The sequence below is a fragment of the Dactylosporangium maewongense genome (assembly GCF_039531485.1).
GTDB lineage: Bacteria > Actinomycetota > Actinomycetes > Mycobacteriales > Micromonosporaceae > Dactylosporangium > Dactylosporangium maewongense.
This window is the reverse complement of sequence record NZ_BAAAQD010000008.1, coordinates 1-228,978: the sequence shown is the minus strand read 5'-3', so window position 1 is coordinate 228,978 and position 228,978 is coordinate 1. Positions and strand designations below refer to the sequence as shown.

Below are 228,978 nucleotides of genomic sequence, written 5' to 3'. Positions count from 1 at the left end.
TCGTGTCGATCGGCATCTTCGCCGGCGTCCAGGAGCTGCTGTACTGGCTGGCCGGCGACTTCGAGCAGGACCCCGTCCGGGTGGCGCTGCGGGGCACGTCGACGCTGCTGTCCGGCATCGTGGACCTGGTGCTGGGCATGGCGCTGCTGGCCGGCGTGCCGCGGCTGCGGATGTCGCTGCGCCGGCTGCTGCCCTCGGCGGCGCTCTTCGCGGTCGGGCTCGGCCTGCTCAAGACGCTGGGGAAGCTCTACATCACCCGGATCGAGGACAACCCGGCCTACCAGCTGGTCGCCGGCACGATCGGGCTGCTGCTCTACATGTACCTGCTGCACCAGCTGCTGCTCTTCGCCGCGGCCCTGGCCGCCACCGACACGCACGGGCGTGCCAAGGACCTGGCCGGCGGCGCGCCGCGCAGCGACGTGCAGGCGGCGCTGCGGGCGGCCGAGCTGGTCGAGCAGGCCGCGGAGACCACCCAGCGGGTCGCCGCCGAGGTGCGCGCCGACCACCCGCCGCTGGCCGGCGCCGCGGATCCGGAGCCCTCCGCCGCCGGCACCGCCGCCGATCCCCAGTCGGTCGCGGTCGCCGCCGACATGGCGCGCCGGATCGCCCCGTCCGGCGGTTCAGCGCCACCGGAGCCGCGCGACGCGTCATGATGGGCGCCGTGGGTGCACTTGTGACTTTGGACCTGCCGGCCGACGCGCCGGCGCTGACCCTGCCGTGGATCATCACCTTCGGCCCGTTGAACGAAGACGAGGAGTGGGAGCCCGTCGTGTGCGGGCCCTATGAGCGGGCGCACGCGCTCGCCCTCGCCGAGGCCGTCGTGGCCGACGAGGAGCTGATGGCGGTGGTCGAGCCGCTCCAGCCGCACGTCACCGCCGACCAGATCCTCGGCGACATCGCCGCCTCCCGCCTCGCCGCCGAGAACGAGGACCTGGAGACGGCGGCGCTCGACGAGGAGCTCGCCGACTACGACGACGACCACGGCCACCACCACCACGACCACGACCACGACGACCCGGACCACACGCACGAAGCCCCGTCGATCGAGGAGATCCGCGCCGGCTTCGCCCGGATCGCGGCGAAGCTCACCGCTTAGACGCTCCACCAGGCGGTCGTGTCGCCTGGCAGCTCGCCGGCCATCTCGCTGCTGCTCAGCAGCAGGGTGGCCGGCTCTTCGATCTTCACCGGCTCCGCCGTCAGGTTGGCGGCGACCCGCATGGTCTCCGTCTCGAAGCGCAGCACCCCGTCGGGCGCGTCCAGCCAGCGCAGCGTCGTCGACGGGCGGCGCAGCCGCAGCGCGTCCCGGTAGAGCGACAGCGTCGAGTGCGGATCCCCGCGCTGCGCCTCCATCGTGACGGCCGCCCAGTCCGCCGGCTGCGGCAGCCAGGAGCCGCCCGGCCCGAAGCCGAACGGCGGCGCGTCACCCGACCACGGCAGCGGCACGCGGCAGCCGTCGCGGCCGAGCTCGGCGCCGCCGGAGCGGACCCACTGCGGGTCGGTGCGCACCTCGTCCGGCAGGTCGAGCACCTCCGGCAGGCCGAGCTCCTCGCCCTGGTACAGGTAGGCGCTGCCGGGCAGGCCCAGCATGAGCAGCGCGGCGGCGCGGGCCCGCCGGACGCCGCCGAAGCGGGTCACGTGCCGGCGCCGGTCGTGGTTGGACAGCACCCAGGTGGGCGGCGCGCCGACCTGCGTCGCGGCGGCGAGCGACCCGTCGATGATCCGGCGCAGGACGGCCGGGTCCCAGGGCGCCTCCAGGAAGTCGAAGTTGAACGCCTGGTGCAGCTCGCCCACCGACACGTAGCGCGCCACCCGGGCCGGCGCGGTGTCGAACACCTCGGCGACGGCCATCCGGTCGCCCGGGTAGCTGTCGAGGATCTTGCGCCAGCCGCGGTGGATCTCGTGGACGTCCTCGTGGTCGAAGAACGTCACGCCGGCCAGGTCCTTGATCATCCCGTGGGCGACGTCGACCCGGAAGCCGTCGACGCCCCGGTCCAGCCAGAAGCGCAGGATGTCGTCGAACTCGGCCCGCACCTCCGGGTTGTGCCAGTTGAGGTCGGGCTGCTCGGGCGCGAACAGGTGCAGGTACCACTGCCCGTCCGCGACCTGCGTCCAGGCCGGCCCGCCGAAGAGCGACTGCCACTCGTTCGGCGTGTCGCGGAAGATGTACCGGTCGCGCCGGCCCTCCACGAACCAGGGGTGCCGCGACGACGTGTGGTTGGGCACGATGTCGACGATCACCCGCAGCCCGAGCCGGTGCGCCTCCGCGAGCAGGGCGTCGAAGTCCGCGAGCGTGCCGAAGACCGGGTCGACGTCGCGGTAGTCGCTGACGTCGTAGCCGCCGTCGACCATGGGGGAGCGGTAGAACGGCGACAGCCACAGGGCGTCCACCCCGAGGTCGGCGAGGTGGCCGAGCCGGTCGGTGATGCCGGGCAGGTCACCCACGCCGTCGCCGTCGCTGTCGGCGAAGCTGCGCGGGTAGACCTGGTAGATGACCGCGTGCCGCCACCACTCCACAGAGTCACGCTAACGGGCCGTGGCCCGCCCGGAGGGCGTTCAGGAACCACTCCCACCTGTGCATTGTCGCCGGGATCGGCGGCCATCCATTGATTACGGCCATGAGCTGCCAGTACCGCTCGGCGCGCGGGTCGACGGCGAGGGTGAGCTGGTCGACCAGGACGTCCCGGTCCTCCTCGGCGACGCCCCACCGCCGCAGGACGGCGGCCACCACGGGGACCGCCTGCGGGCTGCCGGGCGCGACGCCCGCGTCCATGTGCTCGGCGATGTGACCGGTGAACCACGATATTTCTGACATGTCGGTCGGCACCAGGCGGCGCTCGTCCGTGGCGAAGCTCCGCTTGCCCATCTCCCGCAGCCGGGCCCGGAAGTCCTGCTCGCGGAGCATCCCGGCCAGCTCGATCCAGGCGTCGATCTGCGCGTCGGTGGGGTCGTCGGGCAGGTCGGGGGAGACGCTGCGCATCCGGGCGCTGAACTGCGCGGCCTCCGGCGACTCCTCCGCCCTGGGCAGCTCCGCGAAGATGCTGTCGAAGAACTCGTCCACGATCCGGCGCCGCTCGTCGGTGCTGGCCTGCGCGATCCGGGTCATCCGGTCCAGCTCGGCGGGGGTCGGGCCGCCCCGCTCCGGGTGCAGGGCCACCGCGCGCAGCGCCGCCCGGCGCAGCCGCAGCACCCGGATCTGCACGCCGATCGCCTCCGCGTGCGCGGCGGCCACCGCGCCCAGGTCCTCGCCCCGGTCCAGGACCCGCTTGATGGTCGCGATGTCCAGCCCGAGCTCCCGCAGGGTGCGCACGAACTCCAGCCGGACCAGCGAGTCGTGGTCGTAGCGCCGGTAGCCCGCGTGCGACCGCTCCGCCTCCGGGACCAGGCCGACGTCGGAGTAGTAGCGGATCGTCTTGACCGGCAGCCCGGACAGCCTGGACAGCTCGCCGATGTTCATGCGGCCCATCGTGGACCCTCCAGCTGCTGGAGAGTCAAGGAGGCGCTACCTTGCGCCAGTGGAACCTTTGCGGCTCATCCTCCTCTATGCCCACCTGATCGGCTTCGCGCTGCTGCTGGGCGGGTCGGTCACCCAGTACCTCACCGGCAAGCTGCGGATCAACAACGCGATGCTGTGGGGTGCGATCGTCCAGGTGGTGACCGGCATCGCGCTGTCCGCGCCGTTGCGCGACGGCCATGAGCCGCCCACCGCCAAGCTGGTCGTCAAGGGGCTCATCGGCCTGGCGATCTTCGCCATGACCTTCTTCTCGCGCAAGCGCGAGGAGGTCAACCGCGGGCATTTCCTGGCTTTGGTGGGGCTAACGCTCGTTAACGCCGCCGTTGCCGTCTTTTGGTAGCAAGCGGGGCGGTGCAAGATCGATGCCGGTACGCTGGAGGGACCTCTGGCACGTCACGGCCCTATAACGCACTCCTCCCAACCCGGCAGCAAACTGCGGAACTGTCGGTCTGAGGGCGTACGCTCCCGCCGTTGGGATTCACCGCGTTGGGGCGGTGCATTGGTGAAGGGAGACCGTCTTGCGCCGAGTGCGTGGGATGAAGGTTCTCGCGGCCGCCGCGGTGGCGATTGTCGCGTTGGGTGCCATGGCCGCTTGCGGTGACGACAAGGGCAGCGACCCGGGCAGCTCGAGCAGCGGTGGCACCACGGCGAAGAAGAACGTCAAGGTCGGCCTCGCGTTCGACATCGGCGGCCGGGGCGACAAGTCGTTCAACGACTCCGCCGCAGCGGGCCTCGACCGGGTCAAGAGCGAGCTCAACCTTGAGGTCAAGGACCTGGCCGCGGTCGCCGGCGAGAGCGAGAACGACAAGTACGCGCGACTGAAGCTGCTCTGCACGACGGGTTACAACCCGGTCATCGCGGTCGGCTTCGTCTACGACGGTGCGGACGCCAAGAACGGCCCGCTCGCGCGCGCCGCGAAGGACTGCCCGAACACCAAGTTCGCCATCGTCGACGGCGGCACCACCGCCGACAACGTGGCCGACCTCGTCTTCGCCGAGGAGCAGGGCTCCTTCCTGGTCGGCGCGGCCGCCGCGCTGAAGACGAAGACCGGCACGGTCGGCTTCATCGGTGGCTGCCAGGTCGACCTGATCAAGAAGTTCGAGGCGGGCTTCGCCGCCGGCGCCAAGGCCGCCAAGGCCGACGTCAAGGTGCTGACGAACTACCTGTCGACCCCGGCCGAGGCCTGCAAGGGCTTCAACGACCCCGCGGGTGGCAAGACCGCCGCGACCGGTATGTACGACCAGAAGGCCGACATCATCTACGCGGCCGCGGGCGGCTCCGGCACCGGCGTCTTCGAGGCCGCCAAGGCCAAGAACGCCCTGGCCATCGGCGTCGACTCCGACCAGTACAACACCGTGACCGACGCCTCGCTCAAGACGGTCATCATGACCTCGATGCTCAAGCGGGTCGACAACGCGGTGTTCAACTTCGTCAAGGACTTCGGCGAGGAGAAGTTCAAGGCCGGCCCGACGGTCTTCGACCTCAAGGCCGACGGCGTCGGCTACGCCACCTCCGGTGGCCAGGTCGACGACATCAAGACCAAGCTCGACGAGTTCAAGGCCGACATCGTCTCCGGCAAGATCACGGTGCCGACCAAGTAATCCAGAGCTGGACGTGAGGCGGGGGACTGTGATCCGGTCCCCCGCCATCACTTGTTGAAGGAGCATCTCGTGACCGCGGACCCACCCGCCGTCGAGCTGAAGGGGATCACCAAGCGGTTCCCCGGCGTCGTGGCGAACTCTGACGTCAACCTCACCGTCCGCAAGGGCACGATCCACGCGATCGTCGGTGAGAACGGTGCCGGCAAGTCGACCCTGATGAAGATCCTCTACGGGATGCAGCCGCCGGACGAGGGCGAGATCCTCATCGAGGGCAGCCCGGTGAGGTTCCCGTCGCCCCAGCGCGCGATCGAGGCCGGCATCGGCATGGTGCACCAGCACTTCATGCTGGCCGACAACTTCACGGTCACGGAGAACGTGGTCCTCGGCGCCGAGAAGCTGCACGGCATCGGCGCCCGGGCGAAGCAGAAGATCAGTGAGATCTCCCAGCGGTACGGGCTGGACGTCGACCCCGACGCGCTGGTCGAGGACCTCGGCGTCGGCGACCGCCAGCGGGTCGAGATCCTCAAGGTGCTCTACCGGGGCGCCCGCATCCTCATCCTCGACGAGCCGACCGCCGTGCTGGTCCCGCAGGAGGTCGACGAGCTCTTCGGCAACCTGCGCGAGCTCATCCGCGAGGGCCTGACCGTGCTGTTCATCTCGCACAAGCTGGACGAGGTCCGCGGCGTCGCCGACGACATCACCGTCATCCGGCGCGGCACGACCGTCGCGTCCGTCAAGCCCGACCAGGTCACCGCCCGCCAGCTGGCGACCCTCATGGTCGGCAGCGAGCTGCCCAGCCCCGAGGCCCGCGAGTCGACCGTCACCGAGGTGCCCGTCCTGGTCGTCGAGGGGCTCACGGTCCGCGCCGCCGACGGGCGGCCGATCGTCGACAACGCCTCGTTCACGATCCACAAGGGCGAGGTCGTCGGCATCGCCGGCGTCGAGGGCAACGGCCAGGCCGAGCTCGCCGAGGCGATCATGGGCATGCGCGCCACGACCGGCACCGTCACCCTCGACGGCGACGACGTCTCCGACTGGCCCACCCGCCGGCGCCGCGAGGCGGGCATCGGCTACATCCCGGAGGACCGGCACCGGCAGGGCCTGCTGCTCGACGCGCCGCTGTGGGAGAACCGCATCCTCGGCCACCAGACCGAGCGGCCCAACGCGAGCGGCTTCCTCATCAACGTCGGCGGCGCCCGCCGCGACACCACCCGCATCGTCGCCGAGTACGACGTGCGCACGCCCGGCATCGACGTCGCCGCGGTCGCGCTGTCCGGCGGCAACCAGCAGAAGCTCATCGTCGGCCGGGAGATGAGCCACCAGCCGAAGGTGCTCATCGCCGCCCACCCGACCCGCGGCGTGGACGTCGGTGCCCAGGCCGCGATCTGGGACCACATCCGCAACGCCCGGATCGCCGGCATGGGCGTGCTGCTCATCTCCGCCGATCTCGACGAGCTGATCGGCCTGTCCGACTCGCTGAAGGTGATCTACGGTGGTCGGCTGGTGGCCGACGCCGACCCGTCGACCGTCACCCCCGAGCAGCTCGGCGTCGCCATGACCGGCGCCACAGGTGAGGAGATCCCTTCATGAACGGCTTGGAGTGCAGCGGAGGAGCCGTTCATCATCGGCTCAGTGCTCCGCGTGCCTCGTGGCGGCGCCGCGGCGAGGCGGAGGCGTCGGCATGAGCGCTGTCGCCGCGGTCCGGCGCATCGACATCGGCAAGCTGCTGCCGCAGCTGATCGCACCGGTCGCCGCGCTGATCATCGCCGCCGCGATCTCGTCGGTCGCCCTGCTGATCAGCGACAAGGACCCTCTGCTGGCGTTCCAGCACATGTACGAGTTCGGCATGCTGCCGGACACGAAGGTGGAGATCCTCAACAAGGCCAGCGAGCTGTACATCGCCGCGGTCGCCGTCGCGTTCGGCTTCAAGATGGGCCTGTTCAACATCGGCGTCGAGGGCCAGTCGAAGGTCGGCGCGTTCTTCGCCGGCGCCCTGGCCAGCGCGTCGTTCATGGACTGGATGCCCGGCGGGCTGCGCATCGTGCTCATCATCGTCGTCGCGATGATCGTCGGCGCGGCGTGGGCGTCGATCGCCGCGCTGCTCAAGACTCAGCGCGGGGTCAGCGAGGTCATCTCCACGCTGATGCTCAACGCGATCGGCGGCCTGGTCATCACCTGGCTGCTCAACGACCACTGGGGCGTCACCGAGCCCGGCGCGCAGATCAAGACCACCGGCATCCTGAGCGAGGACTCGTGGATGCCCGGCCTGCCGATCATCTCCGGGACCGACCAGAAGGTGCTCGGCTTCTTCGCCGTCGCGGTGGTCCTCGGCGCCGCGTACTGGTTCGTGATCAACCGCACCCGCTTCGGCTTCGACCTGCGGGCCACCGGCTACAACCCGTTCGCGGCGGTCGCCAGCGGCGTCAACGCCAAGCGCATGGTGATCACCGCGATGCTGATCTCCGGCGCCATCGCCGGCCTGGTCAACCTGCCCCGCATGCTGGGCGAGAGCCACACCTACACCGAGGGCTTCGGCGGCATCGGCTTCGCCGGCCTCGCGGTGGCGCTGCTCGGCCGCAACCACCCGATCGGCATGGCGCTCGCCGCGATCCTGTGGGGCTTCCTGGCCAGCTCGCAAATCATCCTCGACATCGACAGCATCCCCAAAGAGATCGTCCTGATCATGCAGGGCGTCACGGTCCTCTCGGTCGTCATCGCCTACGAGCTGGCCGCCCGCATCGGCCGCCGGGCCCAGCAGCGCCGGGTCGGCGTGGCCACCGCCACCGCCGCGCCCGTCCCGGTAGTGGAGGAGTCGAAGTGAGCACCGACACGATGCTCTCCGAGGCGGCGGCGCAGCCTCCGGTCAAGACCAAGGGCCGGCGGATGTCGAGCTGGATGATCATGCTCATCATCTCCGGTGCGCTGATCGGCCTGTCGCTGGTCCACCAGCTCGCCAACGCCCCGGACGTCACCTCGTCGGGCGCCATCCAGGCCGCCCTGCAGGCGGCGGTGCCGCTCGGGCTCGCCGGCCTCGGCGGCCTGTGGGCGGAGCGCGCCGGCGTGGTCAACATCGGCCTCGAGGGTCAGATGATCCTCGGCACCTGGTTCGGCGCGTGGGGCAGCCTGGAGTTCGGCCCGTGGGTCGGGCTGCTCATCGGCATCCTCGGCGGCGCCATCGGCGGGCTCCTGCACGCCGTCGCCACCGTGACCTTCGGCGTCGACCACATCATCTCCGGCGTCGCGATGACGATCCTGGCACCCGGCGTCGTGCGCTACCTGTCCTACATCACCTGGGGCAGCGCCGGCGCCACGCAGTCCCCGCAGGTGCCGCACATCCCCAGGATCTCGGTGCCCGGCATCAACGGCCTGAAGGGCATCGAGGAGCACGAGTGGTTCCTGGTGAGCGACGTCGCGGGGGTACTGCGCGGCCTGCTCTACGAGGTGTCGCTGGTGACCATCCTCGCCGTGCTGCTGATCCCGCTGACCTGGTGGCTGCTCTGGCGCACCTCGTTCGGCCTGCGGGTGCGCTCCGTCGGTGAGGACCCGCACGCGGCGGAGAGCCTCGGCCTCAACGTCTACCGCTACAAGTACTACGGTGTGGTCATCTCCGGCGCGATGGCCGGCCTCGGCGGCGTGTACCTGTCCACCGTCACCTCCGCGATCTACCGCGAGGGGCAGACCGGCGGCCGCGGCTACATCGGCCTCGCCGCGATGATCTTCGGCAACTGGCGGCCGGGCGGCCTCGCCGTCGGCGCCTCCCTGTTCGGCTACACCGACGCGCTGCAGCTGCGGCGCGGCAGCGAGTCCGTGCACGCCCTGCTCATCCTGGTCGGCGCTCTGCTGCTCGCCCTCGCGGTGTGGGAGTTCATCCGGCGCAACCGGCTCGTGGCGGTCGCTTCCGCCGTCCTCGGCGTCCTTTCCTACGTATTGTTCTTCTCCGTGGACAAGATCCCGACCGCGCTGGTGCAGGCGGCGCCCTACATCACCGTGCTGGTCGTGCTGGCGCTCGCGGCGCAACGACTCAGGCCACCGGCCGCGGACGGCAAACCGTTCCGGCGGGGAGGCTGAGCGTGACGGACGTCGACTGGGTGGCGCTGCGAGAGGCGGCGGTCACCGTGATGGCGCGCGCCTACGCGCCGTACTCGAAGTTTCCGGTGGGCGCGGCGGCGCTCGTCGACGACGGCAGGATCGTCGTGGGCTGCAACGTCGAGAACGCCTCCTACGGCCTCGGCCTGTGCGCCGAGTGCGGCCTGGTCTCCAACCTGCAGGTCACCGGCGGTGGCAGGCTGATCGCCCTGGCGTGCGTCGACGGCGACGGCCGGCCGCTCATGCCGTGCGGCCGGTGCCGGCAGCTGCTGTGGGAGCACGGCGGCGCGGACTGCCTCATCGACCACGCCGACGGCCCGCTGCCGATGACCGCGCTGCTGCCGCATGCCTTCGACGACACGGACCTGGGGCGGATCGCCCCGGCTGGTCCTTCCGTCCCGGCCGCGCTCGCCCTGAAGGTCGGCGCCGGCACGGTGTTCGTACACCCTGACATCGCCGACGGCAGGCAGGTCTGGACCGCCTACTGGGAGCGCTCGTCCGGCGCCGCGGAAAGCGAGCCGGCGGGCATCCTGGAGGAGGGCCCGACCTGGGCCACCGCCGACGAGGGGGTCGCCTGGGGCCGGGTCCGCACGTCGCGGGTGATCGTCGTCGACGCCCAGGGCACCGCCAGATGGGCCGGGGAGGCTCCCCGGCCGGCCGGCATCGAGCAGGACTGGAGTGCGGCATGAGCTTCGCGGCCGTGGACGTCATCCGCGCCAAGCGGGACAAGGGCATCCTCAGCGACGAGCAGATCGACTGGGTCGTCGACGCCTACACCAAGGGTGTCGTCGCCGACGAGCAGATGTCGGCCCTGGCGATGGCGATCCTGCTCAACGGCATGACCGCCGGCGAGATCGCCCGCTGGACCGCCGCCATGATCGCGTCGGGGGAGCGGCTGGACCTGTCCGGGGTCGGCCGCCCGACCGTCGACAAGCACTCCACCGGCGGCGTCGGCGACAAGATCACGCTGCCGCTGACCCCGCTCGTCGCGGCGTGCGGCGCGGCGGTGCCGCAGCTGTCCGGCCGCGGGCTGGGCCACACCGGCGGGACCCTCGACAAGCTCGAGGCGGTCGCCGGGTTCGGCACCAAGCTGTCCAACGAGGCGTTCGTCGAGCAGCTGCGCACGGTCGGCGCCGCGATCTGCGCCGCGGGGGAGGGCCTCGCGCCCGCCGACCGGAAGCTGTACGCGCTGCGCGACGTCACCGGCACCGTCGAGGCGATCCCGCTGATCGCCAGCTCGATCATGAGCAAGAAGATCGCGGAGGGCACCGGCGCGCTGGTCCTGGACGTGAAGTTCGGCTCCGGTGCCTTCATGCGCGAGGTCGCCGACGCGCGCGAGCTGGCCCGCACCATGGTCGAGCTCGGCAAGGCCCACGGCGTGACCACCGTCGCCCTGCTCACCGACATGGAGGTGCCGCTCGGCCGGACCGTCGGGCACTCCGTGGAGGTCGAGGAGTCCCTGGAGGTGCTCGCCGGCGGCGGGCCGCAGGACGTGGTCGCGCTGACCTTGGCCCTCGCCCGGGAGATGCTGGACGCGGCGGGCCTCGGCGACGCCGACCCGCAGGCCGCGATCGCCGGCGGGCGGGCCATGGACTCCTGGCGGGCCCTTGTGCGGGCCCAGGGCGGCGACCCGGACGCGCCGCTGCCGGTGGCGCACGAGGTCGAGACGATCACCGCCGACGCCGACGGCTTCGTCGCCACCATGGACGCCTACGCTGTCGGCGTGGCCGCCTGGCGCCTCGGCGCGGGCCGCGCCCGCAAGGAGGACCCGGTCAGCGCGTCGGCCGGCATCATCCTGCACCGCAAGCCCGGCGAGGCGGTCCGGGCCGGTGACGTGATCATGGAGCTGCGGGCCGAGGACGCCGGCAAGCTCCCGGCGGCGCTGGCCGTGGCCCGCGACGCGGTCACGTTGTCGGACACGCCGCCACCCTCCCGACCGCTGATTCTCGACAGGATCTCCTGATGCCCGAACTGATCAAGGCCCCCACCCAGATCCCCGTCCCCGGCGGCAAGATCATCGACGAGTACGTCGGCCGGGTCAACTCCGGCGAGTCCGCGACGTCGATCGCCAAGATGATCGCCCCGGGCGGCTGGACCGAGCCGTTCCAGACGCCCGAGTTCGACGAGTTCACGATCGTGCTCCGCGGCACCGTCAGGGTCGAGCACGACGGCGGCCACTTCGACGTCACCGCAGGTCAGGCGATCGTCACCCGGGCGGGGGAACGCGTCAGGTACACCACCCCCACCGCGGACGGCGCCGAGTACGTCGCGGTCTGCCTGCCCGCCTTCGCCCCCGACCTCGCCCGCCGGGATCCTGAGGGCGACTCCTAGAGACACTGCTGGATCCGGCGGCTACAGTGCCCGGGTGACCGTGACGTCGCCGGATCCGCAGCGGGTGCGGGAGGCGAGCCTCGAAGAGCTGCACCGCCTGCGGCTCCCTCTACCACCGCCCAACTTCCCGCTCGCCTGGGAGCCCGGCGACCTGGTGGAGCTGCGTCCCGGTGCGGAGATCGAGGTGCGCGCGGCGATCCTCAACGTCGTGCTCGCCCGGGTCGCCGGCATGCCGCCGGAGCTCGCGACGCACTGGCTGGACCGGTCGGGGCTGCAGGACCGGCTGACCGGGCCGGAGTGGCAGTTCGTGGCCGAGGGCGACGGCGACGAGCGGTCCTTCGCGCTGCACCTGGAGGCGCTCTTCGCGCTGGCCTGGCTGCTGGGCATCGCCATGGACCTCGATCCGCTGCTGCCCTCCGCCGACGGGCTCATGGAGCGGCTGCCCAACCTGCCGCAGGGCGAGACCTTCTCTGCGTGGCGGCAGCGCACCCTGGCCGCACCGCGCGGTGCGGGTGACGCCGCGGCGCAGCTCGACCTCTATTACTGCCTGGACTGGTCCTATCTGGAGGCGGAGCGGCGGCGGCTGCCGCTGCCCGGCCAGCTCGACTCCAACGCCGTCGGCCAGCGCCGCTGGGCCCTGGAGTGGGCGGTGGTCTTCACCGGGCCGTACCACGGCGACCCGCCCGGATGGGAAGAGGTCGACCTATCCACCTGAGCGCAGGCTTATCCGCCCGAGCGCCGGCTTATCCGCCTGAGCGCCAGGTGCTCAGGCGCACCTCCAGCGTCGCGGTGATCGGCTCAGGCATGCCCGCCAGGGTGGCGGTCACCGCGGCCGGGTCGGTGTGCCACGCGCTCGGACCCATCCCGACCAGGGCCGCCGCGGCCGCGCGGTCCAGCGCCAGGGTGGCCCGCAGCGGCACCTCGTCCACCTGCGTGAGCCAGGGGCGCAGGCTCGCCGCGAGCCGCTCCGGCTTCGCCGGGTCGACGCCGACCATGTCCAGCGCCGCCACCAGCTCGGCGAGGTGCCCGGGCGCGGGGGTGACCACCACGGCGACGCCGCCGGGGCGCAGCACGCGGGCGAACTCCGCGCCCGACCTCGGCGCGAAGATGTCGAGGATCACATCGGCGGCCGCGTCGCGGACCGGCAGACCCTGCCACACGTCGGCGCGCACCGCGCCGATGCGGGGGTCGGCCCGGGCCGCGCGGCGCAGCGCCGCCTTCGACACGTCCACGGCGAGACCGACCCTGTCCGGACCGAGGGCCCGCGCCAGGTAGCGGCCGGTCCCGGCCCCCACCTCGACGATCAGGCCCGCTCCCGGTACACCTGCCGCCGCTGCCGCGACGGCGTCGGACACGACGTCGAAGTGTCCGGCCTCCAGGAGGGCCTCCCGGGCGGTCACCATCTCGGCGCTGTCGCCGGTGTGCACCGACCGGCCCGCGGTCAGGTCGACATAACCCTGCCGCGCGATGTCGAACGAATGGCCCGCGGCGCAGCGCAGCGCCCGATCGGCGGCGGTGAGCGGGCCGGCGCAGACCGGACACCGCAGATGTGTGATGACGGAGGCGTGCACGCTACTAGTGTCGTTCCATGGTTGCACCCACCTACGACGAGATCCGTCGCGCGCCGAAAGCCCTCCTCCACGACCACCTCGACGGCGGCCTGCGCCCCGCCACCATCCTCGACCTCGCCGCCGGCATCGGCCACGAGCTGCCCGCCGCGACCCCGGAGGGCCTCGGGGAGTGGTTCGTCGCGGCGGCCGACTCCGGGTCGCTGGAGCGTTACCTGGAGACCTTCGCCCACACGGTCGCCGTGATGCAGACCCGGGAGTCCCTGGTCCGGGTCGCCCGGGAGTGCGCCCTGGACCTCGCCGCCGACGGCGTGGTCTACGCCGAGGTGCGCTTCGCGCCGGAGCAGCACCTGGCCCAGGGCCTCGCGCTGGCCGAGGTGGTGGAGGCGGTCCTCGACGGCTTCCGCGAGGGCTCCGCCGAGGCGGCGGCTGCCGGCAACCCGATCCGGGTCGGCACGCTGCTGACCGCGATGCGGCACGCGGCCCGCTCGATGGAGATCGCCGAGCTGTCGGTGCAGTACCGCGACGCGGGTGTGGTCGGCTTCGACATCGCCGGGGCGGAGGCCGGATATCCGCCCACCCGGCACCTCGACGCCTTCGAATACCTCCAGCGCGAGAACTCGCATTTCACCATCCACGCCGGTGAGGCGTTCGGCCTGCCGTCGATCTGGCAGGCCATCCAGTGGTGCGGCGCCGACCGGCTCGGACACGGTGTGCGCATCGTCGACGACGTCGCGGCCGACAATTCCCTCGGCCGGCTCGCCGCGTACGTGCGGGACAAGCGCATTCCGCTCGAGCTCTGCCCGTCGTCCAACGTCCAGACCGGCGCCGCCGCCTCGATCCGGGAACACCCGATCGGGTTGCTGCGTGACCTGCGCTTCAGGGTCACGGTCAACACCGACAACCGGCTGATGAGCGGCACCTCAATGAGCCGCGAGATGGCCCTGCTGGTCGAAGCCTTCGGCTACGGCTGGTCCGAAATGCAGTGGTTTACGGTGAATGCAATGAAGAGTGCTTTTATTCCGTTTGATGAGCGGCTGGCGTTGATCAACGAGGTGATCAAGCCCGCATACGCGAAGTTGATGTCGTAATTTTGTACCGATATGTCAGCCGTCATCATCTGCGTGCATCGGGTAAATCGCCCAGCGTAGGGGGATGATCGGCTGAACCTACCGTCAAACGGACTTTTTTCTTCATGCGGAACATAACGGCTAGCGGGAGGCCTGGGCTTTCTTCTTGCGACGGGACATGGTGGAATCTCGGAGGTCTGGCCCAGTAGGGTCGGCCGGTCGCGGGTGCCTGCTGATTCGCAAGGCCCCGGTTCGGAGGGCGGTGAAGTGAGCAAACGGCCAACGACGCGGGAGCCGGTCTCGTCGCGTCTGCGTCTCCCGGTGGGCCGGCTCCGAGACCTGCCGATCTGGTCGAAGCTCGGCCTGATCATGATCGTCCCGATCATCGCGACGATCGTGGTCGGCACCAACGGTCTCGTCGACAACATCGGTGACGCCAACGACGCCGACCGGGCCCGCACCCTGTCGGGGCTGTCAGCCAAGGCCTCCTCGCTCGTCCACGAGCTGCAGAGCGAGCGCGCCAACGCGGCGCTGCTGCTCGGCGTGCTCGACCAGCAGGGCAACGTCGAGGCCCGCGCCACCTTCGAGCGCCAGATCCAGAAGACCGAGGACACGAGCAAGGAATACCGGCTCACCCGGTCCGGCCTGGCCGACCCGCCCGAGGACTTCCGCAAGCAGCTCGCCTCGATCGACACCCAGCTGCTCGACCTGCCGGGGATGCGCAAGCAGATCTCCGAAGGCGGCAAGGACATCCTGGCCAGCACCGTCGTCAGCCGGTACCGGACGCTGATCGACGACCTGCTGAGCATCCGCGACGCCGCGGCCGAGCTGTCCAACAACCCGGCCCTCGGCGCCGACATGCGCGCCGCCGCCGCGATCTCCGAGATGAAGGAGCAGGTCTCCCTCGAGCGGGTCGTCGTGCTGCGGGTCCTGACGACCAGGAAGTTCACGCCGCAGCTGCGCAAGGAGTTCGACGCCGCGCTCAACGGCCAGGATCAGGCCGAGGAGCAGTTCCGGGTCGTCTCCGAGCCGTGGCACCGCGACCTGTTCGACAAGAAGATCGCCGGCTCCGACCTGCGCGAGGCCGCGAAGTTCGAGGGCCAGCTCACCCCGCTCACCGGTGAGGACCTGCCCCAGACCGGCCTGCCATCCGCGGCCGCGTGGGACAACTCGATGGTCAACAAGGCCAACCTGCTGCGCGGCATCGAGGTCGAGTTCGACGAGCACAACATCGAGAGCGCGACCGCGCACCGCAACGACCTGCAGCGCCAGGTGCTCGTCACCGCCGGCGCCCTGCTCGGCATGCTGCTGCTGGCCATCCTCTTCGCCTGGATCGTGGCCCGGTCCATGGCCCGCTCGCTGCGGGAGCTGCGCCACGGCGCGCTGACCGTCGCGCAGTACGGGCTGCCCCAGGCCGTGCAGCGACTGCGCGACCCCGCCCTGGCCGGTCAGATGTCGCCGCATCAACTGGCACTGCAGATCGCCGAGCCACTACCGGTCCGCAGCCGCGACGAGTTCGGCCAGGTGGCCGAGGCGTTCAACGCCGTCCACCTGGAAGCCGTCCGCACCGCCGCCGAGCAGGCCGCACTGCGGGCCAGCGTCGCGACGATGTTCGTCAACCTCGCCCGCCGCTCCCAGATCCTGGTCGACCGGCTCATCGGTCACCTCGACCGGCTGGAGCGCGGCGAGGAGGACCCGGACCGGCTGGCCGAGCTCTTCCAGCTCGACCACCTCGCCACCCGGATGCGCCGTAACGACGAGAACCTCCTGGTCCTCGCCGGTGCCGACTCGACCCGTATCCAGCGCGAGCCCGCGCCGCTCATGGACGTGCTCCGCGCCGCGCAGTCCGAGGTCGAGCACTACACGCGCATCGAGTTCGGCATGATCGACCGGGACATCGAGATCGCGGCCCACTCGGTCAACGACATGGTCCACCTGGTCGCCGAGCTGCTCGACAACGCGACGGCCTTCTCCCCGCCGGACTCGGCGGTCATCGTGGAGGCCCGCCGCGTCGGCGACCGCGCCGTCCTGCTGGTCGAGGACCACGGCATCGGCGTCTCGCCCGAGCAGCTCAACGAGCTCAACGAGCGCCTCGCCAACCCGCCGATGGTCGACGTGGCCGTCTCCCGGATGATGGGCCTCGTCGTGGTCGCCCGGCTGGCCGCCCGGCACGGCGTCAAGGTCGAGCTGCGGGCCGCGCGCGAGCGCGGCACCATCGCCGACATGACGCTGCCCGCCGGTGTCCTCGTGCCGCGGGCCCTGTCCGGCCGCGCCAACGCCGGCATGCCGACCGCCGGCATGCCCGCCGTCGGCCCCAACGACATGGTCCAGGCCCGGCCGATCCCGTCGACGCCCGCGCCGCGCTCCCCGCTCGCTTCGCCGCTCGCCCTGGAGAGCGGGCCGACGACCGTGGGCGGCCCAGCCGGCGGCGGCAACGGCGGCGGTCCGCGCTTCGGCACGCTCACCAGCAGCGGCCTCTTCGGCTCCGGCCCGCACACCGGCGAGCGGCCGACGGTCAACGGCTTCGCCAACGGCACCCCGCCGCGCCGCGAGACGCCCCCCGCCGCGTTCCACGACAGCTTCGGTGATGCGAACCCCGCCGGCCCGCCGCCGCGTGACAGCTTCGCCGGCGGCCCCAGCGGCGCCTTCCCCCGCATCGACCCGCGCGACGCCGGTCCCGGTCCGCGCGACGGTGGTGGCTTCGGCCCCCGCCCGCCGGCCCAGCAGGGTCCCGGTGCCGGTCGTAGCCTGCCCGCCTGGTCGGACCTGACCGGTGTGGGCGGCGAGCAGTCCGAGGAGCGCCGGACGCCCGGTGACCTCAACCCGCTGCCGCAGCGCCGCGCCAACGAGAACTGGACCGTCGAGGGCGAGGTCGCCGAGGAAGAGGTCAGCGGCCAGATCCCGCGGCAGCGTCCCGAGGCGTCCGACCCGCGCGGCTATGACGTCCCCGCGGCGTACGCCGCCGGTGGCCCGCCCCCGGCCGCGGCGGCACCGCCCGCCTGGCCGCCGGTCTCGTCGGGCCCGCAGCAGCAGTCCGACCGGTTCGCGGCGCAGCCGCCCGCTCCGGCTCCCGCGGCCGCGGAGCCGTACGCGCCGGTGGACATGACGGCGGAGATCCCGCGGGTCCGGCTCGACTGGGACCCGGCGTCCTCCGAAAGCGACGCCGGCGACTCCCGCCAGCGCTTCGTCGACGAGACGATGGAGCTGCCGATCTTCCGCGAGCTGGAGTCGGCCTGGTTCCAGAGCACCAGCAAGCGCCCGACCTTCGACGACGAGCCTGTCGCCGCCGCCCCGGCCGCGCCCGCCGCGCCGGCACCGGCGTCCAACGGCGCTTCGACGCGGCCGGTCGAGGTGACCTACAGCGACACGGCATACGTGCCTCCGCAGCGATTTGAAACCCGGGTTCCGGGTGAAGCTTCGCGAGGTTCGGCCGACCGGGCGACCGGCGGTTCGGCGGTAAACTGGCAGACTGCGGCAGACGAAGGATGGCAGGCGGCCGCCGCACTCGCCCAGGAGCAGGAATTTGCGAAGACCGACACGGGTTTGCCAAAACGCGTGCCGCAAGCGCAACTGGTCCCGGGCGGGGTGGAGAAGAACCCCGCCACGGTCCACCGGCGCACGCCGGAGTCCGTGCGTGGTCTGTTGTCCGCTTATCACCGAGGCGTTCAGCGCGGCCGCACCCGGTCCGACGACTCGAAAACCCCGGAGCCCACTTCGGCCGGGCCTCAAAACTCGCAGGTTGGCAAGGAGCAAGAGGCATGACATCTACGCAGGATCTCGGTTGGCTACTGGCCAATTTCGCAGACCGGGTGCCGGGCGTCGCCCATGCGGTAGCCGTCTCGGCGGACGGTCTGCTGCTGGCCGCCTCGCGTGACCTGCCGCGCGACCGTGGCGACCAGCTCGCCGCGATCGCCTCCGGTTTGGTGAGCCTCACGCAGGGCGCTTCCCGCTGCTTCGAGGGCGGGGCGGTGCTGCAGACCGTCGTCGAGATGGACAACGGCTTCCTCTTCCTCATGTCGATCTCCGACGGCTCCTCGTTCGCGGTCCTCGCGGCCCGGGCGTGTGACGTCGGTCAGGTCGGCTACGAGATGGCGCTGCTGGTCGACCGGGTCGGTGACGCATTGACGCCGCCACCCCGGCCGACAGCATCGATGCTCGGCTGAAACTGAACTAGGTGCTTTCCGCTTTAGCGCATGACGCAATAACTGTTGACGCTGTTGACGAGGCCCGACGAGTGAGGAGGTGAACGGCGACCATGGCCGAGCGCGATGAACCAACCGGCGCGTTGGTCAGGCCGTACGCCGTCACCCGAGGTCGCACCCGGCCCAAGCTGGACATCGCGATCGAGGCGCTGGTCGAGACCACCGTGCGGGGTCGCGCGGCCAACTCTCGGCCGGGCGGCGCTCACGGACAAGAACAGCAATACATTTCAACGCTTTGCGACGGTCGCCTGCAGTCTCTCGCTGAGATCGCGGCGCGCATGCAGCTTCCGCTGGGTGTCGCGCGGGTCATTGTGGCGGACATGGCTGCCGACGGACTCGTCGCGGTGTACGAGCCGACCTCGCTCGACGAAAACGAGTCGGTGGGCACAGAACTGCTTGAGAGGGTGCTGAGTGGACTTCGGAGGCTCTGACGTGGCAGTCCGCCCAGGGCGGGTCACGTCAGCGAAGATCGTCATCGCCGGAGGGTTCGGCGTGGGCAAGACCACACTGGTCGGCTCGGTCTCGGAGATCACGCCGCTGACCACCGAGGCCATCATGACGTCCGCCGGCGTCGGTGTGGATGACACCCGCAATGTCCCCGGCAAGACGACGACCACGGTCGCGATGGACTTCGGTCGTATCTCGATCGACCGTGACCTGATCCTGTACCTGTTCGGCACCCCGGGCCAGACCCGCTTCTGGTTCATGTGGGACGAACTGGTCCGGGGCGCCATCGGCGCTGTCGTCATGGTGGACACCCGGCGCCTCGCCGACTGTTTCGCCGCGATCGACTTCTTCGAGCACCGGCGCCTGCCGTACCTCGTCGCGATCAACTGCTTCGACGGCGTGCAGTACCACAACGCCGACGACGTCCGCGAGGCCCTGGCCATCTCCAGCGATGTCCCGGTCGTCTCGTGCGACGCCCGCTCCCGCGAGTCGACGAAGAACGTCCTCATCTCGCTCGTCGAGTACGTCCTCTCGATGCGCCGCACCCGGGCCACCGCCCCCGCGTAACGCACCACCCCCCTCTCCAGCACCTCACCGCGCGCACCGTCGCCGCCTCCTCAGCAGGGCGGCCACGGTGCGCGCGCCATTTCCACCCACCCACCAGCTCGACGCCCCAGCGGACGATCCGTCGGCCACCCTGCGCGGGGAAGCCACGCGGTGCCCCGGGCCAGTGCGGACGGACCGCGCGGCGGTCTGGCGGGCAGGGCGTGCGATGGCTGGGCGCTCTGAGAGGGGCGCGCGTTGGCCTGCGGTCGTGCGGGCAGCTCGCATGGCGGTCTGGTGCGAAGGTCGTGCAGTGGCCTGGACGCGGCGGGTGGGGAACGTCCGGCGGTTCGGTGCCCTGGCGGGCGGATAGCTCGGCGTGGTGGACGGGTTGCGCGGTGGCCTGGACGCGGCGGGTGGGGATCGTCCGGCGGTTCGGTGCCCTGGCGGGCGGATAGCTCGGCGTGGTGGATGGGTTGCGCGGTGGCCTGGACGTGGTGGGCGGGTTGCGTGGCGGTCTGTCGGTGGGAATGCGTTGGCCTGGGTTCTCTGACGGGTGGGTGCCCGGCGGTCTGGCGAGCGGTCTGGTGAGCGGGCCGCTCGGCGGGTGGACAGGTCGGCGGTCTGGTGGGCGAGTTGTGCGTGGCCTGGGTCGTGCGGGCGGGTCAGGCGGCGGTCTGTCGGTGGGCATGCGGTCGCCTGGGTGCTGGCGGTCGGGACGCGCGGCGGCGCGGCGGCCCGGCGATGTGGGCAGCTTGACGGTTTGGTGGGCGGTCTGGTGAGCGGGTCGTGTGGTGGCCTGGGCGTGGCGGGAAGGTCGCTCGGCGGCTCGGCGGGTGGGCAGCTCGGCGGTCTGGTGGGCGAGTTTGTGTGGTGCCTTTCGGCGGCCTGTGCGCGGGCGGCGCCATGACATCGGTCCGCATCGCGGTCTGGACGGGGCGTGCCGGCTCGGCCGATGGCTGCGGTTCTTCCTGCGGCCCCGATTGCTGCGTCTCATGCGCGGCGGTGTCCATCCCTCGGGCATCGGAGGGTGGATCGGGGCGTGGTGGCGGTCAGGTCCGTCCTTCGATGACGGCGGGGGTGCGCTTCGAGGTGTCTAGCGCCCTGGCAGGGCTCGATGGGGCCTCCGGTGGGGGCGAGGTGGAGTCGTGAACGGGGCGGCTGGCGCAGACAGGGCCGGCGGTGGGCGTGTTGGGCGGTGTGTTGGTGGCGGTGGAGGAGTTGCGGCGGGTCGGGTGGAGCTCGCTGCCGGTGGCGGCGATCCGGACCGCCGTCGTTGGTATCGCCGTGCCGTGGGCGGGGCCGGCCGGCGCGCCGGCGGGGACGTATTACGTGGAGTGGACGGTCGACGCTCCGCTCACCTGGCTCGGCGACCTCAGGCCGGCCGAAGTGCCAGCCGAAGTGCCAGCCGAAGTGCCGGCCGAAGTGCCGGCCGAAGTGCCGGCCGAAGTGCCGGCGGCGGCCGGGATTGGCGATGGGACTGCGTCATCCTGCGAGGGCTCCCTCCTTAGGACGGTTGACGGCGAATCAGTGCTGGAGCTGGCGGGCATCCTCGTTGAGCTCGACGGCGCCCGCGCGCAGGTTGCCCTCTACCCCTACGAGCTGTGACCGCCCGCGAGACGGTCCTGGCGTGTCCTGAGACGCCCGTGCGCCCCGCAAGTCACGAGACCTCCTCGGCGGGAATCGAAGGCTCACAGTCCATCTGAGACCCCCCAATTCTCCCGGCATGCCGCGGACCGACGCCAGCGGCGCCCGGTGAAGTCGACGCTCGATCACCGGGGCATCACGTACAGCGACGACGTTGGGCAAAGCAAAGGGCCGCCCGAAAGACGGGCGGCCCTGATTGCCGGTAGAGGGTCAGCGGCGGGCTGAGCGGTACTCGAACTCGCGCTCCTGGTATTCGCGGCTGGCCTCGCGTTCGCGGCTGAAGTCCCAGCCGCCTGCCGCCTCGCGGCCCGGGCGGCCGCCGACGGAGAAGCCGCCGACCTCCTGGCCCCGGCGCCACCCGCGGAAGTAGCCGGTGGTGTGCGCCGCGATCTGCGCCGCGTCGCGGACGATGCGGAGCGGGCGCTCGGGGGAGTTGACGGGGGCGCCGGGCACCAGGTTCTGCTGCGGCACGCGCCGCGGCAGGCCGGTGGACGTCTCGTCGCCGAGCTTCGGCTGGCTGGCCTGCTCGGCGGCGCGCCAGGCGGAGTCGTTCTGGTTCTCCCAGCTGACCGCGGGGCGCTCGGCGGCGGCCTCCGACTCGCTGTCGGCGTCCCAGTCGGTGAACCACGCGGAGCGTGCCGCGGCGAATATCAACAGGTCACCGTCCGCCTCGTCGGACTTCGAGGTCGAGGCCGGAGCCGGACCCGAAGCCAGCGCGGATGCCTCGGCGGCCGCGGCGCGACGGCTGCGGCCGGCACCGGTGCCGCTGCTGCGGGCCGTGGCCCGTTCGGCGGCGGGCCGGTCCTCGACGAGGCGCAGCGCGGGCGGCTCGAAGCGGAACTCGCCGCTGTACTCCCCGCTGAGCTCGTCGGAGTAGCCGGTGAGCGCCGGGTCCGGCACGGGGGCCGGCTCGACCAGGCGCAGCCCGGCCGGCTCGGCCGGCAGGTCGCCGGTCTGCCACGGGGGTGGGACGCGACCCTCGCGCTGGCGGGGCAGCTCGACGGGGCGTTCGGCCCGGGAGCGCTCGCTGCGGGGGATCTCGGTGCGGGCCCGCTCGGACCTCGGGATCTCCGTCCGCGCCCGCTCCGAGCGGGGGATCTCCGTGCGGGAGGCGCGAGGCGTGGCGGCGGCGGCCTCCTCGGCCCGCGCCGACCTGCGGCCTTCCGTCCTTCCGGCGGTCGTTTCGTCGTCGGTACGACTGGCGCGCCGCCCACGCGTCTGCTCCGCCGCGGCCTCGGCCTCGACGTCCGTGGAGGCCGACAGGTCGGAGCGGTTGAGCGGGTCCCGGTCGGAGCGGTTGCGGTCGGCCCTGTTGCGCTCGGACCGGCTCAGCTCCGAGCGGTTCAGCAGCTCGGAGTGCTCAGACCGCTCGGCGCGCGAGCCGCGCGAGGAGCGGCGGCCGAAGTCCTCCTCGGCCTCCAGCTCGGCCGGCGGCTTCGGGATGTCGCTCAGCCGCGGCAGGCTGCTCAGATCGGAGGAGAAGGACGACGCGGGCGGCGTGCTCTCCGTCGCGAACGCCGAGGTCGTCATGTTCAGCGGGTCACCGTCGAACGCGTCGCTGGTGACCGGGCCGCCCAGCGGCCAGCCGCTCCGCGAGCCGGGCGCGGGCGTGCCGGGGTCCATCGTCGGCGGCTCGCCGAGCGCGCTGAGGTCGCTGAGCCGGATCGAGCCGCTGTCGCTCTCCTGAGCGGCCGCCGCCGGCGGCGCGGAGGAGGGGCGGGTGAAGTCGAAACCGGTGTCGGCCAGCAGCGGGGCGATGCCCGGCGGCGGCGTCGGCATAAGCGACGCGAACGTGGGCTGCTCGCTCGCGGCCGGCGGCGGGATCACCGGGGCCGGGGCGACCGGCGGCGGCGCGACCGGGGCGGGCGCGACGGGCAGGGGCGCGACCGGCACTGGCTGCGGCGGCGCCGGCTGCAGCGGGACCGGGATCGACTGCATCGACGCCGGGACCGGCTGCTGCTGGTACGTCGGCGGGATCGGCGGCGCGGGCGCGTAGGTCGGCGTCGGCGGCTGGTAGGCGGCCGGCTGGTACGGCGGCGTCGGCGCCCCGGTGCCCGGGCTCTCGAACGCGCCCGGGAAGGTCGGCGTGTAGCCGGGCGGCGCGGCCGGCGGCTGGTAACCGGGCGGCGTCGACGTGACCCCGTACGCCGGAGGCGTCGAGGTGACCCCGTACGCGGGCGGCGTCGACGTGACCCCGGTCGACGGCGGCGCCGACGGGACCCCGGTCGACGGCGGCGCCGACGGGACCCCGTAGGCGGGCGGCGTCGAGGGCACGCCGTACGCGGGAGGAGTGGACGGCACACCGTACGCGGGCGGCGTCGACGTGACCCCCTGCGGCGCCGCGACGCTGAAGCCGGGCGGCGTGGAGGTGACGGGCTGCCCGTAGGCCGGCGGGGCCGACGCGACCTGCTGCCCGAAGCCGGGCGGGGTCGACGTGACGGCGGGCGGCGCGGAGGGGACCTGCTGCCCGAAGCCGGGCGGCGTCGAGGTCACCGATGGCGGGGCCGACGGCACCGGCTGCCCGAACGACGCGGCCGCGGGCTGATACCCGGGGGCCGACGGCGGGGCGGAGGGCACGGACGCGGCCGGCGGCGCGGAGACGGCCGGCGGCTGGGCCTGCGCGGGTGCGGTCTGGGCGCGGCGGCGGCCGCCGGTCGCCTGTGCGGCGTTGGTGCGGCCGGTCGTCGCGGGCTGGGCGCCGAACGCGGCCGGCGCGGCCTTGGCGGCGATCGACTCGGCGGCGCGGGCGGCCTCGGCGGCCCGTGCGGCGACCCGGGTGCGGGTCGGCGCGGCGTCCTGCCCGCCGGCGGCGACGGCGCCGTGCGAGCCGGCGGCGGGGGGCCCGGAGAGCGGCCCGGCGGGCGCGGCCGGCGTGCTGCGCAGCGGCACGACCGGGGTCAGCGGCGAGCCGGTGCGCTGGCGGCCGGGCAGGCGCGACGGGCTCATCTTGTCGGCGAGGACACCGACGAGCGAGGCGGCCGCGGCGTCGCAGGCGCGGACGGCGGCGACGGACTGGCGGATGGTCTCGGCGACCGCGGCGGTGAGCGCCCGGTTGACGCCGGTGCGGCGGGGGGTCTCGGCGATCGCGACCCGCAGCGCGGTGATGGCCTCGCCGAGCGTGTCGGCGTCGGCGACCCCGCTCGCGGCGAGATCGTTGGCGACCTGGGCGTCGCGGTTACGGCCGGCGGCGCCGCCGCCGAGGATGCCGGGCTCCGGCAGCGCGTCGAGGATTGCCAGCGGGATGGCCTCGGCGGGGTCCGGGTAGGCCCGCAGCGCGGCCGGGTACAGCTCGCGGAGCACCTCGCGCAGCGTCGCCGCGGCGCTCTGGCGGCCGGCCACGACCGCGGCGTGCGCGGCGAGGACCGGCTTGAGCGGCAGCATGTCGCGCGGCGGGGACTGCCCGACGGCGGAGAGCACGCCGGCCTGCAGCGCGCGGGCGAGGCCCACGGCGCGGCGCTCGGCGGCGTTGGACTGGATCTCCTCCGGCGACTCGTCGTCGGCGAAGCGCTCGGCGTAGTCGTCGGCCGAGTCGTCGTCGGTGAAGGCGAGGTTGCGCCCGGCGGCGGTGAGCAGCTGGGTGACGACGTGATCGTCGCTCTCGGCCGCGACCGCGACGGCGGACTGGCCGCCGGAGCGTTGCGCAAGCAGCGCGCTGAGCTCGGCGTAGCCGCCGGCGTCGTCGCTCACCTCGCAGATGTCGATGAGCCGGCCGGCGTCGTCGACGACCGCGACGGTCAACCAGATTTCGGAGCTTGACTGCGGCTCGGCGAGATCAGCCGACGCCAGACCGCAGTACACCCGAACGAGCGCCACCGCGTCGTCCTCCTCTCGGGACATCAGTTGAGCTTTCACCACGTCGGCGGGGACGTGTCCCGGCGCCCCGCCGTGTGTTACCGCAGGTCAAACTGAACGACCTCTACTAAACAGGTTGCGGGCGGGTGACGCGATCAGCCGTTTCGGTTGAATGCCGTTCTCGGCTGATCGTCGCGCACCGCCGCCACCCGTCCGGTCAAAGGCCGGGTCTCGCCCGCCGCGCCAAGATGCTCACGGCTTAGATCCTGTCGGTCACAAATCAATCACGCCAGTCCGTGGCGGCAGAAATCTTGCCAATAATCGTCCGCCAGCCGAGCGCTGCCTGTTGTGCCCCGATTTTCTTGAGCCGCCGCTTGGCGAAGAAGCCGCTGACGCCGCCGCCGGCCGCCGCACGCAGGGCTTCGTCGAGGTCGTCGAGCGGGGAGCCCGGGGAGAGGGCGGTGCGGACGGGCTCGAGCCGGAGCGAATACGCGAGGTCACGGGCGACCTCGCCGGCCGCGATCAGCAGGTCGCCGTCCCACGCGTCCTGGCCGCCGCGGAGGTTCTCCACGACGAGGTCCAGCTCGTAGCGGTCCTCGTCCTTCGGCACCACCGACGAGGCGGTGATCCGGGTCTGTAGGCTGTCCCAGGTGTCGAGCTGGCGCAGGTCGTGCTCCGCGTCGGACTTCACGAACTCGACGAGCCCCTCGACGCTGCGGAAGAGCAGCAGCTTGCCGCGGTGGCCGAGGAACGCGGGAACCTCCTCGGGCTCCTCCTCGTCCTCGTCCTCGTCGTCCTCTTCCTCGGAAGCCTCGTCGGCGATGACGTCGGCCTCGTCGGTCTCGTCGTCCTCGTCCTCATCTTCGTCCGAATCGTCGGACTTGTCCTTTGCGAGGACGTCGTCCTCGTCGTCGGAGTCCGAGTCGTCCTTGGCCTTCTTCTTGGCGAGCGAGGCGGCCGGCGCGGGCTCCTCCTCGAACAGCTCCGCGTTCTCGTCGAGGATGATGACCTCGTCCTCGTCGACGTCCGCCTCGCGGCGGTGGAGGATCGCGAAGTCGTCCTCCTCCTCGTCCAGCTCGGTCGGCGTCAGCTCGGTCGACAGCCGGTAGGCCCGCAGCGTGTAGCCCACGCCCTTCGGCAGCGCGATCTCGACGGGCTGGACGTTGACGTCCTCCCACATCGCGTCGGCCTGCGCGGAGCGCTCCTTGCCGCCCTCCTCCTCGTCGAAGTCGGCGTCGGAGTCGTCGGAGTCGTCGGAGTCGTCGTCGGACAGCGCCTCGACCTCGTCGTCCTCGGTGGCCTCAATGGCTTCGACCGCGTCGACGTCGTCGATGACGTCGGCCGTCTCGGTCGTGTCCGAGACCTCAGGCTCGGTGACGGCGGGCGCTGGCGTGCTTTTCTTCGCTGCCGCTGGGCGCGACGACGCCGGACGTGATGAGGACGGACGGGAAGACTGGCGGGCCACTGTGACCTCCGTAGTCGGCTCGGCGTGCGGGCACACTGCTCACTGAGATGGCCTCGCGCACAAACACCCTAGTGTGCCCGGTTGGCGACGGTCAGACCCCCTTGGGGTGCCAGACCGTCTTGATCTCCAGGAGAGCCACCATGCGGGACACCCCCGGATCGGCCGTCCAGTCCGGGTCCGCAGGTCGGATCACCCGTTTCAGGTTTTCCGCCGCCGCGACTTCCAATTCCTTCGCGAGGGTGGCGTCCGTCACACCCGTGAGATCGACGGCGTTCACGTCCATGTGGGCCGCCAGCCACGGCGCGATCTCGGCGACCTTCCCGGTGAGCACGTTGACGACCCCGCCGGGCAGGTCCGAGGTGGCGAGGACCTCGGTGAGCGTGACCGCCGGCAGCGGCCGGTCGGTCGAGGCGATCACCACGACGGTGTTGCCGGTCACGATCGCCGGCGCGATCACGCTGACCAGGCCCAGCAGCGACGACGTGGCGGGCGCGACGACGGCGACGACGCCGGTCGGCTCCGGCGCGGACAGGTTGAAGTACGGCCCGGCGACCGGGTTGGCGCCGCCGTGGACCTGTGCGAGCTTGTCCGACCAGCCCGCGTACCAGACCCAGCGGTCGATCGCGGCGTCCACCTGCGCGGCGGCCTCCTTGCGTGACCCGCCCTCGGCCGCCTTCACCTCGCTCACGAACTGGTCGTGGCGGCCTTCGAGCATCTCGGCGACCCGGTACAGGATCTGGCCGCGGTTGTAGGCGGTCGCGCCGGACCACTTGCCGGCCGCCGCGCGGGCGGCCTTGACCGCGTCGCGGGCGTCCTTGCGGGAGCCGAGCGCGGCGTTGGCGAGGAAGTCGCCGGAGGCGGAGTGCACCTGGTAGGACCTCCCGGACTCGCTGCGGGGGAACGCGCCGCCGATGTAGAGCTTGTACGTCTTACGGACGGCGAGACGCGCCGGTGACTCAGTGCTCAAGGTAGGCCTCCAGCCCGTGACGGCCGCCCTCGCGGCCGTAGCCGGACTCCTTGTAGCCGCCGAAGGGTGACGTCGGGTCGAACTTGTTGAACGTGTTGGCCCACACCACGCCGGCCCGGAGCCGGTCCGCGACGTGCAGGATGCGCGACCCCTTCTCGGTCCACACCCCGGCGGACAGCCCGTATGGCGTGTTGTTGGCCTTCTCGACGGCCTCGTCCGGGGTACGGAACGTCAGCACCGACAGGACGGGACCGAAGATCTCCTCGCGGGCGATCCGGTGCGCCTGCGTGACGCCGGTGAAGATCGTCGGGGCGAACCAGAAGCCGCGGTCGGGCAGCTCACAGGGCGCGGACCACCGGGCAGCGCCCTCGTCCTCGCCGATCTGCGACAGCTGCCGGATGCGGGCCAGCTGCGCGGAGGAGTTGATCGCGCCGACGTCGGTGTTCTTGTCCAGCGGGTCGCCGACCCGCAGCTGGGCCATCCGCCGCTTCAGCGCGTCGAGGAACCCGTCGGCGATCGACTCCTGCAGCAGCAGCCGGGAGCCGGCGCAGCAGACGTGCCCCTGGTTGAAGAAGATGCCGTTGACGACGCCCTCGACCGCCTGGTCGACGGCCGCGTCGTCGAAGACGATGTTGGCGGCCTTGCCGCCGAGCTCCAGGGTGAGCCGCTTGCGGGTGCCGGCGACGGCCCGGGCGATGGCCCGGCCGACCTCGGTCGAGCCGGTGAAGGCCACCTTGTCGACGCCGTCGTGCTCGACGAGCAGCCGGCCGGTGTCGCCGGCGCCGGTGACGATGTTGACCACGCCCGGCGGCAGGTCCGCCTGCTGGCAGATCTCGGCGAAGAGCAGCGCCGTCAGCGGCGTCGTCTCGGCCGGCTTCAGCACGACCGTGTTGCCCGCGGCGAGCGCCGGCGCGATCTTCCACGCCAACATCAACAACGGAAAGTTCCACGGGATGACCTGAGCGGCGACGCCCAGCGGCCGCGGGTCGGGGCCGAACCCGGCGTAGGGCAGCTTGTCGGCCCAGCCGGCGTAGTAGAAGAAGTGGGCCGCGACGAGGGGGACGTCGACGTCGCGGGACTCCCGGATCGGCTTGCCGTTGTCGATCGACTCGAGCACGGCCAGCTCCCGGGCCCGCTCCTGGATGATCCGGGCGATGCGGAACAGGTACTTGGCGCGCTCCCGCCCGGGCATCGGGCCCCAGACGGTGTCGAAGGCGTGGCGCGCGGCCCGTACCGCAGCATCGACATCCTCCGAGGAGGCGGTGGCGATGTCGGCCAGGGCCTCCTCGGTGGCCGGGTTGATCGACTTGAACGACTCGCCCCGCCCGTCGACGAAGGCGCCGTTGATGAACAGGCCGTAGGAGGACCGGATGTCGACGACCGAGCGTGACTCCGGCGCGGGTGCGTACTGAAAGTCCATCGCCCTAGTCCAAGGTGAAGTAGTCGGGGCCCGAGTAGTGGCCGGTGGCGAGCTTGGTGCGCTGCATGAGCAGGTCGTTGAGCAGCGTGGAGGCGCCGAAGCGGAACAGGTCGGGGTCCAGCCAGTCGGGGCCGGCGGTCTCGTTGACCATGACCAGGTACTTGATCGCGTCCTTGGCGGTGCGGATGCCGCCGGCGGGCTTCACGCCGATGGTCCGGCCGGTCGCGGCCCGGAAGTCGCGGACGGCCTCCAGCATGACCAGCGTCACCGGCATCGTCGCGGCCGGCTGGATCTTGCCGGTCGAGGTCTTGATGAAGTCGGCGCCGGCCAGCATCGCCAGCCAGGAGGCGCGCCGCACGTTGTCGAGCGTCGCCAGCTCACCGGTCTCCAGGATGACCTTGAGGTGCGCGTCGCCGCACGCTTCCTTGATCGCCACGATCTCGTCGTGGACCTCCGCGTAACGCCCGGCGAGGAACGCGCCCCGCTTGATCACCATGTCGATCTCGTCGGCGCCGTCGGCGACCGCGGCGCGGGTGTCGGCGAGCTTGACCTCCAGCGGCGCCTGCCCCGACGGGAACGCGGTCGCGACGCTCGCCAGGTGCACCCCGCTGCCGCGCAGCGCCTCGGCGGCGACGGCGATCATCGACGGGTACACGCAGATCGCGGCGGCGCTGGGGCACGTCGGGTCGGCCGGGTCGGGCCGGACCGCCTTCGCGCACAGCGCCCGGACCTTGCCGGGGGTGTCGGAGCCTTCGAGGGTGGTCAGGTCCACCATGCGGATCGCCAGGTCCAGCGCCTGCGCCTTCGCCGTCGTCTTGATCGACCGGGTGCCCAACATGGCGGCGCGTTGCTCCGCGCCGACCTGGTCGACACCGGGCAAACCGTGCAGGAAGGTCCGCAGGGCGCCTTCTGAGCGCGCGACCTCGGCGGTGAGGGTCATGGCCTGAGTCTAAGCTCAGTCCCTGTGGACGTACTCGTGGTGGATCACCCCCTGGCCAAGTCGCGACTGACCGCGATGCGTGACGAACGGACCGACAACGGCCAGTTCCGTGCCGCGTTGCACGAGCTCACCACGATGCTGGTCTATGAGGCCGCCAGGTCGTTCGCCACCGAGCAGTTCCCGGTGCAGACCCCGGTCGCGGTGGCCGAGGGCACCCGCCTGGCCAACCCGCCGCTGCTGGTGCCGGTCCTGCGGGCCGGCCTCGGCATGGCCGACTCGGCCCTCGCCCTGCTGCCCGAGTCGTCGATGGGGTTCGTCGGGCTGGCCCGCGACGAGGAGACCTTCGAGCCGCGCGCCTACATGGAGTCGCTGCCCGGTGACCTCAAGGGGATCCCGGTGCTCGTCCTCGACCCGATGCTCGCCACCGGCGGCTCCCTGGAGCACTGCGTGCGGCTGCTCGTCGACCGGGGTGCGACCGACATCACCGTCCTGTGCGTCCTCGCCGCGCCCGCCGGCATCGAGCGGCTCGCCGACTCGGGGCTGCCGATCCGGCTCGTCACCGCCGCGATCGACGAGAAGCTCAACGAGCGGATGTACATCGTCCCGGGCCTCGGCGACGCGGGCGACCGGCAGTTCGGCGGCATGCCCCGTTTCTGAGGCGCGCCTTAAGTCTCGTCGCCGGATCGGGGGATTCCCGCTGGTCAGGCATTGCCCCAGGAGCTGAGCGTCGGCCTACGGTGACCGGCGATGAAGCACCGACGCTCGTTCCTGCGCACCCATCCAGTCCTCGCCGTCGCCGTCACGGTCGGGGTCCTCGTCGGCTCCGGCGCGCTCGCCGCCACCGCCGCCAGGCGACCCGAGCCGCGGGCGGCATCAGTACAGACGCCGCAAAACGCCGACAAGGCCGGCCTCGGCGCGGTGCCGTCCTCGCCGGGCACGCCGGCGCCTTCGAGCAAGCCGCCCGCGTCGAAGGCCGCCGAAGCCAACCGCTGCGCGCTCAGCGCCAAGCTGGTGCCCGGCTGCGGCCTGCTGTGGGGCGTCGCGCCCGGCGCCTTCACCGACCTGTCGTCGTCGAAGGCCCTCGCCAACTTCGAGCGCACCACCGGCCGCCCCGCCGACATCCTGCACTCCTACCACCGCGGCGACGAGGTCTGGCCGACCGCCGACGAGATCGCCGTGGTGCAGCAGTCACGCAAACGGATCCTCTTCGCCAACTGGAAGGTCGCCTGGGGCACCACCTGGGCCGACGTCGCCGCCGGCGGGCAGGACGCCCGCATCGACCGCGCCGCCGCCAGGCTGAAGGCGTTTCCGGGCAAGCTGTTCGTCGCCCTGCACCACGAGCCGGAGAACGACGTGCGCGCCGGCGGCGGCATGACCGCCCGCGACTACGCCGCCATGTTCCGGCACACCGTCCAGCGCCTGCGCGCCGCCGGCGTCACCAACGTCGTCTTCGTCATGGTCTACATGGCGTACGAGCCGTGGTGCGTGCAGCCGTGGTTCGGCGACCTGTACCCGGGGGACGACGTCGTCGACTGGGTCGGCATGGACCCGTACCTCTTCGCCAAGCCCGGCGGCTACGGCCACGGCGACTTCGCCTACCTGGTCGACCGCACCTCCGACCCGGCGAGGTGGCCCGGCTTCTACACCTGGGTCACCCGCACCCACGGCAACAAGCCGCTCATGATCGCCGAGTGGGGTGTGTACGAACACGCCGCCGACCCCGCGCAGAAGGCCTGGATCTACTCGACGGTCCGCCAGCAGCTCGGACGGTTTCCCGCGATCAAGGCCCTCGTCTACTTCGACTCGCCGAACGCCCCCAAGGGCGACACGCGGCCGGACAGCTCCCAGGCGGCCCTGCAGGAGTTCCAGAAGCTGGCCTCGTCGACGGTCTTCTCGGTGACGCTATAGACCCAGCGCGGCGGCGGTCTCGGTCCGCAGGGCGGCCAGCGACGCCCGGGCCGTCTCGCGGGCGGCCCTGATGTCGCCGCCCGTCACCGGGACGACCACCTCCAGGTACGCCTTCAGCTTCGGCTCCGTCCCCGACGGCCGCACCACCACCCGCGTCGTGCCGGCCCGCACGATCAGCACGTCGGCGTCCGGCAGCAGGTCCTCGACCGCGTGGACCGGCTCGTCGAGCAGCGCCGCCGGCGGCTTCAGCCGGATCGTGGCCATCGCCGCCGCGATGTCGGCGAGGTCGTCGACGCGGACGCTCAGCTGGTCCGTCGCGTGGACGCCGTGCCGCAGCGCCAGCTCGTCGAGGCGGTCGCCGAGGTGCTTGAACTCGGACTTCAGCCCCGCGGCCAGCTCGCACACCAGCAGCGCGGCGGTGATCCCGTCCTTGTCGCGGACGTGGGTGGGCGCCACGCAGTACCCCAGCGCCTCCTCATACCCGTAGACCAGGTCGTCGCCGGCCCTGACGATCCACTTGAAGCCGGTGAGCGTCTCGCCGTAGGGGAGCCCGTGCGCCTCGCACATGCGCGACAGCAGGCTGGAGCTGACGATCGTGGTCGCGTACCGGCCCTTGACGCCCCGGCGGATCAGGTGGTCGGCGAGCAGCACCCCCACCTCGTCGCCCCGCAGCAGCCGCCAGCCGTTTCCGTCCCTGTACGCCACGGCGCACCGGTCCGCGTCCGGGTCGTTCGCGATCGCGATGTCCGCGTCCACGTCGTCGGCGAGCGCCAGCAGCAGGTCGGTCGCGCCCGGCTCCTCCGGGTTGGGGAACGCCACGGTCGGGAAGTCGGGATCGGGCTCGGCCTGCTCCCGGACGATCGCGGGCGTCTGGTGGCCGGCCTCGACGACCGCCCTGACGAAGACGTCCTTCCCGACGCCGTGCATCGGCGTGTACGCCACGACGAGGTCCCTGGGCACCTCAGGGTCGACGGTCCGCAGCGCCCCGTCCACGTACGCGTCGACGACGTCCTCACCCAGCGTCTCGCCCGGGTCGCCCAGCGGCACGTCCAGCAGCGGCCCGACGCCCCGGATCGCCCGCTCGATCTCCTTGTCCGCGGGCGGCACGATCTGCGACCCGTCGCCCAGGTACACCTTGTAGCCGTTGTCCTGCGGCGGGTTGTGGCTCGCGGTCACCATGACCCCGGCCGCCGCCTTCAGGTGCCGCACCGCGAACGCGAGCACCGGCGTCGGCAGCGGCCCCGGCAGCACCAGCGCCCGCCGCCCGGCGCCCGTCGCCACCCTGGCGGTCTCCTCGGCGAACGCCTTCGAGCCGTGGCGGGCGTCGTACCCGACGACGAGCGGCCCCTCAGCCCCCGTTTCCGCCAGCCAGCGCACCAGTCCCGCCGCCGCCCCGCGGACCACGGCGAGGTTCATGCCGTTGGGCCCCGCCCGCAACGGCCCCCGCAGCCCCGCCGTCCCGAACGTCAACGGCCCCGCGAACCGCTCCCGCAGCTCGCGCTCGTCGTCGAGCACCGCCCGCAGCTCCTCCCGCCCCTCAGGATCGGGGTCGTCGGCCAGCCAGGCCTCCGCTTCGGCGCGCAGATCACTCATCCGTCGTTCTTAGCACGCTGTGGCTTCCGCCCCACCGCTGTCGCGGCGGGTCCCGGCGGGGATTCTCACCCGACCGCTGTGCTTCCGCCCCACCGCTTCGCGGCGGGTCCCGGCGGGGATTCTCACCCGCACCCCAATGCGCCGCTCCGCGACGCACTGCCCGCGCTGAGGCGCGAGGCAGACCAAGCGGCGCGTCCGCGCCGCAGCCGGTGGTCGCCCTCCACCCTCATCGGCACCGCATCCGTCACCACCGTGATCCAAGGACAGTCCCGGCCGTGCGCACAGCCAGATCCGTCCTTCGATCATCCGTAGCGGGACGCCAGCCACGTGGGCGTGGTGGCCAGGTCCGACTGAGCGAGACGACCAGGGCACTCCGCCGCGGTCCAGCGGCGCGGTGCCCGTCGCCGTAGTGATCCAAGGACAGATCTGGTCGTGTAGGCAGCCGGGTCCGTCCTTCGATCACAGCACCGAGGCTGCGCCGTTCGTGGGATGGGCGTGTTTATCCCGTTTCGGCTGTTGTGTTCAGTTGGCCGTGATCGAGGTCCGCCTTGGGCCTGCCAGGTTTGCCGGCGCCGCCGTCGTGATCCAGGGACGGTTCTGGTCGTGCGGGCGGCCACATCCGTCCTTGGATCACGGCACAGAGGATGCGGCGTTGATGGCGTGGGTGTGTCCCGGTTCAGTCGCTGTGTCCGGTTGGCCGTGATCGAGGTTCGCCTTGGGGTCCGCCAGGTTGCCGGCGCCGTCGTGGTGATCCAGGGACGGTTCTGGTCGTGCGGGCGGCCGGATTCGTCCTTGGATCATGGCAGCGAAGGAGCGGTGTCCGTGGCGATGGGTGTATTCATCCGGATTTAGCTGCTGTGTCCGGTTGGTCATGGTGGAGGTTCGCCTTGGGGTCTGCCAGGTTGCCGGCGCCGCCGTCGTGATCCAAGGGCGGTTCTGGTCGTGCGGGCGGCCGGATTCGTCCTTGGATCATGGCAGCGAAGGAGCGGTGTCCGTGGCGATGGGTGTATTCATCCGGATTTAGCTGCTGTGTCCGGTTGGCCGTGATCGAGGTTCGCCTTGGGGTCCGCCAGGTTGCCGGCGCCGCCGTGGTGATCCAAGGATGGTTCTGGTTGTGCGGGCAGCCGGATTCGGCCTTCGATCATGATGGCGGCGGTCGGTGGGCAGTGGACTTCGTGGGGCGCCTGTGGGAAGTGGGGCCGGCGGGCCAGCGCGCATGGCGGAGAAGCGCATGCGGCGTGCCCGAGCCCTCGGAGAAGCGTGTGCGGTATGCCCGAGCCCTCGGAAAGTGCACGTGGTAAGTGCGGGTTCCTGAGGCACGCGTGGTCCGCGGAAGAAGATCAGGATGAAGCTCGCCCGGCTGGCCCCGGCCGGGAAGGGCGGGCGAAGGGGAGCCGGACCGGGCGGCCGCCTCCGGGAAAGTGGAGGCGGCGCCCGCTTCGGTTACTGGCCGGTGGAGGTGCCCGGGGACGCGGCCGCCAGCTTGAAGGAGTGGACCATCTCGTCGAAGATGACCTTGCTCTCGGCGAACTTGGCCTCGGGCACGGTCACGAAGAAGTGGTAGCTCTTGCCGCCGAGGACGACGGCGTTCCACAGGGCGTGGCGTTGCTGGTCGCCGGAGCCGCAGGTGTACTCCAGGACCGCCGCGTCGTGGCCGTCGAGCTTGTTGTCGGTCATGTCGACGTGGTTGTACGGCGCGGCGCAGCTGGCCGGGGTGTTCTTCAGCCGGTTCTCCGCGCTCTGCAGGAAGGCGCGCGGCGTGTTGGACGCCTTCTCGATGTTGACGCGGATGCGGCGGTTGGGGTCGGCCGGGTCGGTGATGTCGAAGTAGGGCGCGGTCGCGGCGCCCAGCTCCTTCCGCGTCCAGCCCTTCGGGACGTTGACCGTGATGCCGCCGGGGTGGGAGAAGGCCTCGACATCCAGCAGGGGCTTGGCCGGGCCGCTCGACGCGGTGGTCGGACCCTTGCCGGTCTGGTCGCCGGAGCCGCCGCCGGAGAAGAGCCCGGACATCGAGACCACCAGGATCAGGACGAGCACGACGCCCGCGGCGACGGTGATCTTCGCCCAGGTCGGTGCCTGGGTGACGATGCGCTTGAGGTCGGTGCCGGGCTGCTTGGGCGGCTCGGCGGGGGCCTGGGTCCAGTCGGTCGTGCCGAGCGGGCCGTCCTGGTAGGCCGCGAAGCGGCTGGCGTCGGTGCGCTCCAGCTCGGCCTCGTGCTGCGCGCCGCCCTGGGTGGGGGCGCCGCCGCCGGAGTGCATGCGCCGCAGGGCGCCGCTGACCGTCTCGCCGGGAGCCATCATGGCCCGGCCGCCGATCTGGCCGGTCGGGGTGTGCTGCGGGGTCACGACCGTCGGCTGGTGCGTGGGCCGGACCACCGCATAGGGGTCGGTCATGTGGGCCGGCGCGTTGCTGGCCAGGGGACCCGCGAGCAGGTCGCGCAGGACCGCGCGGGCGGTCTCCACGTTCCACCGGCGGGCGGGATCCTTCTCCAGCAGGCCATAGAGCACGCCGGCGAGCGGGCCGGCGCGGACCGCCTGGGCCGGTGGCTCCTCGACGACCGCGCGCATCGTCTCGAAGGGGTCGCGCCGGTCGAACGGCGGACGGCCCTCGACGGCCGTGTACAGCGTCACGCCGAGGGAGAACAGGTCGCTCGGCGGGCCGAACTTGGCACCGATCGCCCGCTCGGGGGAGATGAAGTGCGGCGAGCCGAGCACCATGCCGGGCGTGGTCAGCTCGCTGTCGGTGGGCATGCGGGCCACGCCGAAGTCGGTGAGCACGCAGCGGCCGTCGCCGGCGATGAGCACGTTGGCCGGCTTGACGTCGCGGTGCAGCACGCCGGCGGCGTGGGCGACCTCGAGCGCGCCGAGCAGCGCGATGCCGATCTTGGCGACCGCACGGGCGGCGAGGGGGCCGTCCTCGACGATCATCTCGGCGAGGCTGCGGGCCTGGAGCAGCTCCATGACGATCCATGGGCGGCCGGCCTCGGTGACGACGTCATACACCTGGACGACGGCCGGGTGCGACAGCGCCGCCGCCGCGCGGGCCTCGCGCAGCGTCCGCTGATACATCGAGTCGCGGTCGCTGGGTGCCAGGTTGGGCGGCAGGATCACCTCTTTGACCGCCACGTCACGGCGCAGCACCGTGTCGCTGGCGCGCCAGACGGTGCCCATGCCGCCGTGACCGATGGCGGTGCGCAGCGCATAGCGCCCACCGATCACCACGCCCGGGGCGGCGCGCTGCCCGGGCACGGGCATGCTCGTGGAGCCAGGCTCGCGGGGCTCCCGCTGCTCGGGGCCGCGCGCAGGATCACGCCCGGCTCCGGCGGAGGCCAGGGCGCCGGTGGGTGGCAGAGGCTCGCCGTGCCACGTCGGGAGCTGAGTCACAGGCAGTAAACCGTCGTCATGGAGGGGAGATGACTTTCTCGCTGTACGACCGCGGTCACCCCCTATCTTGCGTGCTGCTCGCCAGTTAAGAAAGGTGGGGTCCTCCCCTTCACCGGACCGTGACCTGAGAGCAACGCTCCGTGTTGATCATGTCGCGCTACTGAAACGGTTGGGTTGAATCTTCGAATTCTGGGAACCCGAAGGGGACGGAGGAGCGTCTACGCAGGGGACAGAAACGCATCTGGAACATCGGGGGACTACGTTTCCCTGGACTTTCGGGTGCGCCTGCCGATCAGAGGGGTTGGACGGACGCGCGGTGCGGCGCCGGCCCCTTGGTTCATGCCACTCTGCGACGTCTTCCGTCACTGTGCGTTGATCTGTGGCAACGCTGGACGCGGCACCGAAGCGAAAAGTTACTCGCGACACCACGTGACCGTGGCGCCTGTCACCCGTTGTAGGAGGTGAGGGGTTCTTGGCTGAAGCGGAACGCTCACTTCCGACGAGGCCAGCATCTTTACGCCTCCAGTTCCAATCAAGTGACGCTCAGCTATCCCAGCATCACGAGAATGATGTTGCGCTCCGTCACCTTGACCCAGTTAGTCTGTCCGTGGCACGCATGGGGCGGGCCGCTCCTTTAGACCGAAATAGAGAACTCACCGTGACGAGAGCGCTGACGCTGCCCGATCCAGCCGCCGCGGCGGCCCGGGTCAGCAAGTTGACGTCGTCCTGGCCCGAGACTCCACCCGGGGCCGATCCGCTGCCCGGTCAGCTCGACCGCTGGCTCACCTCCCGGGGTGCCGAGCTCGTAGCCGTCCGACGTCACATTCACGCGCATCCGGAGCTCTCCGGCCAGGAGTTCGAGACGGCGGCCCTCGTCGCCCGCGAGCTGACCCGCGCCGGTCTTTCGCCCCGCATGCTGCCCAAGGGCAACGGCGTCATGTGCGACATCGGCTATGGCGACCGGGTCATCGCGCTGCGCGCCGACCTCGACGCGCTGCCGCTGCCCGACACCAAGGACGTGCCCTACCGCTCCACCGTCGACAACGTCTGCCACGCCTGCGGCCACGACGTGCACACCACGATCCTGCTCGGCGTCGGCCTCGCCCTGGCGCAGCTCGCCGAGCGCGACGAGCTGCCCGGCCGCGTGCGGCTGCTCTTCCAGCCGGCCGAGGAGACCATGCCGGGCGGCGCGCCCGAGGTCATCGCCGCCGGCGGCCTGAAGGACGTCGCCGCGATCTACGCGCTGCACTGCGCGCCGCAGCTGCCGGTCGGGCTGGTCGGGGTCCGCTCCGGGCCGTTCACCGCCGCCGCCGACAAGATCGAGGTCCGGCTCACCGGCCGCGGCGGGCACACCGCCCGGCCGCACCTGACCGCCGACCTCGTCCACGCGCTCGGCCGGATCCTCGTCGACGTGCCGTCGCTGCTGGACCGCAAGCTCGACGCCCGCGCCGGGGTCTCCATGGTGTGGGGCGCCGTGCGGGCCGGCGAGGCGGCCAACGCGATCCCGATCGAGGGCGTCGCCCGCGGCACCATCCGCGTGCTCAGCCGCGACGCCTGGCGCGACGTGCCGGAGCTGGTCACCAAGCTCGTCCACGACGTCATCGCGCCCACCGGCGCCGACGTCGAGGTCAAGTACACCCGCGGCGTGCCGCCCGTCGTCAACGACCGGCTCGCCACCGCGGTCGTCGCCGGTGCCGCCGGCGCGGCCCTCGGCCCGGACCGGGTCGTCGAGGCCGAGATCAGCATGGGCGGCGAGGACTTCGCGTTCTACCTGGACGAGGTCCCCGGCTCGATGATCCGTCTCGGCGTCGGCGTGCCGGGGTCGGACCAGAAGTTCGACATCCACCAGTCGGCGTTCGACGTCGACGAGCGCTCGATCGGCTACGGCGTCCGCGTCATGGTCCACACCGCACTGGCCGCACTCGGGGCGGGAGCCTTCTAGACACAGCGGCCCGCAAGCGGTAGCCATAGGCCGTGGTCACCGAATTGCGGGTGCACGGCGTCACCGGTACCCCGGCCGAGGACGTCCTCGACAGGCCGCTGCTGCGGCGGGTCGCGGGCGACACCGAGGCCGGGTTCTTCCGTCCCCGCGCGGAGTACGGCGCGGTCACCGGCCCGGGCGGCGTGACGCTGGAGGCGTACCGCTGGGGCAACCTCACCGCCGGCGCCGCCGCCCGCGCGCTCTGGCTGCTCCTGCTGCCGTTCATGCTCGCCAACGTGGCCATCTGGCTGCGCCCCGACGTAGGCGTCCGGGCCAGGGCGACGATCCGCGCCCTGACCCGCGTCTTCGCGCTGACCATGACCGCGTCGTTCGTGCTGTCGTTCATCGAGATCTCGATGGACCTCGTCGGCTGGCAGTGCGCGGCCCAGGCCCGGTGCCTGGAGGGCCGCGGCTACCTGGCCGTCCTCGTCGACCTGACGACCAGCCGCCGGCTCGCGGTCACCGCCCTGGTCCCGGCCCTCGCGATCGCGTTCCTGTGGTTTCTCGGCCGGCGCACCTGGGCCCGCTACGAGGCGTTCCCGGTCACGACCGACGGCGACGGCGACGGGCTGGCCCACCCGTGCTTCTGGAACGGCCGGCCCCTCGTCGGCCGGCTCCGTTCGCTGCACATCGCGGTCGCGTTCGGCACCCTCGACGCGGTGCTGCTCGGGGTCCTCGTGCCGCACGACCGGCACCTGGCCGGCTACGCCCTCGCCGCCGCGACCGCGGTGATCCTGCTGGCGGCGTTCGTCGCGGTGACCCTGACCGCCGTCGTGCACCGCGACGCGCCCGCCCGTTGGGCGAAGCCGTTCACCAGGGTCATGAGCCACGCCGCGGTCGTGCTGACCGGCCTCGTCCTCGCGTACAGCTGCCTCGGACGCGACCCGTGGCAGGCGAGCGGCCGGATGCCGGTGTTCAGCGGCACCGTCACCGTGCTCTTCGCCGTGCAGGTCCTGCTCATGCTCGTGCTCGGCGGGGTCGTCCTCGCGACGCGGCCACGGGGCACGTTCCTGCAGGGGCTCGCGGGGCCGTTGATCGCGAGCACCGGCCTCGGTGTCGCCGCCGCGTTCGCGGCCGCCATGGCCTACCGGGTCGCCGACCTGCTCAACCGGCGCGCCCTCGCCACCACCGCCGACTACGCCGAGACACCCTTGCTGCTGGAGCCGCCGCCCGCGTACGAGTGGGCCGCCGCCGGCTTCGTCCTGCTGCTCGTGCTGGCGGTGCTCGTCGGGCTGGTCATGGGTATGCCGCTGGTGCGCCGCCTGCGCCGGTACGCCCGTGTCGTCACCGACGCGGACTTCCGCGGCGGGCGGCAGCGCGACCCGGAGCGGGCGAGGCACATCGACACCGCCGTCGCCGACGCCCTCGTCACCGACCACGTCGGCCGCATGCTCGTCTGGGTGTTCGTCCCGACCGCCGCGGCCGCGGTCGTCGCGACCGGGTTCGCGCTGCTCGGACGGCGGCCGATCCGGCTCGCGGACTCAGGGTCCGTGGCCGCCGAGGTGATGTCGGCCGTCGTCAACCTGGGCACCTACCTCATCGGCCTGGCCGCGTTCGCGCTCGTGTTCATCGGTGTGCTGGCGTACCGGTATCAGCGCTTCCGCCGGATCGTCGGCGTGCTCTGGGACCTCGGCACGTTCTGGCCCCGGTCCGCGCACCCCCTCGCGCCGCCCTGCTACGCCGAGCGGGTCGTGCCGGAGCTCGCCCGCCGCGCCGGGTGGCTCGCCGCCGAGCAGGGCGGGGTCATCCTGTCCGGGCACAGCCAGGGCAGCGTCCTGGCCGCCGCGACCGTCCTGCAGCTGCCCCCGGAGGCGCAGGCGAGGACCACGCTGCTGACCTACGGTTCGCCGCTGCGCCGCCTGTACGCGAGGTTCTTCCCCGCCTACGTCAACGACGCGGTGCTGGGACGGATCGGCGCGGTGCTGGCCCGCGCGGAGGATGGCGTCCTCGATGCGGGTCAGCACAGCCCCCGTTGGGTCAACCTCTGGCGGGACACCGATCCGATCGGCGGCCCGGTGCAGTCGCCCACCGCACGGGATGTGCGGCTGGCCGACCCGCCGGGATTCGACATCGCCGCGGGTGACACGGTGTTCCCCAAGGTCGACGGCCACTCCGGCTACCAGCTGCGCCCCGCCTTCGGCGCCGCGGTCACCGGGCTCGTCGCGGTCCTGTCGGAGGGCTCGGACGAGACACCGACGGTCGCCAACCCGCCGGTGTCCGCGTCCTGAGACCTGGCGAAGGACGTTCAGCTGTCCTTCGGGTCGTCCTCGTCCCGCTTCGACAGCGCCGGGAACGGCGGCACCGGCGACCCTGACGGCGACCCGGACTCCGCGCCAGAGGAGGCACCAGCCGCAGGCGGCCCGGACACGGGACCGGCGGCGGGCGACACCGAATCAGGACCGGCGGCCGGCGCCGCGGTGACAGGGCTGGCGGCGCGCGGCGCGGGCACGGGACCGGCGGCGGGCGGCGCGGAGACCGGACCACGACCCGTCACGACCGCGCCACCGGGCGTCCCGGAGGCGGAGGCGGGCCCAGGCGCCGGCCGCGGCGCGACCGGGAAGGCCGGCGCCGGCGGGCTCCAGCCCGGCAGCGGGCCACCCTGCTGAGCGAGCGCGAGCGCCGGCCGCTTCGGACGGAACCGGCGGACCAGCCGCACCAGCAGGAACAGCGGCACCCCCAGCAGCAGGACCCACGGCGCCAGCCAGCCCAGCACCGTCAGCGCGACCTGCAGCGAGGCCAGGAACGCCTTCATGCCCTCCTTGAAGCCCGCCACGATCCCGATCTCGTCCTTGTCGCGGGTGATCGCCGCCTCGGGCCCGAGCAGCTGCAGCGTGATGGTGGACAGCGCGGTCAGCCCGTCGAGCTTGCGCTTGCGGGCCTGCAGGGACTCCAGGTCGGACAGGCGGCGCGACAGCTCCGACTCCAGCGACGTGATCTCGCCGATCGTGGTCGCCTTCGCCAGGAGCGCGCGGATGCGGTCGACGCTCGCCGAGGCGTTGTCCAGCCGCGCCTGGACGTCCACGACCTGGTCGGTCACGTCCTGCGCGTTGACGGTGCGGCTCTCCTCGTCGCCGAGCTCCTTGAGCTGCTCCAGCGTCGTGGTGAACTTCGGCGCCGGGACGCGCAGGACCAGCGTGCCCGTGGAGCGGCGGTCGTCGCTGCGCCGGTTGTCGCCGCCGACGAAGCCGCCCGCCGCGGTGGCGAGCGCGATCGCCTTCGCGGCCGCGTCGTCGACGTTGTCGACGCGGACGGTCATCGTGCCGGCGTAGATGATCGAACGGTCCTCGACGTCGATGTTGTCGGGGGCCTTGTTGGCGTTGGGGTCCTGGACGGGCTGCTTCGCGGGGCCGGCACCGGGCCCGCCGCCCTCCTGCGCCATGCCGCCGGCCGCGGGTGCGACCGCGCGGTCCGCCGAGCTCGTGCTGGCGGAGTCGCTCTTGTCGGCCGCGCAGCCGCTCACCGCGACGAGCAGCGCGGCACCTGCCGCCGTGAGGAACAGTCTGGTGCGCCTGACTGACATGACGCCTCCTGGGTAGGGTCGATCGGAGGGATCGAACTGCACCCTGGGACGCAGCCGGGCGCCGCTCCGGTTCCCGGGCGGACAGTCACGGTTGTGACACAGCGAAGCAACGACAAAGCACGGAGACCGACGGGAGACGGACCGATGCTCATCACCAAGTTCACCCATGCCTGCCTGCGGATCGAGCACGACGGCGGGGTGCTGGTGATCGACCCGGGCGTCTTCACCGAGGCGGAGGCCCTCGACGGCGCCGACGCCGTGCTCATCACCCACGAGCACATGGACCACGTCGACATCGACGCGCTGCGGGCCCTGAAGCGGCCCGAGCTGACCGTGCACACCCACGCCGACGTCGAGGCGCAGCTGAGCGACCTCGACGCCGACATCTACGCGGTCGAGCCGGGTGACACGTTCGTCGCGGCCGGGATGACGGTCCGCGCGCACGGTGGGCGGCACGCCGTCATCCACGCCGACATCCCCCGGATCGCCAACATCGGCTTCGTGATCGACACCCCAGACGGCCCGCTGTACCACCCGGGCGACGCGTTCCACGTGCCCGACGAGCGGATCGCGACGCTCTTCGTGCCGGTGTCGGCGCCGTGGCTGAAGCTTGCCGAGGCGATCGACTTCACCCGGGCGGTCGCGCCGGAGCGGGCCTACGCGCTGCACGACAGCCTGCTCGTGGACGCCGGTCAGCAGATGGTCACCGGGCACATGACGAGGCTGTCCGGCACCCGGTACACCAGGCTGGAACCCGGCACGTCGATCTAAGGCTCCCAGTTCATGAGGTTGGCGAAGAGCTCCGCCTGCTCGATCGCGTCGTCGAGCGCGTGGTGGGTGTGCCGGCGCTTCGACAGCAGGTGCGCCGGCATGCGGCTCTTCACGGCCGCGCCGATCGGGACGCCCGCGCGGACCGCGTAGAGCGTCTTGATGTCCAGGCAGCCGGAGTGGCCGAAGACGCTGCTGCCGGTGAAGCGCAGCAGGTACCAGTAGAGGAACATCCAGTCGAACACGGCCGGATAGGCCACGATCACCGGCCGCCCCTTGCCCGCCGTGCGGGTCACCCAGTCGCTGAGCTCGCCCATCGCCGCGGCCGGGTCGGCGCCGTCGCGCAGCAGCGCCGCCCGGTCGAGGCCGGACACGGCGAGCGCCTCGGGGACGAAGTCGTCGCTGATCGGGCGCAGCTCCCGGTAGAAGGTCTCGGCGGCCGGGTCCGCGGCCCTGAACTCCCCGTCGGACCGCCCGGCGACGGCCAGGCCGACGCTCACCATCGAGTACGGACCCGGGATCGGGCCGTCGGCCTCGACATCGAGGGAGAAATAGACGTCCGCGCGCATCCGCTGATCCTACGATCGGATGGTGGACGATGCGCTCGCCGCCGCGGTGGCCAGGCTGTACTCGGCGCCGCCGGAGGATTTCGTCGCGATCCGGTCCGAGGAGGTCGCGAAGGCCCGCAAGGCGCGCGACACCCGCCTGGCGAAGGAGATCGGGGCGCTGCGCAAGCCGACCGTCGCCGCGTGGCTGGTCAACCTGCTCGCCCACGAGCGGCCCGACCTGGTCGAGGAGCTGCTGGAGCTGGGCGGGCAGCTCCGCGAGGCCCAGCGTGACCTGCGCGGCGCCGAGCTGCGCGAGCTGTCCACCCGCCGCCGGGCGACCGTCAGCGCCCTCGCCAAGCAGGCCGCGCAGCTCGCCGGCCGCGGCGAAACGGCCCTGGCCGAGGTGGAGGGCACCCTCGCGGCAGCGCTCGCCGATGCGGCCGCCGCTGCGTCGGTACAGGAGGGAAGGCTGACGAAGTCGCTCGAATACACCGGATTCGGGGAGACCCCGCGACCGCAGCTGCGACTGGTCCAGGGCGGCGACGAGCAGCCCGGCCTGAGCACCGTCACCGCGAAGCGGTCCACGCCGACGCAGGACGACCGGGAGCAGCGCGCCGAGGCGCGGCGGCGGGAGGAGGAGCGGCGCCGCGCCGAGGAGGAGCACGCCCGGGTCGTCAAGCAGGCCCGCCGCGAGCTGATGACGGCGCTGCAGCAGCTGACCGACGCGGAGACCGAGAAGTCGGAGGCGGAGCGCGCGGTCGCCGCCGCGGAGAAAGCCATCAAATCAGCCGAGAAGCGGGTGAAACTCGCACAGGACGCCCTCGCGGACCTGTCCTGAACGCGACCCGACGCATCGCCACGATCGAGTGGCTACTCTGTGATCCACCCGAGCGGGCAGAATGAGCCGGGTGACTCCCGAGCAGGCGGCAGCGGCGGCGAAGCAGGCCGTCCTGATGCTGGGCGGCGCCTTCAGCGACGACCCCAAGACCATGCGCCGGGCTCGGCAGATCGGGCTCACCGGCTGGGCGTTCTACGTCGCCGGACGCGGCGGCGCCCTCGGCGACGTGCGGGCCGACACGGTCGCCGCGGCGCTCGGCTTCATCGCGCCCGACGCGGTGCAGGACGGCTGGGACGCGGCCCGCAAGGTCGCCCCGCCCGAGCAGATCGCCGCGGACAACCTCGACGAGTGCTGCCGGTGGGGCCGCGAGCACCTGGAGAGCTTCTACGCGCTGCCGAAGCTGGTCGAGCTCGCCGAGCGGGTCGTCGTCAGCGCCGAGACGGCGGGCATGCCGCTGTTCGCGGCGTGGCGGGCGATGCCGCTGCCCGACGACTCGCCCGGCGCCCGCGCCGCCGTCCTGGCGCACCTGCTGCGCGAGCACCGCGGCGCGGCGCACCTCCTCGCGATCCGCGCCAGCGGGCTGAGCCCCCTGGAGGCGATCATCGCCGGGCCGGAGGGCGAGCCGGGCGCGACGGCGTTCGGCTGGCAGCCGCCGTTCCCGCCGTTCGAGCCGCTGGTGCGCCGCCGCAGCTGGGCCGAGGCCCTCACCGACCGGATCGCCGGCGAGGCGTTCCGCGCGCTCGCACCCACGGAGCGCATCGAACTGGTCAACCTGCTCGACGCGGCGGTGACCACCGTCCGGGAGGCGACACCCGTATGACCACATTGCCGGGACTCGACGGCTGGACGGTGCGCGGCTGCACGCTGCGCGACGTGCCGGCGATCCTCGCGATCACCCGCGCCGGCGACATCGCCGCGCTCGGCGAGCCGGACTGGTCCGAGGACGAGATCGTGGAGACGCTCACGGCCCCCGCGGAGGACCCCGCGGTCGACACGTGGCTCGCCGCCGGGCCCGACGGCGAGCCGGTCGCCTGGGCCTATGTCGACAACCCGCAGCGCGGCCCGCGCGACAACGTGGAGCTCTACGGCTGGCCCGGCCGCGGTGAGCCCGCCTACGGCCCGCTGCTGGAGCTCGCCTTGGTCCGGGCCGCCGAACGCGCTAGCCGCAACGGCTTCGAGCGGGGTGTGCTGCGCGCCGGGACGCTCGCCTCGGAGACGGCGCTGGTGGCGGTACTGGAGGCGCACGGCTTCTCGTTCGTCAAACGCCACGCGCGCATGACCCGCCCGCTCAGCGGCGACGAGCGGGCTCCCGAAGGGTTCGACATCCGGCCGGTGCACCCCGACGAGCTGCCGCGCTTCCACGAGGTGCTCGAGTCCGCGTTCGCCGACACGCCCGACTTCCAGCCGACGGCCTACGCGGACTGGCGGACGGCGCTCGACAGCCTGCCGTCGATCAGCTGGGACGAGTGGTTCGTGGCCCTCGCCGGCGGCGAGATCGTGGGCGTGCTCCAGTCCGCCGACCAGGCCCTCGAGCGCGGCGAGGGCTGGGTCAAGAACCTGGCCGTGCTGCGCGGGCACCGCAAGACCGGCATCGGCGGCGCGCTGCTGCGCACCGCCTTCGCGGCCTACGCGGCGAAGGGGCGGGCCACCGCCGGGCTCGGCGTCGACCTGACCAACCCGACGGGCGCCTACCACCTCTACACCGGGGTCGGCATGAGGGTGGTCTTCGCCGCGGACGTCTACGAGCGGGCGCTCCTCCTGTAAGCCGCGCTAGGGCATCGCGGTCTTGGTGGGGCGGGCCCGCAGCGCTTCGAGGTAGTCCGCGGGCGCGCCGGCCTTCGCGGCCGCGTTGGCGATCTCCGCGAGATACCACGCGGTCGGCAGGCCGCCCTCGTACCCGTTGAAGACGTACACCCACGCGGTCGCGTCGCCGTCGAGCGTGGCGACCCGCAGGTGCAGCTTCTGGTACGTGCCGGCGAGCTGCCCCTCGACCTCGTCGAGCTGCTTCTCGTCGTTGGGGTGGACGTCGTAGAGCGCGACGAAGACCCGGTCGCCGGGCGACTCGACGATCGTGGTGACCGAGCCCTCCCAGCCGAGGACATCCTCACCGGCGAACGTCAGCCGCCAGCCTTCCAGCCAGCCGGTGCCGATCATCGGCGAATACGGACAGTAGGCCCGCATGCGGGCTGGGTCCAGGTTCGAGCCATACGCGGCGTAATGACGCACGGCGATGACGATAAACCCGCTGGGGTGCGGGAGAGAATACTGCAGAGCGTGTCGGATTCGGATCCACTCGTCGGCGCGTTGCGGCCGTTCGGCTGGGTCGCTGCTCAGTGGCGTATGCCGCCGGGCGACAATGTGCGGCAGGAGTCGGGGAAGGGGTGGCGTTCGTGGGCCGGATCGTGATCATCGGAGGGGGCCCGGCGGGCTACGAGGCGGCCCTGGTCGCCGCGCAGCTCGGCGCCGAGGTCACCGTGATCGAGGCCGAAGGTGCTGGTGGCGCGTGCGTGCTGCACGACTGCGTGCCGTCCAAGACGTTCATCGCCAGCTCCAGCGTGGTCACCGCGCACCTGGACACCGAGGAGTTCGGGGTCATGGGGCCGCCCGGCGACGACGTGCGCGTGGACGGCCCGGCGGTGCACCGGCGGGTCAAGCGGCTGGCCGCGGCGCAGTCCAGCGACATCCACTCGAAGCTCGTCAAGGCCGGTGTCGAGTTCGTCACGGGCACTGCCCGCCTCGGTGAGGACACGCTGGGTCACACCCATGCGGTGCAGATCACACCCACGGGCAGTGACGCTCCGTATGTGATCGCGGCCTCAACGGTACTGCTGGCGTCCGGCGCGACCCCGCGGGTGCTGCCGACCGCGACGCCGGACGGCGAGCGCATCCTCGACTGGCGCCAGGTCTACGACCTGCCCCAGCTGCCCGAGCACCTGATCGTCGTCGGCTCGGGCGTGACCGGCGCGGAGTTCGCGTCGGCGTATCTGGCGATGGGCATCGACGTGACCCTCGTCTCCAGCCGCGACCGGGTCATGCCGCACGAGGACCCCGACGCCGCGATGGCGATCGAGCGGGTGTTCCGCGCCCGGGGCATGACCATCCTCAACAACTCCCGCGCCGCGGCCGCCCGCCGGGTCGACGGCGGCGTCGTGGTCGAGCTCGCCGACGGCCGTTCGGTCGAGGGTTCGCACGTCCTGATGGCGGTCGGCTCGGTGCCGCAGACGGCCGCGCTCGGTCTGACGGAGTACGGCGTCGAGGTCGCTCCCGGCGGCTACGTCACCGTCGACCGGGTCTCCCGCACCAACGTGCCGGGCATCTACGCGGCCGGCGACTGCACCGGGCTGCTGCCCCTGGCCAGTGTCGCCGCCATGCAGGGCCGGATCGCGATGTGGCACGCCCTCGGCGAGGCGGTCGCCCCGCTGAAGCTGCGCACCGTCGCCGCCAACGTGTTCACCGACCCGGAGCTCGCCTCCGTCGGCATCACCCAGTCCGACATCGACAGCGGCCGGGTCCCGGCCCGCTCGGTCATGCTGCCCCTGGCAGGCAACGCCCGGGCCAAGATGGACGGCCTCGACGACGGGTTCGTGAAGATCTTCTGCCGCCCCGCGTCGGGCCTCGTCGTCGGCGGCGTCGTCGTCGCCCCCAAGGCCAGCGAGCTGATCATGCCGATCGCCATGGCGGTGGAGAACCATCTGAGCGTCGACCAGCTCGCCCACACCATCACGATCTACCCGTCGATCTCCGGCTCCGTCGCCGAGGCCGCCCGCCAGCTCATGCTCCACGCGGCGGACTGAGAATCACGGTAGTTCCCGATAGATGTCGCGGGCGTAGTCGACCACCGCGGCCTTCTTGACGGTGGCCTCGATCGGGAGGACCTCCAGGCAGCGGCGCAGCGCGTCGGTGAGGATCGGGCGGGGCACCCGCATGGAGACGGTGCAGTGCGGGACCCACTCGCCGGGGTCGTACAGGGGCAGCCCCTCGATCCCGGCGCCGGTGAGGTGGCGCCAGACCTCGGCCTGGTGCCGCATCAGGTCCGGGGTCGGCGCCAGGCCCAGGAACACGACCCGCCCGACGAACACCCCGGCGAACTGGAAGTTCAGGCGCAGCGGCGCCGCGACGCGCACCGGCTTGAGCGCCTCGACGACCGCGTCGGGGTCGAGCACCCGGGCGCTGATCAGCGAGACGTGCGGCCGGTGCTTGCCGTCGTGCGGCGTCCGCAGCGTCTGTACGCCGAGATCCTCCAGCAGGTCCCACAGGACGCGGATGCGGCGGGTCGCGCGCTCGTCGAGGTGCAGCTCCAGGGCGGCGACCATCAGCGGGTCCTCTGGCAGACCCGGCACCAGTACGCGTTGCGGGCGTTGACCTCCGCCGTCTGCACGGGCGTGCCGCAGACGAGGCAGGGCTGGTTCGTCCGGCGGTACACGTAGACCTCGCCGCCGTGCCGGTCGACGCGAGGGGCGCGGCCCATCGCCTCGGGCAGGTGGATGCTGTGGACGGTGTCGATGCGGCCGTCCTCGACGCCGGTGCGCATCAGGGTCCGCAGGTCCTGCCAGATCGCGTCCCACCGCCGGCGGGTCAGCCGCCGGCCGGCGACCGTCGGGCGCAGGCCGGCCCGGAAGAGGGCCTCGGTCACGTAGATCAGCCCGGCGCCGGCCACGATCGACTGGTCCATGAGCAGCGCCATGAGCGGCCGGTCCGACTTCTTGATGGCCTTGAACGCCTTGACGCCGCCGTCGTCCTCCTCGGCGAGCGGGTCGGGGCCGAGACGGGCGTGCAGGGCGTCGACCTGGAGGGGGTCGAGCAGCTCGCAGGCCGTCGGGCCGCGCAGGTCGAGCCAGTGCTCGCCGTTCGCCATCCGCAGCCGCACCTCCCCGACCGCGGGCGGGGGGTCGCCGTCACCGTCGGTGAACTTGCCGTACAGGCCCAGGTGGACGTGCAGCGTGACGTCGCCTTCGTACTGGTGGAGCAGGTGCTTGCCGTGCGCCGCCGTGTCGAGCAGCACCCGCCCGTCGACCTGGGCGGCACCGGCGGCGAACCGGCCCTGCGGGCTGCTGACGGCGACGGGCCGGCCCGCGAACAGCTTGCGGTGCCGCTCGGCGAGACGGTGGATGGTGTGACCTTCAGGCACCGCACGTTTATACCCGTCGCGCCCTCCGAACGGCGCGCTATTCTTCCGGGCATGAGTCACAGCGCACTGTTCACGACGACGCCGGGCCTTCCCCGGCGGCGCTGACACTCACCTGTTCTCAGCAAAGCTCCGGGGCGCCCGCGCTCCGGAGCTTTTTCGTGCGCGGCGCCCCCTTGTCGCATCAAGGGAGTCAAGACCATGCAGGACCATCGCAAGCTCGGCCGCGACCTCGAGCTCTTCCACTCCGACCCGCTCGTCGGCGCGGGGCTGCCGCTGTGGCTGCCCGCCGGCGCCGCCGCCCGCCGCGCCGTCGAGGACTACCTCCACGCCCTGGAACGCCGCAACGGCTACCAGCACGTCTACTCGCCGCCCCTGGCCAAGCAGGAGATGTACCTCAGATCGGGGCACCTGCCGCACTTCGCCGACGACATGTTCCCGCCGATGGCGCTCAGCGAGCACGACGCGTTCGTGCTGCGGCCGAGCCTCTGCCCGCACCACGCGGCGGTGTTCGGGGCGCGCGGCCGCTCCTACCGGGAGCTGCCGCTGCGCATCGGTGAGATCGGCGGGCAGTACCGCGCGGAACGCTCCGGCGTCCTCGGCGGGCTGTCCCGCGTGCGGGCGATCTCCCTCAACGACGGGCACGTCTTCTGCGCCGAGGAGCAGGTACGCGACGAGGTCGTCGAGGCGCTGCGGCTCATGCGGGTGGCGCACGCCGCGCTCGGCTTCGAGCCGTCGTCGTTCCGGCTGTCGCTGCGCGGCGAGGGCGGGAAGTATGTCGATGACCCCGAGATGTGGGCGGCGGCGTCGTCGGTACTGCGGGAAGCGCTGGACATCGCAGGCGTCTCCTACGTGGAGGCGCCCGGCGAGGCGGCCTTCTACGGGCCGAAGATCGACGTCCAGCTGGTGGACCACGCCGGGCGGGAGAGCACCCTCGCGACCGTGCAGGTCGACTACTTCCAGCCGGCCCGCTTCGACCTGTCCTACGTGGACGCCGGCGGTGCGCGGCGGCGCCCCGTGATGGTGCACCGCAGCGTGGCGGGCAGCATGGAGCGGCTCTTCGCGCACCTGATCGAGGTGCACGACGGGGCGTTCCCCGCCTGGTTCGCGCCGCTGCAGGTCGCCGTCCTCCCCGTCGCCGACGCGCAGGCCGGCGGCGACTTCGTGCGCGCCTGCCGGGCCGCCGACCTGCGGGTCGAGGAGTGTCACGCGGGCAGCCTGGGCGCACGGATCCGGCAGGCGGCGGCGCGGAAGGTGCCGTTCGTCGCGGTCGTGGGGGAGCGGGAGGCGGCCGGCGGCTCGGTCTCGCTGCGCCCGCGGGACCCCGGGGCGCTGTCGGGGGTGCTGCCGATCGCCGCGGCCGTCGCGGGCCTGTCGGAGGTGTGTGCCGCGCCATAGGCGGGGTTCATAAACAGTCGGACGGGGGCGGTGCGTCAGTCCCGGTGTGCGGATCTTCCCGACCATCGTGACGCTCGCCCTCGTGGCCGGCTGCTCGTCCACGCCGTCCTTCTCGGCGTCGGCCGCCTCGCCCGCCCCGTCGATCGCGTCCTCGCCACCGTCCTCGCCACCGTCCCCGCCACCGTCGTCGCCGACGGCGGCACCGTCGTCGCGGGGACCGGCCACGACCGACGTGCCGGTGATCCGGTTCCCTGTCGACGGCGGCGGCACGTTCGGCTTCGCCACCGCCGGCGGGCCCGCCATCGGGACGAAGGGCAGGCTGCTGACCTACCGGATCGGGGTGGAGCACGGCATCACCGGCGTCGACGCGGCCACGTTCGGCGACGCCGTCGAGCTGATCTTCACCGACCCGCGCAGCTGGCCCGGCACCGGCAACTGGCGGCTGCGCCGGGCCGGGCAGGGCGAGGCGTTCGACTTCACCATCTACCTCGCCACCCCAGCGACCCGCGACGTGCTGTGCGGTGGCGGCTACGACCGGTACACCTCCTGCAGGAACGGCAACACCGTCGTCGTCAACGTGGCCCGCTGGGCCCGCGGCATCCCCGGCTACGGCGCCGACCTCACCGCCTACCGGGCCTACGTCGTCAACCACGAGACCGGTCACCGCCTCGGCCGCGGCCACGAGCTGTGCCCCGGCCCGGGCCGGCCCGCCCCCGTCATGCAGCAGCAGACCCTCGGCCTGCACGGCTGCGTAGCCAACCCGTGGCCGATCGTCGACGGCCGGCCCTACGCGGGGCGCTCCGGGCAGTACGACGACCCAACTCCGTCGGAACAGCCATAAACGCCCGACCCCACCGGCAACGTCAAGGAAGACGTGCAGGACTTCGACGAATTCGTGACGGTGCGCAGCGCGGCGCTGCTCCGGTTCGCGTACCTGCTGACCGGCGACCGGCACCTGGCCGAGGACCTGACCCAGGAGGCGCTCGTCCGGGCGCACCGCCGCTGGCACGCGATCACCGGCGACGAGGGTCCCGAGCCCTACGTCCGCCGGGCGGTCCTGCGGCAGTACCTGTCGTGGCGGCGCCGCCGCGCGAGCACCGAACGGCCGGTCGCCGACCCGCCCGACGGCGCGCCGCCCGGCTCCTCGCCCGATGCGCTCGCCGACCGGGTCGTCGACGCGGACGAGATGTGGACGGCGTTGAACGCGCTGCCCCGCTCCCAGCGCGCCGTCGTCGTCCTGCGGTACTACGAGGACCTCCCCGACGCCGAGATCGCCAGGCTGCTGGGCTGCGCCCAGGCGACCGTCCGCGTCCACGCGTTCCACGCGCTGCACAAGCTCCGGTCGGCACTGACCCCCGTCCCACTCCGCAGAGGCGAGCCATGAACGACCTTTCCCCGCAGCGCGGTGCGGTGAGCGACGTCGAGCAGCGCGTCCGTGACCTGATGCACCGGCACGCCGCCGAGGCCCCGGCCGGGGCGGCGCTGCTCACGGTCGTCCGCGCGGAGAGCCGCCGGCGCGCGCGGCGGACCCGCGTCGTGGTCGGCGCGGTCGTCGCCGTGCTGGCCACCGTCGGGGTCACCGTGCCGCTGCGGCTCGCGGCCGCCCCGGTGGCGGTGGCCGCGCCGTCGGTGCTGGCCTCGCCGTCCGGCCCGCTGACGGTCACGTTCCCGCTCAGCCCGCCACCGTCGGGCACCGATCCCGAGGTACGCCTCGCCGCCGGACTCCCGACGCTCAGCCAGCCCCTGCCGGACGACGCCGCCACCGCCACGCTGACGGTCAGCCCGACCCGCCCACTCGCGACCGGGACCGAGCCGATCATGGTCCGCGGTGTCGTCGGGTACACCGCGGAGTCCGACGACACGGGGACCTCCCTGATCTGGCAGGAGGCGCCCGGGCAGTGGTTCGAGCTGCGCGCGTCCCCCGCCGTGCCGGTCGACCGGCTCGCCGGGTTCGCCAAGGGCCTCCTGCCGCAGCCGGTGAGCGTGCCGGCGCCGTTCACGTTCGCGCTGGTCCCCGACGGGTACACGGTCGACAACATCAGCCCGGCCGCCGTCACCTTCTGCCCGCCGGACGTCACCGCCGACGAGACCTTCGTCGGCAAGCTCACCGTGATGCTGGGCGTGACCGGCGAGCTGTCCACGGGCCGCGCGGTCGACGTCGCGGGCCGCCCCGGCATCCTGACCGACCCGGTCGACGGCTTCTTCTCGCTGCAGGTCGACCTCGGCGACGGCCGGCTGCTCGTGATCCAGTCCGCGACGCCCGTACCGCTGCCGGAGCCCGACCTGATCCGCTTCGCGGCGGGTATCACCGTCAACCCCAACGCCACTCCCGGGCAGGGCTGAGGGGGTGGTTCCCAGTAGATCCACCCTAAACCGTACATATGTGCATACGATTCATATGTGCTGGTTGTAACGACTGAGGGTTTACCGGGGTACGAGATCACGACCGTGCTCGGCGAGGTGCTCGGGGTGTGCGCGACGTCGCGGAACCCGTTCGCCGCGGGGCTACGCTCGACCGAGGGCGGCCCGGGCCTCGACATGTCCCAGTTCCTCGTGCAGACCCGGGCGCGCGCCGTCGGCCAGATGGTCCACGTCGCCGAGCAGCGCGGCGCCAACGCCGTCGTCGGCATGCGCTTCGACCACCGCGACTTCACCAACACCTGGGCCGAACTCTGCGCCTACGGCACCGCCGTCGTCGCCGTCCCCCTCCACGCCAGCACAGGCGCCCACGCCGCACCGTAATTCCCCACTGTGCTTCCGCCCCACCGCTGCCGCGGCAGGTCCCGGCGGGGATTCCCACCCGCAGCCCCGATGCGCCGCTCCGCGCCGCACTGCCCGCGCCGAGACGCGAGCCAGGCCAAGCGACGCATCCGCGCCGCATCCGGTGGCCACCCCCAGGCCTACGTCCAGCAGCGCGGCGCCCGTCCCGTGATCCAAGGACGGTCCCGGTCGTGCGGGTGGCCACATCCGTCCGTCGATCATGCCGGTACTTGATCCGCCGTGTCGGGTCGGTAGTGATGGAGGTTTGGTCCCGGGGTTTGCCGGGTTCGTCGGCGCTGCCCGTCGTGATCCAAGGACGGTTCTGGTCGTGCGGGTGGCCGGATCCGTCCTTCGATCATCGGTCGGGGAGGTGCGCCGTGCGGGGTCTGGTGGTCAGGGGCTGCTTGAGTGGACGACTGCGGTGTGCCGCCGCGCCCAGCGGCGCGGGGTTCGCGGTCATGGCCCTGAGGGGATGTGGCCTGCCCGGTGGTGCGGGATTGATCCGCTTCGTCCGGTCAGCGGTGATGGAGGCTCGCCCTGAGGGCTGCCGGGTTCGCCGCCGTCGTGATCCAAGGACGGTTCTGGCCGTGCGGGTGGCCGGATCCGTCCTTCGATCATCGGTCGGGGAGGTGCGCCGTGCGGGGTGTGGTGGTCGGGGCTGCTTGAGTGGACGACCGCGGTGTGCCGCCGCGTCCAGCGGTGCGGTGTTCGCGGTCATGGCCCTGAGGGGGTGTGGCGTGTCCGGTGGTGGGGGAATTCTGCTGATTGATCCACTTCGTCCGGTCAGCGGTGAATGAGGTTCGCCCTGGGGGCTGCCAGGTTTGCCGGTGCTGCCCGTCGTGATCCAAGGACGGTTCTGGCCGTGCGGGTAGCCGGATCCGTCCTTGGATCATCGGTCGGGGAGGTGCGTCCGTGCGGGGAGTGGTGGTCGGGGCTGCTTGAGTGGACGACCGCGGTGTGCCGCCGCGTCCAGCGGTGCGGTGTTCGCGGTCATGGCCCTGAGAGAGTTGTGGCGTGCCCGATAGTGCAGGAATTCCGGTGATTGATCCGCTTCGTCCGGTCGGCGGTGACGGAGGTTCGCCCGGGGGCTGTCGGGGTTTCCGGCGCCTTCCCGTGATCCAAGGACAGTTCCGGTCGTTCGGGTGACCGGATCCGTCCGTCGATCATGCTGGTGGTGGCCCCAGCGAACAGGGGCTCACCAGGCCAGATCCGCCTTAGAGCTTCCGCCCCGGGGAGATTGGTCATGGGGGCCGCCGAACGGGGCACGCCGGGCCGGAGGTGGTTGCGGCAATGTCGCGCCGGTGGGGACGCGAGCGCGCCACCGGAACCGCGGGGCTTGTGCGGCGGTGCCGGGGGTGGAGTGGAGCGGCCGCGTGGTGGTGGAGGCGGCTACTTCAGGGTGGCGATGACGGCGCCGGCGGAGACGACCTCGCCGACGGTGGCTGCGAGGTCGGTGACGACGCCCGACTTGTGGGCGTTGAGGGGTTGCTCCATCTTCATCGCCTCCAGGACGACGATCAGGTCACCCTCGGCGACCGTGTCGCCCTCGGCCACGGCGATCTTCACGATCGTGCCCTGCATGGGGCTGGTGAGGGCGTCGCCGCTCGCGGCGCCCGACTGCTTCTTCGTGCCCGAGCGGCGGCGCGGGGCCGGCGAGCCGGGGGCGGCGACGGCGGGGCCGGTGCCGAAGCCCGCGGGCAGCGACACCTCCAGCCGCTTCCCGCCGACCTCCACGACCACCGTCGAGCGCTCCTCGGCGGCGGGCAGGTCGCCGGAGGGGGCGGTGAACGGCGGCACCGTGTTGACCCACTCGGTCTCGATCCAGCGGGTGTGCACCCGGAAGGGAGACTCGGTGAAGGCCTCGTCACGCAGGACGGCGCGGTGGAAGGGCAGGGCGGTGGCCATGCCTTCGACGACCATCTCGTCCAGGGCGCGGCGGGCGCGCTCCAGGGCCTGCTCGCGGGTCTCGCCGGTGATGATGACCTTGGCGAGGAGGGAGTCGAAGTTGCCGCCGATGACGCTGCCGGACTCGATGCCGGTGTCGACGCGGACGCCGGGGCCGGTGGGCAGGCGCAGGGTGGTGACGGTGCCGGGGGCGGGCAGGAAGCCGCGGCCCGGGTCCTCGCCGTTGATGCGGAACTCGATGGAGTGGCCGCGCGGGGCGGGGTCCTCGTCGAAGCGGAGCTTCTCGCCGTCGGCGACCCGGAACTGCTCGCGGACCAGGTCGATGCCGGCGGTCTCCTCGCTGACCGGGTGCTCGACCTGGAGGCGGGTGTTGACCTCGAGGAAGGAGATGGTGCCGTCGTTGCCGACGAGATACTCGACGGTGCCGGCGCCGTGGTAGCCCGCCTCGCGGCAGATCGCCTTCGCCGACTCGTGGATCTGGGCGCGCTGGGCGTCGGTGAGGAACGGCGCGGGCGCCTCCTCGACGAGCTTCTGGTGGCGGCGCTGCAGGGAGCAGTCGCGGGTGCCGACGACGACCACGTTGCCGTGCTGGTCGGCGAGGACCTGGGCCTCGACGTGGCGGGGCTGGTCCAGATAGCGCTCGACGAAGCACTCGCCCCGCCCGAAGGCGGCGACCGCCTCGCGGGTCGCGGACTCGAAGAGCGCCGGGATCTCCTCCAGCGTGCGGGCGACCTTCAGGCCGCGGCCGCCGCCGCCGAAGGCGGCCTTGATGGCGACGGGCAGCCCGTGCTCGCGGGCGAACGCGACGATCTCGTCGGCGTCGCGGGCGGGCTCGGCGGTGCCGGGGACGAGGGGCGCGCCGGCGCGCTGGGCGATGTGCCGGGCGGTGACCTTGTCGCCGAGGTCGCGGATCGCCTGCGGGGTCGGGCCGATCCAGGTCAGCCCGGCGTCGATGACGGCCTGGGCGAAGTCCGCGTTCTCGGACAGGAACCCGTAGCCGGGGTGGACGGCGTCGGCGCCCGCGGCGAGGGCGACCTCGACGACCTTCTCGATGCGCAGGTAGGACGCGCCGGGGGTGTCGCCGCCGAGGGCATAGGCCTCGTCGGCGAGGCGGGTGTGCAGCGCGTCGCGGTCGGAGTCGGCGTAGATCGCGACACTGGCCAGACCCGCGTCCTGGCAGGCCCGGATGACGCGGACCGCGATCTCGCCCCGGTTGGCGATGAGAACCTTGCGCACGCTGAACGCTCCCTTGGGTAACCCTCAGCCGCAGTCTAAGCGACCTGTACGACAAGTCCCGCTGCCAACAATGTCATAGTCAAACCGACCCTATTAAGATTATGTCGTGTCTACTACGCGTTTGATGATCATGGGACTGGTCTCCTACCTGCAGCCCGTCCACGGTTACGACATCCGCAAGGAGCTGACCAGCTGGAACGTGGAGAGCTGGGCCAATGTCCAGCCGGGATCGATCTATCACGCGTTGCGCAAGCTGACCGAGGAAGGCCTGCTCGAGCCGGTCGACACCGAGCAGGTGGACGGGCGTCCGGCCCGCACGAGGTACCAGCTGACCAAGGCCGGCGAGGTCGAGTATCAGGCCATGCTGCGCCGGTACTGGTGGGAGTACTCGGAGCCGGTCGACCCCTTCCAGGCCGCCTTCGCCTTCCTGCCGTCGCTGCCGCGCCCCGAGGCGGTCGGCGCGCTGCGGGCCCGGGCACGGCTCCTCAACGACTGGGTTGCAACCTATCGCGACAGCATCGACGAGTGGATCGCCGACAAGCCGCCGCACGTGGGCTGGCAGCTGGAGCTCACGGCGGTGCGCGCCGAGGCGGAGGCCCGCTGGTGCCAGGACGTGGCCGCGCGGGTCGAGGCCGGCGAGGGTGGGCACTTCAACGAGGGTGGGCAGAGCCCCGACGCCTGGCGCGCGGCGATCCGTGAGCAGTTCGGAGACCCGCAGGACGACGAGGACGAGGTTTAAAACGCGATATAACGCGCTTGACTAGTAGTTTATATCGCGTTAGGTTGACCCGCGTAGCACACAGACGACAGGGGAGACCGTCATGATCGAGACGAAGGGTCTGCGGAAGTCGTACCGCTCACGGGCCGGTCGGGAGACCAAGGTCGTCGAGGCGGTCCGGGGGGTCGACCTCTCCGTCCGGGAGGGGGAGATCTACGGGTTCCTCGGCCCCAACGGCGCGGGCAAGACCACGACGCTGCGGATGCTGGCCACGCTCATCACGCCCGACGGCGGCGAGGCGGTCATCGCCGGCGCCGACCTGCTCAAGCACCCGGGCGAGGTGCGCCGCCGGATCGGTTACGTCGCCCAGGGCGGCAGCACCTGGGACGAGAGCACCGCGCGCGAGGAGCTGGTCCTGCAGGCCCGCTTCTACGGCATCCACAAGGCCGAGGCGCTCGAGCGGGCCGACAAGGCCCTCGCGGCGTTCCAGCTCACCGAGTACGCCGACCGCAAGACCAAGACCTACTCCGGCGGCCAGCGCCGGCGGGTCGACATCGCGCTCGGCATCATCCACGGGCCGAAGGTCGTCTTCCTCGACGAGCCGACCACCGGCCTCGACCCGCAGAGCCGCGCCCACATGTGGGACGAGGTACGCCGCCTGCGCGCCGAGGGCATGACGGTCTTCATCACCACCCACTACCTCGACGAGGCCGACGCGCTCTGCGACCGGATCGCGATCATGGACCACGGCGAGATCGTCACCGAGGGCACGGTCGACGCGCTCAAGCGCGAGGTCGCCGGCGACGTCGTGACCGTCGGCACCGCCGGAGCATCCGCTGAAACGGCGATCGCGCTGCTCAGGAACCAGGACTACGTCCGCAAGCTCGAAGAACACGCCAAGAACGAGCTCCGGCTGTACGTGGACGAGGGCGCCGTCGCGATCCCGCACATCCTCCGCGTGCTCGACCACGCCGGCGTGCAGCTCACCCAGATGGAGCTGCACCGACCCAGCCTCGACGACGTCTTCCTCACCAAGACCGGCCGTTCACTTCGGGAAAGCTGAGTAGCGATGAAATTCCTCCGCGACACCTGGCTCGTCTTCGCCCGCCAGATGCAGCTCATGCTCCGCCAGCCGGTGTGGCTGATCGTCGGGGTCATCCAGCCGCTCTTCTACCTCCTGCTCTTCGCGCCGCTGCTGAAGCCGGCGCTCGGCGTGAAGACCAACGCCGAGGCGTACGAGCTGTTCGTGCCGGGCCTGCTGGTGCTGCTGGCCATGTTCGGCTCGCTGTTCACCGGCTTCGGGCTGATCGCCGAGCTGCGCGCCGGCGTCATCGAGCGGAGCCGGGTCACCCCGGTCAGCCGCCTGGCGCTGCTGGTCGGCCGCTCGCTGCGCGACGTCGTGTCGCTGCTGTTCCAGGCGGCGCTCATCGTCATCGTCGCGGTCGGGTTCGGCCTGAGCGTCGGCGTCCTGGACGTGCTCGCCGCGTTCGCGCTGATGGCGGTCATCTCGCTGATGCTGTCGGCGTTCTCCTACGCGATCTCGCTGAAGCTGCGCAGCGAGGACGCCCTCGCGCCGCTGCTGAACACGATCTCGCAGCCGCTGCTGCTGACCGCCGGCATCCTGCTGCCGCTCACGTTCGCCCCGGCGTGGCTCAAGCGCGTCGCCGACTGGAACCCGTTCTCGTGGGCCACCGACGGCGTCCGGGCCCTCTTCGCCGGCAACCCCGGCGCCGACTCGGTCTGGCAGGCGGGCGTCGTCATCGGCGGCCTGACCCTGATCACCGTGGTCTGGGCCTCCCGCGCCTTCGCCAGGGGCGTCCGTTAGGCCAGTCGACTTTACCGGTAACGGCAATCACCGTCACGGCCCCTTCCACCACGGGAGGGGCCGTGACACCGTCAGGCGGTGCCCAATCTCGTCCGCGACCGCCTCACCTGGGTGATCTACGTCCAGCTGTCCCTGTGGTGCTACTTCCTCTACGGGTTCGGGCCGGTCGCCCCGCTGCTGCGCGACGAGCTGCACATCAGCAGGACCCTCGCGAGCCTGCACGGGACCGGGTTCGCCGTCGGCGGCATCGTCGGCGGCGCCGTCATTCCGGCGTTGACCCGCCGGTACGGGCGACACCGCCTCATCTGGGCCGGCCTGACGCTGATCAGCGGCGCCGCCGCGGGCATGTTCGCCGCGCACCACCTGGCGCTGACCCTGACGTTCGCCACCCTCGCGAGCTTCGGCGGGTCGTTGCTGGTCAACGGCATCGTCGCGGCGCTCACCGAGCACCACGGGACCGCCGGGCCGGCCGCGATCAGCGAGGCCAACGCCGCCGCGGCCGCCGTCGGCCTGGTCGCACCGCTGGTCGTCGGGTTCGCCTACGGCACCGGTCTCGGGTGGCGGGCCGGGCTTGTCCTCGTGGTGGTCCCCACCGTCCTGTTGGCGGTGTTCGCCGGTGTACGGGCACCCGAGCCGCTCCAGCACGGCACCGCCGACGGCCGGCGCGCCCGCAGGCTCCCCGCCACCTACTGGCTGGCCGCGACCAGCCTGTTCGCGACCGGTTCGGTGGAGGTCTGCCTGACGCTGTGGGGCAGCGACGTGCTCCGCGACCACGCCCACGTGTCCGCCGGGGTGGCGACGGCGGCCGTGTCGACCATGATCGCCGGGATGGTGACCGGGAGGATCGTCGGCGGGCGGCTGCTGCTGCGGTACCGCCCGACCCGCATGCTCCTGGCAGCGCTCGCCGTGTCCGCCGCCGGGTTCGCGCTGTTCTGGTCGGCGACCGTGCCCTGGCTGGCGATGGCGGGCCTGTTCGGCTGCGGGCTCGGCTGCGGCCTGCACTACCCGCTCGGGATCGGCCTCGCCCTCGCCCACTCCGACGGGCAGCCGGACCTGGCCGCGGCCCGGGCCTCGTTCGCCGTCGGGATCTCCTTCGCGGTGGCGCCGTTCGCGCTGGGCTCGCTCGCCGACCGGGTCGGGCCGCACACCGCGTTCCTGCTCGTGCCGGCGTTCCTGCTGCTGAGCGCCGCGGTGGTGACGCGCCTGGAGAGGCTCACTGGGCGCGCCACCCTCAATACCACGCAGACCGCGGCGCCGGTCAGAGCCGCCGAGCCAGTGTGAGCCCGTCAGCGATCGGGATGAGCACCGACTCGACCCGCTCGTCGGCGAGGACCCGCCGGTTGAACTCGACGATCGCGAGGGTGCCGTGGTCGCCCGGGTCCGGGTCGAGCACGTGCCCGTGGCGCAGCACATTGTCCACCAGGATCAGGCCGCCGGGCCGCGTCCGGGGCACGACCGCCTCCCAGTAACCCAGGTAGCCGGTCTTGTCCGCGTCGATGAAGGTCAGGTCGAGGTGCGGCTCGGCCGGCAGCGCACCGAGCGTCTCCGCGGCGGGCCCGATCCGCAGCTCGATGCGGTCGTCGAGGCCGCCGCGCCGCCAGTACCGCCGGGCGATCGACGTGAACTCCTCCGACACGTCCAGGCAGGTCAGCCGGCCGCCCTCGGCGAGGCCGCGGGCGATCGCGATCGACGACAGCCCGGTGAACGTGCCGATCTCCAGGGCCTGCCGGGCGCCGCTGATCCGGGTCAGCATCGTCAGCAGCGCCGCCTGCTCCGGCGCGACCTGCATGCCCGCGTCGCGCGGCAGCGCCGCCGCGGTCTCCTCGATCAGGTCGCGGACCAGGTCGTCGGGCTCGCTGCCGTTGGCGACGACATACGCGTGCAGCGCGTCGGTGAGGGCAAGTGTCTGTCTCGTCATGATTCGATCCTGCCCCGCCAGAAGTCGGTGATGCGGACCCCGAGGATCGACAGCAGCACCCGCAGCGTCGGCAGCGACAGGCCCACGACGTTGCCGTGGTCGCCCTCGATCCGGTCGACGAACACGCCGCCGAGCCCGTCGATGGTGAACGCGCCGGCCACGTGCAGTGGCTCGCCCGTCGCCACGTACGCGGCGATCTCCTCGTCGTCGGGCTCCGCGAAGTGCACGACGGTGCCGACGGTCTTCGACGTGTTGCTGCCGGACTCGGCGTCGACCAGGCAGTGGCCGGTGTACAGCACGCCGGAGCGGCCGCGCATCGCCTTCCAGCGGGCGACCGCCTCGTCGGCGTCGGCCGGCTTGCCGAGCACGTCGCCGTCGAGCTCGAGCACCGAGTCGCAGCCGATCACCAGGGCGTCGGTGCCCGCCACCCCGGCTGACTCAGCGACGGCGAGGGCCTTGAGCTCGGCGAGCGTGCCGGCGAGGGCGGCGCCGCCGGCCGCCTGGATCGCGGACTCGTCGACACCGCTCACGATGACCCGCGGCTCGATTCCGGCGGCCTGCAGCAGCCGGCGGCGGGCGGGGCTGGCAGAGGCGAGGATGAACGTCTTCACGGGACGGACGTTAGTACCATCGCGGCCATGCGGAAGCTCTGGGCTGAGTTCAAGGCGATCGCGATCGGCGGCTCGGTCCTGGACCTGGCGCTCGGCTTCATCATCGGATCGGCCTTCGCCACGCTCGTCCAGTCCTTCGTCACCAACCTGTTCCTGCAGGCGGTCGCCGCTGTGGTCGGCGAGCCCGACTTCCAGCAACTGAAGATCACGCTGCACCGCACGCCGATCAAGTACGGCGTGTTCCTCAACGACCTGCTGCAGTTCCTGCTGCTGGCGGTCGCCCTGTTCGTGATCATCAAGTTCATGACCTGGATCGGCGTGGAGCGGGGCAGGTCGCTGGACCAGCGGCAGTGCCCGTTCTGCTACGACCGGGTGCCGGCCGCGGCGCTGATCTGCCGCTCGTGCGGCCAGCAGCTGGTCGAGGACCTGCCGACGCTCGCCCAGGCGGAGTTCCTGCAGGACGAGCGCGAGGCCCGCCGCTGGCCGACGCTGCCGGCCCTGCCGCCGATCGTCATCCCGCGCCGTCGCCCGCCGACCGGCCGGCCCCCGGCGAGCGAGCCCCCGGTGGACGAGCCCCCGGTGGACGAGCCCCCTGTGAACGAGCCTCCTGTGAACGATGCCACTGCCGGCGAGCCCCCGGCGGGTGGTGGCGCTAGCGCCAGCGGGGACGAGACGCCGGCCGGGCGCTCTGGCGCCAGCGCGACACCGGCGCAGCAGCCACCGCCGCGGCGGCGGGACGGCTGAAGAGCACCCCGACGATCGCCGCGACCTCCTCGGCCGTCGGCGTACCGCGGACGACCTTGAACAGCGGTTCCTCGGCCACAGGACCTCCCGGAAAGTACGCGAAACGTTGCCGTCCTGCGAGCATACGCACGCATCGGCGGCGCATACTCAAGCGGAACGGGAGTCGATGGCGAGTTTGGGGGGCGCATTGACAAACGTCCCATTCCGGGTCGCATCGATGCTCATCGTCGGCGCGCTCCTCGCGGCACTGCTGCCCGGGTCGCCCGCCCAGGCGCGTGAGGGCGAGCAGCCGGCGTCGGTATCCGCGTCGCTGCGGTATCAGATCACGTTCGCGGCGCGCTCCTGCGGCTCGTACGACGACGTCATGGCCAACCGGGTCCGCGACGACCGCATCGAGGCGGCGTCCGCCCTCGGCCGCGCCAGCGCGTACAAGGACGGCCAGGCGGTCGACCCGGCCGTCGAGGCGGCCAACGGGGCCGGCTGCACCGCCCTGCCCGGCTGGCACTTCTCGCTGGGGCCCGGGCAGGAGAAGAAGGGCGCGCTGTCGACGGTGACCATGCCGGCGGTCGACTCCGGCGCGACCGCCGCCCAGGTGCCGCTGCTGGACGCGGCCGGCCACAAGACCGACAAGCTCATCGACGGCGCGGTCACCCTGCAGCTGACCCCGGAGCAGGCGAGCGCGTCCTCGCACCGGCAGCTGTGGGTGCAGGGCGGCACGCCGGGCGACCCGCTGCTCGCCGCGGCGCTGCCCGGGTACGGGTTCGGCGTCCTGCGCTGCGGCGCCGACGGCCACGCCGGCGGCAACGTCCAGTGGCTCGGCTTCCCCGCCGGGGCGCGGCACGTGCTCTGCTTCGCGTACTACGTGAAGTCCGCGCAGGCCCCGGCCACGCTCGTGGTGAAGGCCCGCACGACGGCCCCGGCCGGCTACCAGCAGCGGTTCGCGTTCGACGCCTCCGCCGGCTACGCCGCCGACAAGCGGATCTACGCCGACGCGAAGACCGACGCGACCCTGGTGCGCAGCTCCGGCGGCCAGCCCGGCACGGTCGTGTCGCGGACCCCGGCGGGCTGGACGCTCACCGACCTGAGCTGCGGCAAGAGCGGCGCCGGGCGCAGCCTCACCGCCACCGACCTGCCGACGGGCACCGCCACCGTCACGCTCGCCCCCGGTGAGGTCGTCACCTGCACGTTCACCTACACCCCGCCGGCCGCGCCGCCGGGGCTGACGCTGCGGCTGTTCGGCGACGCGCCCGGCGGCGCGTTCAACCTGTCCGTCGCCTCGGGCGGCGGGGCCGACCCGCCGCGCCTGCTGCAGGCCACGCCGGCCGGTGACGGCTCCGCCACCGTCGCGACCGGCGCCGACCTGAGCACGCTGCTGCCGGGGGCGTATCCGGTGACGCTCACCGCCCCGGCCGGCGAGACCGACGCATGGTCGCTGACCGGGGTCGGCTGCGGGGCGACCGAGCTCAAGCCGGAGGGCATGTCCGTCACCGTCATGGTCGCCGCCGGCGCCCCGACCGACTGCACGCTGCGGGTGACCCGCAAGGGCGGCAGCATCCAGCTGCGGTCGGTGACGGTCGGCGGGATCGGCGCGGCGTCGTTCGTGATCGCGCCGCGCGGCGAGGGCTCGCCCGGCTGGTCCGGGGTGGCGACCACGACCGCGTTCGGCGAGGCCGCGATCGCCCAGGGCCTCCCGGCGGCGCTGCCGCTCGGCGACTACGTGGTGACCCCGCTGCCGCCCCTGGCGACGGTCGAGGGCAGCTGGCGGCTGAGCTCGTTCGCCTGCGACCCGGGCGAGTCGCAGGACGTGCCCAACGTCGGTGCCGACGTCGTGCCGCTCACCGCCGCCGTGCCCGCCGCGAAGTGCACCGCGTCCTACCTGTTCGTCGAGGCGCACCAGCTGCAGGTCACCGTCCGCTTCGCGGGCAGCACCAGCGGCCGCGACGGCCCGATCGTGCTGGATGTGGACTGCACCGACGGCTCGACCGGCCGGGTCGTGCTGCCCGGGGACGACAACAGCGAGGCGTCGCTGCCCACGCCGCTGGGCTTCCTGGACCCGGCGAAGTGCACGGTGCAGCGCCCGGCGACACCCACCGCGGCCGGCGCCGCGGTGGCCGTCGGCGCGACGGTCGATCCCGCGCCGGGCAACGCGCCGCTGCCGATCCCCGGCACCGTCGTCATCGGCGAGGAGACCGGCGCCGACGTCGACCTGTACACGGTGACGGTCACGGTGACCTTCACCGCCGACGACAGGGCACCGACCCAGCAGAAGGTCCTCGACACGTTCCGGGTCCTGCCGGTGGCCCTGATCGGCGCCGGTCTGGTCGGTATCGGCCTCGTCATCCTATTGATCATGGTCTTGCGGTCCCGCACTGACTGAGACGGGTGATCTCGTCCAGGTCCGGGCTGTCTGGAACGTGCGCTCGTTCGGTAGCGTCTGTGGTGATGACGCAGTCCACGTCCCTGATCGCTGAGCGCTATCGATTGATCGAGTCGCTCGGCGCCGGTGGCATGGGCCGGGTGTGGCTCGCCCGCGACGAGATGCTGCGCCGCGACGTCGCGATCAAGGAGGTCATCCCGCCCGAGGGGCTGACCGCCGAGGAGCGCGAGGAGCTGCGGCTGCGCACCCTCCGGGAGGCCCGCGCCGCGGCCCGCCTCAACGACGCGAACGTCGTGCGGATCTACGACGTCGTGCAGACCGAGCAGGCACCGTGGATCGTGATGGAGTACGTGCCGTCGCGGTCACTCCATCAGGTGATCACCGACGACGGGCCGCTGCCGCCGGAGCGGGTCGCGCAGATCGGGCTCGCCGTGCTCAACGCGCTGAAGGCCGCGCACGCCGCCGGGGTGCTGCACCGTGACGTGAAGCCCGGCAACGTGCTGCTCGCCGACACGGGCCGGGTGGTGCTCACCGACTTCGGCCTCGCGGTCTTCGAGGGCGGCGACGGCGCCGTCACCCGCCCCGGCCTGATCCTCGGGTCCCCGCAGTACATCTCCCCGGAGCGCGCGAGAGAGGGCACCTCCGGACCGGAGTCCGACCTGTGGTCGCTCGGCGCCACGCTCTACGCCGCCGTCGAGGGCCGCTCGCCGTACGCGCGCTCCACGACGTACGCGACGCTGACGGCCCTCGCCACCGAGGACCCCGACCCGCCGACCCGCGCGGGCGTGCTGAAGCCGGTCCTCAACGCGCTGCTGCGCAAGGACCCGAAGGCGCGCGCGGGCGTCGCCGAGACCGAGCGGCTGCTGCAGCGGGCCGCGTCGGGGGAGGGCCGCGCCTGGTCCTGGACCTTGCCCGCGCTGCCCCGGCCGCGCCGCTCGCGGGAAGGCCAACCTTCGGGCCTGCGCAGCTCGTCCAGCGGCTCGTCGAGAGGCTCGTCGCACCCGCTCGGCGGGGGGTCGGCGCGGCCGGAGGCGCCGGTCAGCTCGCCGCCCGCGGGCCTGGATCAGGACAGCCCGGCGCAGGTCGCGGACGCCACCCCGGCCCGGACCGACTTCCCCGGCAAGGCCCGCGGCAGCGCGCCCGTCGGCGCCGGCCTCTACTCCCGCGGCGGGGTTCCCGCCCCCGAGGTGGTGCCGGTCAGCGACGACGTCGAGACGGTGCCGCCCGGCCAGCACCGCGGCCGCTGGATCGCCGCGGTCCTCGTCGCGCTGGCCCTGCTCGTCGGGGCCGTGATTCTGATCGCCGACTCCGGCGACGACCCGCCGCAGACGCTGCCGACCGGCGCGCAGGCCACCGGGCTGGGGGCGGGTCCCGCCACGTCCGGCGCCGCGGGCCCGGCGTCGGGCAGTCCCACCGCGAGCGCGTCGCCAGACGTCCGCGGCACCTTCGGCGGCACCGTGATGGACCTGCCGGCCGGCTTCCACTGGGAGACCGACGCCAAGTACAGCTGGGCGGTCGCGGTGCCGGACGGCTGGGTGCGCACGGTGAAGAAGCCCAGCTACCCGTCGATGATCTCCTTCGTCGACCCGCTCGACGGCCGGTGGGAGGTGGCGATCGACACGTCCTTCAACCCGCCGAAGGGCGACCCGGTCGCCGACTGGCGCGAGCAGGAGGCGGCGCGGCTCAAGGACGGGCTGTACCCGGGCTACGAGCAGGTCGGGATCGACACGGTCAACTTCCGGGACGGCTGGGCCTGCGCGGACTGGCAGTGGCGGTACACGGCCCCCAGCGGCCGCCTGCACATCTCCAACATGGGCTGCCGGGTCAACCCGGGCCGGGGCCACGCCATCTACTGGCAGACCCCGGACGCGCTGTGGGAAGACTCCGCCACCGTCAACAAGTTCAACATCATCAAGGTGTCGTTCAGGGTGACGGCCTGACCTACAGCGGGATGTTGCCGTGCTTCTTCGGCGGCAGGGTCTCCCGCTTGGTGCGCAGCAGCCGCAGCGCCCGCACGATCTCCACCCGCGTCGCCGACGGCGCGATGACCCCGTCGACGTAGCCGCGCTCCGCCGCCACGTACGGGTTGGCGAGGGTGTCCTCGTACTCCTGGATCAGCTCGGCGCGCAGGCCGGCTGGGTCCTTCGCGTCGCGCAGCTCCTGGCGGTACAGGATGTTGACCGCGCCCTGCGCGCCCATGACCGCGATCTGCGCGGTCGGCCAGGCGAAGTTGAGGTCGGCGCCGAGGTGCTTGGAGCCCATGACGTCGTAGGCGCCGCCGTACGCCTTCCGGGTGATGACCGTGACCTTCGGGACGGTGGCCTCGGCGTAGGCGTAGATGAGCTTCGCGCCGCGCCGGATGATGCCGTCCCACTCCTGGCTGGCGCCCGGCAGGAAGCCCGGCACGTCGACGAACGTGAGGATCGGGATGTTGAACGCGTCGCAGGTCCGCACGAAGCGGGCCGCCTTCTCCGACGCGTCGATGTCCAGGCAGCCGGCGAAGTGCATCGGCTGGTTGGCCACGACGCCGACCGGGTGGCCCTCGACCCGGCCGAAGCCGATCAGGATGTTCTGCGCGAACAGCGGCTGCACCTCGAGGAAGTCCTCGACGACCGACTCGATGACCGTGTGCATGTCGTACGGCTGGTTCGCGGAGTCGGGGATGACGGTGTCCAGCGCCAGGTCGTCCTCGGACACCTCCAGCGACGCCGGCAGCGGCACGACCGGCACGTCGTCCATGTTGTTGGACGGCAGGTAGGACAGCAGGGCCTTCACGTACTCGATCGCGTCGTCCTCGTCGGTGGCGAGGTAGTGCGCGTTGCCGGACTTGGTGTTGTGCGTCCGGGCCCCGCCCAGCTCCTCGAACTCGACGTCCTCGCCGGTCACCGTCTTGATCACGTCGGGGCCGGTGATGAACATGTGCGAGGTCTGGTCGACCATCACGGTGAAGTCGGTGACGGCGGGGGAGTACACCGCGCCGCCCGCGCACGGCCCCATGATCAGTGAGATCTGCGGGATGACACCCGACGCCCGGACGTTGCGGAAGAAGATCTCGCCGTAGAGCCCGAGCGAGACGACACCCTCCTGGATGCGGGCGCCGCCGGAGTCGTTGATCCCGACCACCGGGCAGCCGATCTTCATCGCCAGGTCCATGACCTTCACGATCTTCTCGCCGAAGACCTCGCCGAGGCTGCCGCCGAAGATCGTGAAGTCCTGCGCGAAGACGCAGATCTGCCGCCCGTCGACGGTGCCGTACCCGGTGACGACGCCGTCGCCGTACGGGCGCGACTGCTCCATCCCGAAGTTGGTCGACCGGTGCCTGGCCAGCTCGTCGAGCTCGACGAACGAGCCGGGGTCCAGCAGCAGCTCGATCCGCTCGCGTGCGGTCTTCTTGCCCCTGGCGTGCTGCTTCTCCACGGCCCGGGCCGACCCCGCGTGCACGGCCTCGTCGGTCCGCCGGCCCAGATCGGCGAGCTTCCCCGCGGTCGTGTGGATGTCAGCGCCGACACCAGCCTGCTCAATGGTCACGTTCGGCATCGTAATCGGGCGGCGATACGGTCGACCTGTGAACATTTACACCGACCTGGAGCGCCCCCCGCTGCATGCGGCCGCGCTCCGCCGCGCGTTGGTCGTCCCCGGCGGGCTCTGGACCGACCTGCGCGTGGTCGAGGAGACCGGCTCGACCAACGCCGACGCCGGCGACGCCGCGCGGGCCGGCGCCGCCGAGGGCCTGGTGATCGTCGCCGAGCGGCAGACCGCGGGCCGGGGCCGGCTGGGCCGGCAGTGGCAGTCGCCGCCGCGGGCCGGCCTGGCGCTGAGCATCCTGCTGCGCCCGGTGGTGCCGGTGTCGCGCTGGGGCTGGCTGCCGCTCCTGGCCGGGGTCGCGCTGGCCGAGTCGGTGCGCCGGGTCGCCCGCCTCGACGCCTACCTGAAGTGGCCCAACGACCTGCTGCTGCAGGGCGACCGCAAGACCGCCGGCATCCTCGCCGAGGGGGTCGGCGACGGCGCGGTGGTGGTCGGCATCGGGCTCAACACCACGCTGCGCGAGCACGAGCTGCCCCGCCCCGACGCGACGTCCCTTGCCCTCGGCGGTGCCGCCAGCGCCGACCGCGACCCGCTGCTGCGCGCCCTGTTGCGCGGGTTCGAGGAGGTGTACCGGCAGTGGCAGGCCGGCGACGACTCCGGCATTCGCGAGGCGTACCTCTTCCACTGCGGCACCATCGGCCGGCGGGTCCGGGTCGACCTTCCCGGCGGCGCCACACTCGACGGCACGGCCACCGGCGTCGACGTCGACGGCCGGCTGCAGGTCACGGACGTGTTCGGGAAGGAGCACGCGGTCGCCGCCGGCGACGTGGTGCACGTCCGCGCAGAGACGACCGGGTAGGCCAATATCGCACCGGGTCGGGACGGTCTAGCCTCCACCTCGACATTCATGAACGAGGAGGTTGGCGTGGGGTTCCCGGAAAGCGTCCTGACCAAGGACGAGCAGGTGGTGCTGCACCTGCACCCCCACTGGAAGGCACTGTTCCTGCCGGTGCTCTGGTTCGTCCTCACCGCCGCCGCGGTCGTGGCCATTTCCCTGTTCACGGGGGTGGGCATGATCGGCACGCTGATCGCGGCCGGGGTCGGCCTGGTGATCGTGCTCGTCGTCACCGTGTGGCCGTGGATCAAGTGGAAGACCACGCACTACGTCTTCACCAACGAGCGGGTGATCATGCGCAGCGGCGTGTTCTCGCGCAGCGGCCGGGACATCCCGCTGGGCCGGGTCAACGACGTGTCGTTCTCGCACTCGCTCTTCGAGCGGATGCTCGGCTGCGGCACGCTGACCATCGAGTCGGCCGGTGAGCGGGGTCAGGTGCAGCTCACCGACATCCCGCAGGTGGAGAAGACCCAGAGCATGCTCTACGAGCTGGTCGACGCGGACCGGCAGAAGCACACCTTCGGCGACGACGACCGGCAGGCCCTCGTCGACGAGATCAAGAACGACGCCGCGTCCTGATTGCTGTCCTGATTTCTGGTCAACGGTGGCCGGCGGGCTCATTGAGGGTCAGCTCGCCGGCGCCGTCCTCCTCGGGGTGGCGCGGCACCGGCGCGACGGCCACGTCGGTCAGCGCCACCTCCAGGGCCTCGACCTCGGCCTCCAGTTCGGCGTCCGCGATCACCTGCGGGTCGTCGGAGGCCACCGGCGTCTGGAAGACGAACGTCCGGTACGCCCAGAAGCGGAACACCATCGCGATGCCGATGCCGAGCGCGCTGGCGATGTTGAAGGCCAGCCGGTCGGCGCTGTTGGTCTCGCTGAAGCCCAGCCCGTACTTCGCCACCGCGAGGACCGCGCTCTGGATCAGCAGGCCGACGCCGTTGAGCGCGAAGAACAGCGTGTACTCCCGCCGCATGCTCGTGCGGTCGCTGTGACGGTAGGTCCACTGCCGGTTGAGGAAGTAGGACGCCGTCGTGGCGACGACGGCCGCGACGATCTTCGCCTTCAGCGGGCCGATCGACAGCAGCAGGTTGAGCACCGCGAAGTCGATGATCGTGTTGATCCCGCCGACCGCCAGGAACTTGAACAGCTCGGTCACGAGCGAACGATGCCGCTCGGGGACATACCGGTCGCGAAGGTTGCTGGCAAGGCGCACCGTGCAACCTTACGGTAGGTCGCCAAGCATCGCCCTGGGTACGGCGCAGACTGCGGGGCAGCTCACCCGCATCTTGACCCCTGCGCAACCAGGCTGTTACCTGCCGCCGCGTTTGAACCTCAGTTTATGCCGGTCAGGCCGTCTTTCGGAACACGATCTGCCGATAGCTCCAGAAACGGAACAGCGTCCCGAACGCCATGCCGACCACGTTGGCCGCGATGTTGTCGGCGAGCTTGCCCTCGAACCAGGGCCACACCGAGCCGAGCCCGTAGTGGCTCGCCCACAGGCAGAGCAGGCCGATCAGCAGGCCGACCAGGTTGAACAGGAAGTACAGCGTGTATTCGCGGCGCAGGTTGGTGCGCTCGCGGTCCCGCCAGGTCCAGAACCGGTTGCCGATGAAGGCGACGGTCGCCGCCACCACCGTGGAGATCGTCTTCGCCACAAGGGTCGGCGTGCCGCCGAAGAGCAGCACGTTGAAGATGGCGACGTCCACCATGAACGCCACGATCCCGACCGTCCCGAACTTGCCCAGCTCGTGGACGAGGTGCTCGAAGCGTGCGAACAGGCCGCGCAGGCCGCCCGGCCGTGGCTCGGACGCCACCGACTGCAGTTCCGTCACGTGGCAGAGGGTACGGCACCGCCGACCCCAGCGGGCGCACCTGCCACAGACCGCACAGTTTGCGCATTGATGCGCGGTTGACGAAAAGTTCACGCGCGATTCTGCGAACGGTCGCGAGATTCTCCGGTCCTTGTGCAAGGTTTCACAAGCTCTCACGCTGCCCGGCCCGGTTGACCGGTTTAGGCTGAGGGAAATCAGTAGAACGCATTCACGGCCGCTCGCAGCATCGCGCGCCGTGCTTTGGCATTTGCGCCTACAGGTCAACGCCGACCACAGGGAGATTCTCGATGTCAGCACCGGTCACGGTCCCGGGTCTCGACCAGGCACCCACCGCCCATTCCAAGCTCCTCGCCTGGGTCCGCGAAGTCGCCGAGCTCACCACCCCTGACCGGGTGGTCTGGTGTGACGGCTCCGAGGGTGAGTGGCGCCGCATCACCGACGAGCTCGTGGACAAGCAGGTCCTGGTGCGGCTGCGGCAGAAGCCCAACTCGTTCTGGGCCCGCACCGACCCGTCGGACGTCGCCCGGGTCGAGGAGCGCACGTTCATCTGCTCCGCGGACGAGGCCGACGCCGGCCCCACGAACAACTGGATGGCGCCCGCGGAGATGAAGCGGGTGATGACGGAGCTGTACGACGGCTCGATGCGCGGCCGCACGATGTACGTGGTGCCGTTCTGCATGGGCCCGCTGACCGCCGAGCGGCCGATGTTCGGCGTCGAGCTGACCGATTCCCCGTACGTCGTCGCCTCTATGCGGATCATGACCCGGATGGGCGCCGACGTGCTCGACCGGATGGGCGCCGACGCGCCGTTCGTGCCCTGCCTGCACTCCGTTGGCGCGCCCCTCGCACCCGGCGAGCAGGACGTCGCGTGGCCGTGCAGCGACACCAAGTACATCTCCCACTTCCCGGAGAGCCGGGAGATCTGGAGCTACGGGTCGGGGTACGGCGGCAACTCGCTGCTGGGCAAGAAGTGCTTCTCGCTGCGCATCGCCAGCGTCATGGGCCGCGACGAGGGCTGGCTCGCCGAGCACATGCTCATCCTCAAGCTGACCGGACCGTCCGGCCAGGTGAAGTACGTGGCCGCCGCGTTCCCCAGCGCCTGTGGCAAGACCAACCTGGCGATGCTGGAGCCGACCATCCCCGGATGGAAGGTCGAGACGCTCGGCGACGACATCGCGTGGATGCGCTTCGGTGCAGATGGGCGGCTGTACGCCGTCAATCCCGAGTTCGGCCTGTTCGGTGTCGCTCCCGGCACCGACTGGAAGACCAACCCCAACGCGATGCGGACCCTCGCGAAGGGCAACTCGGTCTTCACCAACGTCGCGCTGACCGACGACGGCGACATCTGGTGGGAAGGCATGGGCGAGCCGCCCGCGCACCTCACCGACTGGAAGGGCCGCGACTGGACGCCCGACTCGGACGAGCCGTCGTCGCACCCGAACTCGCGCTTCTGCACGCCGATCGAGCAGTGCCCGATCCTCGCCGACGAGTACGCCGACCCGCGCGGCGTGCCGATCGACGCGATCCTCTTCGGCGGCCGGCGCAAGACCACGATCCCGCTGGTCACCGAGGCCCGCGACTGGGTGCACGGCGTCTACCTCGGCGCGACCCTGTCCAGCGAGACCACCGCGGCGGCCACCGGCAAGGTCGGCGTGGTCCGCCGCGACCCGATGGCCATGCTGCCCTTCATCGGCTACAACGCCGGCGACTACTTCGCCCACTGGATCGAGATGGGCAAGGGCGCCTCCTCCGGCACCGCGCAGCTGCCCAGGATCTTCTACGTCAACTGGTTCCGCCGCGGCGACGACGGCCGCTTCCTGTGGCCCGGTTTCGGCGAGAACGCCCGCGTCCTGAAGTGGGTCGTCGAGCGCATCGAGGGCACCGCTGACGCCGTCGAGACCCCCATCGGCCGGGTGCCGGCGCCCGGCGCGCTCGACGTGGAAGGCCTCGACCTCACGGCCGAGGACCTCGCTGCGGCCCTGCGGGTCGACGCCGACGAATGGCGGGCGGAGATCCCTCAGGTGACCGAGTGGTTCGAGCGCTTCGGCGACAAACTCCCCGGGGTGCTCTGGGCCGAGCTCGACGCGCTGAAGGCCCGGCTCGACGCCGCATAGTGGCTGGTCGGCGGCCGGTCAGTCAGCAGATCGGCCGCCCACCCACCCGCCGTTCAGCACTGTCCGGTGCACGGCTGACGGTGTCGCTTTGCCCGGTAGGTCGCTACTCTTCTCGACCGTGGGCCTGCGTGACGTGGTGTATTCGTTGTACGAGAAGCGTCTCGCCCGACGGCTGCACGGCAAACCTCAGCCGCGACACGTCGGGGTGATCGTCGACGGCAACCGGCGCTGGGCGCGCGAGATGGGCTACGTCGATCCCAACGACGGCCATCGCGTCGGCGCCGAGCGGATCAAGGAGCTCCTGCGCTGGTGCGACGGCGCGACCGTCGCGCACGTCACCCTGTGGCTGTTGTCCACCGACAACCTGTCCCGCCCAGCCGCCGAGCTCGACCCGCTGCTGCAGATCATCGAGAACCTGGCCGCCGAGCTCGCCGACGAGGGCAACCCCTGGCAGCTGCGCATGGTCGGCGCGCTGGACCTGCTGCCCACCGCCAGCGCCCAGTCCCTCAAGGCGGCCGAGGAGCGCACCGTCAGCCGCACCGGCGGCGCCCAGGTCAGCCTCGCCGTCGGCTACGGCGGCCGCCGCGAGATCGCCGACGCCGTGCGCTCCCTCCTCCACGAGCACGCCAAGGCGGGCACGTCGATCGAGGAGCTCGCCGAGATCCTCGACGTCGACCACATCTCCGACCACCTCTACACCCGCGGCCTGCCCGACCCCGACCTGGTGATCAGGACCAGCGGCGAGCAGCGCCTGTCAGGCTTCCTGCTCTGGCAGAGCGCCCACTCCGAGTTCTACTTCTGCGACGTCCACTGGCCCAGCTTCCGCCGCGTCGACTTCCTGCGCGCCCTGCGCTCCTACGCCAACCGCCAACGCCGCTACGGCGTCTGAGCCGGCTGTAGTTCCCCCCACCGCTGCCGCGGCGGGTCCCGGCGGGGATTCTCACCCGCACCCCGATGCGCCGCTCCGCGACGCACTGCCCGCGCCGAGACGCGAGGCAGGCCAAGCGGCGCATGCGCGCCGCATCCGGCGGCTGGCCCCGGCCGATCCATGATCCGGTAAAACTCGTGCACCCAGAGCAACGCAACTTCGTCCAGACCCCGCCAACCACCCGCCCGCCATGACCCCGTGCGATCACGGCCCCCGCCCCGCACTCTTCGGCCTGAACTTCTCGCCCCATGCTCTCTGACCTGCACTTTCTCGGCCCGCGCTCCCTGGCCCGCACTCCCTGACCTGCGCTTCTCGCCCCACGTGCTCTGGCCTGCGCTTCTCGGCCTTGCGCTTCCGGCCTGCGTCTCTTCTTCTCAGTGACGCCTCTGCCACTTCGACGCTCGGGTCCACCTCTGGACCTATCCCTGCTCGGGCCCACCCCGCCCGGACAGACGTTGGTCAATGCCCCAAAACGCCCCTTTTCGGGATAGACGTTGCGCGATCCACCCACAATTTGATCTCTGAAATCGAGGCTTATCGCGCAATGTCGATGGGACAAAGGCCGCAGACCCGGGCATTGATCAACGTCGGTGCCGAGGTGTCTCGTCAGTGTCGAGGCTGCTCGTCGGTGTCGTGTGGCGAAGTGTGCGGCGGTCGGGGCCGACATGATCAGCACGGAAATCATGGGCGAATCTGGCCACGGCTGGCCACCGGATGCGGCGCGTATGCGCCGCTTGCTCTGCCTCGCGTCTCGGCGCGGGCAGTGCGCCGCGGAGCGGCGCACTGGGGTGCGGGTGAGAATCCCCGCCGGGACCCGCCGCGACAGCGGTGGGGCGGAAGCACAGCGGGGAATTACAGCATTTACAGCTGGGAGAGCAGGGTGCGGAGGAGGGCGGGGACGTCCTCGGGGGCGTCGACGTGGATGTCGGCGGCTTCGATCAGGGCGTGGCCGCTCTCGGCGTTGGCGACCGCGACCCGCACGCCGACGAAGTCGGGGTCCGCTGCTTCGCGGGCGGTGAGGGCGTCGAAGGCGCGCAGGTCGGCCACGTCGTCGCCGAAGTACCAGGCGCAGCTGTGGCCCTCGGTCTCCTCGCGCAGGACGCTGCCCTTGTCGCGCTGGCCGGGGGGCTTCAGCTCGACGACCATGCGGCCCGCCTGGAGGCGCAGGCCGAGCTCGCCGGCGCGCTCCTTGGCCCACTGCTCGACCTCCGGGGCCAGGTGGGGCGCGTTACGGTAGTGCACGGCCACGGAGAGGCGCTTGTACTCGACCCGGGTGCCCGCCGGCAGCTCCGCCCGGGCGCGGTCGGCCAGGTCGCTCATGACCTGGACGAAAGGGGCGGCTGACGGGTCGGTCTCGACCAGGCCGCCGGGGCGTTGGACCTCCAGCCCGTACAGGCCGAAGACCGCGACATCGGGCAGGTCGGCGAAGCGCTCGCGGAGGAAGCCGGCCGGGCGGGCCGAGACGATGACGACCTTGCCCAGGCGACGGCTGAGCTCGCCGAGGGCCTCGACGATGCCGTCGGCCGGGTGGACCGTCTCGGGATCTTCCTGGATGGGCGCGAGAGTCCCGTCGAAGTCGAAGAAGAAGGCGCAGTGGCCTGCGCGCTCCGCGGTCAGCTGGAGGATGGCCTCGCGCGAGCGTGCAGTGTCAGGGGCCGCCATGTGCCAAGCGTACTGAAGAATTCACGCAGCGGCGTACCTCACAAGGCGGGCAATCAAGGACTCGATCTAGTGGATTTTGCTTGCAGCGGTTAGCGTCTGTGCTGTGGCTTGGGGTTTTCCCGGCCATCCGAGGCCCGGACCGAGCGATCACTGTGAAGCCACGGGGCCAAGCACCCGACCCCGTGCGGGCGTCGGAGGACGCGAGTGCGGGCGGCGAGGTGCCCGTCCCCGGAGATCCCGTGACCGTTCGCCGTAGTCCCTCGGAGTCCACCCCTCCCGCTCCACGCGGCCGCGCCACCAAGGCGCAGCCCGCGGAAGCGCCGCAGGAGGTCGTCAAGCCGGTCCGTCGCACCAGGAAGACGGCCCAGGAGAAAGCCCAGGAGAAAGCCCAGGAGAAAGCCCGGGAGCAGACACCGGACAAGCGCACCTTCGTGCTGGACACGTCCGTGCTGCTGGCCGACCCGGGCGCGTTCCTGCGCTTCGGAGAGCACGACGTGGTCCTGCCCCTGGTCGTCATCTCCGAATTGGAGGGCAAGCGGCACCATCCCGAGCTCGGGTACTTCGCGCGGCGTTCGCTGCGGTTCCTGGACGACCTGCGGGCCAAGCACGGCCGGCTGGACGTCCCGCTGCCGCTGACGGACTCCGGCGGCACCCTGCGGGTCGAGCTGAACCACGCCAACCAGAACGTGCTGCCGGCCGGCTTCCGGGCCGACACGGACGACGCCCGGATTCTCGCGGTCGCGCTCGCGCTCGCCGCCGAGGGCAAGGACGTCCTGCTGGTCACCAAGGACATGCCGCTGCGGGTCAAGGCCGGCTCGGTGGGCCTGGCCGCGGACGAGTACCAGCCGGGTCCGGCGACCAACCAGAGCTGGACGGGCATGGTCGAGCTCGGCATCGCCGAGGACGAGGTGAAGCGGCTCTACGCGGGTGAGGCGATCGACCTCGACGGCGCCGGCGACCTGCCGGTGCACACGGGTCTGGTGCTCACCTCGCAGAACGGCTCGGCGCTCGGGCGGGTCTGTGCCGACAAGTCGGTGCGGCTCGTGCGGGGCGACCGGGAGGTGTTCGGTGTGCGGGGGCGCTCGGCGGAGCAGCGCATCGCGCTGGACCTGCTGCTGGACGAGTCGATCGGCATCGTGTCCATGGGTGGGCGGGCCGGCACCGGCAAGTCCGCGCTCGCGCTCTGCGCGGGCCTGGAGCAGGTCATGGAGCGGCGCAAGCACAAGAAGGTGATCGTCTTCCGGCCGCTGTACGCGGTCGGCGGGCAGGAGCTGGGCTATCTCCCCGGCGACGCCGCCGAGAAGATGTCGCCCTGGGCGCAGGCGGTCTTCGACACGCTCGGCTCGCTGGTGCACGACAACGTGATGGAGGAGGTGGCGGCCCGGGGGATGCTCGAGGTCCTGCCGTTGACCCACATCCGCGGTCGCAGCCTGCACGACGCGTTCGTGATCGTCGACGAGGCCCAGTCGCTCGAACGCGGCGTCCTGCTCACCGTGCTGTCCCGCATCGGCAGCAACTCGCGGGTCGTGCTGACGCACGACGTCGCTCAGCGTGACAACCTGCGGGTCGGCAGGCACGACGGCATCGCCGCGGTGATCGAGGCGCTGAAGGGCCACCCGATCTTCGCGCACGTGACCCTGACCCGTTCGGAGCGGTCGCCGATCGCCGAGGTCGTCACGGACCTGCTGGAGGACCTCCCGTTCGAAAGGTGAGTTGAGCAAAAGAGTCCTAATTGTCACGTGATTAGGATCACATAACATACTGTTTGGGTTCTCACCTGCGAATGCACTAGGCGATGGTGGGGAACGAGCGCATGACGCCAGGCGAACCGGCATCAGGCGCTCACGGTGCGTCATCGGCTCGGAGGGCTGGTCCGCTGCAACGCGTGGACCGCCGTCCGGGCCGTGCGCCGCGTCCTGTCCCCGACGAATGGATACGTTCGTGATCCAGCTGTGGCAGCGGATCGGAAAGATCCGTGCCCTGGCGGCCCTCGCGCTCGTCGCGGCCCTCGCGGGCGGCGTCGTGATCGCCAACTGGGACAGCGGCGAGAAGGCTGAGCCGGTCAACACCGCCGCCAACGCCGCCCTTCCGAAGCCGTCGGAGACGAGCGCCAGCGCCGCGCAGTCGCAGGACCCGCAGAGCAAGGCGCAGGACGCCGCCTCTGCGGCCGCCGCGCAGGCCAAGGCCGCCGAGGACGCCGCGCGCAAGAAGAAGGAAGAAGAGGCGAGCCGGTCCAACACCCGCTCCGCCGGCCCGCCGTCCTACCCGGCCCCCGCCTCGTGCGGCGTCTACTCCGGTCACAGGAACACCGGCTGCACGCTGATGGTCGCCGCCGGCTACGGCCTCGACCAGATGCCGTGCCTGGACAAGCTGTGGACCAAGGAGAGCGGCTGGAACCCCAGCGCGCACAACAACAGCAGCAACGCCCACGGCATCCCGCAGGCCGTCCCCGGCGACAAGATGGCCGCCTACGGCACGAACTGGAAGACCGACGCCGGCATCCAGATCAAGTGGGGGCTGAACTACATCAAGGGCCGGTACAAGACGCCGTGCGGCGCATGGGGTCACAGCCAGAGCACGGGGTGGTACTAGGCCATGGACGTCCTGACGCTGCTGTGGCAGCGGGTCGGCAAGATCCGTGTCCTGGCCACCCTCGCACTGGTCGCGGCCCTCGCGGCGGGTGTCGTGATCGCCAACTGGGACAGCGGTAAGAAGGCCGAGCCGGTCAGTGCCGCCGCCGACGCCACCCTTCCGAAGCCTTCCGACACGAGTGCGAGCGCCAGCGCCGCGCCGACGTCCCAGGAGGCCCAGAGCAAGGCGCAGGACGCCGCCTCCGCGGCCGCCGCGCAGGCCAAGGCCGCCGAGGACGCCGCGCGCAAGAAGAAGGAAGAGGAGGAGACGAGCCGGTCCACCACGCGGACCCTGGGCCCGCCGACCTACTCGATCCCGGCCGCTTGCGACGTGTACAAGGGCAAGAGTGACAACAAGTGGCGCGGCTGCGGGCTCGTGTTCCAGGCCGGCTTCGGGTTCGACCAGATGTCGCCGTGCCTGGAGAAGCTCTGGGACAAGGAAAGCCACTGGACGACGACGGCGCGGAACAAGAGCTCCGGCGCCTACGGCATCGCCCAGGCGCTCCCGCCGTCGAAGATGGGCTCGATCGCGAGCGACTGGTCCTGGAATCCTGAGACCCAGATCAAGTGGGGCCTGGGCTACATCAAGGGCCGCTACAAGACGCCGTGCGCCGCCTGGTCCCACAGTCAGTCCAGCGGCTGGTATTAGCGAGCGAAACCTGTTACCAACGTGGCGTGACCGTCGATGCCACGAGTCCGTCCGACCCCACGCGATTCGGCACGGAGGCGTTCTACGCCTCCGTCGGCCGAGCCTTCGTCGCCATGTGCGCGTTCGTGCCGGTGCTGTTCGCGATCGAGTTCCTCGACCGGCTCACCGGTGAGCGGCTCGACCAGGACGGCGGCATCAAGCCGCACCATCTCGACGGCCTGGACGGCATCATCTTCTCGCCGTTCCTGCACGCCGGCTTCGCCCACGTCCTGGCCAACAGCATCCCGCTGATCCTGCTCGGCACGTTCGTCCTCGCCGCCGGCACCACCCGCTTCCTGCTCACAACCGCCTTCATCGCGATCGTGGCCGGGGTCGGGGTGTGGTTCATCGGCGATCCGGACACCGTCGTGGTCGGGGCCAGCGGCGTCATCTTCGGCTATCTCGGCGTGATCCTGATGCGGGGCGCGGTCGAGCGCAGCTGGTGGCACATCGCCGTCGGTGTCCTCATCGGGCTCCTGTACGGCTGGCAGCTCTTCGGCGTCCTCCCCGGCGAGGAGGGGGTGTCCTGGCAGGGGCACCTGTGCGGGTTCATCGGCGGCCTCGTCGCCGCGGTGATCTTCCGGCGCCGCAAGCCACGCCGCTCCGACGACCCCCTGGCCATCGGCACCGACGCCTGACAGCAAGCCGCGGCGCCGCCTGGCCGTCGAAGCCGGCGCCGCGGCAGGCTGCGGTGTCCTCTGGTCATCGGCACCGGCGCCGCATAGCGTTCCCCGTATGCGGGATGTCGACCTGGCCATCGTCGGCGCGGGACCGGCCGGACTCTTCGGTGCCTATTACGCCGGCTTCCGGGGCCTCAGCACCGCCCTGATCGACGCGCTGCCGGAGCCCGGCGGCCAGGTCACGGCGATGTACCCCGAAAAGATGATCTTCGACGTCGCGGGGTTCCCCGGCATCCGCGGCCGCGACCTGGTCGCCAACCTCGTCGAGCAGGCCGGGCAGTTCCACCCCCATTACCTGCTCGGCGTGCGGGCCGAGGGCCTCACGTACGACGACGGCCGCCCCGTGCTGACGATGTCCGACGGCACCGTCCTGCGCTGCGGCGCCGTGCTCATCACCGGCGGGCTCGGCAGCTTCACGGCCCGCCCGCTGCCCGCCGCCGACGGGTTCACCGGCGACGGCCTGCTCTTCTTCGTGCCGCACCTGGCCGACCTGGCCGGGCACGACGTCGTCATCGTCGGTGGTGGCGACTCCGCCTTCGACTGGGCCCTCGCGCTGGAGCCGGTCGCCAGGTCGGTGACGCTCGTGCACCGCCGCGAGAAGTTCCGGGCGCACGCCTCGACCGTCGCCCGCGTGAAGGCCCTGCCGATCGAGATCATCGTCAACGCCGAGGTCACCCGGATTCTCGGAGATGCCAGGTGCACGGGCGTCGACGTCGCCGTCCGCGGCGCGGCACCGCGCACCCTCCCCGCCGACTCCGTCGTCGCCGCGCTGGGCTTCACCGCCGACCTCGGCCCCCTCGCCGACTGGGGCCTCGAGCTGGACAAGCGCCACATCAAGGTCGACTCGACCACCGCCACCAACCTGCCGCGGGTGTTCGCCGCCGGCGACATCAGCGAATACCCGGGCAAGGTCCGGCTCATCGCGGTCGGCTTCGGGGAGGCCGCCACCGCCGTCAACAACGCCGCCGTGATCATCGACCCGGCCGCCCACCTCTTCCCGGGGCACTCGTCCGACAACGGGTGAGCAACTTCTCAGTAACCGCAGCGCACCGCCGATCTGCAGAGCGTGGTGGGCGTCCGTCTCCAGGTCCTCGGGGTGGTGCTGCTCGGCCTGCTGGTCTCCGGCGGGGCGGGCCTGCTGATGCACCGCGTCGAGCTGGACAACGCCGGCCAGACCCTCGACCGGCGGGTCGCCGCCGCGCAGGAGGCGGTGGCGTCCACCGCCCAGCGGTACGTCGACGCGGTGCAGCTCGTCGCCGGCGGCCTGGAGGCGCTGCCGAAGATCGACGCCACCTCGTTCACCTCCGCCACCGCCCCGCTCGGCCGGCTCTGGCTGCCCGGCGCCGCGTCCGCCGACTTCGTCGTCGCCGTGCAGCACTCCGACGTCCAGGCCGCCCAGGACGACTGGCGGGCCCGCGGCGCGGTCGGGCTGACGCTGGGCCCGGCCACCGACGCCGGCCGGCACTACTTCACGGTCCTGCAGCGCAACCTGGCGCAGGACACGAGCGACGGCGTCGGCCAGGACCTCACCACGGCGCCGGAGGCGGCCTGGGCCCTGGAGCGGGCGCTGCGGATCGGGCTGCCGGCGATCTCCGGCCCGTACCTGCTGCCGCGCGACGCCGACCTGCCGGAGCAGGAGCGGCAGCACTCCGTGGTGCTGCTGCAGCGGGTCGTGGACCAGGTCACCGGCGAGCTGCGCGGGTTCGTCGAGCTGACCGTGCGGATGCAGGCCTTCTTCACCGACACGATGCTCCAGCCGTCCCGCGAGCTGGTGGACGTGACGCTGTCCGCGATCGAGGACAACGCGTGGGTGCCGATGGCCCGCATCTCGCGGCAGCACGTCGGCGGGCCCGACCTGCGCCGCAGCGTCATCGTGCAGGTCGCCGACCAGCAGTGGCGGCTGATGGTCGTCACCGACAGCGAGGCCCTGATGGGCGCCGAGAGCCACCTCGACGCGGGCATGGTGTTCAGCGGGCTCGCGCTCACCGTCGTCACCGCCGTGCTCGTCTACACCCTCGCGACCTCGCGCCGCCGGGCCGAGGACCGGGTCGCCCAGGCCACCGCGGACCTGCGGCACCAGGCGACGCTGCTGTCCGCGGTGATGAACACGATCGGCGACGGCGTGGTGCTCATCGGCCCCGACGGTGCCGCGATGTGGCTCAACCCGAGCGCCCGCGAGCTGCTCGGCGACGACGTCGAGCGGCAACCGCCGGCCGAGTGGGCGCGGCTGCTCGACGCGTACGAGAGCGACGGCGTCACCCCGTTCCGGTTCGAGGACCTGGTGCGGCGCCCCCTCGAGGCGCAGGCCGAGATCATCGTGCGGGGCCGCCGGCTGGACGTGCGGCTCCGGCGGCTGGTCCACCAGGACGGCGACGGCGGCGCGGTCGCCGTGCTGCGCGACGTCACCGACCTGCACGACGCCGACGAGAAGGTGCGCGCCTCCGAGGAGCTGTTGCAGCTGCTGCTGGACGGCGCCCGCGACTACGCGATCTACATGCTGGACCCCGACGGGGCCGTGATGAGCTGGTCCGCCAACGCCGAACGGCTCAAGGGGTACCGCGAGGACGAGGTCATCGGCCGCTCCTACGCGATGTTCTTCACGCCGGAGGAGGCCGCCGAGGGGGTGCCGCAGCACATCCTCGCGCAGGCGGCGGAGTACGGCCGGGTCGAGATCGACGGCCCGCGGGTGCGGCACAACGGCAGCCGCTTCTGGGTGCACGGCACGCTCACGGCGGTGCGCGGCCCCGACGGCTCGATCCGCGGCTTCGTCAAGGTCGGCCAGGACGTCACCGAGCGCAAGACGGCCGAGCGGGCGGTCGAGCGGCTCAACGCGGAGCTGGAGCTGCGCGTCGCGGAGCGCACCGCCGACCTGCGCGAGGCCAACGCGGAGCTGGAGTCCTTCTCGTACAGCGTCTCCCACGACCTCCGGGCGCCGCTGCGAGCCGTGGACGGCTTCGCCAAGATGCTCGCCCTTGATCACGGCGACGCGCTCGACGAGCAGGGCCGCCGGTACCTGTCCCGCATCCGCGCCGGCGCGCAGCAGATGGGCGAGCTGATCGACGGGCTGCTCGCGTTCTCCCGGCTGCAACGGCAGGAGATGACGAGCCTGCGCGTCCACCTCGACCAGCTCGTCGCCGACGTCTGGGACGAGCTGAGCGTCGAGCGCGGCGACCGCGACATCGTCCTGACCGTGGGGGACCTGCCGGACGCCCAGGGCGACCCGCGGCTGATCCGGCACGTGGTGGCCAACCTGGTCGGCAACGCGGTCAAGTACACCCGCGCCGTCTCCCCGGCCCGGATCGAGGTCGGCCACAAGGTCACCACGGAGGCGGACGCTGCAATGCCGGGCGTCGGGGGCGACGCCGTGTATTACGTGAGGGACAACGGCGCAGGCTTCGACATGCGGTACGCCGACAAGCTGTTCAAGGTCTTCCAGCGGCTGCACCGCGCCGAGGACTACGAGGGCACCGGCATCGGGCTCGCGCTCACCCACCGCATCGTGGTGCGGCACGGCGGCCAGATCTGGGCCGACGCGGCGCCCGGCGAGGGGGCCACCTTCTACTTCACCCTTCCGGCATACGCAGACACGCTGTTGGAGGTGGGCGGATGAAACCGCTGTCGAACAGGGTCCTGCTCGTCGAGGACAATCCCGACGACCTGGAGCTCGCCCGCCTGGCCTTCGAGCGGGGCAGGTTCGCCCGCAACGTCGACGTCGCCCGCGACGGCGCCGAGGCCCTCGACTACCTGTTCGGGCGGGCCGCCGCCGACCCGCCGCAGGTCGTGCTGCTGGACATCAAGCTCCCGCTGGTCGACGGCATCGACGTGCTGCGCCGGGTCAAGGCCGACGCGCGCACCCGCCACATCCCGGTCGTCATGCTCACCTCGTCGGCGCAGGACCGCGACCTGCACGCCTGCTACGAGCTGGGCGCCAACAGCTACATCGTCAAGCCCGTCGACATGGAGCAGTTCCTGTCCGCCGTCAACAGCATCGGCCTGTACTGGCTGGGGCTCAACCTGACCGACCAGCACTCATGAGGATCCTGCTCCTCGAGGACAACCCCGACGACGCCGAGATGCTCGTGTTCGAGCTGCGGCGGGCCGGCTTCGCGCCCATGTGGCGGCGGGTCGAGTCCCGGGCGGAGTTCCAGGCCGCGCTCGACGACCCCGAAGGCCTGCCGCAGGTGATCCTCGCCGACTACTCGCTGCCGCAGTTCAACGCCCTGGAGGCGCTGCACATGCTGCGTGCCGGCGGCTACGACATCCCCGCGATCGTGGTCAGCGGCGCGATGAGCGAGGAGTCGTGCGTGGACGCGCTGCGCCACGGCGCCGTCGACTACCTGCTCAAGGACCGGCTCAGCCGGCTCGGCTCGGCCGTGCAGCACGCCCTGTCGCAGCAGCGGCTCGCCGCCGACCAGCGCCGCGCGGAGGAGACGTTCCGCGCCGCGTTCGACCACGCCCCGGTCGGCATGGCCGTCACCGACCTCGACGGGCACGTGCTGGAGGTCAACCAGGAGCTGGCCCGCATGACCGGGCTGCAGCCCTCGCAGCTGCTGCTGGACATGGTCGCCGAGGAGGACCGGCCGATCGTCGCGGAGAAGATGAAGCGCCTCGTCGCCGGCGAGGCCGAGAAGGTCAGCAAGGAGCTGCGGCTGTGCCGCTCCGACGGCGCGCCGCTGTGGGGGCAGTACTCGGCGTCGCTCATCGGCTCGGGCGGCAGCGCCCGCGGCCGGGGCCATCACGGGGCGCACCACGTGGTGCACCAGATCGCCGACGTCACCGACCGCCGGCGCGCCGAGGAGGCCCTGCAGCGGCAGGCTGCGAAGCTCGCCCGCACCAACAGCGACCTGCAGGAGCTCGACCGGCTCAAGAGCGAGTTCGTCGCGACCGTCTCCCACGAGCTGCGCACGCCGCTGACCAGCATCCGCGGCTACACCGAGATCCTCGCCGACGCGCACGCCAGCTCCCTCGGCGCGACCGAACGCAAGATCGTCGGCATCATCGACCGCAACGGCCGCCGCCTGCTCGACCTCATCGAGGACCTGCTGACCTTCTCCCGCATCGAGTCCGGCACGCTCACGCTCAGCGTCGGGCCGGTGCAGATGCGGCAGATCATCGACGCCGCGTACGAGGCGATCCGGCCCTCCGTCGAGGCGGCCGGCCTCAGCATCACCCTCGACGTCGACGAGCACATCCCGGTGGTGCAGGGCGACGGCGAGCAGATCGAACGCGTCGCGCTCAACCTGCTGACCAACGCGGTCAAGTTCTCCGACGCGGGCGGAGCGATCACGGTGACCGGCCGCGAGCGCGACGGCGAGGTCGTCGTCTGGATCCGTGACACCGGGGTCGGCATCCCCGAGCACGAGCAGAGCATGTTGTTCACCCGCTTCTTCCGTACCGCCGACGCGCAGAAACGGGCGATCAAGGGCAGCGGCCTGGGCCTGGCGATCAGCAAGGCGATCGTCGAGGCGCACGGCGGATGGATCGCGCTGGAGTCCATCGAGGGCAGCGGGACCACCGTCGGCTTCGGCATCCCGACCCCCTAGACCCCCTGGACCCCTGACCTGGATCAGATCCCCACGAACCCGGCCTGCGCCCGCATCTGGTGCTCGAAGAACTCGTCGCGGTGCTCGACGACGTTGTTGAGCTGGCCGAACACCTCGAAGCTGACCAGGCCGAAGAGCGTGACCCAGGCGGACAGGGCGCGGGCCGTCACGGCGTCGGGCACGTCCGGGGCGATCACGGCGCTGGCCCGCCGTACATCCTCCGCGACCGCGTCAGGGACGGGCTCCGGCGGCCCGGGCGGCAGGCGGCGCGCCACCGCGGCGTCCTGGATGATCGTGCCCAGCACGGTGACCGCCCTGGTCGCCGCGGCGACGGTGTCCGTGGGCGCCTGGTATCCGGGCACGGGGCTGCCGTAGATCAGCGCGTACTCGTGCGGGCGCTCCAGCGCCCACCCGCGCACCGCGTCGCAGACCGCCATCCAGCGGCCGGTGAGGTCGTCGCGGCCGACCGTGCGCTCCCGGTCCTCGACGGTCTGCCCGAGGGAGTTGTACGCGTCGAGGATCAGCGCCGTCAGCAGGTCGTCCCGGCTGGCGAAGTACCGGTAGATCGCCGAGGAGACGACGCCGAGGTCGCGGGCCACGGCGCGCAGCGACAGATTGGCCCCGTCGGTGGCCAGGTGCCGCCGGGCGATCGCCTTGATCTCCTCGGTCATCTCCGCACGGACCCGCGCCCTGATACCTGTCGCCTTCATGCCGTACATAGTCTCATGCTCTTTTGGGAGAGCGCTGCTCTTGTTTCGTCCGACGACACGTGCTCTACTGAGAGAGCAGTGCTCTTGCAATCGTCGTCAGGGGAGGCAGTCATGCAGGTCATCGTCGGTGCCGGCGCCGTCGGCTCGATCATCGCGGCGCGGCTCGCGGAGTTCGGTGAGCCCGTCAAGATCGTCAGCCGCTCCGGCGGCGGGCCCGCCCACCCGCTGATCGAGCGGGTCGCCGCGGACGCCGCCGACGCGGCCGCCCTGCGCCGGATCGCCGCCGGCGCCACCGTCATCTACAACTGCGTCAACCCGCTGTACCACGCCTGGACGACCGACTGGCCGCCGATCAACGACGCGCTGATCCGGGCCGCGGCCGCCAACGACGCCGTCCTCGCGATCACCGGCAACCTGTACGGCTACGGGCCCGTCACCGGCCCGATGACCGAGGACACGCCGCTCGCGGCGACGGGTCGCAAGGGTCGCGTCCGGGTGGCGATGTGGCGCGACGCGCTGGGCGCCGGCATCCGTACGTTCGAGGCCCGCGCGTCGGACTACATCAGCCCCACCTCGTCGATCATCGAGATGGCGCTGCCGGCGATGCGGGCCGGGACGACCGCGTGGCTGCCCGGCGCCCTGGACGTGCCGCACAGCTACACGTACATCGGCGACGTCGCCGACACGCTCATCTCGCTCGCGACCGACGAGCGGGCATGGGGCAGGGCGTGGCACGTGCCCTCGCCGCCGCCGATGACGGGCCGGTCACTGCTGGACACCGTGGCCCGCGTCGCCGGCCTGCCCGCCCCGCGCCTGCGCTCCTACCCGGCGGCCGCGGTATGGGCCGCCGGGCTGACCGACAAGTTCGCCAAGGAGTTCCGCGAGGTGCGCCACCAGCACGTCAGGCCGTTCGTCATGGACTCGTCCCGGGTCACCGCGACGTTCGGCCTGACGCACACGCCGGTCGACGAGGCCGTCCGGTCGGTGCTCAGCCTCTCGTCAGCCAGTGCTGGGTAGCGCACCCTCGGGCTCGATCGCCAGCGGCGGCAGGATCCCGTCGAAGTCGACCAGCGAGTAGGCCCGCAGCTTCTCCAGGCGGTGGAACGAGTCGACCACCCGGATCGTGCCCGACCGGGACCGCATCACGATCGACTGCGTCTCCGCCCCACCCCTCCGGTAGCGGACGCCCTTGAGCAGGTCGCCGCTGGTCACCCCGGTCGCGCAGAAGAACATGTTGTCGCCGCTGACCAGGTCGTCGGTGTGCAGCACGCGACCGAGATCGTGGCCGGCGGCGACGGCCTTCTCCCGCTCGGCGTCGTCCTGGGGCCACAGCTTGGCCTGGATCGCGCCACCCATGCACTTCAGGGCCACCGCGGCGACGATGCCCTCGGGCGTGCCGCCGATGCCCATCAGCACGTCGGTCTCCGAACCCTCGCGGGCGGCGCTGATCGCCCCCGCGATGTCCCCGTCGGAGATGAACCGGATCCGGGCCCCGGTCCGCCGCACATCCTGGATCAGCTGCTTGTGCCGGGGCCGGTCCAGGATGCAGACCGTGACCTCGTCCACCCCGGCCCGCTTCACCCGCGCGATGCGCCGCAGGTTCTCCTCGACGCCGGCGTCGATGTTGATCACGTCCGCGTAGTCCGGCCCGACCGCCAGCTTCTCCATGTAGAACACGGCGCTCGGGTCGAACATCGCCCCGCGCTCCGCGACGGCCAGCACCGCCACCGCGTTGGGCATCCCCTTGCTCATCAGCGTCGTCCCGTCGACCGGGTCGACCGCCACGTCCACCTCGGGGCCTGTCCCGTCCCCGACCCGCTCGCCGTTGTACAGCATCGGCGCGTTGTCCTTCTCGCCCTCGCCGATCACCACGACGCCCTGCATCGGCACCGAGTTGATCAGCAGGCGCATCGCGTCGACGGCCGCACCGTCGCCGCCGTTCTTGTCCCCCCGTCCGACCCACCGTCCGGCGGCCATGGCCGCGGCCTCCGTGACTCGTACCAGGTCGAGGGCCAGATTCCGATCCATCTCACGACTCATGTGTGTGCTCTCCTCGCGCGGCGTTGCGTGGGCGGGCGGGCCATCCTCAATCGTGTCAGGCCGACGTGTTCCGCGTCGCTAGTGGCCGGGCGGTTGTGGCAACTTCCATCCGATGGTTCACGATGGGGGTGTGGAAACCGCTGCTCCCGCACCCGCTGGCTCCTCGTCGTCGGCTTCTGCCTCGTCGGCCTCTGCTTCTTCGGAGCGCGCCGGTCGCCGTCCGCGCGACATGGCGCTGTCGATGCTGGTCCTGCTGGTGCCGGTCTTCCTGCTGGTCGGCTTCTACCGCTACCTCGGCCACGAGGACCCGCCGGCCGTCGACACCACCGAGGTGTACGGCTCGGTCGAGCGCGCCGGCCAGTTCACCCCGCTGCGCCCCACCGATCTGCCACCGGGCTGGCGGATCGCCTCGGCCACCTACACCGGCGGCATCCTGCGCCTGGGCGTGACCGCCCCCTCCGACGGCGCCATGCAGCTCGCCCAGAGCGCCCAGCCAGCCGCCACCCTCATCCCGTCGATCATCGGCACGGCCGGTTCCGCCGGCGCCCCGGTCTCGATCAACGGCACCGACTGGCAGCGCCACGACGACGCCCGCCCAGGCGAACGCGCCCTCATCCAGTCCACCCCCACCCGCACCGTCATCATCTTCGGCCGCGCCACCGACTCCCAGCTCCAGCGCCTGGCCTCCTCCCTCCGCTGACGGTCGGCCGTCCGATACCGCAGTGTCGGGCACATGATCGCGGCGGCGCGGGCCCGGGGGATACCGTCCCCGGCATGTTCGGATTCGGCCGGAAACCCGGCGCCAAGGCAGTCAGCGCACGTGGCGAGATCGCTCACGTGGACTTCGGCCTGCAGAGCGTCGACCAGCAGGGCCATACCCGGTCGGCGAGCTACACCGTCCGCGTCCAGGTCTTCCCCGACGGCGCGGCCCCGTTCCTGGCCTCGATCAAGGTCAAGCTCCGCGGCACCGCGGGCCCGATGATCGGCGAGGAGACCTGGGTCCGCTACCAGCCGAACGACAAAGAGCGCATCGACTTCGACCGCGACCAGATCAAGCTCCGCGCCTACGACCGCGTCCGAGCCAACCCCGCCCTCCAACTCGTCGTCGACACCCTCTACACCCACGGCGACCCACCCGTCAGCGTCATCGCCACCGCCCGCTGACCCACCCCTCGTGATCCGGAAGACTTTGTGTACCCAGGGGTGCACAAGCTCTTCCGGATCATGGAACCGAGGGGCAGGCGTCCTCGCGCGGTGGGCGGTCGGCGCTCAGGCGATCACCGGCCCCCTGGCCAGCGCGATCTGCCCCGCTCGGCGTCGCGCCGTGGCCGGCGTCCCCGTGATCCGGAAGACTTTGTGTACCCAGGGGTGCACAAGCTCTTCCGGATCATGGAACCGAGGGGCAGGCGTCCTCGCGCGGTGGGGTAGCCATGACTCAGGCGATCGCCGACCCCTGCGGTCAGCGTGATCGGCACCCGCTCGGTTCTGCGCCGGCGTCCCCGTGATCCGGAAGACCTTGTGTACCCAGGACCGCACAAAGTCTTCCGGATCATGAGGAAATGCGGACCGCCAGGAGTTGCTGCACGGGTGGAGCGGCCACCGTGCGGAGCGCAGTGTCTACGGGTCGGACGACGTGTTGTACTGGTCCGGGTTGGGATGCGTCTCGGTCGTGCGGGCTGCCTGGGGTCGCGGTCGACCGTCCGGCCTCGCCGCTGTGCGGCGGCCTCACCTACCTCGACCACGCCCACATGGAGCTGGGCGGCGGGGCATCAGCAGCGACGGCGGCAAGCGCCGCGGACGGCGCCGGGTCGGGGGCGGTCGTTACGACAGGGTCTTGGCGACCTCGGCGGCGCGGGCGGTGGCGTTGGCCTTCATGTCGCGCTTGAGCTCCTGGGGCAGGGAGAACACGAGCTTCTCCTGGGCCGTGGTGATCTCGGCGACGTCGGTGAAGTCGCGGGCGGCCAGGAAGTCGAGGACCTCCATGACCAGCTCGTCGGGGACCGAGGCGCCGGAGGTGACGCCGACGGTGGTGGCGCCGGTGAGCCAGTCGTCCTGGATCTCGTGGGCGTAGTCGATGAGGTAGCCCGCGCTGGCGCCCGCGTCGACGGCGACCTCGCGGAGGCGCTGCGAGTTGGACGAGTTCTGGGAGCCGACGACCAGCACCACGTCGCAGTTGGGCGCCATGGCCTTCACGGCGTCCTGCCGGTTGGACGTGGCATAGCAGATGTCGTCGCTGGGCGGGGACATCAGCAGGGGGAGCTTGGTCTTGAGGCGGGCGACCGTCTCCAGGGTCTCGTCGACCGAGAGCGTGGTCTGCGAGAGCCACACCACCTTCGACGGGTCGCGGACGGTGACCTTGTCGACGCCGTCGGGGCCGTCGACGAGCTGGATGTGGGCGGGGGCCTCGCCGGCCGTGCCGATGACCTCTTCGTGCCCCTCGTGACCGATGAGCAGGATGTCATAGTCCTCGGCGGCGAACCGGCGGGCCTCCTGGTGGACCTTGGTGACCAGCGGGCAGGTCGCGTCGATGGCCTTCAGCGAGCGGGCGGCGGCCTGCTCGTGGACCTCGGGGGCGACGCCGTGGGCGGAGAAGACGACGGTGGCGCCCTCGGGCACCTCCTCGTTCTCCTCCACGAAGATCGCGCCCTTCGCCTGCAGCGTGCCGACGACGTGCTTGTTGTGCACGATCTCCTTGCGGACATAGATCGGTGCGCCGTAGAGCTTCAGCGCCTCCTCGACCGTCTGGACCGCACGGTCGACGCCGGCACAGTAGCCGCGGGGCTTGGCGAGCAGAACGCGCTTCGAACCAGTCACCCCGCCATGGTACGTGCCCCCACCGACAACATCCTCCGTCGGAGAAACGGTACAAGCGAGGCAAACGTCGCAAGCAGCGCGCACGCACCCGCCACGGCGGCCAGCGTGGCCCACGGCATGACCAGGGTCACAGGCGCGCCGACCTCCTCCTGCAGCCCGGCCCGCGCCTCGAAGAGGGCCGGCACGGCGACCGCCAGTCCCAGCAGGACGCCGAGCGTGACCGCGAGCAGTGACTCGACGACCACGAAGCGCGCCGTCTGGTCCGTCGTCGCTCCGGTACGGCGCAGCGTCGCCAGCTCCTGCCGCCGCCCGTACGTCGCCATGAGCACGGTGTTGGCCACCGCGAGCCCCGTGTAGCCGACGGAGATGCCGAGCAGCACCGCCAGGAACAGGTTCACCAGGTCGTTCTCGCTCGCGGCCTCCCGCTCGACGTAGGCCCGGGCCGTCATGGCGACGGCGCCCGGCGACGGCACGAACGCGTCCGACAGGTGCACCACCTGCGCCATCGCGGTCGGGTCGTGCCGCCGTACCAGGTCCCGCGGCAGCAGCACCGAGTCGGACGAACCGGTCACCCGAAGCGGCACCACGACCCCGTCGGCGAACCGCAGCGCCACCTCCGAACCCACCGGAAACCCCAAAACCGAAGGAACCGAAAAACCCGAAAAATCGGGTACACCAGAAACGGGGATGGACTCACCCGACGGCAGGTAGGCGACGGACGGCAGCTCGGAGCGCCCAGTCTGCGCGGAGACCGCGGCCTCCGACAGGCCCGGAGCGCCGGCGACGCCTGCCGCCACCGATGCGGCCGGGATGGCCCGGGCGTCCTCGATGTCCACCGCCTCCGAGGCGGTCTGGAACGTGCCGACCAGCAGCACCGCGAACCCCACCGCCGCGAGCACCGGCGCCGCCACCGAGGCCAGCCGCCGCGCCGATACGGCCGCCGCGCCCCGGACCAGCACGCCCGTCGCGCCCCGGCCGGCCGGCGTCAGCCGTACCAGCGGAACAACGACGACAGGGGCCAGCAGCGCCGCCGCGACCAGCAGGAACATCGCCGACGCCAGGACGATGGTCGGCTTGTCCTGCGCGGTCGACCCCGGCAGGAGCAGCGCCAGGCCACCGCCGGCCAGGACGCAGAGGCTCCCCAGGGCCCAGCGGGTCTTCGTCATCGGCCGCCGCTCCGCCGCCGCCTCGCGCAGCGCGTCCAGCGGCGACACCCGCCCGGCCCGGCGCGCGGAGAGCCACACCCCGGCCGTGGCCACGACGAGCCCGGCCAGGACGGACACGCCCAGCGCCCACCACGACACGCCGACGGTGAACCCGGTCGGCTCCAGGCCGACGGCCACGAACGGCCCGGCCAGCAGCGGCGCGGCAAGAGCGCCGAGCAGCGCGCCGGGCACCCCGGCGGCGAGCGCGACGAGGACGGTCTCGGTGAGCAGCAGCCGCCGCACCTGCCCGGGGGTGGCGCCGACGGCGCGCAGCAGCCCGAGCTCCCGCCGCCGCGACGTCACGGCGAACGCGCAGGTCGACGACACCACGAACACCGCGACGAACCCGCCGACGAACACGGTGGCGATGATCAGCTGCGCGCCGATCCACCGCGTCCGCGTGTCCTGCTCCGGTTCGACCGCGGACCGCGCGTCGCCGGTGAGCATCGTCCCGGCCGCCCCCGCGTCGAGCCGCACCGGGGCGCCCGGCTCGAAGCGGACGCCGATCACCCGTACACCACCCGCAAGCTCCGACGCGGTGGCCTCGTCGACGTAGAAGCCCTCGCCGTCGAAGACCCCCGTCACCGTCCAGCTCGCGGGTCCGGCGGCGGTCAGGACCGGCAGCGTCGAGCCGACGGGGACACCCGCCGAGGCCGGCACCGCCACCTCGCCGCGATCGGCCGGCGGTTTGCCGTCGCGGATGGTGTACCCGCCGAGCCCCGCCGACGACCAGGCGCGTCCACTGTGGACCGAGTCGCGGGGGTTCCCGGCCGGCTGCCCGCCGACGAGGCGCTGCACGTAGAACGTCCGGAACGGCACCGCCGCCAGCACCCCGGGTGTCGCGCCGAGGTCGGCGACCAGCGAGGACACCTCGTCCGGCGACCATGGGCGGTACACCGGAAAACCGCCCTCGACGGGATCGAACGACGGCGAGGCGACCACCGCGTCCGTGGCCGCGAGCGCGTCGGGGACCCGCGGCTGGGCGGCCGCCCACAGGGCGAGGCTGCCGGAGATGACGGCGACGCCGAGCAGCAGCGCCGCGAACGTGCCGAGGAACCCGGCCCACCTGTGCCGCACGGAGGCCAGCGTCATGACAGCGCCGCCATGCGGGTCGCGATGTGCTCGGCGCCGCGCGGCTCGTGCAGGTCCTCGACGATCACGCCGTCGGCGAGGAAGAGGACCCGGTCGGCGTACGCGGCGGCGAGTGGGTCGTGGGTCACCATGACCACCGTCTGGGCGTGCCGGTCGACGGCGGCCCGCAGCAGTCGCAGCACCTCCCGGGACGCGGTCGCGTCGAGGGCCCCGGTCGGCTCGTCGGCGAACACCACGACCGGCCTGGTGACGAGGGCCCGGGCGATCGCGACCCGCTGCTGCTGCCCGCCGGACAGCTCACCCGGCCGGTGGGTGGCCCGGTCGGCGAGCCCGACCTCGGCGAGCATCGCGTCGACCTGCCCCGGCTCGGCCCGGCGGCCGGCGAGGCGCAGCGGCAGCTCCACGTTCTGCGCCGCGGTCAGCGACGCGACCAGGTTGAACGCCTGGAACACGAAGCCGATCCGGTCGCGCCGCAGCCGCGTGCGGGCCTTCTCCCGCAGCGGCCCGAGCTCCACCCCGTCGACGAGGACGCGGCCGTCGGTGACCTGGTCGAGGCCGGCCGCGCAGTGCAGCAGCGTGGACTTGCCGGAGCCCGAGGGGCCCATCACGGCGGTGAAGCTGGCCGGGGCGAACCCGACGGAGACCCGGTCGAGGGCGGTCACGGCCTGCTCGCCGGCGCCGTACCGGCGGGTGACCGCGTGCAGCTCGACGGCCTGGCGCAGTTGCAATGTCGTCGTCACGCTGTCGAGCCAACCGTTTCGCCGGCCCCGGCACAGTCGCGCTGCGGCGACAGTCGAAGGTAACGCCAGCCATACCGTGCCCGGGCAGCGCGGTCGGTAGCGTCACCTGGGTGCCGGTCCGATCCGCGTTGGAGTCGCTGACGCTGCCACCCATGAAGTTCCTGACGTCCTCGTGGCCGTGGCGGTCGCTGCTGTACCTCGGCAGCGGCGGTCTCTTCGGGGTGGTCCTGGGGGCGGCGCTGTTCGGCCTGCTCGCGTTCGGGGTGATCCTCACGCTGTTCGTGGTCGGCATCGCCGGGTTCCTCGCGTTCGCGCTGTCCGGCGTCTTCGTCGCCAAGGTCGAGCGGTGGCGGCTGCGGCTCGTCGACGCCGTCGACCTGCCCGACCTGCACCGGCCCGTCGAGGAGCCGGGGCTGCGCGCGTGGGTGACGACCCGGCTGCGGGAGGGGGTCACCTGGCGCGAGCTGGGGTACACGATCGTGATCTGCGCGATCCTGGGCTGGCTCGACTCGCTCGTCGTCGCGTTCGTGGTGTGGGCGGTCACGGCGCTGCTCTGCGGCCCGCTCTACATCGACGACACCCCGCTGGGGTGGACGCTCCTGGGCAGCGTCGCCGGCCTCGCGCTCACGGTGATCATGTTGTACCCGGTGACGGCCTGGGCGGGCGCGCGCGCCGCGATCACCCGGTCGATCCTGGGGCCCCGCGCCGAGGACGACCCCCGGCTGGTGGAGCTGACCAGGTCCAGGGCGCGGCTGGTCGACGCGTTCGAGGTCGAGCGCCGCCGCATCGAGCGTGACCTGCACGACGGCGCGCAGCAGCGGCTCGTGGCGCTGAGCATGCAGCTCGGCCTGGCCCGCCTGGAGCTGCCCGACGGTTCGCCCGCCGCGGATCCGGTACGCCGCGCGCACGACCTCGCGAAAGAGGCGCTCGCCGAGCTGCGGGAGCTGATCCGCGGCGTACACCCGAAGATCCTGACCGACCGTGGACTCGCTGCGGCGGTCCGCGAGGTCGCCGACCGCGCCCCGCTGTCCGTCGACGTCGACATCGCCCTGCCCGCCCGGCTGCCGGAGCCGGTCGAGGTGACCGCATACTTCGTCGTCGTCGAGGCCCTCGCCAACGTCGCCAAGCACAGTGGCGCGCGGCGGGCCAGGGTCGTCGCGTCGGTCGTGTTCGACCGCCTCACCGTGCAGATCCGCGACGACGGCCGGGGCGGCGCCGACCCGGCGCGCGGCACCGGACTCGCCGGGCTCGTCGACCGGGTCGCGGCCGTCGGCGGGACCGTCGCGCTCGCCAGCCCGCACGGAGGGCCTACGGTGGTGCACGTGGAGCTTCCGTGCGGGTCGTGATCGCCGAGGACGGGATTCTCATCCGGGAGGGGATCGCCGGCCTGTTGCGGCGGTTCGGCCATGAGGTCGTCGCCGCCGTCGGCACCGCCGACGAGCTGGTCGCCGCGGTCCATGCCGCACCACCCGACCTGGTGGTCACCGACGTGCGGATGCCGCCGGGGTTCACCGACGAGGGGCTGCAGGCGGCGATCGCGCTGCGGGCCACCTTTGCGAACCTGCCGGTGCTGGTGCTCAGCCAGTACGTGGAGCAGACGTACGCGGCCGAGCTGCTGGACTCCGGGCGGAACGGGTACGTCGGGTACCTGCTGAAGGACCGCATCGGGGACGTGGCCGAGTTCGTCGACGCGGTGGACCGGGTCGCGGCCGGGCACACCGTGGTCGACCCGGAGGTGGTGATGCAACTGCTGGGCCGCCGCCGCGACCCGCTGCAGCGGCTCACCCCGCGCGAGCGCGACGTCCTGGCGCTGATGGCCGAGGGGCGGTCCAACGCGGCGGTCGCCCGCACGCTCGTGGTGTCGGAGGCGGCCGTCTCGAAGCACATCAACAGCCTGCTTGCCAAGCTGGACCTGCCCCCCGACGAGGACGACCACCGCCGGGTGCGGGCGGTTCTCGCGTACCTGCGCGGCTAGGGTGTCTCAGTGACTACTGACGCTCCGTCGTCGACCTCCGACTCGCCCTGGCCCGTCCGGGTCGTCTCGCAGAAGATCGGCGCGTGGATCGGCAAGCTCGGCTGGATCTGGGTCGACGGCCAGGTCGCGCAGATCACCAGGCGCCCGGGCACCAACACCGTCTTCCTCACGCTGCGCGACCCGTCGGCGGACCTGAGCCTCACCGTCACCACCAACCGTGACGTCGTCGACCTCGGCGCGCCCGGCCTCAGCGACGGCGCCCGGATCGTCGTGCACGCCAGGCCCGAGTTCTACGCGGCCCGCGGCTCGCTCAGCCTCCGCGCCGACGAGATCCGCCAGGTCGGCCTCGGCGAGCTGCTCGCCCGGCTCGAGCAGCTCAAGAAGCTCCTCGCCGCCGAAGGCCTGTTCGATCGGGCGCGCAAGCGCCGGCTGCCCTTCCTGCCGTCGAAGGTCGGCCTGATCACCGGCCGGGCCAGCGCCGCCGAACGCGACGTCCTCACCAACGCCCGCCGCCGCTGGCCGACCGTCGACTTCCGGGTCATCAACGTCGCCGTGCAGGGGACTTCCGCGGTACCGCAGATCATCGACGCCCTCGCCGTCCTCGACCGCGACGAGACCGTCGAGGTCATCGTCCTCGCCCGCGGCGGCGGCTCCACCGAGGACCTGCTGCCGTTCTCCGACGAGGCGCTGTGCCGGGCCGTGTTCGCGTGCCGGACCCCGGTCGTCTCCGCCGTCGGCCACGAGACCGACGTGCCGCTGGTCGACTTCGTCGCCGACGTGCGCGCCTCCACCCCCACCGACGCGGCCAAGCGCGTCGTGCCCGACCTCGCCGACGAGTTCCGCCTGATCGGCCAGGCCAAGCAGCGCCTGGACCGCGCGATGTCCGGCCTGCTCGACCGCGAGCAGCACCGCCTCGACGCGATCCGCTCCCGCCCCGTCTTCGCCCGTCCGCTCACGATGGTGGAGCACCGCGCGTCGGACGTGACCCAGCTGCGCGACCGGGCCACCCGCAACCTGAACCACCGCCTCGACCGGGCGTCGACCGAGCTCGAACACACCCTCGCCCGCCTGCGGACCCTCTCCCCGCTGGCGACCCTGGAGCGCGGCTACGCCATCGTCCAGCGCCCGGACGGCGCCGTGGTCCGCGCCGCCGCCGACGTCACCCCAGGCGACGAGGTCCGCGTCCGCGTCGCGTCGTCCTCCTTCACCGCCACCGTCTCCGGAACCGTCTCCGGCAACTCTGAGGGCTGACATGTCGCAACGGATCCAGGACTACCTGCTCGCCAGCGCTTCCGCGGGCCGCGAGGTCGTGCCCGCCGGCCCGTTCACGGTGACCATCAGCCCCCACGACCCCCTCGTGTACATCAACTACGCGATCCCGTCCGCCGGCGCCGACCCGACCCCCGCGGACATCGCCGCGCTGGAGGAGGCCTTCGTCTCCCGGTCGCGGACACCCCGCCTGGAGTACCTGCCGGGCCTGGCCCCGCTGGTCGAGCCCGCCCTGGTCGCCGCCGGCTTCACCGTCACCGACCGCCTCCCCCTGATGGAGTGCCCGCCCGGCGCCGTCGCCGACCTGCCCCTCCCGCCGGACATCGAGCTCGTCACCCCCGTCACGGACGACGAACTGCGCGACCTGCTCACCGCCCAGCACGAGGCCTTCGGCGAACCCCCGCCGAGCGCCGCCCATCTTGAGAAGGCCCGCACCTCCGGCGGCGTCCGCGTGCTGGCCCGCACCCTGTCGGGCGAGCCCGTCGGTGGCGGCGCGGCGGTCGCGGTGAAGGACGGCATCAGCGAGGTGGCCGGCATCGCCGTCCGCCCCGCGTTCGAACGCCGCGGCATCGGCGCCGCCGTCACCGCCCACCTCACCCGCGCCGCCCACGCGGCAGGCGCCACCCTCGTCTTCCTCACCCCCGGCGGCGACGCCCAGGAACGCGTCTACAGCCGCGTCGGCTACCGCCGCACCGACTCGGTGCTCTTCCTGACCAAGGAGTCCAAGTGACCGACCTGTCGTACGAGCAGGCAAGAGCCGAACTCGCCACCGTCGTCGAGAAGCTCGAGTCCGGCGGCACCACCCTCGAGGAATCCCTGGCCCTCTGGGAACGCGGCGAACAACTCGCCACCATCTGCCAACGCTGGCTCGACAACGCCCGCGCCCGCCTCACCACGGACCGCAGCTGAGCTGTAGTCCCCGCTGTAATTCCCCCCACCGCTGCCGCGGCGGGGCCCGGCGGGGATTCTCACCCGCACCCCAATGCGCCGCTCCGCGACGCACTGCGCACGCCGAGACGCGAGGCAGGCCAAGCGGCGCATGCGCGCCGCATCCGGTGGTCGCCCACCGCGGTGGTCCGGGTGAGCCTCCACCTGCCCGTTGATCGAATGGCAGTTCTGGCCGTGATGGCGACCAGAACTGCAATTCGATCAACGCGGAAGACCGAGATCAGCGCCCGACCAATCGAGCCCACGAGAACTGCACGGGGATCATGAGGCCCTGGTGTCGGTTGGACAGCACCTCGGGTCCGCGATGACTCCGGCGGCAGCCGTAGCCGACGGCGAGGCTGACCTGAGCGCCGCCGGTGTGGCGCTCCAGCCGCTTTGAGGGGCCGGACGCTGGCAGTGAACACCAGGTCCAGCGCGCCGACAATGCGCAGCCACCAGGGGTCGCTCGTTGGCGAGTTCAGCATCGTGGCACGACGGGCCGGCGGCGGGCGTAGGGCGTCGTGCGAGACAGCACTCCGTCGCGCTGGTGCTCCCCAGATGGGTCGGCGGGGACTGCCGCGTCCCATGTGGGTGTCGGTGCCCTCTGGCTGGCGGCCCGGGCGGCAGGTGCGTAGGTCCGGGACGATCGGTGGCCGGAGTGCCGTGTGGCCTGCGGAAGTCGTGTTGGCTGACAGGTCGCCGGGTCGGGTCCAGGTGGAAGGTGTGGTGGAGGCGGATCGTCGGTGGACAGCGGCTGCAGGTGTGTTGGGCGTGATCGTTGCTTTCGGCCACTCCTGCTGACGGCGGCTTGGAGGACGCTCTGTCGCACCGGTGCTGCGCAGGCGGGTGGCGGGGACCGCTGGGCTCATGGGTGGTTGTTGGGTTGCGCGTGTTGTGTGTGCTGCCCGGCAGATCCAGGCGGATCCGGACGGAGGGTGTGGCGGCGCGGGTTGGCGGTGAACAGCAGCTGTGGGGCGTTGGGTGTGCTCGTTGCTCGCGGCAGCTCATGCCGACGACTCGGAGGAACTGTTCGGTCGCGTTGGTGTTGGGGAGTGGGCTCAGCGGGGAATCGCGCCCGTGAATGGGTGGGTTGCGGGTGTTGTCTTTGCTGGCTGGCCGGTGGGTGAGTCCGGGCGGAGGGGTGTGGTGGGGCCGGGCCAGCGGCGACGGCTGGGGCCGATGGGCTGGCGTGGTGGGTTGGTGTCGTGCTGTTGGCTGGCGGGCACGTCGGCTGGCGGGTCCGGGGCGGGAGCGTGGTGGGCCGGGACGGCTGGCCGGATGCGGTGGCGGTTGGCGGTTCGGGAGGCGACCGGTGGTGGCCGCGGGTGTCCTGGCCTGCTACTGGGGTGGGTCTTCGCGGAGGGCGGCGAGCAGGATCTCGTACTCCGACTCGGGGAGTTGCTGGGGGGCGTGCGGTCGTTCAGGTCTGGTGGGCGTTGCGTGGTTGCTGTGCTGCGGGACGAAGGGCTCCCGGGAGCCGTGGAACGAGCTCGGGTCGGTGGGGCGGGGACCGGCAGAGGCCTGCGAGGGGTGCGGCACCTGCGAGGAGTCCCGCAAGTGTGAGGGGTCCCGCAGCGGCGAGGTGTGCGGCAGCTGCGAAGAGCCCGGCAGTTGTGAGGGGGTAGGCAGGTGCGAGGGGTCTGGCAGCTGTGAGGGCGGCGAGGTGTCCGACGGGTGCGAAGGGGTGGGCTGGTCGGAGGAGCCCGAGAAACCCGAGGAGTCGGAGGAGTCCTGGGGTTGGAGGTGGCGGGGGGTGAGCTCGACCTGGGACGGGGTGGGGAGGGGGTCGGCGCTGATGCCGAGCTCGGCCAGGCGGCGGGCGCTGACCAGGACGCGGGCCTCCAGGGAGCCGACGGCCTTGTTGTAGGAGGAGACGGCGGTGCCGAGGGCGGTGCCGACCTTGGCGAAGTGATCGCCCATGGTGGTGAGGCGGGCGTAGAGCTCGCGGCCGGTGCGGTGGACGGCCAGGGCGTTGTGGGCGAGGGACTCCTGGCGCCACGCATAGGCGATGGTGCGCAGCAGGGCGACGAGGGTGGCCGGGGTGGCGAGCACGACGTTACGGGTGAACGCGTGCTCCAGCAGGGTCGGGTCGTGCTGGAGGGCGGCGTCGAGGAACGTGTCGGCGGGCATGAAGAGGACGACGAACTCGGGGGTGGGCTCGAAGGCGGCCCAGTAGGACTTGGCGGCGAGGGCGTCGACGTGGCCGCGGAGGTGCTTCGCGTGCTGCCGCAGGTGGGCGGTGCGGCCGGCCTCGTCGCGGGCCTCCATGGCGCTGAGATAACCCTCGAACGGGGCCTTGGCGTCGACGACCACCTGGCGGCCGCCGTGCAGGCGGACCACGAGGTCGGGGCGGACGACGCCGCCGTCGGTGGGGGCGGTGACCTGCTCGTCGAAGTCGCAGTGCTCCAGCATGCCAGCGGCCTCGACGATGCGGCGCAGCTGGTGCTCGCCCCAGCGGCCGCGGATCTGCGGCGCGCGCAGGGCGGAGACGAGCTGGCGGGTCTCGGTGCGCAGCTCGCCGGAGACGTCGTGCATGGCGCGGACCTGCTCGCGCAGCGACTCATAGGCGCCGACGCGGTCGCGCTCCAGGTCGGCGACGCGGCGCTCATAGCGCAGCAGGGCGTCGTGCAGCGGGGCGACGGCGTCGGCGACCGCGTCCTGTGTCTGGGCGCGGGCCTCATAGGTGAGGGAGCGCAGCGACGACTCGAGCCGGGCCTCGCCGTCGCGGGTCGCCTGCAGGGTGGCCTCCAGCTTCGCCACATCGACCGCGGCGCGTGACCGCGCGGCGAACCAGCCGAGCGCGGCGCCGGCGGCGAGCCCGATGACGATCAGCACGAGTTCCACGGCTACCAGCATGCACGAGGGGTACGACAGAAAATGGGTACCGTCGAAGTCATGGGAACGTGGATCGTCCTCGCCGTCCTGCTGGTGGCCGCGGTCGCCGCGGTCGCCGCGTTCGTCGCCGCGGGCAACCGGAAGAAGGCGGACGCCCGTGAGGACGCCCTCCGCTGGTATGAGCGGCTCGGCGGCCAGGTCATGAACCTCTCCGGCGACACCCCCGCGGTGCGGCAGGCGCTCGTCGACGCGGGCGAGCGCTACACCGCCGCCGGCGCGCAGCTGGAGCGTTCGACGTCGGTCCGCCAGTACGAGCTGGCCCGCGAAACCGCCCTCGAAGGCCTCGCGTACGTGCGGGCGGCCCGGGTCGCGCTCGGCATCGACCCCGGACCGGACCTGCCGCCGCTCGCGGGCGCCCGCGCGGGGCAGCTCACCAAGGAGCGCGAGGTCGACGTGCAGGGGCACCGGTTCCGGGCCGGTCCGCACCCGGGCGACGCCACCCCGTACTACTACCCAGGCGGGCAGGTGGCGGGCCGCGGCGTGCCGGCCGGCTGGTATTCCGAGCCGTGGTGGAAGACGGCCCTGGTCGCGGGCGCGTGGGGCGTCGGGTCGCTGCTGGTGTTCGACGCGCTGTTCAGCCCGGCGTGGGGCGACTCAGGCTATGACGCGGGCTTCGACCAGGGCTATGACGCCGGCGCAGACCAGGGCTACGACGGCGGGGACCAAGGCTACGACGGCGGGGACGCAAGCGACTTCGCAGGCGGGGACGACTTCGGAGGCGGAGACGACCTCGGCGGGGACTTCTGAAAGGCTCAGTACCGGCTTCCCTGAGTGCCCCTGGCCGCCCGCTCCGCGAGCGCCAGATCCGACGCCGCCGCCCGCGCGAACGGGCTGCTCGCCCCCAGCAGCTGCGCATACACCGACTGCGCCGCCCGGTACTCGGTCACGGCCTCGTCCAGCCGCCCCAGGTCGTGCAGCACGCTGGCGAGCCGGTGCCGCGAGACGGCGGTGTCGAGGTGGACCGGCCCGAGCAGGTGCAGCCGGCTGCCGAGCACGGCCCGGTGCTCCTGCTCCGCCTCCTGCAGCCGCCCCGCGTGGTGCAGCGCGGAGGCGAGCAGGCTGCGCGACATGAGCGTGTCGCGGTGCTCCGGCCCGAGCAGCCGCGCCCGCGCCCGCATGACGGTGCTGTGCTCGTCGATCGCCCGGTCGAGCTCGCCCATGTCCTGGTACACCTTGGCGAGGTTGCTCCGGGAGATCAGCGTCTCCTGGTGGTTGCTGCCCAGGACGCGGGTGCGCGCCTCCAGGACCCGCTGGTGCTCGCCCTCGGATCGGGTCAGGTCGCCGAGCTGGTGGTAGATCGTCGCGAGGTGGCTGCGGCTGGTCAGCGTGTCGGGGTGGTCCTCGCCGAGGATGCGCATCCGCGCGGTGAGCACCTCGTCGCACTCGACGAGCGCCTCGGCCAGGCGGTCCAGGTCGCGCAGCACGGTCGCGTGCTGGTCCCGGGCGGTGAGCGTGTCGGGGTGGTCCCAGCCGAGGGCGTGCGCGCGGGCGTCGACGATCTCCCCGTACGCCTCCTTCGCCTCCTGCAGCTGGCCCCGCCAGTGCAGGTCGGTCGCCCGCTGCCAGGTCGCCGAGTCGTCGTAGACGCGCGGCGCGGGGGAGGGCCGGCGCCGCGGCTCCGGGCTGGGCCATTCAGCGGGGTCCGGCTCAGGCGGGGCCGCCGCATGCGGCGGCGTGGCCGCATGGGACGAGGTCGGGGAGTGCTGCGCCGGGATCGACGGCCCGAACACCGGCGCCGCCGTGCCGAACGTGGACGCCGGCGGCTGCATGACCGGCGGCCGCGGGGGAGCGGGCGGGGGAGCCGGCGCCCGCGTGGGGATCCGCACCGCCTGCTGCGGCTCGAAGATCTCGTCGTCCACGTACGGATCGGGCTCGGGCTCGAACGAGTCGGGCGAGAACCGCTCGGGCACGAACCTGTCCGCGGGGTGCGAGGCCGGCGCGGCCTGCTGCTGCACCACCTCGGGCACCTCGATCGGCGACTCGAGGCCGCGCCGGCGCAGCTCCCGCTTGAGCGAGACGATCGCGTCGGAGATGCCGTCGCTGTGGTCGCCGAGGCGCCACGCGACCGCCATGACGGGCCGGTCCAGCGCGATGCTCAGCTGCCGGACCGAGCTCAGGATCGAGTCGTCGGGCGAGGCGTTGACGATGACGAGCGCCGCCCGGAACGCGGCCGTCTGGCCGACCAGCAGCGCCTGATACGTGCTCTGCATGCGGGCGATGGAGAACCCGGTGCCGGCCCGGATGTCGACGATGATGTGCGACTCGGACATGGCGATCGGCCCGAGGAAGTAGCCGAAGACGGGCTGCAGCTTCTGCCCCTCGCGCCCGGCCGCCTCGTACAGCGCCGCGTTGGCGCCCTCGTGGTAGGCGATCGCCTGTGGGGCGTGACCGCGGATGAGCTGGACGAAGCGGTCGTACGCCCCCTCGGCGTCGCCTTCGAGCTGGGCCTTGCCGGCGGAGGCGACCCGCTCCTCACGGTCCGCGGAGCGGACCACGATCGTGCCGCCGGACAGTCCCGCGAGCCCGACCAGGACGCCGGCCGCCACGAGGGCGGCGGCGCCGGCGGTGCTGCGGAACTGCATCGTGGTGAGCACGCCCAGTGCGACCAGGGCGAGCCCGACGAGCACGACGGTGAATCGGGTCTGGCTACTCCATCGTCCGCCAGTCATCGGCCCTCTTCTAAGCGATCTACGCCCGCAGCAATGGAAAAGATCCGCAGCGTGACGAGAATCTTCCCACGAACGAACCAGTCCACGGTAGATCGCCTACGTGAACCCCGCCATTCACGCAGTTGAGAAGACAAAACTGTCAATTAAGCGACAGAAGCCTCATGATCGAGCAGCCACCGCTTGACCGGCAGGCCCCAGCGGAACCCGCCGAGGGTCCCGTCGGTGCGCAGCACCCGGTGGCACGGCACGAAGAGGGCGGCCGCGTTGCGGGCGCAGGCCTGCGCGGCGGCCCGGATCGCCGGCGGCCGGCCGGAGAGCACCGCGAACTCGCTGTAGGTCACGGGCGCGCCGGCCGGCACCGTCCGCAGGACGTCCCAGGCGTGGGTGAGGAACTCGCCGCCGGGACGCTGGCGCACCACGACCTCGTCGATCGCGTGCACGTCACCGTCCAGGTAGGACCGCGCGGCCTTCTGCGCGTCGCCGACGTCGCCGACCTGCCGCGACGCACCCACCTCGACGAACAGCGACAGCTCCTCGAGCGAAGCGGTGAAGCCGCTGGCCAGCACCGCGCCGTCGCCGTCCACCACGATCGTGAGCGGACCGGCGGGAGTGGCTGAAACGGAGTACAACATCAGAGAATCCTCCAGAGTCGGATGGCGGCGTAGGAACGCCACGGTCGCCAGCGCTCGGCGTGCGCGGCCAGGGATCGGGGGTCGTCGGGCAGGCCGAGGGCCCGCGCGCCGCGCAGCACCCCCAGGTCGGTGGGCAGGAACGCGTCGGGGTCGCCGAGGGCGCGCATCGCCACATAGGAGGCCGTCCAGTCGCCGATGCCGGGGATCTCTTTCAGGCGGGCCACGGTCTCCAGGCGGTCGCCGTCGCCGTCGAGGCTCAGCCCGTCCAGCACCGCGGACGCCAGCGCGCGCAGCGTGCGCCGTCTGGCGGCCGGCATCGGGAAGGCGGTGTCCGGCAGCTCCAGCAGGGACGAAGGGGTGGAGAACGCCAGCCGGCGCAGCACGGTCCGGGCCGCCGCGACCGAGATCTGCTGCCCGACGATCGCGCGGACGGCGATCTCGAACCCGTCGACGGCGCGGGGCACCCGTACACCCGCCTCCTTCAACACCAGAGGCGCCAGGAGCGGGTCGTCGCCCAGCACGGCGTCCACGGCCGCGGGGTCGGCGTCGAGGTCGAAGAGGCGGCGGCAGCGGGCCACCGCCGGGGCCAGGTCGCGCAGGTCCGTAAGGCGCAGCGTGGCCGCGACGTGCCCTTCCTCGGGGCGCAGCTCCGCGGTGCCGGTGCCGTGCGGCAGGCGGAGGTTTCGCCGGTACGAGTCGCCGACCCGCTCGTCGATGCCCTCGATGGCCCGGTCGCCGAGGAACGACAGCAGCGCCTCGGCGTGCAGCGGCGCCCGGAACGGCAGCCGTACGGACACCACACCCGGATCGAGCGACGGCTGCGTCCGCCGCACGCGTAGGTCCGACGGCGTGCGGCCGTAGATCTCGCGGACGGTGTCGTTGAACTGCCGCACGCTGCCGAACCCGGCCGCGAACGCGATCTCCGCCAGCCCGAGCCGGGTCGTCTCGATCAGCACCCGGGCCGTCTGTGCCCGCTGCGCCCTGGCGAGGGCGAGGGGGCCGGCCCCGACCTCCGCGGTCAGCATCCTGTGCAGGTGCCGTTCGGTGTACCCGAGGCGCCCCGCCAGGCCGGGAACCCCGTCCCGGTCGACGACGCCGTCGGCGATCAGGCGCATCGCCCGGCCGACCACGTCGCCGCGCACGTCCCACTCCGGCGAGCCGGGCGCCGCGTCCGGCCGGCAGCGCAGGCACGCCCGGAAGCCCTCCCGCTGCGCCGCCGCGGCCGTCGGCAGGAAGCGCACGTTCTCCGCCTTCGGCGTGATCGCCGGGCAGGACGGCCGGCAATAGATCTTCGTCGACTTGACCGCGGTCACGAAGACCCCGTCGAACCGCGCGTCGCGGCTGATCGCCGCCCTGCGACAGGTGTCGAAGTCCAGTTCCATGCCACCTATCCTCCCCCGCAGGTCCGTCGAGCGGCTGGCGGAAATCGGACCTCGGTGTCCGGCCCGGTCGAAGGCGTGTCAGGTTCCGAACCGGCCACTGGCACGTTTGCGGGATTCACCTGCCCCGCGGGTTGTCTAAGTTGATCCCACCACCGAGAAAACCGACGGCCCCCAGCCGAGATGGAGATAGCACCATGAGCGACTACGAGACCGACCCGGCCACCGGCGAGCTCGGCGAGGCCGGCGACGCGGGCGCCGCCTACGGCGAGCCGGAGATCATCACGCTCGAGGGCCAGGACGGCGCCACGATCTACGCCGTCGACGTGGACCACGACGGCGACGCCGAGGCCGCCGGGTACGACAAGGACAACGACGGCCAGCTCGAGCAGATCGCGCTCGACACCGACGGCGACGGCACGCTCGAGACCAGGATGGTCGACCTCGACGGCGACGGCTCGTTCGACGCGGTGCTCACCGACACCGACGGCGACGGCCGCATCGACGTCGCGGCGCTGGACGCCAACGGCGACGGCCTCGTCGACCGCGTGGTCGCGGACACCGACGGCGACGGCGTCATCGACACCGACGTCAAGGACGAGAACTTCGACGGCGTCGCCGACTCCGTCTCGCAGGACGCCGACGGCGACGGCGACAGCGACGTGACGGTCACCGACACCGACGGCGACGGCACGTTCGAGACCGTCCGCTACGACGACCCCAGCACCAACCCCCTGGCCCAGGCCTGACGCATGTCACGCAGGGGGTCCGACCCGCGGTGACCTCAGCCGGACCCCCTGCGTGACAGCCACATCGCGCCGAAGTCGACCAGCGCCCGCTGCCGCATCAGCCGCGCCGTCCCCGACCCGACCGGCCCCACCCGCTCCCCGCCGGTGATCGCGGCGAAGTCCTTGCCGAGCGGCTCGAACAGCGACGTGTCGTCGGCCAGCTCCCGGTACTCGACCCAGCGCCGCTCGCCGTCCACCAGGATCGGCGATCCCTGCCGGAGCCACCGCGACGAGGCGGACGCCGCGCGGTACTCCGAAAGATGCAGCGACGTGTTGTTGTCGTGCCCGACGCCCAGCAGCAGCACCCACGCGTCCGCCTCGTAGAGCCGCGCGAGCGGCGAGCCCTCGCCGAGGCCGTCGTCGAGCGTGTGCCCCTCGGTGATCCGTCCGGCGTCCGGGCCGAGCGCGGCGAACGACACCGTCGGGTGGTCGCTGCGCCGTACACCTGGAAAATGCCGGAAACACTCGGGCACGGCCCCCATGAAGTTGGTCGGGGTGACGCGCGGGTCGAAGGCCGGCGTCTCCGCCCGGATCACCGCCCACCAGGACTGTGGCACCGGTGGGTTGCCCCAGTCGGCCGGCTCGGTCAGCTGCCGCGAGTGCGTCGGCATGACCAGCGTGCCGTCCGGCCCGATCGCCGCCAGCAGCGCCGTCACGACCGCCTGCGCGCCGCCCGCGACCCAGCCGAGCCGCGACAGCGACGTGTGGACGATGACGGTCGCGCCCGCCGGCAGCCCGAGGGTGGCCAGCTGCCCGACCATGCCCCGCACGGTCCCCGGCACGGCCGCCCTGGCGATGGCGTCCTTCTCCACGTCGAACAATCCTAGTGAGTGAATACTGTTCGGCATGGTCGAGTGGGTACTGTCCGGGTTCGGTGACGAGATCGACGACGATCCACGCGTGCAGCTGGCGGTGCTGCGGGCGGTCGGCGCGTCGCACATCGAGGTCCGCAGCGCCTGGGGCGTCAACGTGGCCGACTTCGACGACGAGCTGACCACGCGCCTCGCCGCCGCGCTGGCGGCCGCCGGGGTGGCGGTGTCGGCGGTCGCGTCGCCCATCGGCAAGACCGACGTCTTCGGTGACCCGGACGCCGAGCTGGCGCGGCTGCGGGCCGTCATCACGCTCACCCGGCGCCTGCGGAGCCGGTACGTGCGGCTCTTCTCCTTCTACCGGCCGCCGGGCGTCGCGGTGGAGGCGACCCGCGACACCGTGCTGCGCCGCCTGCGGGCCTTCGCCGACCTCGCCGAGCGCGAGCAGGTCGTGCTCCTGCACGAGAACGAGAAGGACGTCTACGGCGACGTGCCGGCCCGCGTGCTGGACCTGATCGAGTCGGTCGGCTCGCCCGCACTGCGGGTGGCCTGGGACAACGCCAACTTCGTGCAGGTCGGCGTCCGCCCGTTCAGCGACGGCTACGCGATGTTGCGGCCGCATCTGGAGTACCTGCAGGTCAAGGACGCCCGGTCCGCCGACGGCGCGGTGGTGCCCGCCGGCGAGGGCGACGGCGAGCTGCTCCAGACGGTGACGGCGCTGCGCGACGACGGCTGGACCGGCTTCGCGTCGCTCGAGCCGCACCTCGCCGACGGCCCCGACGCGGCGAAGACCGGCCCCGCGGGGTTCGGCCGGGCGGCGCGCGCCTTCGCCGCCCTCACCGCGGGCGCGGGGATCACGCTGCGGTAACTCCCGGTCACCGGGGGATACGACGGGTTGCCGACTGTGGGTCCGCGAGCGCGTTGCTACGGTCCGTGGTCATGCGCTTGGCGACGTACAACGTGGAGAACCTCTTCGCCCGGGCCCGGGCGCTCGACCCGGCCGACCCGGCGAAGGGCCAGCCGGCGCTGTCGGCGTACGAGACGTTCAACCGGATCGCCGCCCACCCCGTCTACTCCGACGAGGACAAGGCCGCGATGCTCGACGCCCTGGAGACGCTGCGGGTCTTCGTGCGCACCCGGGCCGGCCGGCGGGCCAACCCCGACCTGTTCGGCGACGCGTTCGCGGTGCTGCGGGAGAACCGCGGGGACTTCCTCGCCGCGCCCGCCGACGCCGAGCCGCACGTCGTCGCCACCGGCCGGTCGTCCTGGAACGGCTGGGTCGACCTCATCGTCGACCCGGTCGACGAGGTCGCCACCCGGATGACCGCCCGGGTCGTCGCCGACGTGGCCGCCGACGTGCTCTGCGTCGTGGAGGCTGAGAGCCGCCCCTCGCTGGTGAAGTTCAACGACGAGCTGCTCGGCGGCCGGTACGGCCACGCCATGCTCGTCGACGGCAACGACCCCCGCGGCATCGACGTCGGCCTGTTCTGCGTCGACGGCATCGAGATCGACTGGGTCCGCAGCCACGTCGATGTCCCCGATCCGGGTTCCGACCGGCGCTTGTTCAGCCGTGATTGTCCGGTGTACCGGTTGCTGCTGCCGAGCGGCGAGGTGTTGTACCTGCTGCTCAACCACCTGAAGAGCCAGTCCTTCACCAGCGGCGACCCGGATCCGCTCCGCACGCGCCAGGCGACCGAGGTCCGGGCCATCTACGACCGCCTCCGGGCCGGGGGTGCTTTGTTCGTCGCGGTCGTCGGCGACTTCAACAAGCGCCCCGACCACCCCTCGCTGCGCCCGCTGCTCGGCCCGGAGTCCCCGCTCGTCGACGCCTACTCGCTGCCGGCCTTCTCGCAGCTGTACGACCCGCTGGACCGCGACCACGAGCGGCCCGGCAGCTTCCAGTCGTGCACGATCGGCAACCGCCTGGACTACATCCTGCTGTCGCCCGAGCTCGCGGCGCGGGTCACCGGCGGCGGGGTCTTCCGGCGCGGCCTGTGGGGCACGCCGTCCAACGTGAAACGGCCGCGGCTGTGGGACGCGTACCCCGAGATCACCAGCGCCCGGCATGCCGCGTCCGACCACGGTGCGGTCTGGGTCGAGGTTGACCTGTAGCTTTTACGCGTGGCACTCAGCATCGGGATCGTCGGCCTGCCCAACGTCGGCAAGAGCACCCTGTTCAACGCGCTCACGAAGGGCGACGCGCTCGCCGCGAACTATCCGTTCGCGACCATCGAGCCCAACGTCGGCGTCGTCGGCCTCCCCGACGCCCGGCTCGGCAAGCTCGCCGAGCTGCACGACTCGCAGAAGATCATCCCGGCGCCGGTCTCGTTCGTCGACATCGCCGGCCTCGTGCGCGGCGCCTCGAAGGGCCAGGGCCGCGGCAACGCGTTCCTCGCCAACATCCGCGACGCCTCCGCGATCTGCCAGGTGGTGCGCGCCTTCGCCGACCCCAACGTGGTCCACGTCGACGGCAAGGTCTCCCCGTCCGACGACATCGAGACGATCAACACCGAGCTGATCCTCGCCGACCTCCAGACGATCGAGAAGGCCCTGCCGCGCCTGGAGAAGGAGGCGAAGGTCCAGAAGCAGCGCGCCGGCGTCGCCGCCGCCGCGAAGGCCGCCGCCGAGCTGCTCAACGGCGGCACCACCCTCTACGCGGGCGCCGCGAAGGCCGGCATCGACGTCGCGGAGCTGCAGGAGCTGCACCTGCTCACCGCCAAGCCGTTCCTGTACGTCTTCAACGTCGACGAGACCGGCCTCGCCGACCCCGCCTTCCTGGACGAGCTGCGCGCCCTGGTCGCCCCGGCCGAGGCGATCTTCCTCGACGCGAAGATCGAGTCGGAGCTCACCGACCTGGACGAGGAGGAGGCCCTGGAGCTCCTGGCGTCGATCGGCCAGCCCGAGCCCGGCCTGCACCAGCTCATCCGGGTCGGCTTCCGCACCCTCGGCCTGCAGACCTACCTCACCGCCGGCCCCAAGGAGACCCGCGCCTGGACGGTCCCGATCGGCGCCACCGCCCCCGAGGCCGCCGGCGTCATCCACTCCGACTTCCAGCGCGGCTTCATCAAGGCCGAGGTGGTCAGCTTCGACGACCTGATGACCGCCGGCTCCCAGAACGCCGCCAAGGCCGCCGGCAAGGTCCGCATCGAAGGCAAGGACTACGTCATGCAGGACGGCGACGTCGTCGAGTTCCGCTTCAACGTCTAGGGGCCGCAGGTGTCGTACGTCGTCGATTTCGAGACCGTCTCCACCACCGGCCTGGAGTCCTCACCGGTCGCCGAGGCCCTCGCCGGCCTGCGCGCCAACGAGGCCCGCTACTTCCGGAACAAGTACGACCACGTGTTCACGGTCGAGCCGGCGCCGGCGGCGCAGGACGCGGTGGCCTACGTGCACCGCATCCTGCAGGAGGAGCGGGACCTCGTCATCGGCTCCCGCCCGCTGGAGGTGTCGGCCTTCGAGGTCGAGGGCGTCCGCTGGACCTACGTCTTCTACGAGTCGGGCCTGTCGGTCAACGTGCTCTACACCCTCGAGGCGGGCGGCAAGCGGGCCGTCGGCTTCAAGCTCTCCGACGGCATGGAGGTCCCGTCCGAGCTGGCCGACCGCTTCAAGTTCGCCCGCCAGCGCTCCAAGCTCGCCGGCACCATCCGCGGCTCGTTCTTCGTCATCAAGGGCGAGTACTGACGCTGCCGTCCAGCTGTACCCGGCGATCAGGCGGATCAGGCGGCGCCGGCGATGATGGTGCGGTAGAGGTCCTCGATGCGGGCCGCGAGGGTCACTTCGCCGGGGGACAGGTCCGTCATGCCTGGGACGCGCAGGCGGATCTGGGTGCGGCCGTCGAGGCGGCGCACGTCGGGGCGCACCTGGAGCGCGTCGGCGACGATCTTCATGCGCTCGGTCAGTGCCGCATGCTGGGAATCGTCCAAGTGCAGTGTCCGGCGAATCTCTTCGCCGTCGTGCGTCCAGCCTTGCAATAAACCCAGCGCGTCGCTGAGATAGTCACGGTGCTGTTCGCTTCGCCTTGCCCGCATAACGACCTACCCTCCCGCGGCATCGTTGCCGGCTTGTGGCCGTTTCGAAGCCTGCCCGTCATCAACGGTGTCTGCAAGTCTGCTGGGCGACTGGTGGATCTGTCCACGGCCACATTTCCCTCGTCTGGTGAACAACAGGGCAGAGCCCGCAACCGGAACTTCATTTCGATCTGGCACCCTGGTCACCCGTGCAGACCGAACGGTTGATGCCAAGGATCATCGTCGGCGCCGCGATCATCTCCGATGGTCGCGTCCTGGCCTGTGAGCGCGCCCTGCCGCCCGAAATGGCCGGAAAGTGGGAGTTCCCCGGAGGGAAGGTGGATCCGGGGGAGACCGAGGAGCAGGCGCTCGTCCGGGAGTGCCAGGAGGAGCTCGGGGTCGACGTCGAGGTCGGCGCGCGGGTCGGCGCCGACATCACGATGCTCGGCGGCGCCGCGATCCTCAAGGTCTACCTCGCCCGGCTGGTGAACGGGGCGACACCCGTTCCACTGGAACACAGCGACCTGCGCTGGCTCTCCGGCGACGAGCTCGACACGGTCCCATGGCTTCCCGCCGACGCGCCGATCGTGGTGGCGCTGGCGCCGTTGCTACCTTCGACGGCGTGAACGTCACCTACCCCGAGGTCGGCGCGACCCGCGAAGGCCCCCTGCCGCCCGGCTACCACCACGTGCACCGCCGGGTGAGGGTGGGACAAGGCCATGAGGCCTTCGCCGCCGCAGCGGCCGCCCTGGCCCGCTGGCAGCCCCAGCGCGGCGCCGGTCTCCGGCTGCGCAGCGACGAGGACCGGGTCACGCTCGGCGGCCGGTTCTCCACCGGGATCGGGGTCGGGGCGCTGCGGCTCTGGGTGCCGTGCCTGATCGTGTGGATCGTCGACGAGCCGGAGCGGTACGGGTTCGGCTTCGGCACGCTGCCCGGGCACGTCGAGACCGGCGAGGAGTCGTTCCTGCTGAGCGTCGGGCCCGGCGGCGAGGTGTGGTTCGAGATCAAGGCGTTCAGCCGCCCGGCGAAGTGGTGGGTCCGCCTCGGCAACCCCGTGGCGAAGCTGGTCCAGTCTCGGGTCACGGACCGCTACGCGAAGGCCATGCAAAAGGCGCCCCTCTGAGCGAGGGGCGCCTTCTGACAAGCGGATCTAGTGGCCGTCGCCGGAGGGCGGCGACGGGTGCTGGTAGCGCAGCTGCTCCGGCGGCAGCGGGAACACCTGGTCGTCGCCGAACGGCGAGCCGGCCGCCGCCCGGTCCAGGGTGAGCTCCGCGACCACGAGCTTGCCGTCGGCGCCGACCGGCGCCTCCTGCGCCACGGGACCCTCCTGGTGCCAGTTGCTGCTGGTGTCGGACACCGGCAGGTCCCCCTTTGCGGTGGTCGTCGTGGCGCGCGCCGGCACGGGCTCGTCCAGCTGGTCACGACGGAAGATCTTGCGTCCGAGCCAGGTCACCGGGTCGTACCTCCGATCGACAACACGTTCCTTCATCGGGATGATCGCATTGTCAGTGATTTTGATGTGCTCGGGGCAGACTTCGGTGCAGCACTTGGTGATGTTGCAGTAGCCCAGACCCTGCTCGGCCTGCGCCATCTCCTTGCGGTCGTCGCGGGCGTCGAGCGGGTGCATGTCCAGCTCGGCGGCCCGGATGAAGAAGCGCGGCCCGGAGAACGCGGGCTTGTTCTCCTCGTGGTCACGGATGACGTGACACACGTTCTGGCATAGGAAGCACTCGATGCACTTGCGGAACTCCTGCGAGCGCTCCACGTCGACCTGCTGCATCCGGTACTCGCCGGGCTCGACGCCGGCCGGCGGGGCGAACGCGGGCAGCTCGCGGGCCTTCTGGTAGTTGAAGTTGACGTTGGTGACGAGGTCGCGGATCACCGGGAACGTCCGCAGCGGCGTCACCGTGACCGTCTCGGTGTCGTCGAACGTCGACATCCGCGTCATGCAGCCCAGCCGCGGCTTGCCGTTGATCTCCATCGAGCAGGAGCCGCACTTGCCGGCCTTGCAGTTCCACCGCACGGCCAGGTCGGGCGTCTGGGTGGCCTGCAGCCGGTGGATGACGTCGAGCACGACCTCACCCTCGTTGACCTCGACCTGGAAGTCCTCCAGCGAGCCGCCGGTGTCGTCGCCGCGCCAGACGCGGAAGTGGCGTTTGGTGCCCATCACAGCTCCTCGTCGGTCATGTACTTGGCGAGCTCGCTCCGGTCGAACAGGCCCTGCAGCTCAGGGCGCATGACCGGCAGCGGCTTGTGCTCCAGCCGGACGTCCTCGCCGTCGAGCGAGCAGACCAGGTTCACCTGGCGCCACTTCGGGTCCATCTTCGGGAAGTCCTCGCGGGTGTGCCCGCCGCGCGACTCGGTGCGCTCCAGCGCCGCCTTCGCGGTGCACTCCGACACGATGAGCATGTTGCGGAGGTCCAGCGCCAGGTGCCAGCCCGGGTTGTACCGGCGGCCGCCGCTCACCCCGACCTTCTTGACGCGCTCCTTGAGCTCCGCCAACCGGGTGATCGACTCCCGCAGCTCGCCGTCGCGCCGGATGATGCCGACGAGGACGCCCATGATCTCCTGCAGGTCGTGGTGCAGCGTGTACGGGTTCTCCCCGGCGTCTGCCCGCGCGAGCGGCGCCAGGGCCGTCTCGACGGCCGCGTCGACCGCGGCGGCGGATGGCTTGCGCCGGCCGATCCGCTCGGCGTGCGCGGCCGCGTGCTCACCGGCCCGCTTGCCGAACACCAGCAGGTCCGACAGCGAGTTGCCGCCGAGCCGGTTGGAGCCGTGCATGCCGCCGGACACCTCGCCGGCGGCGAACAGCCCCGCCACCGCGGCGGCGGTCGTGTCCGCGTCGACCTCGATGCCACCCATCACGTAGTGGCAGGTCGGGCCGACCTCCATCGGCTGCTTCGTGATGTCGACGTCCGCCAGCTCCTTGAACTGGTGGTACATCGACGGCAGCCGCTTACGGACCTGCTCGGCCGGCAGCCGGCTGGCGATGTCGAGCAGCACGCCGCCCGCCTTCGTGCCGCGGCCCGCCTTGACCTCGCTGTTGATCGCCCGGGCGACCTCGTCACGGGGCAGCAGCTCCGGGGGGCGCCGGTTGTTGTCCGGGTCGGAGTACCAGCGGTCGGCCTCCTCCTCGGTGTCCGCGTACTGCTTGCGGAACACGTCCGGCACGTACTCGAACATGAACCGCTTGCCCTCGGTGTTGCGCAGCACGCCACCGTCGCCACGCACCGACTCGGTCACCAGGATGCCCTTGACCGACGGCGGCCAGACCATGCCGGTCGGATGGAACTGCAGGAACTCCATGTTGATCAGCGTCGCGCCGGTACGCAGCGCCAGCGCGTGCCCGTCGCCGGTGTACTCCCAGGAGTTGGAGGTCACCTTGTACGACTTGCCGACGCCGCCCGTCGCGAGCACGATCGCCGAGCTCTCGAACAGCACGAACTCGCCCGACTCGCGGTAGTAGCCGAACGCGCCGGACACCGCGCCGTCCTCGACGAACAGCTCCGTGATCGTGCACTCCTGGAAGACCCGGATCCGGGCCTCGTAGTCGCCGTGCTCGGCGAAGTCCTCCTGCTGCAGCGACACGATCTTCTGCTGCAGCGTGCGGATCAGCTCCAGGCCCGTCCGGTCACCGACGTGCGCCAGCCGCGGGTACTCGTGGCCGCCGAAGTTCCGCTGGCTGATCTTGCCGTCCTTGGTGCGGTCGAACAGCGCGCCGTAGGTCTCCAGCTCCCAGATCCGGTCCGGGGCCTCCTTGGCGTGCAGCTCTGCCATCCGGAAGTTGTTGAGGAACTTCCCGCCGCGCATCGTGTCGCGGAAGTGGACCTGCCAGTTGTCCCGCGAGTTGACGTTGCCCATCGCCGCGGCCGCGCCGCCCTCGGCCATGACGGTGTGCGCCTTGCCGAACAGCGACTTGGAGATGATGGCGGTCTTCTTGCCGGCGAGCCGAGCCTCGATCGCCGCCCGCAGCCCGGCGCCGCCGGCGCCGATGACCACGACGTCGTACGTGTGTCGCTCGATGTTCGTCATGGGTTGTGTCCTCAGTTGAAGAACCGGAAGTCGGTGATCCATTCGGCCGAGACCGCCATCACGTAGGCGTCGGCGATGATCACCGAGAACAGCGATGCCCACGCGTACTGCTGGTGCTTGGCGTTCAGCTTCGAGACGAGCCCCCAGGCGCGGTACCGCACCGGGTGCTTCGAGAAGTGCTTGAGCCGCCCGCCGATGATGTTCCGGCACGAGTGGCAGCCCAGCGTGTACGCCCAGATCAGCACCGCGTTGACCGCCAGGATCAGCGTGCCGAGCCCCATGCCGACGCCGCCGTCCTTGCCGTGCCAGGCGATGACCGCGTCGTACGTCAGGACCGAGCCGACCAGGATCGCGGCGTAGAAGAAGTACCGGTGGATGTTCTGGAAGATCAGCGGGAAGCGGGTCTCACCGGAGTAGGTCTTGTGACCGTCCGGGACCGCGCACGCCGGCGGCGACAGCCAGAACGAGCGGTAGTACGCCTTGCGGTAGTAGTAGCAGGTCAGCCGGAACCCGCCGGGCAGCACCAGAATGATCATCGCCGGCGACATCCACGACGGCAGCTGCGGGATCGGCTGGCCGAGGAAGTGGCTCGACCCTTCCACGCAGCTCTGCGTCAGGCAGGGCGAATAGAACGGCGCGAGGTAGTGCTCGGCACCCGCCCAGTAGTAGTCGTTCATGATGGCGCGGACCAGGCCGTAGACCACGAAGGCCCCGAGACCGAGGAACACCAGCAGCGGCTGCAGCCACCACCTGTCCGTCCGCAACGTTTTCTCGCTGATCGCTGCGCGGGGCCCCGCGCCCGAGGCTGACCGAAGCCTGGCCGGCGTGGTCGTCATGGTGGTTGCTCCCTGGACGGGCCGATGTACCGATCTGTGGTCGGTGCACACGTTACGCCGGAACGCATCCGGCCTAGTGATCGCCCTCACCCACAGGCCTAACCACCGATTTTCCAGCCCGCACCCCGCCACTTACGTGTCCCCGCCCGCCACCTTTCACCCGCCCTTCACCCCTCCGTACCCCAACCCGCCGCAGCAACGCCCCGCCCGCCCAGCCCCACCCCTCCGCAGTCGCATCGTCCCAGCTCAAGGCCCAATGAAGTGGCCGCCCTCACTGAACCGGCCGCTGCGCCGCCGCCCCGCCCACCGCCGCCGCGTTCCTGACCGCCCTCATCCAGACACCCACCGAACCGCCCCCTGTCTTCCACCCCTCCCGAGCCGCCGGCACCGCCCACCCGCACCCCGCCGCCAGCAGTGGCATTTTCCACACCGGGCCCACCCGCCCGCCAAGATCACCCCGCCCCGCCACCCACCAGCAACGCGCCGCCCCGAGTCACGGCACCGACCGGACCCGTCCTCTCCGTTCTCACTGGCACGTCAGACAGGCCGCGTCCACATCGGAGCCGCACGGGCCGTTCACCTGCGGACGTGGTCGTCGGTTCTGACTCCGCGGCTCGTCTGCAGGCTGCCGGGAGGGTCGGGCGGTTCATGCCGGACCTGCACTGGCGTTCACTGTGGACGTGCCTGCCAGCGGTTCGTCGCTGGGCTCGGCGGCGCGCGGCCCGTCCTGACTCTGCGACCCACCCGCTGGCCACCGGCAAGTCAGACAGGCCGCGTCCACGTCGGAGCCACACGGGGCGTTCATCCCGGACGCGGTTGCCGGCAGTCCCACGTTGGGCTCGGTGGCCCGAGGAACTTCCCGACTCCGCACGGGACCGATCGAGGCTGGCCTGCCGAGGCGTCGCGGCGCGTCGGGGGCATGCGGCGCCCGCCTGGCCGCCGCTTCGAGATATGCCGTTCCGGGATGCGCTCTGAAGACGTGGTTGCGGGCAGTTCCGCGCTGAGGCTCGGCGGCTCGAGGAACTTCCCGACTCCGCACGGGACCGATCGAGGCTGGCCTGCCGAGGCGTCGCGGCGCGTCGGGGGCATGCGGCGCCCGCCTGGCCGCCGCTTCGAGATATGCCGTTCCGGGATGCGCTCTGAAGACGTGGTTGCGGGCAGTTCCGCGCTGAGGCTCGGTGGCGTGAGGAACTTCCCGGCTCCGCACGGGACCGATCGACGCCGGTCTGCCTGGCGCTGCGGCGCGTCGAGGGCACGCAGCGCCCCTCCGGCCTCCGCCGCTTCGAGGGCATGCCGTCCCCAGCCATACGCCCAGCGGCGGTGCGTTCGGCGGCGGTGCGTCCGGGCGGCGGTGCGGAGTCGGGGGTGCGAGGGGCGCGAGGTCTGAGGGCGTCAGCCAGAGGCGCCGCCGGTGTAGTTCCACGAAGCGAGGCGCAGCGCCGGGGCGGACGCGCCCGACTCCGACCAGGCGCCCGGCAGCTCGACGGCGCGTGGGCCGACGCCCAGCACGGCGCCGGGGGCCAGGGCCTGCGGGTAGGACTGGGTGAAGCGGAAGTTGCGCACCGGGGTGGTCACCACGCCGTCCTCGATGAGCCAGACGCCGTTGCGCGTCAGGCCGGTGACGACCAGGGTGCGCGGGTCCAGGACGCGGGTGTAGTGGTTGTCGGTCACCAGGAGGCCGCGCTCCACGCCGGCGACCAGGCCCGCCACGCCCGAGTCGGCGGCCGGGCCGTCGACCTCGACCGGTGCGGGTCCGTCGTGCGCGAGCAGCCGCAGGCTCGAAGGCACCGCGCCGAAGCTGGCGCCGCCCGGGATCGCGTGGCCCGTCGAGGTCGCGCCCGCCTTCGCGGCCGTGCGCCGGTCGTGCACGAGGGCGGTCGACACGCCCGCGTCGACCAGGACGACCCGCTGCCGCGGGGTGCCCTCCACGTCGAACGGCAGCACCGTCGAGTCGGCCGCCGTCGCGTCCTCGACCAGCGTCACCGCGGGGTCGAACTGGGCCGCGCCCAGCTCCAGGAACGACTGGCGGTCCTGGACCATCTTGGCGTTGAAGCCATACATCGCGAGGAACTGCAGCACGTCGGCGACGGCCGTCGGCTCCAGCACCACCTCATACCGCCCCGGCGGCAGCTCCACGGGGTCGACGCCGGCCCTGGCCTTCGCCGCCGCCCTGGCCCCCAGGACCGCGCCGTCGAGGTCGGCGAGGCGCACCGACGCGAGCCGGGCCAGGCCGTCCGACGTCGCGGTCCGCGCGATGCCGTCCATCGCCGCGCCCGTCCTGCCGCCTGTGACGTGCTGGCCGGCGGAGTTGGCGTAGACGACCCGGGTCGACGACGTGCGGCAATACCCCGCCGCCTCCAGCCCGGCCGCCTCGTCGACGAACGCCCGCACCCTCGCCGCCCGGTCGTCCGGCGACGCCGCCGCGGTCGCCTCGTCGACGTTGCCACCGAAGGCGACGGGTGCCGGCGGGGCCAGGCCCGGCCAGGTCGGGTCGGCCGGGGCGAGCCGCATCCCGGCCACCGTGCGCTGGACGAAGTCCTCGATGCCCTCGATGCCCTTGACGACCGTGCTGGTCGCCGTCGCGGTCCGCCCGTCGGCGTGCAGCCTGAGCCGCACCTCCGTGGTCTCGTCGGCGACGTTCTGGTGGATGTACGAATTGGCGAACCTGGTCAGCGCCACCGCCGACCGGCCCACCAGCACCTCGGCGTCGATGCCGTCGCCGACCAGCTTCAGGATCCGCTCGGCGAGATCGGTCTCGCTCATGCCGCCACCTCCGCTGCGCTCCGGCGTCGGCCTGAGCCAACCTGCCATGCTGATTCGCGGCCCGAGCCGCTCCGCTGGCCGCTCATCCCCTGACCCCCACCCGCACGTTTTGGAACCGGGCCGCCGAGGCCGGATGGCCCGTGTGCCCGATCTGGCCCGGCTGGCCCTTGCCGCAGTTGGGCGTGCCCCACGCCGTCGTCTCCGAGCCCAGCATGTCCATCGAGCCCCAGAACTTCGGCCCGATGCCGGTGTAGGTCGGGTTGCGCAGCATCCGCCCGAGCTTGCCGTCCTTGACCTCCCAGCCGACCTCGCAGCCGAACTGGAAGTTGAGCCGCTTGTCGTCGATCGACCAGGACCGGTTGAGGTCCATCAGCACGCCGTCGGCGGTCTCGGCGATCATCTCCTCGAGGGTGTGCGGCCCGGGGGTCAGCCCGACATTCGTCATGCGCACCATCGGCAGCCGCGCCCAGCCGTCGGCCCGCACGCTGCCCGCATAGTCCAGGCCCGCGACCGCCGCCGACTCCCGGCCGGCCAGGGTGCCCACCCAGATCCCGTCGCGGACCGCGTGCCGCGGCTGCGCCGGCGTCCCCTCGTCGTCATAGCCGAACGAGCCGAGCGCACCCGGGATCGTCGGGTCGATCGTGATGTTCATGAGCTCGGAGCCGTAGCGCAGCCGGCCGAGCTGCGCCAGGTCGAGCCAGCTGGTCCCCGCGAACGCCGCCTCCCACCCCAGGATCCGGTCCAGCTCGATCGCGTGCCCCACCGACTCGTGGATCTGCAACGCCATCTGCTCGCTGCCCAGGATCAGGGTCGTCTCGCCGGCCGGGCACTGCGGCGCCGACAGCAGCGCCCGCGCCTCGTCGGCGATCCGGGCGGCGTGCGCCGTCAGGTCGAGCTCGTCGACCAGCTCCCAGCCCCTCGTCCCATACTGCCCGCGATACGACGGATAGGACCTGCGCTGCGTCTCCCCGTCGCCGATCACCGTCGCGGAGATGCCCGCCCCCGCTTCGCGGATGTGCTGGTCGATGCGGTGCCCCTGCGACGACACGAACCACTTGCGCGTGTCCCAGATCTGATACAGCCCCTCGGCGATGTCGGCGCCGCCCTTGTGCGCCTCCGCCGTCGCGCCCGTCAGCAGGTCGCCCTTCGTCGACAGCGCCACGCTCAGCGGGTCGACCTCGCACGCGCTCGCCCACGAGTCGGTGCGGGCCTCGATCTCCACCAGGTCCACGGGCGGCCCGGGCACCGACGCCGACGCCCGCGCGATCGCCGTGGCCCGCTCACCCGCCCGCCGCGCGGCGTCGCGCCCCAGGTCGGGCAGGGCGAAGAACCCCCAGCTCGACCCGACCAGCGCCCGCACGCCGACGCCGGCGTCCTCGGATTGGCTCAGGTCCTCGATCGCGCCGTTGCGCGCGCTCATCGACTCGGACCGCCGGTGCATCACCCGCGCGTCGGCATACCGAGCCCCGGCCGCGAGGGCCGCTTCAACCGCCGCACTTGCCACGTCGAAGTGGGTCATGGTTGGACACTACCGACCCGCTACGACATTTTTCGGGCCCGGAACGAAAGCGCCTATCCGATCAGGTCGTTGATCTGGCCGGCGAGGGCGATGTCCCTACTGGTCACGCCGCCTTCACTGTGGGTGACCAGGCGGAAGGTCACCGTCCGCCAACGGATGTCGATGTCGGGGTGGTGGTCGGCCTGCTCGGCCACGTGGGCCACCTCGGCCACCAGCCGGATGCCGTCGAGGAACGTCCCGGCCTTCACCGAGCGTTCGATGCCGGATGTGTCGCCGGCCCAGCCGTTGAGGTGGGCGAGGGCGGTGGTCACCTCGTCGCTGTCGAGAAGCGCGGTCATGCCGGAAACGCTACGCCTGCCGTAGAAAGAGAGCATGTCGATCGCCGGTGTCACCCGCGAATTGCTCGTGCGCTACCTCGACCTCTGGGTGCCGGGGGCGGTGCACTCGCCGCACGGGGCGACGTTCCTGCACGGCTCCGCGACGGAGCTGGACGGTGACATCGCGGAGGCGGCCCTGAGGGCGTGCGCCGAGTTCGGAGACCGGTTGTCCAGAAAGCGGCTGACACTGCTGTACGTCACGGCGGCGAAGGGACTGGAGCAGCGGCTCAGCGCCGTACAACGTGAGCTGCGGACACCGGCTGAGCTGTCGGTGCACGTCATGTCCGGCGACGTGGCGGTGCTGCTGAAGGCGCTCGGCGCGAGGTCCGGCCCGCTGCTGTCCATGATCGAGGGGATCGACCCGGCGGTCGTCGCCGACGCCAGGCCCGCCGAGGTGATCACCGTAGATGTGCCGCGGGACCGGTTGCGGGACTTCGAGCTCACCACCGCGGTGACGCTGGTCGGACCGCAGGCGGAGCGGACGATCGGCTTCGGCACGCGGTCGGCGAAGAGCCTCGAGGCGTTCAAGAACGAGATGTGGGCCCTCGACGAGTACGCCGGCGTCCGGTACCGCGACCCCAATGACCCCGAGGGTCACCTCATGGACATCACCCTCGACCCGAACCCGGGCGCGCTGCGGCGCGAGCTCCTGACCTACCTGCGCGGGGGCGACAGGTCCGTCACCGAGCTGAAGCGGTTCGCCCTCACGGAGACGGTGTACCGCGCCGCCGACGCCGTCAAGGTGGTCACCGCGCTGCTGCAGAGCGGCGCGGTGACCAGGGAACCGAAGGAGGGCCGCCTCGGCGGCGACGTCAGGATACGGATCGCCGGATGAAGTCCAGCTCGATGCGCAGCAGCTTCTCCGCCAGCCCGCCCGCGGCCATGTGCGTCGCGCCGGTCAGCGGGATCATCGAGTGCGGCCGGCCCGCGGCGAGCAGCGCCGCCGACAGGCGCAGCGTGTGCGCGGCGACCACGTTGTCGTCGACGAGGCCGTGCACGAGCAGCATCGGCCGGGCGTCCTCCGGGCGCACCGGCGGCTCGGCGGCCAGCTCGATCAGCGAGTTGTGGCTGTACACCTCCGGCGCGTCCGCGGGCAGCCCCAGGTAACGCTCCGTGTAAGCGGTGTCGTACAGCGCCCAGTCGGTGACCGGTGCGCCGACGACCGCACAGTGGTAGACGTCCGGGCGGCGCAGCACCGCCAGCGCCGACAGCCAGCCGCCGAACGACCAGCCGCGGATCGCGACCCGGTCCAGGTCCAGGTCGGGGTGCTTCTCCGAGAGCGCCTGCAGGGCGTCGGCCTGGTCGGTGAGGATGACGTCGGAGAAGCGCCGGTGGATCGACTTCTCGAACGTCGGCGACACCCCGGGGGTGCCCCGGTTGTCGATCGTGACGACGGCGAACCCGGCGTCGGCCCACCACTGCTTCTCCAGCCAGCGGGCCCGCGCCGCGACGACCTCCTGATGGCCCGGCCCGCCGTAGATCGCCACGAGGACCGGCAGCTTCCGCCCGGCGACGTGCCCGCGCGGGTAGAGCACGGCGGTGGGCAGCCTCCGGTCGGTGACCCGCTCCAGCACCGGCCTCGGGGCGAAGGGCGGTGTCGCGGCGAGCGACGCGATGGTGCCGATCTCTGCGTCGTCGTGGCGGATGGTATACTGCCAGCCGGCGTGCTCCAGCGTCTGCGACCCGATCACCACCGTGCGGGCGGCCGCGTGCGCGACGTGCCAGCCCGGCTCGGAGGTGAGCCGCTGCGCCTGCGCTCCGGCGTGCGAGACGGGGACGCGGAACACGTGCTGCTCGCTTGGCTCGCCCTCGCTGGCCTCGACGATGAGGTCGCCGGCGAGACGGCCGGCGACGCGCCGCACGTACAGGTCGGCCGGCGTCAGCAGGCTGCCGTCGGCGAACAGGCAGCGCGCGTCGTAGCCGTCGTGCGCGAGCTCGCCGCCGACGAGGACCCGGCCGTCGGCCAGGTGCTGCGGGGTGCCGGGGACCGGCTCGACCCAGCGCGGGTCGGCGAGCTCGGCGTGCACCTGCGTCTCACCGGTCCGCGGGTCGACCGCGATCACCAGGCCGTGCTGCTGCAGGCGGCGCAGCACCGTGAGCAGCGGGCCGCCCTGCTCGGTCCACGAGGCCTCCACCAGGTACGGGTACGTCTCCCGGTCCCAGTGCACGTCCACCCAGCCGCCGTCCAGGTCCAGCACGTGCAGGGTGACCTTCGCGTTGGTCGCGCCGGCGTGCGGGTACGCCACCGTCGTCGGCGGCTGGTCCGGCTGCGACGGGTCATGCAGGTGCCAGCGCGGCACCCGCGACTCGTCGACCCGGGCGGTCAGGATGCTGCGGCCGTCCGGCGACCACCAGTAGCCCCGGAAGCGGTGGAACTCCTCCGCGCCGATGAACTCCGCGAGGCCCCAGGTCACGCCCTCCTCGCCGGCCAGCACCGCGTCGGTCCCGTCGGGCTCGATCACACGGAGTGCGCCGCCCGTCACGTACGCCACCCGCTGCCCTGCCGGATCCGGTCGCGGATCGACGGCGGGCCCGGCCGTGCGCAGCTCCGTGAGGTCACCGGTCAGCAGGTCCACCCGGAAGAGGCGCCCCCCGAGCGGAAAGACGGCCATCACGCCGGCACTGTCCATGGCGTACGAGCCGATGCCGCCCGCCGACAGCCGCAGCCGCTCGCGCAGGGCCCGCTCCGCGGGCGGAAGGTCGGCTTCGACGCTCAGGAGGACGGCGGGGTCGGCGAGGAGCCGCTCCGCCCTGTCAGCCACGTCGAACACCCACAGGGCGTCGCGGCTGTCCTCGGGGCCTGACGAGCGCAGGAACACCACCCGCGCCCCGTCCGAGGTCACCGTCACGGCGCGCGGAGCGCCATAGGAGAAGCGTCGGGTGCGCGCGGCCAACTCCGGATAGTCCACCCCGGAATGTTTACCCGAAGCGGCCCGATTGTCATGCTCCACCGGCGCCGCGCCGCGGGGGAAGTGTCATACGCACGTCGTAGAGTTGGCGCTGTGAGTGCTCGGAGCATCCTTTTCGTCCATGCGCACCCCGACGACGAGTCGATGGGGACCGGCGCGACGATGGCCCACTATGCGGCCGCCGGCGCGCACGTCACCCTGATCACCTGCACGCTCGGTGAGGAGGGCGAGATCCACCGGCCCGAGCTCGCCGGGCTCGCCGCGGGTGCGGCCGACCAGCTCGGCGGCTATCGCATCGCGGAGCTGGAGGAGGCGTGCCGCCGGCTCGGGGTCACCGACCACCGGTTCCTCGGCGGCGCCGGGCGCTATCGCGACTCCGGGATGATGGGCACCCCGCAGAACGATCACCCCCGCGCGTTCTGGGGCGCCGACCTCGACGCGGCCGCGACCGAGCTGCTGGAGGTGATCCGCGAGATCCGCCCGCAGGTCGCCGTCACCTATGACCCCAATGGCTTCTACGGCCACCCCGACCACATCCAGGCGCACCGGGTGCTGATGCGGGCCGTCGAGCTGGCCGACGCCGAGGGCATCGCGCCCACGAAGGTCTACTGGACCGCGGTCCCACGCAGCGTCCTGGAGGCCGGCATGCGGGAGTTCCGCGACTCTTCGGACAACCCGTTCGCCGACGTGGAGAAGCCCGAGGACCTGCCCTTCGGCACCGCCGACCACGAGATCGCGGCCCGCCTCGACGGGCACGAGTTCGCCGAGGAGAAGACCGCCGCGCTGCGCGCACACGCGACGCAGATCCCGCCGACGTCGTGGCTGTTCGCGATCGCCGGCAATTTCGGCGCCGAGTTCATGGGCGTGGAGTATTACCAGCTCGCCCGTGGCGTGAAGGGTCCCGGCGTGGGGCCGCACGGCTGGGAAGAGGACCTGTTCGCGGGCCTGGACATCGAGGCGCCCGCCCCGCAGCTGGAGACCGCGGCGTCGTGACGAAGCGGAAGGCGGTGACCGCACCGCGCGCCGGCCAGTCCGGCGCCGCGCGGGCAGACCTGTCCAAGCCGGCGGGCGCCGACGCCACCGCGGCGGGCGCCGACGCCACCGCGGCGGGCGCCAGCGCTGCCGCGGCCGGGAGCGGCCCGGCGGGCGACGGTGCTCCGGCGAAGGGGAGCGGCCCGGCGAGCGACAGCGCTGCTGCGGCGGCGGCCGGGAGCGGCCCGGCAGGGGACGGTCCGGTGGTCGGGGACGGTCCGGCGGTCGGTGGCGGACCCGTGCTCGGCAGGAGTCCGGCAGCGGGTGATGTCAGTGCCGCCGAGGGCGGTCCGGCCGGCGGCGACACGGCGGTTGGTGGACCCGTGCTTGGCAAGGGTCCGGGGGCGGGCGGTGCCAGTGCTCCCGAGGTCGGTGGGGACGGTCCGGGCGGCGGGGTGGAGCCCTATGCGCCCGGCAGTGGGTTCGCCGTGCCCGGTGGCGAAGAGGCGCCGAAGCCCGAGGTGGCCGGCGGGCCGCTCGACATCGTGATCACGATCGGCGGGCTGGTCGTCGCGGTGCTGCTGGCGGTGGCGCTGGCGGTGTTCGAGGCGTTCCTGGCGCCGTTGCGGGTGTCCGACCTCGGGCTGTCCGGCACCGGGACGAGCAACATGCGGATCCCGCTCGCGCTGGTGCTGGCGCTGGTGACGAATCCGATGCTCGGGTGGTTCGCGTTCACGACGACGGGCCGGCGGTTCGCGGCGCTGCTGCCGGCGGGTGCCTGGTGCGTTGTTTGGATCTTGGCGGCGGGTCGCACCACCGAGGGTGACCTGCTCATCACCAACGACAACTGGGTAGGGCTGCTGACGCTGTTCGCGGGGCCGCTGGCGTTCGCGATCGGCATCTACGTCACGGCGCTGCGGCAGCGGGTCGCGGGCTCAGCGAACTCGAAGGCAACGCCTCTTGCGCCACAGAGCGTGGGAAAGGTAGACACGTTCCCGCACCGTCCGTGACCCTCGGCGGCGCACGGGGAGCGAACATCAGCGGAGGCTTGTGATGAAGGAGCGTTGGCTGCCGGTCGGCCTCATCGCCGGGGGACTCTTCCTCGTCAACGTCGTCGCGCGGCTGGTCGTGCGGTTCGCCGCCGGCAACGACGACGACAAGCAGGTCACGATCGGCCTGTGGGCGCTGTTCGCGGTCGGTGCCGTGATGATCCCCGTCGCGTTCTGGTACGGGCGCCGCCACCCCATGCTCCGCCTCGTGGCCGACCTGGGCATCGCCGTGGTGTCCGCGTGCGTGCTCGCGGTGCTGGTCGGGCCGTTCGTGTCGGGCGCCACCCCGTTCGGCGACGGCGTCGGGCTCGTCTTCCGTCAGTTCTTCTACTTCGTCGGCCTCTCCGCCATCGGCGCGGTTCTGGGCGTGCTCGCGCTGATGACGCTCGGCTGGGACTACCGGTCGCAGTCGTGGAAGCGGTACATCGACCGCGCCGGCACCAAGCCCCGCCGCATCGTCCGTCGCTAGCCGACCCGCCCTCGCCCTGCCCGGCGATGTGGCCGGCGGCCCGCAAGCCGACGGCTCTGGTGCCCGTCGCCAGCCGGCTGTGAGACAGTCGTGGGGACGGCGCGGCGGCGTGCCCGGTAACTCGCGCAGCTTCGCCCGCCCGCCGTCCGGCTTCGCTGCCTGGATCAAGATCGAAGGACGACGGCTCGATCTGGGACGCCGTGACCAGTCAGCCGGTGGGCAGGACCCGTGTCTGGTAGACGTGGTGCGTGGTGAAGCCGAGCTTCTCGTACAGGGCGACCGCCCCCGTGTTGCGCTGCTCCACCTGCAGGTAGGCGTCGGTGGCGCCGGCTTCCATGGCCCACGCGGTCAGGGTGCCGAGGACGCGCCGGGCGAGGCCCTGGCGCCGGGCGTGTTCGTCGGTGCCGATCAGGGACAGGCCCAGCCAGCGGCCGTCGGGGTCGGCGACGCAGCCCCGGCCGGTGGCCAGCAGGGCGCCGGCCGGGTCGCGCAGCGAGGCGAACCGGACGGCCGCCACGCCGGTGAGGACGCCGCGGGCGGAGGGGGGCAGCGGGCCCTTCCGGCCGGCGACGGCGGTCAGCCACTCGTCCGACGGCGAGGCGTCGAGCGTCACCTGCGGATCGGCGGCGGCCGGCAGGTCGGCGAGGCGGGCGGTCATGAGCAGCGTCAGCGGCATCGGGGTCCAGCCCCGGCGGTCGAGCTCGTCGTCGATGCGCTGGAAGAGCGGCAGCGGGACGCTCATCGCCGGCGGGAGGGCGCGCTGCTCGTACCAGCGCGAAACCGCGTCGACGGCATCGGGCAGCGGCAGGTCGGGGTCGCCGACCGGGAGGGCCGAGTTGCCGCGCATGGTCCAGCCGTCGGTGGCGCGCAGGAGCCAGTCGCCGAGCTGGTCGCGCTCGCCCGCGGGCCAGCCGGCCGCGGCGGCGACCTCCAGGGACTCGGTGGGCGTGAGGCGGCGCCGGTCGGGCACGGGCTTGGCCCTGTGGATCTCAGCGATTGGAACGCGGACGGCGCCGGTCCGCCCACGCACTGTGAGATGCGTCTCGGTGATCTCGACGAGTCGGCCCAGAATGTCCGAGTAGAGGGGTCGATCGCCGCGCTGTCCCACGATGCGGCGCACGACGACCCGACTTCCCACATGCTGTGGACCGAGCACGCTGCACCTCCAGAACGGCGGGATACTAGGCTCGTACCGCCGCGGTAGGGATGCGGCGGGGTTCGCCAACCACGTTGGCAGCCTCAGGTGCGAAAGAGGGCGACCCGTGACATACATCATCGCCGAACCTTGCGTGGACCTGCTCGACAAGGCGTGCATCGAGGAGTGCCCTGTCGACTGCATCTACGAGGGCAACCGCATGCTCTACATCCACCCGGATGAGTGCGTCGACTGTGGTGCCTGCGAGCCGGTGTGCCCGGTCGAGGCGATCTTCTACGAGGACGACGTCCCGGAGAAGTGGAAGGACTTCGTCGGCGCGAACTACTCGTTCTTCGACGAGCTGGGCTCGCCCGGTGGCGCGTCGAAGGTCGGGAAGGTCGAGAAGGACGCGACGTTCGTCGCCGGCCTGCCGCCGCAGGAGCACGACCACTGACCGGCATCGTCTCGCACACGGGAAGTCCCGCCGCCCGGCGCTCGCTCGCCGCCGGGCTTCCGGACTTCCCGTGGGACCGCCTGGAGCCGGCGAAGGCCAGAGCCGCAGAGCACCCCGACGGGCTGATCGACCTGTCGATCGGCACGCCCGTCGATCCGGTGCCCGCGGCGATCCGTGCTGCCCTGGCGGCGGCGTCGGACTCGCCCGGCTATCCGCTGACCGCCGGCACCCCGCAGCTGCGGGTCGCGATCCGCGCCTGGGTGACCCAGTGGTGCGCGCCGGCCGGCGACGGCTTCGGCGTGCTGCCGACGATCGGCTCGAAGGAGCTGGTCGCGTGGCTGCCGACGCTGCTCGGGCTCGGGCCCGGCGACACCGTGGTCATCCCGCCGGTCTGCTACCCGACGTATGAGGCCGGCGTGCAGCTCACCGGCGCGACCGTGGTGCGGTCCGACTCGCTGACGGCGCTCGGCCCGGCGCGGGTCCGCCTCGTGTGGGTCAACTCGCCGTCCAACCCGACCGGTCGCGTGCTGCCAGCCGCCCACCTGCGCAAGGTCGTCGACTGGGCCCGCGAGCGCGGCGCCGTCGTGGCCAGCGACGAGTGCTACCTGCCGCTGCCGTGGGAGGCCGAGCCGGTCTCGATCCTGTCGGTCTGCGACGGTCGCTTCGACAACGTCCTCGCGGTGCACTCGCTGTCGAAGCGCTCCAACCTGGCCGGGTATCGCGCGGGCTTCGTCGCCGGCGACCCCGCCCTGGTCGACGAGCTGCTCGCCGTCCGCAAGCACGCCGGCATGATCGTCCCCGCCCCGGTCCAGGCGGCGATGGTGGCGGCCCTCGGCGACGAGGCGCACGTCCAGGAGCAGCGCGACCGCTATGCCGGCCGCCGTGCGGCCCTGCGCGAGGCGTTCACCGCGGCGGGGTTCACCGTCGAGCACTCCGAGGCCGGCCTGTACCTGTGGCTGACCCGCGACGAGGACTCCTGGGACACGGTGGCCTGGCTGGCGGAGCGCGGCATCCTGACCGCGCCCGGCGCGTTCTACGGCCCGGAGGGCAGCCGGCACGTCCGGGCCGCCCTAACCGCGACCGACGAGCGCGTCACCGAAGCGGTGAAGCGCCTGCAGTAAGGCCGATTCCCATGATCCGGTAGAGATGTTGTCGCCAGAGCGGCGATTTCTCTACCGGATCATGGGGAAGTCAGTTGGCGTGCAGTGCGGCGTTCAGCTCGATGCCGCGGCCCGCCCGCTCGCGGACCTCCAGACGGCCCGAGACCGAGTTGCGGATGAACAGCAGGTTGGACATGCCGGACAGCTCGCGCGCCTTCACGACCCGGTCGTCGGGCAGGGTGAGCTTCGAGCCGGCGGTGATGTAGCAGCCCGCCTCGACGACGCAGTCGTCGCCGAGCGAGATGCCGATGCCCGCGTTGGCGCCCAGCAGGCAGCGCTCGCCCAGCCGGATCACCTCTTTGCCGCCACCGGAGAGCGTGCCCATGATCGAGGAGCCGCCGCCGACGTCGGTGCCGTCGCCGACCACGACGCCCGCGGAGATGCGGCCCTCCACCATCGAGGTGCCCAGGGTGCCGGCGTTGAAGTTGACGAAGCCCTCGTGCATGACGGTCGTGCCGGGGGCCAGGTGGGCGCCCAGGCGCACCCGGTCCGCGTCGGCGATGCGGACACCGGACGGCGTGACGTAGTCGACCATGCGCGGGAACTTGTCGATGCCGAAGACGTTGAGCCGGCGCCCCGCGAGACGCTCGGCCAGCCGCAGCTCGTCGACCTGGTCGGGCAGGCACGGGCCGGCGGAGGTCCACGCGACGTTGGCGAGCAGCCCGAACTGCCCGTCGAGGTTGGCCTGGTGCGGCTGGATGAGCCGGTGCGAGAGCAGGTGCAGCCGCAGGTAGGCGTCGGCGGTGGAGGCCGGTGCGTCGCCCAGGGAGCCGATCTCGACCCGGACCACCTCGACGGACAGCGACGGCAGCGGCGCCGCGCCGGTCGGGGCGAGCGCCGGCACCTCGGCCGGAAGCGCGCCGAGGCCGAGGTGACCGGTGGGGAACCAGGCGTCCAGGACCTGACCCGAGGAGGCCACGGTGGCCAGGCCAAGTCCCCAGGCGGGGGAGTCGATGTAGGCGGTCGTCACGTGACCGAACGCTACCGCATCTAGGGTATGGGCATGCTGACGCGTGACGTGCTCGAAGACCCGGTGGCCCTGACCCGAGCCCTCGTCGACATCGAGTCGGTGTCCGGCGACGAGGCGGAGATCGCCGACCAGGTCCAGCACGCACTCGTCGGCACGGGGCTGAAGGTGGAGCGCTTCGGGCACACGATCGTCGCGCGCACCGAGCTGGGCCGGCCGGAGCGCGTCGTGCTCGCCGGGCACCTCGACACGGTCCCGCTCAACGACAACTGGCCGTCGCGCACCGAGGGCGGCCTCATGCACGGCTGCGGCACGTCGGACATGAAGTCGGGCACGGCGATCGCGCTGCACCTCGCGGTCACCGAGCAGGCGCCCCGCCACGACGTCACCTACGTCTTCTACGAGTGCGAGGAGGTCGACTCGGCGCGCAACGGGCTGAAGATCCTCGCCGACAAGCGGCCGGAGCTGCTGACCGACGCGTCGTTCGCGCTGCTGCTGGAGCCGACGCACGGCCTCGTCGAGGCGGGCTGCCAGGGCACGCTGCGGGTCCTCGCCCGCACCACCGGCCGGCGCGCGCACTCGGCCCGTTCCTGGCTCGGCGACAACGCGATCCACAAGGCCGCGCCGATTCTGCGGAGCCTTCAGGTGTACGAGCCGCGCACGGTCGTCATCGACGGCTGTGAGTTCCGCGAGGGGCTGAACGCGGTCCGGATCGGCGGCGGCGTCGCGGGCAACGTGATCCCCGACGAGTGCGTGGTCGAGGTCAACTTCCGGTTCGCGCCCGACCGCTCCGAGGAGCAGGCCGCCGCTCATGTACGGGAGGTGCTCGCCGGCTTCGAGTTGGAGATCGTCGACTCGGCGCCGGGCGCGCTGCCGGGCCTGGACGCGCCGGCGGCCCGGGAGTTCCTCGCCGCGATCGGGCAGCCGCCGCGGGCGAAGCTCGGCTGGACCGACGTGGCCAGGTTCGCGACCCTCGGCGTCCCGGCGCTCAACTACGGCCCCGGCGACCCGAACCTCGCCCACAAGCAGGACGAGCACGTCGAGCTCGACAAGATCGTCGAGGGCGCCGACGTGGTGCGGCGCTGGCTGACGGCAGGCGCATAAGGCCGCGCGGGACGCCGTAACCGGCCTCAGCGCTCGTGCGTTGAGGGATCCGGGGGTTCGACCTGTGGGCCCAGGGCGGCCAGCAGGCGGCGCACCGCGAGCACCTCGCGGATCCGCCGGTTCATCTGCCGCCTGCGACGGTCGTGCTCCGCACGAGTCATGCCGGTCACCCCCTACACCTTGCCGTCCGGTATATCGGGAATGACGCGATGAAACCGGCGAACGTTGCCCTCTGCACCTGATTTCTCACCGATGGCCGACGAACGACCTGATCACCGCGGTGCGGGCGGTCCCGTCACAAACGTCCTGCCGTCCGGGTACGGCCACGGGTTCCGCTCGCATCCCTCGAGACCGAACGTCTGCCGCGCCATCACCGGCGCCGGCGCGCCCTTGCGCGGGCAGACCGCGTGGCCGTTGCCGAGGAAGTGACCGACCTCGTGGTTGACGACCATGTCCCGGTAGTCGCCGAGCACCGGATACCAGGGGACGCCGAGCTGCCACCGCTTCAGGTTGATGATCACGTCGCGCCCGCCGCGGCAGGAGACCTCGCCGCGGGTGCGCACGCCCCGCCTCGCGCACATCGAGTCGGTCGTGGCGGGGGTCGCCAGGTGCACGGTCAGCTCGCTCGGCTGCCCGCCGGGCACCCGCTGGAAGGAGACCCGGCCACCGGCGATCCAGCTTCTCGGATCTCCCAGCGTCGCGTGCACCGCCACCGCGAACTCCTCCGGATCGACCCCTGAACCCTGTTCGGTGGCGACCGTGTACCGCACCAGCCGTCCGGCCCCGCCGGTCGGCTCGCCCGCGACGGCGCTGTAGTCGAACTTCCCGGTGCCGCTCGCCGGGACCGCGGTGACCACCGGCGAGGGCGTCGGCGACGGCGATGGCGATGGCGATGGCGAACGGGACGGCGAAGGGGACGGTGAGTCCGGGGGAGACGGCTGGGCCGCGATCGTGCCGTCCGGCACAGCCGCCGTGCCCAACCCGTACCAGACCGCGCCGACACCGGCGGTGACCGCGACCGCCAGTGCGACGACCAGTCCCCGCCGACGCCCCATGGCTGCATTGCATCACGACATCCACGTACGGTGGGGACCATGACCGAGGGTAGGACCAGTCAGCCGCGCGAGCGGCACCGCGGACCGGTGACGCTGCGCCGCGACTCGATTCCGCCGAGCACCGCCGACCAGCGGCTGCTCGACTCGCACCTGCGCGGCGAGTGGAAGACGAAGGACGCGTGGCGGGCGCTGCGGATCCTCAGCGAGTTCGTCGAGGGCTTCGACACCCTCGCCGACCTGCCACCGTCCGTGAGCGTCTTCGGCTCGGCCCGCAGCAAGCCCGACAGCCCCGAATACCGGCTCGGCGAGGAGCTCGGCGCGGCGCTCGCCCGGGCGAACTACGCGGTCATCACCGGCGGCGGCCCCGGCGTCATGGAGGCGGCCAACAAGGGCGCCGCGGACGCCGGCGGGCTGTCGGTGGGCCTGGGCATCGAGCTGCCGTTCGAGCAGGGCCTCAACGAGTGGGTCGACCTCGGCATCGACTTCCGCTACTTCTTCGCCCGCAAGACCATGTTCGTCAAGTACGCGCAGGCGTTCGTCGTGCTGCCCGGCGGCTTCGGCACCCTCGACGAGCTGTTCGAGGCGGTGACGCTCGTGCAGACGAAGAAGGTCACCCGCTTCCCGGTGGTGCTGATGGGGACCAGCTACTGGCAGGGCCTGGTCGACTGGCTCCGCGACACCATGCAGGCCGACGGCAAGATCGGCCCCGAGGACCTGGGCCTGCTGTACCTGACCGACGACGTCGACGAGGCCGTCCAGTACATCGTGGACGCCGGATCCGAGGAGATCGAGGTGGCGTCCGCCCGCCGGACCGCGCGGGAGGCGAGCGGCTGATGGCGGCGATCGGTGTGTTCTGCGCCTCGTCGCAGCGGCTCGACCAGCGCTGGCTCGACCTCGCCCACCAGATCGGCGTCGAGATCGGCCGGCGCGGTCACGAGCTGGTCTCCGGCGGTGGCTGCGTCGGCATGATGGGTGCCGTCGCCGACGGCACCCGCGACGGCGGCGGCCGCACCTACGGTGTCATCCCCCAGTCCCTCGTGGACCTGGAGGTCGCCGACACGAAGTCCGACGAGCTCGTCGTCACCGACGGCATGGCGTCGCGCAAGACGCTGATGATCGAGAAGGCGGACGCGTTCGTGGTCCTGCCCGGCGGGCTCGGCACCCTCGACGAGCTGTTCGAGGTGTGGACGACCGCCATGCTCGACCTGCACCGCAAGCCGGTGCTGCTGTTCGACGCCGACGGCTTCTACGCCGGCCTGCTCGAGTGGCTGCGCGGCCTCACCGCCCAGGAGTTCGTCCGCCCGTCGGCGATGACGATGCTGCTGATCTCCCGGGACGTGCCGGAGTCACTCGACCTGCTGGAGGCGAGCCTCCTCGGAGGAATTGTCGGACGGTCGTGATTGCATAGCGGCGTGACCGCGACCGCTGCCCCCCGCCGTGCCTTCCGTCTGGTGCGGCGCCCCGCTCCGGCGGCGGTCGCGATCGAGGCCGACCCGTGGCAGCGGCTCGTCGTGGAGCACACGGCCGGGCCGCTGCTCGTCGTCGGCGGCCCCGGCACCGGCAAGACGACCACGCTCGTCGAGGCCGTCGCCGCGCGGGTCGCCGAAGGGGTCGAGCCCGACAGGATCCTGGTGCTGACGTTCGGCCGGCGCGGCGCGGTGCGGCTGCGGGACACGATCGAGGCGCGACTGGGCCGCGCGGCGGGCCTGCGGACCACCGCCGAGCCGATGGTCCGCACGTTCCACGGCTATGCGTTCGGGCTGCTGCGCCGCGCCGCCGTCGAGCGCGGCGAGCCGTCGCCGCGGCTGCTCACCGGCCCCGAGCAGGACCTCGTCATCCGCGAGCTGCTGCAGGACTCGCGGGCGCCGTGGCCCGAGGCGCTGCGCGGCGCGCTCGGCACCCGCGCGTTCGCGACCGAGCTGCGCGACCTGCTGCTGCGCGCCGTCGAGCGCGGCGTCGGCCCGCAGGGGCTGGCCCGGCTCGCGGTCGTGCACCAGCGCCCCGACTGGGCCGCCGCGGCCGCGTTCTTTGAGGAGTATCTGCAGGTCCTCGCCCTGCGTGACGCGGCCGGCCGGGGCGCCGTCGCCTATGACTACGCGGAGCTGGTGCGGGCCGCGGCGGGGCTGCTGGCCGACCAGCCCGACCTCCTCGCCGCCGAGCGGCGCAGGATCGAGTGCGTCTACCTCGACGAGCTGCCCGACACCGACCCCGCCCAGATCGAGCTGCTCGACCTGATCGCCGGCTCGGGCGCGCACCTCGTCGCGTTCGCCGACCCCGACTCCTCGACGTTCGCGTTCCGCGGCGCCGACCCGGGGATCGTCGCCGACTTCCCCGACCGGTTCCGCACCGCCGGCGGGCGGCCCGCGCCGCAGGTGATCCTGCCCGGCTCGCGCCGGCTCGGCGACGGGCTGCTCGCGCCGACCCGGCGGGTCGCGTCGCGGCTGCGCGGCCCGTCCCGGCACCGGCTGCTGGAGGCGTCCCGCCCCGGCGGGACGGTGGAGACCGCGACGTTCGGCTCGGAGACGACGGAGGCGGCGTTCCTGGCGCACCGGCTCCGCGAGGCGCACCTGCTGCGCGGCGTGCCGTGGTCGCGGATGGCGGTCGTGGTGCGCTCCACCGCTCGCCAGCTCGCGCCGCTGCAGCGGGCCCTGCACTCGGCGGGCGTGCCGACCGTCACCGAGGCCGAGGACCTGCCGCTGCACCTGCAGCCGGCGATCGCGCCGCTGCTGCTGCTCCTGCGCTGCGCCCTGGACGCCGACCGGCTCGACGAGGACGCCGCGATCGCGCTGCTGCACTCACCGCTCGGCGGCGCCGACCCGCTCGCCGAGCGGCGCCTCCGGCAGGGCCTGCGCGCCCTCGCGCTCGCCGCCGGCGACCGCCGCCCGTCCGGGGTCCTGCTCCTGCGGGCGCTGCGCGACCCGGGCGAGCTCGCCGAGGTCGAGCGGCGGTGGGCGGCACCGGCCCGCACCGTCGGGCAGCTGCTGCGGGCCGTCCGCGACGCCGCGGCCCGGCCCGGCGCCACCGCCGAGGAGGTGCTGTGGACCGCCTGGCAGGGCAGCGGCCTCGCCGACCGGTGGACGGCGCTGAGCTCCCGCGGCGGCCACCGCGGCGCCGCCGCCGACCGTGACCTCGACGCCGTCGTGTCGCTCTTCGACGCCGCGGCCCGCTTCACCGACCGGCTCCCCGGCGCCGGCATCGCCGTCTTCCTCGACCACGTCGAGGGGCAGGACCTGCCCGCCGACTCGCTCGCCCCGTCCGCCGACCGCGGCGACGCCGTCCGCATCCTGACCGCGCACGCCGCGAAGGGCCTCGAGTGGGACGTCGTCGCCGTCGCCGGCGTGCAGGAGGGCGTCTGGCCCGACCTGCGGCTGCGCGGCAGCGTGCTCGGCTCGGAGCTGCTCGTCGAGGTCCTCGCCGGCCGCACCATGGAGACGGTCGGCCGGCTGTCGGCGCTGCTCGACGAGGAGCGCCGCCTCTTCTACGTCGCCGTCAGCAGGGCCCGCGAGCAGGTCCTCGTCACCGCGGTCGCCTCCGGCGACGGCGAGGAGCAGCCGAGCCGCTTCCTGCTGGAGCTGGCCGGTCTCGACCCGGACGCCGACGCCGGCGGCGGCGCCGTGTTCGAGCCGCCCCGCGCGCTGACCCTGCCGACGCTCGTCGCCGAGCTGCGGGTGGCCCTGATCGACCCCGACGCCTCCGCCGGCCGCCGCGCCGCGGCCGCCGCGATCCTCGCCCGGCTCGCCGCCGAAGGGGTGCCCGGCGCCGACCCTGACAGCTGGTGGGGCCTGCCGCCGCTGTCCGACGACCGCCCCCTCGTCGACGCCGGCGAGCCGGTGACCGTCACCCCGTCGACCGTGGAGAGCGTCGACCGGTGCAGCCTGCGCTGGCTCCTGGAGCGGCACGGCGGGAAGCTGGCCCCGTCGCCCGAGCAGTCGATCGGCAACCTCGTGCACGCCGCCGCGATGCTCGCCTCCGACGCCACCGCCGACAGGGCCCAGCTCGTCGCCTATGTCGCCGACCGGTTCGACGCGATCGAGCTCTCCGCGCGCTGGCTCGCCGGCCGCGAGCGCGACCGCGCCGAGACCATGCTCGACAAGCTCATCGGCTGGCTCGCCGGCAACCCGCGCCGCCTCGTCGCGATCGAGCAGGACTTCCTCGTCGAGCTCGCCGACCCCGACGGCCCGGTCGAGATCAAGGGCCGCGTCGACCGGCTCGAGCTCGACGAGCAGGGCCGTCTCGTCGTCGTCGACCTCAAGACCGGCAAGTCCATCCCCGCCAATGCCAACCTCGCCGAGCACCCGCAGCTCGCGGCCTACCAGGCGGCGATCGAGCTGGGCGCCTTCGAGGAGTCCACCGTCTCCGGCGGCGCCTCCCTGGTCCAGCTCGGCGGCGAGACCAATGCCGCCCGCGAGCAGGTCCAGGCCCCGCTCGGCGAGTCCGGCGACCCCAACTGGGCGCAGGCGCTGGTCCGCAAGACCGCCCAGACCATGGCGGCCTCCACCTTCAACGCGGTCGTCAACAACAAGTGCCGCGTCTGCCCGGTCAAGACCTCCTGCCCCGTCTCGGGCAAAGGCCGGCACGTCACATGACCCAGACCGAGCACCAGAGCGCCAGCGGCGGGAAACTCGACCGGCGGGTGAGCTTCCCGCCGGTCGAGCTGGCGAAGCTGCTCCGGCAGCCGGCGCCGACCGCCCAGCAGGCGGCGGTGATCGCGGCGCCGGTGGAGCCGTTGCTCGTCGTGGCGGGCGCCGGGTCGGGCAAGACGGAGACGATGGCGGCGCGGGTGGTGTGGCTCGTCGCCAACGGGCACGTGCGCCCCGAGCAGATCCTGGGGCTCACGTTCACCAGGAAGGCGGCCGGCGAGCTGTCGCACCGGATCCGGCAGCGGCTCGGGCAGCTGGTGCGGCGGCTCGGGCGCGACGACCTGATCGCGGGGGAGCCGACCGTCGCCACCTACCACTCGTATGCGGCGCGGGTGGTCCGCGAGCACGGTGTCCGGGCCGGCTTCGAGCCGAGCACGCGGCTGCTCACCGAGGCCGCGTGCTGGCAGCTTGCCGACGCGGTCGTCCGGGGGTATGACGGCGACATGACGGCGGTCGCGTCGGCGCCGTCGACCGTGGTGGACGCGGTGCTGCACCTGGCCGGGGACCTCGCCGAGCACCTGCGGGAGCCGGAGGACGTCGCCGCGTGGACCGGGCGGTTCTTCGCCGAGGTGAGCGGCAAGACCGGCAAGATGGCCAAGCCTGTCCGTGACGTGCTGTCCCGGCAGCAGGCCCGGCTGCAGCTGTTGCCGCTGATCCGGCAGTACCAGGAGAAGAAGGCGCTGCTGGAGGCGATGGACTTCGGCGACCAGCTGTCCAGGGCGGCCCGCGTCGCGCTCGCGCATCCCGAGGTCGGCGCCGTCGAGCGGGACCGTTTCCGGGTGGTGCTGCTCGACGAATACCAGGACACCAGCCACGCGCAGGTGGTGCTGCTGCGGTCGCTGTTCGGCGGCGGCCACCCGGTGACCGCCGTCGGCGACCCCTGCCAGTCGATCTACGGCTGGCGCGGCGCGTCCGCGGGCACCCTGGAGCGGTTCCCGACCGAGTTCCCGACCGTGGCCGGCGACCCTGCCGGCGAGCTGACGCTGACCACCAGCTGGCGCAACCGGCCCGAGATCCTCGACGTCGCCAACACGATCTCCGCGCCGCTGCGGGCGCACGGGGCCCGGGTCGCCGAGCTCGCCCCGGCCGACGTGCTCGCCGAGCCGGCGTCGACCGCGACCGTCCACTGCGCGCTGCTCGACACGTATGCCGGCGAGGCCGCCTGGATCGCCGACCGGGTCGTCGCGTCGTGGCGGCTCGCGGCGAAGGTCGCGCCCGACACGTTCCCGCTCGACATCCCCGTCGACGACCGGCCGACGACGGCGGTGCTGGTCCGCACCCGCGCGCAGATTCCCGCGCTGGAAAACGCGCTGCGCTCCCGCGGCCTGCCGGTCGAGGTCGTCGGGCTCGGCGGCCTGCTCGACACGCCCGAGGTCCGTGACGTCGTCAGCGTCCTGCGGGTCCTCGCCGACCCGGCCGAGGGAGCGGCGCTGCTGCGCATCCTGACCGGCCCGCGGTGGCGGATCGGGCCGCGTGACCTCGTCGCCCTGTACCGCCGGGCCCGCGCCATCGCCGCCGCCCGCCGGGCAGGGCCGGAGGACGAGGAGCCGGCCCTCGCCGACCGGCTCGACGAGGCGGTCCTGGTGGAGGCCCTCGACGACCTCGGCGACGCGGCCGCGTATTCGGAGCCCGGGTTCGCCCGCTTCGCGGCGCTCGGCACGGAGCTGCGCCGCCTGCGCCGGCGCCTCGACCAGCCGCTGCCGGACCTCGTCGCCGACATCGAGCGCGCCATCGGCCTCGACGTCGAGGTCGCCGCCCGGCCCGGCGACGCCGGCCTGGCCCGCGGGCACCTCGACGCGTTCAGCAACATCGCGGCCCGCTTCGCCGGCGAGTCGGAGGGCGCGACCCTCGGCGCGTTCCTGGCGTTCCTCGCCGCCGCGGAGAACGAGGAGCGCGGCCTCGCGCCCGGCGAGGTCGAGGTCGTCTCCGGCGCGGTGCAGATCCTGACCGCGCACGCCGCCAAGGGCCTCGAGTGGGACGTGGTGTCGGTCGCCGGTCTCTGCGCCGACGTGTTCCCCGGTCCGAGCAACGCCGGCGACCACTGGCTGCGCGGCCTGGGCGTGCTGCCCTTCCCGCTGCGCGGCGACAGCGGGGGGCTGCCGGTCCTGGACCTGTCGGCGGCCGCCGACATCAAGGGTGTCGTGCGGCGGCTGGAGGCGTTCACCGAGGACTGGCGCCACCACGACGTGCGCGAGGAGCGGCGCCTGGCCTATGTGGCGGTCACCCGCCCCCGCCGGCTGCTGCTGGCCAGCGGCTACTGGTGGGGCGACGGCGTCAAGCGGGCCCGTGGGCCGTCGGTCTTCCTCGACGAGATCCGGGAGCGGTGCGCGTCCGGCGCCGGCATGGTCGACGTCTGGGCCGCCGCCCCGGCCCCCGACGCGCAGAACCCGACGGCCGAGCAGGTGCCGAGCGCCAGTTGGCCCGCCGACCCCCTCGGCGCCCGCCGGCCTCTTCTCGAAGCGGCGGCGGCGATGGTACGGGCAGCGACCGCCGCTCTCACCGCGCCACCAGCGGAGACGGCCACTGCGGAGGCAGGGGCGTCCTCCGCGGCGGTCGGGACGGTCGCTGCTGAGGACGAGGTGGCTCCCGCGGCGGTCGGGACGGTCGCTGCTGAGGACGAGGTGGCTCCCGCGCCGGCGTCGGTGGCGCCGTCCTTCGCGTCGGACGTGGACGACCCGCACCCGGTCGGGACGGACGTTGCGGACGGAGGGGACGTTTCCGCGCCGGTCGGGACGGACGTTGCGGATGGAGGGGGCGTTTCCGCGCCGGGCGCGTCGGCCGCGCGGGGTGTCGCGTCGGATTCGGACGATTTGAGCCCGGCCTTGGCCGGTAAGGGCGTCGGGGAGGCGCTAGTCGTACATACGCCGCAAACGCCAAGAGTGGACTGGCCGGACGAGGTCCTGGCGGACGGGTCGGGGCAGCGCTGGGCGGCGGAGGCGGACCTGTTGCTGGCGGAGCGGGCCCGGATCACGCCGCAGCTCAACGCGCCGGTCGAGGTCGTGCTGCCCGGGCACCTGTCGGTGTCGCAGCTGGTGGCGCTGCGCCGTGACCCGCAGCGGCTGGCCCGGACGCTGCGCAGGCCGCTGCCGTCGCGCCCGGATCCGTACGCGCGCCGGGGCACCGCGTTCCACCACTGGCTGGAGCAGCGGTTCAAGGCGGAGCGGCTGCTCGACCTCGACGAGCTGCCCGGCGCCGCCGACGAGGGCGCCGCGCCCGACGAGGCCCTCGCCGAGCTGCAGGCCAGGTTCCTGGCGGGGGAGTGGGCCGACCGGGTGCCGCTGGACGTGGAGGTGCCGTTCGCCTCCGTCGTCGCCGGGGTGGTGGTCCGCGGGCGGATGGACGCGGTCTACGCGTATCCCGACGGCCGCTTCGACGTCGTGGACTGGAAGACGGGCGCCCAGCCCACCGGCGCCGACGCGACCGCCGCGGCGGTGCAGCTCGCCGCGTACCGGCTGGCCTGGTCGGAGCTGCGCGGCGTGCCACTGGAGCAGGTCGGCGCCGCGTTCTTCTACGTCCGCGACGGGGTGACGGTCCGCCCGGCCGACCTGCTCGACACCGACGGCCTGCTGGCCTTGATCGCGGCCCTGCCCGCGTCCGGTCTCTAACGAACTGCCGTCAAGCTTCCGACATCTCGCTGTCCACGGAACCTCGGCGTCCTCGAAGCTGTCCAAGGGGCATGCGGACGGGCATGCGAGGGGAAGTGCGCACGATGCAGGCATCGCACACGCGCGAGGTGGCACTGGTGGTCGGGGTGGCGACCGCTGGGGTGCTGACCGCCGCCCTGATCGTCCTCGGCCCGGTCGCCGCCGCCGACACGCCCAGATACCCGCAGGTCACCGACGTGCGCACGCCGGCGCAGCCGCAGCCATAGCCGCTTTTGGCAGACTGGCACCGGGCTGCGACACTTGCTGGTGAGATGACCGAGCAGCATTCACCGTGGGCTCAGCCGGACACGCAGGTCGTGCTGGCGCCCGTCGGGCCGGCGCCGACGATTCAGCGCACGGCCGAGCCGCCGCGCGCGGCGCCGGGTTATCAGTCCGGCCGGGTCTCGGGTCTCGGCGTGCCGCCGATCGTCCCACCCCCGTCGTGGGGCACCGGCGGTGGCGGCGGCGACGACGATGACGACCCGGTCAAGCGCAACAAGCGCATCCTGAAGCTACTCACCGGCGGCGCGATCGCGGTCGTCGCGATCGGCCTGGTCGTCGTCCTGGTCTCGCTGATGACCGGCAACGCGACGACCCCCGGCGGCCTCTTCGACCGCCGCGCCGAAGGCCCCAGCGACACCCGCCCCGAGCTGGCCCGCCGCTGCCCGCCGCCGACCATCCCACCCGAGCTCCCACCCGGTGGTGACCCGGCGCCCGCCGGCCCGCGGACCGTCGACGAGGAGTCGGGGATCTCCTACAAGGAGTACGGCGCCCCGTGGGGGCCGTGGGACAACGTCTGGGCCGACCAGGGCGAGCTGAAGGTCACCTACCGGACCGGCCAGCACTTCGTCACCGAGCCCGACTACAACGGCGGCAGCGACTACCACGCCACGATCCTCTCCGGCCACGTCCCGGCCGCGGTCAACGACGGCATGGTCCTGGACCTCAGGTGCGTGGGCGACCAGATCGCCGCCGACGTGCGGATCAGCTTCTACCCCAAGGGCAACCAGCTGGAGCAGATCTCCGCGAAGGACCTCACCCTCGGCGGGCGGCCCGGCCGGCTGATCAAGTTCCGCCTGCACTTCTCCCAGCCGGGCCTGCGCGCGAAGAGTGAGCTGGTCTCGATCGCCCTCGTCGACCTGGGCAAACCCGAGGCCGCCATCCTGTACGTGTCGATTCCCGACACCCACCGCCAGTTCGACTACATCGCCGACGAAGCACCCGAGTCGGTCCGGCCCGTCTAGCGCCGGACGGCCGACTGGCGCCGGTTGCGTCCATAGGTCACGCTGGCGCCGTGAAAAAGGCGGCAGTGGTTGCAGGGGTCGTGCTCGCGCTCGTTCCGGTGAGCCCGGCGCGCGCCGACGGCATCCGTGACGATCAGTGGCACCTGCAGTGGCTGCGGGTGAGCGAAGCCAACGAGAAGACCCGCGGCGAGGGCGTCACGGTCGCGATCGTGGACAACGGCGTCGACCGCAACCACATCGACCTGACCGCCAGCGTGCTGCCGGCGATCTACACCAACGGCTCGCCCACCCCGCCCGGTGACCCCGACGGGCACGGCACGGCGCTCGCCGGGCTGATCGCGGGGCAGGGGCACGGCGCCAACCGGCAGAACGGGGTGCTCGGCATCGCGCCCGGCGCCGACATCCTGCCGGTGGTCCTCGGCAGCCCGGCCACCCCCGACCCGGCCGGCGCCCGCACCGTCACCCCGGACCAGCTGGCCGAGGGGATCGAGCTGGCCACCGTCCGCGGCGCGAAGGTCATCGTCGTCGGCTACTCCGTCGGTGGGAGCGAGCGCCTGCAGCAGGCGGTCCGCGAGGCGCAGGCCGCCGACGCGATCGTCGTCGCCGCCGACGGCAACCGGGCCGGCGAGGCGTTCGAGCCCTACCCGGCCGCGTACGACGGGGTCCTCGCCGCGGTGCCGCTGTCGCGCGCCGGCGACGTGCTCGTCGCGTCGGACAGCGGCCGGAAGCTCGGGTTCGGCGTGCCCGGCGAGGAGATCATGACCACGAACACCGGCGGCGGCTACCGCGTCGACGCCGGGAACATGGCGGCCGGCGAGCTGGCCGCGGTGGTGGCGCTGGTCCGGGCGGCGTACCCGAAGCTGCCCGCCGACGAGATCGTGCACCGCCTGACGGTCACCGCCGTCGACGCCGGCGACAAGGGCGTCGACCCGCAGTTCGGCGTCGGCCGGGTCGACCTGGTGCCCGCGCTGACCAGGACGATCCCGCTCGCGAAGCCGCCGGCGCCGTCGGTCGCGCCGTCCCCGTCGGCCACCGCGTCGGCGCCCTCCGCCGGGCAGCCGGTCGCGGAGCCGCTCCCCGCCCGGTCCCGGGGGCCGCTGGGGTGGCTGCTCAGCCTGCCGCTGGTCGCCTTCATCGGGGTGCTGCTCTGGTACGCGCTGCGGGCCGAGCTCCGCCTCCGGCGCGCCGCCGCCACGGGTGAGCCGGCACCCGCCCGCGACGACGAGGCGATGGTGTGAACGCGACGGAACGGGACGAGTCGGCGGTCGGCGACGGCGGATCGCGCGGGAGGGGATAGATTCGACGGGTGCCTCGTCGTAGTCCCGCTGTGCGGATTCCCGCGTCCAAGTATCCGGTCGAGCGCCTCACCCTCCCCAACGGCCTGCGGGTGGTGCTCACGCCCGACCGGGCCGCGCCCGTCGTCGGCGTAGCGGTCGTCTACGACGTCGGCATCCGGTCGGAGCCGCAGGGTCGCACCGGCTTCGCGCACCTGTTCGAGCACCTGATGTTCCAGGGCTCCGAGAGCCTGGAGAAGCTGGCCCACTTCCGCTACGTGCAGGGCTCGGGCGGCACCTTCAACGGGTCGACCCACTTCGACTACACCGACTACTTCGAGACGCTGCCGTCCAACGCGTTGGAGCGGGCGCTGTTCCTCGAAGCGGACCGGATGCGCTCGCCCCGCCTGACCGAGGAGAACCTGCGCAACCAGGTCGACGTGGTCAAGGAGGAGATCCGGGTCAACGTGCTGAACCGGCCGTATGGCGGTTTCCCGTGGCTGCGGCTGCCCCCGGTCATGTTCGACACGTTCGCCAACGCGCACGACGGCTACGGGTCGTTCGACGACCTGGAGTCCGCGACCGTCGCCGACGCCGCCGACTTCTTCGACCGCTACTACGCGTGCGGCAACGCGGTGCTCGCGGTGTCCGGCGACTTCGACGTGGCGACCGCGACCGCGCTGATCGAGCGGCACTTCGGTGACGTGCCGGCGCGCCCGGCCCCGGCCCGCCCCGACTTCGCCGAGCCCGACCTGACGAGCGAGCGCCGCGACTCGTACGAGGACCGGCTGGCCCCGCTGCCGGCGGTCGCCGCGGCGTGGCGGGTGCCGGACCCGATCAACGATCTCGAGGGGTACCTGCCGTACGTGGTCCTCGCGGAGGTGCTCACCGACGGTGACGCGTCCCGGCTGGTGGAGCGCCTCGTGCTGCGCGACCGGACGGTGACCAGTGTCGGCGGGTATGTCGGCTTCATGGGCGAGCCGTTCGCGGTGCGCGACCCCACCGCGCTCGTCCTGCAGGCGCACCTGCCCCCGGGCGGCGACGTCGACAAGGTGCTGCGCACGGTCGAGGAGGAGTGCCAGCGCATCGCGACCGACGGCCTCGCGCCCGACGAGCTCAGCCGCACCCAGGCCCGCATGGCCACGCACCTGCTGCGCGACACCGACGCGGTGCTCGGCCGGGCGCTGCAGATGGCGGTGCTGGAGCAGCAGCGCGGCGAGCCCGAGCTGCTCAACCAGCTCCACACGCTGATCGGTGGCGTCACCGAGGAGCAGATCATCGCCGCGGCGGCCGAGCTGGTCCCGTCGCGGCGCGCCGCGGTCGAGGTCATTGCCGGAGGAGCCAAGTGACTGCCGAAACCCTGCTCCGCACCGTGCCGGTGCTCGGGCCCAACCGCCCGCTGAAGCTGCCGAAGACCGTCGAGCGGACCCTCGACAACGGGCTGACCGTGATCGCGCTGCGCCGCCCGTCGGTGCCGCTGGTCGAGGTGCGGCTGCGGGTGCCGTTCGCGAAGGCGCACCTGGCCCGCGCCGCGCTGCTGACGCAGACGGTGCTGTCGGGCACGACCGCGATGTCGACCGTCGACATCGCCGCGGAGCTGCAGAAGGTCGGCGGCGGGCTGTCCGCCGGCGCCGACCCCGACCGGCTGCTGATCTCCGGCAACGCCCTCGTCAGCGGGCTGGACCGGCTGCTCGACCTGCTCGCCGAGGTGCTCACCGACGCCAACTACCCGGCGGAGGAGGTCAGCACCGAGCGGGCCCGCCTGGTCGACCGGATCCGGGTCGCGCAGAGCCAGCCGAGCCACCTCGCGCGGGCCGCGCTGCTGAAGCGGATGTATGGCAAGCACCCCTATGCAGTGCAGACCCCGGCGCCGGAGCACGTCGAGGCGGTCACCCCCGGCACGCTGCGCACGCTGCACGCCGAGCGGCTGCACCCGGCCGGCGCGACCCTCGTCATCGTCGGCGACATCGCGCCCGACAAGGCGATCGCCGCCGCCGAGCGGATGCTGGCGAAGTGGGACGGCGCGGGCTCGACCGTGGAACTGCCGCCGACCCCGGAGCTGAAGCCGGGGCCGCTGACGCTCGTCGACCGGCCCGGGTCCGTGCAGTCGTCGCTGCGCCTGGCGCTGCCCGCGGTGACCCGCCGGCACCCCGACCACGCGGCGCTCCAGCTGGCGAACCTCGTCTTCGGCGGCTACTTCTCCTCCCGCTGGGTGGAGAACATCCGCGAGGACAAGGGGTACACGTACGGCCCGCACTCCCTCGTCGAGCACGCCGTCGCCGGGTCGGCGCTGGTCGTCGCCGCCGAGGTCGCGACCGAGGTGACCGGCCCCGCGCTGCTGGAGACGCTGTACGAGCTGGGCCGGCTGGCCAGCATCCCGCCGAAGGAGGACGAGCTGGAGCAGGCCCGCCAGTACGCGCTCGGCACCCTCCAGCTGGGCATGTCGACGCAGGCGGGGCTGGCCGGGCTGGTCTCCACGTATGCCGGCTTCGGGCTGCGGCTGGACTACCTGGCCGAGCACGCCGTCCGGCTCGCCCGCGTCAGCCGCGAGGACGTGGCGGCCGCGGCCGCGCAGTACCTGGCGCCGTCGCGGATCGCGGCGGTCGTCCTCGGCGACGCGGAGAAGATCGAGCAGCCCCTGGCCGCATTGACGGCGGTCACCCGAGCCGCATCATGAGCTCGCTGCCACGTGCCGCCGGCCCGGGCATGACGGAGGCGGGGGCATGACGGAGCTGGCGGCGCCGGCGTCCGTCGCCGCCCGGCCTGGGCCGCCGCTCGCGAGGGGCGTGCTCGACCGGGCGGCGCATCGCCGTACTGACCCGGAATGGCTGAAGGAGGCCTGGTCGCGGGCCCGTGTGGTGGTCGTCGACGACGGGCACCTGCTGGTCCGCGGCGACGACCCACCCGAGCTCGTGTTCGTGGAGCCGGCCGACGCGCCGCCGGGCGAGCGGTTCTTCCTGGGCGAGGACACCGACGGCACCGTGTATTTCGCGGTCGCCGCCGACGTGACGGCGCTGCCCGGCACCCGGCGGGTGTCGCTGCGCCAGGTGGGCCACGCGCTGCCGGACCTGCCGGCCGGGCTGTTCATCACCGCCGTCGGGCTGGCCAACTGGCACTCACGGCACCCGTACAGCCCCCTCAGCGGCAAGCTGACGGTCCCGGCGCAGGGTGGATGGGTCCGCACCACCGAGGACGGCGCGGAGACGCTGTGGCCGCGCACCGACCCCGCGGTCATCATGCTGGTCCACGACGGGGTCGACGGGCCTGACGGGCGGTGCCTGCTGGGCTGCAACGCGCAGTGGGCGCAGGCCGGCGGGGTCCGGCGCTACTCGACGCTCGCCGGGTTCGTCGAGCCGGGGGAGTCCGCCGAGATGGCGGTCGCCCGCGAGGTGCTCGAGGAGGTCGGCGTCGTCGTCGGCGGCGTCACCTACGTGGCGAGCCAGCCGTGGCCCTTCCCGGGGTCGCTGATGCTGGGCTTCCACGCCACCGCGCCCGTCGGGGCACCCGTCGTCGTCGACGAGGACGAGATCCTCGAGGGGCGATGGTTCACCCGTTCCGAGATCGCCGCGGTGCTGGACGGCAGCTCGCGAGCCTTCGGCCTGCCCTTCCCCGCGTCGATCGCGCACTACCTGATCACGGAGTGGCTCGGCCTCTCCTGAGCGATCACGGAGTGGCTCGGCTTCTCCTGAGCGATCACGGGGTGGCTCGGCTTCTCCTGAGCGCGTCGCGGTGCCACTGCGCGCACCAGCGGTCGAGGACCCCGGCGGCGTGCGCCGGGGTCACCTCGCGGATGTCGTAGTCGATCTTGTGTGAGCCGAACGCCTGCGTCGGGTGCCAGGCCAGGTCGCGCCACAGCGCCTCCTCCGCCACCTGCCCGGCGGGGTCGACGACCCGGCGCAGCAGCGACAGCGGCGCCTCGGGCGTCGTCTCGCCGTCGAGCCGGACGAAGTACGTGATCAGCGGCCGCGGGGCCACCGGCGGCCCGGCCCGCCACGCCCGCAGCGCGTCGTCGGTCAATCGAGGGCCCGGCTCCGGCTCGGGCGCGCGGTAGTCCTGCCGCACCATGTGCCGCAGCAGGTCCGGCTCGGGGGCGAGCCCGTCGTCGAGGACCTCGGCGACGAACCGCTCCGGCCAGACCCACACGCCGTCGGTGTGCAGCACACCCTGCCCGCGGCCGATCGTGGCGCCGCCGGACAGGTAACCGGCGATGCGCCGCCGGAGCCCCGGGTCGGCCACCCTCGGCCGCTCGGGCGCCATGACGGCACCCAGTGCGTAGTCGCGAGCCACCCGCATGCCGGCCACCGTAGTGAGCCGGCTGCGCGCTGTGAAGGCCTTGGTGCGGTTTTGTCCGTCAGCCGCTGATCGCGTTGGCCAGCTGTGCCTTCACCTGGACGATGGTCGGGTTGGTCAACGCCGTGCCGTCGTCGAACTTCAGGGTCGGCACGGTCTGGTTGCCGCCGTTGACGCTCTCGACGAACTTCGCCGCCGCCGGGTCCCGCTCGATGTCGACGACCTGGTACTGGATGCCCTCGCGATCCATCTGCGACTTCAAGCGGTGGCAGTAGCCACACCACGTGGTCGAGTACATGGTCAGCATCCGGTTGTCTCCTCGTCGGGATCGCTGTCGGTTCCGGTAGGTACTTTGGCGGAAACGTCATACCCGGCTGGAATGATGCCTACCTGTGGCGGACTCCTCAAACCCACTCGCAGGTCTTGACCCGGAGCAGGCTGCCGTGGTCACCGCCCCGGCCGGCCCGCTGTGCGTCCTCGCGGGCGCCGGCACGGGCAAGACCAGGGCGATCACCCACCGCATCGCCCACCGGGTCCGCTCCGGGCACGTCCGTGCCCAGCACGTCCTCGCCGTCACGTTCACCGCCCGGGCCGCCGCCGAGATGCGCGCCCGCCTCGGCCAGCTCGGCGCCGGCGGCGTCCAGGCCCGCACGTTCCACGCCGCCGCGCTGCGCCAGGTCCGCTATTTCGCCCCGCGGCTCTTCTCCGGCCGCGAGATGCCCGAGCTGCTGGACAGCAAGGCCCGCCTGGTCGGCCTCGCCGCCACCCGCGCCGGCGTCAAGATCGACGGCACCGGCGCCCGCGACCTCGCCAGCGAGATCGAGTGGGCCAAGTCGTCGCTGATCGAGCCCGCCGACTATGCGGTCGCCGCGGGCAAGGCGCTGCGCGAGCCGCCGTTCGACGCGGCCAAGGTCGGCGAGGTCTATGCCGCCTATGAGCGGGTCAAGCGCGCCCACGGCGTGATCGATTTCGAGGACATGATCCGGGCCGCGATCTGGGCCATGGAGGAGCACGAGGACGTCGCGGAGCAGATCCGCTCGCAATACCGGCACTTCGTCGTCGACGAATACCAGGACGTCAACCCGATGCAGCAGCGGCTGCTGGAGTCGTGGCTCGGCGACCGCGAGGACCTCACCGTCGTCGGCGACGCCAGCCAGACGATCTACTCGTTCACCGGCGCCAGCGCGTCCTATCTCGTCGACTTCAAGCGCCGCCACCCCGACGCCACCGTCATCCGGCTCGTCCGTGACTACCGGTCCACCCCGCAGGTCGTCGCCCTGGCCAACTCGGTCATCGGCCAGGCCCGCGGCGAGCTCGCCCGGCTGCGCCTGGAGCTGATCGGGCAGCGCCCGCCGGGCGCCGAGCCGGTCCTGCGCTCGTTCACCGACGAGCCGCAGGAGGCCGCCGCCGTCGCCGCCCGCTGCGGCGAGATCATCGCCTCCGGCACACCGGCCGAGGAGATCGCCGTGCTGTTCCGGGTCAACGCGCAGTCCGAGGTCTACCAGGAGGCCCTCGCCGAGGCCGGGGTGCCCTATGTGGTGCACGGCGCCGAGCGGTTCTTCGAGCGCGCCGAGGTCCGCCAGGCGATGATCGCGCTGCGCGCCGCGACCCGGTCGCTCGACCCCGACGCGCCCCTGACCGAATCGGTCACCAAGGCCCTGGAGGGCGTCGGCTGGCGCGCCGACCAGATCCCCGCCGGCGGGGCCTCCCGCGAGCGGTGGGAGGCGGTGTCGGCGCTCGTCACGCTCGCCGAGAGCATGCCGGCGCTCGGCCTCGAGGCGTTCAACGAGGAGCTCGCCCGCCGCGCAGCCCTGCAGCACGTGCCGACGGTCGCCGGGGTCACGCTGTCGTCGCTGCACTCGGCGAAGGGCCTGGAGTGGGATGCCGTGTTCCTCGTCGGCCTCGCCGAGGGCACGATGCCCGTCATCCACGCCCGCACCCCCGACGCGGTCGAGGAGGAGCGCCGGCTGCTCTATGTCGGCGTCACCCGCGCGCGCCACACCCTCTGGCTGTCCTACGCGGGCGCCCGCACGCCCGGCGGCCGCCCCCGGCGCGCCACCCGCTTCCTGCCGGCGCTGGAGCCGGGGCGCGCGTCCGGTGGCGGCTCCGGCTCTGGTTCGTTCGCGAGGAGCGCGCCGGGGATCGGCAAGAGCGAGGTGGCCGCCCGGGTGAAGCGCGCCGTCGCCGTCTTGTGCCGGGTCTGCGGCGCCGGGCTGCTCAGCGGGCCGGAGCGCAAGCTGGGCCGCTGCGCCGGCTGCCCGTCCGACCGCGACGAGGAGCTGCTGGCCAGGCTGCTCGACTGGCGGGCCCGGCTCGCCGCCGTGCAGAAGGTCCCGGCCTTCGTTGTATTCACGGATGTCACTCTCGCCGCGATCGCTGAGCGCCGTCCGGGCCGCCGCGAGGAGCTCGCCGTCATCGCCGGCATCGGCCCCCGGAAGCTCGGTCTGTACGGCGACGACGTGCTCGCGCTGGTGTCCGGACGCACCGTCGAGGACCTCGTCGGGAGCGACTGATGTCGATGGGCGGAAAACTGACAAGAAGTTTTCCCGGAAATTCGATTGCCCTACCCTGAAGAGGCGACATAGCCTGCGAACACGAACGCCGGAGCCCCGGCGGCCGAGCCATGACGAGTGTGGAGAGAAGGTGCGACCCGTGAAGCTCTATATCTCAGCCGAGCTACAGCCGGTGTTGCATGCCCTCTGCGCCCCGTCCCTGGCGTCGGCCTCCGCCCTGTGGCAGGAGTCCGCCGTCAGAGGCTCCTCCGCTTCGGCCTTCCCGGTCCCGACCGTTGCCTTCGCTCCGGCCGCTGCCCCGATCGCGTCCTTCGCGGTCACGGGTGGCGTCGCGGCCCTGGGCGGCGTCTTGGTCCCGGGCGGCGTCGAAGTCCAGGGCAGCAGGGTCTCCGCGACCGGTCTGGGCGGCGTCAAGGTCCAGGGCGTTTCGGTTCTGGGCCGCGAGGCCGGCCGTGGCACCACCGGCACCACCAGCACCATCGAGCGCGACCGCACCGTTGAGCAGATGCCCGCCGTTGGCGTCCAGCTGCTCGACCGGCGGGGAGTCCAGGTTCAGGGGACCAGTGGGCTCACCGCGAACGACAAGCACGACCTGACGGCTCCGAAGCCCAACGGCGGAGTCCGCGGCACACCACCTCGAGGCAGGCCGGTCTAACAGACCGACTTACCGGCTCACCTCGAGGCCGCGGAACCCGACACCGGGATCCGCGGCCTCAGTCATTTGCACCGACGATCACCACCAAACGATCGAGAAACAGAAAGGGGTGACCGGGATGAGCCTGGCCTTGGCATCGCGCGATGTGCGCGTTGAGAGCGCCGACGAGCGTCTCCTTGTCGCTGCTCGGGGCGTGAAGTCCGACCTGCCGTGCCGCACCTTCGACCCGGACCTGTGGTTCGCCGACTCGCCGGCGGAGCTCGAGCTGGCCAAGTCGCTCTGCGTGGAGTGCCCTCTGCGCGTCGAGTGCCTGGCCGGCGCCATCGAGCGCGCCGAGCCCTGGGGTGTCTGGGGTGGCGAGATCTTCGAGCGCGGTGCGGTCGTCCCGCGGAAGCGTCCGCGTGGCCGTCCGCGCAAGGAGGACGTCGCTCGCGACGCCGTCCTGCGGGTCGAGGTCGCAGCTCGCACCGCGGCCGTGGCCGCGAGCGTGGCGGCCTGACATGAGTGCACATCCGTTGCCAGCCAGCCGAGGCCTGCGCGCCGCGCAGCCGACCCGGCTTCAACTCACCGACGTTCGCACCATCTCCCTGAGGAGCTTGACCGTGTCTTTGCAACTACTCCACGAAGCACTCTCCCGAGCCCGAATGCGTCAGCCTCAGGCTGTCCGTCACTCTGAGGCTTCTTCGTCCGCCCGTCAGATCGCGATGCGCGCCCGCCGTGAGCAGGAGCGTCAGCTGAGCCGACACTGATCCGACCGCAACACACAGAGCGGGCCTCCCGGTGCCACCGTGGGGCCCGCTCTGCCTTGCTCTGACCGACCGCCGGCGCCGCCACTCACCGTCGTGGTGGCGGGCGTCGTGATCGATGTCGTCTGGTGGCTGTCCGGGCGACCAGGGGCGTCCTTCGATCATGGTGGTGGCCGGGTTTCGGTTGAGGATCCGCCTGCGGGTCGGCTGACGTCGCGTTGCTGTCCGCGTGCCGTCGTTGGTTTCGCGACCCAGTGCACGTCACATCGATCTTCGACCCAGCCCGCGTCGACGCTGGCTTTCGCAACCAGCGCAACGCGGCGGACGTCGTACACCCGCGGCCGTTGATGCGCGATCAGCGCGGCTTGCGTCGGCTGGCCCGGTGCCGGCGTTGCTTTCGGGGCGCCGATCTTCGCCCCGTCGCCGTGATCAAGTGACGGTTCTGGTCGTTCCCGCGGTCACTTGTGCTACTCCGACTTGCGGCGGCGGGTGGTCTTCTTCGGTTCGGCGAAGCCGGGCAGCCAGCGTTCGATGATCTCGCGGTACGGGGCCTCGGCCTCCAGCTGGCACAGCACGCCGATCGAGCCGAGCGTCACCCGGTGCGTGAGCATGTACGAGGGCGGGAGGTTGAGCTGGCGGCTCATCGCGTACGCGGGGCTCTTCGGGTTGGCGAGCCGGCCCGCCTCGGCGCGCAGCCACGCGCGGCTGAAGCGGAACCTCGGCTCCGCGACCGGGTCCAGCATCGGCCTGATGTAGCTCAGCACCGCCGCCGCGTCGATCTTCGCGTCGCGCTTCACGAAGCCCTCGTCCTGCAGGCCGGACAGGACCGCCTCGGCGTCGCCGGCGAGGGCGAGGCGGGTCAGGCGGCCGATCACCTCGGGGTGGCCGCCGGGCAGGCGGGCCACCGCGCCGAAGTCGAGGACCCCGAGGCGGCCGTCGGGCAGCATGCGGAAGTTGCCGGGGTGCGGGTCGGCGTGCAGCAGCTCAGCCCTGGCGGGGGCGGAGAAGTGCAGCAGTGCCATCCGGGTGCCCGCCGCGTCGCGCTCCTCGACGGTGCCGGACGCGATGATCGTCGACAGCGGCACGCCCTCGATCCACTCGGTGACGAGGACCCGGGGGGACGACGCGAGGACCTGCGGCACGCAGATGTCGGGATCGCCGTCGAACGCCGCCGCGAACGCGCGCTGCGACGCCGCCTCCAGCTCGTAGTCCAGCTCCTCGGTGACCCGGTCGCGGATCTCCTGCACGAGCGGCTTCACGTCGAGCCCCGGCTGGATCGCCTTGAACAGCCCGGCGAACCTGGCCAACTGGTTCAGGTCCGCCCGCAGCGCCTCACCGGCGCCCGGGTACTGCACCTTCACGGCCACGTCGCGGCCGTCGGCCCACACAGCCTTGTGGACCTGCCCGATGCTGGCCGCGGCGGCCGGTTTGTCGTCGAAGTCCTTGAACAGGTCCCGCCAGTCCTCGCCCAGCGACTCGCGCAGCACGGCGTGGACGCTGGCCGCCGGCAGTGGCGGAGCGGCCTCCTGCAGCTTCGTCAGCGCCGCCCGGTACGGCCCGGCGAGCTCCTCCGGCAGCGCCGCCTCGAACACGGACAGCGCCTGCCCCATCTTCATCGCACCGCCCTTGAGCTGCCCGAGGACGCTGAACAGGTGCTCGGCGGTGCGTCGCTGGACGTCGGCGGACACCACGTCGGCGGCCATACCGGTCACTCGCTTGCCCAGGCCGAGCGCGGCCCGCCCGGCCAGCCCGAGAGGAAGCGACGCCAGTCGTGCGGTGCGGGCGACTGCGCCCCTAGGGATCTCGGTCACACGTCATTCTTACCCGTTCTGCGCTGCACGACGACGGCGACGGCAGTCACAGCGCGGATGGGCCACCCATTCCCGGCGTCTCAGCTCACCGGCGCGGGGGATCTCGACGATCGCCGCCTCGGTCCGCGACGCCTCCCCGTCGAGGAACGCGAGCACCTCGTCGGCGGCGAACGCCACCCCCGCGAGCGCCGTCGCCGACGTGCACGGCTCCCCGTCGCCGGGCGGCGCCGTGGCGAGCTGGGCGGCGAGGACCGGCCAGATCGGGTCGCGATCCCGCCGGTGCAGGTCCAGGCAGGCATGGCAGGGGGAGGCGGCAGGTCGTACCAGCGGACCGACGAGCACCGTGCCGAGCCGGACGGTCAGCTCCAGCCGCGGGAGGCTCGCCAGCCGCAGCCCCCGGCCGGCGAGCGCGGGAGGATGGCGGTCGCCGACCCGCACCACGAGGTCGACGTGGTCCGTCCGGGCCGCGGACAGGTCCACCCCTGGCGCGTACCTGGCGACGGCGCCGCCGGTCGCGACCGCCCGTGAAACTCCCACCTCGTCGGCGAGCAGGCCGCCGACCAGGACGTCGCCGATCCCGGTGACGCCGTCGACGACCGGGTCGACGTGCCCGACCCCGCTGGCCGCGAGCAGCGCCGCGAGCGGCGCCAGCAGCGGGCCGTCCCCTGCGATGACGACGCGGGAGGCGTGCCGGCGGCGGAGCACCTCGGCGGGCGCGGTCCGTTCGGGTCTTCGCCGCGTGCCCTCTTTGTGCCTCGGTGTCCCGGTCGCGTCGCTGGGTGTCGCGTGGGGTGGCGGGGCCTGCCGGCGCAGGCGGAGGGCGATCGCGGCGGCCTCGACGCTCAGCCGGCGGTGCACCGGCGCCGGCAAGCCGGCCGGGACGAGTGCGTGCGCGGCGACGACCAGGCCCTCGTCGCGCAGCGTCTGTACCAGGCTGAGCACCTCCGCCGAGGTCAGGCCGAGCGCCTCCCCGGCCGCGACGACCGCGGCCTCGGTGTGCGCGCCGTCGAGCAGGTCCAGCACCCGGGCCAGCTCGGGCCGGCACAGGTGCAGCACGACGGCGCCGGCGGGGTCGGTGCCGAGTTGGACGGTCTGCTTGTCACGCCACAGGCGGCGGAGGTTCGGCAGGAGTGTCGGTCGCATGACCGGGAGACTGCCACCGGCGCAGGCTCCGGCCGGGGTGGTTGTCCACAGGGATATCCACCGCCGGCCGGACTTGTCCACAGCCAGCCGCCGAGTTGTCCACAGGGAAAGGCGCAAACGCTGTAAAGCGCGCGGGCCAACCTTGCTGCTCTAGCGCGACGATCTCGGGGCTCACGCGCCGGGCGGGGGCGGCGAGGAGCCGATGTGTACGGCCCGCCGACGGCGGCCGTGCTTGTTTGCGTCTCAGGCCTTACCGAGGATCCGGTTGACCGTGGTGCCGCAGACGGGGCAGGCGCCCTTGGCCATCTTCATGCCCGTCTTGGAGATCGCGATCTCGCCCTCGAAGTCCCGCTTCTCCTTGCACTTGACGCAGTAGCCGTTGTACGTCTCGGCCACGATGCCCTCCTCATCTCGGTCCGGTGCACGCACCGGTGTTGACCAGCTAGGTCGACGTGGTGAGTGTGCCTTGTCGGACACTCGGGGAAAGTGCGGTAAGACGGGACACGCCGAGCGTAATCGGAAGATCTTCCTCTAACCGCACGCTACACACTATGCACAGGCTGGGGATAACTGTGTGGGCAACGGTGTGGGTTGCTGTGGATGAATTGCCGCCAAGTGGCCTCACCAGGCCGACGACCGGTGGAATCTTTCCGGCGAGCCGCCACGAATGGGTGACATACGGGCGCCCTCCACAAGATTGGCCCTTGCGGAGGGATGGCCGTTTCCGGCTAGCGTTCCTCCGTGAGCGGTACCCTGAGGGGGCCGGCATGACACGTAAGCCGGTCATCGAGGTGCGGCGCAGCAAGCGCCGCCGACGTACGGTGTCTGCCTACCGTGATGGTGAGCGGGTCGTCGTGCTGATCCCCGCGCAGTTCTCCCGGGCGGAGGAGCGCGAGTGGGTCGATCGAATGCTGGAGCGCCTGGCCGTCCGCGAGCAGCGGGCCCGGCGCACCGACACTGAGCTGACGGCGCGCGCGCAGCGGCTCGCCACCCGCTACCTGCCCGACCACCCCAACGCCGCCCGCCCGACCAGCGTGCGCTGGGTGCAGAACCAGAACGGGCGCTGGGGCTCGTGCACGCCGGCAGACGGTACCATCCGGATCTCGCACCGAGTTCAGGAGATGCCCGACTGGGTGATCGACTACGTGCTGCTGCACGAGCTGTCACACCTGGTCATCGCCAACCACAGTGCCGCCTTCTGGGCGCTGGTCGGCCGCTACCCGAAGTCCGAACGGGCGCGGGGGTATCTTGAGGGGGTGTCAGCGGCAGCGGGTCTCGGGATCACTGAATGACCGGCCCGCTCTCCTCTCCGGCGGTCCCGGGAGTCTCGGCTGCCGTCATCGTCCTCCTCGTGCCCACCCCGTGGTCGCCACCCGGCGTGGACCCGTCCTCGTGGCGCGCCGCCCTGGCCGAGGACGTCGTCGACCTGATCGCCCCGCTGCCGCTCGTCCAGCCGGCGATCGCCGCGCTGCCCGCCGACCTGCCCCTGGCCTCGAAGATCGCGTGGCCGAGCATGCCGCAGTACGAGCTGCCGACCCTCTCGATCCGCGCCGCCCTCTCCGCTGCCGCAGCCGACGGCCACGAACGTGCCGTCGTGCTCATGGCCGACGCCCCCGACCTGCCGGCCATGCTGATCGGCAAGATGATCCGCCCCCTGTCGACCCGGACGGTCGCGGTCGCCCCCGCCGCGGGCGGCGGCCTGCTGGGCCTGGCGTGCCGCCTGCCGGTCCCCTCCTGGCTGCCTGACCTGGACCCCGAGACCGCGGACGTCGCGACCGCCCGCCGCCCCGCCCCCGAACCGACGATGGTCGCCGCCGCCCCCGGCTGGCACCGCCTCCGCACCCCCGACGACCTCCGCCACCTGGACCTAGCCCTGGACGGCTGGGACGCCACCCGTTCCCTGCTCTCCTGACCCCACGCCGACGCCTGACGGCTGATGCGTGAGGTCTGGACTGCGGAGAGTGAGACCGCCCAGATCAATTAGGTGACCTGAGGTACGGTGTGATTGACCGGTCAGCGCCGTTCGAACCTGGTCGCGTAACTCTCTTCGACGAGCGCCGCGGGCACATTCAACGCTTGGCCGCTCCCTTGGGGAAGTCGCTGTCCTCCGGCTCGTCACTGCGGTCGCCCGCCCGATAGGGTCGCCTGCGCGTTGGGGTCGCCCGTCCGCGTTGGGTCGCCCGTCGCCGCGGTCGCGTCGCTGCGGTCGCCGGCGTTCGAGTTGTGCTCCGGTCGCTCGGGTCGTGCTGGTCGCCCTTCCCACGGCCGGCCGCAGGGGCCGACGTCGGTTGCGGGTCTGCCCGCCACGAGGGACCGGGCGGCATGGTGCGGAAGCTGTTCGGCGCAGCGAGGATCGTCGGCGGCGATGATCCGCGGCCGCGCGACGGATCGGCGGCAGCGAGGACCGCTGCTTGGCCAGCTCGTCGCCCCTCTTTGCCAGCTCGTCGCCCTCGCCGCCCGCCGCCGGCAGCAAGAGGTGGTCGCCTCGGCGCTCCGCCCGCCGGGCAGCAGCAAGGGGTGGTCACCTCGGCGCCCCGCCCGCCGACAGCAAGAGGTCACCTCAACGCCCTTGCAGCTGGCCGGCAGTAGCTGGCAACACGAGGTCAGCTGGCCGTGCTTGCCGCTCTCGCCGCGCTGCCGGCAGCAGGGGGATCCGCTGGTCGTCAGGGCCGCCGCGGTGGCATCGCGGTCATGACACCGGCCTGGCGGGTGCCCGGTGGCTACAAGGCAGCGGCCCCGCTCAGACTGACTGCGCTGCGTCCCCCGACGGCTGCGAGGGTCGGGTGACTGCGCTGCGGCCCCGGCGGCTGCGAGGGGGCGCCGGTCGCGAGAGAGCGCTCGGGCCGGGCTGCTGCAGGTCGCGCGCGGAGCGGCGCACCACCCGTCGGGCGGCGAGGGTCGGCCGCCGGCGGTGAGGGACCGTGGGGTCGTGTGGAGCGGCGTGCGGCCCGTCGGGCGTGAGGGTCGGGCGGTGGTGAGGGACCGTGAAGGACGCTCGGGTCATGCCGGAGGGTGGGAGATCGGCACGCGGGCCTGGCAGCGGCGAAGGGCCGATGGCTACAAGGGGCGCTCGGGCAAGGGCGCGGGGTGTGGATCGGCACACGGGCCGCCGGCCACGCCACGAAGGCACGCCTTGGCCACGAAGGGCCGCCAGTCATGAAAGCCTGCTGGCCTGGGAAGGGGCGCCGACCTGCGGATGTCCCATGGTTGCGAGGGGTCGCCAGCCAGGAAGGCCCGTCGGGCTGCGAAGGCCAGCTGTCGCGAGAGGCCGCCAGTCAGGTTGTGAGGGGCCGGTAGTTGCGCGGGCCTGGGGTGTGTTCGAGCCGTGGGCGGGGTCGGGAGCGGGAGATCCAGGGGCTGTTGCCCGTCTTGGTGGATCTCCCGCGGTCGCCTCGCCTGTGATCAGGGCTTGGGCTCGTCGCCAGGCTCGCTGGGGCCGGGGTCGTTGTCCGGTGGGGTGTTGCTGGCCGCGGGGTCCGAGGTGTCCTTCGACGGCTTCTCGTCGGTGAGGCCGAGGCTGCTGAGGTCGTCGGCGAAGCCGAGGTCGCTCAGGTCCAGCTGGGTCCGGGCGAACAGGTCCGGGTCCGCGAACGCCTCCTCGTCGGGCAGCAGGTCGGGGTGGTCCCAGAGCGCGTCGCGGCCCGCGACGCCGCGGTGCTCGGCCAGGGCTGCCCACAGGGCCGTGGCCTCGCGGAGGCGGCGGGGGCGCAGCTCCAGGCCGACCAGGGCGGCGAACGTCTGCTCGGCCGGGCCGCCGGCGGCGCGGCGGCGGCGGAAGGCCTCGGAGAGGCGGACCACGTCGGGGAGGCGGTCGCCGGCGGCCCGGTCCACGACGTGGCAGACCCAGCCTTCGATGAGGGCGAGCGCGGTCTCCAGCCGGGCGAGCGCGGCGCGCTGCTGCGGCGTGTCCTCGGGGGTGAAGATGCCCTCCAGGACGAGCTCCTGCGGGTCGCTGCCGAGGGTCGAGGGGTCGATGCGGCTCATCGCCTCCTCGATCGCCTCGCGGTCGACGTGGATGCCTGCCGCATACGCCTCGACGGCTGCGAACACGTGGCCGCGCAGCCACGGGACGTGGCCGAAGAGTCGCTGGTGGGCGGCCTCGCGGAGGGCGACGTACAGGCGCACCTGGTCGTCGGGGATCTCCAGGCCACGCCCGTATTCGGCGATGTTGGCCGGGACGAGCGCGGCCGTGCCGGCGGGTCCGAGGGGCAGGCCGATGTCGCCGGCGGAGAGGACCTCGGCGGCGAGGGAGCCCAGGGCGGTGCCCAGCTGGCCGCCCAGCAGGGCGCTGCCGAGCGACGCGACCATCGAGGTCATGGGGCCCATCTGGGCGCGCATCTCCTCGGGGACCAGCTCGGTCATCGCCGACACCATCCTGGCGGCGACGGGGTCGCAGAGCTTGCGCCAGACGGGCAGGGTCGTGTTGAGCCACTCGCCCCGGCTCCACGCGGCGGTGGCGCGCACGCCGGACGGCAGGGCGGACTCGGGGTCGATCCACAGGTCGGCCAGGCGCAGCGCCTCGATGACCGCGGCGCGCTCCGCCGGCGTCACGGAAGGGTCACCGACCGGTTTCGCGGCGTCAGGATCGGCCGTGTTCGCTGGTGGCGTAACCGCGGTGCCGGGCATGGCGAAGCCGACGGGGAACTGGGCGAGGCCGCCGGCGGGCCCGCCGCCGGTGAGGTGGGCCTGCGCCAGCTGGCGTGCCAGATCCCAGTTGACCGGGCCGCCGCCGGGCGTGGCGAACAGTTGCTGCAGCTGGCTGAGGAATTGCTGCATCTGGCGCGGATCGTTGGGATCCGGCACCTCGCCGCCGGGCGGACCGAAGCCGAACGGGATGTCTGCGGGCATGTTCCAAAGGTACTCGCTTCCGATGTCAGAAATCGGAGAGCGCTAGGCTCGCCGCCATGAGACGTCGTGGCGTGACCGTGTTGGTCGGCGCGTTGCTGCTGCTGTTGCTGTCCTGGCAGACGACCGTGTTGAAGGTTCCTTACGTCGAGATGGGCCCCGGACCGACGTACAACACGCTCGGCGCCGGCGACGACGGCAAGCCGATCATCAATGTCAGTGGGGCGACGGTCACGAAGTCGGCCGGGCAGCTGCGGATGACGACGGTGTCGGTGCAGCCGCAGATGACGTTGCTCGAGGCCATGATCGGCTGGTGGCAGAAGGACCGCGCGGTCGTGCCGCGTGAGCTGATCTACCCGCCGAACCGCACGGAGCAGCAGGTCAACGAGGACAACAAGAAGGACTTCCAGGCGTCGCAGTCCTCGGCGGAGACGGTCGCGCTGCGCGAGCTCGGCTATCCGGTCCTGGTCGCCGTCGACGAGGTGTCGGAGGGCTATCCGGCGGTGGGCCAGCTGCAGAAGGGCGACGTGATCACCGCCATCGACGGCACCCCGGTGACGTCCCTGGCGAAGCTCACGGAGCTCATCCGGGCGAAGCCGGCCGGCACGACGCGGCAGGTGGAGTACACCCGCGGCGGCAGCAAGGCGACCGCGAGCATCGCGACGAAGGCCGGCGACGACGGCAACCCGCGACTCGGGGTCGTGGCCAAGACGTCCCAGCCGCACCCGTTCGAGCTGTCGATCCAGCTGGACCGCATCGGCGGGCCGTCGGCCGGGCTGATGTTCACGCTCGGCATCATCGACACGATCAAGGAAGAGGACCTGACCGGCGGGATCATCATCGCCGGCACGGGCACCATCGACGACGAGGGCAACGTCGGGCCGATCGGCGGCATCCCGCAGAAGCTGGTCGCGGCGAAGGCGGCGAAGGCCAAGGTCTTCCTCACCCCGGCGGCCAACTGCGAGGAGGCCGTCGCCAATGCCCAGCCGGGCCTGCCATTGATCAAGGTCGGCACCGCCGACGAGGCGCTCGCCGCACTTGAGCAGTTGCGGGCCGGTCGTACACCAGCGTTGTGTGGTCCATGACTACGCTGAACGAGTTTCCATACGCGAACGGGCGGAGCCGACCGTGGTAATGCGTAATCCGATGACCAGGGTGAGCCGACGCGGTCGGGTCACGATCGTCGTGCTGGCGATCGTCTTCCTGCTCTTCACCCTCTTCGACCGGATCGTCGGTGCCTGGACCGACTATCTGTGGTTCTCCGAGGTCAAATACGCGGGCGTCTTCTCGACCGTACTGACGACCCGCCTGTGGATGTTCGTGATCTTCGGCGTGTCGGTCGGGCTGGTCATCGCCGGCAACCTCTACCTGGCGTACCGGACCCGCCCGCTGCTGCGGCCGCACTCCGCCGAGCAGCACGCGCTGGACCGCTACCGCCTCTTCCTGCTGCCGCACATGACGATCTGGGTCGTCGCGGTCGCCGGGCTGATCGGCCTGTTCTCGGGCCTGTCGGCGCAGGGGCACTGGCAGGACTGGCTGCTGTTCAGCAACAGCACGCCGTTCGGGCAGACCGACAAGCAGTTCGGCGTGGACCTGAGCTTCTACGTCTTCGAATACCCGTTCTGGCGGTACGTGCTGGGCGTCGCCTTCACCGCGGTGGTCTTCTCGCTGCTGGGCGCGCTCGCGCTGCACTACCTGTTCGGCGGGGTGCGGCTGCAGGGCGCCGGCGAGCGCATGACGACCGCGGCACGCGCCCACCTGACCGCGCTGGTCGCCGCGTTCGTGCTGCTCAAGGCCGCCGCGTACTACCTGGACCGGCGCGGCCTGCTGCTGGACAAGTTCCCGACCCAGGATCTGTACGGCGCCGGCTACACCAACATCAACGCGCTGCTGCCGGCGAAGGAGATCCTCGCCTGGATCTCGATCGTCGTGGCGATCGCGATCCTGGTGTTCTCCAACGCGTTCATGCGCAACCTCGTGTGGCCCGGCCTGGCGCTGGGCCTGCTGGCGCTGTCGGCGGTCGCGGTCGGCGGGATCTACCCGGCCGCGGTGCAGTCGTTCACGGTGAAGCCGAGCCAGCTGCAGAAGGAGGCGCAGTACTTCCAGCGCAGCATCGACGCCACGAGGCTGGCGTACGGGCTGAACACGGTCGACGTCAAACCGTACGCGTCGCGGAACCAGGAGCCGCCGACGAACCTGCCGTCGTACGACGAGACGGTCGGCAACATCCGCCTGCTCGACCCGACGGTCGTCGGCGAGACGTACACGCAGCAGCAGCAGGTCCGCGGCTTCTACGAGTTCAACCCGAAGCTGGACATCGACCGGTACACGATCAACGGCAAGACCCAGGACTACGTGGTCGGCGTCCGTGAGATCAACTACAACCAGCTGCAGCAGAACAACTGGCAGAACCGGCACTCGGTGTACACGCACGGCTACGGGTTCGTCGCCGCGCCGGCCAACCAGGTCGTCTGCAACGGTCTGCCGTTCTACGTGTCGGGCTTCCTCGGCGAGCAGACCAAGCCGGTCGGCGACCAGGGCCAGCAGTGCGCGTCGCAGCAGGACCTGATCCCGGTGAAGGAGCCGCGGATCTACTACGGCGAGCAGATGGGCGAGGTCTACGCGATCACCGGCCGGGCGCCCGGCACCACCGCCGGCGCCGAGTTCGACCGGCCGACCGCCAACGCCGGCGACCAGTACTCCACCTACGACGGCGCCGGTGGCGTCTCGGTCGGCTCGTACTGGCGGCGGCTGCTCTACGCGGCGGAGTTCCGCGAGACGAACTTCCTGCTCTCGGGCGTGTTCAACGCGAACTCGAAGGTGCTCTACGTGCGTGACCCGGAGGACCGGGTCCGCAAGATCGCGCCGTTCCTGACGCTGGACAGCGACCCGTACCCGGCGGTCGTCGACGGCAGGATCCAGTGGATCGTCGACGGGTACACCACCTCGGCGACGTACCCGTACTCGCAGCGCATCGACTGGAACACCGCGATCCAGGACTCGTCGACCGGCAGCCGGATGTTCCCCGAGCCGCGCCAGGACGTCTCGTACCTGCGCAACTCGGTCAAGGCGACCGTCGACGCGTACAGCGGTGAGGTCACCCTGTATGCGTTCGACGAGAGCGACCCGATCCTGAAGGCGTGGAACAAGGCCTTCGGCAACAAGCTGGTCAAGCCGCGTTCGGCGATCTCGCAGTCGCTGCAGGACCACCTGCGCTACCCGGAGGACCAGTTCAAGGTCCAGCGTGACCTGCTCAGCCGCTTCCACGTCACCACGCCGAACGGGTTCTTCTCCGGCCAGGACTTCTGGGAGGTGCCGAAGAACCCGGCGAACCCGACCGCGGACCAGCCGCCGTACTACATCGTGGCCAAGCTGCCGAACCAGGACAAATCCCGGTTCCAGCTCACGACGGCGCTCGCCCCGCGCAGCCGCGGCAACCTGGCCGCGCTGATGTCGGCGTCGTACGTCGACGGCAAGCCGGTGTTCGAGATCCTGGAGCTTCCGCCGGACACGAACATCCAGGGTCCGGCGCAGATGCACAGCACGATGACCGGTATCGGCGACGCCAGACGGGAGCTGACCCAGTTCAGCTCCCAGAACTCCGAGGTCATGTACGGCAACCTGCTCACCCTGCCGGTCGCCGAGGGCATGCTGTACGTCGAGCCGATCTACACGCGGACGAAGAGCGACAAGACGTACCCGACGCTCCAGCGGGTCCTGGTCGCGTACGGCCCGAACTACAAGGCCTACGCCAACAACCTGGCCGACGGCCTAGCCGAGCTGGTGAAACAGGCGACCGGTCAGGCGCCAGTCCCCGGCAGCGGCGACAACGGCGAGCCGACCGTGCCGACGACGGGCAACCAGAGTGGGTCTCCGCAGGTACAGACGGCGATCAACGACATGAACAAGGCGATCGCCGACCTCAAGGCGGCCCAGGTCGCCGGCGACTTCGAGGGGTACGGCCGGGCGCTCAAGGCGCTGCAGGACGCGATCGGCCGCTACGAGGCCGCGGTGAAGGCCGCGACCCCGTCGGCGAGCCCGTCGGTGGGGGCGTCACCGAGCGTCTCGGCCGGCGCGAGCCCGTCGGGGTCGGTCTCGCCGGCGCCGTCAGGCTGAGCGACGTCGAGCATCGAGGGGCCGTCGCATTTCGGTGCGGCGGCCCCTCGTGACGCCGGACACGGTCACCCGTAAGCGATTTGGAAGACGCGACAGCCGTGCGCTAACCTGGACAAGCCGACGCGGGGTGGAGCAGCTCGGTAGCTCGCTGGGCTCATAACCCAGAGGTCGCAGGTTCAAATCCTGTCCCCGCTACAACCGCGACGCCCCCTGCTCACGCCGGGGGCGTTTCGCATTGGCGGTCTCCGCATTCCCCGCGCGAGCGGAGCTCGCTCCCCACAGGGGGAGCTTCGCTCCACCCTCGCCCCCTCAAAACCGGCGCGTGAGCGACGGGTTTGCCAGCCTTGGGGTCGGTCGGGGGATTGCTTGTTCTGCGAACTTCGCCGAACGTCGCGTGAGCGACGGGTTTGCCAGCCTTGGGGTCCGTCGGGGGGATTGCTTGTTCTGCGAACTTTGCCGAATGTCGGTTCCCGACTGATTGCTTACGCCCCCTGCGCCAGCAGAGGGGCGTTTCGCGTGAACGCAGCCACCACCCCCGTCACCCCCGTGCGGGTTGAGGCGGCTGGTGGCTGTGGTTCATGGCCGTCGATCCGGACTCCGGCAAGGCGGTGGTCACCTTCCATGCCTACAACCAGACCGACGTGAAGTCGATGACGCGCAACCCGATTGAGGAGAAGAAGAGCGGCGGCGGCACCGGCCCGGCGACGGGACCGTGGTCGGCGAAGACCCAGGACTTCTACTGGACCGAGGTGATCACCTTTCCGGTGGCGCCGAAGACAGAGAAGTAGCCGATCCGTGAAAGGGAGTCGATGAACATCCGGCCATGGGTGGCACCATTGGTGCTCGTGGTGCCGGCCGCGTGCGGCATGGGGCCGTCGGCCTTCCAACCGACCGAGCGGTCGCAGGTGCTCGGGGAGTGGTGCGGCGCCGACGGCGACCGTCTCCAGCTCGGCGACGACGGCAAGGCCGCCATCACCGGGATGTCGGCGAAGCTCGGGCAGCGGCTGATCGGCCAGTACGACCAGCCGATCACGCCGACGCTCAACGGCAGCTGGGGCTGGAAGGTGAAGGACAAGTCCTACGTGACGCTCACGTTCGCGCCGGTGCCTCCCTTCACCAACTCCAGGGTCGAGCGGCTCAGGGTCGCCAACGACGGCGAGAAGATCAGGCTCCTGGCCTACTTCGGTGACTTCGACTCCGGCTACGACTACTCGTTCGAGCGCTGCGCCTGATCTGGGCCTGACCCAGGAGGCGTGTCACGTATGGCCGCCGTCCCGTTCCCGCGGGGCGGCGGCCATGTCGCGTGTGCTGCGAAAACGGGAAACCGTACAGCGGCACGTGTTAGTGTCGACTCCTGCTGTGACGGCGAGGAGCGTCGGAATGTTCGGATCGGCGACGCTCGACGAGCGCGGGGTGCGGCCGGGGACGATGGCCGCCGGGCAGGTGCATCTCGGCGGTGCCCGGGAGGACCTCGCCGTGGGCGGGGTGACCGTGACGCTGATGACGGTGGTCAGCGGCGTCGAGGTCGACGTCCTGCGGTGCGACGTGTCGGCGGGGTTCACGCTGGCCGCGGGCCGGAGCCGGGCGATCCCGTTCGAGCAGCCGCTGCCGTGGGAGACGCCGTTCACGCACTTCGCGGGCGAGCACCTGCCGGCCGTGTCGGTGCGGCTGCGGACCACGGTCACCGTCGCGGGGAAACCTGTCGACGTCGGCGTGACGCCCGTGACGGTGCACCCGACGGGCGGGCAGTGGCTGGTGCTCGACACGCTGCGGCGGCGGGGGTGGACGTTTCCGCGCTGCGAGGTGCGGCAGGGGACGGTGCCCGGGGTCAGGCAGACCGACCCGTTCCTGCAGTGGTTCGAGTGCGAGGGCCCGGACGCGGGCGGCCCGCTGCGGCTGACGTTCGTCGCCAACCCGGTCGGCGTCGACGTCCTGATCGCCGGCGGGGACCATGACGAGCGGTTCGCGGTGCGGCACGACGCCGAGGTGCTCGAAGCGCTCGAGGCTCGCGCCACGGTTCTGAGCGCGTAGCAAAGGCGTACACGCGAAAGGGCGGCCACCGGAGCACCGGTGGCCGCCCGTGTTTCCGGTGTTGCTCAGCCGAGCAGTTCGAGCTCCGCCAGCTGGGTCTCCGCGGCCCCGTGGTTGGCCGTGATCTGCAGCCGGTAGCGCGAGAACGACGTGCCGTTGGAGATCACGAACGCTCTGGTCTGCCTGCGGTCGACGAAGTCGATGTTGGTGCGGGTGTCGACCGTCGTCCAGGTGACGCCGTCGTTCGAGCCCTGCAGGACCCAGTTCTTCGGGTCGCGGCCGGGCACGTCGTCGGCGGAGGTCAGCGTGTACTGCTTGACCGTCGCCGACGCGGTGAGCTGGCAGGTGATCGTGGCGGTGGTCGCGAAGGCCAGCCACTTGGTCATCGACGTGTCGTCGACCAGCATCGCGCGGCCCTCGGCGGTGCCGTTCTCCGCGGTGGCGGTGACGGTGCTTCCGGTCGCCTTGTCCTTGAGCTGGACGGGGGCGGCCGTGCCGGTGGTGAGCGAGCCGGGGATGTCCGAGGCGCCGGTGCCCCACGACGACGGGTTCGGGCCCATCACGAAGTTCAGCGTGCCGCCGGCGGTGAGGTCCGCGTGCGTCAGGTAGTTCTTCGTGTAGTTGACGCCGTTGAGGGTGGCGCTCTGGATGTAGCGGTTGGTGTCACTGACGCCGGGCGCGTTGACCGTGAACGTCCGGCCGTTCTCCAGCGTCATCGTCGTCTTCGGGTGCAGCGGCGCGCCGATCGTGTAGTCGGTCGAGCCCATCCGCGCCGGGTAGAAGCCCATCGCGGAGAACACGTACCACGCCGACATCTCACCGTTGTCCTCGTCGCCGAGGTACCCGTTGCCGGTGCCCGCACCGGAGTTGTAGAGGGTGGTGAGCACCCGCCGGACCTGGTTCTGCGTCTTCGCCGGGGTGCCGGCGTAGTTGTACATGTAGAGCATGTGGTGGATGGGCTCGTTGGAGTGCGCGTACTGGCCCATGTTCGTGTCGTACGCCTCGGACATCTCGTGGATCGTCCCGCCATAGCAGCCGGGCAGGAAGTCCCGGGACGCGGCGAGCACGGCGTCGATCTTCGCCGACAGCTGGGCCTTGCCACCGTAGAGGTTGGCCATGCCGTTCGGGTCCTGCGGTGCCGCGGTCGCGTAGTGCCACGGCGCGCCCTCGGTGAACTCACAGCCCCACTCGTTGGGCTTGAAGTTCGCGTCGGTGGTGCGCCACGCGCCGTTGCTCTGCTTGCCGCGGAAGAACCCGACGGACTGCGAGAACAGGTTGGTGTAGTCGAGGGCCTGGTTGCGGAAGTAGGCGGCGTCCTCGGTGTAGCCGAGCGCCTGCCCCATCTGCGCGATGCCGAAGTTGTTGGTCGCGTCCTCCAGGGTCCACGCCGCCGACTCACCGAGGACGTCGGTCGCCACGTACCCCTTGAACACCGACGTCTGGATCGCCTTGCGGCCCTTGTTGCCGGCGCCGGAGTAGGTGCTCGCGTTCTTCACCATCGACGCGTACGCCGCCTGGTAGTCGAAGTTGCGGACGCCCTTCATGTAGGCGTCGGCGAACGCCAGGTCCTGGTTGGTGCCGACCATGATGTCGATCGAGCCGGGCCCGGTCCAGCGCGGCGTCCAGCCGAAGTTCTTGTACGCGTTGACGATGCCGTCGAGCATCTCGCCCGTCCGGGTCGGCGTGAGCAGCGTGTACAACGGCCAGACCGCGCGGGACGTGTCCCAGAAGCCGTTGTTCACGTACATCTGGCCGTCGTGGATCGTGTTGTCGTAGGGGCTGTGGTACTTGCGGACCCCGCCGACCATCTCGGAGCGGTTGTTCGGGTACATGAACGAGCGGTACATGTTCGAGTAGAACGTGACCTGGTTGTCGCTGGTCGCGCCCTCGATCCGGACCTTGCCGAGCGTGTTGTCCCAGACCGTCGCGGCCTCTTCGCGGACCGTGTCGAAGCTCTTGCTGCCGACCTCCTGGTTGAGGTTGGCGGTGGCCTGCGCGACGCTCATGAACGAGGTGCCGATCTTCAGGGTCACCTGCTCGTTGGCGGCGGTGGCGAAGCGGACCCAGCTGGTCGCGCCCTGGCCGGTGATGGTGCCCGAGGCGGCGATCGCCTTGTCCGTGGTCGCCGAGATGTACAGCGTCTGGCCGCGGTGGTTGATCGAGCCCTGGATCGTCCGGTTGGCGTTGTTGACGGTGAGCGAGCCGCTGGCGCTGTCGACGGTGTCGAACAGGATCACCGACTCCGCCGCCGACGGGAACGTGAAGCGCATGACGCCGGCATGGTCGGTCGGCGCGATCTCCGCGGTGATCCCGTACGTGTCGAGCCGCGTCTTGTAGTAGTGCGCCTTCGCGACCTCGTTGGCGTGGGTGAATGTCGACTTGCGCGAGTCCGGCGTCGACTTCACCGCGCCGGTCATCGGCATGACCTGCAGCTGCGCGTAGTCACCGATCCACGGGCTCGGCTCGTGGCTGATCGCGAAGCCCTGCACGGTCGTGGCCTTGTACTCGTACAGCCAGCTGTCGTTGTTGCCGTTGGTCACCGGGGTCCAGAAGTTGAAGCCGTTCGGGACCGTCGTGCCGGGGAACGTGTTGCCGCGCGAGTAGCTGAAGCTGGAGTTGGAGCCGCGCCGGGTGTCGACGTAGTCCGACAGCCGGGCCGCGGTGCCGCCGTCGGCGCTGATCTGGATGTCGTCGAACCAGCCGCGGAACAGCCCCGTGTTGAGCGGCTGGTCGTAGGCGACCATGATCCGGTCGATCGTCTTGCCGGCCCGGACCGCGCCGATGTTCGACGTGACGTAGTTCCAGGTGTCGAAGGACAGGACCGAGCCGTTGCCCTGGAACGTCGGGTGGACCCGCACACCGTGCTGGTCCACCGCGCCGGAGTCGCGCAGGTTGGTGCCGTCGGTGAACACCAGGTCGACCGCGACGTCGAGGTGCCCGCCGGACTGGGGGTACACCCAGTAGGACAGCGTGCTGGCGGCACCGACCGGGATGTCGACGTCGAAGACCCGGTTGTACGAGAAGGACGTCGTCGCGCTCAGGTCGTTGCCGGAGTACAGCAGCGCGGTCGTCCCGGTGTGGGCCGTTCCGGTGCCCGGGATGCTCTCCATGCCGGTCAGCGCGCAGCAGTAGCCGCCGACGCCGTTGCTGTTCTCGACGCTGTTGGTCCAGGTCGGCTGCGGTTCGCCGGCCTCGAAGCTGGTCGACCAGTCGCCGGCGGCGGCGGCCGCGGGCTCGGTGAACGCGGTGGCGCTGATCAGGCTCGCGGCGAGGGCGGCCGCCGCGAACCAGGCACGTCTGCGGGTGGTGCGGGTGCGGGGGAGTGTCATGCGGCAACCTGCCGTTTCGGTGAGGGTTGTCTCGCCGCTTCCGACATCGTTGTCAGCGCGCGTGCCAGCACCAGCCGTCGACGCTGGGATGGCGTGCGCACACCTGGCGGGGCGGCGCTTCTCAAGGGGGCGGGACGTTCACTACGGAGATTCGCGCCGATATCGAGTTTTGTCAACTCTTGACAAAATCGCGATGGCGGGGGGCGGCGAACCGCCACCCCCCGCCATATCCACGGTCGTTACTGCTTCAGGAACACCTGCGCGGCGCTGCCGTTGCAGTCCCAGAGCTGGAGCCGGGCGCCGTTGCCGGTGGAGCCGTTCGGCGAGTCCAGGCAGCGGCCGGACTGCGGGTTGCGCAGCGAGCCGTTGGGCTGCGGCACCCACTGCTGGGCCCCGCCGCCGTTGCAGTCCCACAGCTGGATCAGGGTGCCGTTGGCGGTGCCGTTACCGGTCGCGTCCATGCACCGGTTGAGCGTGCGCAGCGCGGTGCCGTCCCACGCCCAGTGCTGGTCCACGGCGTAGGGCTGGCAGCCCCACAGCTGCACGGCGGCGCCGTTGCCACCCGTGTCGTCGGCGGCCACGTCGACGCACTGGCCGCCCGGGCCGTTGACGAACGTGGCGCCGGGGGAGCCGCCGCCCATGCGGAACACCTGTGCGCCGCTGCCGTTGCAGTCCCACAGTTGCAGCCGCGCGCCGTTGGCCGTGGAGCCGCTGGGGGAGTCCAGGCAGCGGCCGGACTGCGGGTTGCGCAGGGAGCCGTTGGTCTGGGGCACCCACTGCTGCGCGCCGCCGCCGTTGCAGTCCCACAGCTGGATCAGGGTGCCGTTGGCGGTGCCGTTGCCGGTCGCGTCCAGGCAGCGGCCCAGCGTCTGCAGCGCGTTTCCGCTCCAGGACCAGTGCTGGTCGACGGCGCTGAGCTGGCAGTCCCACAGCTGCGCCCCGGAGCCGTTGCCGCCGGTGTCGTCGGCCGCGATGTCGACGCACTTGCCGCCGGGGCCGGTGACCGGCGCCCCGGGCGGCGGGCCGGCGGTGTTGAGCCGCTTCGAGGCCGCGATCATCTGCTGGTTCGCGGCGCGGATGCGGGTCCCGTCGTACTTGAGCACCTGCCGGTCGTAGGTCCAGAAGCCGTTGAACTCGCCCTCGACGTCGAACGGCTGGGTGTAGACCATCCCGGCCAGCCCGCGCGTGTAGACCAGGTTGAGCGCCTGGGCCTGGACGGCGATGTACCGGTCGGTGGCCGACGTCCCGTTCGGGTGCGTCTCGTAGGCGAAGAAGCCGCCGTTCGGGCTGTACTCGTGCCCCGGGGAGCGCACGCCGAGGCCGCCGTACTCGCCGAGGACCGCCGTGCGGGTGCTGGTCGGCGTCGGGGAGTTGGGCCCGACGTACCAGTGCCAGTCCTGGATGTCGCCGTTGCCGGGGTCGCCCTTCGAGTTGCAGCAGTTGTAGCCGCTGTGCGCGTTGACGAGCCGGGTCGGGTCCTGGTTCTTGACGTTGTTCACCACGCGGGTCGTGTCGGCGAGGTTCCACTCGCCCCAGCCCTCGTTGAACGGCACGTACACGATCACCGCCGGCGACGACCGGTGCTCGTCGACGATCTGCCCGACCTCGGTCTCCCACTGCGCGTGCTGCGCCGCGGTGCCGGGCGCCTCGCCCATGCTCGGCATGTCCTGCCACACCAGCAGCCCGAGCCGGTCCGCGTGGTAGAACCAGCGCTGCGGCTCCACCTTGATGTGCTTGCGGACCATGTTGAAGCCGAGGTCCTTGATCTTCTGCAGGTCGCCGGCGAGCGCCGCGTCGGTCGGGGCCGTGTAGAGCCCGTCGGGCCAGAAGCCCTGGTCGAGCACGCCGGTCTGGAGCACGAACTGCCCGTTCAGCGTGGGCACGAGCTTGCCGTTGACCACGGCCTTGCCGACCTCACGCATGCCGAAGTAGTGCATGGTCTGGTCCACGGTCGCGCCGGCGCCGTTGCGCAGCGAGATCCGGAGGTTGTACAGGAAGGGGTCGTCCGGCGACCACCGCCGCGCGTTGGGCACCGGGACGGTGAAGTCGGTGAAGCCGCCGGTCGCGGTGCCGACCACGGTCGTGCCGTCCATCGCCTCGGCGAACACCGAGTGCCCGCTGACGTCGCCCCTGGTGAAGACCCGGATCCGCAACGTGTTGTTGGAGATGTTGGGGTACAGGTCGGCGCTGAAGATCGATGCTGTCGGCGTCGGCTCCATCCACACCGTCTGCCAGATGCCCGACGACGGCGTGTACATGATGCCGCCCGGGTTGCGCACCTGCTTGCCGCGGGCGATGTTGAGCCCGGGCGTGTCCGACGGGTCGTAGACCCGCACGATCAGCTCGTTGGTGCCCCCGTTGAGCTGCGGCGTGATGTCGAACTCGAAGCGGTCGTAGCCGCCGGTGTGCCCGCCGACCTGCACGCCGTTGACCCACACCGTGGTCTGCCAGTCGACCGCGCCGAAGTGCAGCTGGACGCGCCGCCCGGCCCACCCGGCCGGCACCGTGAACGTGCGGCGGTAGAACAGGTACAGCCGGTTGTCGTTCGCGGGCCGCTTGATCCCGGAGAGCGCCGACTCCACGGGGAACGGGACGTTGACCCGCTCCGGCAGCGCCTGGCCGAAGACGGGGTTGTCGTTGGTGGTCGACTGGCGCAGCTGCCACTCACCGTTGAGGTTGAGCCAGTCCGGACGGGTCATCTGCGGCCGCGGGTACTCCGGCAGCGGCTGGCCGGCGAGCGCCTGGCTCGTCCACGGGGTGGTGAGGGGCGACGGCTGGGCCGGCGCGGCCCCCGCGGGCGGCGCGGCGGACACCGCCGTCCCGAGGCCGAGCACCGCGGCGAGGACTGTGGTGAGCAGCCTCCGCCGGTGACGTGATGCGGACATGAGCGTTCTCCTTGGCGGACGGAGTCCGACACCGCTGGCGGCAGGTATCGGTGGATGCTGATTTCGCATGTTAACGATGTCACACAGAAATCAACAGAACCGCTCAGGAAATAGACTCGATCCAACCCTTTGATCGGAGCCCGAACTAAGGTCCGCGAGGTCGCGGGTCTCGCGTAGCGTGGCGGGGGTGGACGACCTCGCGTTCGACGGTGTGCCGCTGCGCTTCCGTGCCTCCGGGCCCCGCACCGCGTCGGCGCCGGTGCCCGTGGCCGGTGGGCTGCGGGTCTCGGGCGGGCCCGGTGCCGACCTGTTCCTGGACCCGGCCGGCGGGTCGAGCCGGCCCGACGCCGAGCGGTTCACCGCCCGCGTCGACGGCGACTTCCAGCTCAGCGCGCACGTCGAGCCGGTCCTGCGGGACACGTTCGACTCCGCGGTGCTGCTCGCCTGGATCGACGACGAGAACTGGTGCAAGATCTGCGCCGAGCTCGACCCCGAGGGCATCCCGCGCGTCGTCACCGTCGTGACCCGCGCCGGTGCCTCCGACGACGCCAACGGCTGGCCGTATGAAGGGTTCGGCGTCCACCTGCGGATCAGCCGGATGGGTTCGGTCTTCGCGCTGCACGCCTCCGGCGACGGCATCACCTGGCAGCTGGCCCGCGTGTTCGCGATGCCCCTCGCGCCCGGCGCGCCGGTCGAGGCGGGGCTGCTGGTCCAGTCGCCCCGCGGGCCCGGCACGACGGCCGACTTCTCCGCCGTCAGGTTCGCCCGGACCCGCCTCGCCGACCTGCGCGACGGGTCCTGACCTCCGCGGGCGGACCCGCCTACTTGACGGTCACGTCCAGCTCGGCCACGTCGGTCGGCTTCCGGGCGTCACCCGCGATGTCGACCACGCGCAGCTTGTACGTGCCGGGCACGTACTTGAACTGGAAGCCGAGGTTACGGGCGGGCGCCAGGTTCTCCGAGCCGGACGACATCGCCTCGTTCGGCGCGCTCTTCGGGGCGACCTCGGTGCCGTCGGGCAGGCCGAGCCGGAAGTGCTCCGCGCCCACGTACAGGCTGCTCTTGCCGTTGTAGCGGATGTCGAGCTTGCAGGTGAAGACCCGGTTGTCCTTCAGCGCCTGGCCGTTGTAGTCCAGGAAGCCGCCGCGCACGTCGCAGGTGGTGAACGTGACCTGCAGGTCGTGGATCGTGACCGACTTGTTCTGCAGCACGTTGACCGGCTCGTAGGCGACGACCTCGCCGCCGCCGAGCGGGATCTTGGCCTGGGCCTCCTTGCCGTCGCCGATGAGCAGCGTGCCGGTGCCGATGCTGGCCTTCAGCGGGTCGTACACGGCGAAGGACACGTGGAAGTTGCTCTTCTGGCCGCCGGAGACCTGCGACGTCTCCTTGAACCTGCCCGAGTACTCCTGGCCGTCGATCTGGAACGCCATCCGCACGCCGTAGGACTGCACGGTGTCGTCGCCGAGGTTCTCCATCTGGACCTCGGCGACCAGCGGGTCGTCGTCGGCGTCGGCCTCGTAGGTCATCTTGCCGAAGGTGAGCTTGACCTGGCCGTACCAGACGGCCTTGTTGATGTCGACGGTCTGCTGCTTCGCGCCCGGCTTGGCGTCCTTGGTGCTGGCCGGGCCGGCCTCGGTGGCGCCGCCGCCGGTGCCGCGGTTGCCGTTGCCGGTGCTGACGGTGGGGTTGTCGACGGGCTTGTCGTTGCTCACGGCCCGGTACGTGACGACGCCGCCGATGCCGAGCAGCAGCACGAGCGCGACCGCGATGCCGATGACGAGCCCTGGCCGGGCGCCGCTCGCCGGGCGCGGCGGGGGCGGGCCGAAGGGCGTCGCCCCGGGCGGGCCGCCGGGCGTCGCCGGGCTGCCACCGTGACCGAACTGGGCGGTCGCCGGGGCCTGGCTGCCGAACGCGGCTCCGGCCATGGCGCCACCACCGGGCGCGACGAAGCCCTGCGGGCCGCCGGGCGCGACGAAGCCCTGCTGGCCACCGGGAGGCGCGAAGCCCGGGTGGCCGCCGGGGGCGTTCAGGGGCGGGGCGCTCGCGGGCGGGCCGCTGGACGGCGGGCCGCTCTGCGGGAAGGCGTTCGGCGGGGCCGAGACCGGGGCGCCGGACGCCGGCGGGAGGCCACCGATCCAGGTGGGCGGCGACGAGGGCGACGCGGCCGGCGACATCGGGCCCGTCACGGGCGTGGACACCGGCGCGGCGGGTCCGCCGCCCGCGGGCCCGGAGACGGGCACGGCACCCATCGGCGCACCCATGCCCGGCAGGCGCGGCCCGGTCTGTGGGCCCGAGACTGGCCCCGCGACCGGCCCGGGGCGGCTCGGCATCGCGGCGATCGCGCTGCCCAGGGCCACCACCAGCTCCGGCTGCTCGATGATCGTGGGGGCGACGCCGAGCCGCTGGTGCAGCAGCGTGCTGACCATCGGGATGCGGCTCGACCCGCCGACCAGGAACAGCCCGGCGATCTGGTCGGTGCGCACGCCGGCGCGCTGGAGCGTGTTGGCGGTCAGGTCGACGGTGCGCTGCAGGTAGGGCCGCGACACCTGCTCGAACTCGGCCCGCGTGACGTGCAGGTCGACCTCGAACAGCGGCACGTGCACGCCCGCCGACGAGGTGCGCGACAGCTGCTCCTTGGCGGTGCGCACATCCTCGCGGAGCAGGAAGCTGCGCCGCCGGGAGATGTCGTCGGTGGGGTCGGTGAGCTGCCGCCACTGCTCGGCGTTGCCCATCGCGAGGCTCTGCCCGACGTCGGCGAGCAGGGCCGCGTCGAGGTCGACGCCGCCGACGTCGGGCAGGCCGTCGCTGGCGAGGACGTCCCAGCCGCCGTCGGGCCGCCGGCGCAGGACGGAGGTGTCGAACGTGCCGCCGCCGAAGTCGTACACCACCAGGACGCCGCCGGGAGCGATCTGCCGCCCCATGACGGTGGTGAAGTAGGCGGCGGCCGCGATCGGCTCGGGCACGAGGATCGGGGCGGGCATGCCGGCGCGCGCGGCGGCGTCGGCCAGGACGGACCGGCGGTGGGTCGCCCAGTTGGCCGGATAGGTGAGCACGGTGCGCACAGGCATGATGCCGAGCACCCGCGACGCCTCGTCGGCGGTGCGCCGCAGGACGGCCGCGAGCAGGTCCGACACCGGATAGTCGCGGGGGCCGAGCAGCACCGTGCCGTCGTCGATGCGGCGCTTCGGGTTGGGCTCGAAGCGGCTCGGGTCCAGGCGGGCGCTGCGCTCGGCGTCCTTGCCGGTGAGCAGGTGCCCGTCGACCTCCGCGAACACCGACGACGGCAGCAGGAAGCTCGCGTCGAAGAGCAGGGGCTGGCTGCGACCGTCGGCAGAGGTCAGCGCCGCAACCGTGTGGGTGGTCCCCAGGTCGACGCCCAACTGCGAGTCGGATTGCCTCGTCACGCCGACACGGTATCTCCTTCCATCAACGCCTGGTCCTGGTGGCTTCCTCCGTCCGGACGAGCGGGGTGTCGACGAGGTGCTCGGCCAGGAACCACGCCTGCAGCTCGCCGGTGCGGATCACCTCGGAGACCAGCATGTCGTTGGTGCCGTCGTCGCCCATCGCGCCCGTCTTCGCCGCCGCGTCGTGCGCCTCGGTCAGGATCATCTCGTGCGCCTCGAGTAGGCGCGACAGCATCGCCGGCACCTCCTCGGCCCCGTCCGGCGGCCGCGGCACCCGGGTGAGCTCCGCGACGTGCCGCGGGTCGCCGACCGCGATGCCGCCCAGGGTCTGCACCCGCTCGGCGACCGCGTCGACGAGCTCCAGCTGCTCACCGGCGTGCTTGTCGAGCAGCAGGTGCAGCTGGTAGAAGGTCGGGCCGCGCATCAGCCAGTGGTGCTTCTTGTAGAGCGCGAACAGGATCTGGGTGTCGGCGAGGACCTGGTTGAGCCGCTCGCAGGAGTACATCCGGGTCTCCGCGGACAGCGCGACCGGGAACTGCCGTACGGTGCCGAACCGCTGGATCTCGGTGCTCTGCTGGTGCAGCCAGGGCTGGCTGCCTTTCTTCTTCGAAGCTGCCTGCGTGCTGGTTTTCGCCGTGGCTGGCGTGGTGGTTTTCGCTGGTGGCATGGTGGCGCTCTGCCCACCGCCGCCGGGGGCAACCTCACCCGAGGGCGGAACCGGAGGGTGGCCCGGTGCGTCAGAGCCGGTATGACACAGCTGCGCGTGCTCGCCGCCACCCTGGCGCTCCCCCTGTTCATGGCCGCCGCCGGCTGCGGCGCCGAACCGGCCGGCGGCGGCACCTCGGCGGGATCGTACGGCGCCGACGACCTCGTCCTGCGCGTCGACGTCTCCGGCGGGCTGGTCCCGGTCGCGATGACCGTCACGGAGGTGCCGACGCTGAGCGTGTATGGCGACGGCCGGGTCGTCACCAACGGGCCCGTGATCGAGATCTATCCGGGCCCCGCCCTGCCGAATGTGCAGCTGCAGCGGATCAGCACCGCCGACGTGGCGAAGCTGGTCGACCGGGCGGTCGACGCGGGCGTGGGCAAGCAGGCCGACTTCGGCATGCCCAACGTCGCCGACGCGCCCACCACGCACATCATGGTCCGCACCGCCGCCGGCGAGCAGGTCAGTGACGTCCCGGCGCTCGGCATCGGCGAGGACGAGCTGTCCGGCTCGCAGCGCGCCGCCCGGGACCGGCTCAAGCGCCTCGTGGAGGCGCTCACCGACCTGCCGTCGACGCTGGGCAAGGGTGCGGTGTCGGAGTCGGCGGCGTATCCGGCGGCGGGCGTCGCGGCCGTCGCCGTCCAGTGGACCGAGGCGGGCGGCGACGAGGGCCTGCAGCCGCAGGCGCCGGTGGCGTGGCCGGGCCCGGCGCTGCCCGGCGAGCCGGTCGCGGACCGGCCGGGGGTGCACTGCGTGAGCGCCACCGACGGGCAGAGCGCCCAGATCCTGGCCGCCGCCGGGAAGGCCAACTCCCGGACCTCGTGGTCGTCGGCCGGCTCGAACTGGCAGGTGACGTTCCGCCCGCTGCTGCCGGGCGAGTCCAGCTGCGCCGACCTGACCCACCGCTGAGCCGGGCGCTAGGCCACCCGGGCGCGGACCTGGTCGGCGTCGGGGTGGCCGAGGTCCTCGAGGATGGTGAGGGCGGCGAGCCAGCAGGCGCGGGCCTCCGCGTCGGCGCCCGCAGCCCGGTGCAGGTCGCCCAGGTGGGTCTGGGTCTCCGACTCGCCGTAGCGGTCGCCGATCTCCCGCCACAGCTGCAGGGCCTGCCGGTAGCACTCGACGGCCGGCTCGTGCTCGCCGAGCTGGTGGTGGATGAAGCCGACGCTGTCCCAGCTGTAGGCCTCGCCGGTCCGGTCCCCGATCCGCTGCTGCAGCTCGAGGGCCTGATGGCAGTGGTCGAGGGCCTCCCGGTGCTCGCCTGACGCGGCGTACAACCAGCCGAGGTTCGCCAGCGCCGAGCCCTGCCCCGCCTGGTCGCCGGTGGCGCGCAGGAGGTCGAGGGAGCGCAGCAGGTGCCCGATCGCGTCGCGGGGGCGGGCCTGCCGGTCGGCGATGAAGCCGAGATTGCCGTGGGCGCGGGCCCGGCCGGCGTCGTCGCCGACGTGCCCGTACCGGTCGAGGGCCAGCTCCAGGTGGGTGGTGGCGGCGTCGTAGTCGCCCATCCGGATGCAGGCCCGCCCGAGCTGGTGGGCGCTGACCGCCTCGCCCGCGGCGTCGCCGGCCCGCCGCGCGGACGCCAGGGCGACCCGCTGCGCGGCGAGCAGGTCCGGCCAGTGGCCGCGCCGGTCGAGGTGGTCCACGAGCGTCCACGCGAGCCGCCACGCGTGGCCGTCGTGGCCGGTGGCGGCGGCCTCCCGGACGGCGGCGAGGAGCGTGTGGTGCTCGACGGCGAACCAGGCGAGCGCCTGCGCCTCCGTGCCGGGTGTGGCGGCGGCGGGCAGGCCAGGCAGCGGCGTGCGGTGCGGGTCGAGCAGCAGCGCCGCGGTGTGCGCGGTGTGCAGGGAGTGCTCCAGGAGCCGCACCGTGGCGGCGTCCCGGTCGGCCGGGTCGTCGAGGGTGCCGGACAGCTCGGCGGCGTACGCGCGGAGCAGGTCGTGCGCGACGAACCGGCCGGGCGCGTGCTCGGTGAGCAGGCTCGCGTGGGTGAGCTCGGCGAGGGCCCGCCACGCGCCGGCCGGCTCCCCGTGGACCTCGCCGAGCAGCGCGGCCGCGGCGTCCCGGCCCACGTCGGGGCCGGGGGCTAGGGAGAGCCGCCGGAAGAGCGTGGCGGCGGGGGCGCTCAGCCGCTGGTAGGACCAGTCGAACACCGGCCGCACGCCGGCGTCGTGCAGCACCCGCTCGGTCCGCAGCTCGTGGGCGAGGACGCCGAGCGGCAGGTCCGGGTGCGCGGCGGCGCGGGCGGCCACGATCACCAGCGCGAGGGGCAGCCGGGCGCAGGTGGCGGCGATCGCGTCGACGGCGGCGGGCTCGGCCTCGACGCGGGCGGCGCCGATCCGGGTGGCGAACAGCCGCCGGGTCTCCCCGGCGGTGAGCAGGTCGAGGGTGACGGGCACGGCGCTGTCGGTGGCGACCAGCCCGGCGAGCTGGTTGCGGCTGGTGACCAGGGCGAGGCTGCCGGAGCCGCCGGGCAGCAGCGGCCGGACCTGCTCCGCGTGGGCGGCGTTGTCGAGCACGACGAGCACCCGGCGGCCGGTCAGGAGGCTGCGGAAGAGCCCGATCCTCGCGTCCAGCTCCGCCGGGACCTGGTCGGGCGCGACGCCGAGGGCGGTGAGGAACGCCCGGAGCGCCTCGTCCGCGGTCACCTCCGCGCCCGCGCCGAACCCCCGCAGGTTCACGTACAGCTGGCCGTCCGGGAACCGCTCGATGACCCGGTGCGCCCAGTGCACCGCGAGCGCGGTCTTGCCGACCCCCGCGGTGCCGATGACGACGACGGTGCCGCCCCCTGGGCCGACACCAGGAGCCCCGCTGACGGCCGCGTCGAGCCGCGTGATCGCCGCGGCCCGGCCGGTGAAGGCGTCCGGCGCGGCCGGCAGCTGGTGCGGCACGGACGGGTCGGCGGCCTGCGCCGCCGGGCCCGGCTCGTCGGCGCGGGTGTGCTCCTCGACGCGGTCACGGGCGTCGGTGCGGGTGTGCTCCTCGACGCGGTCACGGGCGTCGGCGCGGGTGTGCTCCTCGACGCGGTCGCGGGCGTCGGCGAGCGCGCCGAGCTCCTCCGGCGCCACGTCGAGCAGCTGGACGAGCTCGTCGAAGCGGTCCGCCGGCGGGACGATCTTGCCGGTCAGGTAGCCGCCGATGCTGCCGTGGGACCAGCCGGTGCGGCCCGCGAGCTCGCGGTAGGTCAGCGGTGGCTCGCCCCGCCGCCGGGCCTGCCGCCGGCGCAGGTGCCGTAAGAGCTCGGCGAGCTCGTCGACGCTCTCGACCCTCGACGCGGTCGCCACGACCGCCGCGCTGTCGCTGTCCATGATGGAGCGGCAGGATACCAACCCGGCACCAGTCCTCCGGCCGGCGTCGATAGGGTCGCTGCATGCGTGTCGAGGAGCTGCTGGCGTTGGACCGGGCGCACGTCTGGCACCCGTACGGGCCGATGCCCGGGCGGAGCGCCCCGCTCGTCGCGGCCTCGGCGGAGGGGGTGCGGATCCGTCTGGCGGAGCCGTTCGAGGGCCACGACGAGCTGGTCGACGGGATGGCGTCGTGGTGGTCGGCGATCCACGGGTACCGGCACCCGGTCCTCGACGCGGCCGCGCTGGGGCAGCTCGGCCGGATGAGCCACGTGATGTTCGGCGGGTTCACGCACGAGCCGGCGGTCTCGCTCGCGGCGCGCCTCGTCGAGCTGACGCCGGAGCCGCTGCGGCACGTGTTCTTCAGCGACTCGGGGTCGGTGTCGGTCGAGGTCGCGGTGAAGATGTGCCTGCAGTACCAGCGTTCGCTGGGCCGCCCCGCGAAGCGCCGGCTGCTGACCTGGCGCGGCGGCTACCACGGCGACACCTTCCACCCGATGTCGGTCTGCGACCCCGACGGCGGGATGCACAGCCTGTGGACGGGGGTGCTGCCGGCGCAGGTGTTCGCGCCGGAGCCGCCGGCGGCGTTCGACCCGGCCTACGCGGCGGCGCTGACCGCGCTCATCCACGAGCACGCGCACGAGCTCGCGGCGGTGATCGTCGAGCCGGTCGTGCAGGGCGCCGGCGGGATGCGCTTCCACGCGCCGGAGTACCTGCGGGTGCTGCGGGACGCGACCCGCGACGCGGACGTCCTGCTGATCTTCGACGAGATCGCGACCGGGTTCGGCCGCACCGGCGCGCTGTTCGCCGCCGACCACGCCGGGGTCTCGCCCGACGTGATGTGCCTGGGCAAGGCGCTCACCGGTGGGTACCTGTCGCTCGCCGCGACCCTGTGCACCGCCGAGGTCGCCGACGGCATCTCGCAGGGGAGCGTGCCGGTCCTGGCGCACGGCCCCACGTTCATGGCCAACCCGCTGGCCTGCGCGGTCGCCGGGGCGTCGGTGGACCTGCTCCTCGGCGGCGACTGGCAGGGCGACGTGAAGCGGATCGAGACGGTGCTCTCCTCCGGTCTGGAGGAGGCCCGCGAGGTGCCGGGTGTCGCCGATGTACGGGTCCTCGGCGGGATCGGCGTCGTTCAGCTCGACCACGAGGTGGACATGGTGGCGGCGACGCGGGCGGCCGCAGCGCACGGGGTGTGGCTGCGGCCGTTCCGCGATCTGATCTACACGATGCCGCCGTACGTGACGACCGCTGCCGATCTGTCGCTCATCGCGGCGGGCGTCGTGGCGGCGGCTGCCGCCGGTTAGCGGCCCTGCAGCGACTTCACGTTGTCGCCGAAGGACCAGCCCTTCGAGCCGTCCCAGTTGATCGACCAGGTCATCAGGCCCTTGAGCTGGGTGTTGTACGCCTGCGACACCAGCGACGGGCTCATGTAGCCGCCACCCGCACCGGTCTGGGCGGGCAGGCCGGGGACCTGCTTGTCGTAGGGCACCCGGATCGTGACGCCCTGGATGGTGAGGCCGCTGTTGAGGCAGTTCGTCTGCACCTGGAAGCCCTGCACGGTGCCGGCCGAGTAGGAGTCACCGGCGCAGCCGTACATGCTGCCGTTGTAGTACTGCATGTTCAGCCACCACAGCCGGCCGTTGTCGACGTACTTCTTGATGATCGGCAGGTACGAGCCCCAGATCGAGCCGTAGGTGACGCTGCCGCCGGTCACGTACGCCGTCTCCGGCGCCATCGTCAGGCCGAAGTTCGACGGCATCTGCGCGAGCACGCCGTCGATGATCCGGATCAGGTTCGCCTGCGACGTCGACAGCGTGTTGATGTTGCCGCTGCCGGTGAGCCCGGTCTCGATGTCGATGTCGATGCCGTCGAAGTTGTAGGTCTTGAGGATCGGCACGATCGTCGCGACGAACCGGTCGGCGACGGTGCTGGAGCTCAGGTCGATGCCGGCCGCCGCACCACCGATCGACATGAGGATCGTCGCGCCGGCGGCCTTCGCCGCGCACATCTCGGCGGGCGTGGACACCTTGACGCCGGCGTCCATGCCGTCCTCCCACAGCACGGTGCCGTCGGACCGGATCACGGGGAACGCGGCGTTGATGACGTTGTACCCGTGCTGCTTGATCCGCGCGTCGGTGATCGGGACCCAGCCCATGCCCGGGTGCACGCCGTTCGAGGCGCCGTCCCAGTTCTCCCAGTAGCCCTGCAGGACCTTCCCGGCGGGCCGCGACTTCACCGCGCAGGTGCTGCCGCCCGGCGACGTCGACGTGGACGGGCTGCTGCTCGGGCTCTTGCTCGCGCTCGGGCTGGTGCTGGGGCTCCGGCTGGCGCTCGGGCTGGTGCTCGGGCTCCTGCTCGCGCTCGGGCTGGTGCTGGGCGTGCCGCCGGTGCACGCGCCGAGGTCCTTCCACAGCGACGGGGTCGACGCCGGGTTCCAGCCCGCACCCACGTACGCGGTGTGCGTGACCAGCGCCTGGTACAGCTTCCCGCCGTAGGTGACCTGCGTGCCGGCCGTGTAGGTGTTGCCCTCCGCCCACGCGGGCGCCGAGCACGCGACGGCGGCGGCGGCGTTGCTGGCGGCCTCCGCCTGGGTGACGGTGGCCATGACCATGCCCGCCACTAGCGTCACCGCCGCGCCGGCAATCAGGGCAAATGTTCGACGTTGCGCTCTCATAGCGAGCCCTCCACATCGATGGGATCGATGGGCAGGGACTGTATCAGTTAAGTTTCTTTCACAAAAGAAGTACCTCTATGTGCGCAGGTCGTAGCGTTGCGCGCTTTAAGGTTCTGTTACGTTACGGGCCGGCTAGCGGGCGCCGCCGTTGACGTAGAGGGTCTGGCCGGAGACGTAGGAGGCCTCGTCGCTGGCGAGGAACGCGATCACGGCGGCGACCTCCTCCGGCTGGCCGACCCGGCGCAGCGGGGTGCGGGCGGCGACCTCCTTCTGGTGGTCCTCCGGGGTGCTGCCGACGCGGGACGCGGTGGCGGCGGTCATCGGCGTGGCGATGTAGCCGGGCGCGACGGCGTTGACGGTGATGTTGTACGGGCCGAGCTCGATCGCCAGGGTCGCGGTGAGGCCCTGGACGCCGGCCTTGGCCGCGGCGTAGTTGGCCTGGCCGCGGTTGCCGAGCGCGGAGCGGCTGCTGAGGTTGACGATGCGGCCGGAGCGGGCCGGCACCATGTGCCGCTGCGCGGCGTGGCAGCACAGGAACATGCTGGTCAGGTTGGTGGTGAGGACCGCCTCCCACTCCTCGAACGGCATCTTGAAGAGCAGGTTGTCGCGGGTGATGCCGGCGTTGTTGACGAGGATGTCGAGCGAGCCGAGGTCCTCGACGACGCGGTCGAACGTGCGGTCGACCGCGCCCTGGTCGGTGACGTCGCAGGAGTACGCGGTGCCGACGCAGTCGGGGACGCGGGACGCGTCCAGGTCGAGCAGCGCGACGCGGGCGCCCTGGGCGGCGAGCAGGCGGGCCGTCGCCAGGCCGATGCCCTGCGCGGCCCCGGTCACCAGAGCAACTTTTCCGTTGAATCGCGACATGTCAGTTCTCCACGAGGACGGCGGAACCCTGCCCGACGCCGACGCACATGGTGGCGAGGCCGCGGGTGGCGCCGGTGCGGCGCATGCGGTGCAGCAGGGTGGTCAGGATGCGGGCGCCGGAGCAGCCCAGCGGGTGGCCGAGGGCGATCGCGCCGCCGGACGGGTTGACCAGGTCGGGATCGAGCCCCAGCTGGTCGGTGACGGCGAGCGCCTGCGCGGCGAAGGCCTCGTTGAGCTCGGCGGACTGCACGTCGCCGAGCTTCCAGCCGCTGCGGGCGAGGACCCGGGCGGTGGCGGGGACGGGGCCGATGCCCATCACGTCGGGGTGCACGCCGGCGGAGGCGCCGGCGACGTAGCGGCCGAGCGGCTCCAGGCCGAGCTCGCCCAGCGCCTCCTCGCTGACCAGGAGCAGGCCGGCGGCGCCGTCGTTGAGCGGGGAGGAGTTGCCGGCGGTGACCGTGCCGCCCGCCTTGAAGACCGGCTTCAGGTTGCCGAGCTTGGCGAGGCTGGTGTCGGCCCGGATGCCCTCGTCGGCGGCGACTCCCTCGACGGGGATGATCTCGTCGGCGAAGTGGCCGGCGTCCCGGGCGGCGGCGGCGAGCTGGTGGCTGCGCAGCGCGAACGCGTCCTGCCGGTCGCGGGACACGTCGTAGCGGGCGGCGACCTCCTCGGCCGTCTCGCCCATGCTCAGGACGCCGTGCAGGTCCTTCATGAGCGGGTTGGTGAGGCGCCAGCCGAGGCGGGTGTCGGCGAGGGTCATCGCGTGCGGCAGCGCGTCGTCGGGCCGGGGGAGCACGAACGGCGCCCTGCTCATCGACTCGGACCCGCCGGCGACGACCACGTCGGCCTCCCCGGCGGCGATGGTGCGGGCGGCGACGGTCACCGCCTCCATGCCGGACGCGCACAGCCGGTTGACGGTCGCGCCGGGCACCGACTCGGGCAGCCCGGCGAGCAGCACGGCCATGCGGGCGACGTTGCGGTTGTCCTCGCCGGCCTGGTTGGCGGCGCCCCAGTAGACCTCGTCGACGCGGGCGGGGTCGATGCCCTCGACCAGCGTCCGGATCACGGTGGCGGCGAGGTCGTCGGGGCGGACATGGCTGAGGCCGCCGCGCAGCTTCCCGATGGGGGTCCGCCGCGCGGCGGCGAAGTAGACGGCACGCATGCCCATTAAACTAACACTGTTAGTCTGCGTCAGGTAGGTTCGGCACCCTGTACAGCGCGCCACAGCCAGACCCCCGACGCACGCCGGGACAGCAGGCCCGTCACCCGGTAGGGGAACGGGGTGACCGACCCGTTCGGGTGGTGCTCGCTGCCGTCGGCCTCGGCGAGGACGAACGCGCCGCTGGGCACCGAGTGCACCGTCGCCGCGGTGGCCTGCCAGCTGTATGACTCCGGCCGGGCGAAGAGCGTCTCGAGGAGCTTCTCGACCGAGATGCGACCGGTCGCGGACTCGCCGGCCTCGCTGCCCACGTACGTGATGTCGTCGTCGGGGACGAAGCACGCCAGTACCGCGGAGACATCCTGCGAGAGGAACGCCATCCCCAGCCGGTCCACCATCTCGATCGGGTCGCTCATGACGGGCTCACCACCAGTTGTCTGGGCGAGCGCATGCCCGGCAGGAAGAGGAACGCGAAGGTGACGATCGCGCCGAGGACGCCCGCGCCCACAAGGGTGTTCTGCACGCCGATCGCCGAGGCCACGGGGGCGGCCATCGCGTAGGACAGCGGCACGAGGGCGATCGAGATGAACCAGTCGACGCTGGACACCCGGCCGAGCAGCTCCTCCGGCACGAGCTTCTGCTTCGCCGTCGCCCAGGCGATGGTGCCGGCCGCTTCCAGGCCGTTGACCAGGGCGCACGCGATGGCGAGGTGCCAGGAGGCGGTCGCCATGCCGTAGCCCGCGACGGCGAGGGTGGCGAGCGTCCAGGTGATGTAGATGAAGGGCATGTAGCTGCGCGGTACACCACGCTGGCCGACGATCAGGGCCGCCGCGATCGCCCCGATGCCGCCGCTGGCGAGCACCAGGCCGAGGTCGCCGGCGGTGCCGTGCAGCTCGTTCTTCACCACGAACGGCAGCAGGACCTCGGTCGGGCCGATGAAGAGCAGGTAGGCGAAGGTCGCGGCGAGGAAGGTGCCCCATAGCCACACGTTGCCGCGGACGTAGTTCATACCCTCCTTGAACTCCTCCCAGACCGAGCCCGCGGCTTCGTCACCCTGTTCGTTGCGCACCGGCCGCATCAGCCACAGGCAGGTCGCGGAGATCGCGAACGTGACCGCGTCCAACGCGAACGCCAACCCGCTACCCCCGATCGCGATCAGGATGCCGCCGATCGAGGGGCCGGCCATCTGCAGCGCCGCCGGCCGGACGAACTGGTCGAGGGCGTTCGCCTGGACCAGGTCGTCCTCCGGCACCAGCTGCGGCACGATCGAGTCGAAGGCCGGGCCGAAGAAGCCCGAGGCGGCCCCGTAGACCGCCACGAGCCCCACGATGTGCCACACCTGGACCACGCCGGTCAGGCTGAGCACGGTCAGGACGGTGAGCACCGCGCCCCGCACCAGGTCGGTGCACAGCATGATCTTCCGCCGGTCGAACCGGTCGCTGATCACCCCGCCGAACAGCAGCGTGGCGACCTGGGGCAGCGAGAGGGCGAACCCGACGACGGACATCGCCGCGGGCGCGCCGGACAGCGCGTACACCTGCCAGGCCAGGGCGACGAGCAGGATGCCGTCGCCGATCAGCGAGGTGCTCATCCCCGTCCACAGCAGGCGGAACTCCCGCTGCCGGAGGGGGACGAGCAGACCCGGGAGCTGTCGCGGGGCGCGGTGCTTCGCCATCAGGCCGCGTCGCGCAGCTGCTGGCGGTCGGCGAGCTCGGAGAGCACCACGTTGAGCTGGTCCAGCTCCTCGTACGTGTTCGCCGCCGTCACCTGCACGCGGAAGCCGACCTGGTCGCGGGGGACCAGCGGGTAGGCGGCCAGGGTGACGTAGATGCCCCGGTCCCAGAGGAACTGCCCGATCTCCTGGATGTCCTGGCCTTCCGCCAGGGGCAGCTCGATGATGGGCGTGGTGCCGGTGTTCGGCGTGTAGAGGCCGAGGGCCCGGACGTGGTCGAGCACGTGCATCGTCTTGCGGTAGAGGTCGGCGCGGATCTCGTCGCCGCGCTTGTCGTTGACGTCGAGGCCGGCCATGACGGTGGCGAGCGACGCCGTCGGCGACGGGCCCGAGTACAGGTACGGCGGGGCGGCGACCTTGAGGTGGTTCTTCAGCCACGTCGGCAGCGCCAGGAACGCCATCAGCGACGAGTACGACTTGGAGAAGCCGCCGACCAGCACGATGTTGTCGTAGGTCTCGCCGGCGTACTTGACGATCGCGTTGCCGCGGGAGCCGTAGGGTGAGGTCTCGTCCGGGGTGCGCTCGCCGATGACGCCGAAGCCGTGTGCCTCGTCGACGTAGAGCAGCGCGTCGTTCTCGCGGCAGACCTGCGCGAAGCGGGCCAGGTCGGGGGCGAGGCCGGTCATCGAGTTGACGCCGTCCATCGCGACCAGGCGGGTGACGCCGGCCGGCGCCGCCTTCAGCAGCTCCTCGAGGTGCTCCGGGTCGTTGGCGCGGAAGCGGGTGACGGTCGCGCCGAGGCCCTTGGCGTACATGCAGCCGTCGTAGATCGTCTTGTGCGACTGCGAGTCCAGGAAGATCATGCCCTGGCCGGCGAGGATCGGGATCACCGACATGTGGATGTGGGTGATCGTCGGCAGCAGCAGCGTGTCGGGGGCGCCGAGCAGCTCGGTGAGGCGCTCCTCGATCTCGATGTACGGCTTCGGGTTGCCCAGCAGCCGCGACCAGCTGGGGTGGGTGCCCCAGGTGCGGATGTACGGGTCGACCGCGTCCATGATCTCCGGCTCCAGGTCGAAGCCGAGGTAGTTGCAGGAGGCGAAGTCCGACAGCCAGTGCTGGCCGACCCGGATGCGGCGGCCGCTGATCTCCTCGATCGTGGCGTCGTACATCGGGCTGCTCGTGCGCAGGCGCTCGAGGTCGGCCCACCGCCCGTCACGGCGGATGTAGCTGGCCTTGGTGCTGTGCATCGGGCTGACGGTCATTCGTCCTGCCTTTCGGTTGAAGGGGTGTCGCAATCCATTGCAACGGGCAATTGGTGCGTCATCCGGTCCGGCGCGGTTGCTGTCCGGTTGGGTGACCTGTTGCACTGCGGCGGGGTCGCCGCGCTGGTGAAACGGTGTTTCAGGCCATCGCGGCGAAAGGTGCCGCCTTGGGGATCATGGCGAAGGCGTCCCGCTCGGAGAGCGGCTTCGCGAAGAGGTAGCCCTGGCCGTACGGGCACCCCATGTCGCGCAGGGCGAGCGCCTGCGCGGACTCCTCGACGCCCTCGGCCACGACCGCGAGGTCGAGCGTCTGGGCGAGGGTGACGATGGCGGTGACGACCGCCCGCTGCTGTTTGGACTCCAGCATGTCGTCGATGAACGACTTGTCGATCTTGAGCACGTCGATCGGCATGTGTTGCAGGTACGACAGCGACGAATAGCCGGTGCCGAAGTCGTCGATCGCGAGCCGGACGCCCATCGCCCGCAGCGCGTCGAAGTCGGCCTTGACCTGTTCGTCGTTGCGGAGCAGCAGGCTCTCGGTGATCTCCAGCAGCAGCGTGCCGGGCTCCACGCCCGAGGCCCGCAGCAGCTGCCGGACCTCCTCGACGAAGCCGGGGGTGCGGAACTGCCGGACGGAGACGTTGACGCTGATGTACCGCAATGCGCCCGGCGCCGAGGAGCGCTGCCACCGGCCGACGGTGTTGAGCGCCTGCTGGAGCACCATCCGCCCCATCGGCACGATCAGGCCGCTCTCCTCGGCCACCTCGATGAAGTGGCCGGGCGCGATCATGCCCCTGGTCGGGTGGTTCCACCGGACGAGTGCCTCGAAGCCCAGCGGCGAGCCGGTCTCCAGGTCCACGATCGGCTGGTACTGGAGCACGAACTGCTGCTCCTTGACCGCCTGGTCGAGCGCGGCGCGCAGCTCCAGCCGCTCGAGCACCGCAGTGTGCAGGTCCGACTGGTAGCGCCGCCACTGGCCCTTGCCGGCGCCCTTCGCCACGTACAGGGCGAGGTCGGCCTGGCGCATGAGCTCCTCGGCGGAGCTCGCGTCGACGGTGGTGGACAGCCCGACGCTGGAGATGCCGTTGACGTCCTGGCCGGCGATCTCGAACGGCTCGGCGAGCGCGAGCACGATCCGCTCGGCCGCGAGCTCCAGGTCGGCCATCGAGTCGGTCTCGATCAGCGCGGCGAACTCGTCGCCGCCGAGCCGGGCGACCGTGTCGGTGTCGCGCAGCGCCCCGGTGATCCGCTCGCCGACCGCGATCAGCAGCGCGTCGCCGACGGCGTGCCCCAGGGTGTCGTTGACGATCTTGAAGTCGTCCAGGTCGATGAACAGGACGCCGACCAGGCTCTCGTCGCGCTTGGACCGGGCCACGGACTGCTCCACCCGGTCCTGGAAGAGCACCCGGTTGGCCAGGCCCGTGAGCGAGTCGTGGAACGCCTGGCGGATCAGCTGCTCCTCCAGCTGCCGGCGCTCGGTCACGTCCCGCACCGTGAGCACCAGGCCGCCGACGGTCTGGTCGTCGCGCAGGTCGCGGCAGTCGACCTCGACCATGAGGCCGGCGCCGTCGACGCGCTCCGCGCGCAGGTCCATCTGGTTGTGCGCGTGCATCCCGCCACGGACCTGGGCGAGCAGCTCGGCGAGGCGGGCCCGCTCGTCGGCCGCGACGAACTCCCACAGCTCGTAGCCGGCGAGCCGCTCGTCGCCGAACACGGTGCCGGCGGACGGGCTGCAGTACTGGATCAGGTCGTGCTCGTCGACGATGAGGATCACGTCGGACGTGTTGTGGATCAGGGTCCGGAAGTACGCCTCGCTGCTGCGCCGGTTGACCTCGGCGGTCAGCGTCATGCGCTCCAGGGCCATCGCCGCCTGCGAGGCGAGCACCTCGAACGTGCTCTGCAGCGACTGCAGCGCCTCCGTCGGCGCGCCCACGTACAGCATGCCTTCGATGCCCATCGGGTGGCGCAGCGCCGAGCTGTAGCCGCGCAGCAGCTCCCGGACGTCCGGGTCCAGGCCCGACACGCGGACCAGCCCCGGCTCGTCGACCCGCTCGGCGCGCACCAGCGCGACCGCGTGGGCCACCCCTTCCGGCAGCAGCCGGTCCACGGTGTGCCGCACGGCGGCGAGGGTCTCCGCGGTGTCGGCGGCCGACACCAGCGTGGTCGTCGCCTCGCGGAGCTCCCGCTCGCGGGCCATCGACTGGCGGTGGTTGCCCATGACACCGGCGAGGCGGGTGAGCACCAGCACGAACATGAGGCCGGACATGACGGCGATGACGGCCGCGTCGCGGACCGTGCCGAGGCTCGCCTCGACCAGCAGCACCCCGGGCGCGATCAGCGACGCGGCGCCGAGCAGCGCGATCCGGCGCACGCCGACCTCGCCCGGCCGGGACCGGGCCGGCTCGGTGAGCTCCACCATCGACGGGTGCAGCGCGGCCGCGGCCCACGCCGAGTAGCAGAGCACCCAGCCGAGGTCCGTGGGGCCGCCGACGTGCCAGTCGCCGTTGAGCTGGATCAGGCCGTACACGACGTCGGCGACGAGCAGTCCGGCGGTGCCGGTGCCGAGGATGACGATCGACGGGCTGCGCCGCCCGCCGCCGGTGATCAGGCGGGCGAACACCGCGAGGGTGAGCACGTCGCCGAGGGGGTACGCGATGGAGACCAGCTTCTGCACCAGCGTCAGCTCGGTGCTGCGCACGTACGGGTCGATCAGGAAGATCCACGCCAGCAGGGCGATGCCGATGGTGAGCGTGGCCGCGTCGAGCAGGCTGTCGCGGTCGTTGCGGCCGGTCCTGGACCGGATGAAGCCGAGCAGGCCGCCCGCGACGAGGGGGTACATCGCCAGGTACAGCACGTCGTTGACCGAAGGGAACGGGTTGGTCATCCCGAACACGTCGGTGAGCAGGTTGTAGACGAAGTCGCCGGAGCCGAACGTGAAGAGCGCGGCGGCGAGCAGGTACCACGGCCAGCGGCGCCGGGGGCGGTGCACGGCCACGCCGACGACGACGCCGATGGTGCTGGACAGGCCGATCGCGCCCCACCAGAGCATGTGCTGGCCGGGCCACAGGTAGAACGCCACGGTGAGCAGCGCCATCCAGGCCGCGAACCAGGTGCTGAGCGTGCGTGTCAGCAAGTCCGCCTCCATTCCGCTCGCCGTCGTCAGGAAATTCCCCGCGATTGACCAGATCGGTCGCGCGGTGAAGGTCTGAACAATTACCGGGGTGCGGGTCGGGTCCTCTGAGTTGCCACCCGGGTCGCCCGAACGCCTGACGTCCGGTGCCCTCCGGCCCGCCCCGCCGTGTGCTTGGGGCGCCTGCCGGTCGTCCGGGCCAGCCAGCCGAGGGCGATCAGCGCCGCGAACGCGCCGAGCACCGGCAGCGTCCGCCCCTCGCGCAGCCACAGTGCCGGCAGGCCCGCCTTCGGCACCCGGAGCCGGGCGAGGCCGCGTACGCCGGTCGCCGGCACCGCCGCCGGGTCCTCCGTCGAGTTGGCGTCGCCCTTCGTGGTGAGGGTGCCGTCGGCGTTGCGCCGCACGACCCGGTGCACCAGCAGCGGGCCGGGCCGGGCCGGGTCCTCGACCACGACGACCTGCCCCGGCCGGACCCGCTCGGGGGCCACCGGCGCCGACACCACCAGGTCGCCGGGCGCGATCCCGGGCCGCATCGAGCCGGTCAGCACGACCTGGCTGTCCCACCCGGCTGGTGCTGCTGCTCGCGCTGCTGGCGCTGGTCGTCCCGGCCGGCGCCGGCGCCGCGTTCACCGCGAGCACGGCCAACACCGGCAACTCCACCACCGCCGCGGCGACCTTCCCGACCTACCCGGCGGCGGTGACGGGTGACACGCCGTGGGCGTACTGGCGCGGCGAGGACACGACGATCGTGGCCGCCGACGCGTCCGGCTCGGCGCACCCCGGCACCTACCAGGCGCCGGTCCAGGGTGCCTCGACCTGGTGGCCGGCGGACGAGGGCGCGGGCACCCGGGTCGAGGACCTCTCCGGCGCCGCGAACCGGGCCGGCCTCGGCGCCGCCGCCGGCTGGGCGACCGGCCGGGACGGGGTCCACTCGGCGATGTCGTTCACCGGCAATGCGGCCACCAGCTATGCCGCCGGTAGCCTGCCGGCCGTGCGCACCGACCAGAGCTTCACGGTGATCACCGCCGGGCTGCCCGGCGCGCTGCAGGGCGCCCAGCAGGGGCAGTCGGCGAGCACCGCGACCGGCTACCGCGGCGTCACGAACCTGTCCTCGAACACGACCGTCAGCAACCCGGGCCCGTTCACGGTCGAGGCATGGATCCGCACCTGGACGGGCGGCGCGGTGATCGGCTTCGGCACCGCCGCGACCGGCTACAGCGGGACCCGGGACCGGCTGCTCTACGTCGACAGCGGCGGCCGGCTGACGTTCGGCGTCTACCCCGGCTCATACGTGACGCTGCGCTCGCCCGCGGGCACGACCTACGCCGACGGCGCCTGGCACCACGTGGCGGCCAGCGTCGGGGCCGCCGGGCTGCGGCTCTACGCCGACGGGAACCTGGTCGCCGCGAACGCCGCGCAGACCGCCGCGGAGAGCTCGACCGGCTACTGGCGGGTCGGCGGGATCAGCCTCGCCGGCTGGCCGAACCGTCCGGCGAACGGCTACTTCACCGGGGTCATCGACGAGCCGGCGGTGTTTGCGGCACAACTGAGCGACCAGCAGGTCGCCTGGCAGGTTCACGCGAACCACTGAGCACGAGGGTCTTCGCCTCGCGGGTGATCGGGTGGTGGTGCTGCGGCTCGGCGTAGAAGCTGAGCCCGATCACGCTGCCGAGGGTGAGCACGAAGCCGGCCGCCACCAGCCACTCCTTGCCCGGCCACACGCCGTCGCCGAGGAAGAACAGGCCGACCAGGGCGGCGGGCACCGCGCCGGCGGCGTCCATGGCGGCGACCGCGGCGGTGGTCGAGCCGCGCTGCATCGCCAGGCCGAGCAGCAGCTGGCCGACGAGCGAGTGGGCGATCAGCAGGTAGGACAGCGGGTCGGTGAAGAACTGGCCCAGGTTGTCGGCGGAGGCGAGCGGGCGGGACGCGACGGCCGCGGCGCCGAACGCCACCCCGGACAGGGCGCCGAGCGCCACCGAGCCGGGCGCGCCGTGCAGCCGGCCGGCGAAGAAGCCGATGACCGCGATCACCCCGAGCGCGGCGACGAGCCCGGCCACGCCCGCCGTGCCGAGCTGCCGCGACGGGGCGGGCTTCGCGGCCAGTACCAGGGCGGCGAGACCGAACGCGAGCAGCACCAGCAGGGCGAGCTCGGTCCTCGGCAGCCGCCACTTGAGGATGAGGACGCCGAGCAGTGCGGTCACCCCGAGCCCGGCGGCCATCGCCGACTGCACCAGGAACAGCGGCAGGTCCCGGCGGGCGAAGAACGCGAGCGCGAAACCACCGAACTGGCACGCGACGCCGACGAGGTAGGACTTGTGCCGGCCCAGGCGCAGCAGCAGCATCGGGTGGAACCCGTGATGCAGGTCAGTGCGTGCGGCGGCTACGGATTGCAGCAGGTTGGCCACTCCGTAGGCAGCGATCATCGCGCCGAGGAAGAGCCAACTCCAAGATGCCACCCGGAGAGGATAGACCCGGTTCGGGGGAGTGGCATGCGGACCATTCGGTTTAGCCCGACAAACCAGACAATCTGGGGTTTCCCAAACGGGTGAGAACGTCCTCGTGAAGGTGACCGTTTGTAGCGATCGCGCTCCCGCCGCCCGGGCCCGGCTCGCCCTGCAGGTCGGTGAACGTGCCGCCGGCCTCGGTCACGATCGGCACCAGCGCCGCGAGGTCCCACAGCGACAGCTCCGGCTCGACCATGATGTCCACGGCGCCCTCGGCCAGCAGCATGTAGCCGTAGAAGTCGCCGTACGCCCGCTGGCGCCACGTCCGGCGGGTCAGGTCGAGGATGGCGTTGAGCCGCCCGGCCTCCTCCCAGCCGCCCAGCGACGAGTAGCAGAAGCTCGCGTCGGCGAGCCGGTCGACACCGCTCACCCGGATCGGCGTCGCCGCGGCCGTGTGGCGTCCGGCATACGCTCCGTGACCGAGCGCGCCCCACCAGCGCCGCCCGAGCGCCGGCGCGGACACCAGCCCGACCACCGGCTGGGCGCCCTCCATCAACGCGATCAGGGTCGCCCAGATCGGTACCCCGCGGACATAGTTCTTCGTGCCGTCGATCGGGTCGATCACCCACTGGCGCGTCCCCGGACCGGCGGCGGCCTCGGTCGCCCCGTACTCCTCGCCGAGGACCCCGTCGCGCGGCCGGGCCCGCTGCAGCGTCGCCCGCAGCGCCTTCTCGACCGCCGTGTCGGCCTCCGTCACGGGCGTCAGATCGGGCTTCGTCGACACGTGCAGATCCTGGGCCCGGAACCGGGGAACGGCGATCGCGTCCGCGGTATCGGCAAGCAGGTGAGCGAGGGCCAGGTCGTCCGCGTAGCGCGCCATGCGCGGAAACTTAGCCGACGATCGCCACCTTCTGGCAGTACTGTCGCCGTTTGTGACCACCTCGCCGGCCGCCCTGTGTGGCCTCCTTGCCGAAGAGGACCGGCTCCGGGTCTATGCCGCCGTGGTGCTCGGAGCGCCGGGGCTCGCCGCGATCGGGGCGGCGACCGGCCTGCCGGCCCGCGCCGTCGCGGCCGCCGTCGGACGGCTGCAGCAGGGCGGGCTGCTGACCGGCGGCGATGGTGCCCTGCGCGCCGACGTCGAGGTCTTCAAGGAGTCCGTCCGCGCCCACGCCGCGACCCCGGCCGCGGCGGAGCCCATGGACCCCGACCGCCAGCGCGACCAGATCCTGCGCACGTTCGTCGTCGACGGCCGGCTGACCCAGATGCCCGCCGCTCACGGCAAGCGCCTGGTGGTGCTGGAGCACATCGCGTCGTCGTTCGAGCCGGGCGTGCGCTATCCGGAGCGGGAGGTCAACGCGGTGCTGCGGGCCTGGTTCGACGACCACGCGGCGCTGCGGCGCTACCTCGTCGACAACCAGTTGCTCTCCCGCGCCGACGGCGTCTACTGGCGTACGGGCGGGCCGGTGGCCGTCTAGGCCTCGTCCTTGCCTGGGCCTCGTCCTTGGCTAGGCCTCGTAGGCCTCGTCCGTCGGCTCGGTGGGTTCCGCGGTGCCTTCCTTGGATGCGAGGAGGCGGCGGAACGAGGCGAGCCGCCTCGGGTCGGCGCCGCCCTCGGCGACCAGCATGTCCAGGCCGCACTCGCCGCCGGCGCCGGTGTGGTCGCAGTTGGGCGCGCACCGGGTCGACGCCTCGACCAGGTCGGGGAACCCGTGCAGCAGGCTGTCCGCCGACACGTGCGCCAGGCCGAACGACCGTACGCCCGGCGTGTCGATGATCCAGCCGCCGCTCCTCTTGCTTTCCGGCAGGCGCAGCGCCACGGCGCTGGTGGACGTGTGCCGGCCCTTGCCGACGGCGCTGACCACGCCGACCGCCCGGTCGGTGCCCGGCACGAGCCGGTTGACCAGCGTCGACTTGCCGACGCCCGAGTGGCCGATCATCACCGACACCTTGCCGCTCAGCGCCGCGACGAGGTCGTCGATGGGCTCGCCCGGCCGGCACAGCACATACGGCAGGTCCAGCTCGGAGTAGTAGTCCAGCACCGCCTCCGGGCCCGCCAGGTCACCCTTGGTGAGGCACAGCAGCGGCTCGATCTCGGCGTCGTACGCGGCGACCAGGCACCGGTCGATGAAGCCCGTCCGCGGCGGCGGGTCGTGCAGCGAGTTGACGATCACGAGCTGCTCGGCGTTGGCGACCACGACGCGCTCGAAGCGCCCCTCGGTCGAGCCCTCCTCGTCGTCGGCGGTGCGCATCAGCACCGACCTGCGGTCGTCGATGCGCACGATCCTCGCGAGGGTGTCGGGCCGCCCGGTCACGTCCCCCACGATCTGGACGTTGTCGCCGACGACCACGCCACGGCGGCCCAGCTCGCGGGCGCGCATGGCGGTCACGACCGCGTCGGTCCCGGCGATGTGGCAGGTGTACCGCCCGCGGTCGACCGCCACGACGAACCCCTCGACCGCGTCGCTGTGCTTCGGCCGGGTGCGCGTGCGGGGTCGCGAGGACCGGCTCGGGCGGACCCGGACGTCATCCTCGTCGTACTCGCGCTTGCGCGTCAGTCTTGTCCTCCAACCGAGCCCGGACCGTGCACCATCGTTGACCATAGCCGGGGGAAGTCCGGCAGTGTCTTCGCGGTGCATGTCACGTCGTCCAGCCGCACCCCGCCGACGGCGAGCCCGACGACGGCGGCGGCCTGCGCGAGGCGGTGGTCGTCCCGCGTGGGGAACGTGCCGCCGCGCAGCGGGCGGGGCCGGATCCGCAGGCCGTCGTGGTCCTGGGCGATGTCCGCGCCGAGCCCCGTCAGGCCCTCGACGAGCGCGGCGAGCCGGTCGGTCTCGTGGGCGCCCAGGTGCGCCAGGCCGTGCAGGTGCGACGGGGAGTCCGCGACGGCGGCGAGCGCGGCGAGCACCGGGGCCAGCTCCGCGACGTCGGCCAGGTCGGCGGTGAGGCCGCGGACCGTGCCGGTGCCGCGCACGACCAGCCCCTGCCGGGTGACCGCCGGTGAGCCGCCCATCTGGTGCAGCAGGTCCAGCAGCCGGTGGCCGGCCTGGATGCCGGAGCGCGGCCAGCCGGCGACGGTCACGGTGCCGCCGGTGACCAGCGCCGCGGCGAGGAACGGCGCGGCGCCCAGCAGGTCCGGCTCGATGTCCCAGGCGCGGCCGTTGAGCCGGCCGGGCTCGACCACCCACATGTCCGGCCGGCTGTCGTCGATGCCGGCCCCGGCGGCGCGCAGCATCTGCACCGTCATGCGCAGGTGGGGCGCGCGGGGCAGCGGCGGGCCGGCGTGGCGCACGGTGAGACCGCGGTCGAACTCGGGCGCGGCCAGCAGCAGCCCCGACAGCATCTGGCTGGAGGCCGACGCGTCGATCGTCGCCGCGCCGCCGGTGACCCGGCCGATGCCGTGCACCGTCAGCGGCAGCCCGGCGCCGTAGTCGACCCGCGCGCCGAGCGTGCGCAGCGCGCCGATCAGGGGCGCCACCGGCCGCGTGCGGCTGCGCTCGTCGCCGTCGAAGGTGACGGCACCGTCGGCGAGCCCGGCGACCGGTGGGAGGAAACGCAGGACCGTGCCTGCGGTGCCGACGTCGATCCGGGCGGGGCCGCACAACGGGCGGGGGCGCAGCACCCACAGGTTCTCGTCGGAGGTGGACACGTGGCAGCCCATGGCGCGCAGGCCCGCCGCCATCAGCTCGGTGTCGCGGGCCCGCAGGGGACCACGCAGGGTGGTGGCGCCCAGGGACAGCGCGCCGAGGACCAGCGCCCGGGCCGTCATCGACTTCGAACCGGGGAGCCGGACCGTGGCGGTGACCGGCGCCGAGGCGGTCGGCGCGATCCACGGCAGGGACACGGGGGCGGTCAGGTGAGGCACGCGTACAGTGTGCGGCCCGTGCCGCTGGGTAGCGACTGCTGACAATGCCTCATTCGTCACGGGTACCGTAATGGGCATGTGTGGTCGGTATGCGACATCCCGCAGCAACGTTGACCTGAGCGCGCTGTTCGAGGCCACCGACGAGACGGACGGGCTCGAGCCGGACTACAACGTCGCCCCGACGGACCAGGTCCCGGTGGTGCGCGTCTCCCAGTCCGCCGACGGCCGCGTCCTGAGCAGCGCCCGCTGGGGTCTGGTGCCCCCGTGGGCCGCCGACCTCAAGGTGGGCGCTCGGATGATCAACGCCCGGTCCGAGACGGTCGCGGAGTCGAAGGCGTTCGCGCAGTCGTTCGCGAAGCGGCGCTGCCTCGTGCCCGCCGACGGCTGGTTCGAATGGAAACGCGGGGACGGCAAGGACAAGCAGGCGTATTTCATGACGCTCGGTGACGATGAGCCGTGCGTGTTCGCCGGCATCTGGACGGTGTGGGGGAAAGGTGACGACCGGGTGCTCACCTGCAGCATCATCACCGCGCCCGCCGTGGACGATCTGGCGCTCATTCACGACCGCATGCCGCTGATGCTGCCGCCGTCGCGGTGGGACGAGTGGCTGGCGGCACCCGTCGATGAGCGGCTGCTGGCCCCGACGCCGTCCGAGCACGTCGCGCGGCTGGAGCTCCGCCCGGTCGGCGCGCGCGTGGGTGACGTACGTAACGACGGCCGTGATTTGCTCGACCGCGTGCCGGCGCCGGCCCTGCGATCGAGTGACGTCGAGCCGATCGATCTGACCCTCTTTTAGGCTGTACGTCCATTTCCTCCCCGGCAGGTTTTGCCTATCCGCGTGAAAACTCTTGTATTTGCAGGTGTTTGTGCGATAGAACACAGCGCCGGTAGGTCAATGTCGGATGGGGGCATCCCGACGTTTTCCTGCCTTGTGTTCGTTTGACCCACGGGGGAGGTGGGTGTATGACCCGGGCGAGGATGCCACGCCCGCATGAGGTCGCTGCCGCCAAGCGTGATCCGCGTCTGTTGCGCGCGGTGCGCGAGCAACAGGGCGATGATGCCTGGCGGACCCGCGGCGCATGCCAGACAGTTGATCCGGAGACGTTCTTTCCGGCCCCGAGCGAGCCCGCCGACGCTGCCGTCGCGTTGTGCCGCACCTGCGACGTCCAAGGCGCATGCCTGGCCTGGGCGCTGGAGGTCGGCGACTGCCACGGTGTGTGGGGAGCGACCACACCGCGTGAGCGGCGTGCGATGCTCGTCGCATGGCGCAGCGACGCTCCACAACCCGCGTTGACGGGCCAGCCACAGGCAGCCGAGCACCGGATGGGCCCGATGGCATGCCTGCCGTTGGTGCCGATCCAGCGCGTGGGCCGGACCGCGACCGACCGGCGCGATCCGGTCGGCGCCGCCAGCGGCTGACCGACGGGCCGGCCGGCGCCCTTCCAGGCTCCCCGGCCGGCCCTTCTGTTCGTACACCGGCGGGCACTTCTGCTGCACGGGCGGGCCGTTCTGGTGCGCGGGTGAGCTCCTCTGCTGCGCCGGCGGGCTCTTCCGGTGTGCCGGTTGGTCGGCGGAGCAGGTCGCGGGCCAAGCGGTCGCTCGTCGGGCAGGAGGTCGAGACCCCGCACGGGGTCGCGCGCTTCTCGCTCGACGTCCCGGCGGGGTACACGGGGACGCTGCTCGTCCTGGGCCACGGCGCCGGCGGTGACGTCGACGCCGTCGACCTCGTGGCGGTCCGTGCCGCCGTGCTCGACGCCGGGGCGGCCGTCGCCATGGTGACGCAGCCCTACCGGGTCGCCGGCGCCCGCCGCCCACCGGCACCCGCCAGGCAGCTCGACGCCGCCTGGCTCGCTGTCGTTGCTGAGCTGCGCCGCAGGGTGGCGATCGACACCCTCGTCGTCGGCGGCCGGTCCAGCGGCGCCAGGGTCGCCTGCCGCACCGCGGCCGAGGCCGGCGCCGACCGCATCCTGGCGCTCGCCTTCCCGCTGCACCCGCCCGGCAAGCCGGACGTCACCCGCGCGGACGAGCTGCGCACGGGCGTGCCGACCCTCGTGCTCAACGGCGACCGGGACGCCTTCGGCGTGCCTTCGCCGGGCCCGGCGGTCCACGTCGAGGTGCTGCCCGGCGAGACCCACGCGCTGTCGAAGGCACCCGACCGGCTCGCCGCCATCGCCGTGGCGTTCGTCACCACCGCCGACCCGGCTCGTTGAACAGTGTGTGACCGGTGCAAACCGGACACGCTCTCCACACCGCGGACCGATGTCGTTCCGCAAACTCCCAGGCCCTTCCTGTTCCCGGTGGCCGGCCGGTCCCAATCCAAAAGGCCGGCCGCCGGGGCAGGCGGGTAGGAATTGCGGGGGTGGCGCGGTTGTTACACGGAGCGTGCGACGCTGCCGAGGCGTTGCCTGTGGAGGGAAGTCAACTCGTGGCAACACTTGAGCGCGAGGATCAACGCATCCGCGAGCTGCTGTTCAGCCCGTCGTGGCCGGCGGCGACGGACGCGGAGCCCGATCCGTCCTGGCAACCGATCGCCCGCGAGAGGTTGACGGGCGCCACAAACTCTGAAGTCACTCAGCAACTCGGCGTATCCTCGGCAGGACGGTCGAGGGTTGGAGTCGCACGAGTGGTCAGCAGCGAGAGCGCGGTGCAGCAGCGCATTCGGTTCGAGCACGACGCGTTGCCCTTCATCGATCAGCTGTATGCGGCGGCCCTGCGCATGACGCGCAACCCGGCCGACGCGGAGGACCTCGTCCAGGAGACGTTCCTCAAGGCGTATGCGGCGTTCCACCAGTTCGAGACGGGCACCAACCTCAAGGCCTGGCTCTACCGCATCCTGACCAACACCTACATCAACTCCTACCGTCGCCGTCAGCGCCAGCCCGTCCAGGCGCCCACGGAGGAGATCACCGACTGGCAGCTCGCCGAAGCCGAGTCGCACACGTCCAGCGGGCTGCGCTCCGCCGAGACCGAGGCCCTCGACCGGCTGCCCGACTCCGACGTCAAGGAGGCGCTGCAGTCGCTGCCGGAGGAGTTCCGGCTCGCCGTCTACCTCGCCGACGTCGAGGGCTTCTCCTACAAGGAGATCGCCGACATCATGAACACGCCCATCGGCACCGTGATGTCCCGTCTGCACCGCGGCCGGCGCAACCTCCGCCGTTCGCTCGAGACTTATGCTGCCGACCGGGGTTTCACCCGCACCCCGTCCGCTGAGCCGAGCGAGGTCTGAGTCCGATGAGCTGTGGAGACCCGCACGAGACAGACTGCGGCGCCGTCCTCGCCGAGGTGTATCTCTACCTCGACCTCGAGTGCACCGACGACCGCCGTTCGCTCATCCGCGACCACCTCGACGAGTGCTCGCCCTGCCTGCGCGAGTTCGGCATCGAGCAGGAGGTGAAGGCGCTCGTGGCCCGCTGCTGCGGCTCCGAGCTCGCCCCCGCCGACCTCAAGGACCGCCTCCGCTCCAAGCTTTCCGAACTGGTCGTCAACGCCGAAGCCCGCGAGCTCCGCACCGACTGACCCTCGTCCTCCACAAACCCCGTGCGGTTCTGGCAGCCCCGGCCCCCGGAACCGCACGGCTCCCGCCCGCGCCCTTGGTAACCCGCGGGTCAATCGCGGTCGTGGCCCTCGTGATCGAAGTCGCGTAGTGGCTGTCCGGGCGGCCAGGGTCGTCCTTCGACCATGGTGGCTATGGTGCTCGGCCGAGGGGTTCGGCATCCGGGTTGGGCTGTCCTGGTTGCTGTTCGCACGCGGGTCCGCTGATCCGTCCGGCCGCAGGTCAGGCCAGCGCGGAGGGTGGGTTCCTTCCGTCCGGCTGGAGGCCGGGCGCCAGGTGGCGTGGTTGCGGTCCGTGCCGTGGTTCGGTGATGTTCCCCGGCCGCCGTCCGCGCATGATCCAGCGCCGTTCGAGAGCGTAATTCGGTGCTTCGACCCCGTCGTTGGCGTTCACAACCAGTCCACATCGCACCCATCGCCGGCGTCGCGCTCGCCGTCATGGTTCACAACCAGTGCTGTCCCACTCTGATCGCTGAATTCGCGCGTGCGGTCTCGGTAGCCCGCGGGGCGATCGTGGTCGTGGTCGTCGTGATCGATGTCGCGTGGTGGCTGTCCGGGCGGCCAGGGTTGTCCTTCGATCATGGTGGCTGGGTGCTTGGCCGCGGGGCTCGGCATGCAGGCTGGTTGTCCTGGTTGCTGTCCGCGTGCGGGACTTGGCCTCCGCCGTCGCGGTCTTCTCCGCGGGGCGGTCGGGGTCGTGGTTGGCGTGATCGAAGGCGTGTGGTGGCTGTGCGGGCGGCCAGGGGTGTCCTTGGATCACGGCGGGTGCGGGTGGTCGTCGAGTCTGGGGGTCAGCGGAGGCGGAAGACGGGGCCTCGGGGGGTGAAGAGGAGGCGGGTGGTTTCTGGGATGAGGAAGGCGTGTTCGCGGCGTACGCGGATGGGGTCGCAGTAGCCGTCGGTGATGATCAGGATCGGGGCGTCGGCGGGGAAGTCCGGGGCGCGTTCCAGGAGCTTGATGGCGGGCTGCAGGATGGTGCCGCCGCGGCCCTTCACCTTGACCCGGCCGGCGATGTCGGCGACGGGGAGGTAGCCGGCGTCGTACGCGGCCGCGTCGCAGAACACGACGCGGGCGGCCGGCACGTCGCGGGCGGTGGCGTAGGAGGCGATCGCGCCGAGGGCCTTGCCGAGCAGGGTGCGGTCCATCGAGCCGGAGGTGTCGAGCACGACGCCGAACGTGGCGTGGAAGGACTCCTCCTCGGGCCAGAGCCAGCCGGGCCGGGGGATGTGCGGCGTGGAGCTCTGGCGGCGGGAGGCGCGGGCGTAGGAGCGGCGCGGGGTGGGGGAGCGGACATGCTCGGCGAACCAGTTGGCGAGCTGCGCGTCCCACGGCAGCGGCGGGTGGTCCAGGGCGCGGATCTCCTCGACCAGGCCGGACGGCAGGAGGCCGCGGCCGTTGGACTCGTGGAAGGCCAGGCCGGTCGCGAGGGCGCGGCGGTAGTACTCGTCGAGCTCGGTGCCGCGGTGGGTACGGCGGGCGTCGCTGAGGATGTCGCCCAGGCCGCGGCCCCGCAGCGTGCCGAGGCGGCGCAGGCGGCGCAGGTCGGTGGCGATGAGGTCGTACACCTCCTCGGCGCCGGCGTCCTTGAAGCGCGGGTCGTACAGGACGCCTTCGGGCAGGTCGCCGACGGCCATCTCGACGAGCCAGCCGTTGATGACGTAGTCGGTGGCGACGTTCCACAGGTACGGGTCGCGGTGCGCGATCCGGTCGCCGTGGCGCAGGGCGGCGTGCAGCATCTCGTGCGCGATGACGAAGCGGCGCTCCTCGGTGGTGAGCGGCGCGAGGGGGTTGACGTAGATCTCGGCGGCGGACGGGTCGACGGCGGCGACGGTGATCGACAGGTCGCGGGCCACGGCGACGTCGCTGACGATGGTGAAGCCCGCGGCCAGGCCGGCCAGCAGCGGGTACGACGACACGAACCAGCGCCGGGCGACCTCCCACGCCTCGTCGGTCTTGCGACTCGCGACCGGCCGCAGTGCCCCGGCCTCGTCGACGGCCTCGGCCGCGGCCTGGCCGAGGCCCAGGGCGAAGCGGTCCGGCCACGAGAGCGTGACAGCCGGAAGAGACGCAGCGGAAGTGGCAGCCGGAAGAGACGCGGCGGAAGAAGTCGGGAGCGATGCGGGCGGCACGAGGTCGGGGCCGGCGCCGCCCGCGGAACAGCCGGACAGGCCGGAAGGAATGCCGGAGATCCGCCAGCGCTCGGCGAGCTGCTCCTCGAAAGCGGTCGGCAGCGGCGGCAGCAGCACCGGAGGGCGGCCGAGCCGCAGCTCCGCCTGGAACCGGGCCACGACAACGCAGCGCGCGACGGCAAGCTCGGTGTCGGGCGGTGAAGCGGCATCCGCCGGCCCGAGGCAGAGGTGGCCGAAGCCGAGGTGCAGCGCGCAGTGCGCGAACACCCAGACCCACTCGTCGGGCTCCAGCGGCGAGTGCTTGTTGGCGATCACCGTGCCGTCGGCGTAGACCCGGGCGTGGCCGCGGTCGCGGATCAGCTGCGTGTCCTCCGCCCACTGCATCCGCAGCGCCCGCGGGTCGTTGCCGGTCGGGTCGCTGGCGAGGGCGCGGAACATGGGGTTGCCGGACACGGCGGACCAGGCGTGCTGGGCCGCCTCCAGCCGCCGGTCGACCTTCCCGGCGCCACGAGCGGCGGCACCACGAGCGGCGGCGCCGCCGGCGGCGCTCATGCCCGGGCGGCGACGAGGCGCGGCAGGTCGCGGGTCACCTCGACCAGGAACCACGCGGGCAGCGCGGGCATCCCGGACTCGTCGGCGGCGATGACGAGCTGCGCGCACTCCAGCGAGATCTCGGCCAGCTCGACCAGCAGGCCCTTGGCCCGCACCGAGAAGCGGCGCACGGACGGCGAGGCGTGCTCGCGGCTGGCCGGCAGGTCCTTCACGAGCCGGGCCCGGAAGGCCTCGGCGAAGAAGTACAGCAGGTCGCGGTCGGTCGGGTCGCGGGGCCAGGACGCGTCGCCGCGGACGATGGCGTCCAGGCCGTAGCGGTGGCGGACGGTCTTGACGTACGCACAGAACGCCGACGCGTGCGAGGGCGTCAGCGTGCCGGCGGTGAGCACCCGGAGAAGGTCCTCGTCGATGTCCTGGCCGAAGGAGAGCAGCGCGTCGGAGAGCATGTGCCAGGAGCGCGGGGTCGAGAACGGCTCCTCGGTCTTCGGCGGCTTGGACCAGAGGTGGTCGGGCCGCTGGGTGAGGTAGTCGGTCACCCACTCGTGCAGGCCGGCGCCGGCCGCCCACAGCAGCCAGTCGTCGGCGCTCGCCCGCAGGTGTACGTGGATGAGCCGGTTGAGCAGAGCGGACGCCATCGGCCGGGCGAGCGCGTTGTCGGAGGACCGGTTGCCGGCGCCGATCACGATCGATCCGGCGGGCAGCTCGTACGAGCCGATCCGCCGGTCGAGGATGAGGGAGTAGAACGCCTTCTGCACCTCGGGCGAGGCGGAGTTGAGCTCGTCGAGGAAGAGGCAGTAGGGCTCGTCGCGGGCGATCGACTCCGGTGGCGCGAAGCGGCTGCGGCCGTCGCGCAGCTCGGGCACCCCGATGAGGTCCTCGGGCGCCAGCTGCGTGCCGATGAGGGTGACGCAGTCCAGCCCGAGGGCCGCCGCGAACTCCTTCACCAGCGAGCTCTTGCCGATGCCGGGCTGACCCCACACGAAGACGGGCCGCACCACCGCGACATGCAGCAGCACGCCGGGCAGTCCCGCCGGGGTCACCGTGATGGTCGATTCCACGGGGCCATGATGCGTTCGCCGTACAGTCGAGCGCGACCGGGTTTCGCGCGGATATGCTGCGGTTCGCAATCCGACGTCAAAGGAGACCGGGATGTCCGACGAGATCCGTGCCGAGATGGTGGCCAACGTCTGGAAGATCACCACTGAGGTCGGTGCCGAGGTCAGCGAGGGCGACACCCTCGTGATCCTGGAGTCGATGAAGATGGAGATCCCCGTCGTCGCCGAGTCGGAGGGCACGGTCAGCCAGATCGCCGTCAACGAGGGCGACGTGGTGCAGGAGGGCGATCTCATCGCCGTGATCGGGTGACGCGGCAGCCGCCGCTGGTCCGGCGGGCGGACCCGGAGGACCACGCCGGCGTCGCGCGGCTGACGGTGGCGGCGTATCGCGCCGACGGCCAGCTCGACGACGAGCACGGCTATGCCGACGTGCTGGCCGACGTGACGACCCGGGCGGCGCACTGCGAGATTCTGGTCGCCGCCGATGGTGATGTACTGCTGGGCGCGGTCGCGTTCGTGCTGCCCGGCACCCGGTATGCGGAGCTGTCGCGCCCGGGCGAGGCCGAGTTCAGGATGCTGGCCGTCGATCCGGCGGCGCAGCGGCGGGGGGTGGCGCGGGCGCTGGTCCGCGCCTGCATCGACCGCGCGACCGTCCTCGGCTGCGGGTCGATGGTGATCTGTACGCGGGACCGCAACAGCGCCGCGCTGGCGCTCTACGACACCTTCGGCTTCGTCCGCGAGCCGGCGCTGGACTGGACGCCGGTCGAGGGCGTCACACTGCTCGGCCTGCGCCTGAAGCTGCCGACCACCGCGACCTGAGCCCCGCGGCGCGGGCCGGCCGCCGCGCAATCACCGCGACCCCGGGGCCGGCGGCGCGGGTCGGCGGCTGCCGACCACCGCGACCCGGACGTCACTCGCCGGCGGCCGCCAGGCGCATCAGGTCCTCGGCGACCACCAGGGTCGCCTCGCGGCGGTCCTGGGGGCTGAGGTCGTCGTGCCCGCGGAGCACGAAGTGGCCCGCGTGGATCGTGAAGATGGCCATGGCCCGGCGCAGCTGCTGGACCGTGGACTCCGCCGGGTCCATCAGGAAGCCGAAGACGCGCTCCATCTGACCCTTCATGAGCTTGCCCGCGGGCAGCGTGTTGATGAGCGTCTGGTTGCGCTCGAAGAAGCGGATCACGTGCTCGTGCTTGGCGACGTCGTGCAGCACGAAGTACCGCTGAAGGAACTCGATCCGCGTCGCCTCCGTGCGCGGCTGCGCCTCCGCCCACTCCATCAGCGCGTCGACGGCCGCGATGCGGTGCTCGATGAGGCTGTTGACGATGTCGTCCTTGGTCGGGAAGTGGTAGTAGAGCGCGGCCTTGGTGACGCCGAGCTTCTCCGCGATCTCCCGCAGCGAGGTCTTGTCGTAACCGTCCTCGATGAACATCTCCAGGGCGACCCGCTGGATGTGCGCGCGCACGTCCTCGGTCTCGGCGTCGTCGGTCCGGATCCGGTTCCGCCCCCGCACGACCCGCGCTGCTGCCTGCTGGTTCTGCTCCATCGGGACCATCCTACGTGAACTGACTTGACGAGCGGCTAGTACGAACTTACCGTACGGCTAGTAAGTCAACTAGCCGGCCGACAAGTAAGGTGTGCCACGATGTCTGACAAGCGCCTCAGGGTCGTTCTGCCAGGACTGCTCATGGCGATGCTCCTGGCGATGCTCGACAACGTGATCGTCGGCACCGCGATGCCCCGCATCGTCGGTGACCTGGGCGGCGTCGACCACCTGTCGTGGGTCGTCACCGCGTATGTCCTCGGTTCGACGGTGTCCACGCCGATCTGGGGCAAGCTCGGCGACCTGTACGGGCGGAAGACGGTCTTCCTGACCTCGATCGTGCTGTTCCTGCTCGGCTCGGTGCTGTGCGGCTTCGCCCAGGACATGCCGCAGCTGATCGGCTTCCGCGCGTTCCAGGGCCTCGGCGCCGGTGGTCTCATGGTCGGCGCGATGGCCGTCCTCGGCGAGCTCGTGTCGCCGCGCGAGCGCGGCAAGTACCAGGGCCAGTTCGCCGCGGTCATGGCGGTCGCGATGGTCGGCGGCCCGCTCGTCGGCGGCTTCATCACCGACCACGCCGACTGGCGCTGGGCGTTCTTCGTCAACCTGCCGCTCGGCGGCGCGGCGCTGGCGCTGCTCGCGTTGAAGCTCGACATGCCGAAGAAGCGCACCGAGCACCGGATCGACTGGCTCGGCGCGGCCCTGCTCTCGGCCGGCGTCACCGCGCTGGTCCTGATCACCACGTGGGGCGGCAACCAGTACGCGTGGGGCTCCGCGCAGATCGCCGGCCTGGCCGCCCTGGCCGTGGTGTCGCTGGCCGCGTTCATGGTCGTCGAGCGGCGCCACCCGGAGCCGATCCTGCCCCTGGCCATCTTCCGCAACCGCAACTTCAGCCTGGTCGCGGGCATCGGCTTCCTGGTCGGGTTCGCCATGTTCGGCGCGATCACGTTCCTGCCGCTGTACCAGCAGATCGTGCAGGGCGCCTCGGCGACCAACTCCGGTCTGCTCCTGCTGCCGATGATGGGCGGCCTGCTGGTGACCTCGCTGGTGGCCGGCCAGATGATCACCAAGACCGGCAAGTACCGGATCTTCCCGGTGATCGGCGGGTTCGTCATGATCGTGGCGATGGTCCTGCTGTCGCGGCTTGACTCGGACACCTCGAAGACCGAGTCGGCGATCTACATGGCCGTCCTCGGCCTGGGTATGGGCTTCCTGATGCAGACCTCGATGCTCATCGCGCAGAACAGCGTGGAGCTCAAGGATCTGGGCGTGGCGAGCAGCACCTCGACGTTCGCCCGCTCGATCGGCGGCGCGTTCGGCGTGGCGGCGTTCGGCGCGATCTTCAACCACCGGCTGCACGACCTGCTCGCGGAGAAGGTCGGCGACCAGGCGGCGGACCAGCTCGCCGGCGGCGGTGGCGGCGGCGCCTCGATCGGCCCGGCGACGCTCGGCCAGCTGCCCGCCGGGGTGCGCACCGCGGTGATCGACGCGATCGCCGGCGCGACGTCCAGCGTCTTCCTCTGGGCGATCGCGGCGACGGTGCTGGTGCCGTTGCTCGCGATCTTCATCCGCGAGGTCGCGCTGCGCGGCGGCCCCGAGGCGCCCAACGAGCAGGCGGAGAGCACGCTGGTTGCGCAGGAGGGCTAGTTTCGCGCACGCTGTGCGCGAAGTTGCTCCGAAAACTGGCGTCTGGTGCGCGAAGCTGCCAAACTTTGAGCAGTAACGCGCATCAGACGCCAGCACATAGAGGAGTAGCCGTGACCGAGCAGCCCGGTGCCGGGATGCAGGCGGACATCGCCGAGCAGCCGGCCGTGTTCGCGAGGCTCGTCGACGAGCAGGCGGGCGCCATCGCCGCCGTCGCCGAGCGGATCGCGCAGTGGCAGCCCCGCAACGTGATCTTCACGGCGCGCGGCACGTCGGACCACGCCGCGCTGTACGCGGCGTACCTCACCGAGATCCGCCTCGGCGTCCCCGTCGGCCTCGCCTCGCCGTCGGCGATGACGCTCTACGGCGCCCGCCCCGACCTGCGCGACACGCTCGTCGTCGGCGTCAGCCAGAGCGGCGGCTCGCCCGACCTGCGCGAGGTGCTGCGGGTCGCCGGCGAGCAGGGCGCGCACACCCTCGCCGTCACCAACAACGCCGAGTCGCCCCTGGCCCAGGTCGCCGAGCTGCACGTCGACGTCGTCGCCGGGCACGAGATCGCGGTCGCCGCGACCAAGACCTACACCGCGGAGCTGCTCGCGCTGCTCATGCTGGTCGAGAGCATCAAGGGCGGCGGCACGCTGCCCGCCGAGGAGCTCGCCGCGCTGCGGGAGCTGCCCGGCCACGCGGAGCGCGTCCTCGCCGACGACACCGCCGCCGACCTCGCCGCCCGCTACCGGTTCGCGGACCGGATCGTGACCACGGGCCGCGGCTACGCGTACCCGACGGCGCGCGAGACCGCGCTCAAGCTGATGGAGACGTCCTACGTGGCCGGTCTCGCGTTCTCCGGCGCCGACCTGCTGCACGGCCCCCTCGCGATGGCCGACCCCGACGTGCCGGTCCTCGCCGTCGTCGGCGGCGGCCCCGCCGGCGCGTCGATGCGCGACGTCGTCGGCCGGCTCGGCGAGCGCCGCGCCGACGTGGTCGTCTTCGGCCCGTCGAAGGTCGACGGCGCAGCCGGCTGGGTGCCGACCCCCGAGGTCGACGAGCGCTACGCACCGCTGCTGGACATCCTGCCGCTGCAGCGCCTCGCCCTGTCTCTCGCCCTGCACCGGGGCGAGAACCCTGACGCGCCGCGCGGCCTCAAGAAGGTGACGGCGACGCTGTAACGGCGACATCGACGACGGCGGGGCGGCCTTCGCGCAGCGCCCGCGTCTCGAACGCCACCGGGGGCCGGTCACCGACCAGGATCTGGTAGGTCGGCCGGCTCCCGGACAGGTTCAGCAGCTCGAACGAGAAATTGCAGCGGTACGCCCCGCCCGTCGCCGCCAGTACACCGGCCGCCAACGTCGTCACGGCCACCACCTTGCCGTCCTGATCAGCCACCTTCACCGTCGCCCCGGAGGCGACGTCCGGCACCGGGGCGAGGCACGGGGTGCCCGGGACGCCGGTCGCCGCGCCCGCCACGCTCACGTAGCCGTGCAGCTGGAACCCGTCAGGCTTGCTGGTCTCGTCGGCGCGGCCCACCCACCCGCAGCCGCCGAGGGTGAGCACGAGGACAAGGGCAGGCAACAGGCGACGCACGGGCCCACCATAGTCTGTAACGGTGTCGACCCTGCGTGACCTCGTCGAGGAGCACACCTCCCTCGCGCCCGAGGACATCGAGCACCTGCACCGCCTCGCCGGCGACTGGCAGATCGTGTCCGACCTGTCCTTCGCCGACCTGCTCATGTGGGTGCCGATCGCGGACCGCGGTGAGTTCCTGTGCGTCGCGCAGGTGCGGCCGACGACCGCCCCGACCGCCTATCAGGACGACCAGGTCGGCCGGGTCGCCGGCGGACCCGAGGTGGCGCACCTCGCGATCGTCCGGGCGCAGGGCAGGATCTGGCGGGAGGGGGATCCCGTCTGGTACGGCGACATGCCCGCCCGCCACGAGGCGATCCCGGTCCGCCGCCGGGGCGAGACGCAGGTCATCGCCGTCGTCGGCCGGGACACCAACCTCAGCACCGCCCGGACCCCGGCGCAGCTGGAGCTCAACTACCTGACCACCGCCGACGACCTGGCGCAGATGATCGCCGACGGCACGTTCCCGCCGCCGCGGCACCCGGGCGAGACCACCAGCGCCCCGCGCATCGGCGACGGCCTGGTCCGGCTCGACGCGTCCGGCAAGGTCACCTACGCCAGCCCCAACGCGCAGTCGGCGTACCGGCGGCTCGGGCTCGCCGCGCACCTCGTGGGCGAGAGCCTCGCCGAGATCACCGGCCGGCTCTGCGACGACCCCCTCGAGGGCAAGGACGCCACGGACCGGGTCCACTCGGCGCTGCGCGGCGACGCGCCCGCCCGCAAGGAGCTGGAGGCGCGCGGCGCGACCGTGCTCATGCGGGCGCTGCCGCTGATGCCGGCGGGCGTGCCGATCGGGGCGCTCGTCCTGGTCCGCGACATCACCGAGGTCCGCCGCCGCGACCGGCAGCTCATGACGAAGGACGCGACGATCCGGGAGATCCACCACCGGGTCAAGAACAACCTGCAGACCGTCGCCGCGCTGCTGCGGCTGCAGGCCCGCCGGGTCGGGGTCCCGGCCGCCCGGCACGCGCTGGAGGAGTCGGTGCGGAGGGTCGCCTCCATCGCCCTGGTGCACGAGACCCTCTCGATGTCGGCGTCGGACACCGCGGACGAGGCGGTCGAGTTCGACGGGATCGTGGACCGGGTCGCGGCCGCGGCCGTCGAGGTGGCCGCCTCCGACTTCACCGTGGCGCTGCGCCGGGACGGCGACTTCGGCGTGCTGCCCGCGGAGATCGCCACGCCGCTCGTCATGGTCCTCAACGAGCTGCTGCAGAACGCCGTGGAGCACGCGTTCGAGCCGCGTGGTGAGCACGACCCGGAGGTCGTCGTCTCCGTGCACCGTTTCCGCAAGCAGCTGCACGTCACCGTCGCCGACAACGGCCGGGGCCTGCCCGACGGGTTCGACCTGGACAGCAGCGAGCGGCTCGGGCTGCAGATCGTGCGGACGCTCGCGACGGGGGAGCTGCGCGGCACGATCGAGCTGCGCACCCGGGCCGGCGGCGGCACGGAGGCTGTGATGGTCGTCCCGCTGGCGAAACGCTGAAACCTACCGCACTGTGGGACCGCCGGCCATTGCCGGTCGGCGGCCTGCCCATTCTGGTCTATATTTCCTATCGGCTGAGTCTTCTTTGGGTTACGTCCCGGTGACGCGGGTTTGAGACAACCCTCACGCCGACGTGGCGTAAGGACCGGTCGACGTGGAAGACTGCACCCTATGCACGCTGCTTCTCTGCGGCTCGTCAGCCGCCGACACGTCGACTACGGTCGCGTGCGCAGCGCCATGTGTCCGGCTTGCTGAACGCCGCCCGTTAATTCTTTCTTCGGGCGCGCGACTCGCGCCGGATTCTTCATGACATTGACGTCATCCATCGCGCATCTTCCGCGATAGGCCGGCGCAGGCTCGCGTGCTCTCAACCCTGAGAGGACGCCGACATGACGGTGAACACCGTCCCGGCAGACAACGCCGCACCCGCTCCCCGTCCTGCCGCCCGCGGCGCTCGGGCCGGAGCCGGTGGGCGCCCTCGCGGCGAGGGGCAGTGGGCGCTCGGCCACCGGGAGCCGCTCAACCCCAACGAGCGCAGCAAGAAGGACGACAACCCGCTCAACGTCCGGGCCCGCATCGAGTCGATCTACGCGCACCGCGGCTTCGACTCGATCGACCCCGCTGACCTGCGCGGACGGTTCCGCTGGTTCGGGCTGTACACGCAGCGCAAGCCCGGCATCGACGGCGGCCGGACCGCGATCCTCGAGCCCGAGGAGCTCGACGACAAGTACTTCATGCTGCGCATCCGCAGCGACGGCGGCCAGCTGAGCCTCGCCCAACTGCGCACGATCGCGTCGATCGCCACCCGCTTCGCCCGCGACACCGCCGACATCACCGACCGGCAGAACATCCAGCTGCACTGGATCCGCGTCGAGGACGTTCCGCAGATCTGGCGGGAGCTCGAGGCAGTCGGCCTGTCCACGACCGAGGCCTGCGGCGACACCCCGCGGGTCGTGCTCGGCAGCCCGATCGCCGGCGTCGCGGAGAGCGAGGTGCTCGACCCGACCGAGGCGATCAACGAGATCACCGAGAAGTACGTCGGCGACCCGACGCTGTCCAACCTGCCGCGCAAGTTCAAGACCTCGATCTCGTGGCTGCCGGACACCCCGTACGAGGCGAACGACGTCTCCTTCGTCGGCGTGATCCACCCGGAGCACGGCCCCGGCTTCGACCTCTGGGTCGGCGGCGGCCTGTCGACGAACCCGATGCTGGCGGTGCGCCTCGGCGTGTGGGTGCCGCTGCACGAGGTCGTCGACGCGTGGCACGGCGTCATCCAGATCTTCCGCGACTACGGGTACCGCCGCCTGCGCAGCCGCGCCCGGCTGAAGTTCCTCGTCGCCGACTGGGGCGCGGCGAAGTTCCGCGAGGTGCTGGAGACCGAGTACCTCAAGCGCCCGCTGATCGACGGCCCGTCGCCGGAGCTGCCGGAGAAGCCGATCGACCACATCGGCGTGCACAAGCAGTGGGACGGCAAGTACTTCGTCGGCGCCGCGCCCATCGCGGGCCGCAGCTCCGGCGCCCAGCTCGGCAAGGTCGCCGACCTCGCCGAGCGGTTCGGCAGCGACCGGGTGCGGCTCACCCCGTACCAGAAACTCATCGTCCTCGACATCGCCGAGGCCGACACCGAGGCGGTCGTGCTGGGCCTGCGCGAGGCCGGGCTGGAGGCCCGACCGTCCACCTGGCGGCGCAGCACGATGGCCTGCACGGGCATCGAGTTCTGCAAGCTGGCGATCGTGGAGACCAAGGCCCGCGCCGCGGAGCTCATCGAGCACCTCGAGGCCAAGGTCGCCGAGCTCGACGCCGACATCTCCATCCACCTCAACGGCTGCCCCAACGCCTGCGCCCGCACGCAGGTGGCCGACATCGGCCTCAAGGGCATGCTCGTGCGCGACGACGCCACCGGCGACATGGTCGAGGGCTTCCAGATCCACCTGGGCGGCGGCCTGGGCATGGCGGCGGGGCAGAACGCCGGCTTCGGGCGCAAGCTCCGCGGCCTGAAGACCACCGCCGCCGACCTGCCCTCGTACGTCGAGCGGGTCGCCAACCACTACCTCGCCGGCCGTTCACAGGGCGAGTCCTTCGCCCGCTGGGTGATGCGGGCTCCTGAAGAGGAGCTCCGATGAGCGAACGGATGGCTCCTCTGTACTGCCCGTACTGCGGGGACGAGGACCTACGACCGCACGAAGAGACCCACGGCGCTTGGGAGTGCCGCAGCTGCGCACGGGTCTTCTCACTGAAATTCCTGGGGCTCGCGGCACGAATGTTGGAGGCGAAGCGATGAGCACAGCCGTTGCACGTACCCGAGAAGAGTCCATCGCCCTGGCCAAGGAGGCGTCGGCCCAGCTGGAGGGCAAGACCGCCGACAAGATCGTGGAGTGGGCCGCCGCTGAGTTCGGCGACCGGTTCTGTGTGACCAGCTCGTTCGCCGACGCCGTGCTCGCCCACGTCGTGTCGAAGGTCGTGCCCGGCGTGCCGGTCATCTTCCTCGACACCGGCCTGCACTTCGCCGAGACGCTCCGCGTGCGCGAGGTCGTCCAGCGGACCCTCCCGGTGACGGTCCGCTCGATCCGCCCGCGGCAGACCGTCGCCGAGCAGGACGCCGAGTTCGGGCCGCGGCTCTACGCCCGCGACCCCGACGAGTGCTGCTTCCTGCGCAAGATCGAGCCGCTGGAGCGGGCCCTCGAGGACTACGACGCGTGGGCCGCCGGCCTGCGCCGCGACGAGTCGCCGAGCCGCGCCAACACGCCGATCGTGAGCTTCGAGCAGGCCCGCAGCAAGTTCAAGGTCTCGCCGCTGGCGCAGTGGACGCAGGCCGACGTCGACGCGTACATCTCCCGCTACAACGTCCCGGTGAACGCCCTCATGCGGCAGGGGTACGCCTCCGTCGGCTGCTGGCCGTGCACCCGGCGGACCCCTCCCGGCGGCGACCCGCGCGGCGGGCGCTGGCCGATGTTCGACAAGACCGAGTGCGGTCTCCACACCGGGTGAAGGTTCGTAGCGCGAAGCATGGGGGGTGTGGGGTGGCGCAGCCCCCCTCGGAACCGCCGGCGAAGCCGGGGGAGCTGGTAACAGCTGTCTTACTGGTGGCGCACGGGTCCTCCGACCCGCGGGCGGCGGCTTCGACGAGAGCCCTCGCCCGCGCGGTCGCGGCCCAGCGCCCGGGGCTGGACGTCCGGACGTCGTTCCTCGACCATGCCGGCCCCCGTCCGGACGCTGTACTGCTCGACATGCAGCGGCTCGGTCATCGTTCGGCGGTTGTCGTACCGCTGCTGCTGACCTCGGCGTTTCACGGCCGGATCGACCTGCCGGCGGTCATCGACCGGGCGGTCTCCAGCGGTCTGTCCATGCGGGTGTACGTCACGGACGTGCTCGGACCGGTCGGCGGCGTCGTGCCGCCGCTCCTCGTCGCCGCGCTGCGCCGGCAGCTTCCCGCGGTCGAGGCGGACGGGGTCGTCATGATCGCCGCCGGTACCCGCGACGACCTGGCCAGGCACACCGTCGACCTGACAGCGGCCGAGCTCGGGCGGTCGCTCGGGCTGCCGTGCCGCGCGGCGTTCGCCTCCGGGTCGCCGGTCACCGGCGCGGTCGCGGTGTCGGCGCTGCGTGCCGGCGGCTGCGCGCGGGTGGCGATCTCCTCGTACTTCCTGGCCCCGGGCAAGCTGCACGAGGCCGCCGTCGCCTCCGCTGTGTCCGCGGGCGCCCTCGAACCGGCCGCGCCGCCGCTCGGTTGCGCGCTCGACCTGGCCCGGCTCGTCGTCGCCAGGATCGGCCGGGTGTCCCCGGAGACCGTGGATCTCGCCGCCTGAAGGTGGCCTTGGAACCCGGCGGCTACCGTGGACGTATGCAGATGACATGCCCGAAGTGCCGCGGCGAGATGCGGCAGTACGAGCGCAGCGGTGTCACCATCGACCAATGCCTGGAGTGCCGGGGGATCTTCCTCGACCGCGGTGAGCTGGAGAAGATCACCGACGCGGAGAACGCCTGGCGCGGGCGTCAGCAGCAGCCGGGCGCCCCCGGTGTCCCGCCCGGCACCCCCGGATTCCCGCCGCCCGGCTCGCCGCAGGCATACCCGCAGCAGCCCGCCTATGGCCAGCAGCCGTACGGCCAGCCGGTGCACGGTCAGCCGGTGCACGGCCAGCCGGGATACGGGCAGCCGGCCTATGGTCAGCCCGCATACGGCCAGCCGCACCACCCGCAGCAGCACGGCCACTATGGTCACTATGGGCATCACAAGAAGCGCAAGAAGCACCACCGCGAGAGCTTCTTCGAGGAGCTGTTCGACTAGCCACACCGTCCGGGTCGCCTGCGGAAACGGCTGATCTCGCGCTTGGTGGCCGAGGGCTACCTTGGGGGTATGCAGATGACATGCCCGAAGTGCCGCGGCACGATGCAGCAGTACGAGCGCAGCGGCGTCACCATCGAACAGTGCCTGGAGTGCCGGGGAACGTTCCTGGACCGCGGCGAGCTGGAGCGGCTGATCGACGTCGAGTCCGCCGCCATGCGCAACCAGGGATACCCGCCCGGCTACCCGCCGCCTGGATACGGCCAGCCGCCCTACGGCGCCCCCGGCTACGGCGGTTACGGTCAGCCCGGCTACCCGCCGCCCGGATACGGGCAGCCCTACTACGACGGCCCGAACTTCCCGCCGCCCGGCCCCAACGACCCCCATTATCGTGGGTAGGCAGATTGGTCGTGGCCCGCACGTGAAACGCCCCGGCGCATCGGCCGGGGCGTTTTCGTCTTCGCTGCTGCTCGGGTGTTCGATGCGCTTTAGGCTTGGGTGCGCTTCGGTGCCGGGCTGCGTTTTTTATGGTGCTGTTATGGCTCAGGCTATGCGGAGTGAGCGCGGACCCGCAGGCCGCCGCGACGCTTCATCAAACGACGCTCGTCTTCGCTCATTCCGCCCCAGACGCCTGCGTCCTGACCGGAGTCGAGTGCCCACTGCAGGCAGTCGCTGGTCACGGAGCAGCGCTGGCAGACCGCCTTCGCCTGCTCGACCTGCAGCAACGCCGGGCCCGAAGTTCCGATGGGGAAGAACAGCTCCGGGTCCTCGTCGCGGCAGAGGGCATGGTGGCGCCAGTCCGACATGGCGGCAACACTCCTTGTTGTTTTCGCGGATCGTTGTTAGTGATTCCCTATGTGCATCTCGCGTAACGTCTCGGCTAGGCGGAGCCTGAAGATCCGTAACGCGTGTGCGGGCAACGCTCAGTGTTCGTATCGCTTGTGAATGCTTTCACGAACTACCGCGATGTCAAGGGGTCCAAACCAAGAAAATCCAAGTCGGTGAGCAAGCTCACGCACTGTTTGTCCGATTTTATTGCGTTTAGGGACCCTGAATCGCAACAGTCAGTTACCAATGTAGTACGGTTCGGTCAACGATCGGAGGGGTTTCGGAGATGCGGTCGCGGTGTCTCTGTCGCGACTCTCTGCAACTTTCTCCCCCTTCGGTGGACGACCGCCGGGAGTGACTCAACACACTACGCGTAACGCTCCCGGCACGGACGCGAAATCCAACTTGTCGCACTCTCCGAGGTACTCCCCGTCGACCTGGAAAGCGATCGGTTTGGCGGCGGTGAGCGTGAACCCGGCAAGATCGTGCATCCGCAGCACCTGCTTGCCCTTCAAGTCGGCGCCGCGAACCAGCTGCGCCATCGTCCGGGCCGTGCTCCCGGCCTGCATCTGCAGCAGGCCCAGCACGTCGAGCCCCGTGTCGAACGAGGCACGCGGATTCGGATCCACCGGCCGCTCGCCGATGTATGTCCATGGTGCAGTGTTCTGCACCAACATCCACGTTAGCCCGGACTTGGCAGGTTCGCCCGGGAGCTCGAGCGTGAGCAGCGGCACCCGGCGGTTCGTCGTCACGTATTGCTGCGCGATCGACCGGAAGTACAGCCACGGCGTCGACGTCGAACCGCGGTGCCGGGCCTGATCCACGCGCCGTACAACCTCCGCATCAAGGCCCATACCGGCGCAGAACGTGAAATACCGGTCGTCGGCGCGGCCGAGGCCGACGATCCGCTCCCGCCGGTCCCGCAGCGCCTCAAGAATCGCGCCGGTGCCCTCGGCCCAGTCGCTCGGCAGCCCGAGCGCCCGCGCGAACACGTTCGTGGAGCCACCCGGCACGACCGCGAGCGCCGGGCGCTCCTGCGCGCGCCCCTCGGCCGGGCCGGCGTCGAAGGTCATCAAACCGTTGACCGCCTCGTTGACCGTACCGTCGCCTCCGAGCGTCACGACGAGGTCGAAGCGCTCCCGGGCGGCGTCGCGCGCCAGCTCCACGCCGTGGCCTTTGCGCTGCGTGTATGCCACCTCCAGGTCGACCTGGCTGCGCAGCGCACGCACCAGGATGTCCCGTCCGCGCTCGGTGGTGGTCGTCGCGTTCGGGTTGACGACCAGGAGGGCTCGCATGGGCGGCACTGTACCCGCTCTCCCGCGCGCTAAGGTGAGGTGCACGGGAGAGGGCCGACTGAAGGGAATGCCAGGTGAGCGGCCAGCGGAGCGGCTCGGGTCGCGAGCCACGCAATGCAGGGTCGGCTCGGGCTGACGCCGGAGGCGGCGACGCGAGCGGCGCGGTGACGTCGGAGCGGGAGCCGGCGACCCTGCGGTGGGCGGTGCGGCTGCTGTTCGCGGAGGGCGTCGGGCTGGCCCTGCTCACGCTGGTGATCGTCTATCTGGATGTCACCAGCAAGTCGACGTTCCTCGCCACGGCGCTGTCCTTCACCGGCTACCTGGCGCTCATGACCCTGCTGTTCCTGGGGATCGCCGTCGCGCTGCACCGCCGTCAGCGATGGGCCCGCGGCCCGGGGATCGTCACGCAGATGCTGCAGATGCCGATCGGCTGGACGATGCTCACCCACGGCCAGCCCTACATCGGGGCGCCGCTCTTCGCGCTGGGGCTCGCCGGGGCGATCCTGCTGTTCGCCCCGTCGACGCGGATCGCGCTCGGCATCCGCTGAACGTACGACCTGTGGCGTTGCTGGTCCCGCCGATGGCAGGCGTGACCTACGCTCGGTGGTCGTGACGGTCGCACCCGCCTATCAGGTCCTCGCCGACCGGCTCCGCGTGGAGATCATGTCCGGTCAGCTCCTACCCGGTGCCCGGCTGCCGACGGAGCCGCAGCTCTGTGAGCAGTCCGGGCTGAGCCGGTCCACCGTCCGCGAGGCGCTCCGCCTGCTGAGCAGCCAGCACCTGATCGTCACCACCCGAGGTGTCAACGGCGGCAGCTTCGTCGCCGAGCCCGACGCCCGCACGCTCGGCGAGTCCCTCACCGACGGCATCGGGCTGCTACTGGCCAGCGGCGCCGTCAAGGGCGACGACTTCCTCGAGGTCCGCCGGATGCTCGAGGTCCCCGCCGCCGGCCTCGCCGCCGCCCGCCGCGAGCCGTGCCATCTGCGCGACCTCGAGGCCGCGATGTTCGACCCCGAGACCGCGACCCTCGACGAGCGCATCGCCGCGCACTCGGCGTTTCACCTGGCTGTCGCCGCCGCGTCGGGCAACACGCTGCTCTGCCTGATGGTGCGTCCGCTGTACACCGTGAGCGACCGCAAAGCCGCCGCCCACAACGCCCCGTTGCCGATGTGGAGGATCATCGACCGGGATCACCGTGCGCTGCTGGCAGCCATCGGGGACCAGGACATCGAGCTCGCGATGGAGATCGCCCGCGGGCACATCGACCACGTCAGGCCGGCGGAGCTCCCGCCGGAGCACGCCCGCACCCCGGTCCCCGGAGTCGCCGCCCTGAAGGAGCGCCCTCTGTAGGCGCTGGTTCCGGTGGCCCGGTCCTACTTCAGTCGGCCCCTTTGGCCCGGTCCTACTTCAGTCGGCCCCTTTGGTACGGGCCTACTTCGGGAGGCCCCTTTGGTCCGGGCCTACTTCGGGCGGCGCTTGGTCAGGCGGATCCGCGCCTGGAGGCCGTCGACCGACGCCGACACCTCGTCGGCGAGCGCGCTGAGCACCTGCCACGCGAAGGACTCACCCCCGGGCAGCCGCTCCGTCGGCGACCCGAGCGGCACCGACGTCTCGACCGTCAGCGCGTCCGCGGTGACCGTGAACCGGCAGGCCAGCTCGACCGTGTCGCCGAGCTGCGGCGTCTCGCTCGCCACCGCGAGCAGCATCGCGCACGCCTCGTCGACGGCGATGCGCAGGTCTTCGATCTCGTCGAGCGTGAACTGCAGGCGTGCCGCGAGACCCGCAGTCGCGGTGCGCAGCACCCCCAGGTAGGCGGGCGACGCCGGCACGGCCAGCAGCACGACGTCGTCGGCGTCGGATCCGGACCTCTTCGAAACGACCTGAGTCACGCGATGAACCCCCTTGCCCGCGACTCTACGACGTCGCCGCACGCGCCGTGGCGGCGAGTGCGTCCCCGGTGAGCCGGTAGGGCAGCCAGTCCGACTTGTGCCGCGCGCCGAGCGCGTCGTAGAAGCCGCGGGCCGGGTTCCAGTCGAGCACCGCCCACTCCAGCCGCGGGTAGCCGGACTCCACACAGATCTGCGCCAGCTTCGCCACCAGGGCCTTCCCGGCTCCGGTGCCGCGGGCGGCCGGCCGCACGTACAGATCCTCCAGATAGATGCCGTGCACGCCCTCCCACGTGGAGTACGTCCGGAACCACAGCGCCATCCCCACCGTCTCGCCGCCGGTACAGGCGACGTGGCAGAACACCGCCGGCGCCGGAGCGAAGAGCACCGCCCGCAGCTGCTCCTCCGTCAGATGGCACTCCTCGAGGGCCTTCTCGAACTCCGCGAGCTCATACACCATCCCGACGATCGCCGGCACGTCCTCGTCCGTCGCCACACGAACTTCCACGCTCATCTATGCACCTCGTCCATGAAAAAGCCCTCCACCCCGCCGTGACGGGGTGGAGGGCACCTCTGGCAGGTCAGGCCTGCTTCGTCTCCCAGAAGATCTTCGCGATCTCATCGATCTTCGCCAGCAGCTGCTCGGCGACGGCCGGGTCGGCCGAGCCCTTCGCGCCGGACGCGCCCGCGAGCTTCGTCGCCTCGTTGAAGAGGCCGTGCAGCTGCGGGTACTTCTCGAAGTGCGGCGGCTTGAAGTAGTCGGTCCACAGCACCCACAGGTGGTGCTTGACCAGCTCGGAACGCTGCTCCTTGATCACCAGCGCCCGAGTGCGAAACTCGGGGTCACTGTTGGCCTGGTACTTCTCGCTGATTGCTTTGACGGACTCGGCCTCAATACGGGCCTGCGCCGGGTCGTAGACACCACACGGCAGGTCGCAGTGGGCGCTCACCACGGTGCGCGGGGTGAATAGCCGCGACAGTCGCATCGAACCCTCCAGGGTGATTTGCGATGATCCTCAGTTGCTGACCCTACTCCTGTCCAAACTCGGGGATTTCATGCGGCTACCGTGGTTCACGGCACTGGTGCACGGCCCGTCGATGGCACCGACGTTGCGCCATGGTGATCGGATTTTCGTTCGCCGCGTCGGGACAGCGCGGCCCGGCGACGTCGTCGTCGGGTGTTTCCGCAGCCGGCCAGGCCTCTTGGTGGTGAAGCGCGTGGCCCGGGCGGAGGCCGGCGGATGGTGGCTGACCGGCGACAACCCCTTCGGATCCGATGGTTCCGAGGTGTACGGGCCGGCCGACGTCATCGGACGTGTGACATTTCGCTGGTGGCCACAACCGGTGCGGCTGCGGCGCGGCGCAGCGTAAGGTGATGCGGATACCGGGTCACCCCCGCTGAATCGCATCATGAGCGCTTTCACCACCCATGCGCTTGGCGGAAACACCAGCATTGTCAGACGTGGCAAAGGAGCCCCCGTGTCTGCACCCGTGACCAATCACGCCCTTGAAGGGCCAGTTTTCGACCTCCATCAGGGCGGCAAGATGTCCGTCCAGTCCAGCGTCCCGCTCGCGACCCGTGAAGATCTCGCCCTGGCGTACACGCCGGGCGTCGCCCAGGTCTGCGAGGCCATCGCCGCCGACGAGGCGCTCGTCCACGAGCTGACCTGGGTCGGCCGGGCCGTCGCCGTGGTCACCGACGGCTCTGCGGTGCTCGGACTGGGCAACATCGGCCCGCGCGCCGCGATGCCGGTCATGGAGGGCAAGGCCGTCCTCTTCAAGCAGTTCGGCGGGGTGGACGCGGTGCCGATCTGCCTGGACACCCAGGACCCCGACGAGATCGTCGCGATCGTCACCGCCCTCGCACCGTCGTTCGGCGGCATCAACCTCGAAGACATCTCCGCGCCGCGGTGCTTCGAGATCGAGCGCCGCCTGGAAGCGACCCTGCCGATCCCCGTCTTCCACGACGACCAGCACGGCACCGCGATCGTCGTGCTCGCCGCGCTGCGCAACGCCGCCCGCGTCCTCGGCCGCGAGCTTCACGACCTGCGCATCGTCGTCAGCGGCGCCGGCGCGGCGGGCGTCGCCGTCACCAAGATGCTCATCAGCGGCGGCGCCGACGCCGGCGAGATCGTCGTGCTCGACTCCCGGGGCTGCCTGCACACCGGCCGCACCGACCTGAACCCGGAGAAGTCAGCGCTCGCGGCCCGTACCAACGCCGGCGGCATCACCGGTGACATCGTCAACGCGCTCCGTGGTGCCGACGTCCTCATCGGCGTCTCCGGCGGCACCATCGGCGAGGCGGCGCTGGCCGGCATGTCACCCGGCGGGGCGATCTTCGCCCTCGCGAACCCGACGCCCGAGGTGCACCCGTCGATCGCCGCGCGCTACGCGTCGGTCGTCGCCACCGGCCGCAGCGACTTCCCCAACCAGATCAACAACGTGCTCGCGTTCCCCGGCATCTTCCGCGGCGCCCTGGAAGCCGGCGCGACCCGGATCACCGACGGCATGAAGGTCGCCGCCGCGTCGGCCATCGCCTCGGTGCTGGCCGCGGACGAGCTCTCGCTGGGCACGATCGTGCCCAGCGCCCTGGACCCGCGCGTCGCCCCGGCCGTGGCCGCCGCGGTCGCCGCCGCCGCCCGCGTCGACGGTGTGTTGAGATAACCGTCATGCGTGCAGCTTTCGCGTCCAGTTTCAACGACGCCGACCCCCTCGCCGGCCTCACGGTCGGCGAGGCCCCGGCGCCTGTCCCGGGTGACGGCTGGGCCGTGGTGGACGTGCGCGCCAGCGCGCTCAACCATCACGACCTGTGGTCGCTGCGCGGCGTCGGCCTCCGCCCCGAGCAGCTGCCGATGATCCTCGGCTGCGACGCCGCGGGCATCGGCCCCGACGGTGCCGAGGTCGTCGTGTATCCGGTGGTCTTCACCCCGTCGGGCGAGGTCTCGATCCTCTCGGAGTTCTACCAGGGCACCGTCGCCGAGCAGGTCACCGTCCCCGCGTACAACCTCGTGCCGAAGCCGGCGGAGCTCACCTTCGCGGAGGTGGCCTGCCTGCCCACGGCGTGGCTCACCGCATACCGGATGCTCACCACCAAGGGCCGCGTGGAGCCAGACCAGGCCGTCCTGGTCCAGGGAGCCGGCGGCGGCGTCGCGACCGCCGCGATCCTGCTGGCCCAGGCCCTGGGCGCCCGCGTCTACGCCACCTCCCGCGACGCCTCGAAACGCGAGCGCGTCGCCGCCCTCGGCGCCACGGCCCTGGACTCCGGCGCCCGCCTCCCCGAACGCGTCGACGTCATCATCGAAACCGTCGGCGAGGCCACCTTCGACCACTCGATGAAGTGCGCCAAACACGGCGCCCGCATCGTCGTCTCCGGCGCCACCAGCGGCCACCTCCCAAAGGTCAACCTCCGCCGCATGTTCGCCCTGCAACTGGAGATCCTGGGCACCAGCATGGGCACCCCCGAAGAGCTGTCCGCCCTGATGACCCTCCTCGCCAACACCGGCGTCCGCCCCGTGATCGACTCGATCATCCCCTTCTCCGAAGCCCGCACCGCCTTCGAAAAACTCCACTCCGGCGACGTCTTCGGCAAGATCGTCCTAGACCACACCACCTGACCCTCCCACCCACGCCGCAACCGTGGGCGTGCCCGGCCCACCCCAGGCACGCCCACCAGCGCCCGCCCGGCCCCCACCAACCTGGCTGGAGCCCGCCCCTGACCAGCGCCAGACCTGCCCCCGCCAGACCTGCCCCCGCCGGACCTGCCCCCGCCGGACCTGCCCCCGCCGGACCTGCCCCCGCCGGACCTGCCCCGCCGGACCTGCCCCCGCTGGCCTTTGACTCGGCCGGATCTCGCTGGTCTCGGCCCTGGCTGGCGTCAGACTTGATCGGCGCTGGACTTGACCCCGCTGGACTTGATCGGCGCTGGGCTTGACCTCGCTGGATTGACCCGGCCGGATCTCACTGGTCTCGGCCCTGACCGGTGCCAGACCTGACTCGCGTCAGACTTAACCCGCACCGGTCCTGAATCCGCGCTGGCTCTGACTCCGCACCGGCCCTGACCCCGCGCTGGACGTGGCCCCGTGACCCGCGCCGGACCTGGCCAGCCGGCCCTGGCCCGCGCTGAACCTAGCCTGCGGCGCAAGCGGTGGCGTCGAGGCGATGGGCGTACGACGACGGCCCGACTGGCGTCCCGTGGAACAGGCTGTTGCCGCCGGTGGGTGATCGTGGGCGGGTCGTCTTGGTGGCGCTCGATTGCGGACTCGAGCCAGAGCAGGTGTGCGGTTGCCCGTCTTGGTGCCCGCGGTGAGGCTGCCGGCCGGCGACGTGAGGCTGTGACTTGCGAAGCGACGAGTCGGCCGGCGGATCAGCCCCAGGCAAGCCGCACGGCCGTTGTGCGTTGGTGACGGCGGTGCGGGTGGCCGGCCCGGTCGCGGTGGTGCGGCCGGACGTGCTGCTGATCGGACGGCCCGCGATGGCGATAGCGGTGCGAACGCTTGGTGCGCTGGAATGGTTTGCGATCCTGGCCGGGTCGTCGGGCCACTGGGCACTGACACCACCTCGGGCGGTGGCGGCGTTGCTGTCCTGCCGACGGACCGCGGCCGTGGCGGCGTTGCTCCCCTCTGGGCGAGTTGTGGTGGCGGCGTCGCGCCCGCTTGGACGGGCGGTGGCGGTGTCGTTGCTTCCCTGCGGGTGGGTCGCGGCGGAGGCGTTGCGCCCCCGTGGACGGACTGTGCTGGAGGCGGCGTTGCTGCCCTGCGGACTGACTGTGCTGGCGGCGGTGCGGCAGGCCGCGGGTGAGGTGGGGCATCCGGGCGCGGCGCCGTGCTCACGCTTCTGGGCAGTGCGGTCTCCGGCGCGGGACGGGTTGCCGGGGCGGGAGTCTGAACGGTGGGCCGTGCTGGTGGCGGTGCGGCGCAGCCCGGCGACGGCGACCCAATAGCGGCGGCGCCCGGCGGGGTGGGGTGGAGGCCGGCCAGGACGCGGGCGTTGCGCAGGCGGGTCAGCTTGGTCGCATGGCGGGTGGCCAGGCCGTGCCTGCGGGCCTCGGCGAACTCCGCCCTGGCCTGCTGCCGCTCCTCGCGACGGCGGGTGTGCTCGGCGGCCTGGGCTGCCAGGCGGGCGCGCGAGTCGATCTGCCCGGTGGCGCAGCGGCCGGCGCCAGGCGCTTCCAGCGAAAAATATGGTCGTGGCACGGCTTGCCTCCCCCCGAGAGCCGAACCCACTGCCTCGATTCCTATGCTAGCATATGACCATAGCGTCTCAGGATCACAGGCGATCGTCGAAGGAGGGGCCTTGCGGGAGTTGTCGGCGGGCCATGGGGTCTCCGTAGAGCTCGAGGCGCAGGAACGCCAAGGTCACCGAGCGGACCTCGGCGTAGGAGGTGACGTCCGGGCGGAGATAGGGGTCGTTGTGGTTGCCGCCGGGGACGGTCAGCATCGCCTTCGACCAGGGGACCAACTCGTAGGTGGCCCTGCCGGAGGCGTAGGAGACCAAGGGGTCGGCGTCGCCGTGGACGAAGAGGAGCGAGGCCGGGGTGCCGGTGAAGGCGGTGCCCACGCCCAGACCGCTGCCGGCCAGGACGATGCCGGCGTGGAGGCGGGCGTCGCGGCTCGCGGTGAAGAGGCCGACGGTCGTGATGGCGCCGGCGGAGTGGCCGGCGGCTGCGAGGCGGGTGTTGTCGATGCGTTTGCCGAGTGGGCCGGCGAGCACCTGGCTCAGCACGAAGCTGGCGTCGGCGGGCTGGTTGAGCACGTCGTAGACGTCCAGGCGGGGGGCGCTGCGGGTCGTGTTGGGATACGCGGGGGCGATCACCGCGAAGCCGGCCGACGCCCATGCGGTGAGCAGCGGTGCGAAGGCCTCGGGGGTGCCGTTGAGGCCGTGGCTGAAGATGACCGCCGGCACGCGGGTGGTGGACGAGGGCATCCAGATGACGGTGCGCAGGACGCGGCCTTCACGGCTGTAGGTCACCTCCTGGCGCGACACGTCGAGCGCGGCCCGCGGCACGGGGAGAGGGGGTAGCGGCGTGACGTGGGCGAGTTGTGGGGCGACGGTCGCGGCCGGGGAAGGCGACGGCGTGACCCACTTGGCCGGTGCCGGCTGGCCTGTGCAGCCAGCGAGACCCGGGGTAGCGAGGCCGGCGAGGCCAGCGGTCAGCAGGGCCACGACGAGACGGCGCATGGCATCCAAGGTACGAGGCGGACACCACGAACAAGGCTGGCCCGGCGGGCGATTTACGGCTAGGTTGCGGCGCATGTCCGTCGTCTTCCGGGTGCTCACCGCGGTGAGTGCGCTGACCGGGATCGTCCTGCTGCTCGACTTCACAAACGGCGACGGGGGAGTGTTCGTCTACTTCACCGTGCAGAGCAGTGTGATCATCGCGGTGGTGTCGGCCGTGGCGGCGCTGCGGCCGGTGCCGGGGTGGGTGCGTGGGGCGGCGACGCTGTACAGCTGCATCACCGGCACGGTGTATCACTCGTTGCTGGCGAATCCGTCCAGCCCGTTCCACGTGGTGGATTCGGGGGCGCACGCACCGCACAACCTGCTGCTGCACACGGTGACGCCGATCCTCGCCGCGGTCACCTGGCTGTTCGTCGACAGGGAGCCGGTCCGCTGGTGGTATGCGGCCGTATGGCTCGGCTACCCCTTGGCGTATCTGGCCTTTGCGCTCGTACGAGGTGCGATCGTCGACAAGTATCCGTATCCGTTCGTCGACGCGAACGAGCTCGGCTACGGCGGTGTGACGATCTCGGCGCTCGGCTTCACCGTGGCGTTCTTCCTGCTCGGGCTGCTGCTCATCGGGCTGGGCGAGGGAATCCGGCGATTAACTGGGCAACAGCGCGCCAGGGTTGAGGATCCCGCGGGGATCTAGCGTGCGCTTCGCGGCCCGCAGCACGTCGGTGAAGAGGGGGTCCCGCTCGAGCCACGGCAGGTGGTCCCGGCCGACCGCGTGATGGTGGGTGATGGTGCCGCCGGCGCTGGTGATGGCCGTGCTGACGGCGGCCTTGATCTCGTCCCAGATCATGACCTCGGCGCCGCGCCGGGCCGGCGTGATGATGGTGAAGTAGGGCGCCAGGCCGTCCGGGTACGCGTGAGTGATCCGGCAGGTGACCACGGCGACGCGGGCCGGGGCGGCGGCCTGCGCGGCGGCGATCACGGCCGCGTGCAGTGCCTCGAAGCGGCTCCACGTGCACGCGGTCTCGACGGTTTCGACGATGAGGCCGAGCCTGATGAGGGCATCGCGGGTGTACGGCGCCCGCAGAAACGACGATCGCCAGTTGCCGACATCGCCGCTCCGCCCCGAGCTGCCGCCGGCGACGCCTCTACCTGAACGGCCGGAGCCGGCAAAGCCACCGCTGGACCGGCTGGAGGCACCGGGGCCGCCGCTGGAGAGACCGCTGCCGGAGCCACCCGGACCAAGGCCGTCGCCGGAGCCGGCAGCGCCGCCGGAGCGTTGATCAGCGCTGTCGGAGTTGGGAGTGGAGGCGCTGGCGTTGTGGGCGGGGCGGTTGGAGTCACCCGGGTCGGGGATGTAGTCGGTGTCGGGGGCGCTGTCGGGGCGTTGAGCAGCGGCGTCGGGGTGGTGAGCACTGCCGTTGGAGTGTTGAGCGGCGCTGGCGGGGTTGGGAGTGGAGGCGCTGGCGTTGTGGGCGGGGCGGCTGGAGTCACCCGGGTCGGGGATGTAGCCGGAGTCGGCGGCGCCGTCGGGGTGGTGAGCGCTGCCGTAGGGGCGGTGAGCGGCGCTGGGGGAGTTGGGCGTGAAGCCGCCGGTGTTGGGGGTAGGGCGGCTGGAGTCACCCGGGTCGAGGGTGTCGTCGGCGCCGGTGGGGCGGTGAGCAGTGCTGGCGGGGTTGGGCGTGGAGGCGCCGGTGTTGTGGGCGGGGCTGGTGGGGTGGGGAGTGTGGCCGGGGGTGGTGGGGGTGCCGCCGTGGTCGGCGCAGAGGGTGAGGGCGTCGTCTAGGAGGGGCACGGTCGGGCCTTCGAAGCCGAGCAGCAGCCGGGCCTGGCCGTCGGTGGCGCCGGCGTTCAGCATCGCCTCCACGGGGTCGAGGAGGCGGCAGTTGCTGGGGCGGAGGCCTGCCTGCAGGAGGGCGCGCATGGCGGCGATGCCCTGGTCGTACGCAGGGAAGGCCACCGACGTCGAAGCCTTGGCCGTCGGGCGAGGCGTGACGCGCAGCCACGCCTCCACGATCACCCCCAGCGTCCCCTCCGAGCCCGCGAACAGGCGGTCCGTCGACGGGCCGGCGCCGCTGGACGGCACCCGTAGCGACTCCACCGGGCCCTGCGGTGTGATCACCCGCAGGGCTGAGACGGCGTCGTCGATGCGGGTCGGGCCGGTCGCGTAGTGGCCGGCGGCGCGGGTCGCGATCCATCCCCCGACGGTGGAGAACTCGAAGCTCTGCGGGTAGTGGCGAAGCGTCAGGTCGTGCGGGCGGAGAGCCTGTTCGAGGGCCGGGCCGGAGACGCCGGCCTGCACCCGGACGGCGTGGTTGACGTCGTCGATCTCGAGGACCCGGCCGAGGCGGGACAGGTCCAGCGACACCCAGGGGGCGTCCCCGCGGTATTCGACGCCGCCCACGACGGAGGTGCCGCCGCCGTACGGGACGACGGCCGCCCCCACCGCCTCGGCCCAGTCGAGCGCGGCGACGACGTCGTGCCCGGTCCGCGGGAAACAGACCAGGTCAGGAGGGTTGTCGAGCCGGCCGCGCAGCGCTCGGATCACGTCGCGGAAGGCCTTGCCGTACGTGTGCGACGCCCGCGTCATCGAGTCGGCGGCGAACGCCTCCTGCATGATCGACGGAGGAATCAGGCGCGGCGGGGGCAGGACCGGGTCGTACGGCATCGGCAGCACCGACCCGTCGATGGGCATCCACGGCCGCAGCGACGTCTCGGCGAGGCGCCGGCAGGCGTCGTCGTCGAGGGCCTCGTCGGCCCAGCCCCAGCCCCACCACGACCGTTCCCGCCACGCGGTCATTGACGGAGAGTGCCACAATCCGACACGTTCGGCCACTGTCCGAGGGGCAGGTCATCGGTATTCTGTCGGCCATGCCCGATGAGCGCATTGACCCAAGCCAGAACACTCAGGCATTTCAGGCGTGGGTGGACAACAGCAACAACGAGCCGGCTCAGCCCGCCGCGACCGGCTCCAAGGTCGGCCTCATCGTGGCCGGCGCCGTCGTCGCGGTCGTGGTGATCGTCGTCGTGGTGTTCGCGCTGCTGTAGATACCCACCGATTCGAAGCGGGTCACCCCGTCGAGCCGGGCGTCGTCGTCCAGCCTGGCCTGGGCGATCTCGTCGCCGTCGAGCGCCCAGGCGAGGAAGTTCAGCAGCGTCGCCATCGCCTGGTGGTGCCCGCGCTCCGGGTCGTTGGTGGCGGCGCCGTGCTCGCCGCCGATGATCGTCAGGAACGCCTTCGGCCACGGGTCCGCGGCGTACGACGTGCGCCCCTGCTCATACGCCACGACCGGGTCCTTGTCGCCGTGCACGAACAGCAGCGGCACCGGGCTGCCCTGGTACTTCCCGGCCGGCCGGCCCGCGAAGATGACCCCGGCCTTGAGGCGCGGGTCGCGGTGCACCGTGAACAGCCCGTCGGTCGTGGTCCCGCCGCCGGAGTGCCCGATCGCCGCCATCCGCTCGGAGTCGATGCTGTCGGCCAGCGGATTCCCGGGCTGCAGCATCTGCGTGATGACGAACGACGCGTCCAGCGACTGGTTGGGCACGTCGAACTTGTTGAACTTCGGCGTGTCCTTCTTCGTGAACGGGTACGCCGGGGCGACGACCACGTACCCGGCCTCGGCCAGGAACTTGGTCATGCCCTCCTGCAACTGCGGGTTGCTGTAGAAGCCGTGGCTCCACAGGATCAACGGCAGCTTCCCCGGCAGCACCTCGGCGCTGACCTGCACCTGCCCCTTGCTCCGCCGGGAGGAGCCGCGCGTCGGGTACCACACGGTGGTGGGTAGCGGCCGGTCCTTGCCCCGGGCAAAGTCGAAGTGCCGCACGCCGATGGCATGGCCGCTGACCCGGGTCGCCTCGGCGCTGGCTGCGGCGGCCAGGGGCTGCTCCTCCGCTGCCCCTGAGGCCGAAAAAGCGCCGCCCAGAAGGAGCAGGGCGGCGGCCAGGAGCGACACGGTTGCGGATCGGTTGCGACTTCGGGGCACGTACAGAATGTAGGTGCCCCATGCGCTACGCCGGGATCACCCGACTGGGGACAATCGATTGTCTTGCCGGACTACACCAAGTTGTTCCCGAACGACCCAATTGGCGGATGCGCCCGCAGCCACATTGATTTGCAGCGCCCGATTGCACTGATAAATCGGATATGTCCGTCATCCGGCGACCGCCAAAGCCGACCGTTGTGGTCGCTGCGGCAGGTGTACGACCAGTGCCCGCGCGGGCGTGGACGGACATCGGTCAGTCCTCGTCGTCGTCCAGGCGGGCCAGGTAGACGGCGAGGCGTTCGATCGGCGTCTCGAACTCGGGGTTCTGGTCGACGAAGTCGCGGAGGCGCTCGGCCAGCCACTCCAGCGTGACCTCCTCCTCGCCCCGGCGCTGGGCGAGCTCCTCGATGCCGCGATCGGTGAAGTACATGGGCACCTCCAAAGGAACCGGGGAGGGCGCGAGCCCTCCCCGGAACGGAACGAACGAACGAACGAACCAACAGATGGAACCAGCGAAACGACAGAGGGTCAGCGCTTCGGCAGCGCGGCCTCGATGAGCGCCTGCTGCTCGGCGTCGTGGAGCTTGGTGGAGCCGACCGCCGGAGCGGCGGCGGCGGGGCGGGAGATGCGGCGTAGGCCGACGCCCTGGAGGTGCTCCAGGAGGTTGAGCGCGATGAACGACCACGCGCCCTGGTTGGCCGGCTCCTCCTGGACCCAGGCGAAGTCCTCCGCGTTGGGGAACTGTGCCAGCGCCGCGCGCAGCTCCTCCACCGGCATCGGGTAGAGCTGCTCGACCCGGATGATGGCGGTGTCGGTGATGTCCCGCTCGGTGCGCGCCTGCAGCAGGTCGTAGAAGACCTTGCCGGAGCAGAGCAGGACCCGCTTCACCGCGGCGTTGTCCAGGCCGGCGCCCTTGATGCCCGGGTCGCCGAGGACGGTGGCGAAGGTGCCGCTGGTGAAGTCCTCGACGGGGGAGACGCAGAGCCGGTGGCGCAGCAGGGACTTGGGCGTGAAGACGACGAGCGGCTTCTTCTTCGGCGACAGCGCCTGGCGGCGCAGCAGGTGGAAGTGGTTCGCCGGGGTCGTCGGCACGGCCACCCGCATGTTGTCCTCGGCGCACAGCTGCAGGTACCGCTCGAGCCGCCCCGACGTGTGGTCGGGGCCCTGGCCCTCGTGCGAGTGCGGCAGGAGCAGCGTCACGGCGGTGCGCTGGCCCCACTTGACCTCGCCGGAGGAGATGAACTCGTCCACGATGGACTGGGCGCCGTTGACGAAGTCGCC

At 72.0% G+C, this 228,978-nt stretch carries 198 protein-coding genes, 1 tRNA gene and 3 pseudogenes (1 of these 202 only partly in view); 120 read left to right on the top strand and 82 right to left on the bottom strand.

The window, feature by feature from the left end:
• Positions 1-653, top strand: the 3' portion of a protein-coding gene (locus ABD332_RS21805; protein WP_344503852.1) for a YhjD/YihY/BrkB family envelope integrity protein. 472 nt of this gene lie to the left of the window's left edge; only the last 653 of its 1,125 coding nucleotides appear in the window; its start codon lies beyond the left edge, outside the window; its stop codon occupies positions 651-653.
• Positions 654-661: 8 nt separating this feature from the next.
• Positions 662-1,096: a hypothetical protein gene (locus tag ABD332_RS21800; protein ID WP_344503851.1), complete on the top strand. Its 435-nt coding sequence runs from the start codon at positions 662-664 to the stop codon at positions 1,094-1,096.
• Here the strand turns inward: ABD332_RS21800 and ABD332_RS21795 are convergent.
• Both ABD332_RS21795 and ABD332_RS21790 read right to left on the bottom strand, forming a co-directional pair.
• Positions 1,093-2,514, bottom strand: coding sequence for a glycoside hydrolase family 13 protein (locus tag ABD332_RS21795; RefSeq protein WP_344503850.1), 1,422 nt, complete (start codon positions 2,512-2,514; stop codon positions 1,093-1,095). The two genes, ABD332_RS21800 and ABD332_RS21795, sit on opposite strands and share 4 nt — an antisense overlap.
• A gap of 4 nt (positions 2,515-2,518) precedes the next feature.
• Positions 2,519-3,454: a MerR family transcriptional regulator gene (locus tag ABD332_RS21790; protein ID WP_344503849.1), complete on the bottom strand. Its 936-nt coding sequence runs from the start codon at positions 3,452-3,454 to the stop codon at positions 2,519-2,521.
• A gap of 58 nt (positions 3,455-3,512) precedes the next feature.
• Here ABD332_RS21790 and ABD332_RS21785 point away from each other — a divergent pair, with 58 nt between their 5' ends.
• The 9 genes from ABD332_RS21785 to ABD332_RS21745 all read left to right on the top strand — a co-directional run bounded on the left by ABD332_RS21785 (position 3,513) and on the right by ABD332_RS21745 (position 12,244).
• Positions 3,513-3,851 (top strand): hypothetical protein, encoded by a 339-nt coding sequence (locus ABD332_RS21785; protein ID WP_344503848.1) that lies wholly within the window; start codon positions 3,513-3,515, stop codon positions 3,849-3,851.
• 196 nt (positions 3,852-4,047) lie between these two features.
• On the top strand, positions 4,048-5,112 hold the full coding sequence (locus ABD332_RS21780; protein ID WP_344503847.1) for a BMP family lipoprotein: 1,065 nt from the start codon (positions 4,048-4,050) through the stop codon (positions 5,110-5,112).
• A 69-nt stretch (positions 5,113-5,181) separates the two neighbouring features.
• On the top strand, positions 5,182-6,702 hold the full coding sequence (locus ABD332_RS21775) for an ABC transporter ATP-binding protein (RefSeq protein ID WP_344503846.1): 1,521 nt from the start codon (positions 5,182-5,184) through the stop codon (positions 6,700-6,702).
• A gap of 91 nt (positions 6,703-6,793) precedes the next feature.
• Complete coding sequence (locus tag ABD332_RS21770; protein ID WP_344503845.1) at positions 6,794-7,933, top strand: ABC transporter permease; 1,140 nt, start codon at positions 6,794-6,796, stop codon at positions 7,931-7,933.
• On the top strand, positions 7,930-9,180 hold the full coding sequence (locus ABD332_RS21765) for an ABC transporter permease (RefSeq protein ID WP_344503844.1): 1,251 nt from the start codon (positions 7,930-7,932) through the stop codon (positions 9,178-9,180). Before ABD332_RS21770 ends, ABD332_RS21765 begins: the two co-directional genes overlap by 4 nt.
• 2 nt (positions 9,181-9,182) lie before the next feature.
• Entirely contained in the window at positions 9,183-9,887 is a 705-nt protein-coding gene (locus ABD332_RS21760) for a cytidine deaminase (RefSeq protein WP_344503843.1), read from the top strand.
• A complete protein-coding gene (locus ABD332_RS21755) occupies positions 9,884-11,161 on the top strand; it encodes a thymidine phosphorylase (RefSeq protein WP_344503842.1) in 1,278 nt (425 codons plus the stop codon). The genes ABD332_RS21760 and ABD332_RS21755 overlap by 4 nt, the downstream gene beginning before the upstream one ends.
• Positions 11,161-11,529, top strand: coding sequence for a cupin domain-containing protein (locus ABD332_RS21750; RefSeq protein WP_344503841.1), 369 nt, complete (start codon positions 11,161-11,163; stop codon positions 11,527-11,529). Before ABD332_RS21755 ends, ABD332_RS21750 begins: the two co-directional genes overlap by 1 nt.
• Positions 11,530-11,563: 34 nt before the next feature.
• Complete coding sequence (locus tag ABD332_RS21745; RefSeq protein ID WP_344503840.1) at positions 11,564-12,244, top strand: DUF4272 domain-containing protein; 681 nt, start codon at positions 11,564-11,566, stop codon at positions 12,242-12,244.
• A gap of 28 nt (positions 12,245-12,272) precedes the next feature.
• Here the strand turns inward: ABD332_RS21745 and ABD332_RS21740 are convergent, their stop codons facing one another.
• Complete coding sequence (locus ABD332_RS21740; protein WP_344503839.1) at positions 12,273-13,100, bottom strand: putative RNA methyltransferase; 828 nt, start codon at positions 13,098-13,100, stop codon at positions 12,273-12,275.
• Positions 13,101-13,117: 17 nt separating this feature from the next.
• On the opposite strand from ABD332_RS21740, the gene ABD332_RS21735 reads away from it, so the two are divergent.
• The 6 genes from ABD332_RS21735 to ABD332_RS21710 all read left to right on the top strand — a co-directional run bounded on the left by ABD332_RS21735 (position 13,118) and on the right by ABD332_RS21710 (position 20,967).
• On the top strand, positions 13,118-14,188 hold the full coding sequence (locus ABD332_RS21735; protein WP_344503838.1) for an adenosine deaminase: 1,071 nt from the start codon (positions 13,118-13,120) through the stop codon (positions 14,186-14,188).
• A 300-nt stretch (positions 14,189-14,488) separates the two neighbouring features.
• Positions 14,489-17,929 carry a sensor histidine kinase gene (locus tag ABD332_RS21730; protein WP_344503836.1) on the top strand — a complete coding sequence of 1,147 codons (3,441 nt, stop codon included), beginning with the start codon at positions 14,489-14,491 and terminating at the stop codon, positions 17,927-17,929.
• On the top strand, positions 17,926-18,330 hold the full coding sequence (locus tag ABD332_RS21725) for a roadblock/LC7 domain-containing protein (RefSeq protein ID WP_033358336.1): 405 nt from the start codon (positions 17,926-17,928) through the stop codon (positions 18,328-18,330). Before ABD332_RS21730 ends, ABD332_RS21725 begins: the two co-directional genes overlap by 4 nt.
• 92 nt (positions 18,331-18,422) lie before the next feature.
• Positions 18,423-18,800, top strand: coding sequence for a DUF742 domain-containing protein (locus ABD332_RS21720; protein WP_033358337.1), 378 nt, complete (start codon positions 18,423-18,425; stop codon positions 18,798-18,800).
• Positions 18,781-19,383 (top strand): GTP-binding protein, encoded by a 603-nt coding sequence (locus tag ABD332_RS21715; protein ID WP_203848113.1) that lies wholly within the window; start codon positions 18,781-18,783, stop codon positions 19,381-19,383. Before ABD332_RS21720 ends, ABD332_RS21715 begins: the two co-directional genes overlap by 20 nt.
• A gap of 1,182 nt (positions 19,384-20,565) precedes the next feature.
• Positions 20,566-20,967 (top strand): hypothetical protein, encoded by a 402-nt coding sequence (locus ABD332_RS21710; protein ID WP_344503835.1) that lies wholly within the window; start codon positions 20,566-20,568, stop codon positions 20,965-20,967.
• A 249-nt stretch (positions 20,968-21,216) separates the two neighbouring features.
• On the opposite strand, the gene ABD332_RS21705 is transcribed toward ABD332_RS21710, so the two are convergent.
• The 5 genes from ABD332_RS21705 to deoC form a co-directional block, all read right to left on the bottom strand.
• Entirely contained in the window at positions 21,217-24,843 is a 3,627-nt protein-coding gene (locus ABD332_RS21705; RefSeq protein ID WP_344503834.1) for a hypothetical protein, read from the bottom strand.
• A 235-nt stretch (positions 24,844-25,078) separates the two neighbouring features.
• A complete protein-coding gene (locus tag ABD332_RS21700; protein WP_344503833.1) occupies positions 25,079-26,263 on the bottom strand; it encodes a DNA primase in 1,185 nt (394 codons plus the stop codon).
• A 91-nt stretch (positions 26,264-26,354) separates the two neighbouring features.
• Entirely contained in the window at positions 26,355-27,230 is an 876-nt protein-coding gene (locus tag ABD332_RS21695; RefSeq protein WP_344503832.1) for an aldehyde dehydrogenase family protein, read from the bottom strand.
• Entirely contained in the window at positions 27,220-28,650 is a 1,431-nt protein-coding gene (locus ABD332_RS21690) for an aldehyde dehydrogenase family protein (RefSeq protein WP_344503831.1), read from the bottom strand. The genes ABD332_RS21695 and ABD332_RS21690 overlap by 11 nt, the downstream gene beginning before the upstream one ends.
• A 4-nt stretch (positions 28,651-28,654) precedes the next feature.
• Entirely contained in the window at positions 28,655-29,590 is a 936-nt protein-coding gene (deoC, locus tag ABD332_RS21685; RefSeq protein WP_344503830.1) for a deoxyribose-phosphate aldolase, read from the bottom strand.
• A gap of 24 nt (positions 29,591-29,614) precedes the next feature.
• Between deoC and upp the strand changes: the two genes are divergently transcribed.
• Positions 29,615-30,247 carry a uracil phosphoribosyltransferase gene (gene upp / locus ABD332_RS21680; protein ID WP_344503829.1) on the top strand — a complete coding sequence of 211 codons (633 nt, stop codon included), beginning with the start codon at positions 29,615-29,617 and terminating at the stop codon, positions 30,245-30,247.
• A 90-nt stretch (positions 30,248-30,337) separates the two neighbouring features.
• Positions 30,338-31,498: a glycoside hydrolase family 26 protein gene (locus ABD332_RS21675; RefSeq protein ID WP_344503828.1), complete on the top strand. Its 1,161-nt coding sequence runs from the start codon at positions 30,338-30,340 to the stop codon at positions 31,496-31,498.
• Here ABD332_RS21675 and ABD332_RS21670 read toward each other — a convergent pair.
• Together ABD332_RS21670 and ABD332_RS21665 are read right to left on the bottom strand one after the other, a co-directional pair.
• Positions 31,493-33,091: a phospho-sugar mutase gene (locus ABD332_RS21670; protein WP_344503826.1), complete on the bottom strand. Its 1,599-nt coding sequence runs from the start codon at positions 33,089-33,091 to the stop codon at positions 31,493-31,495. The two genes, ABD332_RS21675 and ABD332_RS21670, sit on opposite strands and share 6 nt — an antisense overlap.
• 1,443 nt (positions 33,092-34,534) lie before the next feature.
• Entirely contained in the window at positions 34,535-36,475 is a 1,941-nt protein-coding gene (locus ABD332_RS21665; protein WP_344503825.1) for a serine/threonine-protein kinase, read from the bottom strand.
• Positions 36,476-37,133: 658 nt separating this feature from the next.
• On the opposite strand from ABD332_RS21665, the gene ABD332_RS21660 reads away from it, so the two are divergent.
• Both ABD332_RS21660 and ABD332_RS21655 read left to right on the top strand, forming a co-directional pair.
• Positions 37,134-38,417 carry an amidohydrolase gene (locus ABD332_RS21660; RefSeq protein WP_344503824.1) on the top strand — a complete coding sequence of 428 codons (1,284 nt, stop codon included), beginning with the start codon at positions 37,134-37,136 and terminating at the stop codon, positions 38,415-38,417.
• Positions 38,418-38,449: 32 nt separating this feature from the next.
• On the top strand, positions 38,450-40,684 hold the full coding sequence (locus ABD332_RS21655) for a hypothetical protein (protein ID WP_344503823.1): 2,235 nt from the start codon (positions 38,450-38,452) through the stop codon (positions 40,682-40,684).
• A 17-nt stretch (positions 40,685-40,701) separates the two neighbouring features.
• Here the strand turns inward: ABD332_RS21655 and ABD332_RS21650 are convergent, their stop codons facing one another.
• Positions 40,702-41,976, bottom strand: a complete 1,275-nt coding sequence (locus ABD332_RS21650; protein WP_344503822.1) for a DUF4349 domain-containing protein — start codon at positions 41,974-41,976, stop codon at positions 40,702-40,704.
• A gap of 144 nt (positions 41,977-42,120) precedes the next feature.
• On the opposite strand from ABD332_RS21650, the gene ABD332_RS21645 reads away from it, so the two are divergent.
• Positions 42,121-42,747 carry an MBL fold metallo-hydrolase gene (locus ABD332_RS21645; RefSeq protein WP_344503821.1) on the top strand — a complete coding sequence of 209 codons (627 nt, stop codon included), beginning with the start codon at positions 42,121-42,123 and terminating at the stop codon, positions 42,745-42,747.
• Here ABD332_RS21645 and ABD332_RS21640 read toward each other — a convergent pair.
• The gene (locus ABD332_RS21640) at positions 42,744-43,313 is read right to left on the bottom strand and encodes a 3'-5' exonuclease (RefSeq protein WP_344503820.1); all 570 of its coding nucleotides are present in this window, start codon (positions 43,311-43,313) and stop codon (positions 42,744-42,746) included. The genes ABD332_RS21645 and ABD332_RS21640 overlap by 4 nt on opposite strands.
• 22 nt (positions 43,314-43,335) lie before the next feature.
• On the opposite strand from ABD332_RS21640, the gene ABD332_RS21635 reads away from it, so the two are divergent.
• The 3 genes from ABD332_RS21635 to ABD332_RS21625 all read left to right on the top strand — a co-directional run bounded on the left by ABD332_RS21635 (position 43,336) and on the right by ABD332_RS21625 (position 45,894).
• Entirely contained in the window at positions 43,336-44,130 is a 795-nt protein-coding gene (locus ABD332_RS21635; protein ID WP_344503819.1) for a TolC family protein, read from the top strand.
• 70 nt (positions 44,131-44,200) lie between these two features.
• A complete protein-coding gene (locus tag ABD332_RS21630) occupies positions 44,201-44,950 on the top strand; it encodes an SCO6745 family protein (protein WP_344503818.1) in 750 nt (249 codons plus the stop codon).
• Complete coding sequence (locus tag ABD332_RS21625) at positions 44,947-45,894, top strand: GNAT family N-acetyltransferase (protein ID WP_344503817.1); 948 nt, start codon at positions 44,947-44,949, stop codon at positions 45,892-45,894. Before ABD332_RS21630 ends, ABD332_RS21625 begins: the two co-directional genes overlap by 4 nt.
• A 6-nt stretch (positions 45,895-45,900) precedes the next feature.
• Here ABD332_RS21625 and ABD332_RS21620 read toward each other — a convergent pair whose 3' ends face one another.
• A complete protein-coding gene (locus ABD332_RS21620; RefSeq protein WP_344503816.1) occupies positions 45,901-46,356 on the bottom strand; it encodes a gamma-glutamylcyclotransferase family protein in 456 nt (151 codons plus the stop codon).
• 107 nt (positions 46,357-46,463) lie between these two features.
• Here ABD332_RS21620 and ABD332_RS21615 point away from each other — a divergent pair, with 107 nt between their 5' ends.
• The gene (locus tag ABD332_RS21615; protein ID WP_344503815.1) at positions 46,464-47,924 is read left to right on the top strand and encodes an NAD(P)H-quinone dehydrogenase; all 1,461 of its coding nucleotides are present in this window, start codon (positions 46,464-46,466) and stop codon (positions 47,922-47,924) included.
• Positions 47,925-47,927: 3 nt separating this feature from the next.
• Here ABD332_RS21615 and ABD332_RS21610 read toward each other — a convergent pair whose 3' ends face one another.
• A complete protein-coding gene (locus ABD332_RS21610; RefSeq protein WP_344503813.1) occupies positions 47,928-48,443 on the bottom strand; it encodes a 2'-5' RNA ligase family protein in 516 nt (171 codons plus the stop codon).
• Positions 48,443-49,258, bottom strand: a complete 816-nt coding sequence (locus ABD332_RS21605) for an Fpg/Nei family DNA glycosylase (RefSeq protein WP_344503812.1) — start codon at positions 49,256-49,258, stop codon at positions 48,443-48,445. Before ABD332_RS21605 ends, ABD332_RS21610 begins: the two co-directional genes overlap by 1 nt.
• Positions 49,259-49,456: 198 nt before the next feature.
• Here ABD332_RS21605 and thrS point away from each other — a divergent pair, with 198 nt between their 5' ends.
• Genes thrS through ABD332_RS21580 form a run of 5 tightly spaced genes read left to right on the top strand, consistent with a single transcriptional unit; the run spans position 49,457 to position 53,395 of the window.
• Positions 49,457-50,653 (top strand): threonine--tRNA ligase, encoded by a 1,197-nt coding sequence (gene thrS, locus ABD332_RS21600; protein WP_344503811.1) that lies wholly within the window; start codon positions 49,457-49,459, stop codon positions 50,651-50,653.
• A gap of 46 nt (positions 50,654-50,699) precedes the next feature.
• Positions 50,700-51,494 (top strand): DUF3152 domain-containing protein, encoded by a 795-nt coding sequence (locus tag ABD332_RS21595; protein ID WP_344503810.1) that lies wholly within the window; start codon positions 50,700-50,702, stop codon positions 51,492-51,494.
• 33 nt (positions 51,495-51,527) lie between these two features.
• On the top strand, positions 51,528-52,037 hold the full coding sequence (locus tag ABD332_RS21590) for a SigE family RNA polymerase sigma factor (protein WP_344503809.1): 510 nt from the start codon (positions 51,528-51,530) through the stop codon (positions 52,035-52,037).
• Positions 52,034-52,996 carry a hypothetical protein gene (locus ABD332_RS21585; protein WP_344503808.1) on the top strand — a complete coding sequence of 321 codons (963 nt, stop codon included), beginning with the start codon at positions 52,034-52,036 and terminating at the stop codon, positions 52,994-52,996. The genes ABD332_RS21590 and ABD332_RS21585 overlap by 4 nt, the downstream gene beginning before the upstream one ends.
• A 57-nt stretch (positions 52,997-53,053) precedes the next feature.
• Positions 53,054-53,395, top strand: a complete 342-nt coding sequence (locus tag ABD332_RS21580) for a heavy metal-binding domain-containing protein (RefSeq protein ID WP_344503807.1) — start codon at positions 53,054-53,056, stop codon at positions 53,393-53,395.
• 1,407 nt (positions 53,396-54,802) lie between these two features.
• On the opposite strand, the gene ABD332_RS21575 is transcribed toward ABD332_RS21580, so the two are convergent.
• Positions 54,803-56,554: an acetyl/propionyl/methylcrotonyl-CoA carboxylase subunit alpha gene (locus ABD332_RS21575; RefSeq protein ID WP_344503806.1), complete on the bottom strand. Its 1,752-nt coding sequence runs from the start codon at positions 56,552-56,554 to the stop codon at positions 54,803-54,805.
• A 124-nt stretch (positions 56,555-56,678) separates the two neighbouring features.
• Here ABD332_RS21575 and ABD332_RS21570 point away from each other — a divergent pair, with 124 nt between their 5' ends.
• The 4 genes from ABD332_RS21570 to ABD332_RS21555 all read left to right on the top strand — a co-directional run bounded on the left by ABD332_RS21570 (position 56,679) and on the right by ABD332_RS21555 (position 60,378).
• A complete protein-coding gene (locus ABD332_RS21570) occupies positions 56,679-57,293 on the top strand; it encodes a PadR family transcriptional regulator (RefSeq protein WP_344503805.1) in 615 nt (204 codons plus the stop codon).
• 82 nt (positions 57,294-57,375) lie between these two features.
• A complete protein-coding gene (locus tag ABD332_RS21565) occupies positions 57,376-58,335 on the top strand; it encodes an ATP-binding cassette domain-containing protein (RefSeq protein ID WP_344503804.1) in 960 nt (319 codons plus the stop codon).
• 6 nt (positions 58,336-58,341) lie between these two features.
• Positions 58,342-59,097, top strand: a complete 756-nt coding sequence (locus ABD332_RS21560; protein WP_344503803.1) for an ABC transporter permease — start codon at positions 58,342-58,344, stop codon at positions 59,095-59,097.
• A 78-nt stretch (positions 59,098-59,175) separates the two neighbouring features.
• Entirely contained in the window at positions 59,176-60,378 is a 1,203-nt protein-coding gene (locus tag ABD332_RS21555) for an MFS transporter (protein WP_344503802.1), read from the top strand.
• On the opposite strand, the gene ABD332_RS21550 is transcribed toward ABD332_RS21555, so the two are convergent.
• Positions 60,356-61,015, bottom strand: coding sequence for an O-methyltransferase (locus ABD332_RS21550; RefSeq protein WP_344503801.1), 660 nt, complete (start codon positions 61,013-61,015; stop codon positions 60,356-60,358). The genes ABD332_RS21555 and ABD332_RS21550 overlap by 23 nt on opposite strands.
• Positions 61,012-61,626 carry a Maf family protein gene (locus tag ABD332_RS21545; RefSeq protein ID WP_344503800.1) on the bottom strand — a complete coding sequence of 205 codons (615 nt, stop codon included), beginning with the start codon at positions 61,624-61,626 and terminating at the stop codon, positions 61,012-61,014. Before ABD332_RS21545 ends, ABD332_RS21550 begins: the two co-directional genes overlap by 4 nt.
• Positions 61,627-61,653: 27 nt before the next feature.
• Here ABD332_RS21545 and mscL point away from each other — a divergent pair, with 27 nt between their 5' ends.
• Entirely contained in the window at positions 61,654-62,370 is a 717-nt protein-coding gene (gene mscL, locus ABD332_RS21540) for a large conductance mechanosensitive channel protein MscL (RefSeq protein ID WP_344503799.1), read from the top strand.
• On the opposite strand, the gene ABD332_RS21535 is transcribed toward mscL, so the two are convergent.
• Positions 62,279-62,494, bottom strand: coding sequence for an acyl-CoA carboxylase subunit epsilon (locus ABD332_RS21535; protein WP_344503798.1), 216 nt, complete (start codon positions 62,492-62,494; stop codon positions 62,279-62,281). The two genes, mscL and ABD332_RS21535, sit on opposite strands and share 92 nt — an antisense overlap.
• 93 nt (positions 62,495-62,587) lie before the next feature.
• On the opposite strand from ABD332_RS21535, the gene ABD332_RS21530 reads away from it, so the two are divergent.
• The gene (locus ABD332_RS21530; RefSeq protein ID WP_344503797.1) at positions 62,588-64,747 is read left to right on the top strand and encodes a prealbumin-like fold domain-containing protein; all 2,160 of its coding nucleotides are present in this window, start codon (positions 62,588-62,590) and stop codon (positions 64,745-64,747) included.
• A gap of 65 nt (positions 64,748-64,812) precedes the next feature.
• Positions 64,813-66,687 (top strand): serine/threonine-protein kinase, encoded by a 1,875-nt coding sequence (locus ABD332_RS21525; protein WP_344503796.1) that lies wholly within the window; start codon positions 64,813-64,815, stop codon positions 66,685-66,687.
• Position 66,688: 1 nt separating this feature from the next.
• On the opposite strand, the gene ABD332_RS21520 is transcribed toward ABD332_RS21525, so the two are convergent.
• Positions 66,689-68,284 (bottom strand): acyl-CoA carboxylase subunit beta, encoded by a 1,596-nt coding sequence (locus ABD332_RS21520; protein ID WP_425552262.1) that lies wholly within the window; start codon positions 68,282-68,284, stop codon positions 66,689-66,691.
• On the opposite strand from ABD332_RS21520, the gene ABD332_RS21515 reads away from it, so the two are divergent.
• Both ABD332_RS21515 and ABD332_RS21510 read left to right on the top strand, forming a co-directional pair.
• Positions 68,268-69,131, top strand: coding sequence for a biotin--[acetyl-CoA-carboxylase] ligase (locus tag ABD332_RS21515; RefSeq protein ID WP_344503795.1), 864 nt, complete (start codon positions 68,268-68,270; stop codon positions 69,129-69,131). The two genes, ABD332_RS21520 and ABD332_RS21515, sit on opposite strands and share 17 nt — an antisense overlap.
• Before the next feature lie 66 nt (positions 69,132-69,197).
• Positions 69,198-69,746, top strand: coding sequence for a PH domain-containing protein (locus ABD332_RS21510; RefSeq protein ID WP_344503794.1), 549 nt, complete (start codon positions 69,198-69,200; stop codon positions 69,744-69,746).
• Positions 69,747-69,765: 19 nt separating this feature from the next.
• On the opposite strand, the gene ABD332_RS21505 is transcribed toward ABD332_RS21510, so the two are convergent.
• Complete coding sequence (locus ABD332_RS21505) at positions 69,766-70,323, bottom strand: GtrA family protein (RefSeq protein ID WP_344503793.1); 558 nt, start codon at positions 70,321-70,323, stop codon at positions 69,766-69,768.
• A 190-nt stretch (positions 70,324-70,513) separates the two neighbouring features.
• A complete protein-coding gene (locus ABD332_RS21500; RefSeq protein WP_425552261.1) occupies positions 70,514-70,999 on the bottom strand; it encodes a GtrA family protein in 486 nt (161 codons plus the stop codon).
• Positions 71,000-71,286: 287 nt separating this feature from the next.
• Between ABD332_RS21500 and ABD332_RS21495 the strand changes: the two genes are divergently transcribed.
• Both ABD332_RS21495 and ABD332_RS21490 read left to right on the top strand, forming a co-directional pair.
• On the top strand, positions 71,287-73,113 hold the full coding sequence (locus ABD332_RS21495; protein WP_344503791.1) for a phosphoenolpyruvate carboxykinase (GTP): 1,827 nt from the start codon (positions 71,287-71,289) through the stop codon (positions 73,111-73,113).
• 118 nt (positions 73,114-73,231) lie between these two features.
• Positions 73,232-74,002 (top strand): isoprenyl transferase, encoded by a 771-nt coding sequence (locus tag ABD332_RS21490; protein ID WP_344503790.1) that lies wholly within the window; start codon positions 73,232-73,234, stop codon positions 74,000-74,002.
• A gap of 900 nt (positions 74,003-74,902) precedes the next feature.
• Here ABD332_RS21490 and otsB read toward each other — a convergent pair.
• A complete protein-coding gene (gene otsB / locus ABD332_RS21485; RefSeq protein WP_344503788.1) occupies positions 74,903-75,703 on the bottom strand; it encodes a trehalose-phosphatase in 801 nt (266 codons plus the stop codon).
• A gap of 431 nt (positions 75,704-76,134) precedes the next feature.
• Between otsB and phoH2 the strand changes: the two genes are divergently transcribed.
• The 8 genes from phoH2 (at position 76,135) to ABD332_RS21445 (ending at position 85,244) form a co-directional block, all read left to right on the top strand.
• A complete protein-coding gene (phoH2, locus tag ABD332_RS21480) occupies positions 76,135-77,415 on the top strand; it encodes an RNA 5'-3' helicase PhoH2 (protein ID WP_344504020.1) in 1,281 nt (426 codons plus the stop codon).
• Positions 77,416-77,632: 217 nt separating this feature from the next.
• Positions 77,633-78,295, top strand: coding sequence for an aggregation-promoting factor C-terminal-like domain-containing protein (locus ABD332_RS21475; RefSeq protein WP_344503787.1), 663 nt, complete (start codon positions 77,633-77,635; stop codon positions 78,293-78,295).
• A 3-nt stretch (positions 78,296-78,298) separates the two neighbouring features.
• Positions 78,299-78,982: an aggregation-promoting factor C-terminal-like domain-containing protein gene (locus ABD332_RS21470; RefSeq protein ID WP_344503786.1), complete on the top strand. Its 684-nt coding sequence runs from the start codon at positions 78,299-78,301 to the stop codon at positions 78,980-78,982.
• A 26-nt stretch (positions 78,983-79,008) separates the two neighbouring features.
• Complete coding sequence (locus tag ABD332_RS21465; protein WP_344503785.1) at positions 79,009-79,659, top strand: rhomboid family intramembrane serine protease; 651 nt, start codon at positions 79,009-79,011, stop codon at positions 79,657-79,659.
• 97 nt (positions 79,660-79,756) lie between these two features.
• Positions 79,757-80,725, top strand: coding sequence for an NAD(P)/FAD-dependent oxidoreductase (locus ABD332_RS21460; protein WP_344503784.1), 969 nt, complete (start codon positions 79,757-79,759; stop codon positions 80,723-80,725).
• A gap of 45 nt (positions 80,726-80,770) precedes the next feature.
• Positions 80,771-83,311, top strand: coding sequence for a PAS domain S-box protein (locus tag ABD332_RS21455; protein ID WP_344503783.1), 2,541 nt, complete (start codon positions 80,771-80,773; stop codon positions 83,309-83,311).
• Positions 83,308-83,736 (top strand): response regulator, encoded by a 429-nt coding sequence (locus ABD332_RS21450; RefSeq protein WP_344503782.1) that lies wholly within the window; start codon positions 83,308-83,310, stop codon positions 83,734-83,736. Before ABD332_RS21455 ends, ABD332_RS21450 begins: the two co-directional genes overlap by 4 nt.
• Positions 83,733-85,244, top strand: a complete 1,512-nt coding sequence (locus tag ABD332_RS21445) for a sensor histidine kinase (RefSeq protein ID WP_344503781.1) — start codon at positions 83,733-83,735, stop codon at positions 85,242-85,244. Before ABD332_RS21450 ends, ABD332_RS21445 begins: the two co-directional genes overlap by 4 nt.
• 23 nt (positions 85,245-85,267) lie before the next feature.
• Here the strand turns inward: ABD332_RS21445 and ABD332_RS21440 are convergent, their stop codons facing one another.
• Complete coding sequence (locus ABD332_RS21440) at positions 85,268-85,954, bottom strand: TetR/AcrR family transcriptional regulator (RefSeq protein WP_344503780.1); 687 nt, start codon at positions 85,952-85,954, stop codon at positions 85,268-85,270.
• A gap of 111 nt (positions 85,955-86,065) precedes the next feature.
• Here ABD332_RS21440 and ABD332_RS21435 point away from each other — a divergent pair, with 111 nt between their 5' ends.
• Positions 86,066-86,971, top strand: a complete 906-nt coding sequence (locus ABD332_RS21435; protein WP_344503779.1) for a Rossmann-fold NAD(P)-binding domain-containing protein — start codon at positions 86,066-86,068, stop codon at positions 86,969-86,971.
• Here the strand turns inward: ABD332_RS21435 and glpX are convergent.
• Positions 86,954-87,982: a class II fructose-bisphosphatase gene (gene glpX, locus ABD332_RS21430; protein ID WP_425552260.1), complete on the bottom strand. Its 1,029-nt coding sequence runs from the start codon at positions 87,980-87,982 to the stop codon at positions 86,954-86,956. The two genes, ABD332_RS21435 and glpX, sit on opposite strands and share 18 nt — an antisense overlap.
• A gap of 124 nt (positions 87,983-88,106) precedes the next feature.
• On the opposite strand from glpX, the gene ABD332_RS21425 reads away from it, so the two are divergent.
• Together ABD332_RS21425 and ABD332_RS21420 are read left to right on the top strand one after the other, a co-directional pair.
• On the top strand, positions 88,107-88,694 hold the full coding sequence (locus tag ABD332_RS21425) for a DUF4245 domain-containing protein (protein ID WP_344503776.1): 588 nt from the start codon (positions 88,107-88,109) through the stop codon (positions 88,692-88,694).
• A gap of 74 nt (positions 88,695-88,768) precedes the next feature.
• Positions 88,769-89,158 (top strand): hypothetical protein, encoded by a 390-nt coding sequence (locus ABD332_RS21420; RefSeq protein WP_344503775.1) that lies wholly within the window; start codon positions 88,769-88,771, stop codon positions 89,156-89,158.
• Between the two features lie 657 nt (positions 89,159-89,815).
• On the opposite strand, the gene ABD332_RS21415 is transcribed toward ABD332_RS21420, so the two are convergent.
• Genes ABD332_RS21415 through ABD332_RS21405 form a run of 3 tightly spaced genes read right to left on the bottom strand, consistent with a single transcriptional unit; the run spans position 89,816 to position 93,845 of the window.
• Positions 89,816-90,808 (bottom strand): 4-hydroxy-3-methylbut-2-enyl diphosphate reductase, encoded by a 993-nt coding sequence (locus ABD332_RS21415; protein ID WP_344503774.1) that lies wholly within the window; start codon positions 90,806-90,808, stop codon positions 89,816-89,818.
• Positions 90,805-93,090 carry an FtsX-like permease family protein gene (locus ABD332_RS21410; protein WP_344503773.1) on the bottom strand — a complete coding sequence of 762 codons (2,286 nt, stop codon included), beginning with the start codon at positions 93,088-93,090 and terminating at the stop codon, positions 90,805-90,807. The genes ABD332_RS21415 and ABD332_RS21410 overlap by 4 nt, the downstream gene beginning before the upstream one ends.
• 11 nt (positions 93,091-93,101) lie before the next feature.
• Entirely contained in the window at positions 93,102-93,845 is a 744-nt protein-coding gene (locus ABD332_RS21405; protein WP_344503772.1) for an ABC transporter ATP-binding protein, read from the bottom strand.
• Between the two features lie 152 nt (positions 93,846-93,997).
• On the opposite strand from ABD332_RS21405, the gene ABD332_RS21400 reads away from it, so the two are divergent.
• The 5 genes from ABD332_RS21400 to ABD332_RS21380 are packed head-to-tail and all read left to right on the top strand — an operon-like array spanning position 93,998 to position 97,998.
• Entirely contained in the window at positions 93,998-95,191 is a 1,194-nt protein-coding gene (locus ABD332_RS21400; protein ID WP_344503771.1) for a sensor histidine kinase, read from the top strand.
• Entirely contained in the window at positions 95,179-95,820 is a 642-nt protein-coding gene (locus ABD332_RS21395; protein ID WP_344503770.1) for a response regulator, read from the top strand. Before ABD332_RS21400 ends, ABD332_RS21395 begins: the two co-directional genes overlap by 13 nt.
• A 9-nt stretch (positions 95,821-95,829) precedes the next feature.
• A complete protein-coding gene (gene xseA / locus ABD332_RS21390; protein ID WP_344503769.1) occupies positions 95,830-97,071 on the top strand; it encodes an exodeoxyribonuclease VII large subunit in 1,242 nt (413 codons plus the stop codon).
• Position 97,072: 1 nt separating this feature from the next.
• Positions 97,073-97,819 carry a GNAT family N-acetyltransferase gene (locus ABD332_RS21385; protein WP_344503768.1) on the top strand — a complete coding sequence of 249 codons (747 nt, stop codon included), beginning with the start codon at positions 97,073-97,075 and terminating at the stop codon, positions 97,817-97,819.
• Entirely contained in the window at positions 97,816-97,998 is a 183-nt protein-coding gene (locus ABD332_RS21380; protein WP_344503767.1) for an exodeoxyribonuclease VII small subunit, read from the top strand. The genes ABD332_RS21385 and ABD332_RS21380 overlap by 4 nt, the downstream gene beginning before the upstream one ends.
• Positions 97,999-99,699: 1,701 nt before the next feature.
• Here ABD332_RS21380 and ABD332_RS21375 read toward each other — a convergent pair.
• Positions 99,700-100,872: pseudogene (locus ABD332_RS21375) on the bottom strand (DNA recombination protein RmuC); the annotation flags it as partial.
• 39 nt (positions 100,873-100,911) lie between these two features.
• On the opposite strand from ABD332_RS21375, the gene ABD332_RS21370 reads away from it, so the two are divergent.
• Positions 100,912-101,658: a hypothetical protein gene (locus ABD332_RS21370; RefSeq protein WP_344503766.1), complete on the top strand. Its 747-nt coding sequence runs from the start codon at positions 100,912-100,914 to the stop codon at positions 101,656-101,658.
• Between the two features lie 5 nt (positions 101,659-101,663).
• On the opposite strand, the gene ABD332_RS21365 is transcribed toward ABD332_RS21370, so the two are convergent.
• The 3 genes from ABD332_RS21365 to ABD332_RS21355 all read right to left on the bottom strand — a co-directional run bounded on the left by ABD332_RS21365 (position 101,664) and on the right by ABD332_RS21355 (position 105,594).
• Positions 101,664-103,580 (bottom strand): tetratricopeptide repeat protein, encoded by a 1,917-nt coding sequence (locus ABD332_RS21365; protein WP_344503765.1) that lies wholly within the window; start codon positions 103,578-103,580, stop codon positions 101,664-101,666.
• 143 nt (positions 103,581-103,723) lie between these two features.
• Positions 103,724-104,212 (bottom strand): methylated-DNA--[protein]-cysteine S-methyltransferase, encoded by a 489-nt coding sequence (locus ABD332_RS21360; RefSeq protein ID WP_344503764.1) that lies wholly within the window; start codon positions 104,210-104,212, stop codon positions 103,724-103,726.
• Entirely contained in the window at positions 104,212-105,594 is a 1,383-nt protein-coding gene (locus ABD332_RS21355) for an AlkA N-terminal domain-containing protein (RefSeq protein ID WP_344503763.1), read from the bottom strand. The genes ABD332_RS21360 and ABD332_RS21355 overlap by 1 nt, the downstream gene beginning before the upstream one ends.
• Before the next feature lie 194 nt (positions 105,595-105,788).
• On the opposite strand from ABD332_RS21355, the gene ABD332_RS21350 reads away from it, so the two are divergent.
• Complete coding sequence (locus tag ABD332_RS21350) at positions 105,789-106,340, top strand: hypothetical protein (RefSeq protein WP_344503762.1); 552 nt, start codon at positions 105,789-105,791, stop codon at positions 106,338-106,340.
• A 35-nt stretch (positions 106,341-106,375) separates the two neighbouring features.
• Here the strand turns inward: ABD332_RS21350 and ABD332_RS21345 are convergent, their stop codons facing one another.
• The gene (locus tag ABD332_RS21345) at positions 106,376-107,191 is read right to left on the bottom strand and encodes an AAC(3) family N-acetyltransferase (protein ID WP_344503761.1); all 816 of its coding nucleotides are present in this window, start codon (positions 107,189-107,191) and stop codon (positions 106,376-106,378) included.
• A gap of 34 nt (positions 107,192-107,225) precedes the next feature.
• Between ABD332_RS21345 and ABD332_RS21340 the strand changes: the two genes are divergently transcribed.
• The 4 genes from ABD332_RS21340 to ABD332_RS21325 all read left to right on the top strand — a co-directional run bounded on the left by ABD332_RS21340 (position 107,226) and on the right by ABD332_RS21325 (position 110,869).
• Positions 107,226-108,056, top strand: coding sequence for a sugar phosphate isomerase/epimerase family protein (locus ABD332_RS21340; RefSeq protein WP_344503760.1), 831 nt, complete (start codon positions 107,226-107,228; stop codon positions 108,054-108,056).
• A 71-nt stretch (positions 108,057-108,127) separates the two neighbouring features.
• Positions 108,128-109,300 carry an endonuclease/exonuclease/phosphatase family protein gene (locus ABD332_RS21335; RefSeq protein ID WP_344503759.1) on the top strand — a complete coding sequence of 391 codons (1,173 nt, stop codon included), beginning with the start codon at positions 108,128-108,130 and terminating at the stop codon, positions 109,298-109,300.
• Between the two features lie 9 nt (positions 109,301-109,309).
• Positions 109,310-110,395, top strand: a complete 1,086-nt coding sequence (gene ychF, locus ABD332_RS21330) for a redox-regulated ATPase YchF (protein WP_344503758.1) — start codon at positions 109,310-109,312, stop codon at positions 110,393-110,395.
• 9 nt (positions 110,396-110,404) lie between these two features.
• Positions 110,405-110,869, top strand: a complete 465-nt coding sequence (locus ABD332_RS21325; RefSeq protein WP_344503757.1) for a phage tail protein — start codon at positions 110,405-110,407, stop codon at positions 110,867-110,869.
• A 35-nt stretch (positions 110,870-110,904) separates the two neighbouring features.
• Here ABD332_RS21325 and ABD332_RS21320 read toward each other — a convergent pair whose 3' ends face one another.
• Positions 110,905-111,216, bottom strand: coding sequence for a 4a-hydroxytetrahydrobiopterin dehydratase (locus ABD332_RS21320; protein ID WP_344503756.1), 312 nt, complete (start codon positions 111,214-111,216; stop codon positions 110,905-110,907).
• Positions 111,217-111,422: 206 nt separating this feature from the next.
• Between ABD332_RS21320 and ABD332_RS21315 the strand changes: the two genes are divergently transcribed.
• Together ABD332_RS21315 and ABD332_RS21310 are read left to right on the top strand one after the other, a co-directional pair.
• On the top strand, positions 111,423-111,821 hold the full coding sequence (locus ABD332_RS21315) for a (deoxy)nucleoside triphosphate pyrophosphohydrolase (RefSeq protein ID WP_344503755.1): 399 nt from the start codon (positions 111,423-111,425) through the stop codon (positions 111,819-111,821).
• Positions 111,818-112,318: a DUF1990 domain-containing protein gene (locus ABD332_RS21310; protein ID WP_344503754.1), complete on the top strand. Its 501-nt coding sequence runs from the start codon at positions 111,818-111,820 to the stop codon at positions 112,316-112,318. The genes ABD332_RS21315 and ABD332_RS21310 overlap by 4 nt, the downstream gene beginning before the upstream one ends.
• A gap of 27 nt (positions 112,319-112,345) precedes the next feature.
• Here ABD332_RS21310 and ABD332_RS21305 read toward each other — a convergent pair whose 3' ends face one another.
• The 6 genes from ABD332_RS21305 to ABD332_RS21280 all read right to left on the bottom strand — a co-directional run bounded on the left by ABD332_RS21305 (position 112,346) and on the right by ABD332_RS21280 (position 120,683).
• Complete coding sequence (locus ABD332_RS21305; protein ID WP_344503752.1) at positions 112,346-113,362, bottom strand: succinate dehydrogenase/fumarate reductase iron-sulfur subunit; 1,017 nt, start codon at positions 113,360-113,362, stop codon at positions 112,346-112,348.
• Positions 113,362-115,227: a fumarate reductase/succinate dehydrogenase flavoprotein subunit gene (locus ABD332_RS21300; protein ID WP_344503751.1), complete on the bottom strand. Its 1,866-nt coding sequence runs from the start codon at positions 115,225-115,227 to the stop codon at positions 113,362-113,364. Before ABD332_RS21300 ends, ABD332_RS21305 begins: the two co-directional genes overlap by 1 nt.
• An 11-nt stretch (positions 115,228-115,238) precedes the next feature.
• Positions 115,239-116,063: a hypothetical protein gene (locus ABD332_RS21295; protein ID WP_344503750.1), complete on the bottom strand. Its 825-nt coding sequence runs from the start codon at positions 116,061-116,063 to the stop codon at positions 115,239-115,241.
• 1,392 nt (positions 116,064-117,455) lie between these two features.
• Complete coding sequence (locus tag ABD332_RS21290) at positions 117,456-118,826, bottom strand: TldD/PmbA family protein (protein WP_344503749.1); 1,371 nt, start codon at positions 118,824-118,826, stop codon at positions 117,456-117,458.
• A gap of 82 nt (positions 118,827-118,908) precedes the next feature.
• Positions 118,909-120,345 carry a TldD/PmbA family protein gene (locus ABD332_RS21285; protein WP_344503748.1) on the bottom strand — a complete coding sequence of 479 codons (1,437 nt, stop codon included), beginning with the start codon at positions 120,343-120,345 and terminating at the stop codon, positions 118,909-118,911.
• A 53-nt stretch (positions 120,346-120,398) separates the two neighbouring features.
• Positions 120,399-120,683, bottom strand: a complete 285-nt coding sequence (locus ABD332_RS21280; protein WP_344503747.1) for a 4a-hydroxytetrahydrobiopterin dehydratase — start codon at positions 120,681-120,683, stop codon at positions 120,399-120,401.
• Between the two features lie 34 nt (positions 120,684-120,717).
• Here ABD332_RS21280 and ABD332_RS21275 point away from each other — a divergent pair, with 34 nt between their 5' ends.
• Positions 120,718-121,557, top strand: a complete 840-nt coding sequence (locus ABD332_RS21275; protein ID WP_344503746.1) for a hypothetical protein — start codon at positions 120,718-120,720, stop codon at positions 121,555-121,557.
• Here ABD332_RS21275 and ABD332_RS21270 read toward each other — a convergent pair.
• On the bottom strand, positions 121,535-123,631 hold the full coding sequence (locus tag ABD332_RS21270; RefSeq protein ID WP_344503745.1) for a S9 family peptidase: 2,097 nt from the start codon (positions 123,629-123,631) through the stop codon (positions 121,535-121,537). The two genes, ABD332_RS21275 and ABD332_RS21270, sit on opposite strands and share 23 nt — an antisense overlap.
• A 144-nt stretch (positions 123,632-123,775) precedes the next feature.
• On the opposite strand from ABD332_RS21270, the gene mshB reads away from it, so the two are divergent.
• The 3 genes from mshB to ABD332_RS21255 are packed head-to-tail and all read left to right on the top strand — an operon-like array spanning position 123,776 to position 126,121.
• Complete coding sequence (mshB, locus tag ABD332_RS21265; protein WP_425552275.1) at positions 123,776-124,624, top strand: N-acetyl-1-D-myo-inositol-2-amino-2-deoxy-alpha-D-glucopyranoside deacetylase; 849 nt, start codon at positions 123,776-123,778, stop codon at positions 124,622-124,624.
• The gene (locus ABD332_RS21260; RefSeq protein ID WP_344503743.1) at positions 124,621-125,613 is read left to right on the top strand and encodes a hypothetical protein; all 993 of its coding nucleotides are present in this window, start codon (positions 124,621-124,623) and stop codon (positions 125,611-125,613) included. Before mshB ends, ABD332_RS21260 begins: the two co-directional genes overlap by 4 nt.
• A 43-nt stretch (positions 125,614-125,656) precedes the next feature.
• Positions 125,657-126,121, top strand: coding sequence for a hypothetical protein (locus ABD332_RS21255; RefSeq protein WP_344503742.1), 465 nt, complete (start codon positions 125,657-125,659; stop codon positions 126,119-126,121).
• A 208-nt stretch (positions 126,122-126,329) separates the two neighbouring features.
• Here the strand turns inward: ABD332_RS21255 and ABD332_RS21250 are convergent, their stop codons facing one another.
• A complete protein-coding gene (locus ABD332_RS21250; protein ID WP_344503741.1) occupies positions 126,330-127,277 on the bottom strand; it encodes a GNAT family N-acetyltransferase in 948 nt (315 codons plus the stop codon).
• 106 nt (positions 127,278-127,383) lie between these two features.
• Here ABD332_RS21250 and fdxA point away from each other — a divergent pair, with 106 nt between their 5' ends.
• Positions 127,384-127,710: a ferredoxin gene (fdxA, locus tag ABD332_RS21245; RefSeq protein WP_344503740.1), complete on the top strand. Its 327-nt coding sequence runs from the start codon at positions 127,384-127,386 to the stop codon at positions 127,708-127,710.
• Complete coding sequence (dapC, locus tag ABD332_RS21240) at positions 127,707-128,831, top strand: succinyldiaminopimelate transaminase (RefSeq protein ID WP_425552274.1); 1,125 nt, start codon at positions 127,707-127,709, stop codon at positions 128,829-128,831. Before fdxA ends, dapC begins: the two co-directional genes overlap by 4 nt.
• Positions 128,832-128,901: 70 nt before the next feature.
• On the opposite strand, the gene dapD is transcribed toward dapC, so the two are convergent.
• The gene (gene dapD, locus ABD332_RS21235) at positions 128,902-129,840 is read right to left on the bottom strand and encodes a 2,3,4,5-tetrahydropyridine-2,6-dicarboxylate N-succinyltransferase (protein ID WP_344503739.1); all 939 of its coding nucleotides are present in this window, start codon (positions 129,838-129,840) and stop codon (positions 128,902-128,904) included.
• A gap of 33 nt (positions 129,841-129,873) precedes the next feature.
• On the opposite strand from dapD, the gene dapE reads away from it, so the two are divergent.
• Positions 129,874-130,941: a succinyl-diaminopimelate desuccinylase gene (gene dapE, locus ABD332_RS21230; protein ID WP_344503738.1), complete on the top strand. Its 1,068-nt coding sequence runs from the start codon at positions 129,874-129,876 to the stop codon at positions 130,939-130,941.
• A 26-nt stretch (positions 130,942-130,967) separates the two neighbouring features.
• Here the strand turns inward: dapE and ABD332_RS21225 are convergent, their stop codons facing one another.
• Positions 130,968-131,102: a hypothetical protein gene (locus tag ABD332_RS21225; protein ID WP_344503737.1), complete on the bottom strand. Its 135-nt coding sequence runs from the start codon at positions 131,100-131,102 to the stop codon at positions 130,968-130,970.
• Positions 131,103-131,213: 111 nt separating this feature from the next.
• A complete protein-coding gene (locus ABD332_RS21220; RefSeq protein ID WP_344503736.1) occupies positions 131,214-131,996 on the bottom strand; it encodes a DUF3152 domain-containing protein in 783 nt (260 codons plus the stop codon).
• Positions 131,997-132,035: 39 nt separating this feature from the next.
• Between ABD332_RS21220 and ABD332_RS21215 the strand changes: the two genes are divergently transcribed.
• From ABD332_RS21215 to nudC, 10 genes are all read left to right on the top strand, one after another.
• A complete protein-coding gene (locus ABD332_RS21215) occupies positions 132,036-132,830 on the top strand; it encodes an LOG family protein (RefSeq protein WP_344503735.1) in 795 nt (264 codons plus the stop codon).
• Positions 132,830-133,396 carry an LOG family protein gene (locus ABD332_RS21210; protein WP_344503734.1) on the top strand — a complete coding sequence of 189 codons (567 nt, stop codon included), beginning with the start codon at positions 132,830-132,832 and terminating at the stop codon, positions 133,394-133,396. The genes ABD332_RS21215 and ABD332_RS21210 overlap by 1 nt, the downstream gene beginning before the upstream one ends.
• 48 nt (positions 133,397-133,444) lie before the next feature.
• Positions 133,445-136,582 (top strand): ATP-dependent helicase, encoded by a 3,138-nt coding sequence (locus ABD332_RS21205; protein WP_425552273.1) that lies wholly within the window; start codon positions 133,445-133,447, stop codon positions 136,580-136,582.
• Positions 136,579-140,241, top strand: a complete 3,663-nt coding sequence (locus ABD332_RS21200; RefSeq protein ID WP_344503733.1) for an ATP-dependent helicase — start codon at positions 136,579-136,581, stop codon at positions 140,239-140,241. The genes ABD332_RS21205 and ABD332_RS21200 overlap by 4 nt, the downstream gene beginning before the upstream one ends.
• A 104-nt stretch (positions 140,242-140,345) precedes the next feature.
• A complete protein-coding gene (locus ABD332_RS21195; protein ID WP_344503732.1) occupies positions 140,346-140,507 on the top strand; it encodes a hypothetical protein in 162 nt (53 codons plus the stop codon).
• 45 nt (positions 140,508-140,552) lie between these two features.
• On the top strand, positions 140,553-141,524 hold the full coding sequence (locus tag ABD332_RS21190) for a hypothetical protein (protein WP_344503731.1): 972 nt from the start codon (positions 140,553-140,555) through the stop codon (positions 141,522-141,524).
• A gap of 50 nt (positions 141,525-141,574) precedes the next feature.
• Positions 141,575-142,762, top strand: a complete 1,188-nt coding sequence (locus ABD332_RS21185; protein WP_344503730.1) for a S8 family serine peptidase — start codon at positions 141,575-141,577, stop codon at positions 142,760-142,762.
• Positions 142,763-142,851: 89 nt separating this feature from the next.
• Positions 142,852-144,147, top strand: coding sequence for a M16 family metallopeptidase (locus tag ABD332_RS21180; protein WP_344504017.1), 1,296 nt, complete (start codon positions 142,852-142,854; stop codon positions 144,145-144,147).
• Positions 144,144-145,475 carry a M16 family metallopeptidase gene (locus ABD332_RS21175; RefSeq protein ID WP_344503729.1) on the top strand — a complete coding sequence of 444 codons (1,332 nt, stop codon included), beginning with the start codon at positions 144,144-144,146 and terminating at the stop codon, positions 145,473-145,475. Before ABD332_RS21180 ends, ABD332_RS21175 begins: the two co-directional genes overlap by 4 nt.
• 46 nt (positions 145,476-145,521) lie before the next feature.
• Complete coding sequence (gene nudC / locus ABD332_RS21170) at positions 145,522-146,457, top strand: NAD(+) diphosphatase (RefSeq protein WP_344503728.1); 936 nt, start codon at positions 145,522-145,524, stop codon at positions 146,455-146,457.
• A gap of 34 nt (positions 146,458-146,491) precedes the next feature.
• Here nudC and ABD332_RS21165 read toward each other — a convergent pair whose 3' ends face one another.
• Both ABD332_RS21165 and ABD332_RS21160 read right to left on the bottom strand, forming a co-directional pair.
• Positions 146,492-147,091, bottom strand: coding sequence for a hypothetical protein (locus ABD332_RS21165; protein ID WP_344503727.1), 600 nt, complete (start codon positions 147,089-147,091; stop codon positions 146,492-146,494).
• A 58-nt stretch (positions 147,092-147,149) separates the two neighbouring features.
• Entirely contained in the window at positions 147,150-147,395 is a 246-nt protein-coding gene (locus ABD332_RS21160) for a mycoredoxin (RefSeq protein ID WP_344503726.1), read from the bottom strand.
• A gap of 85 nt (positions 147,396-147,480) precedes the next feature.
• Here ABD332_RS21160 and ABD332_RS21155 point away from each other — a divergent pair, with 85 nt between their 5' ends.
• The 3 genes from ABD332_RS21155 to ABD332_RS21145 all read left to right on the top strand — a co-directional run bounded on the left by ABD332_RS21155 (position 147,481) and on the right by ABD332_RS21145 (position 150,755).
• The gene (locus tag ABD332_RS21155) at positions 147,481-149,601 is read left to right on the top strand and encodes an ATP-dependent DNA helicase UvrD2 (protein WP_344503725.1); all 2,121 of its coding nucleotides are present in this window, start codon (positions 147,481-147,483) and stop codon (positions 149,599-149,601) included.
• Between the two features lie 130 nt (positions 149,602-149,731).
• On the top strand, positions 149,732-150,256 hold the full coding sequence (locus tag ABD332_RS21150) for a hypothetical protein (RefSeq protein ID WP_344503724.1): 525 nt from the start codon (positions 149,732-149,734) through the stop codon (positions 150,254-150,256).
• 118 nt (positions 150,257-150,374) lie between these two features.
• Positions 150,375-150,755, top strand: a complete 381-nt coding sequence (locus ABD332_RS21145; protein ID WP_344504016.1) for a WhiB family transcriptional regulator — start codon at positions 150,375-150,377, stop codon at positions 150,753-150,755.
• Between the two features lie 714 nt (positions 150,756-151,469).
• Here ABD332_RS21145 and ABD332_RS21140 read toward each other — a convergent pair.
• The 3 genes from ABD332_RS21140 to ABD332_RS21130 all read right to left on the bottom strand — a co-directional run bounded on the left by ABD332_RS21140 (position 151,470) and on the right by ABD332_RS21130 (position 154,355).
• Positions 151,470-152,813: an ABC1 kinase family protein gene (locus ABD332_RS21140; RefSeq protein ID WP_344503723.1), complete on the bottom strand. Its 1,344-nt coding sequence runs from the start codon at positions 152,811-152,813 to the stop codon at positions 151,470-151,472.
• Between the two features lie 9 nt (positions 152,814-152,822).
• Positions 152,823-153,956 (bottom strand): TOMM precursor leader peptide-binding protein, encoded by a 1,134-nt coding sequence (locus ABD332_RS21135; protein WP_344503722.1) that lies wholly within the window; start codon positions 153,954-153,956, stop codon positions 152,823-152,825.
• A gap of 243 nt (positions 153,957-154,199) precedes the next feature.
• Positions 154,200-154,355: a DUF5679 domain-containing protein gene (locus tag ABD332_RS21130; protein ID WP_425516560.1), complete on the bottom strand. Its 156-nt coding sequence runs from the start codon at positions 154,353-154,355 to the stop codon at positions 154,200-154,202.
• Positions 154,356-154,723: 368 nt separating this feature from the next.
• Here ABD332_RS21130 and ABD332_RS21125 point away from each other — a divergent pair, with 368 nt between their 5' ends.
• Together ABD332_RS21125 and ABD332_RS21120 are read left to right on the top strand one after the other, a co-directional pair.
• Positions 154,724-155,248, top strand: coding sequence for a M48 metallopeptidase family protein (locus tag ABD332_RS21125; protein WP_344503721.1), 525 nt, complete (start codon positions 154,724-154,726; stop codon positions 155,246-155,248).
• Positions 155,245-155,868, top strand: coding sequence for a hypothetical protein (locus ABD332_RS21120; RefSeq protein ID WP_344503720.1), 624 nt, complete (start codon positions 155,245-155,247; stop codon positions 155,866-155,868). The genes ABD332_RS21125 and ABD332_RS21120 overlap by 4 nt, the downstream gene beginning before the upstream one ends.
• A gap of 1,490 nt (positions 155,869-157,358) precedes the next feature.
• Here ABD332_RS21120 and ABD332_RS21115 read toward each other — a convergent pair.
• Positions 157,359-158,732 (bottom strand): zinc-dependent metalloprotease, encoded by a 1,374-nt coding sequence (locus tag ABD332_RS21115; protein WP_425552272.1) that lies wholly within the window; start codon positions 158,730-158,732, stop codon positions 157,359-157,361.
• Positions 158,733-158,860: 128 nt separating this feature from the next.
• Here ABD332_RS21115 and ABD332_RS21110 point away from each other — a divergent pair, with 128 nt between their 5' ends.
• From ABD332_RS21110 to ABD332_RS21085, 6 genes are all read left to right on the top strand, one after another.
• The gene (locus ABD332_RS21110) at positions 158,861-159,886 is read left to right on the top strand and encodes a YlbL family protein (RefSeq protein ID WP_344503718.1); all 1,026 of its coding nucleotides are present in this window, start codon (positions 158,861-158,863) and stop codon (positions 159,884-159,886) included.
• A 61-nt stretch (positions 159,887-159,947) separates the two neighbouring features.
• Entirely contained in the window at positions 159,948-162,917 is a 2,970-nt protein-coding gene (locus ABD332_RS21105) for a UPF0182 family membrane protein (RefSeq protein WP_344503717.1), read from the top strand.
• 121 nt (positions 162,918-163,038) lie between these two features.
• Positions 163,039-163,112, top strand: a tRNA-Met gene (locus ABD332_RS21100).
• 383 nt (positions 163,113-163,495) lie between these two features.
• Positions 163,496-163,705: a hypothetical protein gene (locus ABD332_RS21095; protein ID WP_344503716.1), complete on the top strand. Its 210-nt coding sequence runs from the start codon at positions 163,496-163,498 to the stop codon at positions 163,703-163,705.
• A gap of 21 nt (positions 163,706-163,726) precedes the next feature.
• Entirely contained in the window at positions 163,727-164,149 is a 423-nt protein-coding gene (locus tag ABD332_RS21090) for a hypothetical protein (RefSeq protein WP_344503715.1), read from the top strand.
• A 148-nt stretch (positions 164,150-164,297) separates the two neighbouring features.
• Positions 164,298-164,948 (top strand): sporulation protein, encoded by a 651-nt coding sequence (locus ABD332_RS21085; protein WP_344503714.1) that lies wholly within the window; start codon positions 164,298-164,300, stop codon positions 164,946-164,948.
• A gap of 65 nt (positions 164,949-165,013) precedes the next feature.
• Here ABD332_RS21085 and ABD332_RS21080 read toward each other — a convergent pair whose 3' ends face one another.
• Both ABD332_RS21080 and ABD332_RS21075 read right to left on the bottom strand, forming a co-directional pair.
• The gene (locus ABD332_RS21080) at positions 165,014-168,277 is read right to left on the bottom strand and encodes a GH92 family glycosyl hydrolase (RefSeq protein WP_344503713.1); all 3,264 of its coding nucleotides are present in this window, start codon (positions 168,275-168,277) and stop codon (positions 165,014-165,016) included.
• A 239-nt stretch (positions 168,278-168,516) separates the two neighbouring features.
• Positions 168,517-171,162 (bottom strand): ricin-type beta-trefoil lectin domain protein, encoded by a 2,646-nt coding sequence (locus ABD332_RS21075; RefSeq protein ID WP_344503712.1) that lies wholly within the window; start codon positions 171,160-171,162, stop codon positions 168,517-168,519.
• 187 nt (positions 171,163-171,349) lie between these two features.
• Between ABD332_RS21075 and ABD332_RS21070 the strand changes: the two genes are divergently transcribed.
• A complete protein-coding gene (locus ABD332_RS21070; protein ID WP_344503711.1) occupies positions 171,350-171,964 on the top strand; it encodes a DUF1349 domain-containing protein in 615 nt (204 codons plus the stop codon).
• 19 nt (positions 171,965-171,983) lie between these two features.
• Here the strand turns inward: ABD332_RS21070 and ABD332_RS21065 are convergent, their stop codons facing one another.
• The gene (locus ABD332_RS21065) at positions 171,984-174,566 is read right to left on the bottom strand and encodes an Hsp70 family protein (RefSeq protein WP_344503710.1); all 2,583 of its coding nucleotides are present in this window, start codon (positions 174,564-174,566) and stop codon (positions 171,984-171,986) included.
• Between the two features lie 22 nt (positions 174,567-174,588).
• Positions 174,589-175,233: a Dps family protein gene (locus ABD332_RS21060; RefSeq protein ID WP_344503709.1), complete on the bottom strand. Its 645-nt coding sequence runs from the start codon at positions 175,231-175,233 to the stop codon at positions 174,589-174,591.
• Positions 175,234-175,314: 81 nt separating this feature from the next.
• On the opposite strand from ABD332_RS21060, the gene ABD332_RS21055 reads away from it, so the two are divergent.
• Positions 175,315-176,181, top strand: coding sequence for a hypothetical protein (locus ABD332_RS21055; RefSeq protein ID WP_344503708.1), 867 nt, complete (start codon positions 175,315-175,317; stop codon positions 176,179-176,181).
• 8 nt (positions 176,182-176,189) lie between these two features.
• Here the strand turns inward: ABD332_RS21055 and ABD332_RS21050 are convergent, their stop codons facing one another.
• Positions 176,190-178,574: a tetratricopeptide repeat protein gene (locus tag ABD332_RS21050; RefSeq protein ID WP_344503707.1), complete on the bottom strand. Its 2,385-nt coding sequence runs from the start codon at positions 178,572-178,574 to the stop codon at positions 176,190-176,192.
• A gap of 62 nt (positions 178,575-178,636) precedes the next feature.
• Here ABD332_RS21050 and ABD332_RS21045 point away from each other — a divergent pair, with 62 nt between their 5' ends.
• Entirely contained in the window at positions 178,637-179,917 is a 1,281-nt protein-coding gene (locus tag ABD332_RS21045; protein WP_344503705.1) for an adenosylmethionine--8-amino-7-oxononanoate transaminase, read from the top strand.
• Here ABD332_RS21045 and ABD332_RS21040 read toward each other — a convergent pair.
• The 8 genes from ABD332_RS21040 to ABD332_RS21005 form a co-directional block, all read right to left on the bottom strand.
• The gene (locus ABD332_RS21040) at positions 179,914-181,287 is read right to left on the bottom strand and encodes a carbohydrate-binding protein (RefSeq protein WP_344503704.1); all 1,374 of its coding nucleotides are present in this window, start codon (positions 181,285-181,287) and stop codon (positions 179,914-179,916) included. The two genes, ABD332_RS21045 and ABD332_RS21040, sit on opposite strands and share 4 nt — an antisense overlap.
• Positions 181,288-181,419: 132 nt before the next feature.
• The gene (fabG, locus tag ABD332_RS21035; RefSeq protein WP_344503703.1) at positions 181,420-182,151 is read right to left on the bottom strand and encodes a 3-oxoacyl-ACP reductase FabG; all 732 of its coding nucleotides are present in this window, start codon (positions 182,149-182,151) and stop codon (positions 181,420-181,422) included.
• A 1-nt stretch (position 182,152) separates the two neighbouring features.
• Positions 182,153-183,313 (bottom strand): thiolase family protein, encoded by a 1,161-nt coding sequence (locus ABD332_RS21030; RefSeq protein WP_344503702.1) that lies wholly within the window; start codon positions 183,311-183,313, stop codon positions 182,153-182,155.
• Positions 183,314-183,342: 29 nt separating this feature from the next.
• Positions 183,343-183,726: a YybH family protein gene (locus tag ABD332_RS21025; RefSeq protein WP_344503701.1), complete on the bottom strand. Its 384-nt coding sequence runs from the start codon at positions 183,724-183,726 to the stop codon at positions 183,343-183,345.
• A complete protein-coding gene (locus ABD332_RS21020; RefSeq protein ID WP_344503700.1) occupies positions 183,723-184,985 on the bottom strand; it encodes an MFS transporter in 1,263 nt (420 codons plus the stop codon). The genes ABD332_RS21025 and ABD332_RS21020 overlap by 4 nt, the downstream gene beginning before the upstream one ends.
• The gene (locus ABD332_RS21015; protein WP_344503699.1) at positions 184,985-186,244 is read right to left on the bottom strand and encodes an aminotransferase class I/II-fold pyridoxal phosphate-dependent enzyme; all 1,260 of its coding nucleotides are present in this window, start codon (positions 186,242-186,244) and stop codon (positions 184,985-184,987) included. Before ABD332_RS21015 ends, ABD332_RS21020 begins: the two co-directional genes overlap by 1 nt.
• Before the next feature lie 139 nt (positions 186,245-186,383).
• On the bottom strand, positions 186,384-189,377 hold the full coding sequence (locus ABD332_RS21010; RefSeq protein WP_344503698.1) for a putative bifunctional diguanylate cyclase/phosphodiesterase: 2,994 nt from the start codon (positions 189,375-189,377) through the stop codon (positions 186,384-186,386).
• A gap of 80 nt (positions 189,378-189,457) precedes the next feature.
• Positions 189,458-189,922, bottom strand: a complete 465-nt coding sequence (locus ABD332_RS21005; protein ID WP_344503697.1) for a signal peptidase I — start codon at positions 189,920-189,922, stop codon at positions 189,458-189,460.
• A 23-nt stretch (positions 189,923-189,945) separates the two neighbouring features.
• Between ABD332_RS21005 and ABD332_RS21000 the strand changes: the two genes are divergently transcribed.
• Positions 189,946-190,965, top strand: a complete 1,020-nt coding sequence (locus ABD332_RS21000) for a LamG domain-containing protein (protein ID WP_344503696.1) — start codon at positions 189,946-189,948, stop codon at positions 190,963-190,965.
• Here ABD332_RS21000 and ABD332_RS20995 read toward each other — a convergent pair.
• Both ABD332_RS20995 and hisN read right to left on the bottom strand, forming a co-directional pair.
• Positions 190,889-191,797 (bottom strand): hypothetical protein, encoded by a 909-nt coding sequence (locus ABD332_RS20995; protein WP_344504015.1) that lies wholly within the window; start codon positions 191,795-191,797, stop codon positions 190,889-190,891. The genes ABD332_RS21000 and ABD332_RS20995 overlap by 77 nt on opposite strands.
• 82 nt (positions 191,798-191,879) lie before the next feature.
• A complete protein-coding gene (gene hisN, locus ABD332_RS20990; RefSeq protein ID WP_344503695.1) occupies positions 191,880-192,698 on the bottom strand; it encodes a histidinol-phosphatase in 819 nt (272 codons plus the stop codon).
• Positions 192,699-192,750: 52 nt separating this feature from the next.
• Here hisN and ABD332_RS20985 point away from each other — a divergent pair, with 52 nt between their 5' ends.
• Positions 192,751-193,293 (top strand): DUF2087 domain-containing protein, encoded by a 543-nt coding sequence (locus ABD332_RS20985; protein WP_344503693.1) that lies wholly within the window; start codon positions 192,751-192,753, stop codon positions 193,291-193,293.
• Positions 193,294-193,323: 30 nt separating this feature from the next.
• On the opposite strand, the gene rsgA is transcribed toward ABD332_RS20985, so the two are convergent.
• Together rsgA and aroA are read right to left on the bottom strand one after the other, a co-directional pair.
• Positions 193,324-194,418, bottom strand: coding sequence for a ribosome small subunit-dependent GTPase A (gene rsgA / locus ABD332_RS20980; RefSeq protein WP_344503692.1), 1,095 nt, complete (start codon positions 194,416-194,418; stop codon positions 193,324-193,326).
• On the bottom strand, positions 194,370-195,680 hold the full coding sequence (gene aroA / locus ABD332_RS20975; RefSeq protein ID WP_344503691.1) for a 3-phosphoshikimate 1-carboxyvinyltransferase: 1,311 nt from the start codon (positions 195,678-195,680) through the stop codon (positions 194,370-194,372). The genes rsgA and aroA overlap by 49 nt, the downstream gene beginning before the upstream one ends.
• Positions 195,681-195,756: 76 nt before the next feature.
• On the opposite strand from aroA, the gene ABD332_RS20970 reads away from it, so the two are divergent.
• From ABD332_RS20970 to rsrA, 5 genes and pseudogenes are all read left to right on the top strand, one after another.
• Entirely contained in the window at positions 195,757-196,476 is a 720-nt protein-coding gene (locus tag ABD332_RS20970; RefSeq protein WP_344504014.1) for an SOS response-associated peptidase, read from the top strand.
• Between the two features lie 167 nt (positions 196,477-196,643).
• Positions 196,644-197,030, top strand: a pseudogene (locus ABD332_RS20965) (WhiB family transcriptional regulator); the annotation flags it as partial.
• Between the two features lie 206 nt (positions 197,031-197,236).
• Positions 197,237-197,890 carry an alpha/beta hydrolase family protein gene (locus ABD332_RS20960; protein ID WP_344503690.1) on the top strand — a complete coding sequence of 218 codons (654 nt, stop codon included), beginning with the start codon at positions 197,237-197,239 and terminating at the stop codon, positions 197,888-197,890.
• 191 nt (positions 197,891-198,081) lie between these two features.
• Positions 198,082-198,906, top strand: a complete 825-nt coding sequence (locus tag ABD332_RS20955; protein WP_344504013.1) for a sigma-70 family RNA polymerase sigma factor — start codon at positions 198,082-198,084, stop codon at positions 198,904-198,906.
• 5 nt (positions 198,907-198,911) lie between these two features.
• Positions 198,912-199,196, top strand: coding sequence for a mycothiol system anti-sigma-R factor (gene rsrA / locus ABD332_RS20950; RefSeq protein ID WP_344503689.1), 285 nt, complete (start codon positions 198,912-198,914; stop codon positions 199,194-199,196).
• 827 nt (positions 199,197-200,023) lie between these two features.
• Here rsrA and ABD332_RS20945 read toward each other — a convergent pair.
• On the bottom strand, positions 200,024-201,913 hold the full coding sequence (locus ABD332_RS20945; RefSeq protein ID WP_425552259.1) for a vWA domain-containing protein: 1,890 nt from the start codon (positions 201,911-201,913) through the stop codon (positions 200,024-200,026).
• Positions 201,910-202,953: an AAA family ATPase gene (locus tag ABD332_RS20940; protein ID WP_344504011.1), complete on the bottom strand. Its 1,044-nt coding sequence runs from the start codon at positions 202,951-202,953 to the stop codon at positions 201,910-201,912. Before ABD332_RS20940 ends, ABD332_RS20945 begins: the two co-directional genes overlap by 4 nt.
• Before the next feature lie 109 nt (positions 202,954-203,062).
• Between ABD332_RS20940 and ABD332_RS20935 the strand changes: the two genes are divergently transcribed.
• A complete protein-coding gene (locus tag ABD332_RS20935; RefSeq protein ID WP_344503688.1) occupies positions 203,063-203,278 on the top strand; it encodes a biotin/lipoyl-binding carrier protein in 216 nt (71 codons plus the stop codon).
• On the top strand, positions 203,275-203,787 hold the full coding sequence (locus tag ABD332_RS20930; protein ID WP_344503687.1) for a GNAT family N-acetyltransferase: 513 nt from the start codon (positions 203,275-203,277) through the stop codon (positions 203,785-203,787). The genes ABD332_RS20935 and ABD332_RS20930 overlap by 4 nt, the downstream gene beginning before the upstream one ends.
• A gap of 91 nt (positions 203,788-203,878) precedes the next feature.
• On the opposite strand, the gene ABD332_RS20925 is transcribed toward ABD332_RS20930, so the two are convergent.
• A complete protein-coding gene (locus tag ABD332_RS20925) occupies positions 203,879-204,511 on the bottom strand; it encodes a TetR/AcrR family transcriptional regulator (protein ID WP_344503686.1) in 633 nt (210 codons plus the stop codon).
• Positions 204,512-204,610: 99 nt separating this feature from the next.
• Here ABD332_RS20925 and ABD332_RS20920 point away from each other — a divergent pair, with 99 nt between their 5' ends.
• On the top strand, positions 204,611-206,152 hold the full coding sequence (locus tag ABD332_RS20920) for an MDR family MFS transporter (protein ID WP_344503685.1): 1,542 nt from the start codon (positions 204,611-204,613) through the stop codon (positions 206,150-206,152).
• A 134-nt stretch (positions 206,153-206,286) separates the two neighbouring features.
• Positions 206,287-207,315, top strand: coding sequence for an SIS domain-containing protein (locus ABD332_RS20915; RefSeq protein WP_344504010.1), 1,029 nt, complete (start codon positions 206,287-206,289; stop codon positions 207,313-207,315).
• Here ABD332_RS20915 and ABD332_RS20910 read toward each other — a convergent pair.
• Positions 207,290-207,730 carry a hypothetical protein gene (locus ABD332_RS20910; RefSeq protein WP_344503684.1) on the bottom strand — a complete coding sequence of 147 codons (441 nt, stop codon included), beginning with the start codon at positions 207,728-207,730 and terminating at the stop codon, positions 207,290-207,292. The genes ABD332_RS20915 and ABD332_RS20910 overlap by 26 nt on opposite strands.
• A gap of 22 nt (positions 207,731-207,752) precedes the next feature.
• Between ABD332_RS20910 and ABD332_RS20905 the strand changes: the two genes are divergently transcribed.
• The 6 genes from ABD332_RS20905 (at position 207,753) to ABD332_RS20880 (ending at position 213,933) form a co-directional block, all read left to right on the top strand.
• On the top strand, positions 207,753-209,252 hold the full coding sequence (locus tag ABD332_RS20905; RefSeq protein ID WP_344503683.1) for a sensor histidine kinase: 1,500 nt from the start codon (positions 207,753-207,755) through the stop codon (positions 209,250-209,252).
• 389 nt (positions 209,253-209,641) lie between these two features.
• Complete coding sequence (locus tag ABD332_RS20900) at positions 209,642-211,375, top strand: nitrite/sulfite reductase (protein ID WP_344503682.1); 1,734 nt, start codon at positions 209,642-209,644, stop codon at positions 211,373-211,375.
• A gap of 154 nt (positions 211,376-211,529) precedes the next feature.
• The gene (locus ABD332_RS20895) at positions 211,530-212,240 is read left to right on the top strand and encodes a phosphoadenylyl-sulfate reductase (RefSeq protein ID WP_344503681.1); all 711 of its coding nucleotides are present in this window, start codon (positions 211,530-211,532) and stop codon (positions 212,238-212,240) included.
• Between the two features lie 95 nt (positions 212,241-212,335).
• A complete protein-coding gene (locus ABD332_RS20890) occupies positions 212,336-213,058 on the top strand; it encodes a sirohydrochlorin chelatase (RefSeq protein ID WP_344503680.1) in 723 nt (240 codons plus the stop codon).
• A gap of 35 nt (positions 213,059-213,093) precedes the next feature.
• On the top strand, positions 213,094-213,537 hold the full coding sequence (locus ABD332_RS20885; RefSeq protein WP_344503679.1) for a TFIIB-type zinc ribbon-containing protein: 444 nt from the start codon (positions 213,094-213,096) through the stop codon (positions 213,535-213,537).
• A 69-nt stretch (positions 213,538-213,606) separates the two neighbouring features.
• Positions 213,607-213,933 (top strand): TFIIB-type zinc ribbon-containing protein, encoded by a 327-nt coding sequence (locus ABD332_RS20880; RefSeq protein ID WP_344503678.1) that lies wholly within the window; start codon positions 213,607-213,609, stop codon positions 213,931-213,933.
• A gap of 149 nt (positions 213,934-214,082) precedes the next feature.
• On the opposite strand, the gene ABD332_RS20875 is transcribed toward ABD332_RS20880, so the two are convergent.
• Together ABD332_RS20875 and ABD332_RS20870 are read right to left on the bottom strand one after the other, a co-directional pair.
• Complete coding sequence (locus ABD332_RS20875; RefSeq protein ID WP_033358446.1) at positions 214,083-214,340, bottom strand: WhiB family transcriptional regulator; 258 nt, start codon at positions 214,338-214,340, stop codon at positions 214,083-214,085.
• Positions 214,341-214,721: 381 nt separating this feature from the next.
• Positions 214,722-215,657: a diacylglycerol/lipid kinase family protein gene (locus tag ABD332_RS20870; RefSeq protein ID WP_344503677.1), complete on the bottom strand. Its 936-nt coding sequence runs from the start codon at positions 215,655-215,657 to the stop codon at positions 214,722-214,724.
• Positions 215,658-215,821: 164 nt separating this feature from the next.
• Between ABD332_RS20870 and ABD332_RS20865 the strand changes: the two genes are divergently transcribed.
• Positions 215,822-216,205, top strand: a complete 384-nt coding sequence (locus tag ABD332_RS20865) for a hypothetical protein (protein ID WP_344503676.1) — start codon at positions 215,822-215,824, stop codon at positions 216,203-216,205.
• Positions 216,206-216,266: 61 nt separating this feature from the next.
• Positions 216,267-217,007 (top strand): FadR/GntR family transcriptional regulator, encoded by a 741-nt coding sequence (locus tag ABD332_RS20860; protein WP_344503675.1) that lies wholly within the window; start codon positions 216,267-216,269, stop codon positions 217,005-217,007.
• A 110-nt stretch (positions 217,008-217,117) separates the two neighbouring features.
• On the opposite strand, the gene ABD332_RS20855 is transcribed toward ABD332_RS20860, so the two are convergent.
• From ABD332_RS20855 to sodN, 3 genes are all read right to left on the bottom strand, one after another.
• Positions 217,118-217,546, bottom strand: coding sequence for an ATP-binding protein (locus ABD332_RS20855; RefSeq protein WP_344503674.1), 429 nt, complete (start codon positions 217,544-217,546; stop codon positions 217,118-217,120).
• A gap of 25 nt (positions 217,547-217,571) precedes the next feature.
• Positions 217,572-218,057: a GNAT family N-acetyltransferase gene (locus tag ABD332_RS20850; RefSeq protein ID WP_344503673.1), complete on the bottom strand. Its 486-nt coding sequence runs from the start codon at positions 218,055-218,057 to the stop codon at positions 217,572-217,574.
• Between the two features lie 67 nt (positions 218,058-218,124).
• Positions 218,125-218,529, bottom strand: coding sequence for a superoxide dismutase, Ni (gene sodN / locus ABD332_RS20845; protein ID WP_344503672.1), 405 nt, complete (start codon positions 218,527-218,529; stop codon positions 218,125-218,127).
• Between the two features lie 70 nt (positions 218,530-218,599).
• On the opposite strand from sodN, the gene ABD332_RS20840 reads away from it, so the two are divergent.
• The 3 genes from ABD332_RS20840 to ABD332_RS20830 all read left to right on the top strand — a co-directional run bounded on the left by ABD332_RS20840 (position 218,600) and on the right by ABD332_RS20830 (position 221,157).
• On the top strand, positions 218,600-218,914 hold the full coding sequence (locus ABD332_RS20840) for a S24/S26 family peptidase (protein ID WP_344504009.1): 315 nt from the start codon (positions 218,600-218,602) through the stop codon (positions 218,912-218,914).
• 174 nt (positions 218,915-219,088) lie between these two features.
• Complete coding sequence (locus ABD332_RS20835) at positions 219,089-220,207, top strand: NAD(P)-dependent malic enzyme (protein WP_344504008.1); 1,119 nt, start codon at positions 219,089-219,091, stop codon at positions 220,205-220,207.
• On the top strand, positions 220,204-221,157 hold the full coding sequence (locus tag ABD332_RS20830; protein ID WP_344504007.1) for a zinc-binding dehydrogenase: 954 nt from the start codon (positions 220,204-220,206) through the stop codon (positions 221,155-221,157). Before ABD332_RS20835 ends, ABD332_RS20830 begins: the two co-directional genes overlap by 4 nt.
• Before the next feature lie 1,651 nt (positions 221,158-222,808).
• Here the strand turns inward: ABD332_RS20830 and ABD332_RS20825 are convergent.
• Positions 222,809-223,720: an alpha/beta hydrolase family protein gene (locus tag ABD332_RS20825; protein ID WP_344503671.1), complete on the bottom strand. Its 912-nt coding sequence runs from the start codon at positions 223,718-223,720 to the stop codon at positions 222,809-222,811.
• A 73-nt stretch (positions 223,721-223,793) separates the two neighbouring features.
• Between ABD332_RS20825 and ABD332_RS20820 the strand changes: the two genes are divergently transcribed.
• On the top strand, positions 223,794-224,411 hold the full coding sequence (locus tag ABD332_RS20820; RefSeq protein WP_344503670.1) for a Pr6Pr family membrane protein: 618 nt from the start codon (positions 223,794-223,796) through the stop codon (positions 224,409-224,411).
• Here ABD332_RS20820 and ABD332_RS20815 read toward each other — a convergent pair.
• The 4 genes and pseudogenes from ABD332_RS20815 to kgd all read right to left on the bottom strand — a co-directional run.
• Positions 224,364-226,514: an FAD-linked oxidase C-terminal domain-containing protein gene (locus ABD332_RS20815; protein WP_344503669.1), complete on the bottom strand. Its 2,151-nt coding sequence runs from the start codon at positions 226,512-226,514 to the stop codon at positions 224,364-224,366. The two genes, ABD332_RS20820 and ABD332_RS20815, sit on opposite strands and share 48 nt — an antisense overlap.
• 151 nt (positions 226,515-226,665) lie before the next feature.
• A complete protein-coding gene (locus ABD332_RS20810) occupies positions 226,666-227,697 on the bottom strand; it encodes an alpha/beta hydrolase family protein (protein WP_344503668.1) in 1,032 nt (343 codons plus the stop codon).
• A gap of 253 nt (positions 227,698-227,950) precedes the next feature.
• The gene (locus ABD332_RS20805; protein WP_344503667.1) at positions 227,951-228,127 is read right to left on the bottom strand and encodes a DUF6104 family protein; all 177 of its coding nucleotides are present in this window, start codon (positions 228,125-228,127) and stop codon (positions 227,951-227,953) included.
• 98 nt (positions 228,128-228,225) lie between these two features.
• Positions 228,226-228,978: pseudogene (gene kgd / locus ABD332_RS20800) on the bottom strand (multifunctional oxoglutarate decarboxylase/oxoglutarate dehydrogenase thiamine pyrophosphate-binding subunit/dihydrolipoyllysine-residue succinyltransferase subunit); the annotation flags it as partial.

What these genes read in the sequence shown, in the direction of transcription:
- ABD332_RS21750 (WP_344503841.1), top strand. Translation starts at nt 11,161, where the DNA reads ATGCCCGAACTGATCAAGGCCCCCACCCAGATCCCCGTCCCCGGCGGC.
- ABD332_RS20970 (WP_344504014.1), top strand. Translation starts at nt 195,757, where the DNA reads ATGTGTGGTCGGTATGCGACATCCCGCAGCAACGTTGACCTGAGCGCG.
- ABD332_RS21610 (WP_344503813.1), bottom strand. Translation starts at nt 48,443, where the DNA reads ATGGTCGCCGCCCTGGAGCTGCACCTCGACGAGCGCGCGACCCGCCGC.
- ABD332_RS21195 (WP_344503732.1), top strand. Translation starts at nt 140,346, where the DNA reads ATGCAGGCATCGCACACGCGCGAGGTGGCACTGGTGGTCGGGGTGGCG.
- ABD332_RS21420 (WP_344503775.1), top strand. Translation starts at nt 88,769, where the DNA reads ATGTTCGGATTCGGCCGGAAACCCGGCGCCAAGGCAGTCAGCGCACGT.
- otsB (WP_344503788.1), bottom strand. Translation starts at nt 75,703, where the DNA reads ATGGCGGCCCCTGACACTGCACGCTCGCGCGAGGCCATCCTCCAGCTG.
- ABD332_RS21055 (WP_344503708.1), top strand. Translation starts at nt 175,315, where the DNA reads ATGACACAGCTGCGCGTGCTCGCCGCCACCCTGGCGCTCCCCCTGTTC.
- ABD332_RS21690 (WP_344503831.1), bottom strand. Translation starts at nt 28,650, where the DNA reads ATGGACTTTCAGTACGCACCCGCGCCGGAGTCACGCTCGGTCGTCGAC.
- glpX (WP_425552260.1), bottom strand. Translation starts at nt 87,982, where the DNA reads ATGGATCGGAATCTGGCCCTCGACCTGGTACGAGTCACGGAGGCCGCG.
- ABD332_RS21125 (WP_344503721.1), top strand. Translation starts at nt 154,724, where the DNA reads ATGACACGTAAGCCGGTCATCGAGGTGCGGCGCAGCAAGCGCCGCCGA.
- ABD332_RS21200 (WP_344503733.1), top strand. Translation starts at nt 136,579, where the DNA reads ATGACCCAGACCGAGCACCAGAGCGCCAGCGGCGGGAAACTCGACCGG.
- ABD332_RS21460 (WP_344503784.1), top strand. Translation starts at nt 79,757, where the DNA reads ATGCGGGATGTCGACCTGGCCATCGTCGGCGCGGGACCGGCCGGACTC.
- ABD332_RS21015 (WP_344503699.1), bottom strand. Translation starts at nt 186,244, where the DNA reads ATGACCGTCAGCCCGATGCACAGCACCAAGGCCAGCTACATCCGCCGT.
- ABD332_RS21075 (WP_344503712.1), bottom strand. Translation starts at nt 171,162, where the DNA reads ATGTCCGCATCACGTCACCGGCGGAGGCTGCTCACCACAGTCCTCGCC.
- ABD332_RS21355 (WP_344503763.1), bottom strand. Translation starts at nt 105,594, where the DNA reads ATGGAACTGGACTTCGACACCTGTCGCAGGGCGGCGATCAGCCGCGAC.
- ABD332_RS21675 (WP_344503828.1), top strand. Translation starts at nt 30,338, where the DNA reads ATGAAGCACCGACGCTCGTTCCTGCGCACCCATCCAGTCCTCGCCGTC.
- ABD332_RS21030 (WP_344503702.1), bottom strand. Translation starts at nt 183,313, where the DNA reads ATGCGTGCCGTCTACTTCGCCGCCGCGCGGCGGACCCCCATCGGGAAG.
- rsgA (WP_344503692.1), bottom strand. Translation starts at nt 194,418, where the DNA reads ATGGTCAACGATGGTGCACGGTCCGGGCTCGGTTGGAGGACAAGACTG.
- thrS (WP_344503811.1), top strand. Translation starts at nt 49,457, where the DNA reads ATGCAGGACCATCGCAAGCTCGGCCGCGACCTCGAGCTCTTCCACTCC.
- ABD332_RS21365 (WP_344503765.1), bottom strand. Translation starts at nt 103,580, where the DNA reads ATGACTGGCGGACGATGGAGTAGCCAGACCCGATTCACCGTCGTGCTC.
- ABD332_RS21445 (WP_344503781.1), top strand. Translation starts at nt 83,733, where the DNA reads ATGAGGATCCTGCTCCTCGAGGACAACCCCGACGACGCCGAGATGCTC.
- ABD332_RS21650 (WP_344503822.1), bottom strand. Translation starts at nt 41,976, where the DNA reads ATGTCAGTCAGGCGCACCAGACTGTTCCTCACGGCGGCAGGTGCCGCG.
- ABD332_RS21470 (WP_344503786.1), top strand. Translation starts at nt 78,299, where the DNA reads ATGGACGTCCTGACGCTGCTGTGGCAGCGGGTCGGCAAGATCCGTGTC.
- ABD332_RS21495 (WP_344503791.1), top strand. Translation starts at nt 71,287, where the DNA reads ATGTCAGCACCGGTCACGGTCCCGGGTCTCGACCAGGCACCCACCGCC.
- ABD332_RS21735 (WP_344503838.1), top strand. Translation starts at nt 13,118, where the DNA reads ATGGTTGCACCCACCTACGACGAGATCCGTCGCGCGCCGAAAGCCCTC.
- ABD332_RS21190 (WP_344503731.1), top strand. Translation starts at nt 140,553, where the DNA reads ATGACCGAGCAGCATTCACCGTGGGCTCAGCCGGACACGCAGGTCGTG.
- ABD332_RS21515 (WP_344503795.1), top strand. Translation starts at nt 68,268, where the DNA reads ATGGTCACGTTCGGCATCGTAATCGGGCGGCGATACGGTCGACCTGTG.
- ABD332_RS21025 (WP_344503701.1), bottom strand. Translation starts at nt 183,726, where the DNA reads ATGAGCGACCCGATCGAGATGGTGGACCGGCTGGGGATGGCGTTCCTC.
- ABD332_RS21520 (WP_425552262.1), bottom strand. Translation starts at nt 68,284, where the DNA reads ATGCCGAACGTGACCATTGAGCAGGCTGGTGTCGGCGCTGACATCCAC.
- ABD332_RS21020 (WP_344503700.1), bottom strand. Translation starts at nt 184,985, where the DNA reads ATGGCGAAGCACCGCGCCCCGCGACAGCTCCCGGGTCTGCTCGTCCCC.
- ABD332_RS21440 (WP_344503780.1), bottom strand. Translation starts at nt 85,954, where the DNA reads ATGAAGGCGACAGGTATCAGGGCGCGGGTCCGTGCGGAGATGACCGAG.
- ABD332_RS21090 (WP_344503715.1), top strand. Translation starts at nt 163,727, where the DNA reads ATGAACATCCGGCCATGGGTGGCACCATTGGTGCTCGTGGTGCCGGCC.
- ABD332_RS21095 (WP_344503716.1), top strand. Translation starts at nt 163,496, where the DNA reads ATGGCCGTCGATCCGGACTCCGGCAAGGCGGTGGTCACCTTCCATGCC.
- rsrA (WP_344503689.1), top strand. Translation starts at nt 198,912, where the DNA reads ATGAGCTGTGGAGACCCGCACGAGACAGACTGCGGCGCCGTCCTCGCC.
- ABD332_RS21560 (WP_344503803.1), top strand. Translation starts at nt 58,342, where the DNA reads ATGAAATTCCTCCGCGACACCTGGCTCGTCTTCGCCCGCCAGATGCAG.
- ABD332_RS20900 (WP_344503682.1), top strand. Translation starts at nt 209,642, where the DNA reads ATGACGGTGAACACCGTCCCGGCAGACAACGCCGCACCCGCTCCCCGT.
- ABD332_RS21525 (WP_344503796.1), top strand. Translation starts at nt 64,813, where the DNA reads ATGACGCAGTCCACGTCCCTGATCGCTGAGCGCTATCGATTGATCGAG.
- ABD332_RS21285 (WP_344503748.1), bottom strand. Translation starts at nt 120,345, where the DNA reads ATGACCCACTTCGACGTGGCAAGTGCGGCGGTTGAAGCGGCCCTCGCG.
- hisN (WP_344503695.1), bottom strand. Translation starts at nt 192,698, where the DNA reads ATGGCGCGCTACGCGGACGACCTGGCCCTCGCTCACCTGCTTGCCGAT.
- ABD332_RS21255 (WP_344503742.1), top strand. Translation starts at nt 125,657, where the DNA reads ATGAAGGAGCGTTGGCTGCCGGTCGGCCTCATCGCCGGGGGACTCTTC.
- ABD332_RS21110 (WP_344503718.1), top strand. Translation starts at nt 158,861, where the DNA reads ATGAGACGTCGTGGCGTGACCGTGTTGGTCGGCGCGTTGCTGCTGCTG.
- sodN (WP_344503672.1), bottom strand. Translation starts at nt 218,529, where the DNA reads ATGCGACTGTCGCGGCTATTCACCCCGCGCACCGTGGTGAGCGCCCAC.
- nudC (WP_344503728.1), top strand. Translation starts at nt 145,522, where the DNA reads ATGACGGAGCTGGCGGCGCCGGCGTCCGTCGCCGCCCGGCCTGGGCCG.
- ABD332_RS21670 (WP_344503826.1), bottom strand. Translation starts at nt 33,091, where the DNA reads ATGAGTGATCTGCGCGCCGAAGCGGAGGCCTGGCTGGCCGACGACCCC.
- ABD332_RS21120 (WP_344503720.1), top strand. Translation starts at nt 155,245, where the DNA reads ATGACCGGCCCGCTCTCCTCTCCGGCGGTCCCGGGAGTCTCGGCTGCC.
- mshB (WP_425552275.1), top strand. Translation starts at nt 123,776, where the DNA reads ATGGGGACCGGCGCGACGATGGCCCACTATGCGGCCGCCGGCGCGCAC.
- ABD332_RS21770 (WP_344503845.1), top strand. Translation starts at nt 6,794, where the DNA reads ATGAGCGCTGTCGCCGCGGTCCGGCGCATCGACATCGGCAAGCTGCTG.
- ABD332_RS21360 (WP_344503764.1), bottom strand. Translation starts at nt 104,212, where the DNA reads ATGTTGTACTCCGTTTCAGCCACTCCCGCCGGTCCGCTCACGATCGTG.
- ABD332_RS20925 (WP_344503686.1), bottom strand. Translation starts at nt 204,511, where the DNA reads ATGGAGCAGAACCAGCAGGCAGCAGCGCGGGTCGTGCGGGGGCGGAAC.
- ABD332_RS21705 (WP_344503834.1), bottom strand. Translation starts at nt 24,843, where the DNA reads ATGTCCCGAGAGGAGGACGACGCGGTGGCGCTCGTTCGGGTGTACTGC.
- ABD332_RS21340 (WP_344503760.1), top strand. Translation starts at nt 107,226, where the DNA reads ATGGTCGAGTGGGTACTGTCCGGGTTCGGTGACGAGATCGACGACGAT.
- ABD332_RS21435 (WP_344503779.1), top strand. Translation starts at nt 86,066, where the DNA reads ATGCAGGTCATCGTCGGTGCCGGCGCCGTCGGCTCGATCATCGCGGCG.
- ABD332_RS20875 (WP_033358446.1), bottom strand. Translation starts at nt 214,340, where the DNA reads ATGTCGGACTGGCGCCACCATGCCCTCTGCCGCGACGAGGACCCGGAG.
- ABD332_RS20820 (WP_344503670.1), top strand. Translation starts at nt 223,794, where the DNA reads ATGTCCGTCGTCTTCCGGGTGCTCACCGCGGTGAGTGCGCTGACCGGG.
- ABD332_RS21565 (WP_344503804.1), top strand. Translation starts at nt 57,376, where the DNA reads ATGATCGAGACGAAGGGTCTGCGGAAGTCGTACCGCTCACGGGCCGGT.
- ABD332_RS20840 (WP_344504009.1), top strand. Translation starts at nt 218,600, where the DNA reads ATGCGGCTACCGTGGTTCACGGCACTGGTGCACGGCCCGTCGATGGCA.
- ABD332_RS21115 (WP_425552272.1), bottom strand. Translation starts at nt 158,732, where the DNA reads ATGCAGCAATTCCTCAGCCAGCTGCAGCAACTGTTCGCCACGCCCGGC.
- ABD332_RS21320 (WP_344503756.1), bottom strand. Translation starts at nt 111,216, where the DNA reads ATGCGGGCAAGGCGAAGCGAACAGCACCGTGACTATCTCAGCGACGCG.
- ABD332_RS20920 (WP_344503685.1), top strand. Translation starts at nt 204,611, where the DNA reads ATGTCTGACAAGCGCCTCAGGGTCGTTCTGCCAGGACTGCTCATGGCG.
- ABD332_RS21530 (WP_344503797.1), top strand. Translation starts at nt 62,588, where the DNA reads ATGCTCATCGTCGGCGCGCTCCTCGCGGCACTGCTGCCCGGGTCGCCC.
- ABD332_RS20885 (WP_344503679.1), top strand. Translation starts at nt 213,094, where the DNA reads ATGCAGATGACATGCCCGAAGTGCCGCGGCGAGATGCGGCAGTACGAG.
- ABD332_RS21160 (WP_344503726.1), bottom strand. Translation starts at nt 147,395, where the DNA reads ATGCTGACCATGTACTCGACCACGTGGTGTGGCTACTGCCACCGCTTG.
- ABD332_RS21165 (WP_344503727.1), bottom strand. Translation starts at nt 147,091, where the DNA reads ATGCGGGTGGCTCGCGACTACGCACTGGGTGCCGTCATGGCGCCCGAG.
- ABD332_RS20850 (WP_344503673.1), bottom strand. Translation starts at nt 218,057, where the DNA reads ATGAGCGTGGAAGTTCGTGTGGCGACGGACGAGGACGTGCCGGCGATC.
- ABD332_RS21535 (WP_344503798.1), bottom strand. Translation starts at nt 62,494, where the DNA reads ATGCTCGCAGGACGGCAACGTTTCGCGTACTTTCCGGGAGGTCCTGTG.
- ABD332_RS21645 (WP_344503821.1), top strand. Translation starts at nt 42,121, where the DNA reads ATGCTCATCACCAAGTTCACCCATGCCTGCCTGCGGATCGAGCACGAC.
- ABD332_RS20935 (WP_344503688.1), top strand. Translation starts at nt 203,063, where the DNA reads ATGTCCGACGAGATCCGTGCCGAGATGGTGGCCAACGTCTGGAAGATC.
- ABD332_RS21720 (WP_033358337.1), top strand. Translation starts at nt 18,423, where the DNA reads ATGGCCGAGCGCGATGAACCAACCGGCGCGTTGGTCAGGCCGTACGCC.
- ABD332_RS21450 (WP_344503782.1), top strand. Translation starts at nt 83,308, where the DNA reads ATGAAACCGCTGTCGAACAGGGTCCTGCTCGTCGAGGACAATCCCGAC.
- ABD332_RS21040 (WP_344503704.1), bottom strand. Translation starts at nt 181,287, where the DNA reads ATGAGAGCGCAACGTCGAACATTTGCCCTGATTGCCGGCGCGGCGGTG.
- ABD332_RS21780 (WP_344503847.1), top strand. Translation starts at nt 4,048, where the DNA reads ATGAAGGTTCTCGCGGCCGCCGCGGTGGCGATTGTCGCGTTGGGTGCC.
- ABD332_RS21790 (WP_344503849.1), bottom strand. Translation starts at nt 3,454, where the DNA reads ATGAACATCGGCGAGCTGTCCAGGCTGTCCGGGCTGCCGGTCAAGACG.
- ABD332_RS21210 (WP_344503734.1), top strand. Translation starts at nt 132,830, where the DNA reads ATGGCGGCGATCGGTGTGTTCTGCGCCTCGTCGCAGCGGCTCGACCAG.
- ABD332_RS20895 (WP_344503681.1), top strand. Translation starts at nt 211,530, where the DNA reads ATGAGCACAGCCGTTGCACGTACCCGAGAAGAGTCCATCGCCCTGGCC.
- ABD332_RS21335 (WP_344503759.1), top strand. Translation starts at nt 108,128, where the DNA reads ATGCGCTTGGCGACGTACAACGTGGAGAACCTCTTCGCCCGGGCCCGG.
- mscL (WP_344503799.1), top strand. Translation starts at nt 61,654, where the DNA reads ATGCGGAAGCTCTGGGCTGAGTTCAAGGCGATCGCGATCGGCGGCTCG.
- ABD332_RS21290 (WP_344503749.1), bottom strand. Translation starts at nt 118,826, where the DNA reads ATGAGCGAGACCGATCTCGCCGAGCGGATCCTGAAGCTGGTCGGCGAC.
- ABD332_RS20870 (WP_344503677.1), bottom strand. Translation starts at nt 215,657, where the DNA reads ATGCGAGCCCTCCTGGTCGTCAACCCGAACGCGACGACCACCACCGAG.
- ABD332_RS21215 (WP_344503735.1), top strand. Translation starts at nt 132,036, where the DNA reads ATGACCGAGGGTAGGACCAGTCAGCCGCGCGAGCGGCACCGCGGACCG.
- ABD332_RS21220 (WP_344503736.1), bottom strand. Translation starts at nt 131,996, where the DNA reads ATGGGGCGTCGGCGGGGACTGGTCGTCGCACTGGCGGTCGCGGTCACC.
- ABD332_RS20915 (WP_344504010.1), top strand. Translation starts at nt 206,287, where the DNA reads ATGCAGGCGGACATCGCCGAGCAGCCGGCCGTGTTCGCGAGGCTCGTC.
- ABD332_RS21085 (WP_344503714.1), top strand. Translation starts at nt 164,298, where the DNA reads ATGTTCGGATCGGCGACGCTCGACGAGCGCGGGGTGCGGCCGGGGACG.
- ABD332_RS20835 (WP_344504008.1), top strand. Translation starts at nt 219,089, where the DNA reads ATGTCCGTCCAGTCCAGCGTCCCGCTCGCGACCCGTGAAGATCTCGCC.
- ABD332_RS20805 (WP_344503667.1), bottom strand. Translation starts at nt 228,127, where the DNA reads ATGTACTTCACCGATCGCGGCATCGAGGAGCTCGCCCAGCGCCGGGGC.
- ABD332_RS21755 (WP_344503842.1), top strand. Translation starts at nt 9,884, where the DNA reads ATGAGCTTCGCGGCCGTGGACGTCATCCGCGCCAAGCGGGACAAGGGC.
- ABD332_RS21280 (WP_344503747.1), bottom strand. Translation starts at nt 120,683, where the DNA reads ATGACCGCGCTTCTCGACAGCGACGAGGTGACCACCGCCCTCGCCCAC.
- ABD332_RS21225 (WP_344503737.1), bottom strand. Translation starts at nt 131,102, where the DNA reads ATGACTCGTGCGGAGCACGACCGTCGCAGGCGGCAGATGAACCGGCGG.
- ABD332_RS21625 (WP_344503817.1), top strand. Translation starts at nt 44,947, where the DNA reads ATGACCACATTGCCGGGACTCGACGGCTGGACGGTGCGCGGCTGCACG.
- ABD332_RS21135 (WP_344503722.1), bottom strand. Translation starts at nt 153,956, where the DNA reads ATGCGACCGACACTCCTGCCGAACCTCCGCCGCCTGTGGCGTGACAAG.
- ABD332_RS20995 (WP_344504015.1), bottom strand. Translation starts at nt 191,797, where the DNA reads ATGATCGCTGCCTACGGAGTGGCCAACCTGCTGCAATCCGTAGCCGCC.
- ABD332_RS20815 (WP_344503669.1), bottom strand. Translation starts at nt 226,514, where the DNA reads ATGACCGCGTGGCGGGAACGGTCGTGGTGGGGCTGGGGCTGGGCCGAC.
- ABD332_RS21585 (WP_344503808.1), top strand. Translation starts at nt 52,034, where the DNA reads ATGAACGACCTTTCCCCGCAGCGCGGTGCGGTGAGCGACGTCGAGCAG.
- ABD332_RS20945 (WP_425552259.1), bottom strand. Translation starts at nt 201,913, where the DNA reads ATGAGCGCCGCCGGCGGCGCCGCCGCTCGTGGTGCCGCCGCTCGTGGC.
- ABD332_RS21050 (WP_344503707.1), bottom strand. Translation starts at nt 178,574, where the DNA reads ATGGACAGCGACAGCGCGGCGGTCGTGGCGACCGCGTCGAGGGTCGAG.
- ABD332_RS20825 (WP_344503671.1), bottom strand. Translation starts at nt 223,720, where the DNA reads ATGCGCCGTCTCGTCGTGGCCCTGCTGACCGCTGGCCTCGCCGGCCTC.
- ABD332_RS21640 (WP_344503820.1), bottom strand. Translation starts at nt 43,313, where the DNA reads ATGCGCGCGGACGTCTATTTCTCCCTCGATGTCGAGGCCGACGGCCCG.
- ABD332_RS21400 (WP_344503771.1), top strand. Translation starts at nt 93,998, where the DNA reads ATGAAGTTCCTGACGTCCTCGTGGCCGTGGCGGTCGCTGCTGTACCTC.
- ABD332_RS21385 (WP_344503768.1), top strand. Translation starts at nt 97,073, where the DNA reads ATGTCGCAACGGATCCAGGACTACCTGCTCGCCAGCGCTTCCGCGGGC.
- ABD332_RS21350 (WP_344503762.1), top strand. Translation starts at nt 105,789, where the DNA reads ATGAGCGACTACGAGACCGACCCGGCCACCGGCGAGCTCGGCGAGGCC.
- ABD332_RS21145 (WP_344504016.1), top strand. Translation starts at nt 150,375, where the DNA reads ATGAGCCTGGCCTTGGCATCGCGCGATGTGCGCGTTGAGAGCGCCGAC.
- ABD332_RS21045 (WP_344503705.1), top strand. Translation starts at nt 178,637, where the DNA reads ATGCGTGTCGAGGAGCTGCTGGCGTTGGACCGGGCGCACGTCTGGCAC.
- ABD332_RS20880 (WP_344503678.1), top strand. Translation starts at nt 213,607, where the DNA reads ATGCAGATGACATGCCCGAAGTGCCGCGGCACGATGCAGCAGTACGAG.
- ABD332_RS21550 (WP_344503801.1), bottom strand. Translation starts at nt 61,015, where the DNA reads ATGACGAGACAGACACTTGCCCTCACCGACGCGCTGCACGCGTATGTC.
- ABD332_RS21060 (WP_344503709.1), bottom strand. Translation starts at nt 175,233, where the DNA reads ATGCCACCAGCGAAAACCACCACGCCAGCCACGGCGAAAACCAGCACG.
- ABD332_RS21300 (WP_344503751.1), bottom strand. Translation starts at nt 115,227, where the DNA reads ATGACGAACATCGAGCGACACACGTACGACGTCGTGGTCATCGGCGCC.
- ABD332_RS21425 (WP_344503776.1), top strand. Translation starts at nt 88,107, where the DNA reads ATGGTTCACGATGGGGGTGTGGAAACCGCTGCTCCCGCACCCGCTGGC.
- fabG (WP_344503703.1), bottom strand. Translation starts at nt 182,151, where the DNA reads ATGTCGCGATTCAACGGAAAAGTTGCTCTGGTGACCGGGGCCGCGCAG.
- dapE (WP_344503738.1), top strand. Translation starts at nt 129,874, where the DNA reads ATGCTGACGCGTGACGTGCTCGAAGACCCGGTGGCCCTGACCCGAGCC.
- ABD332_RS21475 (WP_344503787.1), top strand. Translation starts at nt 77,633, where the DNA reads ATGGATACGTTCGTGATCCAGCTGTGGCAGCGGATCGGAAAGATCCGT.
- ABD332_RS21315 (WP_344503755.1), top strand. Translation starts at nt 111,423, where the DNA reads ATGCCAAGGATCATCGTCGGCGCCGCGATCATCTCCGATGGTCGCGTC.
- deoC (WP_344503830.1), bottom strand. Translation starts at nt 29,590, where the DNA reads ATGACCCTCACCGCCGAGGTCGCGCGCTCAGAAGGCGCCCTGCGGACC.
- ABD332_RS21305 (WP_344503752.1), bottom strand. Translation starts at nt 113,362, where the DNA reads ATGGGCACCAAACGCCACTTCCGCGTCTGGCGCGGCGACGACACCGGC.
- ABD332_RS21725 (WP_033358336.1), top strand. Translation starts at nt 17,926, where the DNA reads ATGACATCTACGCAGGATCTCGGTTGGCTACTGGCCAATTTCGCAGAC.
- ABD332_RS21370 (WP_344503766.1), top strand. Translation starts at nt 100,912, where the DNA reads ATGGGAACGTGGATCGTCCTCGCCGTCCTGCTGGTGGCCGCGGTCGCC.
- ABD332_RS21295 (WP_344503750.1), bottom strand. Translation starts at nt 116,063, where the DNA reads ATGACGACCACGCCGGCCAGGCTTCGGTCAGCCTCGGGCGCGGGGCCC.
- ABD332_RS21105 (WP_344503717.1), top strand. Translation starts at nt 159,948, where the DNA reads ATGACCAGGGTGAGCCGACGCGGTCGGGTCACGATCGTCGTGCTGGCG.
- ABD332_RS21080 (WP_344503713.1), bottom strand. Translation starts at nt 168,277, where the DNA reads ATGACACTCCCCCGCACCCGCACCACCCGCAGACGTGCCTGGTTCGCG.
- ABD332_RS21275 (WP_344503746.1), top strand. Translation starts at nt 120,718, where the DNA reads ATGTCGATCGCCGGTGTCACCCGCGAATTGCTCGTGCGCTACCTCGAC.
- ABD332_RS21570 (WP_344503805.1), top strand. Translation starts at nt 56,679, where the DNA reads ATGATCATGGGACTGGTCTCCTACCTGCAGCCCGTCCACGGTTACGAC.